Origin of the sequence: Marichromatium purpuratum 984 (assembly GCF_000224005.2) — a bacterium.
In the GTDB taxonomy this organism is placed as follows: Bacteria; Pseudomonadota; Gammaproteobacteria; order Chromatiales; family Chromatiaceae; genus Marichromatium; species Marichromatium purpuratum.
In genome coordinates this window covers 1,856,002-2,086,687 of record NZ_CP007031.1, presented here as the reverse complement: position 1 = coordinate 2,086,687, position 230,686 = coordinate 1,856,002, and the positions used below count along the sequence as shown (strand labels likewise).

Annotated in this window: 176 protein-coding genes, 3 tRNA genes and 3 pseudogenes (1 of these 182 cut by a window edge); 108 read left to right on the top strand and 74 right to left on the bottom strand. The window is 67.0% G+C overall.

Annotation, left to right across the window (positions count from 1 at the left end; translation table 11 throughout):
- The 3 genes in view from MARPU_RS09175 to MARPU_RS09165 are tightly spaced (at most 21 nt apart) and all read left to right on the top strand, a layout consistent with a single transcriptional unit that may run on beyond the window.
- Positions 1-224, top strand: the end of a protein-coding gene (locus MARPU_RS09175; RefSeq protein WP_005224810.1) for a methylated-DNA--[protein]-cysteine S-methyltransferase. 259 nt of this gene lie to the left of the window's left edge; 224 of the gene's 483 nt are visible here — the last part of the coding sequence; the start codon falls outside the window, past its left edge; it ends in the stop codon at positions 222-224.
- Positions 225-245: 21 nt separating this feature from the next.
- Complete coding sequence (locus MARPU_RS09170; protein ID WP_005224811.1) at positions 246-914, top strand: haloacid dehalogenase type II; 669 nt, start codon at positions 246-248, stop codon at positions 912-914.
- A gap of 11 nt (positions 915-925) precedes the next feature.
- Positions 926-1,237 (top strand): antibiotic biosynthesis monooxygenase family protein, encoded by a 312-nt coding sequence (locus MARPU_RS09165; protein WP_005224812.1) that lies wholly within the window; start codon positions 926-928, stop codon positions 1,235-1,237.
- 29 nt (positions 1,238-1,266) lie between these two features.
- On the opposite strand, the gene MARPU_RS09160 is transcribed toward MARPU_RS09165, so the two are convergent.
- The 3 genes from MARPU_RS09160 to MARPU_RS09150 all read right to left on the bottom strand — a co-directional run bounded on the left by MARPU_RS09160 (position 1,267) and on the right by MARPU_RS09150 (position 4,514).
- Entirely contained in the window at positions 1,267-2,211 is a 945-nt protein-coding gene (locus tag MARPU_RS09160; RefSeq protein ID WP_005224813.1) for an L-lactate dehydrogenase, read from the bottom strand.
- Between the two features lie 20 nt (positions 2,212-2,231).
- Positions 2,232-3,629 carry an MFS transporter gene (locus MARPU_RS09155; RefSeq protein WP_005224814.1) on the bottom strand — a complete coding sequence of 466 codons (1,398 nt, stop codon included), beginning with the start codon at positions 3,627-3,629 and terminating at the stop codon, positions 2,232-2,234.
- A gap of 84 nt (positions 3,630-3,713) precedes the next feature.
- Positions 3,714-4,514, bottom strand: a complete 801-nt coding sequence (locus MARPU_RS09150) for a TIGR01458 family HAD-type hydrolase (RefSeq protein ID WP_005224815.1) — start codon at positions 4,512-4,514, stop codon at positions 3,714-3,716.
- 264 nt (positions 4,515-4,778) lie between these two features.
- On the opposite strand from MARPU_RS09150, the gene wecB reads away from it, so the two are divergent.
- The 5 genes from wecB (at position 4,779) to MARPU_RS09125 (ending at position 10,397) form a co-directional block, all read left to right on the top strand.
- Positions 4,779-5,879, top strand: coding sequence for a non-hydrolyzing UDP-N-acetylglucosamine 2-epimerase (gene wecB / locus MARPU_RS09145; protein ID WP_005224816.1), 1,101 nt, complete (start codon positions 4,779-4,781; stop codon positions 5,877-5,879).
- Between the two features lie 450 nt (positions 5,880-6,329).
- A complete protein-coding gene (sufB, locus tag MARPU_RS09140) occupies positions 6,330-7,775 on the top strand; it encodes a Fe-S cluster assembly protein SufB (RefSeq protein WP_005224817.1) in 1,446 nt (481 codons plus the stop codon).
- Between the two features lie 79 nt (positions 7,776-7,854).
- Positions 7,855-8,610: a Fe-S cluster assembly ATPase SufC gene (sufC, locus tag MARPU_RS09135; protein WP_005224818.1), complete on the top strand. Its 756-nt coding sequence runs from the start codon at positions 7,855-7,857 to the stop codon at positions 8,608-8,610.
- On the top strand, positions 8,607-9,902 hold the full coding sequence (gene sufD / locus MARPU_RS09130; RefSeq protein WP_005224819.1) for a Fe-S cluster assembly protein SufD: 1,296 nt from the start codon (positions 8,607-8,609) through the stop codon (positions 9,900-9,902). The genes sufC and sufD overlap by 4 nt, the downstream gene beginning before the upstream one ends.
- A 66-nt stretch (positions 9,903-9,968) precedes the next feature.
- Complete coding sequence (locus MARPU_RS09125; RefSeq protein ID WP_005224820.1) at positions 9,969-10,397, top strand: SUF system Fe-S cluster assembly protein; 429 nt, start codon at positions 9,969-9,971, stop codon at positions 10,395-10,397.
- A gap of 19 nt (positions 10,398-10,416) precedes the next feature.
- Here MARPU_RS09125 and MARPU_RS09120 read toward each other — a convergent pair whose 3' ends face one another.
- Genes MARPU_RS09120 through MARPU_RS09110 form a run of 3 tightly spaced genes read right to left on the bottom strand, consistent with a single transcriptional unit; the run spans position 10,417 to position 13,249 of the window.
- Positions 10,417-11,640, bottom strand: coding sequence for an alkaline phosphatase family protein (locus MARPU_RS09120; protein ID WP_005224821.1), 1,224 nt, complete (start codon positions 11,638-11,640; stop codon positions 10,417-10,419).
- 59 nt (positions 11,641-11,699) lie between these two features.
- The gene (locus tag MARPU_RS09115; protein WP_025275238.1) at positions 11,700-12,512 is read right to left on the bottom strand and encodes an undecaprenyl-diphosphate phosphatase; all 813 of its coding nucleotides are present in this window, start codon (positions 12,510-12,512) and stop codon (positions 11,700-11,702) included.
- A 41-nt stretch (positions 12,513-12,553) separates the two neighbouring features.
- Positions 12,554-13,249 carry a 4'-phosphopantetheinyl transferase family protein gene (locus MARPU_RS09110; protein WP_005224823.1) on the bottom strand — a complete coding sequence of 232 codons (696 nt, stop codon included), beginning with the start codon at positions 13,247-13,249 and terminating at the stop codon, positions 12,554-12,556.
- A 131-nt stretch (positions 13,250-13,380) separates the two neighbouring features.
- On the opposite strand from MARPU_RS09110, the gene MARPU_RS09105 reads away from it, so the two are divergent.
- From MARPU_RS09105 to cysN, 5 genes are all read left to right on the top strand, one after another.
- Positions 13,381-15,777 carry a Tex family protein gene (locus MARPU_RS09105; RefSeq protein WP_005224824.1) on the top strand — a complete coding sequence of 799 codons (2,397 nt, stop codon included), beginning with the start codon at positions 13,381-13,383 and terminating at the stop codon, positions 15,775-15,777.
- Between the two features lie 166 nt (positions 15,778-15,943).
- Complete coding sequence (locus MARPU_RS09100) at positions 15,944-17,491, top strand: mechanosensitive ion channel family protein (protein WP_005224825.1); 1,548 nt, start codon at positions 15,944-15,946, stop codon at positions 17,489-17,491.
- A gap of 30 nt (positions 17,492-17,521) precedes the next feature.
- The gene (locus MARPU_RS09095) at positions 17,522-17,860 is read left to right on the top strand and encodes a hypothetical protein (RefSeq protein ID WP_005224826.1); all 339 of its coding nucleotides are present in this window, start codon (positions 17,522-17,524) and stop codon (positions 17,858-17,860) included.
- A gap of 119 nt (positions 17,861-17,979) precedes the next feature.
- Positions 17,980-18,882, top strand: a complete 903-nt coding sequence (gene cysD / locus MARPU_RS09090) for a sulfate adenylyltransferase subunit CysD (RefSeq protein WP_005224827.1) — start codon at positions 17,980-17,982, stop codon at positions 18,880-18,882.
- The gene (cysN, locus tag MARPU_RS09085; protein WP_005224828.1) at positions 18,882-20,789 is read left to right on the top strand and encodes a sulfate adenylyltransferase subunit CysN; all 1,908 of its coding nucleotides are present in this window, start codon (positions 18,882-18,884) and stop codon (positions 20,787-20,789) included. Before cysD ends, cysN begins: the two co-directional genes overlap by 1 nt.
- Before the next feature lie 25 nt (positions 20,790-20,814).
- Here cysN and MARPU_RS09080 read toward each other — a convergent pair whose 3' ends face one another.
- Positions 20,815-21,288 carry an EVE domain-containing protein gene (locus MARPU_RS09080; RefSeq protein WP_005224829.1) on the bottom strand — a complete coding sequence of 158 codons (474 nt, stop codon included), beginning with the start codon at positions 21,286-21,288 and terminating at the stop codon, positions 20,815-20,817.
- A complete protein-coding gene (gene rsgA / locus MARPU_RS09075) occupies positions 21,285-22,289 on the bottom strand; it encodes a ribosome small subunit-dependent GTPase A (RefSeq protein ID WP_005224830.1) in 1,005 nt (334 codons plus the stop codon). The genes MARPU_RS09080 and rsgA overlap by 4 nt, the downstream gene beginning before the upstream one ends.
- A gap of 197 nt (positions 22,290-22,486) precedes the next feature.
- Between rsgA and orn the strand changes: the two genes are divergently transcribed.
- From orn to MARPU_RS17165, 20 genes are all read left to right on the top strand, one after another.
- Positions 22,487-23,035 carry an oligoribonuclease gene (gene orn, locus MARPU_RS09070; RefSeq protein WP_005224831.1) on the top strand — a complete coding sequence of 183 codons (549 nt, stop codon included), beginning with the start codon at positions 22,487-22,489 and terminating at the stop codon, positions 23,033-23,035.
- A gap of 157 nt (positions 23,036-23,192) precedes the next feature.
- Complete coding sequence (gene rfbF / locus MARPU_RS09065; protein ID WP_005224832.1) at positions 23,193-23,963, top strand: glucose-1-phosphate cytidylyltransferase; 771 nt, start codon at positions 23,193-23,195, stop codon at positions 23,961-23,963.
- Positions 23,964-23,968: 5 nt separating this feature from the next.
- The gene (gene rfbG / locus MARPU_RS09060) at positions 23,969-25,033 is read left to right on the top strand and encodes a CDP-glucose 4,6-dehydratase (protein ID WP_025275237.1); all 1,065 of its coding nucleotides are present in this window, start codon (positions 23,969-23,971) and stop codon (positions 25,031-25,033) included.
- Positions 25,030-25,593: a dTDP-4-dehydrorhamnose 3,5-epimerase family protein gene (locus MARPU_RS09055; protein WP_005224834.1), complete on the top strand. Its 564-nt coding sequence runs from the start codon at positions 25,030-25,032 to the stop codon at positions 25,591-25,593. Before rfbG ends, MARPU_RS09055 begins: the two co-directional genes overlap by 4 nt.
- Positions 25,590-26,816 carry a class I SAM-dependent methyltransferase gene (locus tag MARPU_RS09050; RefSeq protein ID WP_005224835.1) on the top strand — a complete coding sequence of 409 codons (1,227 nt, stop codon included), beginning with the start codon at positions 25,590-25,592 and terminating at the stop codon, positions 26,814-26,816. Before MARPU_RS09055 ends, MARPU_RS09050 begins: the two co-directional genes overlap by 4 nt.
- A gap of 11 nt (positions 26,817-26,827) precedes the next feature.
- On the top strand, positions 26,828-27,664 hold the full coding sequence (locus MARPU_RS09045) for an NAD-dependent epimerase/dehydratase family protein (protein ID WP_005224836.1): 837 nt from the start codon (positions 26,828-26,830) through the stop codon (positions 27,662-27,664).
- A 61-nt stretch (positions 27,665-27,725) separates the two neighbouring features.
- Positions 27,726-28,499: a cephalosporin hydroxylase family protein gene (locus MARPU_RS09040; protein ID WP_005224837.1), complete on the top strand. Its 774-nt coding sequence runs from the start codon at positions 27,726-27,728 to the stop codon at positions 28,497-28,499.
- 65 nt (positions 28,500-28,564) lie between these two features.
- Complete coding sequence (locus MARPU_RS09035) at positions 28,565-31,000, top strand: tetratricopeptide repeat protein (RefSeq protein WP_025275236.1); 2,436 nt, start codon at positions 28,565-28,567, stop codon at positions 30,998-31,000.
- A gap of 480 nt (positions 31,001-31,480) precedes the next feature.
- Positions 31,481-33,799 (top strand): tetratricopeptide repeat protein, encoded by a 2,319-nt coding sequence (locus tag MARPU_RS09030; RefSeq protein WP_025275235.1) that lies wholly within the window; start codon positions 31,481-31,483, stop codon positions 33,797-33,799.
- Positions 33,800-33,801: 2 nt separating this feature from the next.
- Positions 33,802-36,303: a tetratricopeptide repeat protein gene (locus MARPU_RS09025; RefSeq protein WP_025275234.1), complete on the top strand. Its 2,502-nt coding sequence runs from the start codon at positions 33,802-33,804 to the stop codon at positions 36,301-36,303.
- A 102-nt stretch (positions 36,304-36,405) separates the two neighbouring features.
- Positions 36,406-38,697, top strand: coding sequence for a tetratricopeptide repeat protein (locus tag MARPU_RS09020; RefSeq protein ID WP_025275233.1), 2,292 nt, complete (start codon positions 36,406-36,408; stop codon positions 38,695-38,697).
- Positions 38,698-38,967: 270 nt separating this feature from the next.
- Positions 38,968-41,094 carry a flagellin N-terminal helical domain-containing protein gene (locus MARPU_RS09015; RefSeq protein ID WP_005223829.1) on the top strand — a complete coding sequence of 709 codons (2,127 nt, stop codon included), beginning with the start codon at positions 38,968-38,970 and terminating at the stop codon, positions 41,092-41,094.
- A 77-nt stretch (positions 41,095-41,171) separates the two neighbouring features.
- Positions 41,172-41,612 (top strand): flagellar protein FlaG, encoded by a 441-nt coding sequence (locus MARPU_RS09010; protein WP_005223828.1) that lies wholly within the window; start codon positions 41,172-41,174, stop codon positions 41,610-41,612.
- Between the two features lie 20 nt (positions 41,613-41,632).
- Positions 41,633-43,717 (top strand): flagellar filament capping protein FliD, encoded by a 2,085-nt coding sequence (gene fliD, locus MARPU_RS09005; RefSeq protein WP_005223827.1) that lies wholly within the window; start codon positions 41,633-41,635, stop codon positions 43,715-43,717.
- A 210-nt stretch (positions 43,718-43,927) separates the two neighbouring features.
- Positions 43,928-44,398 (top strand): flagellar protein FlaG, encoded by a 471-nt coding sequence (locus tag MARPU_RS17170; RefSeq protein WP_232229453.1) that lies wholly within the window; start codon positions 43,928-43,930, stop codon positions 44,396-44,398.
- Positions 44,399-44,462: 64 nt separating this feature from the next.
- Positions 44,463-44,858 carry a flagellar export chaperone FliS gene (fliS, locus tag MARPU_RS08995; RefSeq protein ID WP_005223825.1) on the top strand — a complete coding sequence of 132 codons (396 nt, stop codon included), beginning with the start codon at positions 44,463-44,465 and terminating at the stop codon, positions 44,856-44,858.
- A gap of 305 nt (positions 44,859-45,163) precedes the next feature.
- Positions 45,164-46,123 (top strand): GGDEF domain-containing protein, encoded by a 960-nt coding sequence (locus tag MARPU_RS08990; protein WP_005223824.1) that lies wholly within the window; start codon positions 45,164-45,166, stop codon positions 46,121-46,123.
- 138 nt (positions 46,124-46,261) lie between these two features.
- Positions 46,262-47,956 carry a methyl-accepting chemotaxis protein gene (locus MARPU_RS08985; protein WP_005223823.1) on the top strand — a complete coding sequence of 565 codons (1,695 nt, stop codon included), beginning with the start codon at positions 46,262-46,264 and terminating at the stop codon, positions 47,954-47,956.
- 8 nt (positions 47,957-47,964) lie between these two features.
- Positions 47,965-48,960 carry a DUF368 domain-containing protein gene (locus MARPU_RS08980; RefSeq protein ID WP_005223822.1) on the top strand — a complete coding sequence of 332 codons (996 nt, stop codon included), beginning with the start codon at positions 47,965-47,967 and terminating at the stop codon, positions 48,958-48,960.
- 67 nt (positions 48,961-49,027) lie between these two features.
- Positions 49,028-49,884, top strand: a protein-coding gene (locus tag MARPU_RS17165; RefSeq protein WP_156929227.1) for an IS5 family transposase whose coding sequence is annotated in 2 segments (ribosomal slippage) — positions 49,028-49,370 and positions 49,370-49,884 — 858 coding nt in all. Because the reading frame shifts where the segments join, the coding sequence is not laid out codon by codon here.
- 526 nt (positions 49,885-50,410) lie between these two features.
- Here the strand turns inward: MARPU_RS17165 and hrpB are convergent.
- On the bottom strand, positions 50,411-52,930 hold the full coding sequence (gene hrpB, locus MARPU_RS08965) for an ATP-dependent helicase HrpB (RefSeq protein ID WP_043762578.1): 2,520 nt from the start codon (positions 52,928-52,930) through the stop codon (positions 50,411-50,413).
- A 163-nt stretch (positions 52,931-53,093) separates the two neighbouring features.
- On the opposite strand from hrpB, the gene MARPU_RS08960 reads away from it, so the two are divergent.
- From MARPU_RS08960 to MARPU_RS08950, 3 genes are read left to right on the top strand one after another with little or no spacing between them, the layout of a single operon-like run.
- On the top strand, positions 53,094-54,338 hold the full coding sequence (locus MARPU_RS08960; protein WP_005224202.1) for a paraquat-inducible protein A: 1,245 nt from the start codon (positions 53,094-53,096) through the stop codon (positions 54,336-54,338).
- Positions 54,313-55,980 carry a PqiB family protein gene (locus tag MARPU_RS08955; RefSeq protein ID WP_005224201.1) on the top strand — a complete coding sequence of 556 codons (1,668 nt, stop codon included), beginning with the start codon at positions 54,313-54,315 and terminating at the stop codon, positions 55,978-55,980. The genes MARPU_RS08960 and MARPU_RS08955 overlap by 26 nt, the downstream gene beginning before the upstream one ends.
- Positions 55,977-56,603 carry a PqiC family protein gene (locus tag MARPU_RS08950; RefSeq protein ID WP_005224200.1) on the top strand — a complete coding sequence of 209 codons (627 nt, stop codon included), beginning with the start codon at positions 55,977-55,979 and terminating at the stop codon, positions 56,601-56,603. The genes MARPU_RS08955 and MARPU_RS08950 overlap by 4 nt, the downstream gene beginning before the upstream one ends.
- On the opposite strand, the gene MARPU_RS08945 is transcribed toward MARPU_RS08950, so the two are convergent.
- The gene (locus tag MARPU_RS08945; RefSeq protein WP_005224199.1) at positions 56,591-58,267 is read right to left on the bottom strand and encodes a methyl-accepting chemotaxis protein; all 1,677 of its coding nucleotides are present in this window, start codon (positions 58,265-58,267) and stop codon (positions 56,591-56,593) included. The genes MARPU_RS08950 and MARPU_RS08945 overlap by 13 nt on opposite strands.
- A 369-nt stretch (positions 58,268-58,636) precedes the next feature.
- Between MARPU_RS08945 and MARPU_RS08940 the strand changes: the two genes are divergently transcribed.
- The gene (locus tag MARPU_RS08940; protein WP_025275229.1) at positions 58,637-59,842 is read left to right on the top strand and encodes an ammonium transporter; all 1,206 of its coding nucleotides are present in this window, start codon (positions 58,637-58,639) and stop codon (positions 59,840-59,842) included.
- Here the strand turns inward: MARPU_RS08940 and MARPU_RS08935 are convergent.
- Positions 59,805-60,620 carry a DUF3050 domain-containing protein gene (locus MARPU_RS08935; RefSeq protein WP_005224197.1) on the bottom strand — a complete coding sequence of 272 codons (816 nt, stop codon included), beginning with the start codon at positions 60,618-60,620 and terminating at the stop codon, positions 59,805-59,807. The genes MARPU_RS08940 and MARPU_RS08935 overlap by 38 nt on opposite strands.
- 94 nt (positions 60,621-60,714) lie before the next feature.
- Complete coding sequence (locus MARPU_RS08930; protein WP_005224196.1) at positions 60,715-61,458, bottom strand: hypothetical protein; 744 nt, start codon at positions 61,456-61,458, stop codon at positions 60,715-60,717.
- An 89-nt stretch (positions 61,459-61,547) separates the two neighbouring features.
- On the opposite strand from MARPU_RS08930, the gene MARPU_RS08925 reads away from it, so the two are divergent.
- Genes MARPU_RS08925 through rluB form a run of 7 tightly spaced genes read left to right on the top strand, consistent with a single transcriptional unit; the run spans position 61,548 to position 67,345 of the window.
- Positions 61,548-62,420, top strand: a complete 873-nt coding sequence (locus MARPU_RS08925) for a PHP domain-containing protein (RefSeq protein WP_025275228.1) — start codon at positions 61,548-61,550, stop codon at positions 62,418-62,420.
- Between the two features lie 10 nt (positions 62,421-62,430).
- Entirely contained in the window at positions 62,431-63,051 is a 621-nt protein-coding gene (locus MARPU_RS08920) for an L-threonylcarbamoyladenylate synthase (RefSeq protein WP_005224194.1), read from the top strand.
- 10 nt (positions 63,052-63,061) lie between these two features.
- Entirely contained in the window at positions 63,062-63,733 is a 672-nt protein-coding gene (locus tag MARPU_RS08915) for a site-2 protease family protein (protein ID WP_005224193.1), read from the top strand.
- Positions 63,734-63,750: 17 nt separating this feature from the next.
- Positions 63,751-64,968, top strand: coding sequence for a tryptophan--tRNA ligase (locus MARPU_RS08910; protein ID WP_005224192.1), 1,218 nt, complete (start codon positions 63,751-63,753; stop codon positions 64,966-64,968).
- A gap of 44 nt (positions 64,969-65,012) precedes the next feature.
- Positions 65,013-65,912 (top strand): segregation and condensation protein A, encoded by a 900-nt coding sequence (locus MARPU_RS08905; RefSeq protein ID WP_005224191.1) that lies wholly within the window; start codon positions 65,013-65,015, stop codon positions 65,910-65,912.
- The gene (scpB, locus tag MARPU_RS08900) at positions 65,893-66,525 is read left to right on the top strand and encodes an SMC-Scp complex subunit ScpB (protein ID WP_005224190.1); all 633 of its coding nucleotides are present in this window, start codon (positions 65,893-65,895) and stop codon (positions 66,523-66,525) included. The genes MARPU_RS08905 and scpB overlap by 20 nt, the downstream gene beginning before the upstream one ends.
- Positions 66,515-67,345, top strand: coding sequence for a 23S rRNA pseudouridine(2605) synthase RluB (gene rluB, locus MARPU_RS08895; protein WP_005224189.1), 831 nt, complete (start codon positions 66,515-66,517; stop codon positions 67,343-67,345). The genes scpB and rluB overlap by 11 nt, the downstream gene beginning before the upstream one ends.
- A gap of 9 nt (positions 67,346-67,354) precedes the next feature.
- Here rluB and MARPU_RS08890 read toward each other — a convergent pair whose 3' ends face one another.
- Both MARPU_RS08890 and trhA read right to left on the bottom strand, forming a co-directional pair.
- Positions 67,355-67,588, bottom strand: a complete 234-nt coding sequence (locus tag MARPU_RS08890; protein ID WP_005224188.1) for a SlyX family protein — start codon at positions 67,586-67,588, stop codon at positions 67,355-67,357.
- A complete protein-coding gene (gene trhA, locus MARPU_RS08885; protein ID WP_005224187.1) occupies positions 67,585-68,199 on the bottom strand; it encodes a PAQR family membrane homeostasis protein TrhA in 615 nt (204 codons plus the stop codon). Before trhA ends, MARPU_RS08890 begins: the two co-directional genes overlap by 4 nt.
- A gap of 672 nt (positions 68,200-68,871) precedes the next feature.
- Between trhA and MARPU_RS08880 the strand changes: the two genes are divergently transcribed.
- Both MARPU_RS08880 and MARPU_RS08875 read left to right on the top strand, forming a co-directional pair.
- On the top strand, positions 68,872-70,104 hold the full coding sequence (locus MARPU_RS08880; RefSeq protein ID WP_005224186.1) for a YcjF family protein: 1,233 nt from the start codon (positions 68,872-68,874) through the stop codon (positions 70,102-70,104).
- Complete coding sequence (locus tag MARPU_RS08875) at positions 70,101-71,639, top strand: GTPase family protein (protein ID WP_005224185.1); 1,539 nt, start codon at positions 70,101-70,103, stop codon at positions 71,637-71,639. The genes MARPU_RS08880 and MARPU_RS08875 overlap by 4 nt, the downstream gene beginning before the upstream one ends.
- Positions 71,640-71,645: 6 nt before the next feature.
- Here the strand turns inward: MARPU_RS08875 and MARPU_RS08870 are convergent, their stop codons facing one another.
- On the bottom strand, positions 71,646-75,089 hold the full coding sequence (locus MARPU_RS08870; RefSeq protein WP_232229452.1) for a sulfite exporter TauE/SafE family protein: 3,444 nt from the start codon (positions 75,087-75,089) through the stop codon (positions 71,646-71,648).
- Positions 75,090-75,180: 91 nt separating this feature from the next.
- Positions 75,181-76,461: a dicarboxylate/amino acid:cation symporter gene (locus MARPU_RS08865; protein ID WP_005224183.1), complete on the bottom strand. Its 1,281-nt coding sequence runs from the start codon at positions 76,459-76,461 to the stop codon at positions 75,181-75,183.
- A gap of 522 nt (positions 76,462-76,983) precedes the next feature.
- On the opposite strand from MARPU_RS08865, the gene MARPU_RS08860 reads away from it, so the two are divergent.
- Together MARPU_RS08860 and MARPU_RS08855 are read left to right on the top strand one after the other, a co-directional pair.
- Positions 76,984-77,319 carry a hypothetical protein gene (locus MARPU_RS08860; protein ID WP_005224182.1) on the top strand — a complete coding sequence of 112 codons (336 nt, stop codon included), beginning with the start codon at positions 76,984-76,986 and terminating at the stop codon, positions 77,317-77,319.
- A gap of 517 nt (positions 77,320-77,836) precedes the next feature.
- Entirely contained in the window at positions 77,837-79,768 is a 1,932-nt protein-coding gene (locus MARPU_RS08855; RefSeq protein ID WP_005224181.1) for a methyl-accepting chemotaxis protein, read from the top strand.
- Positions 79,769-79,783: 15 nt separating this feature from the next.
- Here the strand turns inward: MARPU_RS08855 and MARPU_RS08850 are convergent, their stop codons facing one another.
- Positions 79,784-80,344, bottom strand: coding sequence for an Lcl C-terminal domain-containing protein (locus tag MARPU_RS08850; protein ID WP_005224180.1), 561 nt, complete (start codon positions 80,342-80,344; stop codon positions 79,784-79,786).
- Positions 80,345-80,895: 551 nt separating this feature from the next.
- On the opposite strand from MARPU_RS08850, the gene MARPU_RS08845 reads away from it, so the two are divergent.
- From MARPU_RS08845 to MARPU_RS08795, 11 genes are all read left to right on the top strand, one after another.
- Entirely contained in the window at positions 80,896-81,261 is a 366-nt protein-coding gene (locus tag MARPU_RS08845) for a response regulator (protein ID WP_005224179.1), read from the top strand.
- Between the two features lie 35 nt (positions 81,262-81,296).
- On the top strand, positions 81,297-83,426 hold the full coding sequence (locus tag MARPU_RS08840) for a chemotaxis protein CheA (RefSeq protein ID WP_005224178.1): 2,130 nt from the start codon (positions 81,297-81,299) through the stop codon (positions 83,424-83,426).
- Between the two features lie 47 nt (positions 83,427-83,473).
- Positions 83,474-83,977: a chemotaxis protein CheW gene (locus MARPU_RS08835; RefSeq protein ID WP_005224177.1), complete on the top strand. Its 504-nt coding sequence runs from the start codon at positions 83,474-83,476 to the stop codon at positions 83,975-83,977.
- 57 nt (positions 83,978-84,034) lie between these two features.
- Positions 84,035-86,290, top strand: a complete 2,256-nt coding sequence (locus tag MARPU_RS08830) for a methyl-accepting chemotaxis protein (protein WP_005224176.1) — start codon at positions 84,035-84,037, stop codon at positions 86,288-86,290.
- A 145-nt stretch (positions 86,291-86,435) separates the two neighbouring features.
- A complete protein-coding gene (locus MARPU_RS08825) occupies positions 86,436-87,278 on the top strand; it encodes a CheR family methyltransferase (RefSeq protein WP_005224175.1) in 843 nt (280 codons plus the stop codon).
- Between the two features lie 2 nt (positions 87,279-87,280).
- On the top strand, positions 87,281-87,892 hold the full coding sequence (gene cheD, locus MARPU_RS08820) for a chemoreceptor glutamine deamidase CheD (RefSeq protein ID WP_005224174.1): 612 nt from the start codon (positions 87,281-87,283) through the stop codon (positions 87,890-87,892).
- An 84-nt stretch (positions 87,893-87,976) separates the two neighbouring features.
- Entirely contained in the window at positions 87,977-89,179 is a 1,203-nt protein-coding gene (locus MARPU_RS08815) for a methyl-accepting chemotaxis protein (protein ID WP_005224173.1), read from the top strand.
- 22 nt (positions 89,180-89,201) lie between these two features.
- Positions 89,202-90,278 (top strand): protein-glutamate methylesterase/protein-glutamine glutaminase, encoded by a 1,077-nt coding sequence (locus MARPU_RS08810; RefSeq protein ID WP_005224172.1) that lies wholly within the window; start codon positions 89,202-89,204, stop codon positions 90,276-90,278.
- A gap of 80 nt (positions 90,279-90,358) precedes the next feature.
- Entirely contained in the window at positions 90,359-90,664 is a 306-nt protein-coding gene (locus MARPU_RS08805) for an STAS domain-containing protein (protein WP_005224171.1), read from the top strand.
- A 16-nt stretch (positions 90,665-90,680) separates the two neighbouring features.
- Entirely contained in the window at positions 90,681-92,393 is a 1,713-nt protein-coding gene (locus MARPU_RS08800; protein ID WP_005224170.1) for a fused response regulator/phosphatase, read from the top strand.
- Between the two features lie 236 nt (positions 92,394-92,629).
- The gene (locus MARPU_RS08795; protein ID WP_005224169.1) at positions 92,630-95,215 is read left to right on the top strand and encodes an EAL domain-containing protein; all 2,586 of its coding nucleotides are present in this window, start codon (positions 92,630-92,632) and stop codon (positions 95,213-95,215) included.
- On the opposite strand, the gene MARPU_RS16670 is transcribed toward MARPU_RS08795, so the two are convergent.
- The 3 genes from MARPU_RS16670 to nadB form a co-directional block, all read right to left on the bottom strand.
- Positions 95,212-98,127: a response regulator gene (locus MARPU_RS16670; RefSeq protein ID WP_005224168.1), complete on the bottom strand. Its 2,916-nt coding sequence runs from the start codon at positions 98,125-98,127 to the stop codon at positions 95,212-95,214. The genes MARPU_RS08795 and MARPU_RS16670 overlap by 4 nt on opposite strands.
- Entirely contained in the window at positions 98,117-102,319 is a 4,203-nt protein-coding gene (locus MARPU_RS16665; protein ID WP_005224167.1) for a response regulator, read from the bottom strand. The genes MARPU_RS16670 and MARPU_RS16665 overlap by 11 nt, the downstream gene beginning before the upstream one ends.
- A 290-nt stretch (positions 102,320-102,609) precedes the next feature.
- Positions 102,610-104,238: an L-aspartate oxidase gene (nadB, locus tag MARPU_RS08780; RefSeq protein WP_005224166.1), complete on the bottom strand. Its 1,629-nt coding sequence runs from the start codon at positions 104,236-104,238 to the stop codon at positions 102,610-102,612.
- Between the two features lie 359 nt (positions 104,239-104,597).
- Between nadB and rpoE the strand changes: the two genes are divergently transcribed.
- The 18 genes from rpoE to serS all read left to right on the top strand — a co-directional run bounded on the left by rpoE (position 104,598) and on the right by serS (position 120,190).
- On the top strand, positions 104,598-105,176 hold the full coding sequence (gene rpoE / locus MARPU_RS08775) for an RNA polymerase sigma factor RpoE (protein ID WP_005224165.1): 579 nt from the start codon (positions 104,598-104,600) through the stop codon (positions 105,174-105,176).
- A 132-nt stretch (positions 105,177-105,308) separates the two neighbouring features.
- Entirely contained in the window at positions 105,309-105,869 is a 561-nt protein-coding gene (locus MARPU_RS08770) for a sigma-E factor negative regulatory protein (RefSeq protein WP_005224164.1), read from the top strand.
- Positions 105,853-106,824 (top strand): MucB/RseB C-terminal domain-containing protein, encoded by a 972-nt coding sequence (locus MARPU_RS08765; protein ID WP_005224163.1) that lies wholly within the window; start codon positions 105,853-105,855, stop codon positions 106,822-106,824. The genes MARPU_RS08770 and MARPU_RS08765 overlap by 17 nt, the downstream gene beginning before the upstream one ends.
- Positions 106,825-106,827: 3 nt before the next feature.
- Positions 106,828-107,298, top strand: coding sequence for a SoxR reducing system RseC family protein (locus MARPU_RS08760; RefSeq protein WP_005224162.1), 471 nt, complete (start codon positions 106,828-106,830; stop codon positions 107,296-107,298).
- Positions 107,299-107,385: 87 nt separating this feature from the next.
- A complete protein-coding gene (locus MARPU_RS08755) occupies positions 107,386-108,807 on the top strand; it encodes a DegQ family serine endoprotease (protein WP_005224161.1) in 1,422 nt (473 codons plus the stop codon).
- A 264-nt stretch (positions 108,808-109,071) separates the two neighbouring features.
- Positions 109,072-110,874 (top strand): translation elongation factor 4, encoded by a 1,803-nt coding sequence (gene lepA / locus MARPU_RS08750; protein ID WP_005224160.1) that lies wholly within the window; start codon positions 109,072-109,074, stop codon positions 110,872-110,874.
- A 142-nt stretch (positions 110,875-111,016) separates the two neighbouring features.
- Positions 111,017-111,835 (top strand): signal peptidase I, encoded by an 819-nt coding sequence (gene lepB / locus MARPU_RS08745; RefSeq protein WP_005224159.1) that lies wholly within the window; start codon positions 111,017-111,019, stop codon positions 111,833-111,835.
- Between the two features lie 10 nt (positions 111,836-111,845).
- Complete coding sequence (locus MARPU_RS08740) at positions 111,846-112,238, top strand: DUF4845 domain-containing protein (RefSeq protein ID WP_005224158.1); 393 nt, start codon at positions 111,846-111,848, stop codon at positions 112,236-112,238.
- Positions 112,235-112,912 (top strand): ribonuclease III, encoded by a 678-nt coding sequence (rnc, locus tag MARPU_RS08735; protein ID WP_005224157.1) that lies wholly within the window; start codon positions 112,235-112,237, stop codon positions 112,910-112,912. The genes MARPU_RS08740 and rnc overlap by 4 nt, the downstream gene beginning before the upstream one ends.
- The gene (gene era / locus MARPU_RS08730) at positions 112,905-113,807 is read left to right on the top strand and encodes a GTPase Era (RefSeq protein ID WP_005224156.1); all 903 of its coding nucleotides are present in this window, start codon (positions 112,905-112,907) and stop codon (positions 113,805-113,807) included. Before rnc ends, era begins: the two co-directional genes overlap by 8 nt.
- 9 nt (positions 113,808-113,816) lie before the next feature.
- A complete protein-coding gene (gene recO / locus MARPU_RS08725; RefSeq protein WP_005224155.1) occupies positions 113,817-114,554 on the top strand; it encodes a DNA repair protein RecO in 738 nt (245 codons plus the stop codon).
- 20 nt (positions 114,555-114,574) lie between these two features.
- Complete coding sequence (gene pdxJ / locus MARPU_RS08720) at positions 114,575-115,363, top strand: pyridoxine 5'-phosphate synthase (protein ID WP_051415145.1); 789 nt, start codon at positions 114,575-114,577, stop codon at positions 115,361-115,363.
- A 148-nt stretch (positions 115,364-115,511) separates the two neighbouring features.
- Positions 115,512-116,747 (top strand): GlgC family sugar phosphate nucleotidyltransferase, encoded by a 1,236-nt coding sequence (locus tag MARPU_RS08715; protein ID WP_005224153.1) that lies wholly within the window; start codon positions 115,512-115,514, stop codon positions 116,745-116,747.
- The gene (locus tag MARPU_RS08710; protein ID WP_005224152.1) at positions 116,741-117,406 is read left to right on the top strand and encodes an endonuclease III domain-containing protein; all 666 of its coding nucleotides are present in this window, start codon (positions 116,741-116,743) and stop codon (positions 117,404-117,406) included. The genes MARPU_RS08715 and MARPU_RS08710 overlap by 7 nt, the downstream gene beginning before the upstream one ends.
- Positions 117,407-117,424: 18 nt before the next feature.
- The gene (locus MARPU_RS08705; RefSeq protein ID WP_005224151.1) at positions 117,425-118,006 is read left to right on the top strand and encodes a class I SAM-dependent methyltransferase; all 582 of its coding nucleotides are present in this window, start codon (positions 117,425-117,427) and stop codon (positions 118,004-118,006) included.
- Positions 118,007-118,223: 217 nt separating this feature from the next.
- Positions 118,224-118,598 (top strand): fluoride efflux transporter CrcB, encoded by a 375-nt coding sequence (gene crcB / locus MARPU_RS08700; RefSeq protein ID WP_005224150.1) that lies wholly within the window; start codon positions 118,224-118,226, stop codon positions 118,596-118,598.
- Entirely contained in the window at positions 118,595-118,900 is a 306-nt protein-coding gene (locus MARPU_RS08695; protein WP_005224149.1) for a DUF190 domain-containing protein, read from the top strand. The genes crcB and MARPU_RS08695 overlap by 4 nt, the downstream gene beginning before the upstream one ends.
- 15 nt (positions 118,901-118,915) lie before the next feature.
- Entirely contained in the window at positions 118,916-120,190 is a 1,275-nt protein-coding gene (gene serS / locus MARPU_RS08690) for a serine--tRNA ligase (RefSeq protein WP_005224148.1), read from the top strand.
- A gap of 16 nt (positions 120,191-120,206) precedes the next feature.
- On the opposite strand, the gene MARPU_RS08685 is transcribed toward serS, so the two are convergent.
- The gene (locus tag MARPU_RS08685; RefSeq protein ID WP_005224147.1) at positions 120,207-120,548 is read right to left on the bottom strand and encodes a hypothetical protein; all 342 of its coding nucleotides are present in this window, start codon (positions 120,546-120,548) and stop codon (positions 120,207-120,209) included.
- A 348-nt stretch (positions 120,549-120,896) separates the two neighbouring features.
- Between MARPU_RS08685 and MARPU_RS16660 the strand changes: the two genes are divergently transcribed.
- The 3 genes from MARPU_RS16660 to MARPU_RS08670 all read left to right on the top strand — a co-directional run bounded on the left by MARPU_RS16660 (position 120,897) and on the right by MARPU_RS08670 (position 127,089).
- Positions 120,897-124,085: a bifunctional diguanylate cyclase/phosphodiesterase gene (locus tag MARPU_RS16660; RefSeq protein ID WP_005224146.1), complete on the top strand. Its 3,189-nt coding sequence runs from the start codon at positions 120,897-120,899 to the stop codon at positions 124,083-124,085.
- Between the two features lie 40 nt (positions 124,086-124,125).
- Complete coding sequence (gene acuI / locus MARPU_RS08675; protein ID WP_005224145.1) at positions 124,126-125,124, top strand: acrylyl-CoA reductase (NADPH); 999 nt, start codon at positions 124,126-124,128, stop codon at positions 125,122-125,124.
- Positions 125,125-125,328: 204 nt separating this feature from the next.
- A complete protein-coding gene (locus tag MARPU_RS08670; protein ID WP_005224144.1) occupies positions 125,329-127,089 on the top strand; it encodes a SufS family cysteine desulfurase in 1,761 nt (586 codons plus the stop codon).
- A 57-nt stretch (positions 127,090-127,146) separates the two neighbouring features.
- Here the strand turns inward: MARPU_RS08670 and MARPU_RS08665 are convergent, their stop codons facing one another.
- Positions 127,147-127,332 carry a hypothetical protein gene (locus MARPU_RS08665; RefSeq protein WP_005224143.1) on the bottom strand — a complete coding sequence of 62 codons (186 nt, stop codon included), beginning with the start codon at positions 127,330-127,332 and terminating at the stop codon, positions 127,147-127,149.
- A gap of 72 nt (positions 127,333-127,404) precedes the next feature.
- Positions 127,405-128,073: a Bax inhibitor-1/YccA family protein gene (locus MARPU_RS08660; RefSeq protein ID WP_005224142.1), complete on the bottom strand. Its 669-nt coding sequence runs from the start codon at positions 128,071-128,073 to the stop codon at positions 127,405-127,407.
- A 227-nt stretch (positions 128,074-128,300) separates the two neighbouring features.
- On the opposite strand from MARPU_RS08660, the gene MARPU_RS08655 reads away from it, so the two are divergent.
- Positions 128,301-128,388: transfer RNA gene (locus tag MARPU_RS08655), tRNA-Ser, on the top strand.
- A gap of 140 nt (positions 128,389-128,528) precedes the next feature.
- Here MARPU_RS08655 and MARPU_RS08650 read toward each other — a convergent pair.
- The 8 genes from MARPU_RS08650 to MARPU_RS08625 form a co-directional block, all read right to left on the bottom strand.
- The gene (locus tag MARPU_RS08650; RefSeq protein WP_005224141.1) at positions 128,529-129,143 is read right to left on the bottom strand and encodes a 6-pyruvoyl trahydropterin synthase family protein; all 615 of its coding nucleotides are present in this window, start codon (positions 129,141-129,143) and stop codon (positions 128,529-128,531) included.
- Between the two features lie 94 nt (positions 129,144-129,237).
- Complete coding sequence (locus MARPU_RS08645) at positions 129,238-130,341, bottom strand: CobW family GTP-binding protein (protein WP_005224140.1); 1,104 nt, start codon at positions 130,339-130,341, stop codon at positions 129,238-129,240.
- Positions 130,338-130,904 carry an SgcJ/EcaC family oxidoreductase gene (locus tag MARPU_RS08640; protein WP_005224139.1) on the bottom strand — a complete coding sequence of 189 codons (567 nt, stop codon included), beginning with the start codon at positions 130,902-130,904 and terminating at the stop codon, positions 130,338-130,340. The genes MARPU_RS08645 and MARPU_RS08640 overlap by 4 nt, the downstream gene beginning before the upstream one ends.
- A 314-nt stretch (positions 130,905-131,218) precedes the next feature.
- Positions 131,219-132,433 (bottom strand): COG3904 family protein, encoded by a 1,215-nt coding sequence (locus tag MARPU_RS17585; protein ID WP_198015464.1) that lies wholly within the window; start codon positions 132,431-132,433, stop codon positions 131,219-131,221.
- Positions 132,434-132,533: 100 nt separating this feature from the next.
- Positions 132,534-135,593: a type I restriction endonuclease subunit R gene (locus MARPU_RS08635; RefSeq protein ID WP_005224137.1), complete on the bottom strand. Its 3,060-nt coding sequence runs from the start codon at positions 135,591-135,593 to the stop codon at positions 132,534-132,536.
- Positions 135,594-136,505, bottom strand: coding sequence for a DUF5655 domain-containing protein (locus MARPU_RS08630; protein WP_005224136.1), 912 nt, complete (start codon positions 136,503-136,505; stop codon positions 135,594-135,596).
- Positions 136,502-137,794 carry a restriction endonuclease subunit S gene (locus MARPU_RS17155; RefSeq protein WP_005224135.1) on the bottom strand — a complete coding sequence of 431 codons (1,293 nt, stop codon included), beginning with the start codon at positions 137,792-137,794 and terminating at the stop codon, positions 136,502-136,504. Before MARPU_RS17155 ends, MARPU_RS08630 begins: the two co-directional genes overlap by 4 nt.
- The gene (locus MARPU_RS08625; protein WP_005224134.1) at positions 137,791-139,848 is read right to left on the bottom strand and encodes a type I restriction-modification system subunit M; all 2,058 of its coding nucleotides are present in this window, start codon (positions 139,846-139,848) and stop codon (positions 137,791-137,793) included. The genes MARPU_RS17155 and MARPU_RS08625 overlap by 4 nt, the downstream gene beginning before the upstream one ends.
- A gap of 360 nt (positions 139,849-140,208) precedes the next feature.
- Between MARPU_RS08625 and MARPU_RS08620 the strand changes: the two genes are divergently transcribed.
- The gene (locus tag MARPU_RS08620; RefSeq protein WP_005224133.1) at positions 140,209-140,901 is read left to right on the top strand and encodes a DUF2461 domain-containing protein; all 693 of its coding nucleotides are present in this window, start codon (positions 140,209-140,211) and stop codon (positions 140,899-140,901) included.
- 66 nt (positions 140,902-140,967) lie between these two features.
- Here the strand turns inward: MARPU_RS08620 and MARPU_RS08615 are convergent, their stop codons facing one another.
- The 6 genes from MARPU_RS08615 to MARPU_RS18085 all read right to left on the bottom strand — a co-directional run bounded on the left by MARPU_RS08615 (position 140,968) and on the right by MARPU_RS18085 (position 151,316).
- A complete protein-coding gene (locus tag MARPU_RS08615; RefSeq protein ID WP_043763390.1) occupies positions 140,968-142,083 on the bottom strand; it encodes a Gfo/Idh/MocA family oxidoreductase in 1,116 nt (371 codons plus the stop codon).
- 587 nt (positions 142,084-142,670) lie between these two features.
- Positions 142,671-143,456, bottom strand: coding sequence for a thioesterase II family protein (locus MARPU_RS08610; protein ID WP_005224131.1), 786 nt, complete (start codon positions 143,454-143,456; stop codon positions 142,671-142,673).
- Complete coding sequence (locus MARPU_RS08605) at positions 143,446-144,720, bottom strand: MFS transporter (RefSeq protein ID WP_005224130.1); 1,275 nt, start codon at positions 144,718-144,720, stop codon at positions 143,446-143,448. Before MARPU_RS08605 ends, MARPU_RS08610 begins: the two co-directional genes overlap by 11 nt.
- Positions 144,710-145,030: a hypothetical protein gene (locus tag MARPU_RS08600; RefSeq protein WP_198015463.1), complete on the bottom strand. Its 321-nt coding sequence runs from the start codon at positions 145,028-145,030 to the stop codon at positions 144,710-144,712. Before MARPU_RS08600 ends, MARPU_RS08605 begins: the two co-directional genes overlap by 11 nt.
- Positions 145,031-145,299: 269 nt before the next feature.
- Complete coding sequence (locus tag MARPU_RS08595) at positions 145,300-148,341, bottom strand: AMP-binding protein (RefSeq protein ID WP_005224129.1); 3,042 nt, start codon at positions 148,339-148,341, stop codon at positions 145,300-145,302.
- Positions 148,338-151,316 (bottom strand): salicylate synthase, encoded by a 2,979-nt coding sequence (locus MARPU_RS18085; protein ID WP_005224128.1) that lies wholly within the window; start codon positions 151,314-151,316, stop codon positions 148,338-148,340. The genes MARPU_RS08595 and MARPU_RS18085 overlap by 4 nt, the downstream gene beginning before the upstream one ends.
- 210 nt (positions 151,317-151,526) lie before the next feature.
- On the opposite strand from MARPU_RS18085, the gene MARPU_RS16655 reads away from it, so the two are divergent.
- Complete coding sequence (locus tag MARPU_RS16655; protein WP_005224127.1) at positions 151,527-152,279, top strand: 4'-phosphopantetheinyl transferase family protein; 753 nt, start codon at positions 151,527-151,529, stop codon at positions 152,277-152,279.
- Here MARPU_RS16655 and MARPU_RS08580 read toward each other — a convergent pair.
- The 3 genes from MARPU_RS08580 to MARPU_RS08570 all read right to left on the bottom strand — a co-directional run bounded on the left by MARPU_RS08580 (position 152,243) and on the right by MARPU_RS08570 (position 154,897).
- On the bottom strand, positions 152,243-153,130 hold the full coding sequence (locus MARPU_RS08580) for a helix-turn-helix transcriptional regulator (RefSeq protein WP_043762563.1): 888 nt from the start codon (positions 153,128-153,130) through the stop codon (positions 152,243-152,245). The genes MARPU_RS16655 and MARPU_RS08580 overlap by 37 nt on opposite strands.
- Before the next feature lie 174 nt (positions 153,131-153,304).
- A complete protein-coding gene (locus tag MARPU_RS08575) occupies positions 153,305-153,808 on the bottom strand; it encodes a VOC family protein (RefSeq protein WP_025275222.1) in 504 nt (167 codons plus the stop codon).
- Positions 153,809-153,832: 24 nt separating this feature from the next.
- Positions 153,833-154,897, bottom strand: coding sequence for a saccharopine dehydrogenase NADP-binding domain-containing protein (locus MARPU_RS08570; RefSeq protein WP_005224124.1), 1,065 nt, complete (start codon positions 154,895-154,897; stop codon positions 153,833-153,835).
- A 394-nt stretch (positions 154,898-155,291) separates the two neighbouring features.
- Between MARPU_RS08570 and MARPU_RS08565 the strand changes: the two genes are divergently transcribed.
- Genes MARPU_RS08565 through MARPU_RS08555 form a run of 3 tightly spaced genes read left to right on the top strand, consistent with a single transcriptional unit; the run spans position 155,292 to position 159,691 of the window.
- On the top strand, positions 155,292-156,077 hold the full coding sequence (locus MARPU_RS08565; protein ID WP_005224123.1) for an outer membrane lipoprotein-sorting protein: 786 nt from the start codon (positions 155,292-155,294) through the stop codon (positions 156,075-156,077).
- A gap of 13 nt (positions 156,078-156,090) precedes the next feature.
- The gene (locus tag MARPU_RS08560; RefSeq protein WP_005224122.1) at positions 156,091-157,314 is read left to right on the top strand and encodes a DUF1302 family protein; all 1,224 of its coding nucleotides are present in this window, start codon (positions 156,091-156,093) and stop codon (positions 157,312-157,314) included.
- 25 nt (positions 157,315-157,339) lie between these two features.
- Positions 157,340-159,691, top strand: a complete 2,352-nt coding sequence (locus tag MARPU_RS08555) for an efflux RND transporter permease subunit (protein WP_005224121.1) — start codon at positions 157,340-157,342, stop codon at positions 159,689-159,691.
- A gap of 15 nt (positions 159,692-159,706) precedes the next feature.
- Here MARPU_RS08555 and MARPU_RS17895 read toward each other — a convergent pair whose 3' ends face one another.
- The gene (locus tag MARPU_RS17895) at positions 159,707-161,071 is read right to left on the bottom strand and encodes an SPOR domain-containing protein (RefSeq protein ID WP_005224120.1); all 1,365 of its coding nucleotides are present in this window, start codon (positions 161,069-161,071) and stop codon (positions 159,707-159,709) included.
- Positions 161,072-161,241: 170 nt separating this feature from the next.
- Here MARPU_RS17895 and uvrC point away from each other — a divergent pair, with 170 nt between their 5' ends.
- The 8 genes from uvrC to MARPU_RS08510 all read left to right on the top strand — a co-directional run bounded on the left by uvrC (position 161,242) and on the right by MARPU_RS08510 (position 170,759).
- Positions 161,242-163,089 carry an excinuclease ABC subunit UvrC gene (gene uvrC / locus MARPU_RS08545; protein WP_025275219.1) on the top strand — a complete coding sequence of 616 codons (1,848 nt, stop codon included), beginning with the start codon at positions 161,242-161,244 and terminating at the stop codon, positions 163,087-163,089.
- Positions 163,090-163,093: 4 nt separating this feature from the next.
- A complete protein-coding gene (pgsA, locus tag MARPU_RS08540) occupies positions 163,094-163,660 on the top strand; it encodes a CDP-diacylglycerol--glycerol-3-phosphate 3-phosphatidyltransferase (RefSeq protein ID WP_005224118.1) in 567 nt (188 codons plus the stop codon).
- A gap of 61 nt (positions 163,661-163,721) precedes the next feature.
- Positions 163,722-163,797 (top strand) — tRNA-Gly (locus MARPU_RS08535).
- A gap of 135 nt (positions 163,798-163,932) precedes the next feature.
- A tRNA-Gly gene (locus MARPU_RS08530) sits at positions 163,933-164,008 on the top strand.
- A gap of 114 nt (positions 164,009-164,122) precedes the next feature.
- Positions 164,123-166,225, top strand: coding sequence for a DUF4407 domain-containing protein (locus MARPU_RS08525; protein ID WP_005224117.1), 2,103 nt, complete (start codon positions 164,123-164,125; stop codon positions 166,223-166,225).
- A 111-nt stretch (positions 166,226-166,336) separates the two neighbouring features.
- Complete coding sequence (locus MARPU_RS08520; protein WP_005224116.1) at positions 166,337-167,251, top strand: sirohydrochlorin chelatase; 915 nt, start codon at positions 166,337-166,339, stop codon at positions 167,249-167,251.
- Entirely contained in the window at positions 167,238-168,680 is a 1,443-nt protein-coding gene (locus MARPU_RS08515; RefSeq protein ID WP_005224115.1) for an FMN-binding protein, read from the top strand. Before MARPU_RS08520 ends, MARPU_RS08515 begins: the two co-directional genes overlap by 14 nt.
- Before the next feature lie 60 nt (positions 168,681-168,740).
- Entirely contained in the window at positions 168,741-170,759 is a 2,019-nt protein-coding gene (locus MARPU_RS08510; protein WP_005224114.1) for a TonB-dependent hemoglobin/transferrin/lactoferrin family receptor, read from the top strand.
- Between the two features lie 39 nt (positions 170,760-170,798).
- Here MARPU_RS08510 and katG read toward each other — a convergent pair whose 3' ends face one another.
- Together katG and MARPU_RS17145 are read right to left on the bottom strand one after the other, a co-directional pair.
- Entirely contained in the window at positions 170,799-172,973 is a 2,175-nt protein-coding gene (gene katG, locus MARPU_RS08505) for a catalase/peroxidase HPI (protein ID WP_005224113.1), read from the bottom strand.
- A gap of 275 nt (positions 172,974-173,248) precedes the next feature.
- Positions 173,249-173,731, bottom strand: a complete 483-nt coding sequence (locus tag MARPU_RS17145; protein ID WP_005224112.1) for an enoyl-CoA hydratase-related protein — start codon at positions 173,729-173,731, stop codon at positions 173,249-173,251.
- Between the two features lie 184 nt (positions 173,732-173,915).
- On the opposite strand from MARPU_RS17145, the gene nifE reads away from it, so the two are divergent.
- From nifE to MARPU_RS08485, 3 genes are all read left to right on the top strand, one after another.
- Positions 173,916-175,271 carry a nitrogenase iron-molybdenum cofactor biosynthesis protein NifE gene (gene nifE, locus MARPU_RS08495; protein WP_025275217.1) on the top strand — a complete coding sequence of 452 codons (1,356 nt, stop codon included), beginning with the start codon at positions 173,916-173,918 and terminating at the stop codon, positions 175,269-175,271.
- The gene (nifN, locus tag MARPU_RS08490) at positions 175,259-176,590 is read left to right on the top strand and encodes a nitrogenase iron-molybdenum cofactor biosynthesis protein NifN (protein WP_005224110.1); all 1,332 of its coding nucleotides are present in this window, start codon (positions 175,259-175,261) and stop codon (positions 176,588-176,590) included. Before nifE ends, nifN begins: the two co-directional genes overlap by 13 nt.
- Before the next feature lie 351 nt (positions 176,591-176,941).
- Positions 176,942-177,766, top strand: coding sequence for a formylglycine-generating enzyme family protein (locus MARPU_RS08485; RefSeq protein WP_043762561.1), 825 nt, complete (start codon positions 176,942-176,944; stop codon positions 177,764-177,766).
- A 120-nt stretch (positions 177,767-177,886) separates the two neighbouring features.
- On the opposite strand, the gene MARPU_RS08480 is transcribed toward MARPU_RS08485, so the two are convergent.
- The 11 genes from MARPU_RS08480 to MARPU_RS17125 all read right to left on the bottom strand — a co-directional run bounded on the left by MARPU_RS08480 (position 177,887) and on the right by MARPU_RS17125 (position 191,765).
- Positions 177,887-179,020, bottom strand: a complete 1,134-nt coding sequence (locus MARPU_RS08480; RefSeq protein WP_005224108.1) for a transposase — start codon at positions 179,018-179,020, stop codon at positions 177,887-177,889.
- A gap of 91 nt (positions 179,021-179,111) precedes the next feature.
- Positions 179,112-180,131: a DUF262 domain-containing protein gene (locus MARPU_RS17140; RefSeq protein ID WP_005224107.1), complete on the bottom strand. Its 1,020-nt coding sequence runs from the start codon at positions 180,129-180,131 to the stop codon at positions 179,112-179,114.
- A complete protein-coding gene (locus tag MARPU_RS17580) occupies positions 180,131-180,703 on the bottom strand; it encodes a hypothetical protein (RefSeq protein ID WP_156929251.1) in 573 nt (190 codons plus the stop codon). The genes MARPU_RS17140 and MARPU_RS17580 overlap by 1 nt, the downstream gene beginning before the upstream one ends.
- 111 nt (positions 180,704-180,814) lie before the next feature.
- Entirely contained in the window at positions 180,815-181,663 is an 849-nt protein-coding gene (locus tag MARPU_RS17135; RefSeq protein ID WP_005224106.1) for a DUF4435 domain-containing protein, read from the bottom strand.
- Positions 181,656-182,993, bottom strand: a complete 1,338-nt coding sequence (locus MARPU_RS17130; protein WP_005224105.1) for an AAA family ATPase — start codon at positions 182,991-182,993, stop codon at positions 181,656-181,658. The genes MARPU_RS17135 and MARPU_RS17130 overlap by 8 nt, the downstream gene beginning before the upstream one ends.
- Before the next feature lie 393 nt (positions 182,994-183,386).
- Positions 183,387-184,541 carry a VWA domain-containing protein gene (locus MARPU_RS08475; RefSeq protein WP_005224104.1) on the bottom strand — a complete coding sequence of 385 codons (1,155 nt, stop codon included), beginning with the start codon at positions 184,539-184,541 and terminating at the stop codon, positions 183,387-183,389.
- Positions 184,538-186,817, bottom strand: coding sequence for a DUF5682 family protein (locus MARPU_RS08470; RefSeq protein WP_005224103.1), 2,280 nt, complete (start codon positions 186,815-186,817; stop codon positions 184,538-184,540). The genes MARPU_RS08475 and MARPU_RS08470 overlap by 4 nt, the downstream gene beginning before the upstream one ends.
- On the bottom strand, positions 186,814-187,911 hold the full coding sequence (locus MARPU_RS08465; RefSeq protein ID WP_005224102.1) for an ATP-binding protein: 1,098 nt from the start codon (positions 187,909-187,911) through the stop codon (positions 186,814-186,816). Before MARPU_RS08465 ends, MARPU_RS08470 begins: the two co-directional genes overlap by 4 nt.
- The gene (locus MARPU_RS08460) at positions 187,908-189,482 is read right to left on the bottom strand and encodes a DUF5691 domain-containing protein (RefSeq protein ID WP_005224101.1); all 1,575 of its coding nucleotides are present in this window, start codon (positions 189,480-189,482) and stop codon (positions 187,908-187,910) included. Before MARPU_RS08460 ends, MARPU_RS08465 begins: the two co-directional genes overlap by 4 nt.
- On the bottom strand, positions 189,479-190,807 hold the full coding sequence (locus MARPU_RS08455; RefSeq protein WP_232229451.1) for a hypothetical protein: 1,329 nt from the start codon (positions 190,805-190,807) through the stop codon (positions 189,479-189,481). The genes MARPU_RS08460 and MARPU_RS08455 overlap by 4 nt, the downstream gene beginning before the upstream one ends.
- Before the next feature lie 349 nt (positions 190,808-191,156).
- Positions 191,157-191,765, bottom strand: a complete 609-nt coding sequence (locus MARPU_RS17125; RefSeq protein WP_005224099.1) for a LysE family translocator — start codon at positions 191,763-191,765, stop codon at positions 191,157-191,159.
- Positions 191,766-192,534: 769 nt separating this feature from the next.
- Here MARPU_RS17125 and MARPU_RS17120 point away from each other — a divergent pair.
- Positions 192,535-192,681 (top strand): annotated as a pseudogene (locus MARPU_RS17120) (transposase); the annotation flags it as partial.
- A 95-nt stretch (positions 192,682-192,776) separates the two neighbouring features.
- Here MARPU_RS17120 and MARPU_RS17575 read toward each other — a convergent pair.
- The gene (locus MARPU_RS17575; RefSeq protein ID WP_156929250.1) at positions 192,777-193,250 is read right to left on the bottom strand and encodes a hypothetical protein; all 474 of its coding nucleotides are present in this window, start codon (positions 193,248-193,250) and stop codon (positions 192,777-192,779) included.
- Positions 193,251-193,639: 389 nt separating this feature from the next.
- On the opposite strand from MARPU_RS17575, the gene MARPU_RS17115 reads away from it, so the two are divergent.
- A protein-coding gene (locus MARPU_RS17115; RefSeq protein WP_156929331.1) for an IS1 family transposase occupies positions 193,640-194,349 on the top strand; the annotation gives its coding sequence in 2 pieces (ribosomal slippage) (positions 193,640-193,918 and positions 193,921-194,349; 708 coding nt in all).
- 367 nt (positions 194,350-194,716) lie between these two features.
- Here MARPU_RS17115 and MARPU_RS17110 read toward each other — a convergent pair.
- The 7 genes from MARPU_RS17110 to MARPU_RS08425 form a co-directional block, all read right to left on the bottom strand.
- Positions 194,717-196,000 carry a hypothetical protein gene (locus MARPU_RS17110; RefSeq protein ID WP_005224096.1) on the bottom strand — a complete coding sequence of 428 codons (1,284 nt, stop codon included), beginning with the start codon at positions 195,998-196,000 and terminating at the stop codon, positions 194,717-194,719.
- Between the two features lie 61 nt (positions 196,001-196,061).
- Positions 196,062-196,439, bottom strand: coding sequence for a hypothetical protein (locus MARPU_RS17105; RefSeq protein ID WP_005224095.1), 378 nt, complete (start codon positions 196,437-196,439; stop codon positions 196,062-196,064).
- Between the two features lie 314 nt (positions 196,440-196,753).
- Positions 196,754-197,200 (bottom strand): protein tyrosine phosphatase family protein, encoded by a 447-nt coding sequence (locus tag MARPU_RS08445; RefSeq protein WP_005224094.1) that lies wholly within the window; start codon positions 197,198-197,200, stop codon positions 196,754-196,756.
- A 133-nt stretch (positions 197,201-197,333) separates the two neighbouring features.
- Entirely contained in the window at positions 197,334-199,568 is a 2,235-nt protein-coding gene (locus tag MARPU_RS08440; RefSeq protein ID WP_025275216.1) for a cytochrome c3 family protein, read from the bottom strand.
- On the bottom strand, positions 199,568-200,551 hold the full coding sequence (locus tag MARPU_RS08435) for an HAD family hydrolase (protein ID WP_005225099.1): 984 nt from the start codon (positions 200,549-200,551) through the stop codon (positions 199,568-199,570). The genes MARPU_RS08440 and MARPU_RS08435 overlap by 1 nt, the downstream gene beginning before the upstream one ends.
- A 30-nt stretch (positions 200,552-200,581) precedes the next feature.
- Positions 200,582-201,319 carry a hypothetical protein gene (locus MARPU_RS08430; RefSeq protein ID WP_005225098.1) on the bottom strand — a complete coding sequence of 246 codons (738 nt, stop codon included), beginning with the start codon at positions 201,317-201,319 and terminating at the stop codon, positions 200,582-200,584.
- Between the two features lie 75 nt (positions 201,320-201,394).
- The gene (locus MARPU_RS08425) at positions 201,395-202,987 is read right to left on the bottom strand and encodes an arylsulfatase (RefSeq protein WP_005225097.1); all 1,593 of its coding nucleotides are present in this window, start codon (positions 202,985-202,987) and stop codon (positions 201,395-201,397) included.
- A 366-nt stretch (positions 202,988-203,353) separates the two neighbouring features.
- Between MARPU_RS08425 and MARPU_RS17890 the strand changes: the two genes are divergently transcribed.
- Positions 203,354-203,770 carry a DUF4345 domain-containing protein gene (locus MARPU_RS17890; protein ID WP_005225096.1) on the top strand — a complete coding sequence of 139 codons (417 nt, stop codon included), beginning with the start codon at positions 203,354-203,356 and terminating at the stop codon, positions 203,768-203,770.
- A 299-nt stretch (positions 203,771-204,069) separates the two neighbouring features.
- On the opposite strand, the gene MARPU_RS08415 is transcribed toward MARPU_RS17890, so the two are convergent.
- The 5 genes from MARPU_RS08415 to MARPU_RS08395 all read right to left on the bottom strand — a co-directional run bounded on the left by MARPU_RS08415 (position 204,070) and on the right by MARPU_RS08395 (position 211,407).
- A complete protein-coding gene (locus tag MARPU_RS08415) occupies positions 204,070-205,080 on the bottom strand; it encodes a DUF4340 domain-containing protein (protein ID WP_005225095.1) in 1,011 nt (336 codons plus the stop codon).
- The gene (locus tag MARPU_RS08410) at positions 205,077-207,971 is read right to left on the bottom strand and encodes a Gldg family protein (RefSeq protein WP_005225094.1); all 2,895 of its coding nucleotides are present in this window, start codon (positions 207,969-207,971) and stop codon (positions 205,077-205,079) included. The genes MARPU_RS08415 and MARPU_RS08410 overlap by 4 nt, the downstream gene beginning before the upstream one ends.
- Positions 207,964-208,902 (bottom strand): ABC transporter ATP-binding protein, encoded by a 939-nt coding sequence (locus MARPU_RS08405; RefSeq protein WP_005225093.1) that lies wholly within the window; start codon positions 208,900-208,902, stop codon positions 207,964-207,966. Before MARPU_RS08405 ends, MARPU_RS08410 begins: the two co-directional genes overlap by 8 nt.
- Positions 208,903-209,160: 258 nt before the next feature.
- Positions 209,161-210,336: a 2-methylaconitate cis-trans isomerase PrpF gene (prpF, locus tag MARPU_RS08400; RefSeq protein ID WP_005225092.1), complete on the bottom strand. Its 1,176-nt coding sequence runs from the start codon at positions 210,334-210,336 to the stop codon at positions 209,161-209,163.
- 144 nt (positions 210,337-210,480) lie between these two features.
- The gene (locus MARPU_RS08395; protein WP_051415143.1) at positions 210,481-211,407 is read right to left on the bottom strand and encodes a tetratricopeptide repeat protein; all 927 of its coding nucleotides are present in this window, start codon (positions 211,405-211,407) and stop codon (positions 210,481-210,483) included.
- Between the two features lie 101 nt (positions 211,408-211,508).
- Here MARPU_RS08395 and MARPU_RS17100 point away from each other — a divergent pair.
- Positions 211,509-212,365 (top strand): IS5 family transposase gene (locus MARPU_RS17100; protein ID WP_156929247.1). Its coding sequence is split into 2 segments (ribosomal slippage): positions 211,509-211,851 and positions 211,851-212,365, totalling 858 coding nucleotides; the frame shifts between segments, so codons are not numbered across the junction.
- Positions 212,366-212,536: 171 nt separating this feature from the next.
- Here MARPU_RS17100 and MARPU_RS08385 read toward each other — a convergent pair.
- The 3 genes and pseudogenes from MARPU_RS08385 to MARPU_RS08375 all read right to left on the bottom strand — a co-directional run bounded on the left by MARPU_RS08385 (position 212,537) and on the right by MARPU_RS08375 (position 216,368).
- Positions 212,537-213,662 (bottom strand): annotated as a pseudogene (locus MARPU_RS08385) (IS701 family transposase).
- A 70-nt stretch (positions 213,663-213,732) separates the two neighbouring features.
- Complete coding sequence (locus tag MARPU_RS17975) at positions 213,733-215,169, bottom strand: tetratricopeptide repeat protein (RefSeq protein WP_051415142.1); 1,437 nt, start codon at positions 215,167-215,169, stop codon at positions 213,733-213,735.
- Positions 215,166-216,368, bottom strand: coding sequence for an SEFIR domain-containing protein (locus MARPU_RS08375; RefSeq protein ID WP_005223959.1), 1,203 nt, complete (start codon positions 216,366-216,368; stop codon positions 215,166-215,168). The genes MARPU_RS17975 and MARPU_RS08375 overlap by 4 nt, the downstream gene beginning before the upstream one ends.
- 102 nt (positions 216,369-216,470) lie before the next feature.
- On the opposite strand from MARPU_RS08375, the pseudogene MARPU_RS18150 reads away from it, so the two are divergent.
- A pseudogene (locus tag MARPU_RS18150) lies at positions 216,471-216,653 on the top strand (IS3 family transposase); the annotation flags it as partial.
- A 249-nt stretch (positions 216,654-216,902) separates the two neighbouring features.
- Here MARPU_RS18150 and zwf read toward each other — a convergent pair.
- Genes zwf through glgX form a run of 3 tightly spaced genes read right to left on the bottom strand, consistent with a single transcriptional unit; the run spans position 216,903 to position 221,597 of the window.
- A complete protein-coding gene (zwf, locus tag MARPU_RS08370; protein WP_005223958.1) occupies positions 216,903-218,450 on the bottom strand; it encodes a glucose-6-phosphate dehydrogenase in 1,548 nt (515 codons plus the stop codon).
- Positions 218,451-218,478: 28 nt separating this feature from the next.
- Positions 218,479-219,492, bottom strand: a complete 1,014-nt coding sequence (gene gnd, locus MARPU_RS08365; protein ID WP_005223957.1) for a phosphogluconate dehydrogenase (NAD(+)-dependent, decarboxylating) — start codon at positions 219,490-219,492, stop codon at positions 218,479-218,481.
- A gap of 26 nt (positions 219,493-219,518) precedes the next feature.
- On the bottom strand, positions 219,519-221,597 hold the full coding sequence (gene glgX / locus MARPU_RS08360) for a glycogen debranching protein GlgX (protein ID WP_005223956.1): 2,079 nt from the start codon (positions 221,595-221,597) through the stop codon (positions 219,519-219,521).
- A gap of 274 nt (positions 221,598-221,871) precedes the next feature.
- Between glgX and MARPU_RS08355 the strand changes: the two genes are divergently transcribed.
- From MARPU_RS08355 to MARPU_RS08345, 3 genes are all read left to right on the top strand, one after another.
- Positions 221,872-222,240 carry a hypothetical protein gene (locus MARPU_RS08355; RefSeq protein WP_005223955.1) on the top strand — a complete coding sequence of 123 codons (369 nt, stop codon included), beginning with the start codon at positions 221,872-221,874 and terminating at the stop codon, positions 222,238-222,240.
- A 98-nt stretch (positions 222,241-222,338) separates the two neighbouring features.
- A complete protein-coding gene (locus MARPU_RS08350) occupies positions 222,339-223,643 on the top strand; it encodes an efflux RND transporter periplasmic adaptor subunit (RefSeq protein ID WP_005223954.1) in 1,305 nt (434 codons plus the stop codon).
- 27 nt (positions 223,644-223,670) lie between these two features.
- Positions 223,671-226,955, top strand: a complete 3,285-nt coding sequence (locus tag MARPU_RS08345) for an efflux RND transporter permease subunit (protein WP_005223953.1) — start codon at positions 223,671-223,673, stop codon at positions 226,953-226,955.
- 21 nt (positions 226,956-226,976) lie between these two features.
- On the opposite strand, the gene MARPU_RS08340 is transcribed toward MARPU_RS08345, so the two are convergent.
- The gene (locus MARPU_RS08340; protein ID WP_005223952.1) at positions 226,977-227,831 is read right to left on the bottom strand and encodes a damage-control phosphatase ARMT1 family protein; all 855 of its coding nucleotides are present in this window, start codon (positions 227,829-227,831) and stop codon (positions 226,977-226,979) included.
- A 147-nt stretch (positions 227,832-227,978) separates the two neighbouring features.
- On the opposite strand from MARPU_RS08340, the gene MARPU_RS16645 reads away from it, so the two are divergent.
- The 3 genes from MARPU_RS16645 to MARPU_RS08325 all read left to right on the top strand — a co-directional run bounded on the left by MARPU_RS16645 (position 227,979) and on the right by MARPU_RS08325 (position 230,663).
- The gene (locus MARPU_RS16645) at positions 227,979-229,301 is read left to right on the top strand and encodes an alpha/beta hydrolase (protein ID WP_005223951.1); all 1,323 of its coding nucleotides are present in this window, start codon (positions 227,979-227,981) and stop codon (positions 229,299-229,301) included.
- Between the two features lie 106 nt (positions 229,302-229,407).
- On the top strand, positions 229,408-230,106 hold the full coding sequence (locus MARPU_RS08330) for a response regulator transcription factor (RefSeq protein ID WP_005223950.1): 699 nt from the start codon (positions 229,408-229,410) through the stop codon (positions 230,104-230,106).
- Positions 230,107-230,234: 128 nt separating this feature from the next.
- Complete coding sequence (locus MARPU_RS08325; protein WP_005223949.1) at positions 230,235-230,663, top strand: DUF1842 domain-containing protein; 429 nt, start codon at positions 230,235-230,237, stop codon at positions 230,661-230,663.
- The last annotated feature ends 23 nt before the right edge of the window (positions 230,664-230,686 follow it).

Below are 230,686 nucleotides of genomic sequence, written 5' to 3'. Positions count from 1 at the left end.
TCGGCGAGATCCCCTACGGCACGCTGACCACCTATGGCGAGATCGCCCGTGCGATCGGGCGGGCGGGCGCGGCCCGCGCGGTGGGTGCGGCCATCGGCCGCAACCCGATCCCGTTGATCATCCCCTGTCACCGGGTGATCGGCGCCGACGGCGGGCTCGCCGGTTTCGCCCACGGGCTGCGCACCAAGCAGGCGTTGATCGACCTCGAGGCCGGCGCGCGCTGAACCACACCGCAGGAGACGACCATGAGCCTGACCCTCGCCTTCGACGTCTACGGCACCCTGATCGACACTCACGGGCTGATCCCGGCGCTGACCCCGCTGGTGGGCGAGGCCGCCCCGGCCTTCTCCCGCGACTGGCGTGCCCGCCAGCTCGAATACGCCTTCCGGCGCGGGCTGATGCGGCGATACGACACCTTCGAGCGCTGCACCCGCGACGCCCTGGAGCAGACCTGCCGGGTCTACCGGATCGCCCCCGAGGCGGCGCAGCTCGATGCCCTGATCGACGGCTACCGGCGGCTGCCGGCCTTCGCCGACGTCGCCCCCGGGCTGGCCGCGCTGGCGCGCGCCGGACACCGGCTCTACGCCTTCTCCAACGGCACCGCCGAGGCGGTCGAGACGCTGCTCGATCATGCCGGCATCAGGGACCGGTTCAGCGGTGTGGTCAGTGTCGAGGCGGTGCGCGCGTTCAAGCCCGATCCGGCCGTCTACGCCCACTTCCTCGCCACCACCGGGACGCGGCCCGAGCACGCCTGGCCGGTCTCGAGCAACCCCTTCGACGTCATCGGCGCCCGCGCGACGGGCATGCGCGCGGTCTGGGTCCGGCGCGACCCCGAGCAGCCCTTCGACCCCTGGGGCGACGAGCCTGACCGGGTGGTGGCCGATCTGGGCGAGTTGCCTGAGGTGTTCGGGTGAGTACGTCGCCGATGTTCGCCGTCGTCTTCGAGGTCAAGCCCAGTGAGCGTGGCAGGGCGGCCTATCTGGCATGTGCCGCGCACTTGCGGCAGTTCCTGGTCGATCGTCCGGGGTTCATCTCCATTGAGCGCTTCCAGAGCCTGACCGATGAAGGCAAGCTACTCAGTCTGTCGTTCTGGGAGGACGAGGCGTCGATCAGCGAGTGGCGCGAACTCGTCGAGCACCGCGCCGCCCGACACGCTGGCAAGGCCAGTCTGTTCGACTGGTATCGCATCCGTGTCGCCGAGGTGGTCCGGGACCATTGTCATGAGCGGGCTGAATGAGCGCCGTCCTGTGCGGCGATTCCACGCTCTCAGTCCAACCCCAGCCCATCAATGAACCCTCGCAATACCTCCGCCGAATGCGCCAGCGCCGCCCGTTCCTCGTCGTCGAGCGGGAGCGGCAGGGGCGCGCCGGCGCCCTCGATGCCGACCCGCACCGGGATGCTCAGACAGATGTCGTGGAGGCCGTAGGCGCCGTCGAGCCGGGTGGTGACCGGGAGCACGCTGCCCTGGTCCTCCTGGATGGTGCGCACCAGGTGGGCGATGACCAGGCCGATGGCCCAGTTGGTGTAGCCCTTGCGCTCGATGATTGAGCCGGCGGCGCCGCGCACCTTGGCGAGCAGGGCGTCGCGGCAGGACTGGTCGCAGCGCTTGCCGAGGATGGTGTGACCGCGGATCGGGGTGCCGCCGATGTTGGCCTGGCTCCACACCGCGAACTCGGAGTCGCCGTGCTCGCCGAGGATCAGCGCGTGGACCGAGCGCGGGTCGACCTGGAAGTGTTCGGCGAGCAGGGTGCGCAGCCGGGTGGTGTCGAGCATGGTGCCGGTGCCGATGACACGATGGCGCGGACGGCTGGAGAGCTGCTCCATGGCGTAGGTGAGCAGGTCGACCGGGTTGGAGGCGATCAGCAGCAGCGCCTCCGGGGCGTGGCGGTCGAGCTGCTCGGCGATCTCGCGGAATACCGCGACATTGCGTTGCAGCAGCTCCAGCCGGCTCTCGCCGGGGCGTTGGGCGACCCCGGCGGTGACGATGATGATCTGCGCCCGCGCCAGGTCGGCATAGTCGCCGGCGCGCACCCGTCGGCGCCCGACATAGCCCTGGGCGTGCATCAGGTCCATCGCCTCGCCCTCGGCGCGGGCGCGATCGCGGTCGATCAGGATCAGCTCGTTGGCGATGCGCTGCTGGAACAGGGCGTAGGCGGCGGCCATGCCGACCTGGCCGGTGCCGACGATACCGATGGTGTGGGGGTGGAGCATGGGTGTCTCTCCGCTGCGGGTCAGGCCGGGCGCGCGTCGGGCCAGACCGGGTGATGGGTGTCGATGACGAAGTCGTGGGCGTGACGCAGCGCCCGGTGGTGGTGCGGGTGGCGGTGCGGCTCCGGTCCCTCCCAGCCCGCGTGCGGGTGGTCGTGGTGGCTGTCGTGGGTGTGCAGGTGGTCGTGGTCGAGCGCCCGGTGGTGGTGTTCGAGCACCGCACGGTCGTCACGCGGCCACAGCCGGGCGGCGAGCACGGTGCAGGCGAGCGCCGTCAGCCCCAACAGCAGCGCGGTGGCCGAGGTGCCGATGCTGGCGCCGAGCGCGCCGGCGAGCAGATAGAACACCAGCCAGCAGGCGTGCGAGAGTGAGAAGTGCGCGGAGAAATAGGCGGCGCGATCGCCGGCGGCGGCCGAGCGGTTGACCACCCGACCGGCGGGCGTCTGCACCAGTGAGAGACCCGCGCCGACCAGCAGCCAGATGGCGAGCAGCCCGCCGAGGCCGGGGCCGCTGGCGACGAGCAGCAGTCCGACGCCGAGCAGCGTCGCGCCGCCGAGCATCAGCCGTCGCTCACTGATGTGCGCGAGCAGTCGCGGCACCGCCAGCGCGGTGAACATCGAGCCGGCGCCGGCCGCGCCCAGGGCGATGGCCACCATCGACTCGCCGGCGCCGAGGCTGTCGCGCACATAGACTACGGTGTTGACGATCACCATGGCGCTGGCACCGGCCACCGCCAGATAGAGCGCGAGCAGCCCGCGCAGGCGCGGGGTGGCGAGATAGGCGCGCACGCCGAAGAGGATCTCGGCGCCGAGCGTGCCGGCGCGCTCCGGCGCTCTGGCCGCGGGTAGCAGGGTGCGCGTCACCAGCACTGCCGAGACGAGGAAGGCGAGGGCGTTGAGCGCGAACAGCCCGTCGTAGCTGATCAGCAGCAGCGCCGCCCCGGCGAGCACCGGACTGAGCAGCGCCTCGAGATCGTAGGCCAGGCGCGAGAGCGCCAGAGCGCGGGTGTACTCGGCCTCGTCGGGGAGCAGGTCGGCGATGGTCGCGGAGAACACCGGCTTGAAGCCCGCGGCGCAGAGGTTGAGCAGGAAGATCAGCGCCAGCACCTGCCACAGCGCATCGACCCAGGGCAGGGCGAGCAGCACCGCGGCGCGGACCAGGTCCATGGTCACCAGGAAGGGGCGACGCGGCAGGCGATGCGCCAGCCCCCCGAACACCGGGGCGAAGAACACATAGGCGACCATCTTCAGCGCCAGTGCGGCACCGAGGATGGCCGCGGCATGGGTGCCGCCGAGGGCGAAGGCGAGCAGGCTGAGCGCCACTGTGCTCATGCCGGTGCCGACCAGGGCGATCACCTGGGCGGTGAACAGCCGACGGAAGCGCGGATTGGCCAGGGGGCGTGGGGAGGGGGCCGGGGTCATGGGGTCGGACTCGTTGAGTTGGACGACGGGGGCGGAGTGCCGCCCCCTCGACCATCGCACAAAATCGCCCGCGGGCAAACCGTCTCAGCCGTTCGCTTGCCACCAGTCCGGCAGGTCGGCGATCGAATCGAGCACCGCCTCGGGGCGGATGTCGCTCGCCGCCAGCTCGGCGGCGCGGAACTTGCCGGTGCGCACCAGCAGGCCGCGCAGGCCGGCGGCCTGAGCGCCGCCGACGTCGCCGCGCAGGTCGTCGCCGATCATCCAGGTGGTCGCGGGGCCGGTGCCGAGCGCGGCGAGGGCGCGCTCGAAGAAGGCCGCGGCGGGCTTGCCGAAGACCTGGGGTTGGCGCCCGCTGGCATGCGCCAGCGCCATCACGAAGGGTGCGGTGTCGAGTCGCAGCCCGTCCTCGGCGCGCCAGTAGCGGGTCATGCCGAGGGCGAGCAGCGGTGGCGCGTCGGGCTGCATGAGGAAGCGGAAGGCGCGGTTGAGGGTGGCGAAGTCCCAGGCCGCGCCGAGGTCGCCGACGACCACGGCGCCAGCGCGGTCGTGCTCGGGGTCGTGGGCGAGGGCGAGCCCGCCGAGGTCGGCCAGGGTGGCCTCGGGGACGAAGGCCGCGACTGGGCCGTCGGCGTGCTCGCGCAGCCAGTCGGCGGCGGCCACCAGCGGGGTGAGGATGTCGCCCTCGGCGACCGTGATGCCGTGACCGGCGAGGCGTGCGACCAGTTGCGCGCGCGGGCGCGAGCTGGCGTTGGTGACGAAGCGATGGGCCACGGCGTTGGCGCGCAGCCAGTCGAGGGTCTCGGCGGCGCCGGCGATGCTCTGTTCACCTTGATAGAGTACGCCGTCCATGTCGATCAGCAGGGCGGTGGATGGGTCTGGGCGCATGGCTCGCTCCTGTCACGGTCGGGGGCCGGGTGTGGATGACGATTCGGTTATCCACAGTTGCTGTGGTTCCATCTGTGGATAACCTGTGCGCGACGCGCTTAAGTGTCCGCCGATATTGAAGTCTTTTTGGAGTGGACAAGCTTTGCCCGGTGGCGCGCGCCGAGAGGCGCGGGCGGCGGCGGGTGACGGGCCGCGAGCGGCGCGTTAGGCTCTGTGCGCGCGGCCCGTACTGTCGCGCCTCATCGCCAACGAGGGACCGGACTCATGCCCCTGATCGACATCATCGCCGGCGCACGCCCGAACTTCATGAAGATCGCGCCCATCATCCGCGCCCTGGAGCAGCGGCGCGCGGACGGCGGCGGGCTCGAGTATCGCCTGGTGCACACCGGACAGCATTACGACCGGCGGATGTCGGGCGACTTCTTCGAACAACTCGGGATCCCCGCGCCGGATATCAATCTCGAGGTCGGCTCCGGCACCCAGGCCGAGCAGACTGCGGCGATCATGACCCGCTACGAGCGGCTGCTGCTCGAGCACCCCGCCGCGCTCTGTCTGGTGGTGGGGGACGTGACCTCGACCATGGCCTGCGCCATCGCCGCGCAGAAGCTCGGGGTGCGGGTGGCGCACGTCGAGGGCGGCATCCGCTCCGGCGACTGGGGGATGCCCGAGGAGATCAACCGCATGGTGACCGATGCGATCACCAACTGGTTCTTCACCACCAGCGCGCACGCCAACGCCAATCTGCGCGCTGCCGGGGTGGGCGAGGAGCGGATCTTCTTCGTCGGCAACACCATGATCGACACCCTGCTGGCCAATCTCGACCGGCTGCGCCCGCCGCCGTGCTGGGATGAGCTGGGGCTGAGGCCGGGCGAGTACTTCGTGCTCACCCTGCACCGCCCGGCCAACGTCGACGCCGACGGCGCCTTCGCGCGCATGCTCCGCGCGGTGGCCGAGCACACCCGCGGGCAGCCGGTGGTCTTCCCGGTGCACCCGCGCACCGCGCGCACCCTGGAGCGGCTCGACGCGGTGCCCGAGACTCTGCACCTGATCGAGCCCCAGCCCTATCTGGAGTTCAACCATCTGGTGCGTCACGCCCGCGCGGTGATCACCGACTCCGGCGGCATCACCGAGGAGACCACGGTGCTCGGGGTGCCCTGCCTGACCCTGCGCGACACCACCGAGCGCCCGGAGACGGTGGAGATCGGCACCAATCTGCTCGTCGGCACCGATCCCGAGCGTCTCGGCCCGGCGCTGGCGCGACTGTTCGATGGCCGCTGGCCGCGCGGCGAGATTCCCGAGCGCTGGGACGGGCGCGCCGGCGAGCGCATCGTCGCCCACCTGGAGCGGCTGCTCGGCACCGACTGACCCTCATCGCCGGCACTGGCCCGTCGCTTGCTTCGGAGAACAGTGCGAACGCACCGTGCGCGCTGCGGTGCGCTCGGGGGAGGCGTCCTCGCCCACGGATCGGGCGGAGCCTGGTCGATGCTGGTGCATGGCGGACGAGACAGGTCGGTGCGGGTCGCTGTATGGTTGGGTCCCCGACCCGGTTCGAGCGCCCCAGCCGGGGAAGCCGCTGCCACGTGAACGCCTCGCATTTGCAAGTTCGATGTGAAAGCAGCCGTCGAGTTGGAATATAATCGCCGTTTATCTGCAATATCCGGTGGACATCACCGCACGCGGGCCGATGTCCGGCACCGTCCAGCCCCCCGAGGTCGACGAGACGAACTGCCGCGTTGCGCGGGGTGTTGATTCGTGCCCTTGGCGGCGTATATTAATAACTGAGCAAATTACTGAGAATAAGCGGAGCCTGGAGCGATGACCTCAACCCCAGCCGTCGAAGACATCGTCGGATCCGAGTACGAGCACGGTTTCACCACCGAGATCGAGTCCGATACCCTGCCGCCGGGGCTGGACGAAGACGTGGTGCGCGCGATCTCGGCGCGCAAGGGTGAGCCCGAGTTCATGACCGAGTGGCGGCTCAAGGCCTATCGCCACTGGCTGACCATGACCCCGCCGAACTGGGCCGATGTCGATCACCCGCCGATCGACTTCCAGGCGATCTCCTACTACTCCGCGCCCAAGCGCCCCGAGGACGGCCCCAAGAGCCTCGACGAGGTCGATCCCGCGCTGCTCGAGACTTACGAGAAGCTCGGCATCCCCATCGAGGAGCAGAAGGCGCTCGCCGGGGTGGCGGTCGATGCGGTGTTCGACAGCGTCTCGGTGGCCACCACCTTTCGCGAGACCCTGGCCGAGGCCGGGGTGATCTTCTGCTCGATCTCCGAGGCCGTTCACGAGCACCCCGAGCTGGTCAAGCGCTATCTCGGCTCGGTGGTACCGCACACCGACAACTACTTCGCCTGTCTCAACGCGGCGGTGTTCAGCGATGGCACCTTCGTCTACATCCCCGAGGGGGTGCGCTGCCCGATGGAGCTGAGCACCTACTTCCGCATCAACGCCCGCAACACCGGGCAGTTCGAGCGCACCCTGATCGTCGCCGAGGCGGGCAGCTACGTCAGCTATCTGGAGGGCTGCACCGCGCCGCAGCGCGACGAGAACCAGCTCCACGCCGCCGTCGTCGAGCTGGTGGTGCTCGATGACGCCGAGATCAAGTACTCGACGGTGCAGAACTGGTATCCGGGCGACGCCCAGGGGCGCGGCGGCATCTACAACTTCGTCACCAAGCGCGGCGACTGCCGCGGCGCGCGCTCGAAGATCTCCTGGACCCAGGTCGAGACCGGCTCGGCGATCACCTGGAAGTATCCGAGCTGCCTGCTGCGCGGCGCCGACGCGGTCGGCGAGTTCTACTCGGTGGCGGTGACCAAGGGCCGCCAGCAGGCCGACACCGGTACCAAGATGATCCACATCGGTCCCAACACCCGCTCGACCATCGTCTCCAAGGGCATCTCGGCGGGCGAGGGGCGCCAGACCTATCGCGGGCTGGTGCGGATCGGTCAGCGCGCGGCCAACGCGCGCAACCACACCCAGTGCGACTCGCTGCTGATCGGCGATCGTTGCACGGCCAACACCGTGCCCTACATCGAGGTCAAACACCCCTCGGCGAACATGGAGCACGAGGCGACCACCTCCAAGATCAGCGACGACCAGCTCTTCTACTGCCGAGCCCGCGGGCTCAGCGAGGAGGATGCGGTGTCGATGATCGTCAACGGGTTCTGCAAGGAAGTCTTCAACGAGCTCCCGATGGAGTTCGCGGTCGAGGCGCAGAAGCTGCTCAGCATCAGCCTGGAAGGTGCGGTCGGCTAGCGCCGCGCGGGCTCGGCGAAACAACACGCAAGATTCGGACAGGGAACCCGCGCGGGTTCCGGACGATTGGGAGAGGACGATGCTATCTGTCACTGGCCTGCGGGCCAACGTCGGCGACAAAGAGATCCTGCGCGGGCTGGACCTGCGCATCGGCCCCGGCGAGGTGCACGCCATCATGGGCCCCAACGGCTCGGGCAAGAGCACGCTCGCGCATGTGCTCTCGGGCCGCGAGGGCTATGCCGTCACCGGCGGCACGGCGACCTTCGAGGGGCGCGACCTGCTCGCGCTCGAGCCCGAGGAGCGCGCCCAGCTCGGGCTGTTTCTCGCCTTCCAGTACCCGGTCGAGCTGCCGGGGGTGAACAACACCTACTTCCTCAAGTCCGCGCTCAACAGCATCCGCAAGGCGCGTGGCGAGGACGAGCTCGATGCGGTCTCCTTCATGCGCCTGATCAAGGAGAAACTGAAGGTGCTGCACCTCGACGACTCGCTGCTCAAGCGCGCGGTCAACGCCGGCTTCTCCGGCGGCGAGAAGAAGCGCAACGAGATCTTCCAGATGGCGCTGCTCGAGCCCCGGCTGGCGATCCTCGACGAGACCGACTCCGGGCTCGACATCGACGCCCTGCGGGTGGTCTCCGAGGGCGTCAACGCGCTGCGCAGCCCCGAGCGCTCGATGATCGTGGTCACCCACTACCAGCGCCTGCTCGACTACATCGAGCCCGATTTCGTCCACGTCCTCTACAAGGGCCGGATCATCCGCTCCGGCGGCAAGGAGCTGGCGCTCGAGCTCGAGCAGCACGGCTACGGCTGGATCACCGACGAGGGCGCGGCGGCATGAGTGGCGAGCTGGCGACCTGGCTCGGGGCCGCCACCCCGAACGGCGGCCCGGCGTGGCTTGAGGCCTGGCGCGCGGAGGCGCGCGAGCGGGCGACGGCGCTCGGTGTCCCGGGGAGCAAGCAGGAGGCGTGGCGCTATACCAACCCGCGCCGACTGTTCGAGCAGGCGTTCGACGAGGGCGCGGCGGTGCTCGCCGCCGAGGCGCTGGCGCCGTTGCTGGTCGAGGGCCTCGAGGCCGATCGGGTGGTGCTGGTCAACGGCCGGTATGCCCCCGAGCACGGCCGACTCGGCGCGCTCCCCGAGGGCGTGCGGATCGACTCGCTGGCGCGGCTGCTCGCCGAGGATCCGGAGGTGGTGCGCCCCCATCTCGGTGCGCTCGCCGACGATCCCGCGGCGCTCTTCCCGGCGCTCAACGCCGCCGGCGGCGCCGACGGGCTGGTGCTGCTGCTCGCGCCCGGCGCGCGGCTCGAGCGCCCGCTCGAACTGCTCCACGTCACCACCGGCGAGCGCCCGACGCTGGCCCAGCCGCGCCACCTGATCGTGCTCGGCGAGGGCGCCGAGGCGCGGCTCGTCGAGCGCTATGTCGGGGCCGAGCCGAGCATTGCGCACGCCACCAACGCCGTGCTCGAGATCGACCTTGCGGCCGCGGCGCGACTCGATCACGAGTGCATCCAGCACGACTCGCCCGAGTCGTTCCATCTCAGCACGCTCTATCTGCGCCAGCAGGCGCGCAGCCGCTACCAGGGGCTCAACATCGGCCTCGGCGGGCGCTGGGCGCGCACCGACATCAATACCCGCTTCGCCGGGCCGGGGGGCGAGTGCGTGCTCCACGGGCTCTATCTCTCGGGCGACGGTCAGCTCATCGACTATCACCTCGATGTCGACCACGCGGTGCCCGACTGCACCAGCGTCGAGCTGTTCAAGGGCATCCTCTACGGTCAGGGACGTGCGGTGTTCGACGGTCGGGTGTTCGTCGCCCAGGACGCCCAGCGCACCGACGCGGCGATGTCCAACCGCAACCTGATGCTCTCCGAGCGCGCCGAGATCGACACCAAGCCGCAGCTTGAGATCAACGCCGACGACGTCAAGTGCAGCCACGGCACCACGGTCGGCCAGATCGACCCGCAGATGCTGTTCTATCTGCGCGCCCGCGGCATCCCCGAGGCCAGCGCCCGGCGCATGCTCTGTCTCGGCTTCGCCGAGGAGATCATCGGCCGGCTCGGCGACGAGGCGCTGCGCGCCGAGATCGCGGCCCTGGTCGGCGACCGGCTCGAGGCCGCGCCCCTGGACTGAGCGGTGTCGGCGCCCGCACGGGCGCCGACCCGTCGGCATCATCAGCAGTCGAAGAGGTTCGCATCCATGAACAGACTGGCCCGCCTCGCCGGATTCGGCAAACGCGAGCAGGACCATGAGGACGAGGTGGCGGCACTCGCCGCCGATACCGGGCGCGATGCCGTCGAGGAGCCGCCGGTGGTGGTCGATGTCGAGGCCCTGCGCGAATCGATCGTCACCGCCCTGCGCGGCGTCCACGACCCGGAGATCCCGGTCAACATCTATGACCTCGGTCTGATCTACACCATCGACATCGCCGCCGACGGCACGGTGGCCGTGGAGATGACCCTCACCGCCCCCGGCTGTCCGGTCGCCGGGATGATGCCCTTGATGGTCAAACAGGCGGTGGCGCGGGTCGAGGGCGTCGGTGAGGTCGATGTCGCGCTGGTGTGGGATCCGCCCTGGACCCAGGAGCGGATGAGCGACGAGGCCCGGCTCCAGCTCGGGCTGATGTGATCCCGCCCGCGCCCGGCGCTCAGTCCGGGCGCAGCAACGCCAGCGGCACCTCCAGCTCGGCGCGGCTCAGTCCGCCGTGCACCCCGACCATCGAGTGCGAACGCTCGCCCGGCAGTCGATCGACGACGATCGCATTGTCGCGCGCGAGCAGACAGTAATCGCCGATCCGCTCGGCCAGTCGCGGATTGCGCGCGCCGCTGCCGAACATCTCCAGCTCGATCAGCCGCTTGCTCGGTACCACCTCCACCCGCTCGGCCAGATGCGCCTGGCAGTAGCCGAGGAACTGGCGCTCGCGTCCCGGACGCAGATAGCAGAAGGCCGCGCGCGGCTCGCCGCACAGCGGCAGCGCCAGACACTCGGCCAGCTCCGGGTGGTCGTCGAGATCGACACGGGTCTCGGGGGTGTTGTCGATCTGGCCGTGGTCGGCGCACACCAGCACCTGGGTGTCGGTCCCCCTGATCTGTTCGAGAAAGCGCGCGAGCGCGGCCTCGATCTGCGCCAGATGACCGACCGCCGCCGCGCTCTCGATACCCTGCTGGTGACCGATGGTGTCGAGCCTCGGCCAGTAGAGATAGAGATAGCGCGGGTCGGCGTCGTGCCGGCGCCGACCGGGACGCCAGGGGGTGGCGCGGATCACTCGCGCGGCCTGACCGAACATGTCGTCGAGCCCCTGAAAGCCGAGCCGCTCGGCCCGCCCGCTGTGGGCGCGGTTGAAGTCGGAGTCGATGATGAAGTGCGGCGCGATCACGCTCGAACGAGTGGCGATGCGGTCGAACACCGGGCGGGTGCCGAACAGCCGCGCCGGGTCGATCCCGGCGCGCGCGTAGGAGACACCGCCGTAGCGCGGGGTGCCGGGCAGCACCGCCATCACGCAGCCGAGTTCGCGCAGATAGGTGTGCCAGCCGGTCAGCCCGTGACGCAGCGGCGCGTCGCCGGTGAGATAGGTGGTGATGGCCGCGGCGGTGGTCGCCGGGAACACCGTGCTCAGGGTGGCGATGCGATGACGTGCGAGCAGCCCCTCGGGGGCGTGGCGCTGCAGCCAGTCGGCGCCCAGCCCGTCGATCACCAGCAGCACCAGGTTGCGGGTGTCGGCCAGTCGCGCCAGGGGCAGGGCGGTGAGCGTCGGCGTCTCCGGCTGGCCGCCGCGCGCGGCGATCAGCGTGCTCATCAGGTTGACGATGCCGCCGCCGGCGTAGTCGGGACGGTGATGCTCGAGCAGCGAGCGAGGCTCGGATCGGGTCATGCCTTCTCCTCGGGGCGGTTGGCGCGTGGCCACCGGGTGGCGGCCCGCTCCCCCCGACGCTACCACACCAGCAGCAGGATGAGCCCGCCGAGCGCCACGCGGTAGAGCACGAAGGGCAGCATGCTGACGCGCTCGATGAAGCGCAGGAACAGATGGATGGTGAGATAGGCAAAGAGCATCGACCACACCGCGCCGAGCGCCAGCCCCACCCAGTCGACCGCTGCGCCCTGTCCGGCCAGCTCGATGCCCTCGACCGTGCCCGCCATGAGGATGGTGGGGATCGCCAGCAGGAAGGAGAAGCGCGAGGCGGCGCGCCGGGTCAGCCCGAGCAGCAGCCCGGCGGTGATGGTGATGCCCGAGCGCGAGGTGCCGGGGATGATCGCCAGCGCCTGCATCAGCCCCACCACCAGCGCCCCGCGCCAGCCCAGGCTGTACTCGTCGCGCCGCCGCGCGCCGCGCCAGTCGCTCCACCACAGCAGCAGGCCGAAACCGATGCTGGTGGCGGCGATCACCGTGGCGATCAGCACCGGGTCGTCGCGGAGGAACTCCAGCACCAGCTTGAGCGGCAGCCCGAGCACCACCACCGGCACGGTGGCGAGCACGATCATCCAGCCGAGCCGGGCGTCGGGATCATCGAGCCGGCGGTGACGCAGCGAGCCGAGTACGGCGACCGTCATGCGCGCGATCTCGCGACGGAAGTAGAGGGTGACGGCGCCGAGGGTGCCGAGGTGCAGGGCGACGTCGAAGGCCAGTTCCTGCAGCTCGAAGCCGAACAGCAGCGGGGTGAGGATCAGGTGCCCGGAGCTGGAGATGGGGAGGAATTCGGTGATGCCCTGCACCAGGGCGAGGAGGATGATCTCTAGGGTGTCCACCAAGGGTAACTCCTGGATAGGGGGCGGCAGTATACTGCCGATCAGTCATCGACGAGCGCCAGCGCGCGCCAGCGCGCGCGTGGCGGCAAGGTCGGGCTGGCCAGCGCGGCGATGTAGCCGGGGGCGGGGCGGCAGTGGGCGATGCGCGGCAGTGAGCTTGCCGCCGCGCGCGGGCGCATCAGCCCGCGCCCGTCGCACTTGGCATCGGCCTCGAGCGCGGTCCAGGCGCGACAGAAGGGCACCAGCCGCGCCTCCTCGGGGTGGGCGAGCACCGCCGCGCAGGTGGCGGGGTCGAACATCCGCCGTGCCACCGCGGCGAGCCGCGCGCGCGGGCGGATCCACTCGCAGTCGACGCCGAGTTCGGCCCGTGGGCCGCTGCCGCGGCGCACCCCGAGCAGCGCCAGCTCGCCGCTGGTGGTGAGGTTGAAGGCGAGCGCCGCCTGCCTCGTGTCGAGATAGGGCTTGCCGTTGGCGCCCTTGAGCAGTCGTGGCGGCTCGCCCAGATAGTGCCCGAGCACCCGTCTCAGCCCGGCCTGGGCGCGAACGGCGCGGGCGTGCTGCGCCGGGTCGCGGATGCGCGCGAGCCGCGCCAGTTGCGCCGTCTCGAGCACGGCGCGCGCCGCCTCGAGCGCCTGGCCGTGGCGCTCGCCGGTATCGATCCGCCACAGATGGATCTCGTCGTCGCCGAGCGCGGGCGCGGTGCTCGCCGGTTGCCAGTGGAGGTCTTCGTCGGTCATCGTTCCGGTCCTGTCGCGCGGCGCCGGGAGAGCGCCGCCGCTGTGCTCGGGTATGATGCCACGGGCGCGCCGCCGGCGTGGTCGTGACGCCGCGCCCGGTTTTCCCTTTTCGCAACGATGAACGAGAGTCAATGATCAGCATCACCGAGACCATCAGCCAGGAACTCGCGGTCCGACCGGAGCAGGTGGAGGCGGCCGTGCGGCTGCTCGACGAGGGCGCCACCGTGCCCTTCATCGCGCGCTATCGCAAGGAGGTCACCGGCGGTCTCGATGACGTCCAGCTGCGTCATCTGCAGGAACGGCTGGTCTATCTGCGCGAACTCGACGAGCGTCGCGTCACCGTGCTCAAGAGCATCGAGGAGCAGGGCAAGCTCACCGCCGAGCTGCACGCCGAGATCGTCGCGGCCGAGACCAAGCAGCGGCTCGAGGACCTCTATCTGCCGCACAAGCCGAAGCGTCGCACCAAGGCGCAGATCGCCCGCGAGGCCGGGCTCGAGCCGCTGGCCGAGGCGCTGCTCGCCGATCCCACCCAGGTGCCCGAGCAGTGCGCCGCGGCCTATGTCGAGGCCGCGCGCGGGGTGGCCGATGCCGAGGCCGCGCTCGAGGGCGCGCGCCAGATCCTCATGGAGCGCTTCGCCGAGGACGCCGAACTCGCCGGCGAGCTGCGCGACCGGTTGTGGGAGCAGGGCATCCTGGTCTCGCGGGTGCTCGAGGGCAAGGAGCAGGAGGGCAACAAGTTCGCCGACTACTTCGACTATCGCGAGGCGATCGCCAAGATCCCCTCGCACCGCGCCCTGGCGCTGTTTCGCGGTCGCAACCAGGGGGTGCTCGCGCTGGAGCTGCTGGCCGGTCCCGGCGAGGACCCCGACGCCCCCTGTCGCACGCGCATCGCCGCGCGCTTCGGCATCGCCCAGCAGGGCCGCGCCGCCGACGACTGGCTGGTCGAGACGGTGCGCAAGTGCTGGCGCGTCAAGCTCCTCACCCGACTCGATCTGGAGCTCAAGGGGCGGCTGCTGGAGGCCGCCGAGGGCGAGGCGATCCGCGTCTTCGGTCTCAACCTCAAGGCGCTGCTGCTGGCCGCGCCGGCCGGTCGACTGCCGACCCTTGGGCTCGACCCGGGGCTGCGCACCGGGGTCAAGGTGGCGGTGGTCGACGCCACCGGGCGGGTGGTCGACACCGACACCATCTATCCGCACGCGCCGCGCAAGCAGTGGGACGACGCCATCGCCCGGCTCGCCGAGCTGGCGCGACAGAACGCGGTCAAGCTGGTGAGCATCGGCAACGGCACCGCCTCGCGCGAGACCGACCGGCTGGTGCGCGAGCTGATCGCGCGTCACCCCGAGCTGGGGCTGCGCTCGCTGGTGGTCAGCGAGGCCGGCGCCTCGGTCTACTCGGCCTCGGAGTTCGCCTCCAAGGAGCTGCCGCTCCTCGACGTCTCGCTGCGCGGCGCGGTGTCGATCGCGCGGCGGCTGCAGGACCCGCTCGCCGAGCTGGTCAAGATCGAGCCCAAGGCGATCGGCGTCGGCCAGTACCAGCATGACGTCAACCAGGGTCAGCTCGCGCGCACCCTGGACGCGGTGGTGGAGGACTGCGTCAACGCCGTCGGCGTCGATCTCAACACCGCCTCGGTGCCGCTGCTCGCCCAGGTCTCGGGGCTCAACCGCGGGCTGGCCGAGAACATCGTCCAGTTCCGCGAGGACCACGGCGCCTTCGCCAACCGCAAGGCGCTGATGGCGGTGTCGCGCTTCGGCGACAAGACCTTCCAGCAGAGCGCCGGCTTCCTCCGGGTGCCCGACGGCGACGAGCCGCTCGACGCCTCGGCGGTGCACCCCGAGGCCTATCCGCTGGTGCGGCGCATCGTCGCGCACACCGGCAAGGAGATCGGCGGGCTGATCGGCGATACCGCGACGCTGCGCGCGCTCGACCCGGCCGCGTTCACCGACGAGCGCTTCGGCCTGCCGACGGTGCGCGACATCCTCGCCGAGCTGGAGAAGCCCGGTCGCGACCCGCGCCCGGAGTTCAAGACCGCGCAGTTCAAGGACGGCGTCGAGACCCTGGCCGATCTCAAGCCGGGGATGGTGCTCGAGGGCACGGTGACCAATGTCACCAACTTCGGCGCCTTCGTCGACATCGGCGTGCACCAGGACGGTCTGGTGCACATCTCGGCGCTCGCCGATCGCTTCGTCAAGGACCCGCACGCGGTGGTCAAGTCGGGCGATCTGGTCAAGGTCAAGGTGCTCGAGGTCGATCTCGAGCGCAAGCGCATCGCGCTCACCCGGCGCCTCGGCGATGAGGATGGCACCAAGGGCGGGGCGAGCGGGCGCGGCAAGGCGCCGGCGCGTGCCGCGGGCGAGGCGGCCAAGTCGGGCCAGCGCCCGGCCCGGCCCAAGGCCAAGTCGGACAAGCCGCGTCAGGGCGGGGGGGAGCGTCGTCAAGGCGGCGAGCGGCGTCAGCGCGGCGCCGGGCAGGGCGCTGCCGCGCTCGGCGGCGCCATGGCCGAGGCCTTCGCCAAGGCGCGCAAGGGCTGAGCGGCGCAGGCGAGCGCCCGCACCGGGGCGCTCGCGACGGCGCCGCCCTCGGACGGCGCCGTGCGCATGCACGATTCCGCCGGTCGGATGCGCCGTCGGTTGCCGGGTGCGCCCGGCGGCGGGCGCACCGACCCGAGCCCACGCAAGACCCAGGCTGACCCACGACATGACCGCACTGTTCGACTCCCTGGCGCAGGACAACTGGCACCTCTTCCTCGGCGTGCTGCTCGCCTTCCTGGTGATCCGCTTCGTCACCTGGCGGATCGACAACCGCCCGGTGGCCAGCCGCTTCCCCGCGCTGGTGGCGCTGCTCGACCTGCTGGTGCTGCCGGGGATGGTGATCGTCGCCGGTACCCTGCTGAGGCTCGGCGCGGCGGTGCTCGAGGTGCCCGACGTCGATGCCGGCATCCGCTCGCTGACCCTGCTGGTGGCGCACCTGGCCGCCGGCTGGGCGGTGGCGCGACTGATCGAGGTGGTGCTGCTGGTGCGCGCCGACGACGATCTCTCCGAGCGCGTGCCCAAGCTGGTGGTCGGCTTGATCTATGTGGCGACGATGCTCTTCGGGCTGGCGATCTATCTGTGGCAGCGCGGCTATTCCTTCACCGGTATCTGGGTCTCGACCGGCGTCGCTGCGGCGGTGCTCGGTCTGGCGCTGCAGAAGACTCTGGGCGACCTGTTCTCGGGCATCGCCCTCGGCGTCGAGCGGCCCTTCCGGCTGGGTGACTGGGTGGAGCTCAACAACGGTATCGTCGGCCAGGTGATCGATCTCAACTGGCGCTCGACCCGGCTGCGCGGCTGGGACAACGCCACCCACGTCATCCCCAACTCGCAAATGGCCGGGCAGCCGATCAAGAACCTGCACGACGACCAGCACCTCTACGCCCCCTGGTACTTCGTCAAGCTGCCCGCCGAGGTCGATCCGCGCTTCGCTACCGCCTTGCTGCTCGAGGCGGCGATGCGCTGCGAGAGCGTGCTCAAGTTCCCCTATCCGGTGGTGCGTCTGAGCGAGGCCACCACGGTGCCCTATGTCTACATGGTCTGGGTGCATCTGAAGAACTATCCGGCGATGTTCCGCGCCCGCGAGGAGCTGTTTCGCGAGATCCATCGCAGCCTCCAGGATGCGGGCATCGAGATGGCCCCGGAGGTGCGCGAGATGCGCACCCGCCGCGCCCAGGTCAGCCACGCCGAGCCACCGAGCATCCTGCTCGCGCTCAAGGGATTGGACGTCGGCGGTCTGCTCACCGCCGACGAACTCGAGGAGATCGCCGCGCGCGGCGTCTACTGTCACCACGACAGCGGTCACGTGATCCTCGCCGAGGGCGCCCAGAGCGATGCCTTCTACGTCGTCGCCGGCGGTCTGGTGGAGGCGGTGGTCACCCTCCCGGACCGCAGCCGCAAGGTCACCGAGACGCTGGGGCCGGGCCAGCACTTCGGCATCACCTCGATGCTGACCAACGATCCCTCCTTCCTCGAGTTCACCGCCAAGAGCGATGTCAGCCTGATCCGCATCGATCTCGACTGCGTGCGCCGCCTCGTCGCCGCGCGCCCGGAGCTGGCCGAGCGTCTCGCCGGGGTGGTCAAGGCGCGTCTCGACACCGCCGAGGCGGCGCGCACCGCCAGTCGCCAACCGGTGCGTCGGTTGAGCCTGCGCGATATCAGCCGACGGATCGAAACCGTGATGGTTCGCCCCAATCGCTTCTACCGGGGGCGCTGAGCCCCGTCACCCAAGAGAGGAGCACCGGCGATGGAGCATCGACCCCATATCCGTACCGCGATTCCCAAGCGTCGCTACCGGCTCGATGGCTGCGAGGCGACCCTGCTCGGCGAGATCGACAGCGACGATCCGCATCCCTATCGCTTCATCCTCGCCTTCGTCCCTGCCGGGCAGGGCGAGCCGAGCCTCTATGTCTGCGCCGAGCACGGTGGTGAGGGCGATCGGTTGCGGGTGGTCAGCGCGCTGCTCGACGAGGTGATGGCCGAGGGGCTGGTCTGGGACGGCCCGGACGCCTTCGCCGAGCAGGCGCTGACGCTCGGGCGCCAGGTGCTCGGGCTGCGTGGCGGTGAGGCGCGGCGGCTGCTCTAGCGGTGCCGTGCGGGATTTGAAATCGGTCACGGTTTTCTCCAGTTCATACCGAGCCGTTACCATTGGACCCTGTGCGCGCCCGCCGGCGCTCACGATCCGTGCACGAGATCAGGGAAGCCATGTCATATCAGACACATCTGCAACGCCTCGAAGCCGAGAGCATCCACATCATGCGCGAGGTCGCGGCCCAGTTCCGCAACCCGGTGATGCTCTATTCCATCGGCAAAGACAGCAGCGTGATGCTGCACCTGGCCCTCAAGGCCTTCTATCCCTCCAAGCCGCCGTTCCCGCTGCTGCATGTCGACACCACCTGGAAGTTCCGCGAGATGGTCGCCTTCCGCGACCGGCGCGCCGCCGAACTCGGGCTCGACCTGCTGGTGCACATCAACCAGGAGGGGGTCGCGCAGGGCATCGGTCCCTTCACCCACGGTTCGGCAGTCCACACCGACGTGATGAAGACCCAGTCGCTCAAGCAGGCGCTCGATCTCTACGGCTTCGATGCCGCCTTCGGCGGCGCGCGCCGCGACGAGGAGAAGAGCCGGGCCAAGGAGCGGGTGTTCTCCTTCCGCACCCGCAGCCATCGCTGGGACCCCAAGAACCAGCGCCCGGAGCTGTGGAACCTCTACAACGGTCGCATCAACAAGGGCGAGAGCATCCGCGTCTTCCCGCTGTCGAACTGGACCGAACTCGACATCTGGCAGTACATCTATCAGGAGGAGATCCCGGTGGTGCCGCTGTACTTCGCCGCGCCGCGCCCGGTGGTCGAGCGCGACGGCGCGCTGATCATGGTCGACGATGAGCGCATGCCGCTGGCCCCGGGCGAGAGGCCCGAGGCACGCATGGTGCGCTTTCGCACCCTCGGCTGCTACCCGCTCACCGGCGCGGTGGAGAGCGGCGCGCAGACGCTCCCCGAGATCATCCGCGAGATGCTGCTGGCGCGCACCAGCGAGCGACAGGGCCGGGTCATCGACCAGGATGCCGGCGCTTCCATGGAAGCCAAGAAGCAGGAGGGCTATTTCTGATGACCCAGACACCGGAACACGCCAGCGCCACTGCCGAGGTCGAGGCCTATCTGCGCGCCCAGGAGGACAAGACGCTGCTGCGCTTCATCACCTGCGGCTCGGTCGACGACGGCAAGTCGACCCTGCTCGGGCGGTTGCTCTACGACTGCCAGCTGTTGTTCGAGGACCAGCTCGCCAGTCTCGAGACCGACTCGGCACGCTTCGGCACCACCGGCAGCGGCAACCTCGATCTGGCGCTGCTCGTCGACGGTCTGGCCGCCGAGCGCGAGCAGGGCATCACCATCGATGTCGCCTACCGCTTCTTCACCACCGATCGGCGCAAGTTCATCGTCGCCGACACCCCCGGGCACGAGCAGTACACCCGCAACATGGCCACCGGCGCCTCCTCCGCCGAGGCCGCGGTGCTGCTTGCCGACGCGCGCAAGGGGGTGCTCACCCAGACCCGGCGTCACAGCTATATCGTCTCGCTGCTCGGTATCCGCCATCTGGTGCTGGCGGTCAACAAGATGGACCTGGTCGACTGGGATCGCGAGACCTTCGAGCGCATCAGCGCCGACTATCGCGCCTTCGCCGCGCGGCTCGGGATCGAGGCAGTGACCTGTATCCCGGTCTCGGCGATCACCGGCGACAATGTCACCGCCGCCTCCGAGCGGATGTCCTGGTACGACGGGCCGACCCTGCTCGGTTATCTGGAAGGGGTCGACGTCGAGCGCGATCTGCGCGCCGCTCCCTTCCGCATGCCGGTACAGTGGGTCAACCGGCCGAACCTCGACTTCCGCGGCTTCAGCGGTACCATCGCCGGCGGCGAGGTGCGCGTCGGCGAGCCGTTGGTGGTGCTGCCGGCGGGCAAGCGCTCGAGGCTCGCGCGGATCGTCACCATGGACGGGGATTGCGAGCGGGCCGGGGCCGGCGAGGCGGTGACCCTGGTGCTCGACGACGAGATCGACGTCTCGCGCGGCGACCTGATCGCCAGCGCCGAGTCGCGCCCCGAGGTCGCCGACCAGTTCGCCGCCCATCTGGTGTGGATGGACGAGCAGCCGCTGCTGCCCGGTCGGCCCTATCTGCTGCGCACCGCCACCGCCACCCTCAACGCCCAGGTCACCGAGATCAAGCACAAGGTCAACGTCAACACCCTGGAGCAGACCGCGGCCAAGCACCTCGCGCTCAACGATGTCGCGGTGTGCAACCTCGCGCTCGATCGCGCCGTGCCCTTCGACCCCTATGTCGACAACCGCGAGACCGGCGCCTTCGTCCTCGTCGATCGCATCAGCAACGCCACCGTCGGTTGCGGCATGATCGACTTCGCGCTGCGCCGCGCGGCCAACATCCACCATCACGCGATGGAGATCGACAAGCGCGCGCGCGCCGCGGCCAAGGGACAGAAGCCCTGCGTGCTCTGGTTCACCGGGCTGTCGGGCGCGGGCAAGTCGACCGTGGCCGATCTCGTCGAGCAGCGCCTCCACGCCATGGGCCGTCACACCATGACGCTCGACGGCGACAACGTCCGCCACGGGCTCAACCGCGATCTCGGCTTCACCGCCGAGGACCGGGTCGAGAACATCCGTCGGGTGGCCGAGGTGGCGCGGCTGATGGTCGAGGCCGGGCTGATCGTCTGCGTCAGCTTCATCTCGCCGTTTCGCAGCGAGCGGCGGCTGGCGCGCGAGCGACTCGGTGAGGGCGAATTCCTGGAGATCTTCGTCGACGCCGCGCTCGAGACCTGCGAGGCGCGCGACCCCAAGGGCCTCTACAAGAAGGCGCGCGCCGGCGAGATCCCCAACTTCACCGGGATCGGCAGCCCCTACGAGCCGCCCGAGGCCCCGGAGCTGCGCCTCGATGCCAACGGCTCCGACCCCGAGACCCTGGCCGAGCAGGTCGTCGAACTGCTCGCCGCGCGCGGGGTGATCTGAGCCGCCGCCCCTCGGCGCCCGGGGCTCAGGGCGCCGGGCGGTGTTCGAGCGCGAGGATGAAGTCGAACTGCGCCGGGCTCAACGGCATCACCGAGAGGCGGTTGCCGCGGCGCACCAGCGGCAACCCGGCGAGCGCGCCCTCGGCGTGGGTCTTGAGTTCGGCCAGCGTGATCGGGCGGGCGAGATGACGACGATAGCGCACGTCGACCAGATACCAGCGCGGTGTCGCCGGGTCGCCCTTGGGGTCGTGATGGGGCGAGTCGGGGTCGAAGGCGGTGGGGTCGGGGCGCGGGCTGCTGGCGATCTCGGCCAGTCCGACGATCGCCGGGCGGGCGCAGTTGGAGTGATAGAACAACACCGGGTCGCCGCCGGCGGTGCGATCGCGCAGCAGGTTGCGCGCCTGATAGTTGCGCACCCCGTCCCAGGGCTCGACCCCGCGCGCGGCCAGGTCGTCGATGCCGAAGACCCCGGGCTCGGACTTGAACAGCCAGTGGGTCATGCGCCCGCCCCCCGCGCCAGATGATGGAAGTTGGCCAGCCGCGCGGCTGCGATCTCGCCGCGCTCGAGCGCGGCGCGGATGGCGCAGCCCGGCTCCTGATCGTGACGGCAGTTGGCGAAGCGACAGCCGCCGAGGTGCGGGCGGAACTCGCGAAAGCCCCACTGCAGCTCGGCCAGGCCGATGGCGCCGAGGCGGAAGCTGCGCACCCCGGGCGAGTCGATCAGCACGCCGCCGCCGGGCAGGCGGTAGCAGCTCGCCGCCGAGGTGGTGTGACGCCCCAGCCCGGTGGCCGCCGAGAGCCGCCCGACCTGGATGTCGCGGTCGGGCAGCAGCGCCTTGACCAGCGACGACTTGCCCACCCCGGACTGACCGACAAGGATGCTGGTCTGGTCGCGCAGCGCCTCGACCAGCGGGGCCAGCGTCTCGGGCTGCTCCAGGCTGATCCACAGGGTGCGATAACCGATCGCGCAATAGTGGGCGTAGCGGCGCTCGAAGTCCGCGCGCGCCGGGGCGTCGAGCAGGTCCATCTTGGTGGCCACCAGCATCGGCTCGACGCCGATGCCCTCGGCGGCGACCAGGTACTGATCGACCAGGTAGCCGCTCGGCTCGGGCTCGGGGGCGATCAGCACCGCCAGTCGGGTGAGGTTGGCCGCGATCGGCTTGTCGCGACCACTGTAGTCGGGGCGGCTGAGCACCGTCTGGCGCTCGAGGATGGCGCTGACCAGCCCACGGCCGGCCTCGCCGCGCTGCCACACCACCCGGTCACCGCACACCGGGTGGCCGAGGTGCTGGCGCGCGACACAGAGGTGCAGCGCGCCCGCGTGGTCCTCGACCACCAGGCTCGCGCCGTGGCGCACCACCACCAGCCCCTCCTCGGGCGGGGTCTCGGCCTCGCAGTCGGCGAGCGCCTGCTCGGGGCGGTTGGCGAGGCGCTCGCGCCGCCGTTCCTGGATCGCGCGGATGCGCTCGATCTGTCGCTTCGACAGCCGCCGCCGGGTCATCGGGCGACCCGGCGGGGTTGGCGCGGGGTGGGGCGGGGAGGCTGCGGGTGGTCGGTGTGCATGCTCGGGCTCCTGGCTGGGGTGGGGGTATTCTAGGGAAAGCGCCGGCGCTCCGCACGATGCCGCTCCTTGCAGTACACTGCCCCCTGATCCCGTCACCGGGCCTTGCGACAGGCCCCATCGCTCAAGGAACGCTCATGACCAAGAGCCCGCAGAACCTGATCTGGATCGACCTGGAGATGACCGGACTCGACCCCGACACCGATCGCATCCTCGAGATCGCCACCATCGTCACCGACACCCAGCTCAAGGTGTTGGCCGAGGGGCCGGTGATCGCGATCCACCAGTCCGAGGCGCAGCTCGCCGGCATGGATGAATGGAATCGCGAACACCACGGCGCCTCCGGGCTGATCGAGCGGGTGCGGCTGAGCGCACAGGACGAGGCCGCCGCCGAGCGCGCCACCCTCGAGTTCCTCGCCGACCTGGTGCCAGCCGGGGCCTCGCCGCTGTGCGGCAACAGCATCTGTCAGGACCGTCGCTTCCTCGCCCGCTGGATGCCCCGGCTCGAGGGGTTCTGTCACTATCGCAATCTCGATGTCAGCACCCTCAAGATCCTCGCCCAACGCTGGGCCCCGGAGGTCGCCGCCGGGGTGCGCAAGGCCTCGCGCCATCTTGCGCTCGACGACATTCGCGAGTCGATCGAGGAGCTGCGCTACTACCGCGAGCAACTGCTGCGACTGGAGTGATGCGGCGCGCGCGATGCTGTGCGATCCCCGTCGTGCTGGTTATCATGGGGGACAGATAGAGACGGGCGTCCGAGGTGATCGCTCATCTCGTCGCCGGTCGTGCCGTTATTCGCAGTATGCGTCGGTTGCGGTCGACACCTTAGATTGAGGAGCACTGATGAAGGCGGTCATTCTGGCAGGCGGTTTCGGGACGCGGATCTCGGAGGAGTCGCACCTGCGCCCCAAGCCGATGATCGAGATCGGCGGTATGCCGATCATCTGGCACATCATGAAGCACTACTCGGCTCACGGCATCAACGACTTCGTGATCTGCTGCGGCTACAAGGGCTATGTCATCAAGGAGTACTTCGCCAACTACTTCCTGCACATGTCCGACGTCACCTTCGACATCGCCAACAACCGCATGGAGGTCCACGAGCGCAAGGCCGAGCCCTGGCGCGTGACCCTGGTCGACACCGGGCTGCACACCCAGACCGGCGGCCGACTCAAGCGGGTGGCCGACTATCTCGACGCCGAGGCGCCCTTCTGCTTCACCTATGGCGACGGCCTGAGCGATGTCGACATCGGCGCGCTGGTCGCCTTCCATCGCGACCACGGCCATCTCGCCACGGTTACCGCGGTGCAGGCCCCCGGGCGCTATGGCGCGATCAAGCGCGAGGGCGCGCGGGTGGCCGCCTTCACCGAGAAGCCGCGCGGCGACGGTGGGCTGATCAACGGCGGCTTCTTCGTGCTCTCGCCGGCCTGTCTCGAGCTGATCGCCGGTGACGAGACCGGCTGGGAGGGCGAGCCGCTGGCGCGGCTCAGCGCCATGGGCGAGCTGATGGCCTTCGAGCACCAGGGCTTCTGGCGGCCGATGGACACCCTGCGCGACCGCACCCAGCTCGAGGCGCTGTGGCGCTCCGGGGCGGCGCCCTGGAAGACCTGGTGACGACGATGCAACAGCAGTTCTGGACAGGACGGCGGGTGCTGGTCACCGGCCACAGCGGATTCAAGGGCGGCTGGCTCGCGCTCTGGCTGGCGCGGCTCGGCGCCCGGGTGCACGGCTATGCGCTGGCGCCGCCGACCACGCCGAGCCTGTACCGGGCGGCGCGGGTCGGCGAGCGCCTCGCCGGCGAGCACATCGCCGACCTGCGCGATCGCGCCGCGCTCGCCGCCGCCTTCGATGCCGCCGCGCCCGAGGTGGTGTTCCATCTCGCCGCCCAGCCGCTGGTGCGCGCGGCCTATCGCGACCCGGTCGAGACCTACGCGGTCAACCTGATGGGCACCGTCGACCTGCTCGAGACCGTGCGCCAGCACCCCGGGGTGCGCGCCGTGGTGGTGGTGACCAGCGACAAGTGCTACGAGAATCACGACTGGGTCTGGCCCTATCGCGAGGACGACGCCCTCGGCGGTCACGACCCCTATTCGAGCAGCAAGGCCTGCGCCGAGCTGGTCAGCGCGAGCTATCGTCGCGCCTTCCTCGAGGAGGCCGGCACGGCGCTCGCCACCGTGCGCGCGGGCAACGTCATCGGCGGCGGCGACTGGGCCGCCGAGCGGCTGGTCCCCGACGTGCTGCGCGCGATCGATGCCGGCGAACCGGTGGTGCTGCGCGCGCCCGGGGCGATCCGCCCCTGGCAGCATGTGCTCGAACCGCTCGCCGGTTATCTCGATCTCGCCGAGCGGCTGTGCGCGGACAACGGCGAGTACATCGGCGCCTGGAACTTCGGTCCCGAGGCCGCAGACGCGCGCCCGGTGCGCTGGCTGGTCGAGTGGCTGTGCACCGCCGTGCCGGGCGCGCAGTGGCGGCTCGATGAGCGCCCCCAGCCGCGCGAGGCGACGGTGTTGCGACTCGACAGCAGCAAGGCGCGCGCCGCGCTCGGCTGGCGTCCGCGCTGGCCGCTGGAGCAGGCGCTGGCGCGCACCCTCGACTGGCACCGCGCCTGGCGCGCCGGGGAGGACATGCAGACCCGCACCCTGGCGCAGATCGCCGACTACACGGCCACGGAGCCGCCGCGATGAGCGCGCGCCTGGTGCGTCATCCGAGCGCGATCGCCGGGGTCGAGGTGATCGAGCGGACGCCGCTCGCCGACGCGCGCGGCGTCTTCGAGCGGCTCTACTGCGCGATGGATCTGGCGGCGCTCGGCGGGGGGCGCCCGATCGTCCAGATCAACCGCTCGCTGACGCGCGCGCGCGGCACGGTGCGCGGGCTCCACTACCAGCGCCCGCCGCACGCCGAGACCAAGTTCGTCACCTGTCTGCGCGGTGCGGTCTGGGACCTGGCGCTCGACCTGCGCGCCGGCTCGCCGACCTTCCTGCAATGGCACGCCGAGCGGCTGGAGGCCGGGCGCCCGACCACCCTGGTGATCCCCGAGGGGTGCGCCCACGGCTTTCAGGCGCTGACGGAGGACTGTGAGCTGCTCTATCTGCACACCGCGCCCCATGTCCCCGAGGCCGAGGGCGGGGTGCGCGCAGACGACCCGCGTCTGGCCATCCCCTGGCCGCTGCCGCTCGGTGAGCGCTCGGCGCGCGATCGCGCCTTGGCGCTGCTCGACGACGACTTTCGGGGGATTGCGCCGTGAACTGCCGTCACTGCGGCGCGCCGCTGCGCCTGCCCGTCGTCGATCTCGGCAGCGCGCCGCCCTCCAACGCCTATCTGAGCGCCGCGGCGCTGCACCGTCCTGAGTCCTGGTACCCGCTGCGGGTACTGGTGTGCGAGCGCTGCTGGCTGGTGCAGACCGAGGACTTCGCCCGTCCCGAGACCCTGTTCGACGCCGACTACGCCTATTTCAGCAGCGTCTCGACGAGCTGGGTGGCCCATGCCGAGCGCTATGTCGCGACCATGGTCGCGCGTCTCGGGCTCGACGGCGACTCGCGGGTGGTGGAGCTGGCGGCCAACGACGGCTATCTGCTCCAGCATCTGCAGGCGCGCACCATCCCCTGTCTGGGGGTCGAGCCGACCGCGGCGGTCGCCGCCGCCGCGCGTGAGCGCGGGCTGGAGATCGTCGAGGCCTTCTTCGACCGCGCGCTCGCCGCGCGGCTGCTCGCCGAGGGCTGGGGTGCGGATCTGGTGGTCGCCAACAACGTCCTCGCCCATGTCCCGGCGATCAACGATTTCGTCGCCGGCATCGCCCTGCTGCTGCGCCCGGACGGGGTGGCGACCTTCGAGTTCCCGCACCTGCTGCGGCTGATCGCGGGCAACCAGTTCGATACCCTCTATCACGAGCACTACTCCTATCTGTCGCTGGGTGCGGTGGGGCGGGTATGCGCGGCCAACGGCCTGGCGGTGTTCGACGTCGAGACCCTGCCGACCCACGGCGGCAGCCTGCGGGTGTTCGCCCAGCGTGCCGACCACGGCGCGCGTCCGACCACGCCCCGGGTGGCGGCGCTGCGCGCCGAGGAGCTGGCCGCCGGACTGGAGCGGGCGGCGACCTACCAGGGGCTGCAGGCGCGCGCCGAGCGGCTGCGTCTCGACCTGCTCGACTATCTCATCCGGGCGCGGCGCCAGGGGCTCCAGGTGGTCGGCTACGGCGCCGCGGCCAAGGGCAACACCCTGCTCAACTTCGCCGGGGTGCGGTCCGACCTGCTGCACTATGTGGTCGACCGCAGCCCCGGCAAGCTGGGGCGCCATCTCCCCGGCAGCCGCATCCCCATCGTCGCCGAGTCGCGTCTGCGCGAGACCCGCCCCGACCGGGTGCTGCTGCTGCCCTGGAACCTGCGCGATGAACTCACCGCGCAGCTCGACTATGTCCGCGAGTGGGGCGCGCGTTTCGTCGTCGCGGTGCCCCGACTCTGCGAGTGTTGAGGCAACAGACCATGAATGAACAGGTCATCGTGACGGGGGCGAGCGGGTTTGTCGGACGCTGCATCGTCAAGGCGTTGCTCGTGCGAGGTGTCGGGGTGCGCCTGCTGGTGCGTGATCCTGCGCGTGCTGCGGCCTTGTTCCCGGCCCGCGGTGTCGAGCTGGTCGAGATCGAGGATCTCTTCACCGCTTCGGTGGAAACGCTGCAGACCGCGCTGGCCGGGGGGGGGATGTTGGTGCATGCGGCCTGGTATGCCGAGCCCGGTCAGTATCTGGACTCCACGCGCAATCTTGTCTGTCTGACCGGATCATTGCATCTGGCCGAGGCGTTCGTCGCCGCTGGCGGTCGGCGCTTCGTCGGTGTCGGCAGCTGTGCCGAGTACGACCCGACGCCGGGGCATCTCGGTATCCACACGCCACTGAGACCGCAGACACTCTACGGTGCATGCAAGGCATCGACCTATCAAGTCCTCGAACAGTTGTTGCCGGGGGCGGGCGTCGAGTTCGCCTGGTGCCGTCCCTTCTATCTGTACGGCGAGGGTGAGGATCCGCGCCGGCTCGTGGCCTATCTCCATGCCCGGCTCGCCGCCGGGCTGCCGGTCGATCTCGGCAGTGGCGAGCAGGTCCGCGACTATCTCGATGTCGAACGGGCCGGCGAGATGATCGCCGAGGTCGCGCTGGGCGGGCGATGCGGTGCGTTCAACATCTGCTCCGGCAGGGGCCAGAGCGTGCGCCAGATCGCCGAGCGGGTCGCCGACGGTTATGGTCGTCGCGATCTCTTGCGCTTCGGGGCGCGCCCCGATAATCCGCAGGACCCGCCGTGCATCATCGGGGTGCTGGAGGAGACGTGAACGGGGTTCGCGACCGTTCTCACCAAAATCCACGGAGTTTTGCTGCTATGGCCACTTCACTATGAAAGATGACCGCGAGAGTTTCATTGCCGAACGTGCGGCCCGGGTCGAGGACTATCGTGACGATGGCCCCCTGCAGGAGGCCGCCGAGGGGTTCATGCGCGAGAGTCTGCGGGCGCGTTACTCGTATCAATTCGACTGGCTCGGTCTGCCGATCATCCAGTATCCCCAGGACGTCTTCGCGCTGCAGGAGATCATCTGGAGGACGCGTCCAGACGTCATCATCGAGACCGGGATCGCGCGCGGGGGCTCACTGATCTTCAGCGCCTCCATGCTGGCGCTGCTCGATCTGACCGATGCCGAGCGCGCGGGCGTCCCGGTCGCCGATCGGCGACGGGTCATCGGCATCGATCTCGATATCCGCGCGCACAATCGCCAGGCCGTCGAGACCCATCCGCTGGCCGGGCGGATCGAGATGGTCGAGGGCGATAGTACGGATCCGGCCGTTCTCGACGAGGTCCGCCGTTCCATCCGCAGCGAGCAGCGGGTGATGGTCTGTCTGGATTCGAGCCACACTCATGACCATGTCTCGAAGGAGTTGGATCTGTATGCGCCCTTGGTGACCCCGGGGTGCTACTGCGCCGTCTTTGATACGGTCATTGAGGAATTCGAGACCGCGGTCTTTCCCGGACGCCCCTGGGGCAAGGGGGACAACCCGATGACCGCCGTTCGCGACTTCCTTGCGAGGGACTCAGGATTCGAGGTCGATGAATCGATCTCCGACAAGTTGTTGCTGACGGTTGCGAGGAGCGGTTACCTCAAGCGTATTGCTTGAACGCCGAGCACTTTCGCTCGCTCAACCCCCGGTGTCGACGACAACGTGGAGGTCTGGACCTTGGCATGAACAAGAGCCTGCTCGACCAAGCCCACGAACACCTGATGGCCGGCCGCCGAGAGGTGGCCGAGGCGCTCTATCGCGCGGTGATCGCCATCGATCCCGATCAGGCCGCGGCCAAGGCGGCGCTGCGCCAGCTGGGAACGGTCGATCCGGCGGTGCCTGACGAACAGGTACCCTGGCGTGCGCGCGAGGCGCTCGCCGTGCGGATCGGGGCCGCCGACCTCGACGGTGCCGAACACGAGGCGCGGCGCCTCGTCGCATCCCATCCGAGAGACGTCTTCGCCCGCAAGGCGCTCGGCCTGATCCTGCTCCGGCGGCGGCATCATGCCGAGGCGCTCACCGTGCTCGAGGGCGCGCTCGCACTCGAGCCGCGCGATCCGGAGATCCTGAACGCTATCGCGACAGCGCTGCTGCGGTTGGGACGGGGCGAGGATGCGCTGGGGTATTACCGACGCACCTTGGAGGTCGCCCCGGACCATGCCGAGGCGCATTACAACCTCGGGCTCGCGCTGCACGAGTTCGGGCGGCTCGACGAGGCGCTGAAGTGCTATGTCCGCGCCAATGCGATCGATCCGGAACTCCCCCAGGCATGTAACAATGCCGGTAACGTCTGCAACCAGCTCGGCCGCTTGCAGCAGGCCATCGACTGGTTCTCCCGGGCGCTGGCGCAGGATCCGCGCAACGCCGACGTCCTCAACAATCTCGCCAGCGCTCAGATCCGCGCCTGTCTGTTCGAGGCCGCCCTGAGAACGCTGGAGCGTGCGCTGGCGCTTGTCCCCGATCACGCCGAGGCGCTGAACAATCGTGGTAACGCCCTTGTCGAGTTGGGCCGGCTCGAGGCCGCGCAGCAAAGCTATCTCGACGCGCTCCGTGTCCGCCCGGACTATGCCGACGCCTATTGCAACCTGGGTAATGTCCTCGATCTGTTGTGCAAACCTCTGCAGGCGATCGACAGTTATCGGCGCGCGCTCGCGCTCAAACCCGATTTGGCCGAGGCCAGCCTCAACCTGGGCAATGTCCTGCGTGATCTCGACCACCTCAGCGAGGCGCTCGTTTGTTACGAGCGTGCGCTCGCTACTCGGCCCGATTACCCCGAGGCGTTGAGCAATCTCGGTTGTCTGCTCCAGGACCTGGGCGATTTCGACGCCTCGATCGCCGCGCGTGAGCACGCCCGGACGCTATCCCATGATTCGTTCGCCGCGGACAGCAGTCTGCTGTTCACCCTGAACTACCATCCGGATCGCTCGGCCGAGGAGATCCGTGCCGCCTATCGGGACTACGAACGCCGTTACGCCGTGCCGGCACGGGGCCACTGGCGGGCGCACACCAACACCCGCGATGCCGAGCGTCGTCTGCGCCTGGGGTACGTCTCGCCGGACTTCCGCTCGCACGTGATCCGCTACATGCTCGAGCCGCTGCTCGAGCACCACGACCGCGCCCGGTTTGAACTCCATGCCTATGCCGAGCTGACGCGCGAGGACGCGCAGACGGCGCGCTACCGCTCGTTGGTCGATCATTGGGTGCCGACGCGCGGGCTGAGCGACGGCGAACTCGCCGCACGCATCCGCGCCGACGGCATCGACATCCTGGTGGACCTGGCCGGCCACACGGCGGGCAACCGGCTGGGGGTATTCGCGTACAAGCCGGCGCCGGTGTCGGTCAGCGCCTGGGTGGGCTATGGCTACACCACGGGGTTGAGCGCGATCGACTACTTCCTTGCCGACGAGGTGCTGGTGCCCGAGGGGTCGGAGGGGTTGTTCAGCGAGCGGCCCTGGCGTCTGGCCGCGCCCGGCAGGGTGTATCGGCCGAGCGCGGGGATGGGGGCGGTGAACGCGCTGCCGGCGCTGGAGCGTGGGGCGGTCACCTTCGGCACGCTGACGCGCGGGGTGCGGATCAACCATCGCGTCGTGCGGGTGTGGTCGGAGATCCTCGACCGGGTGCCGGGTTCGCGCCTGGTCATCGATAGTCGCACCTATGCCGATGCGTCGGTCGCCGAGCGGCTCGCCGCGCGCTTCGCCGCGCACGGGATTGCCCGCGAGCGCCTGGAGATCGGCTACCACAGCCCGCCGTGGGACGTGCTGCGCGGGATGGACATCGGGCTCGACTGCTTCCCGCACAACTCGGGGACGACGCTGATGGAGTCGCTCTACATGGGGGTGCCGTTCGTGACCCTGGCCGCTCGGCCGAGCGTGGGCCGGATCGGGGCGACGATCCTCGCGGGGATCGGCCGGGATGCGTGGATCGCGCCGGACGAGGCCGGTTACGTCGAGCGGGCGGTGGCGCTGGCCGCGGACCTGGCGGGGCTGGCGGCGATCCGGGCGGGGCTGCGCGGGGAGATGGAGGCCAGCGCCTGGCGCGACGAGCCCGGTGGGATCGCGCGCATCGAGACGGCCTACAGGGCGATGTGGCAGCGTTGGTGCGGTGCCGGATCGACATGAGCGCCAGACCGCTGTGGAGACGGGAAGCCGCAGCCTCGGCAAGCGGACGGAGCGTTATCGGCAGGATCTGCGCGCTCGGGCGGGGGCGGGTTCAGCGGTCGAGATTGCCGGGACAGCCCTCGGGAGGACCGCCCCTCTCTCGATGATCTGGCGCGTCATTTGCATCTGACCCCGTCGGAGCAGGATGTCCCGTCGCCGGTCGCACGCCGTTCGAGCCATGAGACACGATCCGACCGGTCGGCAGGAGCGCATCGCCGGATGCCGACCGGCGCGCCCGATCGCCGCGGTGTGCGTCCAGTACGATGGCGGTGAGCCATGCGCCCGCCATCACTGGTGGCTGCTCGGATCGGCGCGTTCGCAGAGAGCGGGGCAGTGAGCGTAATCGTCAAATTATTGGCGGCTTGCATGCTCGACCGGTCCCGTATCGACGACTGCTCCTCGACCAGTCGCAATGTATCAGGACAAAGGGGTCAATCATCCATGGTCGCCAACGACGAATCGCTCGAACAGGCGCGTGCCCATCATGCCGCGGGACATCTGCAAGAGGCCGAGTCCCTGTATCGCGCGTGTCTCGAGTCCACCCCGGAGGCAGCCGCCGCACATCACGGGCTGGGGGTGCTGGAGATCGAGCGCGGGCGGCTCGACGCCGGACTCCGATCCCTGCTGCGGGCCCTCGAACTGGCGCCCGAGAACGGTCATCACTGGGAGTCCTACGCGCAGGGATTGATGTTGGCCTATCGCCCGCAGGAGGGGCTGGCGGTGATCGAGCGCGCCATCGACTGCGGACTCGACTCCGAGGAGGCATGCTCCTTGAGGGACATGCTCCAGCGGATGCTCGCCACGCCGGCACCGACCGACGAGGACGCGCTGATCCTGTTGTTCGACCGTCACCAGTTCGATGAGGTCGAACGGCTCGCGCGCGAGTGGACCCTGTGCCGTCCCTGGGACGCCTTCGGCTGGAAGATGCTGGGGAGCGTGCTGACGCGGTGTTCGCGGAGTGACGAGGCCCTGCCCGCGCTCGAAGAGGCCCTGGGTCGCGACGACCAGGACCCGCAGATCCACAATGTCCTCGGGGTTGCGCTCGAACAGGCTGGTCGGCTCAGAGAGGCGGGACTCGCCTACGCACACGCGGCCAAGCTCTCGCCGAACTCCGTCTCCGCGCTCTACAACCTTGCCTCTCTGCTGCAGGCGATGGGAGAGGCAAAAGAGGCGATCGGTTATTTCGACACCGTCCTGGAGATCGACCCCCAACACCTGAAGAGTTACAACAACCGTGGCTCGGCGCTACGCTGCCTCGGGCGTAGCGCCGAGGCGCTGGACGACTATCGACGTGCCCTGGCGATCGACCCCGATCATCCCGAGACCCTGACCAATCTCGGCAATGCACTGGCCGAGCTGGGGCGGCTCGACGAGGCGCTGGCGCTGCAACAGCGCGCCGTCACCCTCAGACCGGGACAGGCGGAGATGCTCGCCAACCTGGCCAATATCCTTCAGCAGATGGGGCGGGTGGACGAGGCCGTCGCGACCTATCGCCAGGCGCTGTCGCAACATCCCCAGGATGCCGCCATCCACAGTAAGCTGTTGTTCGCGCTCAATTATCAATCGGACCTCTCTGCCGAGGCGATCTTCACCGATTATCGCGACTACGATCGTCGTCACGGCGAGGCGGTGCGGGCGCACTGGCGGGCGCACACCAACACGCGCGATGCCGAGCGTCGTCTGCGCCTGGGGTACGTCTCGCCGGACTTCCGCTCGCACGCGATCCGCTACATGCTCGAACCGCTGCTCGAACACCGCAACCGGCTGCAGTTCGAGCTTCATGTCTATGCCGAGCTGACGCGCGAGGACGCGCAAACGGCGCGCTACCGCTCGTTGGTCGATCATTGGGTGCCGACGCGCGGGCTGAACGACGGCGAACTCGCCGCACGCATCCGCGCCGACGGCATCGACATCCTGGTGGACCTGGCCGGCCACACGGCGGGCAACCGGCTGGGGGTATTCGCGTACAAGCCGGCGCCGGTGTCGGTCAGCGCCTGGGTGGGCTATGGCTACACCACGGGGTTGAGCGCGATCGACTACTTCCTTGCCGACGAGGTGCTGGTGCCCGAGGGGTCGGAGGGGTTGTTCAGCGAGCGGCCCTGGCGTCTGGCCGCGCCCGGCGGGGTGTATCGGCCGAGCGCGGGGATGGGGGCGGTGAACGCGCTGCCGGCGCTGGAGCGTGGGGCGGTCACCTTCGGCACGCTGACGCGCGGGGTGCGGATCAACCATCGCGTCGTGCGGGTGTGGTCGGAGATCCTCGACCGGGTGCCGGGTTCGCGCCTGGTCATCGATAGTCGCACCTATGCCGATGCGTCGGTCGCCGAGCGGCTCGCCGCGCGCTTCGCCGCGCACGGGATTGCCCGCGAGCGCCTGGAGATCGGCTACCACAGCCCGCCGTGGGACGTGCTGCGCGGGATGGACATCGGGCTCGACTGCTTCCCGCACAACTCGGGGACGACGCTGATGGAGTCGCTCTACATGGGGGTGCCGTTCGTGACCCTGGCCGATCGGCCGAGCGTGGGCCGGATCGGGGCGACGATCCTCGCGGGGATCGGCCGGGATGCGTGGATCGCGCCGGACGAGGCCGGTTACGTCGAGCGGGCGGTGGCGCTGGCCGCGGACCTGGCGGGGCTGGCGGCGATCCGGGCGGGGCTGCGCGGGGAGATGGAGGCCAGCGCCTGGCGCGACGAGCCCGGTGGGATCGCGCGCATCGAGGCGGCCTACAGGGCGATGTGGCGGCGCTGGTGTGAGCGGGAATAGGGATGTCCGAGGATCGACAGTCGCTGCTCCAGACGGCCGCGGCGCATCATCGGGCCGGTCGTCTGGACGTCGCCGAGGCCGTCTATCATGCGTTGCTCGCGCTCGACCCCGATGCCCCCGAGGTGTTGGCTGCGCTCGCACGGTTGCGCGAGGAGCGGGACACTGGTGCGCGACGCTCGTCCCCGGGGCGACGAGGAGCGGCCGATGATGGGGGACGCGCCTCCGTGGCGACCGACCACGCGCGCCTGGTCGAGACCTTGGGCGCCGGACGTCTGGAGGAAGCCGAGCAGCATGCGCGGCGACTGAGCGCGCAGGATGACGCCTTCGGCTGGAAGGTACTGGGCACCCTGTTGGCGCAGCGTGGCGAGATGCGCGAGGCGATGGTCGCGCTCGAACGGGCGATGCGACTCGGCCCCGATGACCCGGAGCTGCGCAACAGCCTGGGGCACGTCTGCCGGCGGCTCGGTCGACTCGAAGAGGCAGCGGCTCACTACCGGCGCGCGCTCGCGCTCGATCCGGCGCGTGCCGAGATATGGAACAACCTGGCGATGACCCTGCGCGACCAGGCGGCGCCGGCGGCGGCGTTGGAGTGTTGCCAGCGCGCCCTCGCGCTCGCCCCGGACTATGTGCGGGCACAGGACAACCTCGGTCTTCTGCTGCGTGAGCTGGGGCGCCCCGAGGCGGCGCTGCGTGCCCATGCGCGCGCCTTGGAACTCCAGCCCGAGTTCGTCGAGGCATGGAGCAACCAGGGGCTGGCGTACCAGGCGCTGGGCCGGGCCGGGGCGGCGTTGGCGAGCCATCGCGAGGCACTGCGGCGACGCCCGGACGATGCCGACCTGTTGCTCAACCTTGGTGTCACCTTGGCTGACCTGAGTCGCTATCGCGAGGCGTTGAGCTGCTTCGATCGGGTGCTGGAGTTGGTGCCGGAGATGGCCGAGGCCCACGGCAATCGTGGACTGGCGCTACAGGCGTTGGGCCTCTCCGGAGCGGCCGAGTGTAGCTACCGTCGTGTCCTGGCGCTGGATCCGCGCAGCATCGAGGCATTCAACAACCTCGGTATCCTACTCCATGAGTTAGGACGATCGGAGGAGGCGCTGCGTTGCCTGGAACAGGCCTTGTCGATCGACGGCGAGAACGCGAACGCACACAACAATCGCGCAAACGTGCTCAAGGATCTCGGCCGGTTGGAGGAGGCGATCACCGGGTTCGAGCGCGCTTGCGCGCTCGAACCCGGCCAGATCCAGGCCGAATCGAATCGTTTGTTCACCATCAATTACCACCCGGATTGGTCTGCCGAGGAGGTCTACGCCGCCTATCGCGACTACGATCGTCGTCACGGCGAGGCGGCGCGGGCGCACTGGCGGGCGCACACCAACACGCGCGATGCCGAGCGTCGTCTGCGCCTGGGGTACGTCTCGCCGGACTTCCGCTCGCACGCGATCCGCTACATGCTCGAACCGTTGCTCGAACATCACGACCGCACCCGGTTTGAACTCCATGCCTATGCCGAGCTGACGCGCGAGGACGCGCAGACGGCGCGCTACCGCTCGCTGGTCGATCATTGGGTGCCGACGCGCGGGCTGAACGACGGCGAACTCGCCGCACGCATCCGCGCCGACGGCATCGACATCCTGGTGGACCTGGCCGGCCACACGGCGGGCAACCGGCTGGGGGTGTTCGCGTACAAGCCGGCGCCGGTGTCGGTCAGCGCCTGGGTGGGCTATGGCTACACCACGGGGTTGAGCGCGATCGACTACTTCCTTGCCGACGAGGTGCTGGTGCCCGAGGGGTCGGAGGGGTTGTTCAGCGAGCGGCCCTGGCGTCTGGCCGCGCCCGGCGGGGTGTATCGGCCGAGCGCGGGGATGGGGGCGGTGAACGTGCTGCCGGCGCTGGAGCGTGGGGCGGTCACCTTCGGCACGCTGACGCGCGGGGTGCGGATCAACCATCGCGTCGTGCGGGTGTGGTCGGAGATCCTCGACCGGGTGCCGGGTTCGCGCCTGGTCATCGATAGTCGCACCTATGCCGATGCGTCGGTCGCCGAGCGGCTCGCCGCGCGCTTCGCCGCGCACGGGATTGCCCGCGAGCGCCTGGAGATCGGCTACCACAGCCCGCCGTGGGACGTGCTGCGCGGGATGGACATCGGGCTCGACTGCTTCCCGCACAACTCGGGGACGACGCTGATGGAGTCGCTCTACATGGGGGTGCCGTTCGTGACCCTGGCCGATCGGCCGAGCGTGGGCCGGATCGGGGCGACGATCCTCGCGGGGATCGGCCGGGATGCGTGGATCGCACCGGACGAGGCCGGTTACGTCGAGCGGGCGGTGGCGCTGGCCGCGGATCTGGCGGGGCTGGCGGCGATCCGGGCGGGGCTGCGCGGGGAGATGGAGGCCAGCGCCTGGCGCGACGAGCCCGGTGGGATCGCGCGCATCGAGGCGGCCTACAGGGCGATGTGGCGGCGCTGGTGTTCTCTGGAGGGGGCAGAGGAAGGCGGTGAAGAGAACTGAAGGTTCGAGGTGTTCTGCTCGGGAGGTCGTATTCGGGCATCTCCCACGCCTTGACACGAAAGGGCGCATCTCCGAGGTGCGCGTCATATTGAGGGTGAAGTCTTGAATGATGCCCAGATCCTTTACGAAACCGCATCAGGACACTATCGCGATGGTCGTCTCGATGTTGCCGAACCGCTCTATCGCGCGGTGCTCGCGCTCGATCCGAGCTGTATCGACGCCTTGCGTGATCTTGCCTCGATCGCCGAGTCCAGGGGGGATCCGGGTGGTGGCGTCCATCTCCTGGAGCGCGCGCTGGTCGTCGCGCCGAGGGATCAGGCATGCCTGATCTCCTTGGTCGAATTGCTCTTGCGGCAGGGCCGCCGCCGGGAGGCCGAGTCGACTTTCGGACGCCTGTGTGCCTCGGGCTGTGACGACGGTGTTCTCGCCGGTCTTCGTGAACGTTTCGGTATACGCGACGTCGCTGCTTGTGATACCGGCGGCGAGACCGAGGGGGTGACGCTGGACGATACCGCTCGGGCACCGGTTCGGCAGGTGCGTGAACTCACTGGGCTGGTGGAGGACAATCGTCTGGAGGAAGCCCTCTCGAAAGCGCGGTTGCTGTGCAAGAAGTACCCGCGAGACTTTTTCCTGTGGAAGGCGATGGGGACCGTACTCTACCGCAGCGATGACTGCCGTTCCGCGCTCCCTGCGATGCAGCAGGCCCTGGCGCTCAACCCCAAGGATCCGGAGCTTCTCAATACCTTGGGCAATATTCTTCACGACCTTGGAAGGCTGGCGCAATCCCAGAGCTGTTTCAGTCGCGCGATCGCGTTGTCGCCCGATTATGCCGAGGCGCATAACAGCCTGGGGGCGGTGTTGAAGTCACTCGGCAGATTTGACGAGGCGATCGCGAGCTACAGGCGGGCATTGGCGCTGAAGCCCGACCTGTCGGAGGCCTATTCGAACATCGGCATCGTCTACAAGGACACGGGGGAACTCGACAAGGCAAGGCGTTATTACGAGATGGCGCTCGACAAGGACCCCGATAATCTCAACGCCAGGAACAACTTGGGTGGGGTGCTGCAGGATCTCGGTCGTCATGACGAGGCGATTCGATGCTATTCGGCCGCCATTCAGGGGAGGCCCGAGTTCGCCGTGGCCGAATCGAATCGTTTGTTCACCATCAATTACCACCCGGATCGGTCTGCCGAGGAGGTCTACGCCGCCTATCGCGACTACGATCGTCGTCACGGCGAGGCGGCGCGGGCGCACTGGCGGGCGCACACCAACACGCGCGATGCCGAGCGTCGTCTGCGCCTGGGGTACGTCTCGCCGGACTTCCGCTCGCACGCGATTCGCTACATGCTCGAACCGTTGCTCGAACACCACGACCGCACCCGGTTTGAACTCCATGCCTATGCCGAGCTGACGCGCGAGGACGCGCAGACGGCGCGCTACCGCTCGTTGGTCGATCATTGGGTGCCGACGCGCGGGCTGAACGACGGCGAACTCGCCGCACGCATCCGCGCCGACGGCATCGACATCCTGGTGGACCTGGCCGGCCACACGGCGGGCAACCGGCTGGGGGTGTTCGCGCGCAAGCCGGCGCCGGTGTCGGTCAGCGCCTGGGTGGGCTATGGCTACACCACGGGGTTGAGCGCGATCGACTACTTCCTTGCCGACGAGGTGCTGGTGCCCGAGGGGTCGGAGGGGTTGTTCGGCGAGCGGCCCTGGCGTCTGGCCGCGCCCGGCGGGGTATATCGGCCGAGCGCGGGGATGGGGGCGGTGAACGCGCTGCCGGCGCTGGAGCGTGGGGCGGTCACCTTCGGCACGCTGACGCGCGGGGTGCGGATCAACCACCGCACCGTGCGGGTGTGGTCGGAGATCCTCGACCGGGTGCCGGGCTCGCGGCTGGTGGTCAACAGCAAGGACTTCGTGAGCGATGCGGCGCAACAGGCGCTGGCCGAGCGCTTCGCCGCGCACGGGATTGCCCGCGAGCGCCTGGAGATCGGCTACCACAGCCCGCCGTGGGACGTGCTGCGCGGGATGGACATCGGGCTCGACTGCTTCCCGCACAACTCGGGGACGACGCTGATGGAGTCGCTCTACATGGGGGTGCCGTTCGTGACCCTGGCCGATCGGCCGAGCGTGGGCCGGATCGGGGCGACGATCCTCGCGGGGATCGGCCGGGATGCGTGGATCGCGCCGGACGAGGCCGGTTACGTCGAGCGGGCGGTGGCGCTGGCCGCGGACCTGGCGGGGCTGGCGGCGATCCGGGCGGGGCTGCGCGGGGAGATGGAGGCCAGCGCCTGGCGCGACGAGCCCGGTGGGATCGCGCGCATCGAGGCGGCCTACAGGGCGATGTGGCGGCGTTGGTGTGAGCGCCGCGCATGCCTTGGCGACATGCCCTGACCGCCGGTCCTGGGGGCGGCTCTGTGACTGGATTCACGCTTCCTGCCGCTTGGCATTTCAATTTTCCGCCGAGGCACCGTTATCTACCATGCGGCAGGCTGGAGAAGGGAGTTGGGAGTCTGCTCACGGGTCGGGGGCAGAAGGCTTGTGGAACAGAATTAAAGCGATCGCCATGCCCGGCCGTTAACTTCAACGAAGCACAGTTCGACTTTGACGGCAGACCGCTGTTGCTGAACAGCCCGCCGGTTCGAGACCAACAGGAGAACAGCCATGGCAATGGTCATCAATTCCAACATCATGTCGCTGAACGCACAGCGCAATCTGTCGAATTCCCAGGCCGAACAGAGCCAGGCCATGGAGCGCCTGAGCAGCGGTCTGCGCATCAACTCCGCCAAGGACGACGCCGCCGGTTCGGCGATCGTCAGCCGCCTGACCTCGCAGGTCCGCGGCCTCGACCAGGCGGTGCGTAACGCCAACGACGGCATCTCGCTGGTGCAGACCGCCGAGGGTGCGCTCAACGAGAGCAGCAACATCCTGCAGCGGATGCGTGAGCTGGCGGTGCAGTCGGCCAACGGCACCTACACCAGCGGCAACCGCTCGACCCTCAACAACGAGGTCCAGCAGCTCGTCCAGGAACTCGACCGCATCTCCACCAGCACCTCCTTCAACGGCCTGAACCTGATGGACGGGTCGCTCGGTGAGGTCAACCTGCAGATCGGTCCCGAGGGCGGACAGACGATCAGCGTCAACATCGGTCAGATCGATGCCGATTCGCTCGGCGTGGACGAGTCGGCGGGTGTCGGCTCCTTCAGCCGGACCGGGACCGGTGCCGGCGCGGCCACCGATGCCTTCCCGCTCGCCACGGCCGCCGTCAAGGGACTCGGCACCGGCGACCTGGTCATCAACGGCATCGCGATCGGCGGCGCGACCGCGGCGGCCGATACCGCCTCGTCCGAGGCCAAGAGCGCCAGCGCGCTTGCGACGGCCGCAGCCATCAACGAGAAGAGCGACCAGACGGGCGTGACCGCCATCGTCGGCGAGACCCAGCTCGGTGGCACGTCGATGACGGCCGCCGCACAGACCGGTACCATCACCCTCAACGGGGTCACCGTCAACCTGGCCACGACGGCCGATGCGGCTACCACGCGCTCCTCGATCGTCGAGGCCATCAACCTCAAGGCCGAGCAGACGGGGGTCACCGCGGTCGACACCGGGACCGACAACGGTGGTATCACCCTGGTGGCTGAGGACGGTCGCAATATCGCGCTGCACAACACCACCGGTGCCCTGACCGCGGCCAACACCGGTCTGGGCCTGGCTGGCGCCTCGGATACCGGGTCGATCACCACGGGGACCGTGACTCTGGTCTCCGACGGGAGCGAGCCGATCAAGATCGAGTCGGGCGCGACCGGTTCGGCTGCCGATGCCGGCTTCATGGAGGGCGACTACACCGGGACCCAGACCCAGGTGTCCTCGAACCTCAACGACACCACCCAGGCGATGACCGCCGGTAACGTGTTCATCAACGGCGTCTCCGTGGGGCCGTCCTACGCGACCGACGACACCGCCTCCTCGGCAGGCAATGCCTACAGCGCCATCTCCAAGGCTGCGGCCGTCAACCTGGTCTCTGACCAGACCGGCGTGACCGCGACGGTGAACCAGAACCGGGCCGACAACTCCACGGTGCAGTCGACCACCGGTGCGGCGGTCGCGGGTACCATCAACGGGGTGGCCATCACCGGCTTCACCACGCTCGACGGCGCCTCGAACACCAGCGCCAACCGTCAGTCCCTGGTGAGTGCGATCAACGCCATCTCCGATCAGACCGGCGTGACCGCGGTCGACACCGGCGAGGACGGGACCGCCAACGGTGGTGGTGTGCAACTGGTCGCCGAGGACGGCCGCAACATCGTTGCCACACTCACCAACGGTGCCTCCGCAGGCTTCAATGCGGCTGCCACGACCTATGTCGGCGAGTTCACCCTGAACTCGGACCAGGAGATCGAGATCACCCGAGGGACCAACGCCAACCTGAGCTACTCCGGTCTGAGTGTCGGCGAGTTCGGCGGCGGCGAGGACGGTCAGGCGCTCTCGAGCATCGACATCTCGACGGTTGAGGGGGCCAACAAGGCGCTGACGGCGATCGACAACGCCCTGGAACGCGTCGACGATGTGCGCTCCGACCTCGGTGCGGTGAACAACCGACTGGACTTCACCATCAGCAACCTGACCAACATCTCGCAGAACGCCTCGGCCTCGCGGTCGCGGATCCAGGATGCCGATTTCGCGGCAGAGACCGCGGCACTGTCCCGGGCCCAGGTGCTGCAGCAGGCAGGCACGGCGATGCTGGCCCAGGCCAACTCGGCGCCGCAGCAGGTCCTCTCGCTGCTGCAGTAACCGCCGGTCCCGGCCGCTAGGAAACGGGTCGCCCCCGTTCAGGGGGCGACCCGGTCGAGCCGAGGGAGGCAAGACCGATGGCCAGTGAATCCTATACTCTAAGCAATATCACTCCGATCCAGCAGCCCTCACCGGCGCCGTCGCGCTCCGAGCGCGACACCGGGACGAGCGCCGCGGAGCGGGATGCCAACGAACGACTCGAGCGCGCCCCCGGCGCGCTCGCGACGGAACAGCAAACGCGTACCCAGGAGAGCCCCGCCGGCGGCGAGACGCCAACCGAGCGTGCAGAGGCCTCCAAGGAGCAGCTCGACCAGGCCGTCGAACGACTCAACGAGATGTTCGGCGGCTCGCGCCGGATGCTCAATTTCGAACTCGACGAAGAGGCCGATCGCACCGTGATCCGAGTCGTGGATGCCGAGACCGATGAACTGATCCGGCAGATCCCCAGCGAGGAGACCCTGAAGTTCGCGCAGTATGTCGAGGGGCTGGCGGGGCTGATCTTCAACGACCAGGCGTGAGCGTGTGAGGAGCGACGAACATGGCCGACAACATCATTTCCAGTCTGGGAGCCGGTTCGGGGATCGATATCACCAGCCTGGTCTCACAGCTCGTCGAGATCGAGCGCGCTCCGGCCGAGCAGCGCATCTCCGCGCGCGAGGAGCGGCTGCAGGCCGAGATCTCGGGCTATGGCAAGCTCAGCAGCGCGCTCGGTGAATTGCAGGACAGCCTTGGCTCGCTGGCGGGCAACGACCTGTTCAACGCCCGCTCGGTCGCCATCCCCGACACCAATGTCATCACCGCCAACAGCGTTGCCGTCGGCGCCCAGACCGGTAGCTACCAGATCGAGGTCGAGGACATCGCCCGCGCCCAGTCGTTGACCATGGGCACCCAAAGCGAGCGCGACAGCGCGCTCGGCAAGTCGGGCGAGCTGACCATCCGCTTCGGTGAATGGACCTATGACGGCAGCGATGCGCCCTCGAGCTTCACTGCCAACGACGAGCGCGAGGCGCTGACCGTTAGCATCGATGCGAGCGACTCGCTCGACGCCATCGCCGCCAAGATCAACGAGCAGAACAGCGGCGTCCAGGCCTCGGTGCTCAAGGTCGACGACCAGTACCAGCTGATGCTGACCGCCCCCTCGGGCGCGGCCAACGCGCTGGAGATCAGCGGCGATGACGCCAGCCTCGACGACTTCGCCTTCAATGCCGCCAACCATGCCAATGTCACCGAGGTCCAGCAGGGCAGCGATGCGCTGCTGCGGATCAACGGTTTGCAGGTCTCGCGCGAGAGCAACGACATCGATGACGTCATCGAGGGCTTCAACTTCACCCTCAACAAGGCGAGTCCCGGCGAGTCGCTGACCTTCTCGATCAGTGAGGACAAGAGCCTCGCCGAGCAGGCCGTGCGCGACTTCGTCGATGCCTACAACAGTTTCCAGAAGACTGCCCAGGGCCTGATCGGCTATGCCCGTGACGATGCCGGCGAGCTGGTGCGTGACGAGAACGGTGCGCTGTCGCGTGGTGATCTTGCCAGCGATGGCACGGCGCGCGCCATGGTCGATCGTCTGCGCGAACTCGTCGGCGGCGAGGTGCAGGGGCTCGAGAGCGGCTTCACCGCATTGACCAACCTGGGTATCCGTACCGAACGCGATGGGTCGCTGTCGATCGAGGAAGACGAGTTCAGCGCCGCCTTCAGCGCCAACTTCCAATTGGTGGAAGACCTCTTCGCGCTGAAGACGACCTCGATGAACAGCGCCGTCTCGGTCAATCTGGGATCCTTCGCCGGGCGGGTCGATGCCGGTAGCTTCGAGGTCGAGATCACCCAGGACCCGAGCCGCGGCGAGCTGCTCGCCGATGCCATCACCCAGGCCGATTTCGATGGTGCCACTGAAACCTTTACTACCGCGCTCGATACGTCAGCCGGTGATTACAGCTTCAAGGTAGCGGTCGACGGTATCGAGTCCGGAACGATCGCGCTCAGCGGCACCTATGACTCCACCGAGCAGCTGCGCAGCGATCTGCAGTCGCTGATCAACAGCGACGAGACGCTCAAGGCGACCGGCACCAAGGTCGATGTGCTCTACGACGACGCCACCGACAGCTTCAGCTTCGTCTCCCGCGAGTACGGCTCGGCCTCCACGGTGGCCTTCACCGAGGCCAGCGCCTCGATGGCCGATCTCGGTGTGCACACCGGCTTGACCGGGACGGCCGGGATCGATGTCGCCGGCACCATCAATGGCGTGGAAGGCTTCGGTGCCGGCAATCAGTTGCTGCCCGCGCTCGATTCGCCCGCCTATGGTCTGAACTTCAGCGTGGTCGCCGGTGCGAGCAGCCAGGGCGCCTTCGATATCTCCTTCTCGCGCGGTTTCGCCGGCGAGCTGAGCCGGCTGGTCGATGGGTTCCTCAGCAGCTCCGGGACGATCGAGATGCGCAAGGAGAACATCCAGGATCAACTGACCGAGCTCGGGGAAGAGCGCGAGACACTCGATCGACGCATGGAGGGTGTCGAGGCCAGGCTGCTGTCGCAGTTCATCGCAATGGAGTCCATCGTCAGTACCTTCCAGTCCACGGGCAGCCAGCTCGAGGGGCTTGTCGACCGCTTGCCCAATACGGCGCAGAACTGACGGTGAGAAAAGATTGCATGGTCAGGTTAAAGAAAACAGCAGGGGTGCCGTTATCCATGGTGTCAGCTAAGCAGACCGTTGGCGAAGGTCTGCATCGGGAGTCAGACCCTTTAGGGTGGCACCCGCGACGCGACCGGGAGGCAGGGGAGGCCGTACCGGGCAGGCATCTACGATTGCTGCGTCCTGCTGCAGGGAACCGGGGAGACAGTGATGATTGAATCGACCCAAGCTCCAGCAGGCGTGATGATCCGCTCACAGCCGACGCATCCGCAGGATGAGGTTGGGACGGCGGCTCGCGGTGACCGTCAACAGGCGGCGAAGGCCAGTGAGCAGAAGGCGTCGTCGGGTGGTGTGGAGACCGTGACGGGCGGCAACCCGCTGGAGGAACAGCAGCGGGCCGGCCAGGCCGAGGCGCAACGTCAGCCGGCTGAAGGGGAGGAAAAGAGTTCGACCCTGATGCTCGAGCAGGTCGTCGAGTCGATCAACGACTACCTGCAGGCGAACCAGCGTGCGCTGGAGTTCAGCCTCGACGATGGCTCCGGTCAGGTCGTGGTCACGGTGAGAGATGCCGAGCGCGACGAAGTGATTCGCCAGATACCGCCGGAACATGCCTTGAAGCTGATGGCGCAGATGCGCGATGGCACCGGCATCAGTGGCATCGGGTTGACCGAAGAGGCCTGAGACCTCCCCCGATCCGCTGATCACTCTCCAAAACTGCAACCATTCGTCGGGAGTGGCCGATACCATGTATGCGATGCGTAAGGAACTCAACCAGTACCGTCAGGCTGGACCTTTGGCAGAGGTTGCGGTTGCCAGTCCGCATCGTCTGATCCAGATGCTGTTCGAGGGTGCCGTCGAGCGGATCGCGGTGGCTCGCGGTGCGATGACGCACGGCAATCTGCAGACCAAGGGCGAGCAACTCAGCAAGGCGATCAATATCATCGAGTCATTGCGCGCGGTCCTCGATCACGACCAAGGTGGCGAGCTGGCCGAAAACCTCGACGCCCTCTACAGCTATATGTCGCGACGCCTGCTCGAGGGCAACGCACGCAACGAACCCGAAGCGCTCGACGAGGTTTCGGATCTGCTCCGCACCATCAAGTCGGGTTGGGACGAAGTCCCCGAACGTCTCGGTCAGTAATCTCCCTCCAACCGGATTCCAGGACGCCCGTTCGCTTGCACCGGGGCGACGGGCTTTCCTACTCCCCATATCGATAGACGGCATCTTGGTCGCCGCCCATGCACGCGGTCGGCAGAGGGTGTCGATTTTTCGACGAATCCGTGTAACGACGTTCGGAGGCGTCACAGCCAGGGAGCGTCAAGATTTTGTCTTGCTGATTGCTGCCGTCAAAGTTTTCAATGTTAGTCTTTGTTTTTAAAAAAGAATATTTTTTGGCGTGATTCTCGCTACCCATTAGACAAACAACATTCCAGGGGCGCGCCACCGTGAGTTCGATCAGTCAAGCCGATACGCCGCATCTCACCCTTGTCTCCTCGTCCGAGGCGGTCACCCAGCCTGAACCGAAGAGTGTCGATCCGGTCGCATTCCTGCAGGCGATCACCGCCTCGCTCGATCTCGATCGGGTGCTGACGATGCTCAATCGTTTCCTCTTCGATCTGGTTTGTCACAGCGGTTGGGAATATCTCAATGCCGCCGAGGGACTGGCCTTCGAGGGCGGACAGTCGGATCGTCACCGCCTGGAATACGACCTGTCCCTCGGCGGGGCCGAGATGGGGCGACTGGTGCTGATGCGCGGACGACGGTTCTCGGAACTCGAGCAGGAGCGGATCGAGGCGCTGCTCGGACTCGCCGCTCCGGCGCTCAAGAATGCACTGGCCTATCAGACCGTGCTCACCCAACTCGAGTCCGACCCGCTCACCGGGCTGGGCAACCGGATCGCGCTATTTCGCGAAGGGGCGCACTGGTTGGCCGATGCCGTGCGCCAGTCGCGACCGCTGTCGATGCTGGTGCTCGATCTCGACGGCTTCAAGCGTATCAATGACCAGTTCGGCCATCCCGAGGGGGATCGGCTGCTCCAGGCCGTGGCCAAGGGGCTGCGTTCGGCGACACGTGCCTCCGACCTGTGCGTGCGCATGGGGGGCGACGAGTTCGTGATCCTGCTCCCGGGGACCGACCTGACGCATGCCATGGAGTGTGCCGAGCGTATCCGCCTGGCCATCGAGCATTGTTCGTCGGAGACCGCCGAAGGGGTGCGTGTCGGGGTCTGTGCCAGCATCGGCGTGGCCACTCATCGCCCGGGGATGGATCTCGACCAGCTCTACACTCAGGCCGATGAGGCCCTCTATGCCGCCAAGCGTGCCGGTCGCAACCGCACCCTGGCCGGGGCGGGGTGCGGCTGCGCGATGGTGCGTGAGACCAGTCAGCAGCAGCTACCGCTGTGCTGATGCGCGGCTTTGCGACTTGGTGGGGAGCATTCGGGGAAATAGCCAGAGGGATCAGCGTTTTGTGCTGTAATCTGACTGAATGACAGGCATCCGAGATGTGTCACAATAAGCGGTCAGTCTTCCCGATCCGGAGCGCGCATGCTGGACAAGATCACTCTCAAGACCAAGCTACTCGTGGGCTTCCTGCTGGTGGCGACAATCGTCCTGATCATCGGTCTCAGTGCCATTCAGGGCGAGCAAACCATGCGGGCCGACGTGGTGCGTATCGGTCAGGTGCGACTGCCCGCGATCATCGCGCTCAATCATCTCAACTATCAGCGGGTGCAGGTCCGCGTCCAGTCGCTGGAGGCGCAGATGCACGCCGACTGGACAGAGGGTACGCGCAAGCTGCTCGAGCAGGTGCTGCGCCAGCGCGAGGCCTCCTGGCGTGAGGTCGAGACGGTGCTCGAGCGTTATGCCGCGCTCGAGAAGACCGCGGACGAGGTCGCCATTTTTGCCGCCTTCAACGCCGAGTACGACGCCTGGCGAGCGGTCTACCGCAAGCTCGACGTGCTGACGCAACGGATGCTCCAGGCCCCGCAGCGTCAAGGCGTCGACGCGCAGGCGGTCTATGCCGAGACACGGGCCGAATACATGCAACTGGTCCAGGAGATGATCCCGATCTCCGACCGGCTCGGCGCCATGGTCGAGTCCATGGTGATGATCAACAACCGCTTCGCCAACGATGCCGTCGCCGAGGCGATCGATGCCTCGAAGCACACCGTGCTGGTGAGCACCATCCTGATGAGCATCGGTCTGGTGCTGTCGATCGCCCTCGGGTTGTTCATCACCCGTGACGTGCTGCGTCGTCTCGGTGGCGAACCCGCCTATGCGCTCGCTGTAGTCAATCAGGTCGCCGACGGTGACCTCGGCGCCCACATCCGCGTGCGCGAGGGGGATACCAGCAGCCTGCTCGCCACCTTCTCGATGATGGTCGAGAGCATGCGTCGCCTGCTGCGCGAGGTCGCCTCGGTGGGTAATCAGGTGGCGACCTCCGCCGAGGAACTCTCCGCCGCCAGCGCCCAGGCGCGCGAGCAGATCGCCCGCCAGCAGACCGAGACCGGGCAGGTGGCCGCAGCGATCAACCAGATGACCACCACCGTCGAGCAGGTCGCCCGTCATGCCGGCGAGGCGGCCGAGGCCGCACGCGCGACCAACCGCGAGGCCGATAGCGGCGGCGAGGTGGTCGAGCAGGCGATCGCCGCGGTCGAGGCCATGGCCCAGGAACTCGAGTCCTCGGCCCAGGTGGTCGGTCGGCTCTCCGAGGACAGCCGCGAGATCGGTGATGTCCTCGATGTCATCCGTGGCATCGCCGAGCAGACCAACCTGCTCGCGCTCAACGCCGCGATCGAGGCGGCGCGTGCCGGCGAGGCCGGGCGCGGCTTCGCGGTGGTCGCCGACGAGGTGCGCACCCTCGCCAACCGCACCCAGCGTTCCACCGAGGACATCCAGCAGAAGATCGAGCGGGTGCAGAGCGGTGCCAACGGCGCCGTCGAGGTGATGGACAAGGGACGCACGATGGCCCAGCAGACTGTCGAGCAGGCACGCCGCGCCGGCGAGTCGCTGCGCACCATCAACGGCTCGATCACCGCCATCAACGACATGAACACCCAGATCGCCAGCGCCGCCGAGCAGCAGGCGACCGTGGCCGAGGAGATCAACCGCAACGTCCACACCATCTCCGACGTGGTCGAGGAGAGCGCCGCTGGGTCGAGCCAGGTCGCGGCAGCGAGCACCGAGCTGGCGCGACTCGCCGCGCAGCTCCAGGAGCGGCTGGAGCGCTTCAAGCTGTGAGCGGGGCGATGCGCAATCCGCCGGCGATCGACATCGGGCGCGCCGGGGTGGTGCTGCGTGGCGCGGCGATGGGGGTGGCCGAGATCATCCCCGGGGTCTCGGGCGGCACCATCGCCTTCGTCAGCGGCATCTACGAACGGTTGATCGAGGCGATCCGGGCCGTCGGTCCGGGGCTGGTCGGGGTCGCCCGCCGCGAGGGGGTGGCGGGTGTGTGGCGGACGATCGACGGCAACTTCTTGACGCTTCTGCTCGGCGGCATGGTCGTCGGCCTGCTCACCGGACTGTTCACCGTCTCCTGGCTGCTCGAACACCATCCGCCGCTGGTGTGGGGTTTCTTCTTCGGCTTGATCCTCGCCTCCATCCTGCACATGGCCCGCCGCATCGAGCGCTGGGATGCCACCGGGCTGGGGTTGCTCGTACTCGGTGCGGTGTTCGCCTATGCGCTCACCGTGCTCACCCCGGCGCAGGGCTCCGAGGCGCTGTGGTTCGTCTTCTGCTGCGGCGTCATCGCCATCTCGGCGCTGATCCTGCCGGGGATCTCGGGGAGCTTCATGCTGCTCCTGCTCGGCATGTACCAGTTCATCATCCACGACACCCTCAAGGGGGTGCTGGTCGACTACAGCCCGGAGCGGCTGCTGGTGCTCGGGGTGTTCGTGCTCGGCTGCGTGGTCGGACTGATGACCCTCTCGCGGCTGCTCTCCTGGACCTTCCACCGCTTCCACGCCCAGACCCTGGCGCTGCTCACCGGCTTCCTCATCGGCTCGCTCAACAAGATCTACCCCTGGCGCAACCCGGTCGACTGGCTGCGCGATGCCGAGGGCGGGATCGTGATGGCCGCCGATGGATTCACCCCCCACAAGATCATCGCCGAGAGCAACGTCCTCCCCGGCGCCTACCACGGCGACCCGCTGCTGATCGGCACCCTGATCGCCTGTCTCCTCGGCGTCCTCTCCGTGCTCGCCTTCGAGCGCCTCGCCGAGCAGGGGGCCGAGGGGACGGGTTGAACCGCTACGTTTTGTACGAAAACCCTGCTTGTTACACTGACCTCGTTCTTGCAGGAGAAGAGGCCAGATGTCGAGACGTTACGAACTCCCAGAAGAGGCCTGGGAGCTGATCGCCGATCTGTTTTCCCATCCGCAGCGTACCGGTCGCCCACGCCGGGATGACCGCCTGATGCTCAACGGCATCTTCTGGGTGCTGTGCTCGGGTGCAGCGTGGCGCGACCTGCCTGAGCGCTTCGGTCCTTGGTCGACGGTCTACCAGCGGTTTCGCGACTGGCGTGACGACGGCACCTTCACCAAGGTCCTGGACCGGCTGCACATTCGGCTGCGCGAGGATGGGTTGATCGATCTGGAGACCTGGATGATCGACTCGACCTCGATCCGTGCCACGCGCGCCGCCGCTGGCGGCGGAAAAAAGGGGGGCCGCAGGAGCCGCTGAGCCATGCGCTCGGGCGCAGTCGCGGCGGCCTGACGACCAAGATCCACCTGCTCTGCGATGCCAAGGGCGTTCCCTTGAGCTTTCTGCTCTCCCCAGGCCAGCACAGCGACATTCGCCATGCCCAACCGCTCCTCGATCAGGTCCGCTTGCCCAGCGCTCATCGAGGTCGTCCGCGCACCCGTTGCCGCCAACTGCTCGCCGACAAGGGCTACGATGCCGACGACTTACGCCGCTATTGCGATCGGCGCGGCATCCGTCCGGTGATCCCGCAGCGCAAGGGCGTGCGCAAACCCAAGCCTGGCCGCCCTCGGATACTGAACAAGCCCAGCTATTGCAAGCGCAACGTCATCGAGCGGCTGTTCGGCTGGCTCAAGTCCTGTCGACGCATCGCCACCCGTTACGACAAGTTGGCGACCAGCTTCTCGGCAATGTTCACGCTTGCTTGCATCCGTAGATGCCTCAGGCACTACTTTTCGTACAAAACGTAAGGCGCGAAGGGCGCGAAGGAAAGAAAAGACTTCGGTTTCGGTCTTCAGCGACCAGTCAGCCATTGTCTTCGACCACGCGTGATTCGGGCTGGCCACCGAGAACTCTCGATCGACTTTGCGTGCTTGGCGTCTTGGCGGTTTGAACCAGCTTCCAGCGATCAGTCGCCAGTCTCCAGTCTCCAGTCTCCAGTCTCCAGTCTCCAGTCTCCAGTCTCCAGTCTCCAGTCTCCAGTCTCCAGTCTCCAGTCTCCAGTCTCCAGTCTCCAGTCTCCAGTCTCCAGTCTCCAGTCTCCAGTCTCCAGCGAGAGGATCGCCGGGGATTGTCGGAGTGCAAAGACCAAAGGGATAACGCGCTTCCAGCCCCGCCGGTTGGGCTGCCGCTGCGCGGCAACCCGACAGCTGCGTCAAGGTCTCGGGATTGACGCCGATCCCCGAGGAAGGTCCGCGTGGGCGGCAGCTACCCAACCTACGACGCTGGTGGCCGAGGGCTGCTCGCTGACAGCTGCTCGCAGGTCGGCCGCGCCCGCTACCGCCGCCGACGCTGCAGTCCGCCGGTGACGGCGTCGGCGGCGGTGGGGTCCTCGGGCCAGTGGTGCTTGGGGTAGCGCCCGCGCAGCTCCTTGCGCACTTCTGTATAGCCCTGGGCCCAGAAGCTGGCGAGATCCTGGGTGACCTGGATCGGGCGGCGCGCCGGGGAGAGCAGATGGAGCAGCACCGCCACCCGGCCGTCGCATACCCGCGGGGTCTCGCGCAGTCCGAACAGCTCCTGCAGCGGCACGGCGAGCACCGGTGGTCCGTCGCTGGCGTAGTCGAGACGGCGCTGGTTGCCCGCCGGGGTGCGCAGATGGGTCGGTGCGGCCCGGTCGAGCCGCTGGCGTTGGTCCCAGTCGAGCAGGCCGAGCAGCAGCTCGGCCGCCTCCAGGCGCCGGGTCTCGCTCAGTCGCGACTTGCCGATCAGCCAGGGATCGAGCCAGTCGGCGGCGCGCGCGTGCAGTCCCTCGGCGCTGGGATCGGGCCAGCCGCCCTGGGGGTCGTGGGCGCGCAGCAGGGCGATGCGGGCGCGCAGCTGCGTGGCGCCATCGTCCCAGCGCAGCGCCCGCTCGGGGTCGGCGAGCACCTGTTCGCGCAGCAGTTCGAGCACCGCCGGGTCGTCGGGCAGCGGCAGCGGGCGCGCCTCGAGGGTGAGGGCATCGAGCCGGGTGAGGGCGCGCGCGCGCACCGCCTCGTGCTCGGCGTCCCAGTCGCAGCGGGTCTCGGTGTGGATGCGCTGCGCGCAAACGGCGTGCAGGGTGTCGGCGTCGATCGCCAGGGCGTGACGGATGCGCCCGTCGCGACCCTGGGCGTCGAGTTCGGCGACGACCAGATAGGGGCTGGCGGTGAGCGCATCGGCCGGGTCGAGCCGCGCGCCGTTACCGGCGGCGAGCAGATAGCGCTCGCCGCGGGCATCGCGCCGCTGGGCGATGCGCTCGGGGTAGGCGAGGGCGAGCAGCGCGCCCGGGGTGCGGGCCGTGCCCGGCGGGTGGCTGGCGCGCGCGACCCGCTCGCCGAGCTGACGCGCGGCGCGTGCCACGGCGTCGAGCCGGCGCGGGTCGAAGCCGGGCGTCGGGCGGCGCGCGCGTCGTTGCGCTAGCGCCTGCAGCCGCGCGCCGAGATCGGCTGGTGAGCTGAGCGCGCGCGGGTCGAGCGCCGGGTCGCGCTCGCTGAGCAGGGCGCCGAGGTCGGCGGCGAACGTGCGCGCCTCGGGCGCGGCGCCGAGCAGCATCACCCCGAGCCGGGGATGGAGCGGCAGCTGGGCGAGCGCGCGCCCGAGCGCGGTGATGGCGCCGCGCGCATCGAGCGCGCCGAGCGTCTGGAGGAGGGCGCGGCCCTGCGCCCAGGCCGGGCGCGGCGGTGGATCGAGCCAGGCCAGCTCGGCGGGGTCGGCGACCCCCCAGAGCGCGAGTTCGAGGGCCAGCGGCGCGAGGTCGGCCTGGAGGATCTCGGGGTCGCGCTGCGCGGCGCGCCCCCGCGCCTGCTCGCGGGTCCACAGCCGGTAGCAGTGACCCGGCCCGAGCCGCCCGGCGCGCCCGGCACGCTGTTCGGCCGAGGCGAGCGAGACCGGCTCGGTGACCAAGCGGGTGAGCCCGGTGTTGGGGTCGAAGCGCGGCTTGCGGGTGAGCCCGCCGTCGATCACCACGCCGACGCCCTCGATGGTGAGGCTGGTCTCGGCGATGTCGGTAGCGAGGATCACCCGCCGTCGTCCGGGCGTGGGCGGGGCGAGGGCGCGCGCCTGCTCGGCGCTGGGCAGGCTGCCGTGGAGGGCGAGCAGGTCGATCTCGGGGCCGAGCCGGGGGGTAAGTGCTGCGCGACAGCGCTCGATCTCGCGCACCCCGGGGAGGAAGGCGAGGAGGTCGTCGTCGTGCGCGGCGAGCGCGTGCACCACCGCGCCGACCAGCCCCGCCGGCTGCTCGACCGGGCGTTCGGTATGGTGCACCGTGACCGGATAGGTGCGCCCGGCGGCGCGGATCGTCGCGGCGCCGCCGAGCAGCGCGGCCACCGGCTCGGCCTCAATCGTCGCCGACATCACCAGCACCCGCAGTTCGGGGCGCAGGTTGGCGACCACGTCGAGCACCAGCGCCAGCCCCAGATCGGCGTGCAGGCTGCGCTCGTGGAACTCGTCGAAGATCACCAGATCGACCCCGCTGAGTTCGGGGTCGTGCTGCAACCGGCGGGTGAGGATGCCCTCGGTGAGCACCTCGATGCGGGTCGCCGGGCCGATCCGGCGCTCGAAGCGCACCTGGTAGCCGACCGTCTCGCCGAGCGGCTCGTTGCACAGCGCGGCCATCCGCGCGGCGGTCATCCGCGCCGCCGGGCGGCGCGGCTCGAGCATCAGGATGCGCCCGCCGATCAGCCCCTCGGCCTCGAGCAGGGCGAGCGGCGCGCGGGTCGACTTGCCCGAGCCGGTGGGGGCCTGGAGCAGGGCGTGGCCGTGGCGCAGGGCCTCGATCAGCGCCGACAGGCTGGTCTCGATCGGCAGTGGGGCGGGGCTGGACGTGTGCTGTGACATGCGTGCGGTCGGGACGGCTGTGCCCCGGGGGTGCATCGACGCCGGGGCGGTGGAACAATGGTGTCGCGCCCGGGATCGGGGATGGCGCGATCGCGCGGCGCATTGTCGTGCCTCCGGCCGCGCTTGGCCAGGGGTGATGTCTCCCGCTGCCGAATCTGCAACGATGCCGCAACCTGCCCTGAATGAGTGTCTCGAGTGCGGTCTGCTGCAGCGTTGCCCGCCGCTGCCGCGCGGTGGCGCCGCGCGCTGCGTGCGCTGTGGCAGCGTGCTGCGCCGTCACCGCCCCGACAGTCTCGAGCGCACCCTGGCGCTCACCCTCGCCGGGCTGGTGCTGTTCGTGATCGCCAACGCCTTCCCCTTCCTCGCCTTTCGCATGCAGGGGCAGGTCACCGAGACCACGCTGCTGACCGGGGTGGCCGAACTCTATCGCGGCGGGCAGTGGGAGATCGCCCTGGTGGTGCTCTTCACCAGCGTGCTGGCGCCGGGGCTGCAGCTCCTGCTGCTGCTCGCGGTGCTCGCGCCGCTGCGTCTGGCGCGCGCGCCGCGCTGGCTGCCGCGGCTGTTTCGCTGGATGCGGACCCTCGCGCCCTGGGGGATGATGGACGTATTCATGCTCGGCATCCTGGTGGCGGTGGTCAAGCTCGCCGACATGGCCACCATCGTCCCCGGCACCTCGCTGTTCGCCTTCGCGGTGCTGATCCTGGTGCTCGCCGCCGCCCAGTCGAGCCTCGACCCCGACCTGGTGTGGTCGCGGGTGGCGCTGGCGCCGGCGCCGGCGCCGCGTCCCGGCGACGCGCACCGCACCTGCGAGGTATGCGCGCTGGTGGTGGTGCCGGGTCGCGCGCGCGATGGGCGCTGTCCGCGCTGTGGCGCGGCGTTGCACCGACGCAAGCCCGAGAGCCTGCAGCGCACTTGGGCGCTGGTGCTGGCGGCGCTGATCTGCTACGTGCCGGCGAACCTGCTGCCGATCATGACCGTCACGTCGCTCGGACGCAGCCAATCGGATACCATCTTCAGCGGCGTGGTCTTCCTCTTCGGGCATGGCATGTGGCCGCTGGGGCTGGTGGTGTTCGTCGCCAGCGTGTTCGTGCCGCTGCTCAAGCTGTTGATCCTCATCGGCTTGTTGCTCTCGGTGCAGATGCGCACGCGTTGGCGACCCCGCGAACGCACCCGGCTCTACCGGCTGACCGAGGCGATCGGGCGCTGGTCGATGGTCGACGTCTATGTGGTGACCATCCTGGTGGCGCTGGTGCGCCTGGGCAATCTCGCCAGCGTCGAGGCCGAGACCGGCGCCATCTTCTTCTGCGCGGTGGTGGTACTGACCATGATCGCGGCGATGTCATTCGACCCCAGACTGATCTGGGACCGCTTGGAGCTGCAGCATGTCAGAGACCGCCGGGCGCCGTGACGGCGCACCCGCCCTGCCGGAGGCCGAGGTGCGGGTGCGCGGTGCGCCCTCGCTGGTGTGGCTGATCCCACTGCTGGCGCTGGCCATCGGCGCCTGGCTGGCGCTGAAAACGCTCAGCGAGCAGGGACCGACCATCACCGTCCGCTTCCCCAGCGCCGCCGGGCTGCAGGCGGGCAAGACCAAGGTCAAGTTCAAGGACGTCGAGGTCGGCCAGGTGACGGCGATCGACGTCAGCCAGGATCTCGACTCGGTGATCGTCACCGCCGAACTCAAGCACGGCAGCGCCCATCTGCTCAACGCCGAGACCCGCTTCTGGGTCGAGCGCCCGCGGGTGAGCGCGAGCCGGGTCTCCGGGCTCGAGACGCTGCTCTCGGGGGCCTTCATCGCCCTCGATCCGGGCAGCAGCGGCGCCACGCGGCGCGACTTCGTCGGTCTCGACGAGCCGCCGCTGTTCACCACCGACGCGCCCGGCACCCGCTTCGTGCTGCGTGCCGCGACCCTGGGCTCGCTCAACATCGGCTCGCCGGTCTACTACCGTCAGATCCAGGTCGGGCAGGTGGTCGGGTTTGCGCTCGAGGACGACGCCAGCGCGGTGCGCATCGAACTCTTCATCCCCACCCCGCACGATGCCCTGATCAGCGCCGAGACCCGTTTCTGGAACGCCAGCGGCGTCGACATCTCGCTCAGCGGCGCGGGGATCAGCCTCGACACCCAGTCGCTGATCTCGGTGTTGCTCGGCGGGGTGGCCTTCGACACCCCCGACACCATCGCCGGCAGCGGCGCGCGCGCCCAGCCGCTCGATGTCTTCCCGCTCTATCCCAATCGCGAGGCGGCGCACGCCAAGACCTATGCCGCCAAGTCGCACTATCTGCTGCTGTTCGAGGGCTCGGTGCGCGGGCTGAGCATCGGCGCGCCGGTGATGCTGCGCGGCATCGAGATCGGTCAGGTGCTCGACATCCAGTTGCAGTTCGACCCCGAGGCCGAGACCTTCCGCATCCCGGTGCTGATCGAGATCGAACCCGAGCGTATCGCGCTGCGCGAGGCCGAGCACGTCCCCGACCACGCGCACATGCTCGAGCGGTTGGTCGCGCTCGGGCTGCGCGCTCAGCTCAAGCTCGCCAGCCTGATCACCGGCCAGCTCTATGTCGAACTCGACATCGATCCCGAGACACCCTCAACGGGTCTCGGTCGCTATGGCGACTATGTCGTCATCCCCAGCCGGCCGACGCCGCTCGAGGCACTCACCGGCAAGCTCGAGCGCATCCTCTCGCGGCTCGAGCAGGTGCCCTTCGAGCGGATCGGTGCCGATCTCGGCCAGACCCTGGGGCGGGTGCGCGAGGTGGTCGACAGCGGGGTGCTGAGCCAGTTCGGCGAGGACCTGGAGGACACCCTGGCGAGTCTGCGCGGGCTCGCCGAGCAGCTCGACGGCGAGGTCGCCCCGGCGCTGCGCGGTACCCTGGAGGAGGCGCGTGCGACCTTCGCTCATGCCGGGGCGATGCTCGACCCCGAGGCGGCGACGACACGCGAGTTCAGAACCATGCTGCGGGAGACGGCCGAGGCGGCGCGCGCGGTGCGCGACCTGGCCGATTATCTGGAGCGGCATCCGGAGGCCCTGATCCAGGGCAAGGGAGGTCTACGATGACGCAGCGCCGATGGCGATTGGCCACAGTCGCGCTGGTGGCGGCGGTGAGTGCGGGGTGCGCCAGCTCGCCGCCGGCACGGTTCTATGCGCTGAGTGCGGTGGCGGTGGCACCCCCCGAGGCGCGCGCCCCGGGGCTCGCCGTCGGGGTCGGGCCGCTGATGCTGCCGGAGTATCTCGATCGCGCCCAGCTCGTCACCCGCGAGTCGGGCAACCGGCTGCGTATCGACGAGTTCGAGCGCTGGGGCGGCTCGCTGCGCGACGACTTCCTGCGGGTGTGGAGCGAGAACCTGGCGCGCGCGCTCGGTAGCGAGCGGGTACGGCTGCTCGAGGGCGAGCTGCGCTATGGGGTCGATCTGCGGGTCGGCGCCGAGCTGCTCGCCTTCGAGGGGGACGACGACGGCAGCGCTCGGCTCAAGGTGCGCTGGGTGGTGCGCGACGGCGCGGGTCGGCGCACCCTGCTGGTGCGCGAGAGCGACGATCGTCAGCCGGTAGCCGCGCCCGGCGACAGCCGTGCCCTGGTCGCCGCCCTCGATCAGTTGCTCGCGCGCTTCAGTGCCGAGGTCGCCGTCGCGCTCGCGGCGCTGCCGCCGATCCCGCCCGAGACCGCCGATCAGGCGCGGTAGCCGATGCGAAAACCGCCCCAGTGGCGTCCGCGCACGTACACCGGCGCGGAGATGTCGTGCATGATCTCGCCGGTGTCGCGGCGGTAGGTCTGGATCAGGAAGGGCAGCTCGTGGGCGCCGCACTGGCGCCCGACCGGGTCCTCGAAGATGCGCTTGGTGCGGTTGTGCAGCAGGTCGTGATCGCGATCGCCGGTCAGCGGCTGGGAGAAGCGCTGGTTGTGGGTCGGCACATAGCCGGTGCGGTCGCAGCCGATGGCATAGGCGACGTGGGCGTTGGCCTTGAGGACCGGCTCCTGGAGCGGCGGGAAGAGCCGGTCGGTGAGCCGGTCGAAGTCGGTGCTGTATTTCTTCGGCTCGGTGTCGGGGATCGGCCGGTAGTCGCTCTCGAACAGGTTGCGTTCGCTGATCTCGCCACTGTCCACCGCGCGTTCGAGCTGGGCGCCGATCGCGCGCGCGAGCCGCTGCGCCAGCTCGGGCATCTGCTGATGGGTCCGGGTGGCCTGCTCGCCGGCGGCGCCGAGCCGGAAGACCTTGCTGATCTCGTGCAGATTGGTCGCCAGCCCCTCGAGCGCCTGGACCTCCCGCAGTGTCGCCGCAGCGCCCTCGGCGTTGCGTTCGGCCATCTCGCTGATCTCCTGCACATGGTGACTGACGCGCTGGGCCTCGTTGCCCTGCTGAGCGATCTCGGCGGCGATGCCGGCGATGCGCTCGAGGCTGCGTGCCGCGCCCTGGTCGATCCCGGTCAGCGCGCTGGCCGCCTGAGTGGCGAGATCGCTCCCGGACTGCGCCTGATCGCTGCCGGCGCCGATCGCCGCGACCGCCTCGCGGGTCTCGGTCTGGATGGTGGTGATCACCTCGCCGATCTCGGTGGTGGCCTTCGCGGTGCGCTCGGCGAGCTTGCGCACCTCGTCGGCGACCACCGCGAAGCCGCGTCCGGCCTCGCCGGCGCGCGCTGCCTCGATCGCGGCATTGAGCGCGAGCAGGTTGGTCTGGTCGGCGATCTCGCGAATGGTGCGCACGATCCCGCCGATCTCTTCGGAGCGTTCGCCGAGCGCGGCGATCAGTTGCGCCGAGCGTCCGACCGAGTCGGCGATGCGGGCGATCTCGGCGGCGGCCTCGGAGACGATGTGGCTGCCGTGTTGCGACAGCGTGCGCGCCTCCTCGGCGTCGCTGGCCGAGTCGCGGGCGTGTTCGGCCACCACTTCGACCCCGGCGCTCATCTCGCCGATGGTCTGAGCCATGCGCGCCGAGGCCTCGCCCTGTGCCGCCGAGTCGTCGGCCAGGGCGCGGGCGTTGGCGGCGAGGGTGTCGGCCGCTTCGGCGAGTCGCTGGGCGTCGTAGAGGACCTTGCCGATGATCCCCTGGAAGCTCTCGATCAGGGTGTTGTAGTGCCGGGCGCAGTGACCGGCGGGGCTGGTCGAGACCGTGGCGCGGCGGGCGAGGTCACCGTCGGCGCGGGTGCGCGCGAGCACATCGGCAAAGCCCCTGAGTTCGGCACCGAGGGTGCGTTCGAGGAGCAGCCAGGCGGTCGCGCCGAGCAGGAGCGCGAGCACCAGTTGTCCACCGAGGACGGTCATCGAAAGGGCGCCGCTCGCTAGCGCGAGCGCGCATCCACCAAGCCCGGACAGGACGCCCAGGGTCATGCCGATCATCCAGAATCGCATATCGAGTGGTCTCATGCTGCCGCGCTTGGTGCGCGGTCTTTCGTTGTGGTGGCATAGACGTCGCTCCTGCTCCGACGCCGCTCTCTAGAGGGCATTCTAGCGGTATCCGTGGATGCTTCGTGTACCCCTGTCGTCGCTTAAACACGAATGCCCCCTTAGAGTGCGAGGTTGGTCGCATTGCTCCATCGTGGTGCGATGCCGATTGGGGCATGGGTGTTCGACGGGGCGCTTGCACCGTGAGGGGGCGAGGCGTGATCGCTTGGTGCCTCAGCGGCTTAGGACGCTCGCCGATGCGCGGCACTTGGGTGTTGGTCTGGATCGTGCTTAATGGCCCCCCGCTGAATTGATCCAAGGGGTTTCCTCGACATGATGCAGCCTTCCCAGGCGGGCACGGATGTGCTCTTTCTACTCGTCGGTGCGGTGATGGTGCTGGCCATGCACGCCGGCTTCGCCTTTCTCGAGGTCGGGACCGTCCGTGCCAAGAACCAGGTCAATGCGCTGGCCAAGATCATGGCCGATTTCGCGGTCTCGACCATCGCCTATTTCTTCATCGGCTACAGCCTCGCCTATGGCATCGACTTCTTCAGCGGCGCCGAGGTGCTGCAGGAGAAGAACGGCTACGAGCTGATGCGCTTTTTCTTCCTGCTGACCTTCGCTGCGGCGATCCCGGCGATCGTCTCCGGCGGCATCGCCGAGCGCGCGCGCTTCTATCCGCAGCTGCTCGCCTCCTTTCTCGTCGTCGGCTTGCTCTATCCGAGCTTCGAGGGCGTGGTCTGGAATGGTGCACTCGGGGTGCAGGCGTGGCTCGAGACGCACCTCGGTGCGCCCTTCCACGACTTCGCCGGCTCCGTGGTGGTGCACGGTTTCGGCGGCTGGCTTGCCCTGGCTGCGGTGTTGCTGCTCGGCGCGCGTCAGGGGCGCTATCGCCGCGACGGCACCATGCTCGCGCACCCGCCGTCCTCGATCCCCTTCCTCTCGCTCGGCGCCTGGACCCTCACCGTCGGCTGGTTCGGCTTCAACGTGATGTCGGCGCAGAGCGTGGAGGCGGTGAGCGGGCTGGTGGCGGTCAACTCGCTGATGGCGATGGTCGGCGGCATCCTCGCGGCGCTGCTGGCCGGGCGCAAGGATCCGGGCTTTCTCCACAACGGGCCGCTCGCCGGGCTGGTGGCGGTGTGCGCCGGCTCCGACCTGATGCACCCGCTCGGCGCCCTGGCAACCGGCGCCGTGGCCGGGGCGATCTTCGTCTACACCTTCACCCTGGCGCAGAACCGCTGGCGCATCGACGACGTCCTCGGGGTGTGGCCGCTGCACGGGCTCTGCGGGCTCTGGGGCGGGCTTGCGGCGGGGATCTTCGGTCTGCCGCTGCTCGGTGGTCTGGGCGGGGTGAGCCTCGCCTCACAGGCCCTCGGCAGTCTCGCCGGGGCGCTGTTCGCCTTCGTCGGCGGTGCGCTGGTCTACGGCATGGCCAAGGGGCTGTTCGGCATCCGGCTGAGCGACGAGGAGGAGTCTCTCGGCGCCGACCTCAGCATCCACCGCATCACCGCGCAGCCTGACTACAATCGCGGCGAGGTCTGAGCGGCGGTGTCGCGCCGAGCGCCTCGTAGACCCCGTCCCAGAGACGGATACGGGCGCACAGCGCCTCCTCGGCGGCGGTCTCGGCCTCCTCGATGCGGCGCGGGTCGTCATCGCACAGCACCTCGAGCAGGCGCATCGACAGCGGGCCGTGGAAGTCGCTGTCGAGTTCGATGTGGCGTTGCAGGTAGGCGTGGAAGATCGGCGCCCGCTCCGGGGTGATCGCCATGTCCTCGAGCAGTCGGCGGAACAGCATCGGGATCAGCGTCTCGCGGCCATGGGCGAGGGCGGCGGCGGCCAGGTGCGGCTTGCCCTCGCGGATGAAGCCGAAGGTGGTCTCGGTGAAGTAGCGCGCCGGCAGCGGCACCAGCTCGGGGTCGTAGAGCAGCGCGTCGAGCGGCTCGCGGGCGAGTCGCGCGACGAAGCGGCGCGCGGGCTCGGGGTCGGCGCCGACCTCGGTCATGGCGCGGCAATAGAGTTCGAAGTGGCTGGCGTAGAGGGGCGTGGCGGCGCTGGCTTCGAGGACGTCGGACTCCTCCTCGAGGACCAGCTGGTTGATGAAGTAGCGCAGCGCTGGGTCGCCCTGTGGCCGCCACGGCAGGTCGGTCGGGGCGAGCTGACGCTGCAGGTACTTGATCAGCGACATGAAGTCCCACACCGAGTACACGTGGTGCTGCATGAAGATACGCAGCTGTCCGATGTCCTCGATGGCGGCATAGATGGGGTGCCGCTCGAGTTGCTGCCGCAGTGGTTGGAGGTGATCGAGATCGGGTGATGTCATGCGCCTGTCCTCGTGATCGAATCATTCCTTGGGTCTCGAGACATCACTATAGGCGAGCGCGTGCGATCGGGTGGCGGCCGGCGGGGGCGGGACGTTAGTGCAACCGGGTCTGCTGTGTCCAGCGACTGTAGTAGGTCTGCATCAGCGCCCGGACCGGCTCGGGGTAGTCGCGCGTCTCCATCTGCTCCATGCCCTCGCGGAAGAACCCCGGCGCCAGCTCCGGGGCCAGCTCGATGAGCGCCTCGAAGGCCTCGCGCATCAGCGCTGGCTGCTGGGTGCGGGTGGCGACGATGGCGCGGTTGTAGAGCAGCACCCGCCAGGCGCGGGCGGCCTCGGGACTGGCCGGGTCCTGCAGCCGCTCGGCGCCGATGCCGTCGAGGATCTCGGAGATCAGTCGGTGCAGGACCAGTAACTCATCGGGATCGGCGGTGGTGTTGGCCAGTCCGGCGGCGGCGTCGACCAGTGGCGCGGGGCGCAGCAACTCGCCGCCGTGGCGCAGCACCCAGCAGCTCAGTGGCAGCGCCAAGGTGGTGACGCGCCGGGCCAGCGTCGGCAGTTGCAGCGCGCGGGCGATCGCGGCGAGTTCGGCGAGCAGGTCGAGCCCGTGGATGAGTCGCTGGGTGAGTGCGCGCTCGCGGGCGTAGAGGTCGAACTCGCCGTCTCGCGCCGGACCCAGCGTGCTGGTCTCGAGCGTGGCGAGCAGCCGGTCGAGCGCTTCGAGCGGCACGCCGGGGTCGTTCTCGGGCGGATTGGTCGCGCCCTCGAAGGCGTCACGGATCTCGTCGCCGATCTCGGTGAGTCGCTGGGCGATGCGGGACAGGTCGACCGGAGCTAGCATGCTGGGATGATCCTCGCGCGGATGGGTCGGGGTGAGAGAGTCGCCAAGCCGACGCCACCTCCGCGCCCGCCTTGCGGTAGACTAGCATGATGATCCCGATTCCCGATCTGCACACCCATTCGACCGCCTCCGATGGAACCCTGTCCCCTGGCGCGCTGATCGAGCGCGCCGCGCGCGCCGGTCTGACGACCTTGGCGCTGACCGACCACGACACCACCGCCGGGGTCGAGGAGGCCGCCGCCGCGGCTGCGGGCCGTGGCTTGACGCTGGTGCCCGGGGTCGAGGTCTCGGTCACCTGGAACGCCCGTACCATCCATGTGGTAGGGCTCAAGGTCGACCCTGTCAACCCCGAGCTTGCACAGGGGCTGGCGCGGTTGCGCGCGTTTCGCGACTGGCGCGCCAAGGAGATCGGGCGACGGCTGGCCAGGCACGGTATCCACGGCGCCTACGAGGGCGCGCGTGCGCGCTCCGGGGGGCAGCTGATCGGGCGTACGCACTTTGCCCGTTTCCTCGTCGAGCAGCGCTTGGCCGCCGACACCAGTGATGTGTTCAAGCGCTTTCTCACCACCGGCAAGCCGGGGCATGTCGCCGGCGACTGGGCGAGCCTGGAGGAGGCGGTGAGCTGGATCCGCACCGCCGGCGGTCAGGCGGTGATCGCCCACCCCGCGCGCTACCGGCTCACCCGCACCAAGCTGTTGCAGCTAATCGGTGAGTTCCGCGAACACGGCGGTTGCGGGATCGAGGTAGTGACCAGCAGCCACAGCCGCGACGAGATCTTCACCTTCGCCCGTCACGCCCGCGAGCAACGCCTGCTGGCCTCGGCGGGTTCGGATTATCACGGTCCCGAGCAGCCCTGGTTGATGCTCGGACGGTTGCCGCCGCTGCCCGACGGGTGCGTCCCGATCTGGCGCGATTGGTCGTCGTGCGCCGTCCTCGACGATGCCGCGCGCGCGACCTGTTAAGGACACAGAGATGGCGCAGTTCTTCCAGATTCATCCGGTCAATCCGCAGCCACGGCTGATCCGTCGCGCGGTGGAGATCCTGCTCAAAGGCGGGGTGATCGTCTATCCCACCGACTCCTCCTACGCGCTCGGCTGTCAGCTCGGCGAGAAGTCGGCGATGGAACGCATCCGCCGCATCCGTCGCCTCGACGACAAGCACAACTTCACCCTGGTCTGTCGCGATCTCTCCGAGATCACCACCTATGCCAAGATCGACAACCAGGCCTTCCGTCTGCTCAAGTCGCTGACCCCCGGACCCTATACCTTCATCCACCACGCCACCAAGCAGGTGCCGCGCCGACTGCTCCACCCCAAACGCAAGGCGATCGGCATTCGCGTACCGGACAACGAGATCTGTCGCGCGCTGCTCGGCGAACTCGACCAGCCGATCCTCAGCTCGACGCTGATCATGCCCGATGACGAGCACCCGCTGACCGATCCTTACGACATGCGCGAGCTGCTCGACAAGCATGTCGATCTGGTCATTGACGGCGATTTCTGTGGGCTCGAGCCGACCACGGTGATCGACATGACCGCCGAGCCCCCCGAGGTCGTCCGCCAGGGCAAGGGCGAAGCCGCCCCGCTGAGCTGAGCCCACGATCATGGAAACGCTCAATCATCTCCAGTGGCTGGCGGTGCTGGCCCTTCCGGTACTGTTCGCGATCACCGTGCACGAGGCCGCCCACGGCTGGATGGCCAGTCGGCTCGGGGATCGCACGGCGTGGATGCTGGGGCGGGTGACCCTCAACCCGCTGCGCCACATCGACCCCATCGGCACCCTGCTGGTGCCGGCGCTCACCTTCGTGCTGGTCGGCTTCCTCTTCGGCTGGGCCAAGCCGGTGCCGGTGGTCTATCGCAATCTGCGCCGGCCACGTCGCGACATGGCCCTGGTTGCGCTCGCCGGTCCCGGCGCCAACCTGTTGATGGCGCTGGGCTGGGGGTTGGTGATCGAGTTCGGGCTGTGGTTGGGGCCAGAGACGGCCTGGGCGGCGTTGCCGCTGGTCTACATGGGCGCGGCCGGGGTGCTGATCAACGTCTTCCTCATGGTGCTCAACCTGTTCCCGCTGTTACCCTTGGACGGTGGGCGTGTACTGAATGCGCTGCTGCCGCCGTCCCTGGCGCTGTGGTTTGCTCGACTCGAACCCTTTGGTCTGATCCTCCTGCTGGCCCTCCTGGTCACCGGCGTGCTCGGCGCGATCCTGCTGCCACTGGTCGCCGACACCGTTGCCCTGCTACCGGGCGCGAGGGTCGTCATGGAACTGTTTTTCGTCTGACGCGAGGCCGTTAATCCTTGAATTCCGTCTCCGCACAACACTCGCGCGTCCTCTCCGGGATGCGCCCGACCGGTCGACTCCATCTCGGCCATTATCACGGCGTGCTCAAGAACTGGGTTGAACTCCAGCACGAGTACGATTGCTACTTCTTCATCGCCGACTGGCATGCGTTGACCACAGCCTATGAGGATCCCACCGCGATCCCGGCCAACATCTGGGAGATGGCGATCGACTGGTTGGCCGCCGGGGTCACCCCTGGTGCCGCGACCATGTTCGTGCAGTCACGGGTGCCCGAGCACGCCGAGCTGCACCTGCTGCTGTCGATGATCACCCCGCTGGGCTGGCTCGAGCGGGTGCCGACCTACAAAGACCAGCAGGAACGGCTCAAGGAACTCGACCTGGCCACCTATGGCTTCCTCGGTTACCCGCTGTTGCAGAGCGCCGACATCCTCATCTACAAGGCCGGACAGATCCCGGTCGGCGAGGACCAGATCGCTCACGTCGAACTGACGCGCGAGGTGGCGCGCCGCTTCAACCACATCTATGGTCGCGAGCCCGACTTCGAGGAGAAGGCCGAGGCGGCGCGGCGCAAGATGGGCAAGAAGAACGGCAAGCTGTTCGACAAGCTCCGCCGCGCCTACCAGGAGCAGGGCGATCAGGAGGCGCTGGAGGTGGCGCGCGCGCTGCTCGAGGGCCAGGCCAACATCACCATGGCCGATCGCGAGCGGCTGTTCGGCTATCTCGAGGGCGGTGGTCGCGAGATCCTCCCCGAGCCCCAGCCGCTGCTGACCAAGGCCTCGCGGATGCCGGGGCTGGACGGACAGAAGATGTCCAAGTCCTATGGCAACACCATCTCGCTGCGCGACCGTCCCGAGGAGGTCGAGAAGGCGATGCGCACCATGCCCACCGATCCGGCGCGGGTGCGCCGTACCGATCCGGGCGACCCGGAGAAATGTCCGGTGTGGCAGTTCCACCAGGTCTATTCCGACCCAGCGGTCTGCGATTGGGTGCAACAGGGCTGCCGTTCGGCCGGGATCGGTTGCATCGAGTGCAAGCAGCCGGTAATCGATGCCGTCTGTGCCGAATTGAAGCCGATCCAGGCCCGTGCCGAGGAGTTTGCCGCCCAGCCCGAGCTGGTGCGCAGCATCCTCAACGAGGGTTGCGAGAAGGCGCGTGACGTCGCCCGCGAGACTCTCGAGGAGGTCCGTCACGCGATGTCGCTGGTGATGGTCTGAACCGCCCCCGGTCACGCGCCAGCGCGCACGTCGATCGGATGACCATGGATCGAGCAGGAGAGGCGTGTCCGCGTACGGGCGTCTCGTCTGCCCCGCTGCCCGCTGAGGGTGGCGGGGAGGCGGGTGCGCCCCTCGCCCTGATCCGGGGGACGCCGGTCTTGACGCTGCCGCAGGATCTCTACATCCCGCCCGACGCGCTGGAGGTCTTTCTCGAGACCTTCGAGGGACCGCTCGACCTGCTGCTCTATCTGATCAAGCGTCAGAACCTCGACATCCTCGACATCCCCATCGCCGACATCACCGCGCAGTACATGGAGTACGTCGAGCTGATGAGCGAGCTGCGTCTGGAACTCGCCGCTGAGTATCTGCTGATGGCTGCGATGCTCGCCGAGATCAAGTCGCGCATGCTGCTGCCACGCCCGGTCGCCGCCGAGGACGAGGAGGGCGACCTCGACCCGCGCGCCGAGCTGGTGCGCCGGTTGCTCGAGTACGAGCGTTTCAAGCGCGCCGCGCAGGCGATCGATGCCCTGCCGCGACTCGAGCGCGACCTCTTCCCGGTTGCCGCCGAGCTGCCGCCGACCGAGATCCGTCGGTTGCCGCCGCCGGTCGAACTCGACGAGCTGATCGGCGCGCTGCGCGCGGTGCTGGCACGGGCCGATCTCTATGTCAGTCACCGGGTCGAGCGTGAGTCGCTGTCGCTGCGCGAGCGCATGTCGATGGTGCTCGAACGGCTCGGTGGCGGTGGTTTCCGCCGCTTCACCGAGCTGTTCGATCTCACCGAGGGCCGCGCCGGCGCGGTGGTGACCTTCCTCGCGGTGCTCGAGCTGGTCAAGAGCGCGACCCTGGAGCTGGTCCAGCCCGAGCCCTTCGCCCCGATCCACGTCCGGCTGCGCGACAGCGGCGCCGACGAGAGCCAGGAACACGATGACGCCACAGCGGCTTAAACAGATCGTCGAGGCGGCGCTGTTCGCCGCCGATGCCCCGGTGAGCAGCGAGCGGTTGCTGCAACTGTTCGAGGACCACGAGCGCCCCGCGCGCGGGGCGCTCGATCGCGTCCTGGTCGAGCTTGCCGAGGACTATGCCGAGCGCGGCATCGCCCTGGTCGAGGTCGCCAGCGGCTGGCGCGTGCAGGTGCGCGCCGAACTCGCCCCCTGGGTCGGGCGGCTGTGGGAGGAGCGCGCGCCGCGTTACTCGCGCGCGCTGCTCGAGACCCTGGCGCTGATCGTCTATCGTCAGCCGATCACCCGGGGCGAGATCGAGGAGATCCGCGGCGTCTCGGTCAGCACCAACATCATCCGTACCCTGCTCGAGCGCGAGTGGGTGCGGGTGGTGGGGCATCGCGACGTCCCCGGTCGGCCGGCGCTCTATGCCACCACCCGACGCTTTCTCGACTACTTCGGGCTGCGCTCGCTCAACGAGCTGCCGCCCTTGGCCGAGATCCGCGAACCGGAGCTATTGTTCAACGAGGAGCTGGCGCTCGAGGCGCCGCCCCAACCCCATTCCACGTCCCAGGAGACCGCGCGTGCGGTCCCGGAGCAACACAACGATGAAGAATGACCGACGCCCGGGTCCTCGGGTGCCACAGGAAGAGCCGGTGCGGCTGCAGAAGCTGCTCGCCGAGGCCGGTCTCGGTTCGCGCCGCGAGATCGAGGGCTGGATCACTGCCGGGCGGGTGCGCGTCAACGGCGAGCTGGCCACGCTCGGCGATCGCGCCACCCGCGCCGACCGTATCCGCGTCGACGGGCGCGACGTGCGGCTGCAGCGTCAGCGCGACATCGAGCGCCAGGTGATCGTCTACCACAAGCCCGAAGGCGAGGTGGTCACCCGGCGCGACCCCGAGGAGCGCGCCACGGTGTTCCGTCGGCTGCCACGTCCCAAGCAGGGGCGCTGGATCGCCGTCGGGCGGCTCGACATCAACACCTCCGGGCTGATCCTGTTCACCACCGATGGCGAGCTGGCCAACCGGCTGATGCACCCCTCGCGTGAGCTCGAGCGCGAGTACGCGACACGTATCCTCGGCGAGCCGAGCCAGGAGACGCTGGCCCAGCTCACCCAGGGCATCGAGCTGGAGGACGGTCCGGCGCGCTTCGACCATATCGAGTCGCGCGGCGGCAGCGGCGCCAACCGCTGGTATCACGTGGTGTTGCATGAGGGGCGCAACCGCGAGGTGCGGCGGCTGTGGGAGGCGGCGGGGCTGACCGTCAGCCGACTGATCCGGGTGCGCTACGGCAACATCGAACTTGGTCGGCGGCTGTTCCCGGGGAACTGGCGAGCGCTCGACGAGCAGGAACTCAACGGTTTGTTGACCCTCGTCGGCATGGCGCCGTCGCGCCCGCCGCGCCGTGGTCCGGGCGGCGGACCACGGCGCCGGGGCTGAGCGGGGCGATCAGTAGTGCGGCGGTGGCGGCTCGTCGGTGGGCGCGCCACCCGTCTGATCGTCGCGTGCGCTGAGCGCTGAGGTGATCCAGGCGCGCATCTTGGCGAGTTCCTCGCGCAGTGTGTCGATCTCGGTCTGCTGACGGGTCACCACCGCGTTGAGCTGCTTGAGGTCGTCTTCCTGATAGGTCAGGCGCAGCTGCAGCTCGGTGATGGCCTCGTCCTGGGGTGTAATCTCGGTCATAGGTAGAGCAGGATGGTGAAGTAGTGACTGATGCTGCCGGCGAGCACGAACAGATGCCAGATGCCGTGACACCAGGGGAAGCGATCGTCGAGGACGTAGAAGACCACGCCCACGGTGTAGAAGAGCCCCCCGGCGAGCAGCCACCAGAATCCCGCCTTGGGTAGCGCCGCGATCAGCGGATCGAGCGCGAACACCACCAGCCAGCCCATCGCCAGATAGATCAGGATCGGCAGCACCCGTGCGCCCTTGCGCGGCAGCGATTCGAGGATCATGCCGATCACCGCCAGCCCCCAGACCGCGCTGAACAGCCACCAACCGACGCTGCCCTGCAGTGCGAGCAGGGTGAAGGGGGTGTAGGTGCCCGCGATCAGCAGATAGATCGCATGATGATCGAGCATGCGGAAGATCTGCTTGGCGCGTCCGCGCAGGCTGTGATAAAGGGTCGAGAACAGATAGAGCAGAAACAGCGTGACCCCATAGATGGTCAGGCTCGAGATCCGTACCGCGCCGCCCTCGGTGCTGGCGAGGGTGATCATCACGGTGACCCCGATCAGGGCGAGCACCGCGCCCACCAGATGTGTGATGCTGTTGAAGCGTTCTCCTGCGTACACGATTCACCCTTAACTGTGGCGCTGATGACCTCGCGAGGCGCGTGGTCGTCGCGATGAGACATGGTTCGACACCATCCCGGCGGCCGTGCCTGGACGTGGAGGATGACGGGCCGAGGAGGGAGTGGCTGAGTGCGATTGCATTATTACACAGCCGGACGCGGATGCCAGACCGTGCGGTCAGTCGCCAGCGGCCAGCGGCCAGCGGCCAGCTCCCAGCTCCCAGCTCCCAGTGGGCGTTCTTCCTCCCGCCGTCGCCGCTGGACATCAACCGCGCCACCATCATCGACGCCGAACCTCCCCACTGGCGGCTGTCGGCTGGTGGCTGGACGCTGAAAGAGTCCCAGCAGTGGCCAGCTCCCAGCTCCCAGCTCCCAGTGGGCGCTCTTCCTCCCACCGTCGCCGCAGGACATCAGCCGCTGTCGCCATCATCGGCGCCGACCCTCCCCACTGGCGGCTGTCGGCTGGTGGCTGGACGCTGAGCGCCACCAGCTTCCGTTGGGCGCCCTTCGGCATCGCGCAACATCGAATCCCTTTGCGTCCTTCGCGCCTTCGCGGTTCAATCCCCCTGGTAGCTGGTAGCTGGTAGCTGGTAGCTGGTAGCTGGTAGCTGGTAGCTGGTAGCTGGTAGCTGGTAGCTGGTAGCTGGTAGCTGGTAGCGGTAACGAGGTGGTCATGACCGAGTCATCGGATCGACAGGACGGCGAGGGCTGGCGCGCGCGCTGGCGGCGTGTGCGCGAGGTGCTGCTCGACCCCAGGGTCGACGAGGCGGCGCTCGCGCGCACCCTGGCCGCGGCGCGCGAGCGCCATCCGCCGCCGGTGGTGTGGCTGGTGGGCAAGACCCAGTCGGGCAAGAGCTCGATCGTGCGCACGCTCACGGCGAGCAGCGCCGCCGCGGTCGGCGACGGCTTCCGTCCCTGTACCAGGACCGCGCGGCTCTACGATTTCCCCGCCGAGCTGCCGTTGGTGCGCTTCCTCGACACCCGCGGGCTCGGCGAGATCGACTACGACCCGGCCGAGGACATCCGCTTCTGCGAGTCGCAGTCGCACCTGCTGCTGGCGGTGATGAAGGTCGCCGATCCCAATCAGCAGGCAGTGCTCGAGGTGCTGCGCGAGGTCCGTCGGCGCCACCCCGAGTGGCCGGTGGTGGTCGCCCAGACCGGGTTGCACGAACTCTATGCGCGGGTCACCGATCCGCACCCGACACCCTATCCGTTCGACCACGACCCCTGGCCGATGGACCTGCCGAACGATCTGGTCCGCGCGCTGCGTGCCCAACGCGACGCGCTCGGCGAGCTGCCGGGGACGGCCGAGGTGCGCTGGGTGGCGATCGACCTGACCCTGCCGGAGGACGGCTTCGCGCCACCGGACTACGGTATCGAGGCGCTGTGGTCGGCGCTCGACGGGGTCTCCAGCCTGCGTCTGACCGAGCTGCTGCGGGCCGATCCCGAGGTGCGCGACCTGTTCGCGCGCAGCGCCCATCCGCACATCGTCGGCTATGCCCTGACCGCGGCCGGGGTCGGTGCGCTGCCGGCGGTCGACCTGGTCGGGGTGCCGGCGATCCAGGCCAAGCTGTTGCAGAGCCTCGCTGCGCTCTACGGCCAGCCCTGGTCACGGCGCGAGATCAGTGAGTTCCTCGGTCTGCTCGGCATCGGCGTGGGTGCGGCCTATGCCACCCATGCCGCCGGGCGCGCCCTGGTCAAGCTGGTGCCCGGACTCGGCCAGACGCTCGGCGCGCTGTGGGGGGCGAGCGCGAGCGGCGCCACCACCTATGCCCTGGGCAAGGCCGCCGGGGCCTATTTCAACGATCGTCGTCACGGCGTCGAGACCCAGGCGCGGGCGCTGCGCGCGCGCTTCGCCGCCGAGCTCGAGCGCGGACGGGCGCTGGTCGGTCGGGGGCGGCGATGAATCCGCTGTTGCGCTGGGTGGGGCGCTGGCGCGCGCTGGCGCTGGCGTTCTGGGCGCTGCCACCGCTGGCGTTGCTGCTCGCCGGTGGCTGGTGGCTCTATCAGCAGGGCATGGTGTTCTACTGGCTCCTCGGCGGGGCGCTCTGCGTGCTGCTCGGGCACGGGCTGATGCTGCTCGCGGCGCGGCGTGAGCGCGTCTGTCTGGCCGCGGCCCACACCGGCCCCGACCCCGACTGGACCCCGGGCGCGGTCGACGCCTGGGCGGTGGTCGAGCAGCAACTCGCCGAGCTGCGCCCGGAGGACTGGCCGCTGGGCGAGGGCATGCGTCTGGGGCTGCTCGGCCAGCAGACCCTGGAGCGGGTCGCCCGTCATTTCCATCCCGAGGTCGAGCAGCCGCTGCTCGAGCTGACCCTGCCGCATGCCCTGTTGGTGATCGAGCGCGCCAGCCACGACCTGCGTCTCAGCGTGACCGAGCAGATCCCCTTCAGCCACACCCTCACCCTCGGCATGCTGGCGCGGCTCTATCGCTGGAAGGGGTTTGCCGAGCGTCTCTACGGGCTCTATCGCGCCGGGCGCTGGGTGGCCAGTCCGACCAGCGCGTTGCTCGCCGAGGCGCTGTCGCGGCTACGCAGTCGCGGCTATGCGCTGGCGCGCGACGAGCTCTATGCCTGGGTGCTGCGCGAGTATGTGCGCAAGGTCGGTTATTACGCCATCGCCCTCTACAGCGGTCGGCTCTCGCTCGACGAGACGCCGGGTGCGGCGCCGCCGCGCCTTGATGAATCGGCGCGCGACCTCGACCGCTCCGAGCACGAGTCCGAGGTCGACGAGCCGCTGCGCATCCTGGTGCTCGGGCGCGCCAACGCCGGCAAGTCGAGCCTGATCAATGCGCTCTTCGGCAGCCTGCGTCTGGCCACCGACGCCTTGCCCGGCACCACCCGCGAGCCGACCCCGCTGCGTCTCGAACGCGACGGTCTGGCGCTGGGGCTGGTACTCGACACCCCCGGGCTGGAGCAGTTCGACGACGCGGCGCTGCACGCCGCGGCCGACACCGCCGACATGCTGCTGTGGGTGAGTCCGGCGCACCGCCCCGATCGCGCCACCGAACGCGCTCGACTTGATGCCCTGCGCGCCCATCTCGCCGCGCGCCCAGAGCGCCCGGCGCCGCCCCTGTTGCTAGTGCTCTCGCACATCGATCGGTTGCGCCCGGTGCGCGAGTGGGCGCCGCCTTATGATCTCAACAGCGCCGCTCGTCCCAAGGCGGCCAACATCCGCGCCGCGCTCGAACGCGCGAGCGCCGATCTCGCCGTCGCGGTGGCCGACGCCGTCCCGGTGGCGCTGCTGCCCGAGACGGCCTACAACGTCGATGACGCGCTGTGGTCGGCCCTGCTCGGGCGGCTCGATCGCGCCAGCCGCGCACGGCTGCTACGGGTGCGTGGCGCGCGTCAGGGTGGGGAGGATTGGCGCCTGCTGCGCCGCCAGCTCGCCAACGCCGGGCGCGTCCTGCTGCGCTGGCCGGGTGGCGGGCGCGACGACTGAGCGGCCTCAGCCCGGCGGCAGCAGGATCTCCACCTGTTCGGCCCCGGCCCGCCCGGCGAAGACCACGATGTCCTCGGCGATGGCGCGCCAGCACGCCGGCTCGATCTGTGCGAGCGCGCCGGTGGCGCTGGCGCGGTAGTGCAACCGACCGTCGCGCAGCGTGATGTCGATGCCGAGGTGCACCGCGGTGGGTGGCGTCGTCGCCGGGGTGAGCGCGAGTCGGAGCGCGCAGGCATTGGTCGCCAGGCGTGGCGCCAGGGTCTCGACCCGCGCCAGGCGGCAGCCGGTCTCGGTGCTGCGCAGGCGTAGCGCGTGGGCGAGTTCACGCTCGCAGAAACGCTGCATCGCCCGCTCGATGCCATGAACCCGACGCTGGGCCTCGTGCACCCGCCAGGGTGCCGGGCGCTCGTCGCGGAGCTGTTCGCGCAGCACCCGGCGCAGCCGGTCGAAGGCCTTGGGCTGGGTGCCGCTGTGGATCCCTCGGCGCAGCATCGCGCGCATGTGCTCGCCGTGCTCGCCGACCACCGCCGGCTCGATTCCAGGGTCCAGCCCCGGTCCCGAGGACGGGTGGTTGGCGGCATAGATCTTCCAGTTCTCCTTCAGCTCCCAGACCAGGAAGCCGGCCAGCCCCGGTAGCAGCAGCACGGTGAGGGTGGCGAAAGGGTAGGCGATGAGCTTCGGCAGCACCGACTCGGTGAGCGCCACCAGCACCCCGGTGATCGCCGGCAGGAAGGGTAGCAGCAGTTTGTGGGCGATGGTGACCAGCGGGAAGTGCTTGATCGGGTTGACCTGGGGCTCGACCAGCACGGTGACGTAGAACTGGATCAGTGACTGCATCAGGTTCCACAGCGGCGCCAGCAACGACTTGAGCAGCAGCTCGGGCACGGACTCGGCGAGATGGTGGCTGAGCAGCTCCTCGATGCGGTGCAGCCCCTGCTGGAAGCGTCGGGTGAATTCCTTGAAGAAGTCGAGCAGGGCCTTGACCAACCCGATCACCAGGGTCTGGTTGACCCGGCGCAGGAAGCCGCCGAGCGCGCTCACCGTCTGATCGACCAGCCGCCGCCCGAGGGGGGTGTTGTTGATCAGGATGCCGAGGGTGAAGGCCAGCCCGAACAAGGGGGCGCCGGGCTCGATGGCGAGCCCCTCGACCAGGCTGGCCAGCCCGATCAGCGGCAGCAGCGCCAGGGTGCCGGTGAGCAGCGGGCGCAGCAGGTTGTGGTCGAGCGCGCGGATGGCGCGGGTGGCGAGCAGGTTGGCCACCGGGCGCCAGCGCAGCAACCGGCGCAACCCGTCGAACAGCAGCAGTCGCAGCAGGGTGCCGAGCCCCTGCCAGAGGGCGATGAAGAACCGCCGGCCAATGCGGGTGTAGACGCCGAGGTTGACCATCATTGCCACCAGGGCGACCAGCCACAGCGGTGCCAGCTCGGGGTGGCTCTCGGGCGGTGCGAGCAGGCCGACGAGCAGGTCGAGGGTCTTGAGCCCGAGGAAGGCCAGCCCGAAGGGCAGCAGCAGGTGGCGCATCGCCAGGCGTCCGCCGGGGGTGCCGAAGAGCGGCGCACTGAGCTGTTGCAGGCCCTTGATATAGAGTTCGCCGGGCTTGTAGAGGCCGGGCAGGGCGCGGGCGGCGGCGCGGTCGAAGCGCGCCAGACGATCGCCGCCGAGCAGTTCGCGAGGACCGGGGTCGGGCAGGCGCAGGGTGTTGCGCGCGACGATGTCGCGCACATCGGTGAAACGCAGGTGACGGCGGTACTCGATGACATCGAGCAGCTCACAGAGCAGCTTGTGCGCGGCGACCCGCTGACGGTGGTCGTCGGGGGTGAAGCCGGCCTCATCGAGGATCCGCTCGAGGTGGGGGCGCAACTGGGTCTGCAATCGCTCGCTGTGACGCGCCGAGAGGGTGCGCAGCGGTGCGGCGCAGCGCTCGACCTCGGCCACCGTCCAGCCGATGCCGTCGAGTCTCGCCAGCCCGGTGTCGAGCGCGTGCAACGCCTTCAGCGTCGACTGGAAGGGGAGGATCTGGCGCAAGGGTCGTCGCCCGCCGCTCAGCATCCAGTGCAGGGGGCGCAGCCGGTAGTAGGTGGCACGCCCCTCATGCAGTACCTGCTCGAGCATCCGCAGCTGTGCCCGGGCGGCGCGGCAGCTGGCACCGTGGCGGTCCTCCTCGATCAGCCGGGCGATCAGCGCGCGCAGCGCCTGGGCCTCACCCGGCGGCAGCTTCCAGCGCACCGCGATGAGGTCACCGAGGGCCTGGCGGGCACGATCGATGCGGCGTGCGATGATCCGGGCAATCTGCTCGGCATCGGGCGCGCAGGGCTGGCCCATGCGCTGGAACAGCCGCTCGGCGTTGACCAGTTGCCACAGTGTCAGCGCATAGCGGTCGTTGAGCTCGGCACGCTGGGCCATGCGGATGGCATGACGGAAGAGCATCAGATAGGGGGCCATCAGCACCGCCGGCAGCCCGCGGGTGCGCCGCTCGAGACGCAGTCCGAGGGCGAGCAGCGCAGCGAGCAATGGGCCCAGGGTATTGAGCAGCCAGTCGCGCAGGCGCTGGTTCCAGCGCTGTCGGGGCAGCTGCGAGCCCTGATGGAGCGCGGCCAGGCAGGCCGAGTGCAAGGTGGCGGCGCGGGCGGGCGGCGCGCTGGCCGGTGTCGTCGGGGTACGTGGCGCCGGCGGTGGCAGCGGGGCGCGTACCCTCAGCCCCGGGTCGCCGGTGCCATAGGGCAGGGCGGTGGGCAATGGCAGGTGGCGCGGCGCCTCGCCACAGGCGCGATCGGGGCGGGTGCGCGCGAGCAGCGCCGTGAGCCGGTCGTCGTCGGGGGCGAGGTCGAGGGTCGCGAGCCAGGCATCGAGCGCCGCCCAGTCGGCGATCGCCGGGAACAGGAAGCCGCGCGTCCCCGGGGCGAAGCGGTGGAGCCGGACGAGCAGGGCGACGAAGGCGCGGCAGACCAGCGGGTCGGCGACGCCCTGGGGGATCAGCCCGTCGCGCCCCAGCACCTCGCGGATCTCGGCGAAGGCGCCAGCACCGATCAGCTCGATGAGCGTGGCGGTGGCGCGGGTCGGCACCTGCCCGCCGGCGAGCTGCCAGGCGCGCGCCACCTCAGCCTCGAAGCGCCGGCCCCAGTAGTCGCGCAGCAGCCGCACGAATCCCGCGCGATCGAGTCGCTGCTCGGGCGGGATCGGCAGCAGGATCACCTCGGCGGGCAGGTCGAGGCCCTCGATCACCGCCAGCGCCTCGGGGTTCTCGGTCTCGAGTCCGTGGAGGAAGTCGGCGCAGGGCATCAGCGCATAGCTTGGCTCGGGGATGGAGCCCTCATAGCCGTCTGGACCGAGCTGCTTGGCCACCAGTCGCTCGATGGCGCGAGGGTGGAAGAGGAACACGCCTTCGGTGGGGCGGAGGACGCGGGAACGAAAGGCGCGGGCGGTGCCGTCGTCGTCGGTGGGTTGCGACACGGTTGAGGTCATGCGCTCGGGGTGGAATGTTGGCGGGAACGGCGCCGGATTCGACCGGCCGCCGTCCCGATGGTTCGCGCCGGGGCGCCGGTCAGCCTCGTGCCGGCCCCTGGAGGATGCCCTGCTCGCCCTCGCTCTTGGCGATCAGCACCGCGCCGCAGGAGTCGCCGAAGACGTTCACCGAGGTGCGCATCATGTCGAGGATGCGGTCGACGGCGAGGATCAGACCGATGCCCTCGAGCGGCAGGCCGACGGCGGCGAGAATGATCGAGATCGCCACCAGGCTCGCCGCCGGGATCCCGGCCACCCCGATCGAGGTGGTCAGCGCCAGCAGCACCACGGTGATCTGGGTGGCGAGCCCGAGCTCGATGCCGTAGGCCTGGGCGATGAAGATGACCGCCACGCACTCGTAGAGCGCGGTGCCGTCCATGTTGACGGTGGCGCCGAGCGGCAGCACGAAGCTGGTGGTGCGGTTGGACACCCCGGCGTTCTTCTCCAGCGACTCCATGGTCAGCGGCAGGGTGGCCGAGGAGGAGGCGGTGGAGAAGGCGGTGAGCAATGCGGCGCTCATCGCCTGATAGTGACGCAACGGGTTGAAGCCGGCGAGCAGCAGCAGCAGCGGCAGGGTGATGAAGAAGTGGATACCGAGTGCGGCGACCACGGTGAGGAAGAACAGCGCCAGCGGGCCGAAGACCTCGATTCCCGAGTCGGCCACCGTCTTGGCCACCAGGGCGAAGACGCCGAGCGGGGCGAAACGCATGATGAGGTCGGTGATTCGCATCATGATCGCGAACATGCCGTTCCAGAAATCGCCCTGGACCTTGGCGTGATCGCCCTCGATACGGGTGAGATAGTAGCCGTAGAGCAGGCTGAAAAAGATCAGTCCGAGCATCTGGCCGGCACTGGCGGCGGCGACCACGTTGGTCGGGATCATGCGCAGGAAGACCTCGACGATGTCGCCGGCGTCCTTGTCGGCGAACTGCGCCTCGAAGCCGGCGCGCTCGGCACTCAAGCCGAAGACCTCCTGGGCCGAGCCCTCGACCACCCCGGGTTGCAACAGGTTGACCACGAACAACCCGGCGAGCACCGCCAGCAGGGTGGTGAGCACGTAATAGCCGATGGTCTTGGCCCCCAGGCGCCCGAGGTTGCGCGAGCCGCCGATGCCCGAGACGCCGACGATGATGGAGGAAACCACCAGGGGTACAATCAGCATCTTCAGGGCATTCAGGAACAATTGCCCGATGAAGTCGAAGATCGAATAGACGCTGACCCCGAGCAGGGCGGCCTCGCGACCGGCCAGCAGGCCGGCCACGATGGCCAGGACGAGGGCGATGAGGATCTGCCAGTGGAGCTTGAGTTTGAAAAAGGCCATCGATGCCTCCGGCGTCGATCGGGTGGCCGGGCGGTGCGTCACCTGCGGGGCGCGGCATCCCGATCGCTGTTCTGGTGATTAGGTCCTTGGTCAGGCGTTGCTTTTGTTGCGTTTCGGGCGGTCGCGCACGGGCGATCCCGAGGGGACGGGTGGGGGCTTTCACAGTCCCTGTGCGGTGGCGCGTCGATCATCGTCCCAGCAATCGATCGCGCACTGGTGGTGCGAGTCGCGGTATGTTCGGGGATTGGACGCCCGAGTCCGCGGTGGAGCTGCTCCCTGGAGCGCGTCCCGGGAGCGGGCACGCGGTGGCGAGCGTCCGATTGATTCCGCCTCGGGAATCGATCAGCATCCCGGTGATGGCCAAGGATCGCCGTTGGCCGCCACTGGGGGAGATCGTCTGCGTGCGGGATCATAGCATGGCTTCGTCAATGGTCCCGGCCGTGGCGGTGCCGTATGGAAACATCAGGCCGCGGGATGGATGTGCCTTCCGCGGCGTTCACACTGGAGCGATGACTGTCGACCATGCACTACCGAGTCTTTTATCTGTTCGAACGGGCGGGTGAGGCCGTCTCCTCGGCCAGCGCGGTGGAGATGAGCGCGCGGGCGATTCGCGAGCAGCTGTTGCCGCGACTGCAGAGCGAGGACGACTATCTGGGCATCATCGATGCCGACGAGAACGTGCTGCAGATCCTTTTCGAACCCGCCGCATCGCGTTACTGGGTCGAGTTGCCGATCGATGCCGCCAAGGCCTCTTACGGTCGCCACATGGCGCTCGAGGAACTCGATGAGCTGATGCAGTGCCTGCCCCAGGTCTTCGATCGCGCAGCCATCCCAGGGCTCGAGTACCGCCCCTGGTGAGCGGTGCACATCACTCGGCGCGACATCGTCCGCCATCCACGGCGGGTGGTGTCGTCGCCCATTGCCTGGCGGCCCTTGCCGCCGCCGTCCGGTGGTCGCTAAGATAGACGCGACCGAGGCCGTCACCGCTGCTTGACGAGGACGATACGCTGGTGGAGCGTCAAGAATGACGGCGACGTGTTCGGTCTGTTCGCGACCGCCGCGATCCGCTCGATGTGTACCCGGCAGACATGTGATATCGCGTAGTGTCGTATCCCCTCGCTCGTACAGATCGCGTCCCGCCGGATCCCACCAGAGACCCCCGGTCAGGTCCAGGTTCAACCGCCCTTCCGATGTTGCGCACACCGCGCGCATGGCGCCGAGATCATGCCCGGCGCGGTCGTGTCGTTGCCGTGTGTCCTGGACTTCCATGTCATCGATCAGATGCTACCCGCCGTCCGGCATGGCGGAGTCGGTTGCTGTTGCCCCCTGATCATCCGCCCCAGCGGTCTCCATCCCCCGTTCCTAGGTCCCTGTGATGTCCCGATCCCTCTCGCTGAAGAAACGTCTGCTCCTGATCATCGCCCTGTCCGGCACCCTATTCCTGGTCATTGGCTTCGGCTCGCTGCAGTGGGTCAAGCAGCGGCTGACCGAGGGCGTGGTGGCCGAGCGCGCCGAGACCCTGCGGCTGGTGCTCGACGAGCGTCTACACGCCAAGAACAACTTCGGGATCGGTACCACGGTGGCCCTGGCGCAGAGCCCGAGCATCATCTCCATCTTCACCGATGCGACGCCCGGAGGTGATGAGTTGGCGCGAATCTCGGCGCTCTATCGCGCCACCACCAACTATCGCGGTCTGCGCTTCCAGTTGCGTGATCCCGAGGGGCGGCTGATCGTGCGCAGCTGGAACCCGCGTGGGATGGATCTTGCTTCGGCGCCTCTGCGGCCGCTCGTCGAGCGCAAGTCGCACGCCGAGTTCGAGGTCGGTGAGTTCGGCGTGAACATCCACGCCTTCGCGCCGGTGTTCGACGGCGAGCGCTATCTGGGCAGTCTGGAGATGATCCAGGGCGTCGGTAGTGTCAGCCGCAACTTCCAGGCCGACGCGTTGCAGTATGTCCTGCTGATCGATGCCGATCACGCCCGCGCCTTGCCCGCGCTGCGTGACAATACCGCCGTGGGCGACTGGGTGCTGGCCAATGATCGTTGGTTCGATGCCGAGGCGTTGGCCTTCGCGCGCAGCCTGGTCGATGCCGATGGCGCCCTGCCGCATCACCCCAAATGGGTGACTGCGGACTGGTTCGTGGTCGCCACGCCGGTGCTCGATGACAGCGGCAACCGTATCGGGGTGCACCTGATCGGCGAGCCGAGGACGCGACTCGAGCAGCGCGTGGCGAGCACCACCCTGCTGGCCTGGTTGCTCAACGGTATGCTGCTGGTGCTGCTGCTGGGGCTGGCCGGGGCCATCACCTGGGCGGTGCAGCGCTATGTCGCGCGTCCGATCAAGGGCGCCGTCGATCAGCTCGCGCGGATGGAGGCGGATCTGACGCTGCGTCTCGACATCACCAACGATGACGAGATCGGCACCCTGTTCGGCGCGCTCAACCGCCACACCGAGACGCTGCACCGGATCATCCAGGAGGTGGCGGGGACCGCCACCGAACTCGACGACTCGGCGCAGCAGTTGCTCGCCGCCGGTGACCAGACCATCGCGTTGGCGCGTGAGCAGCAGCAGGAGACCGATCATGTCGCCTCGGCGAGCACCGAGATGGCCGCCTCGGCGCGCTCGGTCTCGCAGCATGCCGATGACACCCGCGCTGCAGCCGAGGCCGCCGAGCGTCATACCACCGAGGGTGGCGATGAGGTGCGTCGCACCACTGCCGCGATCGACCAGCTGGCCACGCAGATGCATGAGATGCAGCCGGTGGTCGAGCGTCTCGAGCGCGGTAGCGCGGGTATCGGCCAGGTGATCGAGGCGATCGCGGCGATTGCCGAGCAGACCAATCTGCTCGCGCTCAATGCCGCAATCGAGGCGGCGCGCGCCGGCGAGGCCGGACGCGGTTTCGCGGTGGTCGCAGACGAGGTGCGCAACCTCTCCAACCGGACCCAGGAGTCGACCCGCGAGATCGCGACCATCGTCGAGGAACTGCAGCGCGCTGCCCACCAGGTCTCCGAGGCGATCCAGCACAGCAACGACCAGGCGCAGGACTGCGCCAGTCTGGCCAACCGCGCCGGCACCGCGCTCGAGGAGATCCGCTCCGGTGTCGGTGGGGTCAACGAGATGGGGCTGCAGATCGCCGCGGCCACGCGCGAGCAGCGCGAGGTGAGCGAGAGCATCAGTGCCAGCATGGCGCGGATCCACCAACTGGCCGAGGAGAGCACCCAGGCGATGGAGCACGGTCAGCAGGTCAACGCCACCCTGGTCGAGCACGCTCAACGCCTGGAGGCGCTGGTCAAGCGCTTCAGTCTGTAGTCATACGGCCCCGGCTCAGGGCGTGGCGGCCCCGCCTGGGGTTTCGCGTACCAGCCGGATCGCGCCTTCCTGCTCCTTGCTCATGCGATAACGGCTGCCGGCGAAGAAGCTCACCGCCCAGGCGCGGTCGAGCCCGCCGGTGTCCCCCGAGCTGGTCCAGAAGATGATCCCCGGGGTGTTGGGGAAGACCTGCGGATTGACCGCCGGCCCGGGGTGGCAGCGCTCGACGATGGTGGTGAGTTCGTCGGCACGGGGCAGGCGCCAGCTGTCGTCGCGCCCGGCGACCAGTGCCTCGGCCGCGCGCCACGACCAGCTGCCGGGTCGGCCGACGCAGTCGCGTCCGTCCCAGCGCTGGCCGAGTGCGCAGCGTTGCCAGTCGAGTCCGGTCGGCTGGTGGCGCACCGCCTGGCCGTCCTCGATCGGGGTGAAGTCGGCCGATGGCGTGGTCTGTGGTCGATTGGGGAGACAGACGCCCGCGGCGTCGGCGATCTCGGCCGGTTGCGGTGGTTGCGCCTGGAGTGATGCGGCCAGGGGCAGGGCCATGGCAAGGGTGAGGAGCCGGGTGCTGTGGATCATGGTTTCGAGAGGGTACGGCTGAACGGTGGTCTTGCATCCGTGATGACTATACTATGGAGGCGCGAATGTGGATGCGGTCATTCGTCGCCGGACACGGAGCGGCTTGAATCGAGCCGCCGTGTCCGATCCGAACCTATTCAATAGGGGTGGATTGGCCGTGAGCGCCGCTGGCGCGCGTGCCGCGAAACAAGGAGCCTTGACGAACAGACCGTCCCTCATTATGCGACATGTCACCTTCTGGCCCGACTCCAGGGCTCCCTTTGCTTCATCCTATCCACCGCTCGCCGCCGGCGTCGGGGTATCCCGCAGTCCCTTTGCTCTTGGCAGGAGCAACCCCATTGATCCTGTCCCCGACACACCGAGGTGTCCACCCGTTCGGCGTCCACGAGATGGCCTCGGACGCCGACCCAGCACATCGCAAGGTTCCGGCTTGAGTTCGGGCGCATTGCGTGCGCGACGGGATTCCGACGAGAGGTTGTTGCGTGCTTTTGTACGTATGACGTGTCCCCAGATGGGTGACACAGAGACAATCGAACTGGAATATTCTCTCGATGGCTAAGACGATTCTCACCGTGGATGATTCCGCCTCCATCCGCCAGATGGTCTCCTTCACTCTCAAGGAGGCTGGCTACAGTGTGACCGAGGCGGTCGATGGCCAAGACGGTCTCGACAAGGCGCGCGCGAGTCGCTTCGATCTGGTCTTCACCGATCAAAACATGCCGCGGATGGACGGGGTGACGCTGATCAAGCAGCTGCGTGCCTTGCCGAACTATCGATCGGTCCCGATCCTGATGCTGACCACCGAGTCGGGCGATGCGATGAAGAGCCAGGGGCGGGCCGCCGGCGCGACCGGCTGGCTGGTCAAGCCCTTCGACCCGAAGAAGCTGCTGGAGGTTGTACGCAAGGTGATCGGCTGACACGCCTCCTGGGCGATACGGATGAAGGGGCGGACATGACCATCGATATGACCCGTTTCTATCAAGTCTTCTTCGACGAGGCCGGCGAACACCTGGCCGAGATGGAGACCTTGCTGCTGGAGCTGGATATCGGGGCCCCCGACCCGGAGGTGCTCAACGCCATCTTCCGGGCCGCCCACTCGATCAAGGGCGGGGCGGGGACCTTTGGCTTTCAGGACGTCGCCCGGGTGACGCACATCCTCGAGACCCTGCTCGATCGTCTGCGCAAGCACGAGCTGGCGCCGACGGTGGAGATGATCGACGCCACCCTCCAGGCCGGGGATCTGCTCAAGGCCCAGCTCGCCGCCCATCAGCGCGGCGAGGAGTTTGAGGATCCGCAGATCGCCGAGGTCTGCGAGCGGCTCGAGCAGCTATCCCAGGGCGGCACGATCGAGCCCCCCCCCGAGCCGATCGCCGGATTCGCCGATCCGCGCCCCTGCTGGCGCCTGGTGTTCGCCGCCGAGCTGCTCGGCGGGAGTGGCGACGAGCGCGAGGCCGGGCTGGCCGCCGCGCTCGCCGAACTCGGCGAACTCGAGCGCCATGTCCCCGCCGATGCCCCGGCCGATCGCCTGACCTGGCGGTTGTGCACCGAGGCCGAGCGCGAGGCCATCGTCGAGATCTTCGACTTTCTCTGCGATCCCGAGGAGGTCGAGATCATTCCTGAGGCGACGGTCGAGGAAGACGAGGGCTTCGGGTTCTTCGAGGACGCGCCAGGGAGCGAGCGCGGCGCCGATCAGGAACTCGACGGTTTCGGTCTGTTCGGCGGCAGTCCGGGGATGGAGCAGGTCGCCGAGACCGCCGGTCGGGCACGCGACGAGCGGCAACAGGGCTTCGGTTTCTTCGACTCGGCCCCCGGGGTCCCCGAAGCGGCGGAAACCGCCGCCGCTGCCGCGGCGCCCGTCGCCGGCGGTGAGCCGCCGCGCCAGGCGCCGGCTGGCGCGCGACGTCAGCCCCAGGGCGAGTCCTCGATCCGGGTCAGCGTCGAGAAGGTCGACCAGCTGATCAACCTGGTCGGCGAGCTGGTCATCACCCACGCGATGCTCGCCGAGTCGGCCTCGGCGCTCGACCCGGTCGCCCAGGAGCGCATTTTCGACGGCCTGGCCAACCTCGAGCGCAACTCGCGCGATCTGCAGCAGGCGGTGATGTCGATCCGCATGATGCCGATCAGCTTCGTCTTCAATCGCTTCCCCCGGGTGGTACGCGACACTGCTTCCGCACTCGACAAGAAGGTTACGTTGAAGCTCATCGGCGAGGACACCGAACTCGACAAGGGGCTGATCGAGCGACTCGCCGATCCTCTCAATCATCTGGTTCGCAACAGCATCGATCACGGCATCGAGACCGCCCAGCAGCGCCTCGAGCAGGGCAAGCCCGAGACCGGTGAGATCGTGCTCGCGGCCAGTCATCGCGGCGGCAACGTGGTCGTCGAGGTCAGCGACGACGGTGCCGGGCTCGATCGTGATCGACTGCTCGCCAAGGCCGTCGAGCGTGGCGTGGCGCTCCCCGACAACCCCTCCGACAAGGAGGTTTGGCAGCTGATCTTCGCCCCCGGCTTCTCGACGGCGAAGGCGGTCACCGACATCTCCGGTCGTGGTGTCGGGATGGATGTGGTGCGCCGTAACATCGAGGCGATGAACGGTCGTGTCGAGATCGACTCCGAGCCGGGGCGCGGCACGCGCATCACCATCCGCCTGCCGCTGACCCTGGCGATCCTCGATGGCATGTCGGTGCGGGTCTGCAACGAGACCTTCATCCTCCCGCTGACGGTGATCCGCGAGTCCATCCGGCCCCAGGCGGGACAATGCAAGACCCTGGCCGGAAAGGGCAACGTGGTGCACGTCGGCGAGGAATATCTACCGCTCGTCGCCCTGCACCAGATCTTCGGGCTGAGCCCTCAGCAGGTCGCCGCCGAGGAGACCATCCTGGTGATCATCGAGTCCAACGAGGGGCGCGCCGCGCTGCAGGTCGACGAGCTGCTTGCTCAGCACCAGGTCGTGATCAAGAGCCTGGAGACCAACTATCGCAAGGTCGAGGGGATCTCCGGGGCGACCATCATGGGCGATGGGCGAGTCGCCATGATCCTCGACGTCGACGCCCTGGTCCGGCTCAGTCGCAAGACGTCCTGACCACCATCAACACCGCATTGGAGGAGTAGGGTCCCGTGGAGGAACCGATGAACGAAGACTCTCAGGATTCGACCACCGTCAACAGCGAGGACTCGCGCGAGTATCTCACCTTCACCCTGGGCGACGAGGAATACGGCATCGACATCCTCAACGTGCAGGAGATCCGCGGCTACGACACCGTCACCAAGATCGCCAACTCGCCGCACTTCATCAAGGGCGTGATCAACATGCGCGGGGTGATCGTGCCGATCATCGACATGCGCCTGAAGTTCGACCTCGGCGAGGTCGAGTACAACCAGTTCACCGTGGTGATCATCCTCAACATCACCGGACGCGTGGTCGGCATGGTGGTCGACGGCGTCTCCGACGTCATCGCGCTGCGCCAGGATCAGATCCGCCCGGCGCCGGAGTTCGGTGCGGTGCTCGATACCGCCTATATCGACGGGCTCGCCACCCTCGAGGAACGCATGGTGATCATGGTCAATATCGAGCGGCTGATGAACAGCGAGGAAATGGGGCTGGTCGATCAGGCACGCGCGAGTGCCGAGTGAGCGCGTCGCCGCGTGCGCGGTGGCGTCGGTAATCGAGAGCATGACGGGAGAGCCGACATGGGGAATTTGAAGGTCGCGACACGCTTGGGACTGGGCTTCGGCATCGTGCTGGTGCTGCTGGGTGTGGTCGGGTTCATTGGCATCAGCAAGATCTACGGCATCGATCGCAACATCGACACCATCACCGATGACCTGTTCCCGAAGACGGTCTATGCCAACAACGTTATCGATGGTGTCAATGCGGTGGCCCGCTCGGTGCGCAATATCTTGATCGACAACGATCGGGTGTTGATGCAGCGCGAGATGGATGCGATCGCGCAGCACGGGCGCGAGATCACCAAGAACCTCGATCAGCTCGAGTCGATGATCCAGTCGCCGGAGGGCATCCGCCGACTAGAGGCGACCCGTGACACCCGCGCGGCCTATCTCGACGCCCAGTCGCGACTGATGGGCCTGCTGCGCAACGGTCAGCGCGAGGCGGCCAAGGCGCTGCTCGAGACCGAGATCGAGGACGTCCAGGAAGAGTATCTGCGGGCGATCTCCTCGCTGATCAGCTTCCAGACCGACCTGATGCGCGAGGCCGGCGACGAGGCCCAGCACAATGTCGACTCGGCCACCACCCAAGTGCTGCTGCTGTGCGTGATCGCCCTGGTGGTGGGAATTGGCGTCGGCTTCTGGATCGTGCGCGGGTTGATGCGCCAGCTCGGTGGCGAGCCCGGTTACGCCGCCTCCATGGTTCGGGTGATCGCCGCCGGCGATCTGTCGCAGGAGATCCATACCAAGCCCGAAGACCAGGGCAGTCTGCTGCTCTCGCTCAAACAGATGCAGGAGACGCTGAAGACCTTGGTCGGCGAGATCGCGCAGGTGGTCGAGGCGGCCGCCGTGGGCGACTTCTCCAAGCGCATCGATCTCACCGACAAGCAGGGCTTCGGCAAGGACATCGGGGTCAACATCAACCAGCTCTCCGATACCACCGAGACCGGTCTCAACGACATCACCCGGGTGGCCGACGCGCTCGCTGCCGGCGACCTGTCGCAGTCGATCACCCGTGACTACCCGGGGCTGTTCGGTCGCACCAAGGCTGGGGTCAACGGCTCGGTGACCTCGATGACCAATGTCGTCAACGAGATCCGCAGCATCGTCGATGCCGCCAACCAGGGCGACTTCAGCGTGCGTCTCGATCTTGCCGGCAAGCAGGGTTTCGCCCAGGAGATCGGGCAGCTGCTCAATCAACTCTCCGACACCACCGAGGTCGGTCTCCAGGACGTGATGCGGGTCTCCAAGGCGCTCGCCGAGGGCGATCTCACCCAGAGCATCACCAAGGACTACCCCGGGCTGTTCGGTGAGACCAAGGACGGGGTCAACACCACGGTGGCCAACCTGCAGCAGCTGGTGCTGCGTATCAAGGAGTCGGTCGACACCATCAGTACCGCTTCCAACGAGATCGCCACCGGCAACCAGGACCTCAGCCAGCGCACCGAGGAGCAGGCCAGCTCGCTGGAGGAGACCGCAAGCTCGATGGAGGAGCTCACCAGCACGGTCAAGCAGAATGCCGACAACGCCCGTCAGGCCAACCAGCTCTCGGTGACCTCCTCCGAGGTTGCGGTCAAGGGGGGGACCGTGGTGCAGGCCTCGGTCGAGACCATGGCGGCGATCTCCGAGTCGAGCAAGAAGATCGCCGACATCATCGGGGTGATCGACGGCATCGCCTTCCAGACCAACATCCTCGCGCTCAACGCCGCAGTCGAGGCCGCGCGCGCCGGCGAGCAGGGGCGTGGCTTCGCGGTGGTCGCCGCCGAGGTGCGCAACCTCGCCCAGCGCTCGGCCAACGCCGCCAAGGAGATCAAGACGCTGATCACCGACAGCGTCGAGAAGGTCGACTCGGGCACCGCCCAGGTCAACGAGGCCGGCGAGCGGATGGAGGAGATCGTCACCTCGATCAAGCGCGTCACCGACATCATGGCCGAGATCTCCGCCGCCTCCGACGAGCAGTCGACCGGCATCGAGCAGATCAACCAGGCGGTCACCCAGATGGACGACGTCACCCAGCAGAACGCCGCGCTGGTCGAGGAGGCCGCGGCCGCGGCCGAGTCGCTCGAGGAGCAGGCGCGTGCCCTGGCCAAGGTGGTCTCGGTGTTCAAGGTCGATCAGGGACTGGTCGGGCAGGGCATGGCGCCGCGTCCCGTCGCCGCCGTCCCGAGCACGCGCCCGGGAAGTGCGCGGCCGGCGGCCAAACGGCCGCTCACGCCAGCCAAGCCGAAGAAGGTGGTCGCGCCTCCCGCCGGTGACGACGGCGACTGGGAGGAGTTCTGAGGCCGTCCCAAGGCCGCCGCGCGGCATGCGCCGCGATCGGCGGTCGGGTCGTTCGCCCGGAGCCGTCGGCGTATCCGCGACGGTGGCACCAGTGGTCCTAAGGACGGGACCGCGCCGTGGCGCGGCCTGCCGGTGAGCGCAGACGATGCACGAGCGCGAGTTCCCCTTCACCAGTCATGATTTCGAGCGGATTCGGAAGCTGATCTATACCTATGCCGGCATCTCGCTGCACGCCGGCAAGACTGACATGGTCTACAGTCGGATCACCCGGCGCCTGCGGGCCACCGGGCTGCGCTCGTTCGAGGACTATCTCGAGCGCCTGGTGAGCGATGCCGAGGAATGGCAGCACTTCGTCAACTCGCTGACCACCAATCTCACCTCGTTCTTTCGTGAGTCGCACCACTTCCCGATCCTCGCCGAGCATGTGCAGACGCTGCATGCGCAGACGCGCCGACCGCTGAAGTTGTGGTCGGCGGCCTGCTCCACCGGCGAGGAGCCCTATTCGATGGCGATGACCATGATCGACACCTTCGGCAGCTGGTCGCCCCCGGTGCGCATCCTTGCCACCGATCTCGACACCAATGTGCTCGCGCAGGCGCAGGCCGGGGTTTACTCGGCCGAGCGAGTCGAGCGGCTACCGCGTGATCTGGTGAGACGCTTCTTCCAGCGCGGGCGCGGCGCCAACGCCGGGATGGTGCGGGTGAACCCGGCGGTGCGCGCGCTGGTGCGCTTCAGGCCGTTCAATCTGCTCCAGACCCAATGGCCGATGCAAGGCCCCTTCGCGGCGGTGTTCTGTCGAAATGTGCTGATTTATTTCGACAAGCCGACCCAATATCGATTGATGCAGCGGCTCCACCCGTTGCTCTACCCGCAGGGGTTGCTGTTCGTCGGTCACTCGGAGAGCCTGTTGCACGCGGCTGATCTGTTTCGCCCCCGGGGGCAGACCGTGTGCATCCCCGTTGCGCGACCATCAGCACGTACGAGGTGACCATGAACGGCGGTTTCGAGGAGGTCCTCGCCCCCAATCTCTACTACGACCGGCATTTCGACATGGATGCCGTGAAGATCCTGCCGGGCGAGTACTATGTCTCCAATCGTGACCTGTTGATGGTGACCGTGCTCGGCTCCTGTATCGGCGCCTGCGTGCGCGATCGGGTCAGCGGGATCGGCGGGATCAATCATTTCATGCTGCCCGATGACAAGCGCGAGGAGGACGAGCAGTTCGGTCGCTCGATGCGCTATGGCGACTATGCGATGGAGATGCTCATCAACCAACTGCTGAAGCTCGGCGCGCGTCGCCACAATCTCGAGGCCAAGGTGTTCGGCGGCGGCAATGTGTTACCGGGTTTCAAGAGCAACATGGTCGGGGAGCGCAATGCCAACTTCGTGATCGACTATCTCGACACCGAAGGGATACCCTTGGTCGCACGCGACCTGCTCGGTAACTACCCTCGCAAGATCTATTTCTTCGCCTCGTCCGGCAAGGTCTTGGTCAAGCGGCTGCGCAGCCTGCACAACGACACCATCATCGAGCGCGAACTGACCTACCGGCAGCGGCTGCGTCAATCCAAGGTCGAGGGCGAAGTGGAGCTGTTTTCCTGAAATTCGGCGCGACGACCATCGTCCCGCCCTCGATTCGGCCGCCGTGAAACCTCGACAGCGGGTGAGGCCAAGCATGGAGGAGATATGTCGAAGTTGAAGCCGTATTGGCCACCGCTCGCGCTCGGCCTGGCCGTGCTGCTGCAACAGGTGCTGCTGCCAGGATTGATCCCGCCCTGGCTGGGCACGTTGCTCCTAGCGTTGGGGTGGGTCGGTACGCTGTGGCGGCCGCTGCATCCGCTGCGAGGACTGGCGCCCGCGCCGTTGGAGCCTGCGCTGGAACATGCCCGAGCCGATCGCGAGCTGTGGGAGCTGGTGCGCGAGATCGACGCACTGATCGTCCCCGAGATGGCCGAGCTGCGCGAACTCATCGGTCAGGTCGATGGGCTGGTCGAGCAGGCGTCGAGCGATCTGCAGGCAAGCTTCCAGGGGCTTTCGGACACCTCCAAGACTCAGCAGGATCTGGTGATGCGTCTGGTGCAGGGGATGTCCGGTGGCGAGGACGATGCCGCCGCCGAGGTGGCGCACATCGACATGAACGTCTTTCTCGAGGAGAACAGCAGGCTGCTCGAGGAGAACGTCGCCCGGCTGATCGACATGGGCAAGCACAGCGTCCAGGTGGTCCATCAGATCGAGGATCTCTCGGCGCAGATCGACGGCATCTTCACCGGACTCGACGGCGCCACCAAGATCGCCCGGCAGACCAATCTGCTGGCGCTCAACGCGGCGATCGAGGCGGCGCGCGCCGGTGAGTTCGGCCGCGGTTTCTCGGTAGTGGCCCAGGAGGTGCGCAAGCTGTCGATGGACTCGGCGGCCTTCACCGAGCAGATCCGTGGTCAGGTCGAGCAGACCCAGGGCTTCTTCGCCGACACCCATGCCATCGTCGCGCGCATGGCCTCGCAGGACATGAACGCCTCGATCACCGCCAAGGGTGCGATGGACGACATGATCGAGCAGGTGCAGCTCCTCAACCAGAATGTCTCGTCCGGTCTCGAGCAGCTCACCACGATCGTCGAACGCATCCAGGCCAGTGTCGCCGATGCGGTGCGACTGCTGCAGTTCCAGGACATCGCCCATCAGGTGATGATGCGCGCCCAGGGGCGCATCGACTTCATGGAGCGCTTCGCCGCCGAGCTGCGCCAGTTGCCGTTGATCGAACCCTCGAGTTCCGGGGACGAGCTGATCGCGGCGCGCGCGCGGCTCGAGCAACTGCGTGGCGAACTCGAGCAGGCCGCGCATCGCTCGGTCACCCAGCAGTCGATGGATGAAGGCGAGATCGAGCTGTTCTGAATGCTGAGACGGGAGCGTCCTCGTGGGTAGACCGATTCGTGTCTTGGTGATCGATGATTCGGCGCTGGTGCGCAAGCTGCTCTCCGAGCTGCTCGCTGCCGCCCCCGACATCGATGTGGTGGGGACCGCACAGGACCCCTATGTCGCGCGCGAGCGCATCAAGGCGCTCGATCCCGATGTGCTGACGCTCGATGTCGAGATGCCGCGCATGGATGGCCTGACCTTCCTGCGCAACCTCATGCGGCTGCACCCGATGCCGGTGGTGATGGTCTCCTCGCTGACCGAGCGTGGTGCCGAGGTCACCCTCCAGGCGCTCGAACTCGGTGCCGTCGACTTCGTGTGCAAGCCCGCGCTCGATCTGAGCGGGCGGCTGCAGGATTATGCCGACGAGTTGATCGCCAAGATCCGGGTAGCCGCCCGGGTACACGTCCGCGCTCGGCCCCGGACGTTGTCGACAGGGGTGGTCGCGCCGCCGCCGCCGTCGCGGCCACGCCATTATCGCACCACGGATCGGATCATCGCGATCGGTGCCTCGACTGGCGGCACCGAGGCGATCCACCAGGTGCTGATGCGGTTGCCGCCGGATGCGCCTGGTGTCGCCATCGTCCAGCACATCCCGCCGGGCTTCAGCGCCGCTTTCGCCGAGCGGATGAATCGCCAGACCGGGCTGGTGGTCAAGGAGGCCGCTGAGGGCGACCGGATGATGCCGGGACACGTCTATATCGCCCCTGGCGATCGCCACCTGCAGCTTGCCCGCGATGGCGCGCGCTATGTCTGCCGGATCAATGATCAGTCGCCGGTCAATCTCCACCGTCCGAGCGTCGACGTGCTGTTCGACTCGGTCGCCCGCGCCGCCGGCACCAATGCCTGCGCCGCGCTGCTCACCGGCATGGGCGCCGATGGCGCCGCCGGGCTCAAGCGGCTGCACGAACTCGGGGTCTATACTGTCGCGCAGGATGAGGCCTCCAGCGTGGTCTGGGGCATGCCCGGCGAGGCGGTCAAGCGCGGCGCGGCGAGCGCGGTGCTGCCGTTGCCGTCGATCGCCGATGCCCTGCTCAAGGCCGCGCGGGGGAGGGCGCCGGGGGGGCGCTCACACTGACCGTCGGCGCGTCGCCTTCCCTTTCGTGCTGGAGGTCCCGCTCGGGGCGCGCCAGCGGTCAACTCAGGTGCTCTAGAATTATGTCTGTCAAACGTCAAGTCGATGAAACCCACTCCGAGGTCACCATCAGTATCGAGGGTCGCTTCGACTTCTCGCTGCACAAGGTCTTTCGCGATGCCTATCGCGATTTCTCGTCGACCAGCATGCGTTTCGTGGTCGATCTGAACGATGCGAGCTATCTCGACAGCTCGGCGCTGGGGATGTTGCTGCTGCTGCGCGAGCACGCCGGCGGCGAGCGCGCCCAGGTCCGCATCATCAACGCCCAGGGTGATGTGATGCGGGTGCTCAAGATCGCCAACTTCGATCGTCTGTTCGCCTTCGACTGAGCGGCCGGGAGCAGCGATGGATGTATCCACCACCGGTGCCGTCGGCGACAGTCCACGAGAGCAGCGCGGTACCGCGCTGATCGTCGATGACGAGCTGGCCAACTGCCGTCTGCTGTCGCGGATGCTGCAGCGCGAGGGCTTCAGGACGCTTGAGGCGCTCAGTGGCGAGGTGGCCCTCGAGCTGTTCGTCGACGAGCGTCCCGACATCGTCTTCATGGACGTGATGATGCCGAGGCTCAGCGGCCTGGAGACGACGACACGGATCAAGCAGCTCTCGGGGATGGACTTCGTGCCGGTGATCTTCCTCACCGCCTTGAGCGACGAGGAGTCGATGACCAGCTGCATCGCCGCCGGCGGCGACGACTTCCTCTCCAAGCCCTTCAGCCTCGGGGTGCTCAAGTCGCGGATCCGGGCGATGGAGCGGGTGCGTGATCTGCACCGGCGTCTGGCGGCGCAGAAACTCGCCCTCGCCGAGTTGCTCGAGCGCGAGCACGAGGAGCAGGCGCTCGCCGAGCGGGTGCTGAGTTATGCCGTCGGCAATCGCAACGCCGAGGTCGAGCATCTGGCGCTGCTGCAGCGCCCGGCGGCGCTGTTCAACGGTGATCTGGTGCTCACCCAGCGCCTGCCCGACGGCGGGCTGCGCATCCTGCTCGGGGACTTCACCGGCCATGGTCTGGCCGCCGCCTTCGGCGCCCTGCCGGTGGCCGATATCTTCCATACCATGACCCGGCGCGGCGCCGATGACGCCCGGGTGCTCGCGGCGATCAACCGCAAGCTCCACCAGGTGTTGCCGGCCGATCGCTTCATGGCCGCGGTGCTGATCTCGATCTCGGCTGCGGGCGATGCCCTGTTTTGGTGGAACGGCGGCATGCCGAGCGGTTGGCTGCGCACCTGCGAGGCGCTGATCGAGCTTCCCTCGCACGCCTTGCCACTGGGTATCCAGGCCGAGTTCCCGATGCGCGAGCAGCACCACCGGGTGGCGCTCTCGCCCGGCGATCGGCTGCTGCTGATGAGCGACGGGCTGCTCGAGGCGCTCGATCGCGAGGGGCGGATGTTCATCGAGCGTGGCCTGATGGAACTGCTGCACGGCTGGCAACCCGGCGTGTCCCTGCTGCCGGCGCTGATCGAGGCGCTCGATCGTCACTGCGAGCAGACCGAGCAGCTCGACGACATCGCCCTGCTCGAGTGCCCGCTCGATGCCGCCACCGCGCCGGTCGCCAACGGCCAGCTGGTGCGCGGCAGCAGTGGCAGCTGGCGTTGGTCGCTGGAGCTGCGCGATGGCCAGATCGGCAACCCGCCCTCGTTGCGCGCCGCGCTCGGCCCGCTGGGTCTGCTCGATGGACTCGAGGCCCAGGAAGGCGCGCTCGAGACGGTATTCGCCGAACTCTATGCCAACGCCCTCGAGCATGGCGTACTGGGACTCTCGTCGCGGATAAAACGGACCGCCGATGGCTTCGAGCAGTATTACCGCGATCGCGCCACCCGGCTGGCCGAGGGCTGTCGCGGCTGGGTGCGGGTCGAGGTTGGCTTCAGTCCGGCAGAGCGCGGCGGTCAGGTGGTGATCTCGGTTGCCGACAGTGGTGCGGGTTTCGTGCTCGATTCCGAGCATTTCACCACTCCGGATACCGCTTGCCCCTGGGGGCGTGGTCTGACTCTGGTGCGCGGACTGTGCGAGTCGGTCAGCATCGATGCCGTCGGCTCGCGGGTCGAGGCTCGCTATCGCTGGTAGTGCTCGGCGCGCGCTGTGGTTGCCGCTCGCCGGTGATGGACGGGGGTCGCAGAATCACCGATCAGCTGATCCAGACGGGTTGTCGCGCTCACCACATGTGACATACCTTTGCACGACTCGTTCCCCATTCATTCAGGCTCGGCGCCGCTCGGTGTCTTGATGTCAGACGGAGGTCGGCATCGACAGCGACGAATCCGGATGTCCCGTGTCGAGAAGACCATGCCCGAGATGTCAAGATGACCCGAATTCGCCTGTCGCGACTGCAGTTCAAGCTGTGGCTGGGGGTTGGTCTGGTGGTGCTCATCGGGTTTCTCGCCCTGCAGTTCGACCACCATCGCATGTTGCGTCAGTTGATGCTCGATCAGGTGCGCGATGATGCCCGTACCCTGCACACGGTGCTGTTGGCGGCCCATCGGGTGCATCACCTGACCCATTTCGGCGATGGTACCGAAGGACGCGATTTCCTCCCCGCGCCGGCGATCGATCGGCTGACCGAGGCGGTTCAGGAGCAGATTCCGAGTGCGCTACGCTTCAGTGCCGTGACGCTGCGGGCGCGCAATCCGATCCATCAGGCAGATTCCGACGAGATCGAGGCGATCCGCTTCTTCGAGCGTGCGCCCGAGGCCGAGGACCGATTGGTCGCGCTCAACGATGCCGATGGCCAGCGCTTCTATCACTATGCGCGTCCGATCTGGGTCGAGCCGAGCTGTCTCGGCTGTCACGGTGATCGTGACACCGCCCCGGCCGCCATCGCCGAACGCTACCAGGGCGGATTCGGTTATCGCGCGGGCGAGCTGCGCGGGATCCTCAGTGTGCGTATCCCGAGCGCTTCGGTTGAGCGCCGGACCGATGCGGCATGGCTCAGCTCGGTACTCGACCACCTGCTGATCTTCCCTCTGATGCTGCTCGCCGGTGGCATCCTGTTGCAGCGTTTCGTGGTCGACAAGGTGATGCGGCTGCAGCGTGCCGCTCACGCCCTGGCCGTCGAGTGCGAGGTGGCGCCGCTGCCCTGCGCAGGGCACGACGAACTCGACGAGCTGGCGCGGGCGTTCAATCGGATGTCGGTGCAGACCCTGTCCCGCGCCCGGGCGTTGCGCGAGGAGCGGGCCTTCCTCCAGCACGTGATCGACGGGATCGACGAGCCGATCCTGGTGATCGGACTCGATTATCAGGTCTTGCGGATGAACCAGTGTGCGCGTGAGCTGATCCGTCTCGTCGGGCTGGAGCCGAGCGCCTTCAGGTGCCACCAGCTGTGGCAAGGCAGGGATGAACCCTGCGGCGATGCCCGTAACCCCTGTCCGTTGCAGCGTATCCTCGACACCAAGGCGCCGTGCAAGGTGGTGCATCACCGCACCGACAAGGACGGCAAGGAGCGCAGCTTCGAGGTCGCCGCCAGCCCGCTCTACGACGATGACGGCCATATCGTCGGCATCATCGAGGCTTCGCGCGAGATCACCGAGCGACTGCATCTGCTCGCCAGGCTCGAGGCCAGCGATCAGGCCAATACCCAGCTCACCCGTTACGACCTGCTCACCGGTCTGCCCAATCGCGCCCTGTTCTCCGAGCGTCTGACCTTCGCCATCGAGCAGGCCCAGGTGCAGGGCGACGAGCTGGCGGTACTGATCATCGACCTCGACCGTTTCAAGCACATCAACGACAGCTTCGATCACAGCGATGGTGATCGTATCCTCAAGCGCGTCGCCAACCGGTTGCGCGGGCTGTTCGCGTCGGGTGACACCCTGGCGCGGATGGGGGGCGACGAGTTCGGCGTGATCCTGCGCGGATTGCGCGGGAGCGATCAGGTCATCGGCGTCGCCCAGCGGATCATCGGCGCCTTCTCCACGCCGTTCGAGCTGCAGGGGCACAATCTGGTGCTTGGCGCGAGCATCGGCATCAGTCGCTACCCCGAGCACGGCAGCAGTGGCGATGACCTGATCCGCAACGCCGATGCCGCGCTCTATCGCGCCAAGGCCGGAGGCGGTGGCACCTTCGACTTCTATACCGAGGAGCTGACCGCGCATGCCTTCGAGCAGGTGCTGCTCGAGGGCAGTCTGCGCCAGGCGCTGGCCACGCACGCCTTCGTGCTGCACTATCAGCCGCAACTCGAACTCAATGGCGAGCGGTTGCACGGGCTCGAGGCGTTGGTGCGCTGGCAGCACCCGGAACTCGGTCTGGTGGCGCCGGGCAAGTTCATCCCGCTGGCCGAGGAGTCGGGATTGATCGTGCCGCTCGGGCGCTGGGTGCTGGCCGAGGCGTGCCGGCAGATGGCCGAGTGGCGCGATGCCGGGCTGTTGTCGGCGGAGACGATGATGTGCGTCAATCTCTCGACCAAGCAGTTCGCCGATCAAGAGTTGCTCGGGGTGATCCAGCGCAGTCTGCGCGAGAGTGGACTCGACGCCGGGCAGCTCGAACTCGAGGTCACCGAGTCGGTGATGATGCGCGCCTCCGATCAGGTCATCCCTCAGCTCGAGCGGTTGCGCGCGCTCGGGATCAAGGTGGCGCTCGATGATTTCGGCACCGGCTACTCCTCGCTGAGCTATCTCAAGCGCTTGCCCTTCACCAAGCTCAAGATCGACCGCTCCTTCGTCTCCGAGCTGCCCGAGGACGCCAGCGACGTGGCCATCACCAAGGCGATCATCGCCCTGGCCGAGAGCCTGTCGCTCGATGTCCTCGCCGAGGGGGTGGAAACGGCGCGCCAGCGCGACTTCCTGCGCGTGCACGGCTGTCGGCTGGCCCAGGGATTTCTCTACTCCAGACCGTTGGCGGCGGTCGAGTGCGAGCGCTATCTGGCCGCGTTCGGCAGCCGCGCGGTGAAGGGCTAGAGTTCCCGCATCCAGGTCTCGAGCGTCTGTGCGAGCACGCCGAAGGTCTCGCCGAGCGCGGCGAACTGTCCGCGTGCCTGCTCCAGCGCATCGCCCCGCGCCTGCTGTTCGAGCGTCAGCGCCTGCTGCTCGAGCAGCGGCGCGGACAGATTACTGGCCATGCCCTTGATGCTGTGCGCCTTGAACGCCGCTTCACTGAGATCACCGGCATCGAGCGCGGTGCCGAGTTCGGTGATGCGCTCGGGCAGGTCGCTGAGGAACTGGGGGATGACTTCCAGCAGGATCTCGCGATCGTGCATCATCCGCTCGAGCAGCTCGGCGGCGACGAACACTTCCGTCTCGTCCTCGCTGGAGTCGCTGGGGGTTGGGAGTGGCGGTGACGGGCCATCGGTGAGCTGGGCCTCGAGCACGGCGGCCAGTGTCTGTGGTTGGATCGGCTTGGGCAGATGGGCATTCATCCCCGCGGCCAGGCAGCGCGCCTGGTCGCCCTCCTGGGCGAGTGCGGTCATCGCCACGATGGGGATCTGCGCGGTCTCCGCCCCGGCCTCGCCGTCGCGGATCCGGCGAGCGGTCTCGAAGCCGTCCATCTCCGGCATCTGACAGTCCATGATCACCAGGTCGTAGTGGGCGCGCGCGAGTGCCGCGAGCGCGTCATGGCCGTCGCGGGCGAGGTCGACCTCGGGGTGACCGAGCCTGGCGAGCAGACCCCGGGCCACGACCTGATTGGTGGGGTTGTCCTCGACCAGCAGGATGCGGCGCGGCGGCGCGACCGTGGGCGATGGCATCGCGGGAGGGGTCTGCTCGACGACCAGCATTCGTTCGAGCGCCTGACGCAGATGTTCGGCGCGCAAGGGCTTGGTGAGGTAATGAGCGAAGCGACAGTCGGGGCGGCTCGGGATGTCGTGACGGTTGAGCGGCACCATCAGTGCGCGCGCGGTATCGGCGAGCAGGGGGTCGGCGCCGATCTGCTCGCCGAGCGCGCAGCCGTCGGTCTCGTCGGCCAGCGAGAGGTCGATCAGCACCGCCTGGTAGGGGTCGCCGGCGCGCAGCGCCTGGCGCAGCAGACCGAGCGCCTGTGCGGCGGTATGGGCCGCGCTGTGGCGGCAGCCGCAGCGGGTGAGCAGCTCGCCGGCGAGTTGGCGGCTGGGCGCATGATCGTCGACGATCAGCAGGCGCGCGTCGATCGCGGGGCTCGGCGGAGACGGTGCGCTGTCGTCGATCTCCAGCGGTAGCTCGAACCAGAAACAGGCGCCCTCGCCGAGGGTGCTGTCGACGCCGATGTGCCCGCCCATCAGCTCCACCAGCTGCTTCGAGATCGCCAGTCCCAGCCCGGTGCCACCATAGCGTCGGCTGTGCGAGGTGTCGCGCTGGGTGAAGGCCTCGAACAGGGCCTGCTGGTCCTCGGCGGCGATGCCGATGCCGGTGTCGACGACCTCGAAGCGTATTGCGTCAGAGGTCTCGAGCTGACGGGCGTGGATCCGTACCTCGCCGAGGTCGGTGAACTTGATGGCGTTGCCGACGAGATTGATGAGCACCTGGCGCAGCCGGTCGGCGTCGCCACGAAAGGCATGCGGCTCCAGCTCGTCGAGGTGATAGGTCAGCTCCAGCCCCTTCTCTTGCGCGCGAAAGGCGAGCATCTCGGCGATGTCCTCGATCAGGGGGCGTGGCTCGAAGCGTTGGTGCTGCAGCGCGAGCTTGCCGGCCTCGATCTTCGACAGGTCGAGCACGCCGTTGATCAGCGACAGCAGGCTCTCGCCGCTGGCGCGCAGGATCTCGGTATAGCGCCTCTGCTCGAAGGTCAGCGGGGTGTCGAGCAGCAGGTCGCTCATGCCCATGATGCCGTTGAGCGGGGTGCGGATCTCGTGGCTCATGTTGGCCAGAAAGGCGCTCTTGACGCGAGCGGCCTGCTCGGCCTGGAGGCGGGCCTGACGCAGATCGTCCTCGCGCCGCTTGCGCCGCAGCGCGTTGAGCAACAGCTCGGTGAGCAGGATCAGCAGGTCGATCTCGGCCTCGGCCCAGTGTTTGTCGCGTTGCGCCGTACAGAAGGCGATGAAGCCATGACAGCCGCGAATATCGCGCAGCGGCAGCATCAGCAGGGTGTGGATGCCCTGGCCCTGGAGCTGCGTGCGCAACGGATCGTCGGCGGCAAGGCTCTCGCGGGTGGTGAACAGGAAGCGCGGTCCGTCGTGCTGCTGGCACAGCAGTGGCTCGATCATCGACCAGGAGAGCCAGCGCATGGTCGGTGCGGTGGATTGTTCATCGAGATTGCACCAGGCGGCGATGCGTCTTGGCTCACCGTCTTCCGGGGCGCGCTCGTAGAGACAGGCGCGATCGGCACCGATGAAGGTGCCGACCTTGGCCAGGGCGTCGTGGACCACCCCCTCGAGTTGCGCGCTCGGGATGGTGAGAAAGCGCATCGACAGGTCCATGATCAGCCGTTGCCACTCGAGCCGCAGATAGAGTTGTTCGCGCACCAGCTGACGATCGGTGACGTTGTGGGCGACATGGACATAGCCGACCAACTCGTCGTCGGCGTCGTGCAACGGCGTGGTGGTGATGCTGAGGTGACCGCCCATGCGTGGCTCGTAGAGTTCGGCGGTGGCGCTCTTGCCGGTGCTCTGGGTGCGACTGAGGGGACAGGCGTGTGGCGGGGCGTCGGTGCCGTGGACCACCGCGTAGCAGGGGCGTCCGATCAGCGCCTCGGGGGTGCAGCCGAGCTGTTCGGCCATGGCGCGGTTGACGCGCAGGATACGTCGCTGGTGGTCGATCAGCGCGATCATGTCGGGCAGGGCGTCGAAGGTTCGTGTCCAGAGTTCGCGACTCCAGGGCGGCATCGGGTCCTGGCTGGCCTGATCGAGGCCCTGTGGTGGTGCGACCTCCTGACGGTGAGGTGCACGTGGGTCAGCTGACATGAGGATGCTCCTGGGGCAGGGTGTCTTGGAGCCGGGTCAGGGCCGCGCGGAGGTCGGCGAAGGCGGCCTCGACCGCGCTGAGCGGCGCGGCGATCGCTGCCGGATCACTGGCACAGCGGCAGGTCGTCTCGAGTTCGGTGGCGGCCTCGGCCAGCTGTCGCGCGCCGAGGCTCGCGGCTGCGCCTTCGATGTGATAGGCGTGGCGCGCACAGGCGACCAGATCCCGTCGTTGCTGATGCTGGTTGAGCATGGCGAGCTGCTTGGGGAGGTCGTCGAGGAAGGTCTCGATCACCTGATGGATAAGCGCACTGTCGGCCATCAGCCCCTCCATCAGCGCCGGTGTGTCGAGGACCGGGAGGGCGCCGGGAGAGGAGAGGGCCTGCTGTGGCAGCCACTGCTCGAGCGCCGCGGCCAGTGCCTTGCGGTCGATCGGCTTGGCCAGGTAGTCGTTCATGCCGGCGTGCAGACAGCGCTCCCGATCCTCTTCGAGCGCGTGCGCGGTCATGGCGATGATCGGGATGTCGCGATTGAGCAATCCCTGCGCCGGGTCGCGAATGTGCCTGGTGGTCTCGAGTCCGTCGAGCAGCGGCATCTGCACATCGAGCAGCAGCAGGTCGTAGTGACGCGCCTCGAGCGCCTCGAGGACCTGACGGCCGTTGCTCACGCAGTCGGCATCGAAGCCGAGGTGGCCGAGGATGCCGAGCGCCACCTGTTGGTTGGTGAGGTTGTCGTCGGCGAGCAGCAGTCGCGCCGGGTGGCGCGCGCGCTGAGTGGGCGATGCGACCGGGTGTGGCTGGTCCGCGGGTCGCGTCAGTGTCTGTTCCAGCGTGGCGAGCAGCTCGCGCTGACGCATCGGTTTGGTCAGTTGAAGGCCGAGGGCGTGACGGGCGCAGCGCTCGGCCTCGCGGGCGATGCCGAGCGCGGTCATCATCACCAGGGCGGTACCGGCCAGCGTCGGCTCGGCCCTGATCGCCTCGCCCAGGGTGAGACCGTCCATGTCCGGCATGTTCACATCGATGAGCGCGATGGTGAAGGGGTGCTCCTGAGCGACGCCCTCGTGGAGGTGCTCCAATGCTTGATCGCCGTCGCCGGCCTCGGCGACGGTCAGCCCCCAGTCGCTGAGCTGCGCGGCGATCAGCTCGCGGTTGTGACGATTGTCGTCGACCACCAGCACCCGCGCGCCGCGCAATCGCGCCGATGGTTGTGGTCGGTGCTGCTCCGCCTCGGGTCCCCGCTGGCGCGCGAAGGGCAGGTCGCACCAGAAGATCGAACCCTGGCCGAGGGTGCTCTCGAGACCGAGTTCACCGCCCATCAGCTCGACCAGTTGCTTGGTGATCGCCAACCCGAGCCCGGTGCCGCCGTAGCGGCGGGTGTTCGAGGGATCGACCTGGGAGAAGCCGTGGAACAGCCGCTCGCGCTTGTCGCGCGGGATGCCGATACCGGTGTCGCGGACCGCCAGGCGCAGCCTGACCTGATGCGCGTCGCAGTCGAGCAGGGTAGCGCGCACCGCGACCTCGCCGTGCTCGGTGAACTTGATCGCGTTACCGACCAGGTTGGTGAGGATCTGCAACACGCGCCCTGGGTCGCCGCGCAGGGCCGTGGGGATATCCGGCGCGGCTGTGCAGGTCAGCTCCAGCGTCTTCTCGTGGGCGTGCAGCGCCATGGTGGCGACGAAGTCGTCGAGCAGTTCGCCGAGGTCGAAGTCGATGCGTTCGAGTTCGAGCTTGCCGGCCTCGACCTTGGAGAAGTCGAGGATGTCGTTGATGATCTTGAGCAGCCCCTCGCCGCTGTGCTGGGCGATCTCGAGATAGCGCTGTTGATCGGCGCTGAGCGGGCTCTCGTGCAGCAGTCCGAGCATGCCGATGACCCCGTTGAGTGGGGTGCGAATCTCGTGGCTCATGTTCGACAGGAAGCGGCTCTTGGCGCGGCTGGCCATCTTGGCGCGGTTGGCCAGGGCGTTGGCGCGCTCGATCGATGCCTTGAGCGCCGCGTTGGTCTCGCGCAGCGCATCCTCGGCACGCTTGCGGGCGCTGATATCGATCGACAGGGTGCCGGTGCCGATCAACCGCTGGTCGTGATCGTAGATCGGGTATTTTTTGGTCAGCAGGGTGCGGGTCTCGCCGTTGGCCAGCCGGACGTCGTGCTCGCGGGCGAGGTTCTCGCCCGCGGGGAGGAACTGGGCGCGGCGCTCATCGGCCATGAGCGAGCGCGCCGGTTCCTCCCCGGGGTCGATGTCGAGCAGCTCGGCATCGGTGCGTCCGACCAGGTCTCCGGTGGAGTTCGCGCCGACGGCCTGGGCGAAGGCCGGGTTGGCGGCGATCACGCGCAGCTCCAGGTCGCGGATGGCGACCAGGTCGTCGCTGTGCTCGACCGCGGCCGAGAGCATCGTCATGGTGCGCTCGGCCTCCTTGCGGGCGCTGATGTCGGTATGCGAACCGCTCATTCGATAGGGGTCGCCCTGGGCGTTGCACATCGCCCGCCCGCGCGAGAGGATCCAGCGATAGCTGCCGTCCTTGTGTCTGAGTCGGAACTCGAGCGCGTAGGAGTCCTGCGGTTGTTGCAGATAGTTGGCGATCTGGTTGAGCACCCGGTGCCTGTCGTCGGGGTGGAGTCGTGTCTCGAAACTCTCGAACGCGTTGTCGAGTTCGTCGTCGGCAAAGCCGATCTGCTCCTTCCAGCGCGGTGAGATGAAGACCCGGTTGTTACGCAGGTCCCAGTCCCAGACCCCGTCGCTGCTGCAGTCGATCGCCAGCATGTAGCGTTCGCGACTGAGTTCGAGTTCGTGGCGGATGCGCTGCGCCTCGCTCATGTCGCGGAACACGATCACCGCACCCAGGGTGTGGCCCTGATCGTTGCGGATGGGCGCGTTGCTGGTGACCACTGGACGACTGTCGTCGCCGCGCGTGATCAGCAGCGCCTGCTCGGTGGCGCGCTCGACCGTGGCGGTGCTGGGCAGCGGAAGGGGGTCGCGGGTCTCGGGGTCGACCAGCAGCAATACATCGCCGAGCGGGCGGCCGCGGGCCTCGATGGCCGCCCATCCGGTGAGTTGTTCGCCGGTCTGGTTGATGTCGATGATACGGTTGTCGGCATCGGTGCTGATCACCCCCTCGCCGAGCGAGCGCAGGGTGGCGGCGAGCAGTCCTTGATGCTCGATCAGCTCGGTCTGTTGGCGACGGATCAGTCGTCTGGCACTCCTCACCAGGAGTCCGCTGGCGCTCAGCGCCGCGGTCAGCAGCAAGATGGTGACCAACCCCCAGGTACGGATGTGTTGACTGAAGGCGCTGGCCTCGCTGGTGAGGTCGTGGGCCAGCAGCAGGTCGCCGACGTGCCGTCCGGCGGCATCATCGAGCGGCAGCAGCGACAGCCGCCAGCGGGTGTGATCGATCATCAGCTCGCGATCGGGGGTGTAGTGACGACGACCGGGGCGATCGATCTGCTCGATGGCAGGGTCCAGGCCGGCGGGGATGCCCCCTGGAGAGCTGTAGGTGATGACGCTGTTGCTCAGGCGATCCCAGTCACTCTCGCGTCCGAACAATCGCATGCCCTGTTCCCATTGTCCGCGTTCGAGCAGGTGCTTGCGGATGATCACCGCCAGCCGGGTCTCGGTGGGGGCGTACAGTGACGCGAGGATGTCCTCAATCTCCTTGCCGACCTCGACATAGCCGATGCGTCGCCCCTGATCGTGGATCGGACTGATCGCTCTGAGGGTGAAGGTCCCGAGCGGGCCGAGTTCGATGCCCTGGGCATCGCTGTCGTCGCGTTCGGCCTGGCGCGCGGTGAAGCGGTCGATCCGGTCGCCGGCGCGCTCGGGGGCGTGCAGTCGCAGCAGAGCGCGCCGGTCGGCGCCGATGAAGTAGAAGTGGGTGAGGCCATTGCGCGCGCGTAGCCGCTCGAACATGGCGCGCCAGCGTCGATCGAGACGCTCGGGATCACGCGCGGCGAGCGCCTCGCGGGTGGTCGTGTCCATCGCCACCGAGGTGGCGAGGGCATTGAGCCAATCGGTCTGGTCGTCGAGGACGGCATCGAAGACGGTCGCGGTCTCGTCGATGTCGGCAGCGACGATCTCGCGTAGTCGTTGCTCCTGGATCCACCACAGCAGTACCGAAAAGGCGCTGATCAGCAGTACCAGGATCAGTGCGAACAGCGGCAGCAGGTGACGCAGCGAGGAGGCCGGGCGCGGCGTCCAGCTCATCGCGCTGGCTGTGCGAGATGGCGAGTCGTTGTTGCGCGCTCGTCATCGATCGTGCCGCGCCGTGCGCGTATGCGACGGCGAGGAGGGGCGGGCTGCGGGGATGACATGCGCGCTGGACTCCGGGCGATGGACAGGTGGTGCGTCGCGGTCCGCGTAGCGCGTGCGAGAGGACCGACCTGGTGCTCGTCTGTGGGTTCAAGTGCTTAATTATATAGAATGATACATGCGCCTCGCTGTGATTCGAGACGCATTCGGGGCGACCCTCTCCCCGGCTATACCCGCCGGATTGATCAGTGCCGGGCGCGCGGTACGTAGCGATCGGGGATGAGGATGGTGGGGGTGCGCTGCGAGGCGTCGCGGCGCGGGAAGTCGAGGGTATAGTGCAACCCGCGGCTCTCGCGCCGGCGCAGTGCCGACTGGATGATCAGATCGGAGACCTCGAGCAGATTGCGCAGCTCGATGAGGTCGTTGCTCACCCGGAAGTTGGCGTAGTACTCGATCACCTCGTGGGCGAGCAGGTCGGCGCGGCGTTTGGCGCGCCGCAGTCGCTTGGTGGTGCGGACGATGCCGACATAGTCCCACATGAAGCGGCGCAGCTCCTCCCAGTTGTGGGTGACCACCACCTCCTCGTCGGGCTCGGTCACCCGGCTCTCATCCCACTCCGGCGCATCGGCGGCGAACTCGACCTTGGTCGCCAGGCGGGCGATGTCCTCGGCGGCGCGCTCGGAGTAGACCAGGCACTCGAGCAGCGAGTTGCTGGCCATGCGGTTGGCCCCGTGCAGCCCGGTATAGGCGGTCTCGCCGCTGGCATAGAGTCCGGGGAGGTCGGTACGGGCGTGGCTGTCGACCATCACGCCGCCACAGGTGTAGTGCGCCGCCGGCACCACCGGGATGGGATCGCGGGTGATGTCGATTCCCAGCTCGAGACAGCGGGCGTGGATGGTCGGGAAGTGCTCGACGATGAACTCGGCCGGGCGATGGGAGATGTCGAGATAGACGCAGGGCGCGCCGATGCGCTTCATCTCGTGGTCGATGGCGCGTGCGACGATGTCGCGCGGGGCGAGTTCGGCGCGCTCGTCGAAGCGCGGCATGAAGCGCTCGCCGTCGGGCAGCAACAGCCGCGCGCCCTCGCCGCGCAACGCCTCGGTGACCAGGAAGGAACGCGCCTCGGGGTGATAGAGACAGGTCGGGTGGAACTGCATGAACTCCATGTTCGCCACCCGGCACCCGGCGCGCCAGGCCATGGCGATACCGTCGCCGGTGGAGACGTCGGGGTTGCTGGTGTAGAGATAGACCTTGTTGGCACCACCGGTGGCGAGCACCACGAAGCGGGCCATGAAGGTCTCAACCCGCCCGTTGCCGAGATCGAGGATGTAGGCGCCGAGACAACGGTGGTCGCGACTGCCCGGCAGGTGTTTGGTGGTGATCAGGTCGACGGCGATGTGCTGCTCGTAGAGCGAGACGTTGGCGCGCTCGCGCACCTGCGCCTCGAGCGTGGTCGCCACCGCGCGCCCGGTGGCGTCGGCGGCATGGACTACGCGCCGGTGCGAGTGTCCGCCCTCGCGGGTGAGATGATAGCCGCCGGTGCTCTGATAGGCCTCGTCGCGGGTGAACTCGACGCCCTGGTCGAGCAGCCAGCGGATGTTGTCGGGGCCGCGCTCGACGACCATCCGCACCATCTCGCGATCGCACAGATGGGCGCCGGCCTTGAGGGTGTCCTGGACGTGCGACTCGATCGAGTCGTGCTCGTCGAGCACCGCCGAGATCCCGCCCTGAGCGTAGAGGGTGCTGCCCTCGACCAACTCGCGCTTGGAGACCACCGCGACCGAGAGATCGGGATCGAGTCGCAGCGCGAGACTGAGCCCCGCGGCACCACTGCCGAGGATGAGGACGTCATGACGATGAACGGTTGCTGGCATGGTCGGGACTCGCTGCAATAGGGAACAGGAATGGTTCGTGGCCCCGGTCCCGTGGGGATGCTCGGGGCCGGAGTCGTCTCCACGCCGTGGCGCGGGGCTGCTTTCATTTTTATGCTGCCGGGAGCGGGAAATCCAGTCCACAGGCCGCCATCGTGCCGTGTCGCGCCAGTGGCGGCGCTTGATCGATGGGGCCGTGGATGTCGTGCGGACTTGCCGCTTCGACCGATTCCGGTCAGGATTGCATGCTTTGATTCGCACGGGTGGAGTCGGAATTTTGCGACCCTGCCCGAAGAACTTCCTAACCGGGGAGCTGTCCATGCCAACGGAGCCGATGGTCGGGGGACCGGCGGTCGTGACCCATGTCTGAGCGTCAAGCCGATCAGGAGCTGGTCGAGCGCGCCCAGGCCGGTGACAAACGTGCCTTCGACCTCTTGGTGCTGAAGTACCAGCAGAAGATCTCCAATCTGATCTCGCGCTATCTGCGCGACCCGGCGGAGGTGATGGATGTCGCCCAGGAGTCCTTCCTCAAGGCCTATCGCGCCTTGCCGGGGTTTCGCGGTGAGAGCGCTTTCTACACCTGGCTCTACCGGATCGCCGTCAACACCGTCAAGAATCATCTCGTCGCCCAGGGACGGCGTCCACCGGGTGGTGATGTCGAGGCCGAGGTGGCCGAGCAGATGGAAAGCGGCGGGCGGTTGCGCGATGGCGCCACGCCCGAGCGCGAGCTGCTCGGCGACGAGATTGCGCGCACCGTCCAGGCCGCGCTCGACGACCTGCCCGATGACCTGCGCACGGCGATCATGCTGCGGGAGTTCGAGGGCATGAGCTACGAGGAGATCGCCAATGCCATGGAGTGCCCGATCGGCACCGTGCGCTCGCGCATCTTTCGGGCACGTGACGCGATCGACAAGCGATTGCGTCCATTGCTCAAGCCCTGAATATGGGCGTCAACCGCCCGTGCGGCATGTCCGTTCGGGCTTTGGGTGGCACAGCGCTCGGCTCGCGCGATGATGCGTGGACCTCGGGTGCAAGGCCGAGACAGTGACAGAACCCAGCGCAGGCGTGAACCAATGACCGAGCTAAGACAACGACTTTCCGAACTCCAAGATGGCGAACTCGACTCCGCCAGTGCCGGGCGCCTGCTCGACACGCTGGCGCGCGATGACGCGTTGCGCGATACCTGGGCAAGCTATCAGATGATCGGTCACGCCATCCGCGGCGAGCGGCTCGATCCGTCGTGCGCCGGGGTGGCCGATGCGGTGCGTGAGCAGGTGGCGGCCGACGCCTTGGTGTTCCATCAGCGTCATCGCTTCCAGCCGCGCCGTGCGCTGGCGCCGGCCGCGGGGATGGCATTGGCCGCGGCTGCGGCCTTCATCGCGGTGTTCGCGGTACCGCCACTGTTCTTCCTGGGCGGCGACCGACTCGACGGTGGTTTCCCGGTCACGGCGCAGCGTCAGGTGCCGCCGCCTGCGGTGGTCACCGTCGGCGACGGACGCTGGGGTCTCGATCGCCCGGATCTCGCCAACAAGCTCGACCTGTTCCTGGTCACTCATCAAGACACGGCCTCCGCCAGCGGGGCCAAGGGCATGCTGCCTTATGCAACCTTCGTCGGTTATGAATCGCCTCGCTAATCCCTGGTCGGCCCGTCGACTCTGTCTGCTCCTGCTGTGTCTGAGCACGCCCCTGGCCGGGGCCTCGGAGCAGCAGGCGCGCGTCGTGACCGATGCGCCGGTTGCCGAGTTGCTCGAGCGGATGTCCGAGGCGCTGCGCGCGCTCAGCTACGAGGGCACGTTGGTCTATCTCCATGACAACCAGCTCGAGACCCTGCACCTGATCCATCGTGTCGCCGCCGGCCATACCCAGGAGCGTCTGGTTGCGCTCAGTGGTCCGGTGCGGGCGCTCTCGCGCGATTCCCGGCGAGTCAACTGCACCATGCGCGACGGCTACGGCATCTCGGTACGCAGCGCCGGCGGTGGCGGCCTGATCGATACCAACGGCATCGATCCCGAGCGCCTCGGCGAGCACTATCGTGTCGAGCGTCTGGGCCGGGGCCGGGTGGCCGGGCGCGATACCGAGGTGATCGGCATCATTCCGCGTGATGCGCTGAGATACGGCTATCGCTTCCATATCGATCGCGAGACCGCGTTGCCGCTCAAGTCCGATCTGATCGACCGCTCCGAGCAGGCGCTCGAGCAGCTGATGTTCGCCACCCTCACCTTCCATCCCGCCGATGGCACCGAACCCGAGGCCGCGCCTCAGGGGGTGCGCGAGGCGCCGGTGACCGAGCCGCCGCCGCAGTGGCGGTTCGCCGATCAGCCGCTCGGGTTCGAGCTGGTGACCTATCATCGGATCCCACAGGACGATGGCGGCGTGCTCGAGCACTTCCTGTTCACCGATCGGCTCTCGGCCTACTCGATCTATGTCGAGCAGACGGAGGACCCTGGGCTCGAAGGGGCGACCAACATCGGTGCCGTGCATGCTGCCGGGGCGTGGCGCGAGGGCTATCAGATCACCGCGGTCGGCGAGGTGCCGGTCGCGACCGTGGAGGCGGCGGTGGCGGGTGTGCGCCGTCACGCCGAGGACTGATCCATGATTGAGGAACAGGGGCGGGTGATCGCCCGCGAGGGTGATCACGTCCGCGTCCAGACCCAGCGGCGCAGCGTCTGTGGCGGTTGTGCCGCGCGTGGCGCCTGTGGCACATCGCTGCTCGAGCGGCTGTTCTCCCGTCGCCTCGCCGAGGTTCGCGCGTTCGATCGGGTCGGGGTCGAGGTCGGCGACGAGGTGGTCCTGGCGATCTCGGCGCAGGACGTGCTTCGACTCTCGCTCGCGGCCTATCTGGCACCGACCCTGGGGCTGGTGTTCGGGGCCGTGGCGGGAACCGCACTCGGTGGCGCCGCGTCCGATCCGCTGGGGTTGCTCGGGGCCGGTTTGGGTCTTACTCTCGCACTGGTGTGGCTTCGCGGCTACAGCCGTGCCCTGGCCCGGGATCCATCACGCCAGCCGGAGGTGATCCGTCGTCTCGGCGCCGAGACGCAGCGGGTGACCTTGGTCGAGCCCTGACGGCTGATTGCGCCCGTCGCTCCAGGCGCCCGCGAACCCGCCAGTCACGCGGCTTCGGCCGTGCCGATGAATCTTTGAGGAGCAACCATGCGCTCGAAACCCCGTCTCTCGCTCGCTCTGACCACCTTGCTCTGCTGCGCCCTGGCGCCGGGGATGGCCGTCGGGCGTACCCTGCCGGACTTCGCCAGCCTGGTTGCCGAGAACGGCCCCTCGGTGGTCAACATCAGCACCAAGCAGCACACATCCTCGGTCTCCGAGATGCACGGCTTCACCATCCCCGACCTGCCCGATGAGGGGCCGCTGCGCGACTTCTTCGACCGCTTCTTCGGCGAGGAGGGCGAACTGCCCGACGATATCGAGTCGCGCTCGCTCGGCTCCGGCTTCATCGTCTCCTCCGACGGCTTTGTGATGACCAACTCACACGTCGTCGAGGGCGCCGACGAGATCGTGGTGCGCACCAGTGATCGGCGCGAGTTCGTCGCCGATCTGGTCGGCACCGACAAGCGCAGCGATATCGCCCTGCTCAAGGTCGACGCCGAGGGCCTGCCGGCGGTGCGCATCGGTTCCTCCAAGGATCTCCAGGTCGGTGAATGGGTGCTGGCGATCGGCTCGCCCTTCGGTTTCGAGTCCTCGGCCACCGCCGGTATCGTCAGCGCCAAGGGGCGTAATCTGCCCTCGGAGAACTATGTCCCCTTCATCCAGACCGATGTCGCCATCAATCCCGGTAACTCCGGGGGGCCGCTGTTCGATCTCGATGGCCGCGTGGTCGGCGTCAACAGCCAGATCTACAGCCGCACCGGTGGTTTCATGGGGCTGTCGTTCGCGATCCCGATCGATGTCGCCATGGACGTGATCGAGCAGCTCAAGACCAAGGGGCGCGTCACCCGTGGCTGGCTCGGGGTGATGATCCAGGACGTCACCCGCGAACTGGCCGCGAGCTTCGGCCTCAAGCAGCCGCGCGGTGCGCTGGTCGCCGAGGTGCTGGCCGACAGCCCGGCGGCGGCGGCCGGGTTGCGCCCGGGCGACGTGATCCTCGCCTTCGACGGCAAGGACGTGCTCACCTCCAGCGCCCTGCCGCCGCTGGTCGGGGTGACGCCGATCGGCGAGCAGGCCGAACTCAGGGTGTTGCGTCGTGGCGAGCGGATCAGCCTCTCGGTCACCATCGCCGAGCTGCCCGAGGAGGACGCCTTCGCCGCGCCGCCGGCGCTCGATGAGACCCCGGCCAACCGTATCGGTCTGGTGGTGCGCGCCATCGCCCCGGAGCAGCGCGAGCACTTCGGCGTCGAGCAGGGCGGGGTGATGGTCGAGGCCCTCGAGCCGGGGCCGGCCGAGCGCGCCGGGCTGCGCGTTGGCGATCTCATCCTGATGCTCGACGGCCAACCGGTCGCAGACCCCGCAGATTTCGAGCAGATCCTCGCCGGCATCGAGCCGGGGCGCTCGGTGGCGGTGCTGGTGCAACGCAGCGACGGACGGATGTTCTTCGCCATCCGCATGCCCGACCCCGAATGATCCGGGTACCGGCCTCGGCCAGCGCGGCTATCCTGGGCTGGCCGCTGGCCGCTGGCCGCTGGCCGCTGGCCGCTGGCCGCTGGCTGATGGCTGATGGCTGATGGCTGATGGCTGATGCGCCGCTGGCTGATGCGCCGCTGGCTGATGCGCCGTCCCCCGCGCCTCTGGTAAGATGAGCGGCTATCTGTCGCGATACCGCGCCGTCGATCGGCCGGCAGCGCGATCACTCGCATTCATCAGCCGCTGGGCGCACACGCAATCCCGATGACCGATCTCTCCCATATCCGCAACTTCTCGATCATCGCCCATATCGATCACGGCAAGTCGACCATCGCCGACCGCTTCATCCAGGTCAGCGGAGCCCTGACCGATCGCGAGATGTCGAGCCAGGTGCTCGACTCCATGGACCTCGAGCGCGAGCGCGGGATCACCATCAAGGCGCAGAGCGTCACCCTGAACTATCAGGCGCGCGACGGCGAGACCTACCAGCTCAACTTCATCGACACCCCCGGTCACGTCGACTTCTCCTACGAGGTGTCGCGTTCGCTCGCCGCCTGCGAGGGCGCGCTGCTGGTGGTCGATGCCGCCCAGGGGGTCGAGGCGCAGAGCGTGGCCAACTGCTACACCGCGATCGACCAGGGGCTCGAGGTGCTGCCGGTGCTCAACAAGATCGACCTGCCCTCGGCCGAGCCCGAGCGGGTGATCGGCGAGATCGAGGAGATCATCGGCCTGGAGGCCACCGACGCGCTGCGGGTGAGCGCCAAGACCGGTCTCGGCATCCCCGATCTGCTCGAGGCGCTGGTCGAGCGCATCCCGGCGCCCGAAGGCGATCGCGAGGCACCGCTGCAGGCGCTGATCATCGACTCCTGGTTCGACCCTTACGTCGGCGTGGTCTCGCTGGTGCGGGTGGTCAACGGCGAGATCCGTCGTCGCGACAAGATCCAGATGATGTCCACCGGGCGTACCCATCAGGTCGATGCGGTCGGCGTCTTCACCCCGAAGAAGACCGACCGCGAGTGTCTCTCCACCGGCGAGGTCGGTTTCCTCATCGCCGGTATCAAGGAGATCGACGGCGCGCCGGTGGGCGATACCATCACCCATCCCGACAACCCCGGCGCCAAGCTGCCGGGCTTCAAGGAGATGCGCCCGCGGGTCTTCGCCGGGCTCTACACCGTGGTCACCGACGACTACGAGGACCTGCGCGAGGCGCTCGGCAAGCTGCGCCTCAACGACGCCGCGCTCTACTACGAACCCGAGGTCTCGCAGGCGCTCGGCTTCGGCTTTCGCTGCGGCTTCCTCGGCATGCTCCACATGGAGATCATCCAGGAGCGGCTCGAGCGCGAGTACGACCTTGACCTCATCACCACCGCGCCCACCGTGGTCTACGAGGTGCTGCGCAACGACGGCGAGCTGATCAAGGTCGACAACCCCGCCAATCTGCCCGAGCCGAACCAGATCGACGAGGTCCGCGAGCCGATCATCGAGGCCCACATCCTCGTCCCGCAGGACTATCTCGGCGCGGTCATCACCCTCTGTATCGAGAAGCGCGGGGTACAGAAGAACCTGCAGTATCTCGGCGGCCAGGTGCAGGTGACCTACGATCTGCCGCTGAGCGAGGTGGTGCTCGACTTCTTCGACCGGCTGAAGTCGGTCAGCCGTGGCTTCGCCTCCTTCGAGTACGAGTTCAAGCGCTTCGAGGCCGCCGACCTGATCAAGCTCGACGTGCTGATCAACGGCGACAAGGTCGACTCGCTGTCCTCGATCGTCCATCGTGCGCAGTCGCAGTCGCGCGGGCGTGAGGTCACCGAGCGGATGAAGGAGCTGATCCCGCGGCAGATGTTCGAGGTCGCTATCCAGGCGGCCATCGGCACCAAGATCATCGCCCGCACCACGGTCAAGGCGCTGCGCAAGAACGTCACCGCCAAGTGCTACGGCGGTGACGCCACGCGTAAGCGCAAGCTGCTCGAGAAGCAGAAGGCCGGTAAGCGGCGGATGAAGCAGGTCGGCAAGGTTGAGATCCCGCAAGAGGCCTTCCTTGCCGTGCTCCAGGTCGGCAAGGATAATTGAGCCCGCCGGCCGCGCGCCCGGTGCGCGCGGCCCCGGCGCCCGTCACTCGCCGCTCGCCCGTTCGGGTGGACGCGCCCGCCGTCGCCTGTCGCCCCCCGGGGCACGGACCATCCCCTAAGGACCAAGAGACCCTGCAGACGCAATGACCAACTTCGACTTTCCCGCCTTCCTGGTGCTGGCCTCCGTGGTGACCGGCGCGATCTGGCTGCTCGACGCGCGCTGGCTTGCCCCGCGTCGCCGTGCCGCCGCCGGTGGCGCCCCGGTCAAGGAGCCGGTGGTGGTGGAGTATGCGCGCGCCTTCTTCCCGGTGATCTTCGCGGTGCTGATCCTGCGTTCGTTCGTGGTCGAGCCCTTCCGCATCCCCTCCAACTCGATGATGCCGACCCTGCTCACCGGCGACTTCATCCTGGTCAACAAGTACGCCTACGGGCTGCGTCTGCCGGTGCTCAACGCCAAGTTCGTCGACATCGGCGAGCCCGAGCGTGGCGACGTAGTGGTGTTCCGCTTCCCGCTCGAGCCCTCGACCGACTACATCAAGCGGGTGATCGGGCTGCCCGGCGACGTCATCGGCTATCGCGGCAAGACCGTCTATCTCAACGGCGAGCCGGTGGCCCAGCTGCCGATCGGGCGCTACACTGGTGTCGGCTCCGGGCGAGAGATGAGCGGCGCGCGCGAGGCCCTCGAGAGCCTCGACGGGGTCGAGCACAGCATCCTCACCCGTTCGCGCGCCCCCGATCTGCCGCCCGGCTGCCGGGTGCTCGCCTTCGGTTCGGTCAAGGTGCCGGAGGGGCAGTACTTCGTGATGGGTGACAATCGCGACAACAGCAACGACAGTCGCTGCTGGGGCTTCGTCCCGGAGGAGAATCTGGTCGGCAAGGCGTTCGGCATCTGGATGCACTGGGACGGTGCCCGCGATGGCCTGCCGATCGCCTGGTCGCGACTCGGCGACGGAATCGACTGAGGTCTTCAGGATGCCAACGGCGATCAACACTCCGCGCGCGCGTCAGTCCGGGCTGGGACTCTTCTCCTTCACGATCCTGGTCGGGCTGGCGGCCTTCTTCATCACCCTGCTGCTCAAGCTCGGACCGGTCTACATGCAGAACCTGACCATCCAGTCGGTGATGGACGGGCTTGAGGATCCGGTCGAGCCGGTGGGCAGAAATCCGCGCAAGATCACCGACTATCTCATGCGCAATCTCGATATCAACGGGATCACCTCGGTCTCGGCGCAGGAGTTCGTCATCAAGCGGACCGATGCCGACCGACTCAGCGTGGTCCTCGAGTATGAACGTCGCACGCATCTGTTCTTCAACGTCGATGCCGTGCTTACGTTCCACAATCAGGTGGAAATCAGCACTCAGTGAATGCAGACCCCAGACGGCTGGCCCGTGTGCTCGGGCACGAGTTCGCCCGCCCCGAACTGCTCGAACAGGCCCTGACGCACCGCAGCGTCGGCCCGAACAACAACGAACGTCTCGAGTTCCTCGGCGATGCCCTGATCGGGCTGCTGATCGCCGAGGCGCTCGGCCATCGCTTCCCCGAGGCCGCCGAAGGCACGCTCAGCCGTCTGCGCGCGAGCCTGGTCAAGCGCGAGTCGCTGGCCAAGCTCGCCCGCGGCATCGAACTGGGCGACTACATGCGCCTGGGGGCGGGGGAGCTGCGCACCGGCGGTCACGCCCGCGACTCGATCCTCGCCGATGCCCTGGAGGCGGTGCTCGGCGCCGTCTATCTCGACGGTGGCTTCGCCGTGGCCAATACCGTGGTGGCCAAGCTGTTCGCCGAGCGTCTCGAGCAGACCAGCATCGACCGTTCCGGCAAGGACCCCAAGACCCGGCTGCAGGAGTTCCTCCAGGCGCGCAAGCGACCGCTACCGGGCTATACGGTGATCACCATCGAGGGTGATCAGCATGCACAATCCTTCACCGTGGTCTGTGCGCTCGGCGATGCCGATCTGACCACCCGAGGCACCGGCACCAGCCGGCGCCGTGCCGAACAGGCGGCCGCCGAGGCCATGCTGGAGATCCTCGAACATGAATGACGCCATCACCGGTCGCTGCGGCACCGTCGCCATCGTCGGGCGCCCCAACGTCGGCAAGTCGACGCTGCTCAACCGCATCCTCGGCCAGAAGCTCGCGATCACCTCGCACAAGGCGCAGACTACGCGTCACTCCATCCTCGGGGTCAAGACCCGCGCCGAGGGACAGATCCTGTTCGTCGACACCCCGGGCATCCATCGTCGCGGCGAGAGTGCGCTCAACCGCTATCTCAACCGTACCGCGCGCGCCGCGCTCGCCGACACCGATCTGATCCTGTTCGTGGTCGAGGCGCTGCGCTGGACCGAGGAGGACGAGCAGGCGCTCGCCGCCGTCGCTCGCGCCGGGGTCGAGTGCATCGCGGTGGTCAACAAGGTCGACCGGGTCGAGGACAAGGAGGCGCTGCTGCCCTTCCTCCAGACCCTGGGCGAGCGTCACGCCTTCCGCGAGCTGTTCCCGGTCTCGGCGGCGCGCGGCAGTCAGGTCGAGGCGCTGGAGCAGGCGGTGCTCGCCGCGCTCCCCGAGGGCGAGCCGATCTTCCCCGAGGACCAGCTCACCGACCGCTCGGAGCGCTTCTTCGCCGCCGAGCTGCTGCGCGAACAGCTCACCCAGCGCTATGGCGAGGAGCTGCCGTATCGCACCACCGTCGAGATCGAGCGCTTCGAGGCGGTCGACGGGCGCTATATGATCAATGCCCTGATCTGGGTCGAGCGCCCGGGACAGAAGGCGATCATCATCGGCAAGCAGGGCGAGTCGCTCAAGGCCACCGCCACCCAGGCGCGTCTGGAGATGCAGAAGCTCTTCGACTGCCCGGTCCATCTCGAGGTCTGGGTGAAGATCAAGAAAAGCTGGTCGAGCGACGAGGCCGCGCTCGCGCGCCTCGGCTACAGCGAGGACTGATCGGCGGCGGTGAGCGCCAGCGCCTGTCACGGCTTCGTCCTGCACCGGCACGACTATCGCGACACCAGCCTGCTCGTCGAGCTGTTCTGTGTCGGGCGTGGGCGGCTGCCCGCAGTCGCCCGTGGCGCGCGGCGCGCCCGCGCTGGCGGGCGCGCCGCGCTGCTCCAGCCCTTCCAGCCGCTGTGGCTGGAACTCGGCGGACGCGGCGAGGTGCGCACCCTGACCCGGGTCGAGGCCGTGGACCGGCCCTATGCGCTCGCCGGTCGGGCACTGCTCTGCGGTTTCTATGTCAACGAGCTGCTGTTGCGTCTGCTCGGTCGCGAGGACCCGCACGATGCACTGCTCGACGACTACCAGGTCGCGCTCGCGGCGCTGGCCGCGGGAGACGACCTCGAGCCGGTGCTGCGCCGTTTCGAGCTGCGCCTGCTCGATGCCCTCGGCTATGGCCTCGCGCTCGATGTCGAGACCGCCACCGGCCGGCCGGTGCGCGCCACCGCCGACTATGTCTTCGAGCCCGAGCAGGGGCTGCGCGCGGCCACCGTCACCGATGACCCGCGACTGTGTTGCCGTGGCGCCACCCTGCAGGCGCTCGCCGCCGACGCCGCGCCGACCGATGCCGAACGCGCGCGCGAGGCGCGGGCGCTGCTGCGCGCCATGCTCGCCCCGCATCTCGGCGAACGTCCGTTGCGCACCCGCGCACTGTTCCAGCAGTGGTATGGCGGGCGTGAGCGTTCACCCCCACACTAGATTGAGTGGCGACGCCGGTCATGGCGCCGCCTTCCCGACCGTACGAAGCGAGGAGAAATCCCTTGAGCACGCATGCCAACGAGGTGCTGCTGGGCGTCAACATCGATCACGTCGCCACCGTGCGCCAAGCGCGCGGCACCCGCTACCCCGAGCCGATCCAAGCGGCGCTGGTCGCCGAGCAGGCCGGGGCCGACGCCATCACCCTGCACCTGCGCGAGGACCGTCGTCACATCCAGGACCGCGATGTCGAGCTGCTGCGCGGCATCCTGCAGACGCGGATGAACCTGGAGATGGCCGCCACCGCCGAGATGGGTGAGATCGCCGCCCGGCTGCGCCCGCACGATTGCTGTCTGGTCCCCGAACGACGCGAGGAGCTGACCACCGAGGGCGGGCTCGACCTGATCGCCAACCAGGCCCATCTCACCGAGTTCTGCGCCCGTCTGGCCGAGGCCGGGGTGCGGGTGTCGCTGTTCGTCGACCCCGAGCCGGCGCAGCTCGACGCGGCGCGCGCCATCGGCGCCCCGGTCGTCGAGCTGCACACCGGCCACTATGCCGATGCGCACACCCGCCAGACGCGCGCCGAGGCGCTGGCGCGCATCGAGCGCGCCGTCGAGCACGGTCTGTCGCTGGGCCTGCAGGTCAATGCCGGACACGGGCTCGACTACGACAACGTCAAGCCGATTGCCGCCATCCCCGGCATCACCGAACTCAACATCGGTCATGCGATCATCGCCCGCGCGCTCTTCTCCGGGCTCGATCGCGCGGTGCGCGACATGCGTGCACAGATCGCAGTGGCCAGCCGTCGCTGAGAGGCGGGCGCCGTCGGGGGAGGGCGCTCGGCGCGCCCGATCGACATGACCCTTTCGATCGGAACATGCCCGACGTCGTTCCCCGACCTCGATCTGCGGGCTAGACTGTGCCGCGGGAAAATGCTCCCGTCAGCCAAAGCCAAGAGCCATGTCCGCAGATACCCTGATCTTCTTGCTTGCTATCGATCGCGGGGTGGGCCCCGCGCCTCTGACCCGTCATCGCCCGAAGGCGGCCGTTCCCTTCGGTGGCAAGTTCCGGGTGATCGACTTCGCGCTGGCCAACTGTCTGCACTCCGGGCTGCGTCAGGTCCTGGTGATCACGCAGTACAAGAGTCACTCATTGCACAAGCACCTGCGCGATGGCTGGTCGATCTACAACCCCGAACTCGGCGAGTTCATCATCCCGGTGCCGGCGCAGATGCGTGACGGCAAGCATTGGTATGCCGGGCCTTTCGATGCCATTCGCCAGAACCGCAACCTGATCGAGCGCAATCGCGCGCGTCAGGTCCTCGCGCTCGACGGCAGTGCCGTTTATCGCATGGACTACAGCGAGGTGGTCCATGCCCATGTCGATGCCCGCGCCGAGGTCACGGTGGCGGTGCGCGAGGTCGACCCCGGCGCGCCGCCCTCGCAGACCCAGGCCCGCGTCGAACTCGACGAGCACGACCGCATCGTGCGTATCCTGCCGGCTGAGCGCGCCGGCGAGATCGAGGGCGAACGCGCCTTCGAGACCATGGGCGTCTATGTCTTCGATCGCGGCTGGCTGTTCGATGCCTTCGCTCGCCGCGAGAGCGCCGATGCCGAGGTCGGCCCGCTGCCCCCGGATCGGCATCTCGCCAAGGACGTGCTCGCCCATCTCACTCAGAGCCATCGGGTGCGTGCCTATCGCTTCGGTCAGGCGCGCGGTCGCGTCACCCCAGATCGCTATTGGTGCGATCTCTCCTCGGTCGATGCCTACTATCAGGCCAACATGGAGCTGTTGCGCCCGCAGCCGCCGCTCGATCTCTATCAGAACGATTGGAACATCCGCACCGCTCAGGGGCAGTATCCGCCGGCGCGCACCGTGCCCGGCGCGCGCAGCGGCAACGAGGGGGTGTTCGTCAACTCGATGCTCGCCGCCGGCACCGTGATCAGCGGCGGCGGGGTCAACCACTCGATGCTCTTCCCCTGCGTGCGCGTCGGCGACAGCGCCATCGTCGAGGAGGCGATCCTGTTCGACGGCGTCGAGGTCGGCGCCGAGGCGCATCTGCGCAACTGCATCGTCGAGAAGGGCGTGGCGGTACCGCCGGGCGAGCAGGTTGGCATCGACCTCGAACGCGATCGCGAGCGCTTCGATGTCTCCGAGGAGGGCATCGTGGTGGTGCCCCGGGATATCGAGTGGTAGCGGCGGCCACGCCGCAGACGGTCTATCAGACCCTGCTCGCGACCTACGGTCCCCAGGGGTGGTGGCCGGCCGAGACCCCGTTCGAGGTCATGGTCGGCGCCATCCTCACCCAGAACACCAGCTGGCGTCACGTCGAGCGTGCGCTCGACCAGGTTCGCGCCGAGACGGCGTTGAGTGCCGAGGCGCTGCTCGCGCTCGATCCGGCGCGCCTGGCCGAGCTGCTGCGACCCAGCGGCTACTACAGGGTCAAGACCCGGCGCCTGCTGGCCTTCTGCGAGCGCTATCATGCCGCTGGCGGTCTCGAGCCGCTCGCCGCGCTCGCCACCCCGAGGCTGCGCGAGTGGCTGCTGGCGACCCCTGGCATCGGCCCGGAGACCGCCGACGACATCCTGCTCTATGCCTTCGCGCATCCGGTCTTTGTGGTCGACGCCTATACCCGGCGACTGTTCTCGCGGCTCGGGTTGCTCGCCGGCGACGAGGACTACGAGCGCATCCGCCGCTGGTTCGAGCAGGCGCTGCCGGACGATGTCGCGCTGTTGCAGGAGTATCATGCGCTGATCGTGGCGCACGCCAAGCATGCCTGCCGGGCCAGGCCGGTCTGCGCGGGTTGCGCGCTGCGGGCGTGCTGCCCAGCATCGGCACCATCCAGCGAGCGCTGAGACGAGGATTGCGAGATCATGCCACGAATTGACAACCAGACCTTCTACGATGACGCGCTCAAGGCCCACGGCACCAATGCCGAGGGGGTGCAGTGGATCTCCGAGGAGACCCAGCGGGTACGTTTCCGGGTGCTGCGCGAGTTGCTACCCGAGGATCTCTCCAGCGTCGAGCTGGCCGATGCCGGCTGTGGTTTCGGCGACTTCCTCGTCTATCTGCGCGAGCGCGACCAGGCGCCGGGGCGCTATCTCGGTCTCGACGTGATGGCACCGATGATCGAGACGGCGCGCGCACGCACCGGTTGCGAGATCCGTCAGTGCGACGTGCTCCACGACCCGCTGCCCGAGGCCGATTACTACGTCTGCAGCGGCGCCATGAACATCCTCACCTGGGACGAGACCCAGACCTTCATCGGCAACTGTCTCGCCGCCAGCCGTCGTGGTTTCGTGTTCAACCTGCTCAAGGGCCGCGATACCTCGCTGATCTACAACTGCCGCCGGCCCGCCGAGATCGAGTCACTCGCCGCCGAGTTGAACGCCACCGTGCGGGTGCACGAGGGCTATCTGGCCGGTGATTTCAGCGTCCTGCTCGAGCGCCGCTGAACAAGGGGTTCGAGCCGCACGGTTGTTGACCGGTTCGGTTGTCGGGATGTGGCGCGGATAGGTTCTGTTTGGGCAGGCTTCAGCCCGCTGTACCGACCGACGACCCGGCGGGTGCGTCGCGACGGTGATGGCTCGGCTTCGTCCGAGGGGTGCGCCCTTGGCCCGGCAAAGGGCTGGACGTCCATAGTAGACTTATTCTCTTTTGCGGGAAGATACCGTGTTGCAACTGTTGGCGATCGCCGGGGGCGGCGCGCTCGGGGCGTTGTCGCGCTTCTGGATCTCGACCGGCGTCTATCGGGTGCTGGGGCGTGACTTCCCCTGGGGCACCCTGGCGGTGAACGTGATCGGCTCCTTCCTCATGGGGCTGCTGTTCGTGCTGCTCACCGAGCGGCTGGCGGTGGCGCCCGAGTGGCGCGGCGCCGTGCTGGTCGGGTTCCTGGGGGCCTTGACGACCTTCTCGACCTTCTCGATCGAGACCCTGAACCTGATCGAGCAGGGAGCGCTGTTGCGTGCCACCCTGAACGTGGGCGCGAGCGTCGGGGTGTGCGTGTTGCTGTGCTGGGCGGGCATCGCCCTGGGGAGGTCACTGTGAGTCACGAAGACGCGATCATGGTGCGGGTCTATCTCGCCGAGTCCGATCATGAACTGAAGCCCCTGGTGCACGTCCTGCGCGACGAGCTGGGGGTGCGCGGGGTGACGGTGCTGCGCGCGATCGAGGGCTATGGCCCCTCGGGGCGCACCCATGCCGCCTCGCTGGTCGATCTGTCGCTCGACCTGCCGCTGGTGGTGGAGTTCTTCGATGCCCCCGAGCCTGCCCGCGCGGCGATCGCCCGAATCCGTCATCAGGTGAAACCGGGGCACATCGTGTCCTGGCCGGTCACCATCGAATCCTGAAGCCAAGGAGACCACATGCTAGACCCACGACTGTTGCGCAACGATCTCGCGCGCGTTGCCGAGCTGCTCGCCCGTCGCGGCGTGACCCTGGATACCGCCCGTTTCGAGCAGCTCGAACAAGAGCGCAAGCGGCTGCAGGTCGAGGCCCAGACGCTGCAGACCGAGCGCAACACCCGCTCCAAGTCGATCGGCAAGGCCAAGGCCGCGGGCGAGGACATCGAGCCGCTGCTCGCCGAGGTCGCCGACCTGGGTGATCGGCTCAAGGCCGCCGAGCAGGCGCTGACCGAGTGCCAGGGCGAGATCGAGTCGATCGCGCTGGGGCTGCCGAACCTGCCCGACGACAGCGTGCCGGACGGTCGCGACGAGGCCGACAACCGCGAGGAGCGGCGCTGGGGCGAGGTGCCGAGCTTCGACTTCACCCCGCTCGATCATGTCGACCTGGGCGCGCGCAACGGCTGGATGGACTTCGATCTCGCCGCCAAGGTGACCGGTTCGCGCTTCGTCACCCTGTCCGGGCCGATGGCGCGGCTGCACCGCGCGCTGATCCAGTTCATGCTCGACGTGCACACCACCGAGCACGGCTACACCGAGACCTATGTCCCTTACCTGGTCAACGCCGACAGCCTCTACGGCACCGGTCAGCTGCCCAAGTTCGAGGAGGACCTGTTCAAGGTTCCCGGCGAGCGCGATCTCTACTTGATCCCGACCGCCGAGGTGCCGGTGACCAATCTGGCGCGTGACTGCATCTTCGAGGCCGATGAGCTGCCGCGCCGCTGGGTTGCCCACACCCCCTGCTTCCGCAGCGAGGCCGGCTCCTACGGCAAGGACACCCGGGGGATGATCCGTCAGCACCAGTTCGAGAAGGTCGAGCTGGTGCAGGCGGTGCCCGAGGCCGAGTCCTTCGCCGCGCTCGAGGCCCTCACCGGGCACGCCGAGTCGATCCTGCAACGGCTGGGTCTGGCCTATCGGGTGGTGACCCTGTGCACCGGCGATCTCGGCTTCTCCTCGCGCAAGACCTACGACCTGGAGGTGTGGCTGCCGGGTCAGCAGGCCTATCGCGAGATCTCCTCGTGCAGCAACTTCGGCGACTTCCAGGCGCGGCGACTGCGTGCGCGCTGGCGCAACCCCGAGACCGGCAAGCCCGAGCTGCTGCACACCCTCAACGGCTCCGGGCTGGCGATCGGTCGCACCCTGGTGGCGGTGCTCGAGAACTACCAGCTCGCCGACGGTCGGGTGACCGTGCCTGAGGTGCTGCGCCCCTACATGGGCGGTCTCGAGGTGCTTGGCTGAGTCCGGGCGCGCCGCCTCAGCGCGTCTGCGGGATATAGACGTAGGCGCGCGCCACCCCGGCGCCGACGATCTCCAGCGCCTTGCTGTCGTAGAAGTGCCCGAGCGCGGCGAGTGAGCCCGCCGGGTAGTCGCCGAGACCGACCTGATTGGCGGTGACCCGGTAGCGGCCCTCGCCGGGCGGCAGCTGCAGATAGACCGCGCAGGGGTTGGAGGTGCAGGTGCCGGTGTCGCCCGGCGCCAGGGTGATGCTGCCCCAGTCGGTGACATGGCGGGTGGCGGTGGCGCAGCCGACGAGGCTTGCGACCAGGACGAGAACGACAGGTCCGGCGCCGCAGACGGCGCGCGCGGGCTGATGCATGACGGGCTCCGGCCGGTCGCGACCGGCGCGTGTTCGGCAGGTGTCGTCAAGCATAGCGGTGTGGTCACCGGCTGTCTCCGTGGTCCGTCGATGGCGCGGTGGCCGGGGGAGGCACGACCCATTTGATCAATGCCCTTGCGCCCGTCAAAATGCATGCTCCGACGCGTTGCCTCGGGGCGGAAGCGCGGATGTTGTTCTATGCTGAACGCCCGAGGGTCAGGGAGACATGGCCATGGCGCACGCTCGGTCGCGACCGCTCCTTCCGCCCATCACCTCTCCGCCCCACCCCTAACCAAGCACGATGAGAAAAGGTTCCAGCCTCCGTTGTCCCGCCATCCCCAACCGTCCATGAACCCGATCGATGCCTGGGCGTGTCTCGATGCCCTCGATTGCGCGATTGCGGTGATCGATGCCGGGGGGCGGGTGCTCTACAGCAACCGCCAGCAGCGCGCGACCCTGCCGCTCGGTGTCTGGGCCGTGCCTGAGGGAGACTCCCGGGTGCTCGAGCAGGCGCGTCAGGGGGTCCGTGAGGTCTGCCGGGGGCAGCGCGCCGATTTCGCGCTCGAATACGCCTTACCGCTCGAGGGCGAGACCCGCTGGCTGAGCCTCGGTGCGCGTCTCCTGAGCGCTGATGTCGATGACCAGCGGTTGGTGCTGGTCGCTCATCGCGATGTCTCCGCCTATCGTCAGGCCGAGCAGGCGCTGGCGCTCACCCAGGGGCAGCTCGACAACTCCCCCGACCTGATCTTCTTCAAGGACCGCAAGGGACGTTATCTCGGTTGCAACCGTGCGCTCGGCGAGTTGATCGGTCGCGCGCCGGGAGAGGTCATCGGCCTGGATGATGATGCGCTCTTCCCGCCCGAGATCGCCGCGCGCGTGCGCGCCGATGATCGACAGGTGCTCGAACAGGGCAGGGCACACCGCTTCGACTTCTGGTACAGCGACACGCGAGGACGGCGCTTGCTCTTCGATGTCCTCAAGACGCCCTATCACGGTCCCGATGGCGAGCTGCTCGGGGTGATGGGGTGTGGGCGCGATCTCAGCGCCCTGTATCGTACTCAGACGCTGCTGAGCGAGGCGCAGGCAATCACCGCGCTGGGCAGCTGGGAACTCGAACTCGCCACCGCCCGGGTGTTCTGGTCGGCGCAACTGCTGGCCATCCTCGGCGTCGACCCTGGGGCCTTCGTCGCCAGTGAGCAGGGCCTGCTCGAACGGGTCCATGACGAGGATCGTGCTCAAGTCGTCAGCGTCCTGGATGCGGCGCGCCGCGGCCTCGCCACCGAGGACATTGAGTATCGCGTGGTGCGTCCGGACGGCGAGGTGCGCTGGGTGCGTCAGCGGATCCGTACCGCGCGCGGCGATCGTGGCGAGCTGGTGCGGGTGTTCGGCTCGGTGCTCGATATCACCGAGGATCGTCGCGCCCAGGAGGCACTGCGCTATAGCGAGGCGCGCTACCGCGCCCTGTTCGAGGGTGCCGAGGAAGCGATGTGGGTGATCGACGGCGCGGACCTGAGCTGTCTGGCCAATCCGGCCGCGGCGCGACTGTTCGGCTACGACAGCGCCACCGAGCTGACCGATGTCCACCCCGGTGCGCTCTCGCCCGAGTTTCAGGCCGACGGTCGTCGCTCGGCGGACAGCAACGTCGAGGTGTTGACCTTCCTCGCCGAGCACGGTAGCGCCTGCTTCGAGTGGCTGCACCGGCGGCGCGACGGCTCGACCTTCCCGGCCGAGGTGCGTACCCGGCGCATCGAGCTGGAGAGCGGACAGCTGCGCGTGGCGATCATCCGCGATCTCAGCGAGCAGCGCCGGCGCGAGGACATCCTGCGTCTGACCAACGCGGTGTTCGAGAACACCGCCGAGGGTATCATCGTCACCGACGCCGACGGCGAGATCGTCGCGGTCAACCCCGCCTTCAGCGAGATCACCGGCTACACCCCGGAGCAGGTGAGGGGGCGCAACCCGCGTCTGCTCAAGTCCGGTCGCCAGGGCCCCGATTTCTATCGTCAGCTGTGGCGCGCGCTGCTCGACCAAGGGCGCTGGCAGGGCGAGCTGTGGAACCGGCGGTGCAACGGCGAGCTTTATCCGCAGTGGATGAGCATCAACGCCATCCGCAATCATCACGGTCGGGTGGCCAACTATGTCGCCATCTTCAGCGACATCACCGAACGCTACCGCTCGGCCGAGGAGATCGAGTATCTCAGCAACCACGACCCGCTCACCGGTCTGCCCAACGCCCGGCTGCTGAAACAACGCCTGGCCCAGGCCGTCGACCTGGCCGCCCTCCATCGTCAGCGTCTCGGGGTCTTCTATGTCGATATCGATCGCTACAACGACGTCATCGCCAGCTATGGCCACGGTGTAGCCGACACCGTGCTCTGCGTGCTCGGCGAACGACTGAGCGAAGCCACCGGCGTCGGCGATCTGGTGGCGCGACTGAGCGACGATACCTTCGTCATCCTCACCGAACTCGGCGAGGAGCTGGCCACCGCCTCGGCGTTCGCCGCGCACTATCTCGCCATCTGTTGCCAGCCGATCGAGATCGCCGGTCACGGTCAGCTCACCCTCAGCGCCTCGGCCGGTGGCGCGCTCTATCCCGGCGATGGCGAGGATGCCGCCGAGCTGCTGCGCAACGCCGCCTCGGCACTGCTCTCGGCCAAGCGCTGCGGGCGACGCTCGATCGCCTTCTACCGCCCCGAGATCACCGCCGCGGCGGTCGAGCGCCTGGCGCTCGAGGAGGCGCTGCGCATCGCCCTGGCCGAAGAGCAATTCGTCGTCCACTATCAGCCGCTGGTCGAGCCGCAGCAGAACGGTATCCATGCTGCCGAGGCGCTGCTGCGCTGGCGACGTGGCGCTCAGCTGGTGATGCCCGGGGTGTTCATCGACATCATCGAGAGCAGCGACCTGGTGGTGCCGGTGGGGCGCTGGGTGATCGAGGCGGTGTTGCGTCAGATGCGGTTGTGGCGCGACGCCGGGTTGCCCGAGATCCGCGTCTCGGTCAACGTCTCCGAGCCGCAGATCACCGCCGGCGGACTGACCGAGACCATCGCCGACCTGCTCGAGCGCTACGACATCCCCGCGCGCCTGCTCCACATCGAGCTGATCGAGCGGGTGTTGCTGCACGACCCGGAGCGCGCGCTGGCCGAGCTGGAGCGACTGCGCGCCCTCGGCATCGGCATCTCGCTCGACGACTTCGGTACCGGCTATTCCAGCCTCAGCTATCTCATCCACTTTCCGGTGGACTTCATCAAGATCGACCGCAGTTTCGTCAACGACCTCGCCACCGACGGGCGCAGCCGCGCGATCGTGCGCGCCATCCTGTCGATGGCGCGCAATCTCGATATCGGCACCGTTGCCGAGGGCGTCGAGGACATCCGCCAGCAACGCATCCTCACCGCCGAGGGCTGCGACCTGATCCAGGGCTATCTGATCAGTCGTCCGGTCTCGGCCAATACCCTGACGCGCATGCTCGAGGCCCAGCAGCGCGCGCGCGGGCCTCGCCGCTCGCCCCAACGCGCTCTGGTCCCGACGGCGGGCTGACAGGTCCAATCCTCATTCCCAACGCACAGGAGATCGCCACATGACGACCACCTTCAGCGCCTATCGGATCGATCGTCACGACGGCGCCCAGCAGCTCGAACTGACGCGGCTGACCGAGGCCGACCTCATGGAGGGCAATGTCACCGTCGCGGTCGAGTACTCGACGCTCAACTACAAGGACGGACTGGCGCTCACCGGACGCTCGCCGATCGTGCGTCGTTTCCCGCTGATCCCCGGCATCGACTTCGCCGGTCGCGTGGTGGAGTCGGGCGATCCGCGCTTTCGCCCCGGCGATCGGGTGGTGCTCAACGGCTATGGTGTCGGAGAGAAGCATTCCGGTGGCTATGCCGGGCGCGCTCGGGTGTCGGGCGACTGGCTGGTGGCGCTGCCCGAGGGGCTGACCAGCCGCCAGGCGATGGCCATCGGCACCGCCGGTTACACCGCGATGCTCGCGGTGCTGGCGCTGGAGTCGCACGGGCTCGAACCGGGTGCCGGCGAGGTGCTGGTGACCGGCGCCGCCGGCGGCGTCGGCAGCATTGCCGTGGCCCTGCTGGGGCGGCTCGGTCATCGGGTGACCGCGGTCACCGGACGGGCGCACGAGGCGGGCTATCTGCGCGAACTCGGCGCCACCGAGATCCTCGATCGCGCCGAGTTCACCCAGCCCCCGCGCCCGCTCGAATCAGAGCGCTGGGCGGCGGCGATCGATGTCGCCGGCGGCCTCACCCTGGCCAACGTACTCAGCCGCATGAAGCGCGCCGGCGCGGTGGCCGCCTGCGGGCTGGCCGATGCGATGGAGCTGCCGACCACGGTCGCGCCCTTCATCCTGCGCGGCGTCACCCTCTACGGCATCGACTCGGTGATGGCTCCGCACGCGCTGCGCGAGCGCGCCTGGGCGCGCTTGGCGCGCGATCTCGACCTCGACCGGCTCGAGACCATGACCCGTGAGGTCGACTTCGCGCAGCTGCCTCAGGCCGCCGAAGAGATCCTCGCCGGGCGGGTCCGTGGGCGCACCGTGGTGCGCATCCCCGAGGCCGACTGAGCCGAGCCACTGGCATCCCGCCCGCGGCGGACCCACATCTCTACCCAATGGGGGCGCGCGGAGCGCGCCCCGTCGATCGGTCGACCACGCCGCCCAGGGACGCGCGTCGTGTGCCTGCCGCACTGTCGCCGAGGCATCCGGCCGACCGCACCGGATGCCTCCGCGATAGAATCGTGCATCGCCTTAAACCTAACGAATTCAGCCATGAACGCTCAAGCCGCACCGGCTCCGCGCAGTGACGACGCGACCCTCGACGTCGTCGCGTTGCGCGCCCAATTCCCCATCCTCTCCACCCAGGTCGATGGTCGCCCGCTGGTCTATCTCGACAGCGCCGCCTCGACCCAGCAGCCGCAAGCGGTGATCGCGGCGGTCAGCGATTATCACCGTGCCGCCCACGCCAACATCCATCGCGGCAACTACCGCCTCTCGCAACACGCCACCCGGCTCTACGAGCACGCCCGCGCGGCGGTGGCGCGCTTTCTCAATGCCGCCGAGCCTGCCGAGTGCGTGTTCACCCGCGGCACCACCGAGGCGATCAACCTGGTCGCCGCCACCTGGGGGCGCGCCAACCTCGGCCCCGGCGACGAGATCCTGCTCTCCAACCTCGAACACCACTCCAACATCGTCCCCTGGCAGATGCTCGCCGAGCAGACCGGGGCGCGTATCCGCGTCATCCCCATCGACGACGCCGGTGACATCGACCTCGAGGCCTACCGTCGGTTGCTCTCGCCACGCACCCGGTTGGTCGGGGTCAACCAGGTCTCCAACGCCCTCGGCACCGTCAACCCGGTGCGCGAGATCATCGAGCTGGCCCATGCGCACGGTGCCCTGGTGCTGGTCGACGGCGCCCAATGGGTCGCCCACGGGCGCACCGACGTGCGCGCGCTCGACGCCGACTTCTACGCCTTCTCCGGCCACAAGCTCTACGGCCCGACCGGGATCGGCGTGCTCTATGCCAAACGCGCGCTGCTCGAGGCGATGCCGCCCTATCAGGGCGGTGGCGACATGATCGAGCAGGTCAGCTTCGAGACCACCCGCTATGCCGCGCCGCCGACCCGCTTCGAGGCCGGTACGCCCAACATCTCCGGCGCGGTGGGGCTGGGCGCGGCGATCGACTGGATCGAGTCGGTCGGCTTCGAGCGCATCAGTGCCCACGAGCAGTGGTTGCTGCGTCATGCCACCGAGCGCCTGGAGGCCATCCCCGGACTCGCGCTCAAGGGCCGGGCGCGGCGGCGCAGCTGTGTCGCCTCCTGGGTGATGGAAGCCCCGGCGATCTCCAGCCTCGACCTCGGCACCGCGCTCGATCTGCGCGGCATCTGCGTGCGCACCGGGCACCACTGCTGTCAGCCGCTGATGGAGCGGCTCGGCGTGGCGGCCACGGTGCGCGCCTCCTTCGGGGTCTACAACACCCTGGAGGAGATCGACCTCCTGGCCGATGCGCTGGTCGAGATCGCCGCCGAGACGCGCGCGCGTCAGGCACGGGTCGCGCCCGTCGCCGAGGTCGCGCTCGACTACCCGGGGCCGAGCGCCGAGTCGCCCGCCGCCGCCGCCGCGCAGATCGCCGACGACTTCGAGCTGCTGCCCGACTGGCCGACCCGGCACGAGTACATCATCGATCTCGGCGGTCGGCTGCCGCACCTGCCCGCGTCGATGCAGAACGCCGCAACGCATGTGCAGGGGTGTCAGAGCCAAGTCTATATTGCCGCCCGCGCCATGCCCGACGCCCCCGAGCGCGTCGAGTTCCTCGCCGACAGCGACGCCGAGCTGGTGCGCGGGCTGATCGCGCTGCTCCAGCAGCTCTACTCCGGGCAGCGCGCGCGCGACATCCTCGACTTCGACGCCCGCGCCTTCTTCGCCCGGCTCGGGCTCGACGGGCATCTCAGCATGAACCGGCGCAATGGCCTCGAGGCGATGGTGCAGCGACTGCGTCAGGTGGCCGCGCGCCAGGTCGCGGCAGACGCCTGAGTGAATGCATTGGCACGGGGCCGGACGGCCCCGTGCCGGGGGAGGGTGGGGCGCGCCTCAGCGCACCGCCATGATCAGCACGATCACCAGCGCGGCGACGGCGCCGAGCGGTACGATCGCCGCCGCCCAGTCACCCTTCTCGGCCTTGGGGCCGTGCTCCTGCCAGCGCTTGTAGACCGGCCAGAGATAGAACAGCATCAGCCCGAGCAGGGCTGCGGCCATGATCTTCAGAAACAGTTCCATGGTGGAGACCTCCGGCGAGACAAACAAAAGCCCCGGCGCGGGGCCGGGGCTGTCGAGGGGCGAGCGTGGCGGTTACTCGTCGCCCATGATGCCGAGGATCTGCAACAGGCTGATGAAGATGTTGAAGATGCTCAGATAGATGCCGTAGGTGGCCATGATGTAGTTGGTCTCCTCACCCCGCGCGATCCGGCTGGTATCGAACAGGATGAAGCCGCTCATCAGCAGGATGATGGCCGAGGAGATCGCCAGCGACAGCGCCGGCATCTGCAGGAACAGGTTCGCGATCACCGCGATCATCACCACCATCATGCCGGCGAAGATGAACCCGCCCATGAAGCTGAAGTCACGCTTGCTGCTGAGCGCGTAACCCGACAGCCCGAGGAAGATCGCGGCGGTGCCACCGAAGGCCAGACCCACGGTCTGCGGGCCGTTGGGCAGTGCCAGATACATGCTCAGGATCGAGCCCAGACCGAAGCCCATCAGGCCGGTGATCAGGAAGATCACGCCGATGCCGGCCGAGGAGTTGGCGGTGCGCGGCAGCACGAACATCCCCAGCACCATGGCCACGATCACCGAGGCCAGGTAGGTCCAGGAGGGCATCGCCAGCGCGATCGACAGCATCGCCGTCAGCGCGCTGAAACCGAGGGTCGCGGCCAGCAGCAGGTAGGTGTTCTTGAGCACCTTGTTGGCCGAGACGGCCGACGGAGCACTCTGAACGAAGGAAAAGTTGTTGTTGGCCATGTCGTGCATTCACTCCTTATGGTCGAACAGGTTGAGAAACCGAGTTGATCGCTGGGTGAGACTGATTGCGATCTCTCAAGTTCCAGAAGGATACCTGACCCGCCGTCCCGCGCAAGCCCGACCGGACTTGGGAAAACGCCCGAGTTGCGGTATCCTTCCATCCCCGCCAGATGCGGACGACCGGCACCAACTCAAGCCATCCCCACAGGTCGTCCCGCGCGTACCCCGGAGAGGTGGCTGAGCGGTCGAAAGCGGCGGTCTTGAAAACCGTTGACTCGAAAGGGTCCGGGGGTTCGAATCCCTCCCTCTCCGCCAAACACTCCCAAGCCGTGAAGCCGTCGATCTGCAGGATGGGCCAGGCGCGGCGTGCCGATCGTCTCGCGCTCCGTCGGCTCAAACCGCTTGATCACGACACTCCGCGCGATCCGCCCTCCCGTCGTCAACCGGCCGCATGTTCATGAACGCTCGTCTGGGCCGGATACTTGGTCGCATGGGCTCAATGGATTGACCTGACGCTCCCCTCGCTTGATCCGCTCGAAGAGATCAGGGTCGGGCCATTGCTCGGTGATGGCCGGTGCGAACTCAATCGCCGGCAGGTCGATGCGGCCCATGCGCGGGTTGTTCGCGTCTGCGCGGAAGCACTGCGCGTAGCCGGTCTCTGTTTCATGGACGATGACCGAGTGCAGACGTACATCGGTTTCGCCGTTGGCCATGTCGGTCAGCGACAGGGCGGTGTCGACAAGACGGAAGAACAGGCGCGAGAACTGTTCGGCGCTTGGTGATACCGGGATCAGCACCCAGCGTTCCGAGTGTTTGCGCATTGCATCCAGGTATTCGGGATCATCACCCGACCACAGCGCAATGGAGTGATCGAAGGCGTCGATCAGGTCGCGCACGTGGCTCTTGAGCAGGCCGAAGTCATAGATCATCTGGCCATTGTCGAACGCATGTGCCTCCAGCAGCAGCTCGACCTTGTAGGAGTGGCCGTGGATGGAGTGCGAGCACCGTCGCGTGCTGCATCCGCGTACGACGTGTGCGTTCTCGAATTTGAACAGCTTGCGAATCAGCACGCGCCACCTCTCTGGCGAGAGCAATCGAGTGCCACGATAGCGTTAACGGGGAAGTGGCGGCGCCCGAGGTGCCGCGGCATGAGCCACAATGGGTTCACGAAAGTGCTCCTGTCGCCAAGACATGGTTGGCGCGTTCGATGAAATCCTTCAGCTCCCTGCTGACATCACGCGTGATGAACACCACTCGTGAGCGTTGGTCCTCGCTCGGCCAGGCCGGCAAGGTGACAGGCGGGTGAAAGACGTGTTGGACACCATGCACGACAACCGGCCGCGCCGTGCCCTCGATATTGAAAATGCCTTTGACGCGCAGGATGTTGCTGCCGGAGAAATCTGCCAGCAACTCGAGCCAATTCGTCAGACTGTCCTCGGCGATGGGTTGCTCGATGGTGAAACAGAAGGCGCGAATGTGATCGTCGTGCCGATTTTCATCATGGTGCTGACCGTGCTCGTGCTCGTGCTCGTGGGCATGTGCATGCGTCGACTGTACCGCATAGGACGCTTCGTTGAGCCAGCGGGCCACGTCGGGTGTTTTTCCCGTGGCATCGAATAGGCCAAGGCCGAGCACCTGGTGTGCCGCGATCTCGCCGTCGCGGACCTCCCAGCGCGGTGCGGCCGGGTTGATGGCATCCAGTCGGTGCAGCAGCGGGCCACGTCGCTCCTCTGCCACCAGGTCGCTCTTGGTCAGCAACAAGGCGTCGGCCATGGCGACCTGCTTGATAGCCTCCTGATGGTGGTCCAGTGTGTCCATCACCGTCCCCATGTCCACGGTCGCCACAATGCCGTCGAGTCGGTATTGCGGGGCGATTCGAGGGTGGGTCATCAGCGTGTGGATGATTGGTGCTGGATCCGCCAGCCCCGTGGTCTCGATCAGTATCCGCTTGAACCATCGCTCGCCATTGCGCGAATAGCGCCATGTGATATCGCGAAGTGTTTTTACCAGATCATGACGAATGCTGCAGCATACACAGCCATTGCTCATCTCCATGACAAGGTTTTCGGTGCTGTGTGCGACCAGCATGTGATCGAGCGCCATCTCACCGAACTCGTTGATGATGACAAGTGCGTCTGCCAATTCCGGTTGGCGTACCAAATTGTTGAGCACAGTGGTTTTCCCGCTGCCCAGAAATCCGGTCAACAATGTGACCGGAACGAGGTCGGGCGCGGGGTCAGTCAATGGTTTCGACGTTTGAGACGTCATGATGTGGGCATCAAGGATGAATGGTGATGGGCGATCAGCCAGTCGCCGTCACGGTTCTCGTAGACGAAGGTATAACGCGCAGGCACGTATTCGGTCTTCCCGTCATTGATGATGCGAAAAGTGTAAATGCCGGCGTCAGTGATCTTGTTGCAGCCAAACTTGACGTTGCGTTGATCGATCTTTCCCACAGGCTGTTTTTGAAGAAAGTGCTCGAAATATTCCTGAATTTCGCGACGGGAGAGGCGAGGCACATTGGACACTGTGGGCAACAGGACCGCGTCTTCCGCATAACACAGGCCGACCCTTCGGGCATCACCGCTTTCGAGTGCGCTGTTCCAACGCTCGAACAGTTCTTCGGCCAAGCGCAGCGTTGCCGGCGCGCAGACAACCGTCTCGACCACCTCCGAGGTGTCGATCGGTTCGGCATCGAATGATGCGGTATCTCCCGAGACAGCATGGCGACCACCACGCAGCGAGGCGCTCAGGGTGCGCCGATCCTTGCCTGACCTGGGATCCAGGAACCGTATACCGCTGACCGACGGATTGTTGTGTTTAGACTTCATAAGCAGGGTTCTTGCCTGAGGTTTCGTCACATGACGGTTGCGATGGCGGGGCTTGTCGGATGTGCGAGAGTCGGCCGGCTTCGGCTTGCGCACGGACCCGAATACTCGGTGCATCGCGCCCGAGCATAACAGCCAGAGATGTCGTTGAGTATCAGGCGACTGTCCCGGAGCGATCATAGTGGGAAAACAATCGACGAGAAATGTCCAGACCCCTGCCGGGAGTTCTTGACGTTTCGGTATCTGATCTCTGTTCTTCCTGCAATGAAACCTTTGTCGCAAAAAGTTTTTTCAAAAACTGAATTGCATATCGGGTCTTAATGTTCCGAGATCAAATTCAGACTCTTGGCTTGTTCAATGCTGATCCATTGGATGCGATCGCTCGGAGTGGTGGCCGCCAGGGCGACGATCTCTGGGTCGACCCCCATCGCCTTGAAATATCGAATATAGTTTCCTGTCAGCAGCTGACCTTGGGAAAGGCTCCCAGTGTGATTGACGAAAGATGACTGATGCAGTCCGATACGCGCACCATCGACCGCATGACGCTCTACTCCACCAGCCAGTGCAAACGTACAGGCGCTGGCGCAATCACCGAACGCGAAGACTTTAATGTTGTTGCTTCGTAGATAGTAACCGACCATCTGAGCCTCGGAAACCAGCCCTCCAGGGCTGCTGATGAAGAGTATCGGTGCTCTGGCTTCTTGCAGTGCTGAAATGATGTGCTGGCCATCATCCTTTTCAAAAGCACCCTCGAAAACAAGGAGGTCGATTCCTTCGTACGTGATGTAACGGAGCTTTTCTGAGGTGTGGGTGTTATGGGTGTGTTCTTTTGAGTGTTTTCTTTTGTTTGTTTGAATATTGCTCGAATTCGACTGTTTGAGTTGGATGCAGTAATTGTAAGCATTGTTGATTGAGTACGCTGAACCTGAAAGGTCAGTTGTCAGTAAACCTTCGTTGGTCCAGATCTTGAGGATATATCCTCTTTTGATGTCGAGGAGCGCCTCGTCGCTTAGTAAGAATGAGGATACGTCAACTCCACTGGCAGTCTTTGTGGGTGAGACTTCAACTCTTTCGTATTCCTTTCCATCAATAGTGAATCTGATCGATCTTATTTTGCCGTTTCCGAAGATGGAGAATACCTGTCTGCAATTCTCTTCAGGTATGAATTCAATTAGTACAGCGATTTCGTATTTTTTAAAGAATGTTGCCGCAGCGTTTTTATCCCAAATCCAATTGCCTTTTTTGCCGCCGATCGCGTTGCTTGTATCTGATAATGCTATATTGCTGATGGTTACAGAGAAAGAGAAAATTGCCAAGGCGAGGAGATGTATGGATTTCAGCGCCCATGAAGTGTGTTGAGATTCTGGGCTGGGCTTTTCATTTGTCATTGGCTTTTGCTCTCTGTGCGATTCCGTGCAGTCAAGAGAAATATCGATCGTAATTGTTGTGGAACGCTTTGAGATTGTGTTTTGAGATGCGATGGCGGCTGGTTGGATTGTCGTTCTCGGCAACTCAACCAGCATCTCTATCAACCGTCTTCGTCCAACAAACGCTTTTCTGTGGCATATCGCGGATGCCGGGAAAACCCTCCACGGGTGTTGATGATGTCTCGGTGAAACGGTGGGCGACGAGTTACCCGAGCGACGTCGTTGGCTCGTGAAAACGCTTGTAGACCTGCTCCAGCATCCAGCCACGGAAGAATTCCGCAAGGTCTTCGTCCTGGAAGAGCTGGTTGATGAAGTCGCCGTGCTTCTCGTGGCGGCTGACCAGGGCGTCGTCGAGCGCCTCGCGGAAGGGGACGGCGAAGTTCCCCTTGTCGTTGACCCGTGCCGCCTGTCGTAGTCGTGCGTCGGCGAGGAGCTGCGCGGTGACGCCGTCGACCAGGTCCTGGGCGTCGAAGTCGGTGCCGAAACGCTCGTTGATGACCTGGATGATGGTCGAGAGCCGCTCCTTCGGCGTCTTAGCCGCGCCGGTCCCGGTGTACTCGGGTCCGGTCAGCTCTCCGACCCCATCGGCCCGAAGGACCAGGTCGCCTTCTTCCTCCAGCTTCAACTTGTAGGAGGCCAGCGCCACATCGCCTTCGAGATCGACCGGGTCGCCCTGGTCCGGGCGCGGGAGCTTGCGTAGCAGCAGCCGCACGAACAGATAGCGCTTTTCCAGGTCGGGATCGGCGAAGGGCACGATCTGGCCGAGGAAGGCATAGAGGTTCTTGAAGGCGTTGAGCTTGCCGCGGAAATCCTCCTGGCGCTGTTGACCGTCCTCGTCGGCCGGGTTGACGCAAAGCGCCTTGAAGCGGTCCACCGCCGGGTCGATCCAGGCGTTGAGCCGGGCGTTGTCCGAGAGCTGCTGCTCGGCCTTGAGCTTGAAGAAGACGGCGGCGAGTTCGTCGACTTCCGCGCTGGTGTAGACCTGAAACTCGTCGAGTTCGTGCTGTAGCTCGTAGAGACGTTGGGGGTCGACCTCGTCGGCGGTCGTGGTCGTCTCGTAGTAGTTCTGGAAGCTCGCCAGGATGGACTCGCGCTCATTGACGAAGTCGAGCACGAAGGTCTCTTCCTTGCCCGGGCAGGTGCGGTTGAGGCGCGAGAGCGTCTGGACCGCCTGGATGCCGTCGAGACGCTTGTCGACATACATGGCGCAGAGCAGGGGCTGGTCGAAGCCGGTCTGATACTTGTTGGCGACGATCAGCAACTGGTATCGACTGGAGGCGAACCGGCCCGGCAGTTCGGCCTCCTTGATACCGCCGTTCATCTGCGGTTCGCTGTAGCTGACGCCCGGCGCGTCCGGGTCCTGCACCTCGCCCGAGAAGGCGACCAGACAGCGCAGGTGGTCGGTGTAGCCCTTCTCCTTCAGATAGGCGTCGAACGCCTGCTTGTACCTGACCGCCATGAGGCGCGAGCTGGTCACCAGCATGGCCTTGGCGCGCCCCTTGAGCTGGTGCATCACGCAGGCGCGGAAGTGCTCGACGATGATCTCGGTCTTCTGCGCGAGGTTGGTCGGATGCAGGTTGACGAAGCGGGCGAGCGCGGCGGCGGCCTTCTTCTTGTCCAGCTCGGGATCGTCGGCGACGGACTTGGCGATCTGGAAGAAGCGCTTGTAGGTGGTGTAGCCCCTGAGCACATCGAGGATGAAACCCTCCTCGATCGCCTGACGCATGGAGTAGAGATGGAAGGGCGCCGGTTTGCCGTCCGGCCCCTTGTGACCGAACAGCTCCATGGTCTTGTGCTTGGGCGTCGCGGTGAAGGCGAAGAAGCTCATGTTGCGTTGCGGCCCGCGAAACAGGGCCGCGCGCAGCGCGAGCTGGTCCGGCGTCGACAGCTCCTCGCCGTCCGCCTCCAGCCTGGCGGCGAGCGAGCTGTCCGAGAGCAGCTCCTTGACGGTCACCGCCATCTCGCCGGTCTGCGAGGAGTGGGCCTCGTCGACGACGATGGCATAGCGCCGATCCGGCAGGGCCTGGAGCTTGTCCTGGATGAAGCCGAACTTGTGGATGGTCGAGATGATGATGGGCACGCCGGCTTCGAGCGCCTTGGCGAGCTGGGTCGAATCGGTGTCGATCTTTTCGACCACGCCGCTCTTGTGCTCGAACTGATAGATGGTGTCCTGCAACTGCTGATCGAGCACCCGACGGTCGGTGAGCACGATCACGGCGTCATAGACCTTGTCGTCCTCGCCGTTATGAAGCGAGGCCAGCCGGTGGGCGAGCCAGGCGATGGTATTGGACTTGCCGGAGCCCGCCGAGTGTTGCACCAGATAATTGCTGCCGGCGCCGTGCTCGCGTGCCGCGGCCAGCAGCCGCCGCACACCGTCCCACTGGTGATAGCGTGGGAAGATCAGCGTCTCCTTGACTCGCACCTTGTCGCTGTCGGGGTCCTTGATCTGCTCGGTCTGCAGGTGCAGGAAGCGGCCGACCAGCTCCAGCAGGTTGTCGCGCTGCCAGATCTCCTCCCACAGATAGGCGCTGCGGTGCTTGCCCTCGACCGGCGGATTGCCGGCCCCGCCGTCGTGTCCGCGGTTGAAGGGCAGGAAGCGGGTCGATAGCCCGCTGAGCCGCGTGCTCATCCAGACCTCGTCGGTGTCCACGGCAAAGTGCACCAGGGCGCGGGCCTTGAAGCGGAACAGCGGCGCCTTGGGGTCGCGGTCCCGGCGGTACTGACGACGGGCGTCAGCCACCGTCTGGCCGGTCATGGCGTTCTTCAGCTCCGCCGTGGCGATCGGCAGACCGTTGATGAAGAGCGCCAGATCCAGCGCCTGCTCGGTGTCGGGGTCGAAGCGCAGCTGGCGCACCACGCGCAGGCGGTTCTGGGCATAGAGGTCCCAGACGGCGGGGTTGAGGGTGTTGCCGGGGCGGAAGTAAGCAAGCCGGATCTGCTGGCCGTGGAACTTGAAGCCCTGGCGGATCACCGCGAGCAGCCCGCGCTGGTCGAGCACCTTGCAGAGCGCGTCGATGAAGCGCTCGTCGAGCGTCGCGCCGTGGATCTCCCGGAGCTTGCCCCAGGGCTTCGGCTGGGTGGTCGAGACGAAGGCGATTACCTCCGTCGGGATCAGCGCGCGCCGTGCGTCGTAGCCGGCGTGGACGGCCAGCGCCGCATCCGGGTCGAAGGCCGCGCCCCCGTGTGGTTCGTAGCCGCCGTGGCGTACCAGATGCTCGACGATGAGGCGCTCGAAGGCGTCCTCGGTGTGCATTCCTTGCGTCATTCAGTTGTCCTCGAATGCCCTCACCAATAGCGGCTTGGCCCGCTCGACGTCATCGAGCGTGTGCAGTTGGATCTCCAGATCGCCGGTGCCGTGGTGGCCGATGTTGCGCACGTCGCGACTGAAGCCCTCGACCAGCTCGACGGTGTCGGGATCGACCTTGGTCCAGATCCTCAGGTGATTGTTGGTCGGTCTGACACAGGCGAAGTTCTTCAAGCGGCGGAACGCCATGTAGAGCTTCGTCTCCTTGACCGTCACCTCGTCGAGATCGCCGAGCCCGAGTAGGAAGGTTCTCAGCGCGCTCCACACATCGTCGAGCGGTGGCGAGAGCTGGCACAGCAGCGCCGAGATCGGCGGTGTCTTGCACTGGCTCACCACGGGGTCGTCGTCGTTCTCCACCGACTCGGTCGCCACCGTCCGGTTGACGAGATCGAGCATCAGCAGCTCGTCGCCATAGCGGGCGTAGCGGATCAGCTCGATGTTGCGATTGATCTGCGCGACCGCGTGCTCGTCGTACTTGGTGAAACCACCGGCGATGCAGAGCAGTCGCGGGCTCCGCCAATCGATGTCGTCGGCCCGCCGGGCGCCGAGCTTCTCCATCACCAGCAGCTTGAACTCGGCGCGATGGTCGAGCAGCCAGTCCAGGTAGTACAGCCCCTGGTTGATGACGTTCTCGTTGAGATGGCGCTTGTACTCGATGATGACCGGCGAGCCGTTCTCGTCGATCCCCAGGGTGTCGATCCGCCCCCCGTGCTTCTTGCCCGTGCTGTACTCGCTGGCGAGGAAGAAGACCCCGAGCAGCACGTCGAGATTGCGCTCGATGAGATGTTGCAACGATCTCTCCAGGGCCACGGTCCCCGCCTTCAACTGCCGAGCACCGTCGGCGTCGATCTGGAACAACTTGATATCGCTCATGCCGCCGCCTCGATGTCGAGCTGGCCGGTGACGGCGGCGGTGATGAGGGCTTGGCGGTATTCTTGGAGGCGACCTATCTGGCGCTCCAAAATCTCCCGCATGGACGTGAACCTAAAATCTATATTGTCAATGTAGTTTGCGATCGAGTCTTGCTCTTCTCGTGGGGGCAGGCAAACGTTGGTTTTTCTTATTTGTCCAACATTGATCCGCTTGAAAGTCGCGCCGACGCAAGCTAAATTGACTTGTGTTGTGCAAATAGGGCTATTTAACAGCTGAGATAGGTATAGTTGGTTCTGCCTTTTTGATGTTATCAAAACCACATCTTGACCCATTGCGAAAGGCTCTTCCGTGTCTATGTAAGCTGCGGCGCCTAGAGATGCATTTCTGCTGTAGACGATGTCGCCAAATTGAGGCTTGCGAGATCCTTCTGTCATATCATTAAAGTCATCTTTTCCAATAAGTCGACTTACGAGCGACAAATCAATTCTTCCTGGTTTGACTTCGGTTGTTGATACGACCTTGAATCCCTCAGAAAGATACTCTGGCGTTCGGTGCTTACAATCGATGATTGACCATTTGCGCTTCAATTGAACGACTTCCCAATGCGCCGGTATCTCCCCCATCCAAGGAATCCCGGAGTCCTTCATCGGCACGGTTGGGTCGAGACCCTTGGTCACCGCCTGGTTGATGAGGGCGGTGCGTTCCTCGGCGAGTAGATCCAGCAGTTTGCGCTTCTTCTCGATCAGCGCATCGATGGCGGCGGTCTTGTCGTCGAGGTAATCAGCGATGGCTTTCTGTGTTGATAGCGATGGCAATGGAATGGTCGATTGTTTGATTCTTTCTGAATCAAGGCTCTCGACTGTTGCGCCAAGGCTACGCCAAACGGTGAGCAATAGCTTTTCGTGGCCGGTGAGCATATAGCGTACATATCGTGTATCGACCGGCTCGATTGGGACTAGTGCCTTTATGTCTTGGTTCAACGACACTGCCTTACTCGCAATCGCTGTTGGGATCGAGTGTTTCAAGATCCCTGACCGCACAACGATGAGTAGACAACCTGCAGGGACAATTCTTGTGGCAGAGGAGGCGACCGCTTGTTCGGTGATCGTGTCTTCTGTCGAAGATACGAACGACGTTTTCATGTCCTTGGGAGATACCCACGGAATTTCTCCGCCCCAGAATTTGAGGTTCTCCTTAGCTGGTGTGCCACCGCCATACATGTGGAACACTGCCTGAATTCGTCGCCGTTGCCAGTGCTTTGGTGCTTCGATCGGCAAGAGGAGGCTCACCCCAACACCCTCCCCAACATCCCCTGAATCTCCGCCTCCAGCGCCTCGATCTCGGCGCGGATCTCATCCAGCGGTCGCGGCGGTTCATAGACGTAGAAGTGCCGTGTGAAGGGGATCTCATAGCCGATCTTGGTCTTCGCGTGATCGACCCAGGCGTCGGGCACATGGGGCAGGACCTCGCGCGCCATGTAGGCGTCGATGTCCTCGCTGAGCGGGACGTTCTCGTAGTCGCGCAGCTCGGGGTCCGGCTCGGGCTGACCCTTGACGGTGCAGACCTCGGCGGTCTCGTCGCGCTCGGACAGGGCGCCGAGGAGAGTCTTGAGCAGGGACGCCGGGAGCTTGAGCCCTGCGGCCTTGGCGGCGGCCTTGAGGGCCTGGGTGAAGGCGTCGCGATCCTGGTAGAGGGTCGTGGCGTCGATCGTCCGCAGCATGTCCAGCACGGCCTGCTGGAGCGCCTCGCCCTCGGCGATCTCGGCCTGGGCGGCGGCCCCCTTCTTCTTGCTGGTGACGAGCTTCTGCCAGGCCTTTTCCTCGGTCAGCCGTTCGATGCGCTCGGGCGTGACCTGGAAGTTGAGCCGCAGCGGTCGCTCGACGGTGATGCGCCGGAAGCCGAAGTCGGCATTGTCGAAGAGCTTGACCTCGGGGCCTTCCTGAAAGTCTGCATAGAGGCGCGTCAGGGTGTCGATGTCGTCCGGTCCCAGCTGCTTGCGCTTGTCGCCGAGCGACTTGCGCATCTTGCGGAAGTGGTTGATCCCGTTGATGAGCTGGACCTTGCCCCGGCGCTCGGGCGCCTTGCGGTTGCTCAGGAGCCAGACATAGGTGCTGATGCCGGTGTTGTAGAACATCTGGTCGGGCAGGGCGACGATGGCCTCCAGCCAGTCGTTCTCGATGATCCAGCGGCGGATCTCGCTCTCGCCCGAGCCCGCGCCGCCGGTGAACAGCGGCGAGCCGTTGAAGACGATCGCCAGTCGGCTGCCGCCTCGCTCGGGGCGCTTCATCTTGCTCAGCATGTGCAGCAGGAAGAGCAACGAGCCGTCGTTCTTGCGCGGCAGTCCGGGGCCGAAGCGTCCGGCGTGGCCCTGGTCCTCGTGCTCCTCGCGGACGATCTTCTCGGCCTTCGACCAGTCGACGCCGAAGGGCGGGTTGGAGATCAGGTAGTCGACATCGAGCCAGGGCAGGCCATCGGCGGAGAAGGAGTTGCCGCACTTGATGTTGTCGGCGGCCTGGCCCTTGACCAGCATGTCGGCCTTGCAGATGGCGTAGGACTCGTCGTTCAGCTCCTGGCCGTAGACCTCCAGACGGGCCTCGGGGTTGAGCTGCGCGAGATGATCCTCCGCCACCGAGAGCATGCCGCCGGTGCCGCAGGCGGGGTCGTACATGGTCCGCACCGCGCCGGGCTGACGCAGGGCGTCGTCGTCCTCGGCGAAGAGCAGGTTGACCATGAAGGCGATGACCTCGCGCGGGGTGAAGTGCTCACCGGCGGTCTCGTTGGACTGCTCCGAGAAGCGACGGATCAGCTCCTCGAAGATGACGCCCATCTCGTGGTTGGTGACATTGGCCTCGGGCTGGCCGTTGGCATCGCGGATCGGGTGGCCGTTGGGGTCGAGCCGATAGGGGTGCAGGTCGATCTCGACGAACTTGCGCGCGACCAGATAGAGCAGGTTGGCGGTGTCGAGTCGGGCGATCTGGGCCTCGAAGCGGAAACGCTCCAGGATGTCGCGCACGTTGGCCGAGAAGCCATGCAGGTAGGCCGTGAGGCTGGCGGCGATGTTGTCCGGGTCCTGGAGCAGCTTGGGGAGGTCGAGCCGGCTGAGGTTGTAGAAGCCGCAGCCGGCGGCCTTCATCAGCATCTTCTCGCGCAGCGCCTCGGCCAGTCCCTCGCTCGCGCGATCGGCGCTCCAGACCGCCTCGCGGGTCTGGGCCAGCACCTGATCCAGACGCCGCAGCAGGATGAAGGGGAGGATGACGCGGCCGTACTCGGACTGCTTGTAGTCGCCGCGCAGCAGATCGGCCACGCTCCAGATGAAGCTGACTTTTTCGGAGAAATTCGTCATCGACGGGGTCTTGGCTCCTTGGGTTTCCAGGGCTCGGCCTTCCATCCTGGCGCGGCCCTGGCGAAGCTGCTGACGCTGAGCGATAACGCGGGCGACCCCTCGACCGTCGACCTGCCGCCGCGGTGGATCCGAGCAAGCCCCATAGGCTAGCCGAAGCGGTCGCGGCAGGGAAAGCGCAAGGCTTTGCAGATCCGGTCATCAGCGCCGCTCGAGATGGATTGCTCTCCCGACGATGCTGCGGGCTGCTGTAGGGTCTCTGCATCTTGCCGATGCCATCGCGCTCGATCGGTGCGACGATGTGGCATTGCCCGGTGCGTACTCCGGGCGTCCGGGTATCGATCATCGGGAGGGGTGTCGAGGATGTCGGCGTTCGAGGGGTTTCCGGCGGATTGTTTCGCTTTTTTCAGCGATCTCGCGCGGCACAACGATCGCGCGTGGTTCAACGCCAACAAGGCGCGCTATCGGGCCTCGGTGGTCGAGCCGATGGGGGCCTTCATCACGGCGATGGCGCCGCCTCTGGCGCGGATCTCGCCTCACTTCGTCGCCGATCCCCGACCGCACGGTGGCTCGATGTTCCGCATCCAGCGCGACATGCGCTTCTCCCGGGACGGACGGCCCTACAAGACCCACGTCGCCTGTCATTTCCGTCACCAGACCGGCAAGAGCGCCCATGCGCCCGGCTTCTATGTCGAGCTGACGCCCGAACGGGTGCGTTATGGCGGTGGCATCTGGCTGGCGCCGGGACCGGAGTTGGCGCTGATCCGTCAGGCGATCGTCGACGATGTCGACGGCTGGCGCGCGGTGATCGAGGATGCGGCCCTGATCGACGGCTTCGGTGGCGTCGAGGGCGAGGGCCTGAAGCGGGCACCGCGTGGCTTCGACCCGCGACATCCACACATCGAGGACATCAAGCGCCGGAGCTTCTTTCTGATGTGCGACGCCGACACCGACGTCGCCGTGCGCGGTGATTTCGTCGCCCGCGTCGAGCACGCATTCCGGGCCGCGACACCGCTGATGCGCTTCCTCTCCAGCGCGCTCGACGTGCCGTTCTGAGCGCAGCGCCCTCGGCTGGCCGGTACCTGTCCCGCCGCGGGCGACCCGTGTCGACACCGGTCCGGTCTATTTGCGGTGGTGACGCCCCGAGTGCTTCTTGCGTGATCGGGCGCGGATCAGCTTCTCCAGCGGTAATGGTTCCGGTGATGCCGGGCGGATCAGCTCGGGGGTGCCGAGCTGACCGTTCAGCTCGTGCCAGGCGAGCGCGACGTCCAGCGCCCAGTGTCCGGTGTGGACACGACGCTGCGGATCGGCGATGTCGGCGCGCAGCCCGTCGAGTGCCCGCACCATCGCCGTCGGCCAGATGTGGGCGAAGATCTCGTGAAAACTCGGGGTCGGTAGGGTGTCGAGCAGGCTGGTGCTGGGACAGGCGAGCCGCTCCGTGCCCGGCCCGGAGAGCTGTAGTCTGCCGCTGACATCGCGTGGCGAGTGCATGCGGGCGTTCCACAGCACCGGGCCGTGGGTGTCGGTGAGGGTGAGTACTCCGCCCTCACAGAACAACGAGACACGGTGCATCAACAGGCCGTGGTTGTCCGGGTCCTCGGGGTGTACCTGGTTGTGGATGTGCAGTGTCGTCGGGATCCCGGCGATGATGGCATAGAGGTTGCGAAACGGCTGTCCCTGCGGCGGTGGACAGTCGTTGAACGACCACGGGCGCAGGCCGCCGAGGGCCTGGCCGATCAGGTCGAGCAGCGGATAGCTGATCTGGCTGTTGCAGGCGGCGTCGACGCAGAGGATGCGCTGGCGTCGCCGGAGTTGCTCTGCGGCGATGAGGAATTGGCGCACCGGGTCGAGGTTGGGGTAGAGGGTGTTGACCGCGTAGGCCGCAGCGTTGGCGCGAGCCAGGCGCAGGCACTCGGTGATCTCGGAGGCGTGGACCGGGTGCTCTTGGAGCACGTGGATGCCCCGCGCGAGCATCTGTTTGGCCAGCTCCGAGCCGGGGCTGCCGATGCCCCCGGAGCGCAGCACCACACAGACGATGTCGACGTCTTCGGGGATCTCGCGGGCGTCGGTGTAGAGCGCTACCCCGTGCTCGCGGGCACAGCGCTGCGACTGACTGCTGCCCCGCGCCAGGATGCCCGTCAGGGTGTAGCGTTGCGGTACCGCGTCGATGGCGTCGAGGTAGAAACGGCCGAATCCGGTACCGGCCACCACGATCTTGCTCGGAGGAGGGCGCATCATCCGCATGGCGCAACCTCAGCGGTGTCGGTGTGGCGATAGGAGGCGGTGGTGGTGCGCTGCGGGCGGTGGACCGGAACGACTGGTCGAGCGAGGGGGATGGGCAAGGTGGGCGAGGTTGTCGATCGATGTCGAGGCGGGCGTCGTATCGTGGGCGCGTCGCGCCCGCTGTCGTGGGTCCGGTCCCCGGGGCGGTGGTGTCGCGCGCACGCGGTGCAGAGTGCGGAAGTCGTCGTTCATGGTGAATCCCTTCATTCGCGGACGTTGTGCTGCCATCGATTCCGATCCGCCTCGACCGACGCGTTGTGTACGCTCGGTGACATGAGTTAATGGTTCGTCGAGTGGGTGATGTCAAGTTGGCGCCGTCGGCCGGTCCGGTGCGCGATGGTCCCTTCCGGGCGAGATCAACCCTGTCGACATGACGTTTGCATCCGCTCGACGCCTCGATGGGGAGTGGCCGCTCGGGTTGCCGCAGACGGCAACCCGACATCTGCGGGAAGGGTTTGCACCTGGCCAAGACCACGAGAGGCCGCTCGTCGCTCTCGGGCGCCGAGCCTTGCCGACTCGGCGCCGGGGGCGAATCACTCAGGCTATGACGCGAGCAACGCACCGAGCCGGGCAACCACCACGCCCGGTTTGTCGCTGAGGTAGAAGTGTCCGCCGGGGAAGGACTCGATACGGAAGTCGGCGCTGGTGCAGCACGACCAGGCGCCGGCCGCCTCGGCGTCGAGATCGGCGTCGTCGCGTCCACGAAAGACGGTGAGCGGGCAGGGCAGCGGGGCGCGCTCCAGATCGGGACGATAAGTCTCGATCAGGCGGTAGTCTTCGCGGATCGCCGGCAGCACGACGGCGCGGAACTCGGGTCGCGAGAGCAGCTCCGGCGGGGTGCCGCCGAGTGCGATGAGCCGCGCGCACAGGGCGTCGTCGTCGCGGCGGTGGAGATCACCGCCGCGATGACGCTGCGGCGGTATGCGTGCCGAGACCACCAGATGCTCGGGCATCGGTCCCCCTTGCGCGACGAGCGTCTGGGTCAGCTCGTAGGCGAGCGTGGCGCCCATGCTGTGGCCGAACAGCGCCCAGGGGCGATCGAGCCAGGGACGTACCGCCCCGGCGAGCTGCGCCACCAGTGCGGGGATATCCTCGGGCAGCGGCTCGTCGAACCGGTTCTCGCGTCCGGGCAGGCAGACCATCAGCGGCTCGATCCACTCCGGCAACAGCGGCGGCCAGTGCTTGAACAGTGCCGGGGTGCCGCCGGCGTGCGGCAGGCAGAACAGCCGCAGTCGTGCCGCCGGGCGTGGCTGCGGGCGGCGGATCCAGCGCGTCGCCGTCGGCACGCTGGTCGCGGGGGTTGCGCGGCGCGACGGGTCAGCGTGCATCGCCGGTCACCATCACGGTTGTCAGGTCGGCGGTCTCGGGCTGTGGATCGCCCTCGGGGAACACGCGCTGGAAGCGATAGGGCAGCGCCAACAACAGCGCGATGCCGGAGACCGTCAGCGCGGTCCAGATCACCGAGAGGTAACCGAGCTGCTCGGCCAGCGAGGTGCTCACCGTCGCCGCGACCATCGCAAACCCCATGCTCATGCTGAATTGCAGGCTGTAGTCGGTGGCCGGCGCGTCGTGCGAGGCGTGATCCATCATCACCGCCGCCAGCACCGTGGTCGCCGGATTGCAGAGCAGGAAGAAGGCACCGATGGCGATCATCACCGTGAGCGTGTCGGTCATGCCCAGCAACGGCAGCGCCACTGCGCCGACCCCGACGATCTGCAGCAGTGCCGCGCCGGTCAGGGCGCTGCGCCGCGCCACGCGGTTGAACACCCAGCCGGTGGTCAGCGCACCGACGATCCCCAGCACCGAGCCGAACACGTTGACGGTGAAGCCGATGCGCTCGATCGACCAGCCGAGATCGACCAGGATCGGGGTCAGCGGGATGAACATCAGGTTGTAGCCGAGCGGATAGAGCAGCAGCATCGCCAGCCAGTAGAGACCGGCGCGTCGGCGCAGCAGTGCACCGAGGCGCGGCAGCAGCCGTGGTCGGTTGGTCGCGGTCAGCGCCCATTGCGGTTCGCGGAAGACGAGCAGCTGTGCCAGCGATGCCGCGGTGCCGAGCGACAACGCCACCATGCTGCCGGTCCAGCCCAGATAGGGGTAGGCCATCAACACCACGCCGCCGCCGATCATGTTGCCGAGCAGACCGCCGGCGACCTGGAGGCCGTTGCTGGTGCCGCGCTCCTCGACCGGGATCAGGCGGCAGGCGAGGCCGTCGACGGCGATGTCCTGGGTCGCCGAAAACAGCGTGACCACCAGACAGAGCAGGTAGATGGTGGAGAAGTCATGCTCCAGGTCGAACAGCCCGATCAGCAGGAAGCTGCTCACCAGCCCCGTCTGCGCCACCAGCAGCCAACTGCGGTAGTGACCCCAGCGGCGTACGCCGAGCCGGTCGACCAGTGGCGCCCAGAGGAACTTGAGCGCCCAGACCAGGCCGAGCATGTAGACCAGGCTGATCTGGTCGAGCGGCGCGCCCTGTTCGCGCAACAGGGCCGCCAGTGCGACCACGAAAAAGCCCAGCCCGAGGTACTGGGTGGTGTAGAGACTGGTGAGCAGCCACCAGGTGGACCTCGGGGTCCTGGTTCTATCGTTCATTGCGGATCAGGTCTCGGCAGTGGTTGCTGGAGCCCTCGCCCAGGGGGCGGCGGCTGGCTGGCGGTGAGAGGAGGATGTCGCGGCGGCGTGTCCCGATGATTGTATCGGCATCGATCGCCTCGAGATCGAAGGAGGGCCTCCTGGCCCGTGTCTCGCTGCGTCGGGCGGTGACTGTGATGGTCGACAATGACACCGCTGTCGCAGCGGACGTGGCCAGCGGGGGTGTGGTCATCCCGGTCGTGCCGACCACCAGGGTCGGCGGCGATTGCGTCCGTTGCGGGGGCGGCGGGAACCGCGCGCTCTTCTTCATCTGCATACTCGTTCGTTTGCGCTGCACATGCCTCGGGAGGCGTTGCGTGAACTGGACCGCCACGGTCGGCGGCCCCTGGTGTCGCTCACCTCCTGGTGTCGGTGGCGCGACTGTCGATGAAGCCCGTGTCTCGCCCTGCACGGTTCGCCTCGTCGGTGACGAGCAACCGAAAACGCACGCTCCCCCTGCGAGAGGGGCGTGTCGCGTGGGTGCTGGCTGGTCGGTCAGCGGGTGGTGGCCGACACGAGCTGGCTGTGTGTTCCGAGGTGTCAGGGGTGTTGCCGCGACTCCTTGCTCCGGGCGGGCACTGCCCGCCGTTTACGCCTCATCGCGCCTCCTCCTGGTGCTTCGTGCCCGGGATGGCGTTGCATGGGCGACGGGCCGTGACCTCGCGCGCGAGGCGCGTCCGTCTGGTCTGCGCTCCCGGGGGGAGGCGCGGCCTGGTGCGTGTCGCTCTCGCTGGTGGCGCGGCTGGCGCCGAGCGCGGACCCGATCGTGTCGGGTGCGGCGAGCTGCTCGGCGTGTCCGAGTCGCTCCAGCAGACCGTCGGGGCGGTAGCGGCCCCTGTCGCCGGTGCGATACCAGCGCGCTCCGGCGGCGGTGACGAAACGCCCGACGGCGTGTTCGGCAGCACCGCGATAGCCGTTGGCCAGCCCGGCGCCGCCGATCCACAGCTCGCCCGGCACCCAGTCGGGGCAGTCGCGTCCCTGCGCGTCGACCACCCGATAGCACTGATTGGGCAGTGGTCGACCATAGGGGATCGAGTCCCGGTCGGCGAGCGGCTCGGGCGTCGGCTCGAAGAGGCTCGACCAGATCGCCGTCGCGCACATGCCCTGCAGCGCCACCATCCGGCAGCCACCGGCGGAGGCGGTCGCGATCCGGGTCGCCAGGTCGCGGGCGATCCGACCGCGCGAGACCAGCGCCAGGCGCAACCCGAGCGGCGTGGCGGCGTGCTCGACCCGTTCCAGCAGTCTGTCCAGCTGCTCCGGCAGCGAGTTCCACAACGTCACCCGATGCCGCGCGATCAGCGCCTGCCAGACGGCGACGTCGTGTGCGGCCGTCTCGGGCACGCAGACCAGCGCGGCGCCGACCTGCGAGGGACCGAAGAGGTCGTAGACCGAGAGATCGAGATCGAGCGCCGAGACTGCCAGCGCCCGATCTCCGGCGCCGACGCCGTAACGCAGGTTGATCGCATCGAGGGTGTTGGCCGCAGCCAGGTGGGAGACCTCCACCCCGACCGGCTGGTCGGGTGCCGTGGGGTCGAACAGCACATAGGCGACACTGCTCGGTGCCCGCGGCAGCGGCGCGGGCAGTGGTGGATGGGCGCGGGCGCGATCGATCGTTGCCGGATCCAGCACCAGTCCGGCCCCGGCGCGCTCGATGACGCGCGTGCGCCAGGTTGTCGGCCGCGCGATGTCGATCGGGACATAGCAGCCCCCGGCGGCAAGCACGCCGAACACCGCCGCGATCTGAGCCCTGCCGCGCGGCAGCGATATCGCCACCGCGTCCCCCGGCGCGAGTCCCTCGGCACGCAGCCAGGCGGCGATGCACAGTGCCTCGGTGGCGAGTTCGCCGTAGCCGATCACCTGCTCGCCGTCGATCAGCGCCGGGCGCTCGGGGCGGCGGCGCGCGGTGGCGAAGAGTCCGCCGTGCAGGAGTCGGGGGCGGAGTGCCAGGGCGGTGGCATTGACCTCGGCGCGCGTGCGCCGCTGCGCTTCGGGCAGCTGCGGCGTGAACGGCTCCGTCCAGGCCGTCTCGCTGTGAGCCAGGCGCTCGATCAGATCGACATAGGCGTTGAACATCGCCTCGATCACGCCATCCGGGAACAGTGCCTCGAGCGCCTCCCAGGCCAGCAGCAGGGCATCGTCCTGCTCGTGGACCTGATGGTTGAGCCATGCTCGTGCTGTCTGCAGGCGCAGCTGGCCGAGCCCGCCGAGGATCGCGCGGGTGTCGTCGTCGAGCAGCGGCGCGCCGAGGTGGCAGGCGAAGACCACCGGGACGGCACGGCCGCCGTCGTCACGCGGCGGGGTGCGTTCGCGCAGCACCCGCGCGCCGCAGTAGCTGGCGTGTGCCATGTCGGCGTGGAACCGGCGTTGCAGCCGTGCGGCGCGGCTGGCGAAGTCGACCGGAGTGCTGCAATCGACCTCGAGCAGCAGCAGGCGGGTGAAGTCGGCCACCGCCTCGGCGGTACCGGGCAGGTCGTCGTGCCGCTCGAGCAGCGGCAGGTTGAGCGTGAATCCGGGCGTGGCGCTCCAGCACGCGAGCACTTCGGCGTAGGCGGTGGCGAGCACCAGCGCCGGGGTCAGGCCACGGGCCTGGGCGCGTTCGCCGAGCCGTTGCCAGGCGGCGGCGTCGAGCCGATGGTGGCGACGCCGGAAATGGGGGCGTTCAAGGGTCTCAGGGGGCTGGCGCAGCGGGAGCCGCGGGCCGTCGGGAAGGCTTCGGGCGCGCGTCATCCAGTAGTCGCGATCGACGGCATGGCGTGGTGCCAGACGTGCCTCAAGCGTCTTCAGGTAGCTGGCGAAGTGCCACTGCGCGGAAGAAGAGGGCGGCGCGCCCTGGCCGGTATAGAAGGTGGCGAGATCGCGCAGCAGGATGCGCAGGCTCTCGATGTCCGCGACCAGTCGGTCGAGATCGACATGGACCCGGCTGCTGCCGTCCGGCAGCAGACTCAGCGCGAGTCCGGCGACCTCGCCGCGCTCGACCGCGAGCCGCCGTTGCGAGCGCGCCTCGCGGATCACCCCCAGGCGGCGCTCGCAGTCGCGGGGAGGGAGCGCGCGCAGGTCGTAGAGCGCCAGCGGGGCACAGCCGCTCGCGGCGGCGATCCGCTGGCGGCCCTGTTGATCGAAGTGCGCGCGCAGCATCGGATGATGTCCGAGCAAGGCACGCCAGGCGCGTTCGAGTCGCGCCGGGTCGAGCGTGCCGCCATCGAGTTCGAGATAGAGATGATCCGCGCTCCCGCCGAGTGGCCGGCCGTCCTGACGAGCGCTCCAGTTGGCATGCTGGACGTCGGTCAGGTCGAATGGCGTCGCGGGACTCTGGGTCGGTTGCCGCTCCGGCACCAGGATCGGTGCCGGGGCCGCGTCGAGCAACTGCTGCCAGGCGGTGAGCGTCGGGCGCTCGATCAGCTCGGAGAAGCCGACCTCGGCACCGGCGCATCGCCACTGGTTGATCAGTTGCATCACCTGGAGCGAGTCGAGACCGAGCGCGATCAGGTTCTCCTCGGCGTCGATCTCGGTGTCGCCCGGGGGTAGCAAGGCGCGAATCTGGTCGCGGACCGTCTCGGGATCGATGGCGGCAGCGCCGCTCATGACGCGCAGGCCTCCTCGGGGTGGTCGTTGGCTGCCACCGCCGGGGCGAACAGGTTGGCGCAGACCCCGGCGAGCTTCTCGCGGGTCTCCTGCAGTTCGCGCTGCGGGGTGGAGAGGGCGATCAGCCCGGCACCGGCCTGCAACCACTGTTTGCCGTCCTGCTCGTAGAAGGCGCGCAGCACCAGCGCCGCGTCGAGGGTGCCGTCGCTGTCGACGGTGAGCACCGAGCCGCTGTAGAGCCCGCGCGGCTGGCGCTCGTGGCGACCGATGGCATCGATCGACTCGCGCTTGGGAATGCCCGAGGCGGTGACCGCCGGGAACAGCGACTGGAAGGCGTGCCAGGGGTTGGCGCCGGGGGCGAGCTGGCCGCCGGCACGCGAGCCGAGGTGCTGCACCGAGCCGCGCCGGGCGATCGACATCAGCTCCGAGACCTGGATGCTCGGTCGGTCGCAGACCGCCTCCAGCTCCTCGAACGAGAGCTTGACCGAGATGGCGTGCTCGGCGACTTCCTTGAGGTCGGTGAGCAGCTCAGCACGCAGCGCCGACTCCTCCTCCGGGGTCTCGCCGAGGGCGCGGGTACCGGCCAGCGGCTGGGTGCTCACCCAACCCTCGGCAGAGACCTCGAGCACGGTCTCGGGACTGAAGCCGGCGGCACTGAAACCCGGCCACAGCACCAGGAACGATCGCGCCGGGGTGTTGTTGCAGCGTCCCGCGAAGTAGCTGGTCACCGGATCGATGCGTTCGGGGATGGCAACCCGGCGCGACAGGATCACCTTCTGGTATTGACCGGCCTGGATCTCGGCCACCGCAGCGGCGACCATCCGCTGGTACTCCTCGCTGTTTTCGTGGGCGACCGGTGCCTGGACCGCACGCAGCGGCAGCTCGATCGTCTCGGGGTGGTTGCTGTCGAGACGGCCGAGGGTCTCGGCCAAGTGGTCGACGGCTTGCTGCGAGAAGCCGCGCAGCAACGCCTCGCCCTGACGCAGTCGGATCTCGCGCTCGGGTACCACCAGTTGCAGCAGCTCGGTGCGGGTGTCCGCGTCGGGCAGGCCGTGGAAGCGGCGCGCCAGCTCGAAACGGGCCATGCCGTAGGCGCGCCAGTTGTTGATCGGCAGCGCCGCGAGCGCGTTGTCGACCGCGCTGGGGAAGTCTTCGAGCGCCCAGCTCTGTTCTTGCTCGCCGTAGCGGATACGCACCCGCTCGAGATTGAGATCGAGGCGTGCCGCGACCCCGATTCCCAGTGACCACTCGCCGTCGCGCTCGTAGAGCGTGAGGGTGTCATCGAGTCCGGCCTGGGCCAGGCGAGTCGCCAGTTGCAGCGGATCGGCGATGATCCGCAGGCGATGCTCGATGTAGTCGCGCGGGGTGGGGCGGGTGAGCGGCGGTTGCAGACGCGCGCGCAGGGCCTGTTTGTCGATCTTGCCGATCGCGGTCAGCGGCCAGCCATCGACCAGCTCGAGTCGATCCGGCCACTTGTGGCGAGGCATCTCGCGCGCGGCGAGGAAACGATGGATCTCGGCGAGGTCGAGCGCCGGGTCGTCGCCGAGCACGCAGGCGCAGGCACTCTCGCCGAGTCGCGTATCGGGCAGCGCCACCAGCGCCGCCTCGCGGATCGCCGGGTGCTCGACGAGCAGGGTCTCGATCTCGGCGGCGGCGATCTTCTCCCCGGCGCGGTTGATCTGGTCCTTGATCCGTCCCTCGACGACCAGCGCGCCCTCGGCGGTGCGTCGCACCTTGTCCCCGGAGCGGTAGTAGCCATCGCTGGTGAAGGCGGTGCGGTTATAGGTCTCGGCGCGGTAGTAGCCGCGAATGGTGTAGGGGCCGCGCACCAGCAGCTCGCCGGCCTCGCCGGGGGCGACATCGTGACCATTCGCGTCGACGATGCGGACATCGTCGTCGGCACACATCGGACGGCCCTGGGTGTGCAGCACGACGCTGTCGGGATCGTCGAGATGGGTGAAGCAGAGCAGCCCCTCGGCCATGCCGAAGACCTGTTGTACCGCGCAGCCGAGTTCGGGGCGGATGCGTGCGGCGGTCTCGGCATCGAGTCGGGCGCCACCGACCTGGAGCACCTGGAGGCTCGACAGATCGGTGTCGTCCCACTCACGTGCCTGCAACCACAGCGGCACCAGCGCCGGTACCAGCGCGGTGTGGGTGACGCGCTCGGCGGCGATCAGCGGGAAGGTCTCGTCGAAGCCGGGGGTGCGGGCGAGCACCACCTGGCCGCCGGCGAAGAAGGTGCCGAGGATGCCGGGGCTGGCAAGCGGGAAGTTGTGCGCCACCGGCAGCGCGGCGAGATAGACGCTGTCGGCGTCGAGACCGCTGATCTCGGCGGCGCGCCGGGCGTTGTAGGCGTAGTCGACATGGGTGCGCGGGATCAGCTTGGGCACGTCGGTGGTGCCGCCGGAGAGCAGCAGCAGCGCGATCGACTCGGGGTCGGGGCGGGGCAGTGCGACAGGCTCGGCATCGAGCGCGGCGAAGGCGGTGTGGGGTCCGGCCTCACCGACCACGACGATCTCGCGCAGGCTTGGCAGCCCGGCCTGGATGCGTTCGGCCAGGGCGCGGTGGTCGAAGCCGAGGAAGCGGTCCTGGACCACACAGGCGACCGGCTCGGCCAGCGCGCCGAGCGCGGCCAGCTCACGCTCGCGCAGCGCGGTCATCACCATGATCGGTGCCGCGCCGAGACGGCACAGCGCCAGGGTGGTGAGCACCAGGGGCAGATCGTTGGGGAGCTGGACCAGCACACGATCGCCGAGGCCGATGCCGCGCCCGTGCAGGGCGGCGGCGAGGCGGTCGACACGGGCGTCGAGTTCGGCATAGCTCAGTCGCTGATCACCTGCCACCAGCGCGGTGCGCGAGCCATGGGTCTCGGCCCAGCGGCGCAGCTGCTCGCCCAGGGTCAGCGGTTCCCAGTAACCCTTGTCCCGATAGGTTTGCGCCACTGCGGGCGGCCAGAACGCGAGGGTGTGGTCCATGAAGGTCTCCGGGGTTGTATCAGGCGAGAACAGAACGACAGGCCACTCGGTTTCACGGGGCACGGGTGGCCGAACGCTTATTTGATATCAATTATCATTCGCTATATTGTCGGCCGACTCCCCGGATCGGCAGCCACGCGCCCCGATCGGGATTCTTCTGGGCGGGCCGAACGCACGGATCGCACCCTGTTATGGATGGAGGACGAATGGATGTTGAACGGTGACTGGCGGCGCAGCGCTTGGGTCGAGTTGGCCTCGGAGATGGCCGCGGGACTGGATCAGCCCTTGGTGGTGCTGGCCCCGATCGCACCGGACGAGACGGTGCTCTCGCCCTGGTTGACGGCGGCGGAGTGGGTGCGTTGCGCGCGCTATCGTCAGGCCGCCGATCGGCGACGCTGTGTCAGCGCGCACGCGCTCAAGCGGCGCGTGTTGAGCGCCTTGCTGGGGTGCGCGCCTCACGCCTTGCGCTTCGTCTGCGACGCCTACGGCAAACCGCGTCTGGTCGCCAATGAGCTTGCCTTCAATCTGTCGCATGCCGGTGATTGGGTGGCGCTCGCCTGCGCCCCGCAGGGGATGGGGCCGATCGGAGTCGACCTGGAGCAGCCGAGCGCGCGCATTGCCGATCCTGTGGAGATCGGGGTGTGGCATCCAGAAGACCGTCTGCTTCCGGCGGTGTCCGGGGAGCAGGCGTTCTATACCGCGTGGACGCTGAAGGAGGCGATCGCCAAGGGGATCGGGGTGGGGCTGGGCGTCGGGTTCGAGACGCTGGCGTTGCAGGCCTGTGGCGACAACCGTTATCAGTGCCATCATCAGGGGCGTTGCTGGTCTGCCCGTCACCATGATGTCGAGGGTGGCGTACACCTTGCTTTGGCGTGCCCGCGACCTTGGCCACGGGCACGCTGGTTGCAGCTCGAGTGCAGTCTGGCTCAGACCGGGGCGTTGGCCGTGGCGCTGCCGAGATAGTGGCGACGTGTCTCGCTCGGCAGCACCCCGAACTGCTTGCGGAAAGCGGCGCTGAAGTGGCTGATGTTGCTGTAGCCGAGCATCAGTGCGGTCTCGGTGACGCTGTGTTGACGCAGCAGTTGGCGCGCTCGATCCATGCGGTGTTGTTGGAAGAGCGCATAGATGCTGGTGCCGAACAGTGCCTTGAAGCCCTGTTTGAGCTTGAGTTGGTTGAGCCCGGTGTCCTGCGCCAGCTCGGCGATGGTCGGTGGTTCGCTGAGGTTGCTCAACAGGCGATCGCGTGCGGCGAGCAGGCAGCGGCGCTCGCGCAGCGGCGTGCGTGGATTGCGTTCGTCGGGGGTGAGACCGTGCAGCAACCAACCGAGGTATTCGAGCGCGGCGGCATGCAATAGCAGGGAGTCGGGTTGCTGGATGCGCTGGGCGAGACGCGTGGCGGCGGCAATGGTGCGATCACCGGGGCGGCTGGCACGCATCAGGAAGCCCTGTTCGACCGCCTCGATGACTTGTTGGTAGTCGTCGTCGACAAGTTCGCTGAACAAGGCCGGCGCGAGCGCCAGACCCACCTGTTGGTAGTGGGCGCCGTAGCGCACCGCGAAGCGTTCGCCAGGGGCGAAGCTGATACAGCCTTCGCCGACCCGAGGGCAGAACAGCCGGTCGCGTACCCGTGCCTGCGAGGCCTCGCGCAGCAGACAGGTGCAGTGTACGGCGCGACTGCTGTTGACCAGCACTGCCTGGGTCTCGCGCACGCCGTCACCGTTGTAGAGCGCGGCGGTCATTCCCGGGCAGATCTCGATCGAACAGACCTGCACGCCGGGCAGGGTCTCGCTGACCTCCGACCGCGTTCGCGTCACCTGTTGCTCGGCAACGGGTGACGTTTCCTGTGGACAAGACATTCCTCCCTCCTGAATGCAGTGGCCGCCGACGTCGGTTTTGATGGGTCTGTTCGAGATGATGGGCAGTGCACCCAGGTTCCTGTCGACGGGTAGAACATCTAAACAAGAATTACTCTTATTTTCAATATCGACTCATCGCGGCGCCATGCGGATCTCCGCGCCGTGCAACAGGCCGGGGTCGAGCGGCGCGCCGAGCCCCACGAGTGCGATGGCCCTGACGCCATGGTCTGGTGCCGCGCCCAGCACGATGGTCGGGTCGTCGCCGATGAGGCGTCGGAGTTCGGCGTGGCGCGCGGCGGGCGCCTCCAGCCAGATCCGGCTCAGACTGCGGGCGCCATTGGCGTGCTCGACCACCGTTGGGTGCCGCTGGCACGGCTCGAAGGGGCTGACCAGGAAGGGCAGGGCGGGGTCGTGCGGACAGGCGAAGCTGAAGCGAACCTTCTCGCCGTCGGCGCGTCGCCACTGCCAGCGCACCACGCGCGCGATCGGGACGTCCGCGGCGCACAGCGCCTCGCGCGTAGCGGCCAGTGACCCGCTGACCATTGCGAGGTCGCAAAAGCCTTCGCCGCTGGCGCGCCAGCCGATCATCCGTCGTCCCGCGCCGCGCCCGGCGAGCCGGTCGAGCGGCCAGTGCAACCAGCGCGGGTATGCGACCCGTGCTCACGACGTCACGCGCTCGGTCTGAGCGCAGTCCTCGATACCGCCGTCGAATTGTTGTGGCGGCTCGATCACGCCGCGCGCGCTCAGGTCTGCCAGGGTGCGCTCGGGGTCGAGCGCGAGCGCGGCGAAGCCCGCGCCCGAGCGTACTGCTCCGGCAACCACCGCCAGGGTCGCGAGGGCGATCAGGGTGGCGCCGATGACGGTGCTGTCGCCCCCGTCGAGCAGGGCGCACCGGGTGCGCGCGCGACCGCCCGAATCGAGCCCGACAAGCTCCACCAGTAGTTGACTGCGGGGGTGGTGTTCGATCGACCCCGTGGCAGCGGGGTCGAGGGTGTCGAGCAGTTGGGGGCCGGTCGCCATGCTGAACCAGTCGCCATGCTCCAGGCCGATCCAGGCGGCGAGCGCCGTTGCCTCCGGGTCGAGATAGGGCAGTAATGTGCTCGGCGCCTCGACGCCGGACAACTCCACCGCGCTGCGCCGTGCCAGCGCGCCGCGTCTTGGTCCCGAGCGCCAGACCGCCAGCGGCGTGCAGGTGGCAGTGTCGGCGAGATACCCGAGGTCGCGCGCGGCAGGGATGCTGAGGCGATCGAACACCCGCAGATAGCTGCGCAGTCGGGTGACGCGCGCAAACTCCCGCTCGGCCAGCCAGCGTGGCAGCAAGGCCGTCAGCCCCGGTTGCATGCCGGTGCCGAACAAGGCGGTACGCGCTGGGGCCTGCTCGAACAGCGGGGCGCTCTCTGGCGCGGCATGGGTATCGATCAGATCGACCCCGGCGGCGACGGCCGCCAGAGCGATCTGACGGCTGGCTGAATGGGCCGGTCCGGCGCAGTTGACCAGCACCCCGCAGGCGGCGGCGAAGGTCAGCAGGGAGGCGGCGTCTGCGGGATCGACCGCGACCGTCTCGATGCGCGCGCCGGGTGCGCGCGTGCCGAGTTCGGCGGCCAGCGCCGCAGCGTGGCGTGGGTCGCGCGCGCCGAGACAGAGGGTATCGACCCCGGCGTCGAGCAGGACGCGTGCGGCGACGCCGCCGCGCTCGCTGCAGGCCCCGAGCAGGCCGATTCTCATCGTCTGCCACCACGCACGAGATGGCTCGCGCAGCGCGCGCGGCGGCGCAGTCCGGCGTCCGCGGCCCGCGGTCCGACTCGAAGGGACGCCACGGCGATCAGCAACTCGGTGGCCTGCATGGTCGTTGGTTCGCTCCTGTGCCCGGGCGCCTCGGGGCGTGCGTCGAGAGCTGAGAAATGACGCTTTCGAGAATCATTATTATTTACAAATGGTAGTCCTCCTCGGTTCCACGGCGCTCACCGCAACGGGGTGGGGGCTGCCCGAATCGGGACTCTCTGTCGGGCGTGGAAAACTTCAGATCGGGTCAGCCCGCGACCCTATGCGGGGAGCGCCGGGCGGGCGGTGCGTCATAGGCTGTCGGGTCTCTCCGAAATCGATCCCGAGGTCCCCTGTGATGTCCCGAGTCCAACTGTTACCGAGCCTGCTCGCCGGCGCGCTCGCGCTTACCGCCACGACGGTCCTCGCCGCCCCCACCGGTGAGGAGATCATGATCCAAGTCGACCAGCGTCCAGACGGCGACGATCGTCGCTCGACCATGGTGATGGAGCTGATCAACAGCAACGGCAGCAAGCGGGTGCGACGCATGCTGGTGCTGTCCAAGGACGACGGACCGGACACTCGCAAGGTGATGGCGTTGCAGTCGCCGCCGGACGTCAAGGGCACCGCCTTTCTCACCTGGGAGTACGACGATGTCGCGCGTGACGACGACCGCTGGCTCTATCTGCCCGCGCTCAAGCGGGTGCGGCGCATCATGGGCGAGTCGCGCAACGATGCCTTCATGGGGTCGGACTTCACCTATGACGACCTGGGGGATCGCAGCGTCGAGGAAGACACCCACACGCTGATCGGCGAGGAACGCCTCGACGGTCACGATTGCTGGGTGGTGGAGTCGGTCCCCAGGGGCGACGACGAACTCTACGTCCGCAAGAAGGTGTGGGTGCGCCAGGACGCCGACCTGCCGATCAAGGTCGAGTTCTATGACCATCGTGGTCTGCTCAAGGTGTTGCGAGTGCTCGAGGCCCGTCAGCAGGACGGCTTCTGGGTGCAGTTCCGTGTCGAGATGCACAACGTCCAGCAGGACCACCGCACGCTGATGACCATCGAGGAGATCGCCCACGACACCGGGCTGCGCGACGCGCGCTTCGAGGTCTCGGCGATCCAGCGCGGCCATCTGCGCTGACCCCGTCGTGTCGTTGCCGTCGATCTCCCGCCGTCTCGCCGTCCTCCTGTCCTGCTGCTGCCTGTCGCCGGCGGCCTCGGGCGAGTTGCTCGACAGCCTGAGCTGGGACGGCTTTGTCGAGACCTACCAGGCGATGCAGCTCGCCGCCCCCCAGGACACCCAGGGCTCGCGTGCCCGGGCACGGCTGCGGCTCTATGCCGGCGAGGGCGATCGCCAGCTGTTCGCGCGCGTCACCGCCGAGCGCGATCTTGCCTTCGAGGGCAATCGCATCGAACTCGACGAGGGCTATCTCGACCTGGTGGGGCGCGGCTGGGACGCGCGGCTCGGGCGTCAGGTGGTGATCTGGGGGCGTGCCGACGGGCTGCGTATCGTCGACCGGGTCTCGACCCTGGACAGCTCCGAGTCGCTCACCCGCGAACTCGACGAGGTGCGCCTCGGGGTCGATGCGGTGCGGCTGCGCCGGCTCGACGACTCCAGCCAGATCGAGCTGATCTGGTCGCCGCGCTTTCGTCCCGGACGTGCGCCGAGCGAGGTCTGGGCACTGCCCGACCCGGTCCCCGAGGGGGTGGCGCGGAGGGCCGTCGAGCGCCCCGGCAGCGCGCTCGACGAGGGGGTGTTCGCCGCGCGCTGGTCCTACTACGGCGCGGGTCTCGATCTCGCCGTCTCCGTCCTCCACACCTGGGAGGACCTGCCGAGCCTCGATCGCGAGTATGGTGCCGACGGCGCCATCACCCTGGTGCCGCGCCATCACCGCCTGACCCTCTGGGGGCTGGAGTTCGCCCGTCCGTGGCAGAGCTTCGTGTTCCGTGGCGAGGCGGTCTACATCCAGGGGCAGCGCTTCGAGCCCGCCGACTGGCACGATCCGCTGCGTCGCGAGGATCTGCTGCACTGGATGCTCGGGCTGGACTGGACGCCGGGCAACAACTGGACGCTGATCGCCCAGGTCTCGGACGCCTGGATCCCGGCCTATGCCCCGGGCTTGGCCAGCGAGGCCCACACTCCGGTGCTCACCCTGGGGCTGACCGCCGATCTGCTGCGCGAGACCCTCGAATTCAGCAACCTGCTCTACGTCCGTCCCAACGAGCAGGGCTACTACAACCGCCTCAGCCTCGATTACGCGGTCACCGACCGCTTCCACGCCGGTCTCGGGCTCGACCTGTTCGGTGGCGAGGAGGGCGTCTTCGCCTTCTACAAGGAGAACGATCAATTATGGCTCAAGCTCAGGTACAGCTTCTGACCCGTGCCCCCATGGGGAGCGCGTCATGCTGAGGATCGAACGCATCAATCTCGGCTTCCGCCGGCTCACCGAGACGCTGCTGCGCCGACGGCTGTGGGTGCTGCTCGGCGTCGGGCTCTGTCTCGGCGCGACGGTGTCCGGGATGGGCGGCCTGCACACCGATGTCGATCCGGACAACTGGTTGCTCGAGGACGACGCCATGCGTCAGGACCTCGACTATTTCGAGCACATCTTCGGCAACAGCGACTACTGTGCGGTGCTGATCGAGCACGAGAACGTGTTCAGCCCCGAGGTGTTGCGCGGCATCCGCACGCTCGGTCACGAGCTGGAGCGCGGCGTGCCCCATGCCGACGACGTGATGTCGCTGACCGACCTGGAGTTCATGCTCGGGCGCGACGAGGGGTTGGAGATCACCGAGCTGGTCCCCGACCCGGTACCCGAGTCGGCCGAAACGCTGGCCGGGATACGCGCGCTGGCGATGTCGCGCCCGTCGATTCGCGACCGTCTGGTGTCCGCCGACGGCACCCAGACCTGGGTCATGCTGCGCCTCCACGGCTATGGCGACAAGGCGCGCAGCGAGGGGCCGGACCTCCAGGTCGGGCGCAGCTGCACCGAGATCGCCGCCCAGCCGCAGTACGCCTTCATGCACCCGCGCGTCTCCGGGATGCCGGTGGTCAACTTCGAGAAGAAGCGTTTCTTCAACAGCGAGGCGCCACGGCTGCTGGGGATCTCGCTGCTGGTCAGCGCGCTGATCCTGGCGGTGGCGCTGCGCTCGGTGTGGGGCGTGGTCTTCCCGCTGCTCACCGCGGCGACGGCGATGGCGATGGTGCTGGGGGTGCAGGGACACCTGCAGACCGGGATCGATCCCGCGCTGATCTTCTTGCCGCTGTTTCTCGGTATGGCGGTGTCGATCGGTTACTCGATCCACGTCATCAACCACTTCCGCCGTCACTTCCTCGTCAACGGCGGGCGGCACGCGGCGATTCTCCACGCGCTGGAAGAAACCGGCTGGCCGTTGCTGTTCACCGCGCTGACCACGGCCGCGGCGATGCTCTCGTTTCTGCTGATCCCGCTCCAGCCGATCCACTGGATCGGCTATACCGCGGCCAGTCTGGTGCTGGTGACCTGGGCGTTGGTGGTATTGGTGCTGCCGGTGCTGCTGAGTTTCGGCCGTGACCGGACGCCGCAGCCGGATGCGGGACCGGGTGGCCGCTCCAATGGTCGTCCGCTGGAGCGGCTGCTCGGGGCCTTCGGGACCTGGGTGCTGCGTCGTCCGCGCACGGTGCTGGCGCTCTTCGTGTTGCTCACCCTGGTCTGCGTGGCCGGGCTCAGCCAGTTCCGGGTCTCGTTCGACTATCGCGTGACCATGGGGCTGCAGGTGCCCTATATCGAGCGCCTGAACCATGTGGCCAACAGTCAGGTCGGCTCGCTCTATTCCTATGACATGGCGATCGCCTTCGATGCCCCGGACAAGGCGCGCGAACCGGCCAACCTCGCCAAGCTCGACCAGCTGCGCGAGGAGATCCTCGACTTCCCGCTGACCAAGCAGGTCACCACGGTCAACCAGGTGGTGAAGGATCTGCACCAGGCGGTGCTCGGCGGCGATGTCGCCGATTACCGCCTGCCGGAGGATCGGCCGCTGCTCGCCCAGCTGTTGCTGCTCTACGAGAATGCCGGCGGCACCGAGGCCTCGCGCTGGGTCGATTACGACTACCAGCGGTTGCGGATGATGATCGAGATCGACGACTACGACTCGGAAGAGGCCGAGCGTGAACTCGAACGCATCCGTGCCCGCGCCGCCGAGCTGTTCCCGGATGCCGAGGTCTATCTGATCGGTTCGGTCGCTCAGTACACCTACATGATGCACCAGGTCACCTGGGGTCAGCTCGGCTCCTTCATGGTGGCGCTGCTGATCATCGGGGTGCTGATGATGGTGGTGTTCGGCGGGGTGCGTATCGGCCTGATCGCGATGATCCCGAACGTCGCCCCGGCGCTTGCCGTCGGTGGTGCCATGGGCTGGAGCGGGATTCCGATGGACATCATGACGGTGACCATCATGCCGATGCTGCTGGGACTGGCGGTGGACGACAGTATCCACTTCATCGCCCATGCCCGACTGGAGCACCGGCGTACCGGTGGCGATTACGCCGAGTCGATCCGGCGTACCTTCACCAGCGTCGGCGTCGCTCTGGTGCTGACCTCGGTGGTGCTGGTGCTGAACTTCTCCGTCTATCTCGCCTCGACGGTGAACATGTTCATCCACATGGGCGCGCTGGTGGCGTTGGGGATCGGTGCGGCCCTGCTCACCGACTTCTTCGTCACTCCGGTGTTGCTCGAACGGCTGCGCCCCTTCGATCCCCGACCGCGTCGGGGATGAGGGCGTGCGGGGGCCTCAGCGGCCCCCGGTGTAGAGTTCGGTGCCGGGCGGCAGCTCGCGCACCCAGGCCCCGGCGTCGCGCAGTGGTCGCGGCAGCTTGGCCAGGGCGGTGGCCGCGGGCGTCCAGCCGGGGTAGATGCCCTCGGTGATGGCGATCCAGCCGCTGCCCGGGCCACTGTCGATGCGCCAGGTGTCGATCCCCTGGGCGGCGAGCTGGCGCTGGAAGCGCCCGGCGCGGTCCTTGCTGAGGAAGGCGCCGAGCTGCAGGGTGTAGCGGACCTCCTTGAGTTCGACCCGCCGTCCGGGCGCGGCCGTCGGTGCCGGGGTGGTCGGTGCCGGGGTTGCTGCGAGGGAGGCGTCGGGGAAGTCGGCGTCGCTGTCGTCGACGGGCGCGTCGCGGCGGGTCTCGGCCAGCTCGGCGCGGGTGGTCTCGAGCGCGTCGGTGAGCGCCCGGACCTCGGCCTGGAGCCCGGAGACCTGGGTCTCGAGTCCCTGGATGGCGCGCAGCGGCTCATCGCCGAGCCCGGCGTCGAGTCCGGCGACGGTGCCCTCCAGGTGCCACCAGGCGAGCGCGATCACCAGCACCAACACCCCGCCGAGTGCGCCGAGTCCCGCCGCGCCCTGTAGCTTGACGCGCTCGAGCTGTCTCTCCCACCATTTACGGTCGCGAGGATCGAGCCGCTGTGTCGTCGCACTGGCCGCGCCAGAGGCGCGGCCGTCGGCGTCGGGCCGCGGACGTGCTCGGCTGGCGCGAGCCACGGGCTCGGGCTCGGGTGCGGGCGGTGGCGGTGTTCGCCGCTCGGTGCGCGGTGGTGGTGACGTCGGCGCGGGCGTACGCTCCCACAGGTCGTCGTCGAGTTCGTGGACGGCGGGCAGGGGTTCCGGCTCCGGCTCTGGCTCCGGCCTGGGTGGCGGCGTGGGTTCGGGCGGCGCTGCCGGGCGTGGTCTCGGTGGCGGCTCGGGCTCGGGCTCGGGTTCGGGTTCAGGCTCGGGGGCGATCTCCTGGGCCTGATGGACGCGCCCCGGCAGCGGGTTCTCGAACAGTGACTCCAGGGTGTTGTCCTGGGCGTCGGATTCCGGCATCGGGGCGATCATGTCCTCGGCGAGCCGTTCGAGGGTGCGCAGCTGGCGCGGATCGGTCTCCAGATCCTCGAAGGCCTGGAGGATCTCGGCGAGATAGATGCGCTCGCGCATCCCGATCTGTCCCTGGTCGAGTTGGGCGAGCGCCCGCCCCAGACTGCCGACCAGGGTCTCGGTGCCGTCCGGGTCCTGTTCGGCGACCCGGGCGAGACGATGGCTGATGGTAGCGATCAGGGCGGCGTCCCGATCGTGCTTCGCGCCCGCCTCGGCGGTGCGCGGTGTGGAGTTCTCTTCTGTCATCCAACGCTCCTCGCGCAGTGAGTCCAGGGCCGGGGGCGCGGTGGCGCGCGCGCTGGTGCGCAATCGCCCGGATCGCCCCCATGTTGGAGTCGAGCGTGGCCCAGGGACAAGGACGCGCACAATCAATCGATGCCGCCCCGTTCGGCGGGGCCGACGAGACGAATCCTTGCATGAGTGTCGCAGCAGACGCCAATCGATCCGATCCCCGGAGCCTGCTCCAGGGTATCCCCCTGTCACCCGGGGTCTATCGCATGCTCGACGCCGAGGGTACGGTGCTCTACGTCGGCAAGGCGAAGAATCTTCGACGCCGGGTGGCAAGCTACTTCAGTCGCAGCCGTCAGCTCAACCGTCGTATCCAGTTGATGGTGAGCCTGATCGCCGATATCGCCATCACCGTCACCCGCACCGAGGGCGAGGCGCTGCTGCTCGAGAGCAATCTCATCAAGTCGCTGCGCCCGCGCTTCAACGTGCTGTTGCGCGACGACAAGGGCTATCCGCACATCCTCCTCACCACCGAGGACCGCTTTCCCCGGCTGACCTTCCACCGTGGCGCGCGACCGCGCACCGGACGGCTGTTCGGTCCCTATCCGAACGCCTGGGCGGTGCGCGAGACGCTGCAGCTGCTGCAGAAGGTCTTCCCCTTGCGCCAGTGCGAGGAGGCCGTCTTCCGCAACCGCTCGCGCCCCTGTCTGCAGTATCAGATCAAGCGCTGCAGTGGACCGTGCGTGGGGCTGGTCGATGAGACGCGCTATGGCGCCGACGTGGCGCGTACCGTCAAGTTCCTGGAGGGGCGGGCGACCGAGCTGATCGACGAGCTGGTCGCCGAGATGGAGGCCGCCGCCGCGGCGCTGGAGTTCGAGCGCGCCGCCGAGCTGCGCGACCGCATCGAGCAGCTGCGTCAGGTGCTGCAACGCCAGTACGTCAGTGGCGAGGGCGGCGATCTCGATCTGCTCGCCTGCGTGCAGGACGGGGGGCAGAGTTGCGTGGCGGTGATGTTCGTGCGCGGCGGGCGCAGTCTCGGCACCCGCGCGTTCTTTCCGCGCGTGCCCGAGGCGGTCGAGACGGGTGGGGTCCTCGCGGCTTTCCTCGCGCAGTTCTACGCCGGTGGCGAGATCCCCGCCGAGCTGGTCGTCGGTGAGCCGGTCGAGGAGCAGGGGCTGCTCGAGCAGGCGCTCGGCGAGCACGCCGGTCACCGGGTGCGGATCAAGTCGCGGGTGCGCGCCGAACGCGCGCGCTGGCTGGAGATGGTGCGCGCCAACGCCGAGGTGGCGTTGCGCGCGCGGCTCGGCAGTCGCGCCGGCTACGGGCTCAGGCTGGAGTCGTTGCGCGAGGCGCTGGCGCTCGACGCCGCGCCGCGGCGCATGGAGTGCTTCGACATCAGCCACACCCAGGGCGAACGCACAGTGGCCTCCTGCGTGGTGTTCGACGGCGAGGGCGCGCGCAAGTCGGACTATCGCCGCTTCAACATCGAGGGCATCACCCCGGGTGACGACTATGCCGCCATGGCCCAGGCGATGACCCGTCGCTACACCCGGGTGCGGCGCGGCGAGACACCCGAGCCCGACGTGCTCTTCATCGACGGCGGACGCGGCCAGCTCAACGCGGCAGCGGCCGCGCTGGCCGAGCTGGGGATGCGGCTCGACTGTCTGGTCGGCGTCTCCAAGGGGCCGGACCGGCGCCCCGGCACCGAGCAGCTCTGGTTGTTGGGGCGGGAGGCGCCCGTTATACTGCCGAGCGATTCGCCGGCCATGCATCTCATCGAGCAGATCCGTGACGAAGCCCATCGTTTTGCGATCACGGCCCACCGCCAGCGGCGAGCCAAGGCCCGCACCACTTCGGTGCTGGAAGGCATCGACGGAATCGGCCCCAAGCGCCGACAGCGACTCCTCAAGCAATTCGGCGGCATGCGCGGCCTGATCCGGGCCGGGGTCGAAGACATTGCCGGGGTCGAGGGGATCAGCCGGCACCTGGCCCAACAGATCTACGATGCCCTCCATCGCGAGGCCGCTGGACCCTGACCTTATGTGGAACCTCCCCAATCTGTTGACGTTGCTGCGGATCCTGCTGATCCCGGTGTTCGTCGCCGTCTTCTATGTCGATGCCCCCTGGGCCGCCTATGCCGCCGCCGCCGTGTTCGGTGCCGCGGCGCTGACCGACTGGCTCGATGGTTATCTGGCGCGTCGCTGGAGTCAGACCTCGCCGCTCGGCGCCTTCCTCGACCCGGTGGCCGACAAGCTGATGGTGGCCGTGGCTCTGGTGGTCGCCGTGCAGGCCGACCCGCGGGTGCTGATGGCGCTACCGGTGATGGTGATCATCGGGCGCGAGATCGCCGTCTCCGCGGTGCGCGAGTGGATGGCCGAGATCGGCGATCGAGCGGCGGTGGCCGTCTCCAAGCTCGGCAAGGTCAAGACCACGGTGCAGATGATCTCGATCGCCATCCTCATCCTGCGCGAGTCGATCTTCGGCCCCTGGCTCTACGGTCTCGGCGTGGTGTTGCTCTATGTCGCCGCCATCCTGACCCTGTGGTCGATGGTGCTCTATCTGCGCGCGGCCTGGCCGAGCCTGAGTGGCGCCAAGCAGGGCGAGTGAGAAAATTTTACGATAGGGGTTGACGCCCCGGAGATGTCGTCTATAATGGGCATCTCTTTCGGCGGGAATAGCTCAGTTGGTAGAGCACAACCTTGCCAAGGTTGGGGTCGCGAGTTCGAGTCTCGTTTCCCGCTCCAAATTCCGAAAGAACGACCGCTTCGCGGGTTTGAGGCGATCGGGCTTTTTGGTCGGCAGGCTGCATCGGCGCCACCGACCTGTTCAAGAAGGCACTTGAACATCGTCACGAAAGACGTTAAAATTCAAAAAATAAAGCGGGAATAGCTCAGTTGGTAGAGCACAACCTTGCCAAGGTTGGGGTCGCGAGTTCGAGTCTCGTTTCCCGCTCCAAACACTCAAAAAAACCGGTATCGAAAGATACCGGTTTTTTTGTGCCCGTCATCTCCCATCCCCATCTCTCCCAGGTCGGCGTCTGTGTGCCGCCGCTCCTGTCGAGGTCTCGAGATGGCGAATGGATGGTCGCGCCCGGGCCCCGGGCGTCTCCTGCTCGACCGCTTGCGGCTGCGTCCCTACGGCGCCGCGCTGCTCACCCCGGCCGTGCGCATCTGGCTCGGCTTCGCGACCCTGTTGATCCTGCTGATGGCGCTGCTCGAGGGCGTGGTCTGGGGGCTGGTCGGCGCCTCGCTGGTGCCCGAGGCGAGTCCCTGGCTGCGCTGGCCGGCGGGGATCTTCTTCTTCCTGCTGATGTTCACGGTGATCTGGGTGGTCGACGCCTCGCTGATGCTCTCGGAGCGACCGCATGGCGGTCTCGGCGCGCGGGCGCGCTGGTTCGTCGGGGTGCTGGTGCGCGTGCTCATCGTCGCGCTCTCGCTCTATGTCACCGCACCCCTGCTGGCGCGGCTGATCCGCGCCGACGACATCGCACTTCATCACCAGCGTCAGGTCGAGCGCTATCACGCCGAGCGTACCGCGCGGCTGGAGGCCCGGCTCACCGAGCGTCTGGCGCCGCTGGCACGCGAGACCGGCGCACGGATCGCGGCCCTGGAGGCCGAGCGGGCGCGCCTCGCCGAGACGCTCGAGGCCGCGCGGGCGCGGCGCGCGCGGATCGAGTCGGCCGCCGCGCCTGGGCTCGAACTGTTGCGCGAGGAGCTGGCCGCCGCTCGTCTGCGGCTCGGCGACGAGTTGCACGGTCGCGCCGGGCGCCCGCCCGGCTATGGTCCCGAGGCCAGACGTTGGGAGCGCCAGAGCGGTGCGCTGGAGACCGAGGTCGAGCGTGCCGAGGCCGCACTCGGCGCACGGCTCGGCGGGGTTGACGCCGAGCGCGCGGACATCGAGCAGCGGTTGCGCGCGCTCGCCGTGCGGCTCGATGCATTGCGTGCCTCAGGCGAGGCCGAGCGCGAACGTCTTCGCGCCGAACTCGTCGCCGAGCAGCCCCCGGCCGAGCCCCCGCGCCTGACCTTCGCTGCCCGCTCCAAGGCGCTCGAGGCGCTGCGCGCGCGCCCCGACGAGCGCGGCGTGCCGCACTTCGAGACCGTCGAGGGCTTCGCCCAGGCGCTGCTCGCCATCCTCTTCTGCGCGCTGCTTGCGCTCAAGCTGTTCGAGCCGGGGGCGGTGCGCGCCTATTTCGACGATCGTCTGCAGGGCCAGTACCGCAAGTATCTGCGTGGCGGTCTCGCCACGATCCCCGGCTTCGAGCACTGGGAGGACCCGGCGCGGCGGCTCTCGCCGCACGAGTTCGCCGCCGCCTGGCACGCGCACGAGCGTGATCCCGCCGCCTTCAATGCCGAGCGCGCGGCACGACTCGCGGCGCTGGAACCGGTGGAGTCGGCCGAGCGCGAGCGGCGTCTGGAAGCGGCGCGGGAGCGCGCCCGACATGCCGAACTCGCCGAGGAGCAGGCACTGGCGCGGGAGCGTCGCGCCCGCGAGTTGGAGGCCCATGCGCGCGGGCTCGAACTGCGCAACGTCTCACTGGAGGCCTCACTGCGCGAGGAACGCGAGCACCGGCGTGCGCGCGCCGAGGCCGAGTGGATGCTGCACCAGGAGGGCGAGCGCGAGGCCTTGCGGCAGCGTCGTGCGCGCTTCGACGACGAGCTGCGCCAGCTCGGCGAGGAGCAGCGACTGCGCGAGCGCGAGATCGAGGTGCTGCATCAGCAGCGCATGCATGCCTTGGAGCGGGAAGGGCGCGAGGCCTCGGCCAGTCGTGCCGGGCGGACCCGACGCGAGGAGGCCGAGGCACGGCTGGCGCGAGTGCAAGGGGTGCTGGAGCGGCTCGGTGAAGGCGAAGCGCTCGAGCGCGAGCGACTGGCCGGGGCGCGGGCGCGGGTGGTGGGGCTCGAGCGTGCGCTCGACGAGGTCGGCGAGCAGCTCGCGGCGGTGGCGACGAGCCCGGGCTCGCGCCGCGCCCGGCGCGCGCGCGAGCGGGCGCATGCGCTGGAGGTCGAGCTGGTCGAGGCGCGCGCCTTGGCCGAGGGTGCCGAGCGGCGGCTGGCAACCTTACGCACACGCATCGCTTCGATCGAGGACGGTCTGGGACGCTGGTTGTTCGCGATCGGGGCGGATGACGGGACCGATGAGCGGGCGGGCGAGGAGTTGCCGACAGCAGATTGATAGTTCTCAATTGATAATGATTCTCGAAACCAATATTATCCGGCGCCGGAATCATTGTCCCCGAGAATCGTGTACAGGGGACTCGCGCGATTGAGGAGTCGATCCACCGCCATGAACAGACGATTGCTGAAACGGGCCCTTGCCGCCCTGATGCTGGTGCCGCTGCTGCTGAGCGGCTGCGGCGAGTCGGTCCCCGAGGAGGGGCTGGAGGCCAAGGTCGGGGTGTTGCTGGTCAGTCACGGCTCGCACTCGAAGAACTGGCGCGACATGTTGGTCGATGTCGAGCACTCGGTGCGTGATCGCATCATGGCCGACGGCCAGGTCGCCGAGGTGCGCACCGCCTTCATGGAATACAACGAACCCTCGATCAGCACCCAGATGCGCGCCTTCGACGAGGCCGGGTTCGACGAGGTGATCGTGGTGCCGCTGTTTCTCACCGTCAGCTCGCACTCGCTCGACGACATCCCGACCATCCTCGGCATGAAGGCCGATCCCAAGGTCATCGCCAAGCTCGCCGAGGAGGAGATTGAGCTTTACCGTCCCCGGGCACGGGTCACCCTGACCCCGATGCTCGACTTCTCCTCGCTGCTCAAGAAGAACCTGCTGCGCCGCACCCAGGCGCTCGCCGAGGACACCACGGATACCGGCGTGGTGCTGGTCGCCTATGGTGACGCGCGCTACAACCAGCAGTGGGAGACCCTGGTCGGCGACATCGGCCGCTATCTCAAGCTCAAGGCGGGGATCGACACCGTCGCCTATGCCTGGTGCGGGCACCTGGTCGACTATTCGCCCGAGCCGACCCTGCGCGCCATCGAGCAGGTACTGGAGCTGGAGGACCGGGCGGTGGTGCTGCCGGTGCTGGTCGCCGTCGATCCCGCCTTCCAGGACGACATCATCGGCGAGGCGGTGGCGCAGAGCCCGGAGGGCAGCCGGGTGCGCTATGCCGGCGACGCCATTCTGCCCGACGCCGGTCTCAACGACTGGGTGGTCGAGATCGTGAGGCAGACCCTCGATGGTGGCGCTTGAGCGGCTCGGCCGCCGTCGGGTCGCCGCGACCCTGCTGCTCGTCGTGGTCGTCGCCGTGCTGTGGGTGCGCGCCGAGCCGCTCGAGACCGGCCCGGCCTTTCGCATCGACCCCGTCGATCCGGCACACGCGCAGCCACGGCTGATCGGCCGGACGGGCGAGACGGCGAGCACGGGGTTCGGGCTGATGACCGGCGCGGTCCCCACCCGGGGACACGGCTATGCGCTGCTCGGTGCCGCCGAGTCGGCGCCGAGCGGCTTCGGCCTGCTCGGCGGCGACGACCCGGCACGCACCGATCCCGGCGAGGCCGCCGCTGCGCTGGCCGCGCGCGCCGAAGCCGGCGACCCCGACGGCTATCGCGCGCTGGCGCAAGCCACCGAGGGCCTGCCGCTCGCCGAGCGGCGCGATCGCGCCGGGCGCTATCGTGGGCTCTATCTCGACAACCTCGGGCTCGACAGCCGGGTGCGCGGCTTCGCCGGGCCGCTGCGCATCGGCGTCTATCTCGATGCCGAGGGCGGGGTGCGCGAGCTGGTGCTGCTCGAGTCGCGCGAGACCCCGAGCTATCTGCACCGGGTCGAGCGTGCCGGGTTCTACGATCGTGCGCGTTCTGTCGAGATCGCCCCGGGGCTGCAACGGATCGACGCGGTGAGCGGCGCGACCCTGACCTCGCAGGCCCTGGCGCGCGCCCTCGACGAGCTGATCGACAGCGCCGCGCCGGTGCTCGACGAGCATCTCGACCGCCCGGCCCGGGGCTTCGCCCTGGAGGCGCCGCTCTCCGATCGCTGGATCTGGCAGCTGGCGTTGCTCCTGGTGCTGTTCGCGCTCGTCTGGCAGCGGCGCTGGCGGCTGGACCGGACCGAGCGGACCCTGCTCGGGTTGATCAGCCTGGTGACGCTCGGCTTCCTGTTCAACCTCGGCTTCACCTATCTCAACCTGCTCCATCCGCTGCTCGGTGTCTCGGTCTCGGCGCTGGTCGGCGGCTATGCGGTGCTGGTGCTGCTCGGCGCGATCTGGGACGACAACACCTATTGTCGTCACCTCTGTCCCTTCGGTCAGGCACAACGGCTGGTGGCGCGTCTCGACCAGCGCTCGCGCTGGCGTCGCTGGCCGCTCGGCGCTCGCACGATGTACTGGCTGCGGCTGGTGCTGGCGGCGGTGCTGATCGGCGGGGTGGTGCTCGGTGCCGAGCGCTGGAGCGGGTTCGAGCTGTTCCCCGACCTGTTCGCGCTCGATGTCGGCTCACCGTGGTTCCTGCTCGCGCTCTTCCTGGTGCTGCGGGTGGCGGCCTGGGTGCCGATGCTGTGGTGTCGGCTGCTCTGTCCGACCGGCGCGGTGCTCGATCTGGTCGCGCGCGCGGTGCGCCCGTCGCGCCGTGGCGCCGGGGTGCGGGTCGCCGCGCCCGTGCCGCAGACGCTGTCCGTGACTTCCTGATCCATCCCGACGCCAGCCTCTACGCCAGCGATGTCGGCCCTGCATTCGAGGTGATCCATCATGTCCCAACCCGCATCGCTCCCGCGGCTGGTCGGTTGCTGCGCGCTGGTCGCGCTCGCCCAGCCGCTGGCCGCCGAGCCCCGTCTGCCGACCATCTCGGTGGTGGCCACCGGCACCGAGCGCGCCGTCGACACCCTGCCCGAGTCGGTCAGCGTGGTCGAGCGCGACCAGCTCGAGCGCGACCAGCCGAGCACCGTCGGCGAGGTGCTCGAGACCCTGCCCAACGTCGCCCTCGGCGGCGGTCCGCGCCCGGCCGGGCAGCAGCTGACCATCCGTGGCATCGGCGACAGCCGGCTGCTCTATATGATCGACGGGGTGCGGCAGAACTTCTCGCGCTCGCACAGCGCGCGGATCTTCGTCGAGCCGGAGCTGCTCGAGCGCGTCGAGGTGCTGCGTGGTCCGGCCTCGGCGCTCTGGGGCAGCGGCGCGATCGGCGGGGTGGTGGCGTTGCAGACCCGGGAGGCGGCCGATCTGCTGCGCCCGGGGCAACGCATCGGCGGACTGGTCAAGACCGGCTATCAGGACGTCAACGACGAGTGGCTGGGGGCGGCGGCGGTCTATGGCGCGCCGACCGACGGGCTCGACTACCTGCTCAATCTCTCCTATCGCGAGGCCGGTGACGTCGCCCTCGGCAACGGCGAGGATCTCGATCACTCCGGCTACGAACGCCTCTCCGGGCTCGGCAAGCTCAATTGGACCCCGGACGGGGTCAACCACTTCGGGCTCTCGCTGATGGCAGGCGCGCTCTCCGGCGAGGTGCCGTCGAACGCCCAGATCGCCGCCACCGCCGAGGACCTGCTCGATCGCGACATCCAGCAGACCAACCTAGCGCTGCGCTATCGTCACGAGGCCCCGGACCAGCCCTGGTTCAACCCGGCGTTGACCCTCTATCGCAACCTCACCGACATCGACGAGACCCGGCTGCACGACGGGCGCGAGGACGAGACCGAGATCGAGACCCTGGGGATCGATCTGCGCAACCAGATGCGCCTCTCCGGCGAGGGCGCGCTGGCGCAGCTGCTGAGCTACGGCCTCGAGTGGCACCGCGACAGCGTCGAGGCCCGCCGCGACGGCGCACCGCGCAGCAGCTACCCCGACGGCGAGGGCGAGGTGCTCGGGCTCTTCCTCCAGGACGAGATCATGATCGGCGAGCGCTGGACCCTGATCCCCGGGGTGCGCTGGGACCGCTACACCCGCGAGAGCGACGACGCGACGCTGGAGGATCACGACGACAGCGCCTTCTCGGCCAAGCTCGGGGTGGATGTCGCCGTCACCGACTGGCTGTCGCTGCAGGCGAGCTACAACGAGGCCTTCCGCGCCCCCGGTGTTTCCGAACTCTATGTCTCTGGGACCCATTTCAGCTGTGGGCGCGGCTGCCAGAACCTGTTCGTGCCCAACCCCGATCTCGAGCCCGAGAAGGCGCACAACAAGGAGATCGGCATCCGGCTGCACCGCGACGACCTGTTCGCTTCGGGCGATCACGCCCGCTTCCAGGCACGCGCCTTCCGCAACGACGTCGACGACTTCATCGACCAGATCGTGCAGTTCGTCTTCTATCCGGTGCCGGGTAACCCGCAGCGCGGTGGGGTGACGACCTTCCGCAACGTCGATTCGGCCAAGCTCGAGGGCTTCGAGCTGGAGGCCGGTTACGACGCCGGGCGCTGGTTCGCCAACGCCTTCTTCGCCCGCACCCGGGGCGAGGACAAGACCAGTGGCGAGCCGCTCTCGAGTGTGCAGCCCGACACCTGGCAGTTCGAGACCGGGCTGCGACTGCCCGAACACCGGGTCGAGCTGGGCTGGCGCGCGCGCTTCGTCGCCGAGCAGGACCGGGTACCGGTCGACGGCACGCCCGCCGACGCCTATCAGCTCCACGACCTCTGGCTGACCTGGCGCCCGCACCGCGATCTCACCCTCGATCTTGGCATCGACAACCTGTTCGACGAGGATTATCTGCCCTATCTCTCGGCGCTCGAGGGACCGGGGCGCAACCTCAAGGCGACCCTGAGCTATCGCTTCTGAGCGTTGTCCGCCGCGTGCCGGGACACGCGGCGGGGTCCATCAGGCCAGATCGAAACGATCGGCGTTCATCACCTTGGTCCAGGCGGCGACGAAGTCGTGGACGAACTTCTCGCGGTTGTCGTCCTGGGCGTAGACCTCGGCATAGGCGCGCAGGACGGCGTTGGAGCCGAACACCAGGTCGACCCGGGTCGCGGTCCAGCGCAGCTCGCCGCTGGCGCGCTCACGGATCTCGTAGCGGTTCTCGCCCGCCGGCTCCCAGCGATAGGCCATGTCGGTGAGATTGACGAAGAAGTCGGTGCTCAACACCCCGACGCGATCGGTGAACACCCCGTGGCGGGTGCCGCCGTGGTTGGTGCCGAGTACCCGCATGCCGCCGATCAGCACCGTCATCTCGGGGGCGGTGAGGCCCATCAGCTGGGTGCGATCGAGCAGCAGCTCCTCGGCGCTGACGGTATAGTCCTGCTTGAGCCAGTTGCGGTAGCCGTCGTGGACGGGTTCGAGCGGGGCGAAGGAGTCGGCGTCGGTCATCTCTGCGCTGGCGTCGCCGCGACCGCGGGCGAAGGGGACGTGGATCTCGAACCCGGCGGCGCGCGCCGCCTGCTCGACCCCGACGTTGCCGGCGAGCACGATGGTGTCGGCGAGGCTCGCGCCGGAGGCCCTGGCGATGCCCTCGAGCACCCCGAGCACCCGGCCCAGGCGCTCGGGCTCGTTACCCGGCCAGTCCTTCTGCGGCGCGAGCCGGATGCGCGCGCCATTGGCGCCGCCGCGCAGGTCGGAGCCGCGGAAGGTGCGGGCGCTGTCCCAGGCGGTGGCGACCAGCTCGCCAACCCCGAGACCGCTCTCGGCGATCCGCGCCTTGAGCGCCTCGACGTCGTAGTCGGTCGGGCCGGCGGGGATCGGATCCTGCCAGATCAGGTCTTCGGCGGGGACGTCCGGGCCGATATAGCGCGCCTTGGGACCCATGTCGCGATGGGTGAGCTTGAACCAGGCGCGGGCGAAGACCTCGGAGAAGTACGCCGGGTCCTGGTGGAAGCGCTCGGCGATCTTGCGGTAGGCCGGGTCCATCTTCATCGCCATGTCGGCGTCGGTCATGATCGGGGTGCGTCGGATCGACGGGTCCTCGACGTCGACCGGACGGTCGGCCTCGGCGATCTCGACCGGTTGCCACTGCCAGGCCCCGGCCGGGCTCTTCGCCAGCGCCCACTCGTGACCCAGCAGCATGGCGAAGTAGCCCTCGTCCCAGCGTGTCGGGTGGGTCGTCCAGGCGCCCTCGATGCCGCTGGTGACCGCGTCGCGACCGATCCCCCGGGTGGTCTTGTTGATCCAGCCGAGCCCCTGGTCCTCGGGCGTGGCGGCCTCGGGCTCGGGGCCGAGCAGGGCGGCATCACCGTTGCCGTGACACTTGCCGACGGTGTGACCGCCGGCGGTGAGGGCGACGGTCTCCTCGTCGTCCATCGCCATGCGGGCGAAGGTCTCGCGCACGTCCTGCGCGGTGCGCAGCGGATCGGGGTTGCCGTCGACCCCCTCGGGATTGACGTAGATCAGCCCCATCATCACCGCCGCCAGCGGGTTCTCCAGGTCGCGCTCGCCGGAGTAGCGGCTCTCGGGGTTGTCCGTGGGGGCCAGCCACGCCTTCTCCGAGCCCCAGTAGATGTCCTGCTCGGGGTGCCAGATGTCCTCGCGCCCGAAGGCGAAGCCAAAGGTCTTGAGCCCCATCGACTCATAGGCGATGGTGCCGGCGAGCACGATCAGGTCGGCCCAGCTCACGCGGTTGCCGTATTTCTTCTTGATCGGCCACAGCAGGCGGCGCGCCTTGTCGAGGTTGACGTTGTCCGGCCAGCTGTTGAGCGGGGCGAAGCGCTGGTTGCCGGTGCCGGCGCCGCCGCGTCCGTCGGCGATGCGATAGCTGCCGGCGGCGTGCCAGGCCATGCGGATCATCAGCCCGCCATAGTGTCCCCAGTCGGCGGGCCACCACGCCTGGCTGTCGGTCATCAGCGCGTGCAGGTCGCGCTTGAGGCCCTCGACGTCGAGCTGTTCGAGCGCCTTGCGATAGTCGAAGTCCGCGCCCATCGGGTCACTCTTGCGGTCGTGCTGGTGGAGGATGTCGAGATTGAGCGCCTTTGGCCACCAGTCCATGTTGGTGGCGCCCACGGTGGTGTTCGCGCCGTGCATCACCGGACACGTGCCGGCGCCTTGGGTCGTCTGCTGGTTCATCGCGGCTCTCCGTTCGTGGATGCGTCGATTGGCATGCACCGCCGGCGAGGCGGGTGCGGTATGGCATCAGCGTAGGAGGCGGGGCGAGCGGGCGCTAATCGTTTGGCTGCATTCATTTCATAGGCGAAAGCGATCAGGTTGCTCTTTGTGATTTGTTTTGATGCGCGAATCGCGCGGTCCGCTCGGGCGCGGACCGGCCACGGGCGGGGCTGCGGCGGAAGAGGAGGGGGAGGGCGGGAACCGCTGTCCGCCCCGTGGCAGGCAGCGGTGGCGGCTCAGCGGTCCTCGAAGCGCGCCTCGCGCTTGGCGATGAAGGCGGCCATGCCCTCGCGCCGGTCGTGGGTGGCGAAGGCGGCGTGGAACACCCGCCGCTCGCAGCGCACGCCCTCGGCGAGCCCGACCTCGAAGGCGCGATTGACGCTCTCCTTGAGCATCATGCGGATCGGGATCGACTCGGCGGCGATCAGCCGCGCGGTGTCGAGCGCCTCGTCGAGCAGGCGGGCGGCGGGCACGACGCGCGCGACCAGACCGTAGCGCTCGGCCTCGGCGTCGTCGATCAGCCGCCCGGTGGAAGTCGCTGCCGAGGGCCCAGCCGTTGACCGCGGCGATGATCGGCGGCGAGATCGCCGGTGTCGTTGCCATCTCACTGCGCCGTCCCACTGCTCAGGCTCCAGCATGCCGAGGAAGCCGAGTGCTCCCATTTCGGCGATGACCGCCTCGTGATCGGGCAGAAGCTGAAAGCGGCATCGGTCGTGCATGCAGACTCACATGCGGGGCCGTTCAGTGCCGTCACTGGGGAAATTGATGATCGATTGTCGCTTTTCTCTCATCGAAGAATGTCCCTTTTCTCACAACTTTCTTGAACTGGTGGATGAAGAAGCGGGGGACGCGCCGTCAGGGCCATCCTGCCGATCCGGAACCCTCTGAATGGAAGGCCTGCTCGTGTCGTCAAAACCGAAGATCAAAGAGTTGCTCGTCGAGAGCGCCTGCGAACACAACAAGGGCCACAAGAAAGGACCCTGCAACACGCCCACGCCTGGGGCCACCACCGGCGGTTGCGCCCTCGACGGCGCGCAGATCGCCCTGTTTCCCTTCGCCGACGCCGCCCACTTGATCCATGGCCCCATGTCCTGCGTCGGCGGGGCCTGGGAGACGCGTCTGACCCCGACGAGCTGGCCCGGTCGCGACCTGACCCAGACCGGCTTCGCCACCGACATCAACACCAACGATGTCGTCTTCAGCGGCGAGAAGAAGCTGGCCGAGGCGATCGACCATGTCATCACGCACTATGCGCCCGAGGCCGTCTTCGTCTACTCGACCTGTGTCACCGCGCTGACCGGGGATGACATCGACGCCGTCTGCAGGCAGGGCAGCGAGAGACACGGCACGCCCTGCGTGCCGGTGCATGCCCCCGGCTTCGTCGGTGCCAAGAATCTGGGCAGCCGCATCGCCGGGGAGGCGGTGCTGCGCCACCTGATCGGGACCAAGGAGCCGGCGGACACCACCCCCTTCGACATCAACCTGATCGGTGAGCACAACAATACCGGCGAGCTGTGGCGTTACCGTCATCTGCTCGAGGAACTCGGCATCCGCGTGCGCTCGACCTTCAGCGGCGACGGTCGCACCGCCAGCATCCGCACCGCCCATCGCGCCAAGCTCAATGTGATCGTCTGCGCCAAGTCGCTGATCTCCATGACCCGCAAGATGGAGCAACAATATGGGATTCCCTGGATCTCCTGCTCCTTCTACGGCATGACCGATACCTCGAACAGCATCCTGGCCATCGCCGAGGCGCTGGGCGATGCCGACCTGATCGCCCGCACCCGCGCGCTGATCGCCCGCGAGGAGGCGCGACTGGAGGAGAAGCTGATCCCCTACCGGGCGGTCTTCGCCGGCAAGAAGGCGGTGCTCAACACCGGCGGCAACAAGTCCTGGTCGATCGCCTCGGCGTTGCAGGACCTGGGCATCGAGGTGGTGGCGACCTCGGTGCGCAAGTCGACCGAGGCGGACAAGGCCAAGGCGCGCCAATACCTCGGCGAGAACGCCATCCTGATGACCAGCCCGGCGAGTCAGCAGGCGCAGGTGATCGACGACACCGGGGCCCATCTGCTCCTGGCCGGCGGTCGCTCGCTCTATACCGCGATCAAGAAGCGGATCGCCTTCACCGACGTCAATCAGGAGAAGAAGAAGAGCTACGGCGGTTACGACGGGCTCCTGGTCCTCGCCGAGGACCTCAAGATCTCACTGCAGAATCCGGTCTTCGAACTGGTCGACAGGAAGGCACCATGGCAGAAGTAAGACGCAAGACGGGCAAGCCGTTGCAGGTCAACCCGCATAAACTCTCGCAGCCGATGGGCGCGACCCTGGCGTTCCTCGGCGTCGACCGCTGCATGCCGCTGATGCACGGCGCGCAGGGCTGCGCCAGTTTCACCAAGGTGATGTTCACCCGTCACTTCTGCGAGCCCATCGCCCTGCAGACGACCGCCGTGACCGATGTGACGGCGGTGCTGGATGGCGGCGACTACAGCATCACCGAGTCGATCAAGAACATCGGCGACAAGGTCTCCCCGGCGTTGATCGGCGTGCATACCACCGGGCTGACTGAGACCAAGGGGGACGATCTTCGCGGCGTCGCCAGCAAGATCGAGGCCCCCCTGGTCTATGTGAATACCCCCGACTACCAGGGCGGGCTGGAGAGCGGCTGGACCCTGACCGTCCAGGCGCTGATCGACCAGCTCACCGAGCCGTGCGAGCGCACCGACGCGCGCAAGGTCGTCCTGGTCCCCCACGTCAGCATGCAGCCGATCGAGGTGGAGAAGCTGCGGGAGTTCATCGAGGCATTCGGCTTCGAGGTCGTCGCCGTGCCCGATCTGTCCTCTTCCCTCGACAATCACCTGGGGGAGAAACAGGCGTCGCTGAGCGGTGGCGGGGTGACGGTTGCCGAACTCGAGGGGTTGGCGGACGCGGGCGCGGTCGTCACCGTCGGGGCCTCGGTCAAGCCCGTCGGCGCGACCCTGCAGAAGAAGAATCCGGCCATCCGGCATCGACACTTCGACCATGTGAGCGGTCTGGTCGGGACCGACGAGCTGGTCGCCTGGTTGCTCGAGACGAGCGCTCGGGACACGCCCCCGGCGGTGGTGGAGCGCTGGCGCAAGCGCCTTCAGGACGCCATGCTCGACAGCCATTTCTCCATCGGACAGACCCGCTTCCTGCTGGTCGCCGAGCCCGATCACCTGGCGGCCATGGCCGCCTCCTTGCGCGAGGTGGGCGGCAAGGTCGCCCTGGCGATCGCCACGGTCGACTCACCGGTCCTCGGCGCCATCGAGGCCGATCGGGTGATCGTCGGAGACCTCGAGGATGCCGAGCACCTGCGCGACGACTACGACATCATCATCGGCAACTTCCACACCGAGGCCCTGGCGCATCGCGTGGGGAAGCGCGCGGTGATGCGCGGCTTCCCCAACTATGAGGAGATCGGCAGCGCGCTGAAGAATGACGTGCTCTACGAGGGCGGGGCCTACTTCCTCTTCGACATCGCCAATGCCGCCGAGCGGATGCGCGAGTCGGAGGTTCACCACGCGCGTGAACGGATCAAGCAGCAGGGGGCCGCTGCCTGACGCGCGATCCCGTCACCAAACGCGCGGTTCATCCGATGGGGCGCGGGCCTCGATCGGGTGAGCCGCGCGGTGAGATCCGCTGCTGGCGCCGTGATCTGCTGATCGCGGCGCCAGATCGAGCGGGGCAGGGCAGCGCCCGATTGCGAAACCTCAGCGTAAGACCGCCCGAGAAGCGCCGATAATCCCGACAAGAATCATTGCTCCGCGAAGCGGCCGCTGCTCGCCCCATGGTCGAGCGCGCCAGCAGGCAGATCGCGCTTGAAGTCGTACCCGCTTGGGTCCGCTTGCCCGATTCGCATCGCCCCTCCTCACCAACCTCGTACCCGCGCAGTCTCACCCATGACCACCAGGATGCCCCCATCTGTCCTCCCGCTCGGCACGCTGCTCGTCGGCCTGCTGTTCACCGGCGCGAGCCTCGCCGCGCCGCCCGCCACCGACACCAACGCGCTGGGCATGACCTTCCGCCTGATCCCGGCCGGCAGCGTCCAGATGGGCTGCGATACGACCCGCCAGCGCTGTGACAAGGGCGAGCAGCCCGTGCACCGCGTCACCATTGCCCAACCCTTCTATCTGGCCGAGACCGAGGTCACCCAGCGGCAATGGCAGGCGGTGATGGGTGAGAACCCGTCCCACTTCAAAGACCCGGACAACCCGGTCGAACAGGTCTCCTGGGAGGACGCCCAGGCCTTCGTGCGCGCGCTCAACCAGCGCCCGGACCTGGGTGGCGGCTATCGTCTGCCGAGCGAGGCCGAGTGGGAATACGCCACCCGTGCCGGTGCCCAGACCGACTACTGGTTCGGCGACGGCGAGGACGAACGAGTGCTGAGCCGCCATATCTGGCACGTCTTCTCCTCGCGCGAGCAGCCCCATCCGGTGGCCAGCAAGCCGGCCAACCCCTGGGGACTCTACGAGGTGCACGGAAACGTCTGGGAGTGGGTCGCCGACTGCGCCCACCCAGACTATGTCGGCGCCCCGAGCGACGGCAGCGCCTGGACCCAGGACTGTCAGCGCATGCGCGACGGCACGCCGATGCGCATCGCGCGCGGCGGGGCCTGGTATCTCTATCCCAACGGCGCCCGCTCCGCCTTCCGCTTTCGCTACGGCCCGGACATCCGCCACTATGGCTTCGGACTGCGTCTGGCGCGCTCGGTCGAGACCGAGACGGTGGAGCGATAGCCGAACGCCATCGGGATCGAAACCTGGCCGTCGTCGTTGGATTGGTGTCGAAGGGGCGCCCCCGGACGCGCGGTTGCCGGTCGTTCAGGCCGATGCTCCCGCGGGCGAGGACGAGCGCCCTCAAGCAGCCGTCAGGGATGGGGCGCTGTTGCCGGTGAAGAGCGCCCGAGCACGTCGGACCCCACGCAGATAGCGACATTCGCGCCGTGCCGCGAGCGCCGTCAGCCGCTGCGGTGCGCCGATCGCGGCACCGAACCCCTTGAGCAGGAAACCGGCGTGCTCGACGAAGCGCTCGGGCGCGATACCGAGCCGGGTGAGGGTGTCGGGCAGCTCCGCCGGGATCGACCCGCGCTTGCGTGGATGCAGGGCGCGACCGAGCGAGTCGACCAGGGTCAGGTAATTGTCGAAGGAGAAGGGAATGACGGCGGGGCATTCGGCGGGGTTGCCGAATGGCATCAGCGGGGCAGGTGGCAGACGGTTGAGAGCGGTTTCCCAGAGTTCAGCGCGACGCACGTCTGTCGTGGGTTCCGTGGATGCTGCTGCTGGAGAGGAGGGTGGATGCGATGAGCCTTGCCGGGGCTGTGGCGCCGCTTTTGCTTCATCCCCTTGCAAGTCGGCAATCCGTGCCGCGATCCCGGTGTGTGCGCTCTCCTCCGGCGTCTTCGCGATCCCGGCGCGGATCGGGTTGAGATCGACATAGGCCATCACCGCCAACAGCGCCGTCTCGTCGAGGATCGCCTGCGAGCGAAAGCGTCCCTCCCAGAACCGCCCCCGCACCCCATCCTCCCGATTCGCCGCCCGCGCGATCGACTCGTTCAACACCCGCATGAACCACGAGAGATCCGCCAGCCGCGCCCGGTAGGTTGCGACCAACCCCGCGACCCCATCCAGCTCTGCCTCGGTCATCCCCGCCCGCGTCGCAGGCGACAGAAACCGCTCCACCACCACAGGCCCCCGGAACAGACACCGCCAGCGCCGCAACACCTCGACATCCGACCACCCCGCCGCCCGATCGGCATCGACCCGCACCACCAGATGCACGTGATTGCTCATCACCGCATAGGCCGCCACATCGATCGCGAACACCCCGGCGAGCTGGCGCAACCGCAACTCCACCCACCCGCGCCGATGCTCGAAACTCCGCCCGGTCAGCCGATCGAAGCCACAGAGATAGGCCCGCCGCACGCAGCGGGTGACGACGTGATACCAAGGCGTATCAGACAAGGAGACGAGCGAGGCGCGGGGACGGGTCATGGGGCATCTCCGCTGGAGGTGTTGGGAGAAGCGTAGGAGAGCGCCTTGGGAGCGTCAACGGTAAGTGGGTGTCCTTTGTCCTGCCCTCTTGTTAGATTCCTTCTGCGGCCGCAATCTTGCCCCACAAAATTTCTTCTCTTCGAATACGCCGACCGCGATCGGAAGCGGCTCTCGAAACTGCGTCTGCGTATTCCTCAATCTCCGGATGCGCATCGTCAAATTCTTGATTTCGCGCTTTGTCGATGAAATCTACTACGGCTTCCTGTACACGCTGAGGACTGGGAAAGGATCTGTTTCCGGTTTGCCTGAAATATCGAATCATGCACCCAAATAACGTATAGAAATTACTCTTTGTTTTAAAAAGCATTCGGTTGTTCGCATCATAAATACTCCAAAACAAACCTAATGCAGTAGTAAAGACTGTTTCATAATCTGCTTCACCGGGAAGTTCTTCATCAAACTGCGCGTAGAAATCATCAAGTAGATCTTTTTTGTTGCTGATTCCATGAATCACCAACACTAATAGCTCGCCAATGAATTCAACATCAAGCATTCGCCTAACGTCTCGTGCTGTGAATAGCCCCATTTCTTGGAAAAGTGAATCATCAGCTAGTTTTAACGCAAGATTCTTGAACGCACCCCGGTACTTAGCATTTCTTATTTCTTGGTCATTTAGAGCGATGTTGTTCGTATTCAGTCGTTCGAACAAATCACGGATCTCTGCATCGTTAGTTCTCCGCAAGGACCTCACGACCACCTTGTAGTCCCAGAACGCTTCTTTTTGCTCGTCAGACAAGTCGCGAAAGATCTGACCATTCCAATAGTCGTTATTGGGCAAGCCGAATTCGTTATCGATAAACCGAAATATTGAGGTTAGACGTTGCTGACCATCTACGACGATATATTTTTGACCACCAGTATCCCGATCAGTGACAACATGCACGTAAATCTCGGGAAATGGCAAATTCGAGCAGATGGTTTCCATCAATTCAGAACGCTCGCGCTCGAGCCAAACCGCACGACGCTGGAAATTAGGAGATATTTCAAGCCGATCATTCACGCGATGTTCGTTAAACCAAGAAATGGTTTGTAGGCTCGCTTCGTACTCCATTATATTTTCCTCTTTGCGTTTTCCACACCACGACGGTAATAATCAGCGGCTTCATCAATGCTTTTGAAAAAATACATATTTACATCCCGAAACCCGACCTCACTAATTGAATACCGATCCAAGCTGGTAACAAACTTGAAGCGAAGAGTGTCTTTCATTGATGGGATCCATTTTGGGCATGCAAAACCAGAGTAAACATTTTCCCCATTTCTGCGTAAACTTCTACGCTTACCCGATGGAAGTTCATACCATCTGCTTCTGTGAATAGAGCGCATCCTGTCCCATGTGCTTTCAAATAATTCCTGTGAAATGGATATGACATCGATATCGCTCTGCTGGCAAAATTGTCGGAAGTCCTTGTTTGGATTTAGTGAGTATTTCCAATTTGCTGTACCAGCGCATTGAATCATTGATATTTCTGGCCAGTCAGCTTGTATTTTTGAAAAAAATCGATCTCTCGCCGGTGTATCCGCAAACGCATACGGAAGAGGGTTGTCTAGCCATGCCTCCACAAGTTCAAGGGCTGGAGTACCCCGCACTACTGAGATGAATTCGTCCTTGGTTGCGTACATGCACGAGCCTTTTTGAATCTAACGCCCGAGCTAAGCCGACACCCGCCGCCACAAAGCTCAAAACAAAACCAAAAAAAGCCCGACGGCGGGTGGTCGGCCTTGAGCGACAAGTTATGCATCTCTGTTCAGCAATATACCTAATTGCTTATACATTTCCGTTTTAAAAAATTCGTCATTTGAGTATCCTATTCTAAAATGACGTTCTAACTGCTTCCTACTTACATCACCTGAGTTATTGCTTCCCCATAGTTTTTTAAGGGCTATACCTAATATTTCAACTATATCATGCCCGCTACTAAGATACTTAAAATCCATTAATTTATCTGGGAGTTGCATAGAGATAGCGTCATTCAACTGAGATACATTCATAGTATCAGTACTTTTTGAGTTTATCTGAGATAAAAACTTATTTAAGTCAATATCAAGCGTACGAGGATTTATAAACTTTGAAAAGTCTAATCCATTAAAGGAAAAAGAGAATTTGTTTTTTAAGCTAAAAAACCTAATTTTCCCTATAATTGAAGATGTATTATATATTTTATCTCTAATTAATTTAAGGTTAATTTGCCCAATATGGTTTTTAGGTAATTTATTTTCCGATCCTAGTTCCACTAATATTTTATGAAGAGCCTCTGACTCAAAAAATGATATTTCTACATCTCTAAAATCAGATATAACAATTTTTTCATGATTAATTTCAATCCCTAAATATTCTCTGTAATCTCTATCAACAAATCCAAAAACTCGTTCTGATATATTTTCTTCAATGACTTTTTCTATAACACCAATAACACTTTCCCACCCAATAGCAACTACTAGTTTTGGGTTATTTGGAAGCTCTCTAGTCACAAAAAAGTTACTATCAGTATTTCCTTCTATTATTAGCCAAGGATGAAACTCGGTAGACATATCTATTTCGGTAACAATTTCATCGATTGTCTGAATAAGAGACTCATCCACCTAAAATTCCTCCATCAAGAGCTACTGCCAAATCCCTTCTATTTCCAATTATTTGGGGGGAGTGTGTTGCAATAACAAAAGAATGGCTACCTAACTCAGCTATTCGAGATATATCTGATAGAAATTGTCTTTGCCAATCAACATGAAGTGATATTTCTGGCTCATCTATAAGAAAAAAAGAATTGTCATCTGTTTTAAATATTAGCTCATAAAAAAGCACTATTTGATGCTGTTCACCAGAAGATAGCTCATTTGGTTCTAACCTATTTTTCTTACCCTGAGTTGTTTCAATAACAAACCCATCTTGCCTACTGACTCTAAATTTTTTGTTTCTAAGTTTTGTAGATATAATGTCCAAGAATATCTCAAGCCTAAGTAAAAGATCATCGAATATACTTAACTTTTCATTTATATCTTGAAGATAGAGTGATAAGACCTTTTTTTCTGTAGCTTCAAACACTTTGTCTGGAAGTGATATATTTTTTTCTTGTTCAATAAGACCAGAGTTCATAAGTTTTGCTATTTTATCTTCAGTTTTTTTGTAGTCATCTCGTATTTCCTGCTCAGAAAGCTTTTCATCAAGTCTTAGCGATAATAATCGTTCTGGAAATGATCTGTCTTTAGATTGAGAAACAGCAGCAGACTCTTCTAATTTTTTTGAAATTTTTTCTTTAATTTCCATTGAATATATATCAATTACATCATTAACATATATTTCCTCTCTATGAAGCCTTCTATCTGTATTTACCTTTAGCAAACGTTGAGTTTGAACAAAATGAAACTTAGAGCTTTCTTGATATGCTTGCAGCCATTCAGGACGTTTTTTTCTACTGGAAAAAGGAAATCGATATGAATATTTTTCTAAAACTTCATTGAAAGAGAGCTGTTCATTATCCTTGACATCAATCCAACTATTTGGGCCAACTCTATGGATAGATGAAATATAGTCATCAATATCGCTTCTTGATACTTTTAGTTCTTTCAAGTTTCTTTCGATAGTATAACTTTTAGTTTCTTTTTCATTAATATATAAAAAAAATTGTAGTTTAGGGGTTTCTATTTCTTCATCTTCAAATTTTTTCAATTCGATACTTTTAGATAGATGAATTCGTTCGCCACTTAAATAAAAGAAGTCTACTTCCTCATAGCTTATATTACCAAGTGTCGCCGGATTCCAATCATAAAAAGCAGCTATTAGCTTGAGGAAAGTTGTCTTACCACAACCATTAGGGCCATGTATAAAAGTTACCCCATCCTCGCTTAAATGAATATCATGATTTAAAAAACCAAACAGGTTTTTTACGGATATTCTGCAAATTTTTTTTTCCATGTTAAGTCTCTTAAAAGTTAACTTGATATGTCGTTTTTTGAGCAAATAGTCTCATCACAGTCACTGATTGAGATACATGCATAACAGTTGATTAGACAGAATCCCTAAATATGGCGCTAGACGGATTCTCTAATTTCCGTGCTAGACAGCTTCTGTCTAGCACCGCCCCCATGCCAACTCCGTCCGCCCACGCGACCCGACGATACTCCAGAAATCCCTCGCCAGCACTGCTGCTAGGTGCCTCATACCACCTATTCGAGACAATAAACACGGCTGAGCCCGCAACACTAGACAGAAACTGAACCCTATATCCGGCACCTTACCTCGGACAGACCTTATCACCCCCACCGAGCAATTCGGCATCAGAAGTCTGGGTAAACCTTTACTCACCTCTCAACCTCCCCCCCGCGTAGCCACAATCCCCTCCCGCGCACCCCAAACATTAACATCCTCACGCCCAATCGCAGCAGCCATCAGCCCCGGAAACTGATCCGGAGTACAAGCGAAGGTCGGGATGCCCATGGCGGCGTATTGGCCGGCAATCTGGTGATCGTAGAAGGGCGCCCCCTCGTCGCTCAGGGCCAGCAGGGTGATGAATTCGACGCCGGACGCCTTGATGCTGGCGGCGCGCTTGAGCATCTCGGTCTGGTCGCCGCCTTCGTAGAGGTCGCTGATGAGGACGAAGACGGTGTCGCTTGGGCGTCGAATGAGGCCCTGGCTGTAGGTGAGCGCCCGGTTGATGTCGGTTCCGCCGCCGAGCTGTACGCCGAAGAGCAGGTCGACGGGGTCGTCCTGAAGGGCGTCGCTCATGTCGACGACGGCGGTGTCGAACACCACCAGTCGGGTGCTCAAGGCCGGCAAGGAGGCCATGACGGCCGCGAAGACGCTGGAATAGACGACCGAGGTCGCCATTGAACCGCTCTGATCGACACAGAGCACGACGTCCCGCAGTGAAGAGCGCTTGCGCCCGAAGCCGATGCGGACCTCCGGAACGATGGTGCGTTGCGCGGGCTGGTAGTGCTTGAGATTGGCCTTGATGGTGCGGTGCCAGTCGATCTCCCTGAGCCTGGGCCGACGGTTGCGCACGGCGCGGTTGAGCGCGCCGGTCACGGCCTGACGCATGGGCTGCTCGAGCCGGCGCATCAGGTCCTCGACCACGCGGCGGACGACCTGACGCGCGGTGTCCTTGGTGCGGGCGGGGACGACGTGCTTGAGGGTGATGAGGGTCGCGATCAGATGGACATCGGCCTCGACCGCCTCCAGCACCTCGGGCTCCAGCAGGAGCTGCTCCAGCCCGAGCCGCTCGATGGCGTCCTTCTGCATGACCTGTACGATCGAGGACGGGAAATACTGACGGATGTCGCCCAGCCAGCGGGCCACGTTCGGCGAGGAGCCCGCCAGGCTACCGCGTCGCCCCGCCTGACCGTAGACCGCGTCGAGGCATTGATCGATGCGGACATCCTCGCCTTGCAGGGACAGCCCGATGCCGTCGGATGGCTCGCCGCCCAGGATCAGGCGCCAGCGCCGCTCGCGTGCGTCTTGACTCATTCACCGTCCTCCAGACCGAGCAGCCGAGACAAGAGCGGCAGCGTCGTCTCCGCCCGCACGCGGTCGAACTCGCCGGGATGGTCGTGCGTCGAACCGAGCGCTACGGGTCCGCGTTTGACGCGCTCGCCCATCTGCCGCCGCTCGGCGGCCTCGAAGCTCGAAAAGGTCCGCCGCAGCAGCGGGATGACCTGCATGAAGGTCTCCTCGGGGAGCTGGCACACCCATTGGTCGACGAGCTGCCAGAGGGCGTGGTCGTGGATCAGGAGCTGACCGCTGTCGCGCAGAAAGCCGTCCAGCCAGGCGGCGGACTGGCCGGGCGCGTTCCCCCTCGACAAGGCCAGACCGAGCTGGCGGGCGGCGTCTTCCTCGTCCATCGCGCCGGTGTCGAGCAGCAGCCGGCAGCAGCGCCCGCGAATGATGCCCTGCAGGCTCTGGGTGTCGGCAAGCTGGCTCAGGGTGTGCTGCCACTGGGCTTGGAGGCGCGTGTCGTCGAGGAGCCGGAGCCCCTCGTGGACGCCTTGGATGTGCTCGAACAGGGTCTCCGCTGCCTCCTCGTTGAGGCCGCTGCAGGCATTGGGGAGGCCGATGAAGATGCGCGCCAGGAGGCCGTCCAGGAGCGTGTCGACGCGCTCGATCGCCGTCTTGCGGACATCCCCGTAGCGGGCCAGCCGGGCCAGCTCCGGGACGGCCTGCATCAGCACCAGCACGTCGGCGGCGAGCGCCGCTCGGGCCTGGAGCTGTTCGATGACGGGCTCGATGGCCTCGCCCAGATCGGCGAGCAGCGCCTGGCGCGCCAAGGCCGCCAACTGGCCGATGTCCTCGCGCCGACGCGCCTCCTGGACGACCGCCGTCGTCGCCGCCTGCGCGATGCTGTTGCCCCAGCGACCGGCCTCGATCAGCGCCACCTCGAAGTCCGGCTCCCACTTGAGCCGCCATGACTCCTTGAAGGTGCCCTTGCCGGCCTCGCGTCCGCCGTTGCGGCCCCAGGGAACATCGAGGAGCCGCAGCCGGTGCAGGAGATGGCTGCGGGCCAGATCGTTCGGCTTGCGCAGATCGAGCACCAGTGACTGATCGTTCGCGCTCGGCTTGAGCCGCAGCCGCCGCTGCTGGGCGCGCAGGTCCTCCTGCAGCGGTGTCGCGGGCGTCGACTCGGGTACCTGTCCCAGCCGCTCGCCGACGATGAGACGCGCCTGGATGAGTTGCATCGGCGCCGACTCACCGAAGAGCATGACGGTCTGGGTCGCGTCGTTGAGTTCGGCGAGCGAGGGCAGGGGACGAGCACGCATGGCCGCCAGCGTCTCGGCGAGACGCACGGACTCGATGACATGAGCGCTGGAGATGTCGAGCCCCTCGGCCCGGAACGCCTGGGCGACCTTGATCAGCCAGGGGGTCGCGACGTCGCCGGACCGGGACCAGAGGTGATCGTACCAGCCGGGCGACCCGATCCCGGCACCGTAACCGCTGTGGTAGCTCAGGCGCCCATAGGTCCAGGGAACCCAGGTCGCGGTCGTCTTGACCTTGGGCAGGCCCTTGAGGAGCCGGTTGTCCTCGCTCTGCTTGGGGCGCTGCTCCAGCGCCGGGACGTGCCAGGCGCCGCAGACGACGGCGATGCGCGCAAAGCCCTCTTTCTCGGTCGCGCGCAGGATCTTGCGCATGGCGGCCTCGCGATAGCGCTCCAGGATCGGCGGGGCCTGCGCAAGCTCCCCCTCGACCTGCTCGCGCAGCGCGGTCATGACGGTGCGGATGCCGTCGAAGAGCGACTCGGTGTCGCGACGCTCCTCGACCATGTGCTCCCACCAGCGCTCGCTGTCCTCGTAACCGGCGGCCTGCGCGATCAGCGCGAGTGGATCGCCGCGCCAGGGCTCTGCTGGCTCGGCGCTCGGCTCGGCCCCGTCATCCTCCGCGGATGATGCGTCCGGTGCAGTGCGCTCCGCAGACTCCTCGCGTTCTCGGCGCCGGAGCGCAATGCGATTGGCGAGCGGCAGGTCCATGAAGCGGATCGGGAGGTCGCGCCCCAGGGCGTAGTGGATCGCCTGCCACTCGGGCGAGAAGCGGGCGAAGGGATAGTAGGAGGCGTCGCTCGGGTCGTCCGGCGCATAGACCAGCATGGCGACCGGCGGGCGCATCCGGGCGTGTCCGGCCAGCGCGACCAGCGCATCGCCTTCCGGCGGGCCCTCGATCAGGACGATGTCGGGCGCCAGACGCTCAAGGGCGTCGAGCAGACTGCGCGTGGAGCCCGGACCATGGTGTCTGACCCCGAAGACATGGGTGCTCATAGCACCTCGCGACAGGCCCGATAGAGATCCTTCCAGTCCGAGCGCTCCTTGACGACGGTCTCCAGGTACTCCTGCCAGACGACCTTGTCCTGTACCGGATCCTTGACGATCGCGCCGAGCAGCCCGGAGGCCACGTCGCCCGCGCGCATCTGGCCGTCGCCGAAGTGCGCGGCCAGCGCCATGCCGCTGTTGACGACCGAGATCGCCTCGGCCGTGCTCAGGGTGCCGGAGGGCGTCTTGAGCTTGGTCTTGCCGTCGGCGGTCATGCCCTGGCGCAGCTCGCGGAAGACGCTGACGATGCGCTGGATCTCCTGCAGCGCGGGCGTCTCGACCGGCAGCTCCAGCGCGCGCCCGAGCCGCCCGACGCGCCGCTCGACGATCTCGGTCTCTTCCTCCAGGGTCGCCGGCACCGGCAGCACCACGGTATTGAAGCGGCGCTTCAGAGCGCTCGACAGCTCGTTGACGCCCTTGTCGCGGTTGTTGGCGGTGGCGATGACGTTGAAGCCCTTGCGGGCCTGTACCTCGGTATTGAGTTCCGGCACGGGGAGCGTCTTCTCGGACAGGATGGTGATGAGACTATCCTGCACGTCCGCCGGGACGCGGGTCAGCTCCTCGACCCGGACCAGGGCGCCGTGCTCGAGGGCGTGCATGACCGGGCTCGGCACCAGCGCGGCCCGCGAGGGACCGTCCGCGATCAGCCGCGCATAGTTCCAGCCGTAGCGCAGCGCCTCCTCGCCGATCCCCGCCGTGCCCTGAACCACCAGGGTGGAATCGCCCGAGATCGCCGCGGCCAGGTGCTCGGAGACCCAGGACTTGGCCGTCCCCGGGAGCCCATAGAGCAAGAGGGCACGATCGGTCGCCAGCGTCGAGATGGCGATCTCCATCAGCCGGGCCTGACCGATGTACTTGGGGCTGATCTCGACCCCATTGCTCAGCGTGCCGCCCATCAGGTAGGTGCGCACGGCCCAGGGCGAGAGCGCCCAGTTGGGCGGCCTGGGATGCTCGTCGACCGCCTTGAGCGCCTCGATCTCGTGGGCGAACTCCTGCTCGGCGTGCTGGCGCAGGATGGCTTCGTTGGGGCTTTGGGTGCTCAAGGCGTACCTCGTTGGTCTGATTCGATGCGCGCGGACTCGATGGCCTGGATCATATCGTTGCGAAACCTCAGGGTGTCGAGCATCTCGGTGGCGATCCTCTGCCACGGGGAGGACGCCTGAAGGTACGGCCCAAGGCCCTGTTCCATGGTCTGATAGCCGCCCGGATCGAGGTGCGCCGCAACCTGACGGAGGGTGGCGTAGCGGGCATAGTTGGCGTCCGGCGTCTGCTCGCGGAACAGCTTGAGACAGGCCTGGCGCACAACCGCCGAAAAGGACGGACTCCAGCGGTGCCCGAGATGACCGAGCCGATCGAAGGCCCGCTTGAACGGCTCGTCCGTGCTCGGCATGGCGAGCGACGAGGTCAGCGCGTCCTCCTGCTCCGAGGGGGGCAGGATCGCCCACAACGCGACATCGGCGTCGGCGTCGACCGTCCCCGCGATCAGCGCACGCGCCCATGCGCCATTGCCGAAATGCCGGGTGGCGCGCCGCCAGCCCGCCAGCAGCGTGCCCTGCCACGCGTGCCCCTCGACCATGCGGAGGATCTCGGGGGCGGAAAGCTGCCAGCGTTCGACCCAATGGTCGGGATCGACCAGCCCCAGCAGTTGCTCCAGCCACCAGGCCTTGCGTCCCATCCCCTTGGGTGGTTTCTCGTGGATGCCGATCGTCGTCCAGGCGCTGTCCCAGTCCTCGGGCAGGGTGACGCTCAGCTCGCCCTTGCGGCCCTTGAGCTGCCCCATCAGCCCGGTCCTGGAGTCGAACCCGAGCCAGCCATCCAGCAGCTCCACCGCCCGTGTCCGCACCGTCGAGCCGGGGATTCGGGCCAGGAGTCCAGCGGCATCGCCGCGCACGTCCTTGCTGCGATCCGCGAGGGCGGACTCCAGGAAGGCCACATCCGTCGGTCCCGGTGCGTCGCTCAAGACCCCCAGCAACTTGCGTCGCTCACGGGCACCTTCCTGTGACCAGACGGCGACCAGCAACTCGACGGCCTGTGCGGGAGCCTCGCGGCGCGTCTGGGCCAGATAGGCCAGTCGCTGCTCCGATGTGCCGGTCTCCCACAGCGCCGCGTCGAGCCGCCCGAGATCCGCGACGCTCAGCAGGGACTCCCACTCCGGGCTCTGTCCCGCCAGCCACAGGCCCTTTGCGCCGATGACGGCGATGATCGCCCGCCGCAGGTCGGGACTGCGCGAGGCCAGTCCCAGGAGCGTCGGAATGCTGGACTCCGGGGCACGCAGCCGGTGCTCGGCGAGCAGCGCCAGCCATTCGGGGAACAGGGTCTTGAGCCGATCGTCCTGGAGCAGGAGACGCAGATGCCGGGCGCTGCCGAGGGCGGGGCGTGGGTCCGGCTCGGCCAGCGATGGCGCAGCCGATGCGAGCCGAGCCGGCAAGCGCCCGGCTTGGACGAAATTGCCCACGACCGCCGAGCAGCGCAGCAGCTGGACCGGGGCGTCCGTCTCTTGGGCCTGCAGGCCGGACAAGAGCGTCCCGAGTGCATCGGGCGCATCCCAGGTCCGGGTGCCGCGCTCGGTGCCGAGCAGCGCGGTGCGCGTGAGGTCGTTCCAGAGCTCGATCACGACAGCTCCATGTGCAGTGCGTGAAAGCCCTGGAGACGCGCCCCGTCGGCGATGGTCAGCGGGAAGAAGGCGTCTCCATCCCATTCGCCGAACAGTTGCACGGGCGCGCCGCCGCCCATGGCCAGCAGCTCCCAGCGCAAGGGGAAGTGGGGCGCGAGCGGGATCTGTCGGTGCGCCGCGTCGATCAGCAGCCAGTGCTCGTCCACCTTGACCGGGGTCAGGTCGCGCAGAGCGGCCGGAATCCGCTCCAGCCAGGGGGTCGCGGCCAGACGCTCGGCATAGGTGCGGTAGAGTCCGTCGAGCCCGTCGCCTGCGGCGATCATGGCGTTCGGCTGCGCCGGTTCGATCCCCTGCTGTGTCTTCAGGAGCGCGCGAACCGGCCAGGTCGCCGGATAAAAGGCCAGCTCACCCTCGATACCGACGCCCTCCGGCGGCGTGATCGGCAGCACGGCGCCGGCAACCGCGAAATCCAGCAGCAGCGCCCAGCGTTGGGTGCGCTCGCCGCGCAGCCAGGTGCGCTGGACCTGGAGACGATCCGTGTCGCTGGTCCACTTGCCCATGACCCGCCAGATATCGGCGACGCCGGGCTGGGTCAGGACCGTCTCCTTGGCCAGGGGGATGCCAAGCAGCTCATCGAGATCCGCCCGGACCGGCTCCGGCAGCGTCTCGCGGCGCTGACAGGCGTCCAGAATCAACTGTAGACGCGACAATGCCTGCAGGGCGGTGCCCTGCCACTGCTCGGAGCCATAGCGCGCCTCCTGGCAGCGGCGGAGCCAGCGCGCCAGGCCCGGGATCTGCGCATCGACCAGCCGTGCCGCCATGTGATCCCAGGACTCCTGCTCCATGGTGCGAGCCAGGCCCTGGCGCAGGGTATCGGCGAGCCAGCGCTGCAGCTCGTCGAGACCCGCCTGCATCTTCTCCTCGCGCTGATCGCGGCGCTTCGCCTGTGCGACGGCACGGCGCTGCGCGGTGGCCGGGTCGACCGGCTCGGCCGTCTTGGTCTTGCCTCGCGCCTCACGCTCCGAGCGCGCCTCGCGCTTGTCCAGCCATTCGGCGACCCATTGGGGCGGGGCATCCGTGGCGAAGGCCGAGGCGGACGCGGCATGGGCCAGGGCGAGCCCAAGGCTGTGCTTGCAGGGGAACTTGCGGCTCGGGCAGGAGCACTTGAAGGCCGGGCCGGCGGTGTCGATGCAGGTCTGATAAGGCGTGCTGCCGCTGCCCCTGATCTCGCCCCAGATCAGCCGTTCCGTCTGGCCAAGGCGCTGCCACTTCGCGGCGCTCGCCAGCTTGCGACCCGCGGCGATGGACGCGGTGTCGGGCGCCATGCCGCTGACCTGCTCAATCGTCCAGGGGGCCGCCATCGCCGCGCTAGCCCGGCACGTCAGTCAGAGCCTGGAGTCCCATTCCGGGGTCCACGAAGACGCGTGCGGCGAGGGTCTGGCTTCGAGGTGCGTTCATCGAGCGGGGGATCCTTGATCGTGAGGGCGCATCGGGCGCGCAAGCAGCGACGGGGCGACAGCCGTGGGCCGCAAGCCGCGATCCGTCGGCTTCGCGACCGGTCGCGTCCCGACTCTAGCAGCCGGGGGCAGGAGGGGGAAGAGCGACTTCAAGCTGATAAGTGGGTGTCCCTTTATCTCCTACGCCGCCAGCATACCCGGCTATGTTCGCTATTGGTCATTCGTTCTTCTGGAGGCTTGATAACCACAAACCACCGCCTGTCAATATAAGCCCTGAAAGGCGACTTGTGTAAAATTTCGCCCTATGTGAATAAATGGATCTTCCGCCATAACCCGCAGACACTGCATAAAGAGTATCAAATGCGATAGCGATGGATAGATATGTAAATGCCAGAACAATAAATTGGAAGTTTGTCGGCAGTGTAGGGTCAATAAACTGAGGGATGAATACAGCTAGGAGCGCAAGGCTTTTCGGATTTGCCAAACCAACAAAAAAGCCACGCTTTAAGGATTCACTGTTGGTGATTTCTCTTTCTGGATGGTTTGCAGTAAGCCACGCTTTAATGCCGAGATAAACTAGATAGGCCGCCCCTACCATTCTAAGCAGATCAAATGCAAAGCCATATGCTGATATAAGCCATGCCAAGCCTGCGACAACCATGGCAATCTGAATAACTTGAGCAACTGTAGTGCCTAGAACCACCATTAAACCCGCACGGACACCTTTTGTTGCGGCGGTTGCTACGATTAGCGTGATATTGGGACCCGGAATTGTGCATATGACTGCAGTGGCCGCAATAAATGCAAAAAATAGTTCGGTATTCATTGATCATGGCTCCAGCAATGCTCACCAGTGAACTTTCGCATATTTGGTAAATGGGTGTCCCTTACCTTTACTACGACCGTTCGCGTCCCGACTCTAGCAGCCAGGGTCGGGAGGGGGAAGAGCGACTTCAAGCTGATAAGTGGGTGTCCCTTTATCTTCTGCCGTTGACCTGCTCAACAGTCCAGGGGGGCGCCATCGCCGCGCTAGCCCAGTACGTCAGTCAGAGCCTGGAGTCCCATTCCGGAGTCCACGAAAACGCGTGCGGCGAGGGTCTGACTTCGAGGTGCGTTCATCGAGCGGGGGATCCTTGATCGTGAGGGCGCATCGGGCGCGCAAGCAGCGACGGGGCGACAGCCGTGGGCCGCAAGGCCCGCGATCCGTCGGCTTCGCGACCGGTCGCGTCTGGACTCTAGCAGCCAGGGTCGGGAGGGGGAAGAGCGACTTCAAGCTGATAAGTGGGTGTCCTTTACCTACGCAGTACGTCAGTCAGAGCCTGGAGTCGCATTCCGGAGTCCATGAAGACGCGTGCGGCGAGGGTCTGGCTTCGAGGTGCGTTCATCGAGCGGGGGATCCTTGATCGTGAGGGCGCATCGGGCGCGCAAGCAGCGACGGGGCGACAGCCGTGGGCCGCAAGGTCCGCGATCCGTCGGCTTCGCGACCGGTCGCGTCTCGACTCTAGCAGCCGGGGGCAGGAGGGGGAAGAGCGATCTCAAGCTGATAAGTGGGTGTCCTTTACCAGGTATTACCAGGAACTCGGGTACTCAACAAGCCCAGCTATCGCAAGCGCAACGTCATCGAGCGGCTGTTCGGCTGGCTCAAGTCCTGTCGACGCATCGCCACCCGTTACGACAAGTTGGCGACCAGCTTTTCGGCAATGTTCACGCTTGCTTTTATCCGCAGATGCCTCAGGCATTAGTTTTCGTAAAAAACGTAGCAGCCGGGGGCAGGAGGGGGAAGAGCGACCTCAAGCTGATAAGTGGGTGTCCTCTTTATCTCTCGGCATTTTCCTTGTTAGCGTATCTTTAGCCAGGCCATATTCATATTTTCAAAAAGAATAAACCAATCCGGCACATACTCAGATTCTGTCTTTGTGCTCTCATAGAGTGGGCGAAATGCATCTTCCCAATCTGAATATTGTCTTGCAAATAGCTTTATTGCCATCTTCTTTGATACTCCCCCTTCCATTTTGAGAAGGCACAATGACATCCAAAAATAGATTACCTTTGCCAAATCGTCATAAATATCTGGGCTTTCGCCGTGTGTAGACATAAGTTGCTCAAAAGATATTTGATTATCCTTGTAGTCGCCATTTAGAAATTTCCAGGCTCGATTTCTTGCGCCTAGCAAATCAATGGAATTGTAATGCCGAAACATATCCAAAGTATTCTTCATGTTCTCGGAGCGCCGTGAAACTAGCCGTGTAATGATGACACTCACAAGCGCAACAAGGGAGTAAGTAATGAAATTATCCAGGGATACTGGCATTAAGCTTCTCCTTTCGACGCTAACGACAAGCTTAACCCGATCACTTCACTGCATAGCGAAGCGCGGCAGTAAAGTGGTCGAGTAAAGGTCTTGTTAGGCCTCGCCGCCTTCACGATCTCTGTGAAGTTTAATTTCAAGCTCAGTGTATCGAGCTTGAGAAAGACTCGCATCCAACTGAGGGGCTGCTTTATTCTTTAGCCATTTTTTAAGTTGCGCAGATTGAACGTATCCATAGACAAAGCAGCTTGTTCCGTCAAGCTGTAAACCTTTACCAAGGGGTCGATTTGCTGACCCGCATGCGTAGTTATATCTTCAACAAACGATAGTGCCCTGACCGATAGGTTTCGATAAGATCAGAATCTCTTGCTTTAAGGATGAAGAAGATGTATCTGACATGTCCGCAGTGTCACTCCAACCATGTGACCAAAAATGGATTCAACCGGCTGAAAAAGCAGTTGTACAAGTGTCAAGATTGCGGTCGCCAGTTCGTTCTCCATCCTGCCAAGGGCCCGGTTTCTCAGGAAACCCGCGAACTGATCGATCGGTTGCTGCTGGAAAAAATCTCCCTGGCCGGAATTGCCCGTGCGGTGAAGGTCTCCGAGGCCTGGCTGCAGAACTACGTGAACGAGAAGTACAAGAAGGTCCCTCGTCAGGTCGCGCTAAAAAAAACACCACACCCTACGGAGTAATTCTGGAGTGCGACGAACTGTGGTCCTTTGTCGGAAAACGCCTGAACAAACAATGGATCTGGCTCGCCATGGATCGCCTGACCCGGCGTATCGTCGGGGTCCATGTTGGCGATCGTACGGAGCGCTCCGCACAGGCTCTGTGGGATTCCATCCCAGCGCAATATCAGACTTCCGCTCCCGTCTACACAGATTTCTGGAGCGCCTATGCGCGGATCATCCCGGCACACCGACATTACCCCAGTGCGAAGTCACAAGGGGAAACCAACCACATCGAACGGTTCAACGGTACACTCCGGCAGCGTATCTCCCGCTTGGTGAGAAAGTCGCTCGCGTTCTCGAAGAACCAGGAAAACCATCTGGGTGCACTCTGGAACTTCATTCATCATTACAACGCTACGATGTGCGCGTGATTCATTGCGGGCGAGCCAAAAACATCGAGCGATTCAAAATCCTATCGGTCAGGGCACTACCCAACAAACATAACAATTAGCATTACCAGCGACAAAGCTGTCAAATAAGATTACCGATAAAGACTTGCTGCGCCAGCGCCTCTTAAATCTTCGACTTTAATTCGGGAATGTCTGTTAATCGGCTTCTACTCCACCAATACATGTGTAGACCGCTAGTCCATTTCCCGTTCTTAGAAATGCAATTTGCAACATAAGCGAGACCAAGGCTTAGCATCGCTAGCTCAGCCCGAGCGCCGGATAATGGCTTTTAATTGAAGCTGATAAGTGGGTGTCCTTTACCTGCATGACTCGGAGTCCCGGCGGTTCGCTACAACTTTTCATGGACCTCTCCAATGAGATCTTCCCACGGCCATCTCACTGTAGAAAATTTACGATATAGCAGAAGTTGCCTATCGACGACAGTCACCTCGCCATCTGCCTCATTATAAGCGACAACCAAGCCACGCCCTTCTTCATCAACTTGTAGCCCTTCAAGCTTTTCAAGTATGGAGCGCAGGTTGCCCTTTTGAATTCTGTTTTCCCTTGCGTGGGCCAATTGGTATATGTACTCAAGAGGAATTCCTCTGAGGCACATTTCATCAGGAGCGTCCAATATTACCGCCATCGCATGTGCATAGATCCCTGTGGAATCCTGGCGCCTTCTAATTCCTCCAGCTACACGCTTCGCGAATTGCTGATACAAAGCATTCAACTGGTCAGCATAGTGTAAGGCCGCATTTTGAAGTGCATGCTCATCACTGATTTCAGTGTTGGCGGCAACATTTTCAGTTATTCCTAATGCGTCAAGAGACTTTAATGTGAGTGCTTGTAGAATGCCGGCATTCCCATAGCTCAAGCTTGCAGCGGCATCTTTAAATTTTTCTGCAAAAGTTATTCCCAGTGCTTTTCCGCCTTGATTTAAAACGCGCTTTAGATCTTCGCTTGACCAATATACTGATAACTCCTCTATTCGACCAGATAAATCTGGGTTGAGGTAAATTAGCATGTTGCTTTGGCTCCATACGCCTATTATGATTGCATAAAGGCTGTAGTCCCAAAGCGCTTTCAAATCGAAGGCAAGCTTTTTGCGTTCATCAACCGAAAGATAATGAAAATCTTCTACTACAAGCCGCCTGCCACTTTCTCTAATAAGGTCGGCGACATATCGAAGATCGTTGATATCGTGCCCAACCAACGCCTTGGATTTTTCACCAGTATGGCTTGCTGAGCCGTCAGCGGACAAGTTTCCTGTGAGCCCGAAGACCTTTTCGATTAGACCTTTACCAACGGCGCCTTTGGCCTCGACGCGACCTTCTACTTTGCCGGTAGATTTTTCGCTTACAATAAAGCGAACTTCTAGTTGAGAGAGAGCGTCAATGTAAATATCTATGGCGCCTCGCCCCAATCGACACTGGACAACTAGAGCGTTAGGTATGTTCTTTTGGCGAAGCCATGACTTTCCACATTTAGACTCGCCCTTTAGCGCTATATGTGTGTTTCGATCGAGTAGCTTAGCAATAGTTTCATCTAGATCGCCTCGATCTACATAAGATGCGGGACGCACATCGCTGTTAATCCCGAACACATCAGAGGTTTTATTTTTTGCAAACATTTCCACGGCATCCGTTTTTGTTTTTGGTAAATAGGTGTTCTTTATTTCTCTTTATCTCCGGCTATACGTCGCCATGACCGACTTGCGGAGTATGAAAGCCATGCTGCATTGCGCTCTGGGCGGTTCCGTGAGTTTGCGTCTGGTAATGTCGAAAACTCTCCCACTGCTGCTGGCTAACCGCCATCCCGTAGTTGGTATTGTTCGTGTGATATGTCTTACTCAAATCGGTGTCATTTGTATGTGCTGCAGTTTGAAGTTGAGTGTTGAGCTCGCTCTCACGAACTTTCTTCTCAATCCACGCCTTGTGCGTTTCTTTGTCATACTCACTTTTCAATTCAATGAGTCGTAAGTAAACTTTAAGAATCTCACTATTATCTGGGTAATTATCTATCGCTTTCTCAAGAAATTGTCGACACTTATTAAAATCTTCACTTTTCATCTGGTTTACCTCGGCTTTTGGTTAGGTATAACGGCCAAGTCCCCTGAGATTGTAAGCCCGCTTATTGAATAGGCATAGCTCCGGGCGTTTCTGTGCACATTCTTTGAACGCTTGAAGTGGGACGATGTGCTCGAACGTCTTCTGCAAACGGATGTCCATAGACGATCAGGCTCCCGGGCTGTGGAGTGTTGCGCGAGCCGTGGCTTAGTGAATCAAAGGTTCAAGGACCTTGCGGGCTCGGAATAAAGGGTCGCTTCGACGGGGAATATGATCACACGGGACGTAACTGGTACTCTCTTCATCTGAACCCGCGATCAGTCAACGCCTTCCATGCAGACCGCAATAAACTCCCCCCAAACCCCATTCCCCACCCAAACCTCCCGCATCGGAAACCGCGCCACCTCTTCAGCCTCACCCAACTCAATCCGCCGATACAGATAAACAAACGCACTCACCCGCATGTTCCGCGCGCAGTGCACCCAGACACGCCGGCCCTCTCGCTGCAACGCGCGCAGCAAGACGGAGAAGGTCTGGTAGTCGGAGATCTGCGGTTGTTCCCAGTCGACGGGGATCTGGATGTAGCTCAGCCCGAGCGCGGTGATGTGTTCGGCCTCGCCGGGGAGGGCGTTGTGGGCGGTGGGTGGGGCGAGGTTGATGACGGTGTCGACACCCAGCCGGGGCAGGGCGGCGATGTCGGCCTCGGAGAGCTGGCCTGAGGTCCAGAGCCAGTCGAAGACCTGGTGGGTGTTCTCGGCGTCCACGGCGCTTCGGTCCTTGCACGCCCAGGTTGCTGACCGACGCGGTCCGGCGATCTTCGCGGGCCCTGGAGGTGGCTTCCACCCGAGTCTATACCACCCTTTCGATGCAATGGAACCCCAGCGTGTACGGCTCGGCTCAGGGCGGCCCGAGCCGCTGCAGCTTGGTCGCATAGTCGAGCGCCAGTTGCTGCTCGCCGTGACGGCGGGCGAGGTCGACGATGGCGACCAGCAGGTCGCGATCCTCCGGGTGACGACGCTGGGCGGCGCGCAGGGTGGCGAGCGCGGTCTCCGGCTCGCCGGCGCGGGCCTGGGCGAGCCCGAGGACATAGGCATGGCGTGCGTTGTCGGGGGCGAGTCGGGCGGCGTGGCCGAGTGCCTCGACCGCGGCGGGCCAGCGCTGTTGGCGGATCAGTGCGAGGCCGAGTGCGTGGTGCAGGGTGGCGGCCTCGGGGCGTTGGGCGAGCCCCTGGCGGAGGGTGCGCTCGGCCTCTGCGTCCCGACCGAGTGCGCGCTGGAGGTCGGCCAAGTTGACATAACCTGGGACGAACCCGGGATCGAGCCGGAGCGCGGTGCGATAGGCGCGTTCGGCGGCCTCGGGGCGGCGCGCATCAAGTTCGAGCAGGCCGATGTTGAGGTGTGACTCGGGTCGCTCGGCGGTGGCCAGTTGGGTGGCGCGATAGTCGTCGAGCGCCTGTTCCAGCCGTCGTGCCTCGGCGGCGTCGCGGGGCGTGGCGGCGAGCGGCGCGACGCGGCGCGCGGCGATCATGCGCACCGCGCGCACCGGGTCGTCGAGCCGGGGCAGCGCCAGGGCGCGCAGGGTCGCGGCATCGGCGCCGGCGAGTGCGTCCAGCGCCGCCGCGCGCACCAGGGGCTCGGGGTCGTCGAGCAGGCGGCGCAGGGTCAGCTCGCGCCCTGGATCAGGCGCGCCGCGCAGCAGGTCGAGCGCGCTGGCCCGGGCGATCGCCGGTTGGTCACGGTTGGCGGCGAGCCGGAGCAGGCGCGGCTCGGCGGCGCGCGGGTCGTGGCGACCGGCGTGGAGGATCTCGCCGAAGTGGGGTGCTCGCTCCTCGGGCTGCGTGCCGTACCAGCGCGCCAGCGCCGCCTCGGCCCAGGCCGGATCGCGGTCCTGGTGACACTGGTTGCAGGCGTTGGGGGTGCCGAGGGTGCGGCTGAGGTCGGGGCGGGGGATGCGCAGGCTGTGGTCGGCGCGCTCGTCGATCACCATGTAGCGGCGCTGCGGCATGTGACAGGCGACGCAGGCCGCGCCGCTGGAGCCTGCGGGGTGGTGATGGTGCGCCGGGGCGTCGTAGCGCGTCGCCGTGTGGCAGCGGGCACAGACCGCGTTGCCCGGCGCGCGTGGCTGGAGGTCGTGCGGGTCGTGACAGTCGCTGCAGGTCACACCGTGCCGGTACATGCGGCTCTGGATGAAGGAGCCGTGGACGAAGACCTCGTCGAGGATCTGGCCGTCGGGGTGGTAGCGCCCGGGTTCGAGCAGGGCGAGACGGTGGGTCTGGCCGAGCGGCTGGCCGGGCGTCGGGTCCTCGTGGATCAGCCCGCGCCGGGCGTGACAGCGGGCGCAGGTGTCGAGTTCGCGCTGCGCGGTGCGCGCCACCGTGCGTCTGGGCAGACCGTGCTCGGGGTCGATCACCCAGTGCCCGCCGTCGCGGTCGCCGAGGTCGACGCGCAGCCCCTTGGTCGCGCTCCACTGGCCGGGCCCGGCGGCGACCGCGCGGGCCTCGGCGACGTGTGTCGCGCCCGCGCCGTGACAGGCCTCGCAGGCGACGTCGATCTCCGACCAGGTGGTGTGGTAGCGGTCCTCGGCGAGGTCGTAGCCCTTGCGCAGGCCGGTCGAGTGACACTCAGCGCACTGGTGGTTCCAGGTCTGGTCGCGGCTGGTCCAGTGCAGCGGGTGCTCGGGGGTGAGCGGGGTGTCGGGGTAGAGATGGAACCAGCGCTGGCCGCCGTCCTCTGGCGCGCGCGCGTCCCAGGCGATGCCGAGGGGCTGGAGCCGACCGCCAGGAAAGGCGATCAGGTATTGCTGCAGCGGCCACCAGCCGAAGGTGTAGTCGATGCGATAGGTGTGGATCGCGCCGTCCGGCCCCTCGGTGTCGACGTAGAAGCCGCCATCGCGACGGAAGAAGCGGCTGGTGACGCCGTGCGCCTCGATGCGGGCGTCGGTGAAGTCGCCGAGTACCGTCTGCTCGCTCGCCTCGGTCATCGCCAGATCGTGGTGCGAGCCGCGCCAGCGCGCGGTCTCGGCGGGGTGGCATTCGGCGCAGACGGCGACGCCGACATGCCCGGGCGAGTGCGCCACGCTCGCCGTCGGCGCGAGCAGCACGACGAACAGCGCGAGCGCGCGCGTCGGCGACATCAGCGCGGCGTGCTCGGCGCCGCCGGGAACACCCGCAGCCAGTCCTCACGCATCGACACCAGTCGCCAGCCCTTGCCCTCGGCGTCGTCGAGCGCCTGGTCGAGCCGACCGATGGCGCTGTCGCGGTCATAGGCGTATTCGCGCTCGGGGTCGTCGTGGTGGATCAGCAGGCTGAGCCGGGGGCCGTCGCCGCTGGTGGTCCAGTCGAGCATCTGGTAGTCGCCGTCGGAGTTGCCGACGGCGAGGATCGGGCGGCGACCGATGTGCCGGGCGATGCCGACCGGCTTGCCGGCCTTGTCGTCGACGAAGCCGATCTCGGGTTGGCGCATCAGCCGGGGCTGGCCGTCGTCGCCGATCTCGTAGACCAGCTCGATCTGCGAGCCGATCACCTGCTCGGGCGGGATGCCGTAGACGGCCTCGGTCCAGGGGCGCATGAAGTCGATGCCGCCGCCGGAGACGATGAAGGTCTTGAAGCCCTCGGCGCGCAGATAGGCGAGCAGCTCCAGCATCGGTTGGTAGACGAGGTCGGTGTAGCGCCGGTCGAAGCGCGGGTGGTGCGCCTCGGCGATCCAGGCGCTCACCAGTGCGGCGAACTCGGCGCTGGACAGCCCGGTGTGGGTGGCGGCGACCAGTTCGAGGATGGCGTGGTGCCCTGCCTCGGCGAGTGCGTCGAGGTCGTCCGCGAGGACCGCGTCGAAGGGCGGCTGGGTCGACCACTGCGGGTGTGACGGGGCGAGTGCCCGTACCCGGTCGGCGGCGAACACCAGCTGGGTGTAGACCGGTTGCTCGACCCACAGGGTGCCGTCGTTGTCGAACACCGCGATGCGTGCCTCGGCGGGGACGAAGTCCGCTCCCGGGGTGGTGACGGCATCGACGAACCCGATGATCGAGGTCTTGAGCGCGCCCGCCCGCCACGAGGGCAGCGGGTCGGCGAGCGCGAGCGTGGGCAGGAGCAGGCAGACGAGCAGCAGGCGCGGACGCATGGTGGGGATCCTTCCTGGGTGGTTGTCGGGTCAGAAGTGCCAGCTCGCGGCGAGCATCGGACCGCTGAAGCGGATGTGGTCGAGCCGCTCGTCGTCGTCGAACGACCAGGCGAGATGGCGATAGAGCAGCGAGACGGCGAGCGCCTCGCGGCGATAGCTGACCCCGCCGAGCGCCTGCCAGGCGAGGTCCGACTGGCCGGCGCCGAGATCGACCCGCCAGGGCAGTGACCAGCGCTGATCGAGCACGATCCGTCCGCGCAACCCGCCGATCAGGTCCCAGGCGCCCTGCGAGGCCCGGCGCTCGCGGGTTCCGGGAATCGTGTTCGAGAAGTCGATCTCCAGATCGAGCCGCCGCACCCCGGCGAGCAGGTCGAGCTGAAGGCGCTCGCGCTCGACCAGCCGGTATGCGCCGCTCAGGTCGAGGATCCAGCCCTTGGTGCCGAGTTCGGCATCGACCCGAGGGCCGTCGCCGATCGGCAGGGTCGCGCCGCCCTCGGCGCTGACGTTGAGATAGACGACGTCGCCGATCAGCGTCCAGGGTCCGCGTCTGGCCTCCAGAGCGCCCATGAAGGCCAGATCGAGGTTGCGGATCAGGGTGTCGAAGCCGACGTCGAGATCGGCGCCGCGGGCGGTCTCGCCCTCGATGCCGGCGCCCCAGAGATAGAGGCTGGCGCGGTAGCTGACGTCCTCGGCGCTGGCGGGGACGAGGACGATGGCATTCAGCAGGGCGAGTGCGACGCTGGTGATCCGGGATCCGGGTCGGGTCATGCGTGGTTCCTCGGGCTGGTGTGGCCTCGGACGTGCGCGGGGACGCGGTGGTCCCCGCGCGCCGGTGCGCGGTCTTCAGGGCGCGCCCGGGTTCTGCATGGCCTCCATCACCTTGTCGAGACTGAAGCTCGCCGCTTCCTGGCGTGGCGGGAATTCCTGGAAGGTCTCCAGGAAGCTCGCCACGTAGGTCTGTGCCGGCACCAGCAGGTAGGCACGGTCGATCAGCCAGTCGTAATAGGTGTTGGAGGTGATGGTCGCGCGCTCGTACGGATCACGCCGCAGGTTCTCGATCAGCGGCACCCGCAGCGGTACGAAGGGCTCCATCCACACCCGTAGCGTGCCCGGGCTCTTCTGCTCCATGAAGATGATCTTCCAGTCGTCGTAGCGCAGCGCGGTCAGGTCGCCGTCGTCGGAGAAGTAGAAGACCTCGTGACGCGGGCTGTCCTCGGTCTCGCCGGTGAGCAGCGGCAGGATGTCGTAGCCGTCGAGATGGACCCGGTAGTCGCGCCCGATCGCCTGATAGCCTTCGAGCAGCTGCTCCTTGATGCCGGGCTCGCCGGCGACCGCGAGCAGCGTCGGCAGCCAGTCCATGTGGTGGACGATGGCGTTGCTCCAGGTTCCGGGCTCGATCCGGCCCGGCCAGCGTACCATCGCCGGCACTCGCCAGCCGCCTTCCCAGTTGCTGTTCTTCTCGCCGCGGAAGGGGGTCGCCGCCGCGTCCGGCCAGGTGTTGTAGTGCGGACCATTGTCGGTGGAGTAGAACACCAGGGTGTTGTCGGCGATGCCCAGCTCGTCGAGCTTGTCGAGCAGCTGACCGACGTGCATGTCGTGCTCGACCATGCCGTCGGCGTATTCGTCCTGCCCGGAGATGCCGCGCAGCTCGTCCTTGACGTGGGTGCGGAAGTGCATGCGGGTGCCGTTCCACCACACGAACCAGGGCTTGCCCGCCTTGGTCTGCTCCTCGATGAAGCCGAGCGCGCGGGCGACGGTTTCGTCGTCGACCGTCTCCATTCGCGCCTTGGTCAGCGGGCCGGTGTCCTCGATCTCTTGGGTGCCGTCGGGCATCGCTTTGGCGTGGATCACGCCGCGTGGGCCGAAGCGTTCGCGGAAGGCCGGGTCCTTGGGATAGTCGAGGTTCTCCGGCTCCTCCTCGGCGTTGAGGTGATAGAGATTGCCGAAGAACTCGTCGAAGCCGTGGTTGGTCGGCAGGTGCTCGTCGCGGTCGCCGAGGTGGTTCTTGCCGAACTGGCCGGTGGCATAGCCCTGCGCCTTGAGCAGTGCGGCGATGGTCGGGTCGGCCTCGTGCATGCCTTCCTCGGCTCCGGGCATGCCGACCTTCGACAACCCGGTGCGGAACACACTCTGTCCGGTGATGAAGGAGGCGCGTCCGGCGGTGCAGGACTGCTCGGCGTAGTAGTCGGTGAAGGTCAGGCCTTCGTCGGCGATGCGGTCGATGTTGGGCGTCTGGTAGCCGACCAGCCCATGGGTGTAGGCGCTGATGTTCGACTGACCGATGTCGTCGCCCCAGATCACCAGGATGTTGGGCGGCTCGGCGGCGCCTGCGGTCGAGACCGCGAGCAGCGCCGTCAGCCCCAGCCCCAGGGCACCGCGCCGGTGACGTCCCCTCGAATGCGTGCGATACGACCTCGGATGTTGCGATCGAGCCATCTGCAATCTCCTCTCTTGTTGGTCTTGCGTTGCACTCGCTTGTCTCGGGCGGGATCGGTCGCCCGTCAGGGATCTTTGGCGTGCCGCTTCGGGGCGGGGCACCCGCCCGCCGGCGTGTTGTCAGTCGACCGCTCTTTCTGGACGTTTCCGGCACTGAGCCTGAGAAAGCACGAGTTGGGCCGTTTCATGCTTGTTTTTTTACACTTTAGGTGTAAATGCTTCCTTGGCAAGTCGATGATCCCTCAACGACGCCAGCGAAGCGTGCCTCGTATTGCGGGTATCTGCCTCGAGAAAGAGACGAACGGCTGCTGTCGTCGAAGTGTTCGGATCGCTACGCCCGTCCGCCTTCATCCTGGAGATGACGAGATGCTGCAAGTGAAGAAATGGCTACTGATCCTGTCCTTCCTGACGATCACCCTCATCGGTCTGATGTACGGGCTCTCCCCGCCCTGGTTCGTGGGTACCTTTCTGGCGGCGACGATGCCTCCAGACATCGATCAGTCCCACATGCTGCGGGCAATGATGACGCTCTATCTGGCACTGGGAGGGTTTTGGCTGTACTGCGCCTTTACCGACGCCTATCGCGATGCCGGTGTCATTGTGCTTGCTGTCTTCTGCGGCGGTCTTGTGGTCGGGCGGATTACGAGCGTCATCCTGGACGGACTGCCATCTCCCGTCCTGGTGCTCTACATCTTCATGGAGCTAGGTTTGGTGCCACTCTGTGTCTATCTGCTGCGAGGCAAGGTGTGGGGGAGGCGTGGTGAATCCCTGCGGGAGGAGTGACCTGTCCCGTTCGATCGCTGACCGGGTGGGCGAAACCGTTGGCGTTGGGACCATACCGGACACGCGTTGCTTTGCCCGGTCCATTGCTGGTGCGGTGATGGGGGAGTGGTCACGCGGGTGTGGGGCGTGCGGCTACTCAGCGTGCTAACGATACATCGGCAACGGTCGTGGACGGATGATCTGACATCCATGCCATGACATGAAAAGAAAAACCGCCCTCGGTTTCCCGAGGGCGGTCAAGGTCGATCATCAGGTGTCAGGTTGCCGAATGCGGCAACTCGGCCAAGTCGCCGACCGGCTCAGTTCAGCTGTGCGGGTGCCGCTGACTCGGTCTCCGCCGGAGTCGCCCCCTCCTGGACGACCGTCAGGTCATCGGCCTCCAGCTCGAGCAGCTCGCCGAGGTCGTAGCGCGAGAGCCGGAAGACATGGGGCAGGTGGTCGCTCCGTAGCGCGTAGTCGCCGTCGTCGAGTGCGCCGATACGGTAGTGACGCGTGCCCGTCTCCAGGGTGAGGTCGAGTTCGAGCACCGGCTGGTCGAGCCCGTGCGCGGACTCGGTCCCGGCATCGAGCAGGGTGCGATAGCCGAGGTTGGCGACGCTGCGTACCAGGGTGTCGATGGCGTGCTGGTCGGCGCTGCGGCCCTCGGTCGCGCCCTCCAGTTGCCAGCCCTCGCCGTCGCGCGCGACCCGCCAGCCGTCACCGGCGATGGCGGTGATCTGCTCCGGCTCGACGCGCAGCAGCCCGGTGTCGATCCAGTCCTCGGCGCGGTTGGAGAGATCGGCGAGGGCGAGCGGCAGGTCGAGCACCGCCGTCTCTCCGGCGGGGCGGGCGAACAGCCGGCGGTAGCCGGGCGAGTCGCCGGCATAGAGGGTGACGAGCGGCTCGCCGCCCTGGTCGGCGAGTACCAGCCGTCGCTCGAAGGTGTCGTCGGCGACGCGGAAGCGTGCCAGGGCCGCGTCGCTGGTGGCGATCGGCGGGGTGCGGCGCAGTTCGCCCAGGGTGTCGAGCAGGCGCGCGACCTGACCCTCGCGCACCGGCACGTCGCCGAGGCTGGCGAGGGTCCAGCCGTCCTCGCCGCGTTCGAGCACCAGCGGCTCGCTGTCGTCGGGGCCCGCGATGCTCACCCGCGCGACGGCCTCGGGGTCGAGGTCGAAGAGCGCCGCGCCGCTCGGGGCGGGGGCGCCGACCCCGGCGCCGCCGAGCCCGAGGATCAGGGCGAGGAGCAGTTGCAGCGCCAGGAACGCGCCCAGCGCGATCACCACGGGCGCGCGCAGATCGGCGCGCCAACGCATGTCGATGGCCGTTGTCATCGTGCTTCACCTCCGCTGGCGAGGATGGCCGCCGCGGCGCGGGCGCGCCGCCGCCGGGCCATCCGATGCAGCCAATAGACCAGTGCCAGCCCGGCGAGGGCGGCGAGATAGTTGATGGCCTCCCAGAACACCCGTGCCTGCTGGTCGAGCGGCGCCAGGGTGCGGCTGAACTGGCCGCGACCGCGCAGCGCGAGTAGCCCCCGGTCCTCCAGCGACCACTCGACGGCGTTCTGGATCAGTTCGACCGGCTTGAGATAGTGGGTCTGGGTGGCGTCGGTGGCGAGCCCGATGGCGGTGTCGGTGAGGAAGCTCGACGAGCCGATCAGGATCAGCCGCGCCGAGGCCGGCGAGCTGTCGACCACGCCCGAGATCACCGGCGCGGCGTCCTCGGTCTCGGCCTCGTCGGTCGCCGTGTCGTCGTCGCTGCCTTCGAGCAGCGGCGAGGGCCGACCGGCGAAGGGCGAGTCGAAGCGACCCTCGAGGGCGACGGCGAGGAGCTTGCGGCCGCGGTCCTCGCCGCGGGCGAAGCCGAGCGCGCCGTGGGCGTCGAAGTCCGGCTGCATCTCCTCTGAGTCGCTGCTCCAGGCCCGATCCGAACTCTCCAGCAGGCGCGTCACCCGCCGCCCGGTCGCGGCCTCGGCATCGAGGGTGATCGGCGAGGTCCAGTTCATGGTGATCCAGCCGAGATTGGCGGTGATGCCGGAGTCGGCATCGAGCCCGTCGTCGCGCACGTCGGGGAAGTAGGGATAGTCGAGGGTCTGGATCTCCTCGACCAGGAAGCCGCCGATGTCGCGCTGCACCGGGATCGGGAAGGGGGTGTTGCGCGGGTCGAGCACCAGGCTCGGCTCCAGGGTGATGCCGTGATGGGCGAGCCAGTCCTCCAGCCCGGTGTCGATGCGCCGGGCGCCGATCGAGCCGCCGCCGAGATCGACGTCGAAGCGCGAGGCGGCGAGGATCACGGTGCCGCCCTGCATCAGGAACTGGTCGATGGCGAAACGCTGGCGCTCATCGAGCGACTCGGGGGCGATCACCAGCAGCAGGTCGGTGGTCTCGGGGACCTGGCCGCTGCCGAGATCGGTGTCGACGAGGTTGAAGCCCTCGCGCAACCGCTCGCGCAGCAGGCTGTAGCCGGGACCGCCGGCACCGGGCATGCCGAAGCGGTTGGGGCCTTGCTGCGGGGTGTAGAGCGCCAGGGTGCGCAGCATCCCCGGGGCGAAGCGCTTGACCGCGGCGGTGATGGTGCGGTCGAGCCCGGCGCGGTCGAGCGACTCGGGCAGCGGCACCGGGATCACCTGCTCGCCGGCGCGCACGATCATGTAGAAGTAGAAGGGCGTCGGGTCGAGCAGGCTGACCACCAGCGGCTCGAAGCCGTACTCGCTGGCGATGCGCTCGGCCAGGGCGCCGTCGCCGGCGTCCGGGTCGCTGATGCGGTAGTCGAAGCGCCCGTCGGCGCGCGCGGCGAACTCGGCGAGCACCGATTCCAGATCCTCGCGCAGCGCCGGCAACGGCTCGGGCAGGCGCTCGGGGGCGGAGACGAAGGCCTCGAGCGTCACCGGCGTGGTCAGCCCGGCGAACACGTCGGCGCCGCCGCGATAGCCGTAGAGCACCTTCTTGATGGTGCGGGCGATGTCGTACTCGGGGTTGCGCAGCCGCACCTCCAGGTCGGACTCGCCGCGCACCTTCACCTCGATCAGGTCCTGGAAGCCGAGCGTCTGGTACTGATCGCCGTACTGCACCAGCAGGTCGAAGTAGGAGTTGACCACCGAGGTCTGGTAGCGATCGGCGCTCTGGAAGGCGACCGGGTGGATGCCGTAGCGCTCGCCGGCCTCGCGTTCGAGTTCGGGGTGGTCCTTGGGGTCGACGAACTCGACCCGCACCCGATCGCCGCCGGCGATCTCGATCTCGCGCAGCAGGTCGCGCAGTTGCGGCACCAGCGGGGCGAGCAGCGGATGGGTCTCGGCGCTGAAGTAGCCGCGGATCAGCAACGGCTCCTGGAGCTGGGCGAGATAGTTGCGGGTGGGCTCGGAGATCGAGTAGATCCGCCCCTCGGTGAGGTCGACGCGGGCGTTGCCGATGGCGTTGAGCCACAGGTTGGCGGCCACCAGGTTGGCCACCACCAGCATAGTGACCAGCCGCCAGCGCCGGTGATGACGCGGGTTGGCCTCGTCCTCGGCCCAGCGCAGCCGCTCCAGGCTGTGGACGGTGAGGGCGAGGAAGACGCCGACGATGCTCAGGTAGTAGGCGAGATCGCGCAGGTCGATCACCCCGCGGGTGATGGAGTCGAAGCGCGCCCCGGTGCCGAGCAGGCGCAGCAGCTCGCCGCCGCCGTGGCCGAACAGCCCGGTCAGGGTCTCGGCGCCGATCAGGTAGAAGAGGGCGCAGATCAGGGTCGCGCCGATCAGCGCGACGATCGGGTTGTCGGTGCGCGCCGAGACGAACAGCCCGATCGCGAGATAAGCCGCCGCCAGCAGCAGGGTGGCGAGATAGGCGCCGAACACCGGGCCCCAGTCGAGCGGGCCGAGCAGCGCGACGGTGAGCGGCAGCGGCAGGGTCAGCGCCAGGGCCACGGCGACCAGCGCGAGCGCGGCGAGGAACTTGCCGAGCACCAGCCGGTAGAGCGGCACCGGCAGGGTGAGCAGGGTTTCGAGCGTGCCGGCGCGGCGCTCCTCGCTCCACAGCCGCATGGTCAGCGCGGCGCTGAGGAAGATCAGCAGGATCGGCATCCACTCGAACAGCGGTCGCACGTCGGCGATGTTGCGGGCGAAGAAGGCATCGACCCAGAAGAAGACGAACAGACAGACGGCGAGGAAGCCGCCGATGAAGAGATAGGCCACCGGCGAGCCGAAGAAGGCCGCCAGCTCGCGGCGGGCCACGCGCAGGGTCTCAGCCATGATGCACCTCCACGGGCCGCTGGGTGACGGCGCCGAACAGCGCCTCGAGGTCGTGACGCTCGGGGGCGAGCGCGTGGAGCGGCCAGTCGCGCGCGGTGATGGCGGCGGCGACGCTCGGCGCGGTGGCGTCGGGATCGGCGGTGGTGAGGGCGTAGCGATGGCGTCCGCCCTCGCCGCCGAGGTGCTCGACCGCCTCGACCCCGGCCAGCTCGACGAGCGCCGGGCGCGCCTCGTCGGGGCCCCGGTCGAGGCTGACCATCAGACGCGGCGCGCCGCCGATGCCGGCCAGCGGCCGATCGAGCGCGAGGCGGCCGCCGTGCATGATCAGCACCCGATGACAGACCGCCTCGACCTCCTGGAGGATGTGGGTCGAGAGGATCACCGTCGCCTCGCGGGCGAGTTCGCGCACCAGATCGCGCATGTGCTGGATCTGCGCCGGGTCGAGCCCGTTGGTGGGCTCGTCGAGGATGAGGATGCCCGGCTCGTGGAGGATCGCCTGGGCGACGCCGAGGCGCTGGCGATAACCGCGCGAGAGGGTGGCGATGGTCGCTCCGGCCTTGGCGCCGAGCGCGGTGCGCTCGATCGCGCGGCGGATCATCCGCGGGCGCTCGGCGGTGGCGATGCCGCGCAGCGCGGCCTGGTAGTCGAGCGCCTCGATCACCGTCAGCTCGGGCGGCAGCGGGCAGTTCTCGGGGAGATAGCCGATGCGCCGCTGGATCGCGCGACGCTGCGCGGCGATGTCGAGCCCGTCGACGCGGATCTGTCCCGCGCTCGGTTCGAGGAAGCCGGTCAGCATCTTCATGATGGTGGTCTTGCCCGCGCCGTTGTGGCCGAGCAGCCCGACGATCTCGCCACGGTCGATGGAGAACGACACCTCCCTGACCGCTTGCAGCTCGCCGTAATTGCGACTGAGCTCGCGAACCTCGATCATGGTCAAACCTCGGTGATGGAGTTGCGAAGATGGGTGCCGCGCGCTGGCGGCAAGGCGTGAATTTCACCGCAATCGACCCGGTATCCGCAAGGGTTCTCGCATGATCGTGGACGCAACGGAACCAATCGGGCGCGAAACCATCGAAAGCAGTTCGGTCCGTCGCTGGCGCCGGTGGGCGATGCCTGGCGGATCGATCGAATCCGGCCCCGCCGTCGACGGCGAACCGAGCCGCTGCAGCCCCCGACTGGCCCTGGCCCCTCACCAGGGCACCAACACCCGGCCCTCCATCAACCGCCGCGCGCTGCGTCGCATGATCGCGCGGCGCGCCGTCCAACCCGCGTCCGCGGGCACCACCTCGGCACCGACCTCCAGCACCCCGGCGGGGTGACCGATACGCACATGGCGCACGCCGTGCTCGCCGGCCCAGGGGGTGAGGGCGTTGACCAGGGTGCCGGGGAGGGCGGCGGCGACCGCCAGCGCCACCGCGCCGGTGCCGGTGAAGGCGTGGTGCAGCCGCCCCATCGAGAGGATACGGGCGAGCAGGTCGCAACGCGTGGCCGGAACGCTGGCGCCGGTCGAGTCGCGATAATCGGCGGCGGGCGCGACCCAGGCGAGCTTGGGGGTGGCCGGTCGCGCGCGGCTCACCGCCTCGGGCGTCTCGCCCAACCCCATGCGCACCGCGCAGTGGGCGCGGATGCGTTCGAGCCGGTCGAGCAGCGCGGGGTCGCCGTCGATCGTCGCGCGCTGCTCGCGCCCGTCGAGCCCGAGATCGGCCGCGCGCACGAATATCGTGGGGTTTCCGGCGTTGATCAGACTGACCGCGAGGACGCCGACCCCGGGGACCTCGATCTGCTCGCACGCCCGACCGGTGGGTAGCAGCGGCGCCTCGGCCGAGCCACCGGGGTCGAGAAAGCTCAGCTCCACCGCCGCGCCCGGCCAGGGCACGCCGTCGAGCCGGAAGTCGCCGTCGACCACGGGCTCGCCGTCGCGTACCGGCACCCGGGCGATGATCCGCTTGCCGATATTCGCCTGCCAGATACGCACCTCGGTCACCCCCTCCTGGGCGCGGACCAGCCCCTCCTCGATCGCAAAGGGACCGACGGCGGCGGTGAGGTTGCCGCAGTTGCCGCTGTAGTCGATCACCGGGTCGGTGATCGAGACATGGCCGAAGCGATAGTCGACATCGCAGTCCGGGCGCTCGGAAGGGGCGATCAGCACGACCTTGCTGGTGCTCGAGGTGGCACCGCCGAGCCCGTCGATCTGCTGGCCGTAGGGATCGGGGCTACCGAGCGCGCGCAGCAGCAAAGCATCGCGCTCGGCAGGATCGGTGGGCAGGTCGGCGGCGTGGAAGAACACCCCCTTGCTGGTACCGCCGCGCATCCACACGGCGGGAACACGCCGCTGGGCGTGACGGGGGCGGGTGGGATCGGACATCGGCGGAACTCCTTGGCTGGACTGGACGATCGTGCGATTGTCCACGCGGCGTCCGCGAGCCGCCAGCCTTTAGCGACCAACTCCCAGGCCCGTAGGTTGGGCTGCCGCATAGGCTAGGCACGCAGGGTGCCCACACCGAGAAAATTACTCGTCAGCAATAGGCTCGACGGCAATTCCATGCAATGCTGACAACAAGGTGTCCCGATCCTTTCCGGCCGCGTCCAAGAGCGCCAGGAGTTGATCTCGCTCGGCCTCGAACGCCGGATCCGTTGCGACAAAGTGCCGGGTGCCCTGAAAGCTCCAACCGACTGCGAAGCTGTCCGGTTGGCCAAGCAGCAAGGTATGGGCTTCGTTTCGGGCACCAGCCAAAGCCGCTTTGGCTCCAAGCCCACTATTCGCAATGATCTCCAGCAGGCGCAAGGCCAGCTCCGTGTCGGGATCGAGCACACCTTCAACGGGAGTTTCTCCGTTGGATTGTTGCGACAACAGGCCTTCCAAAGCGGCGACCGCCTCCTCCAAACGGCCCACCGTGAGAAGCGCCTCTGCGAGTTTGCTTCGCGCGCTGAGATCATAGGCATGCCGCTCCACCCAAACCTTGCTTACGCGTTCCGCAGCCGGAAAGTCGAACAAGATCTCGTGGTAGATGGACAGAGCCACAATGTACAGCTTGACATTGTCGGGCTCGGCGCGAAGGAGATCCTCGATCGCGGCCGCCAGGCCCGGTAGATCACCCAGGTGCAGAAGTGTAGCGGTCAGATTGCGCGTCGTTTGCACCCAGTAAGGAGCCGTGTGCTCCAAGCTGAAGACCTCTAGGGCTGCGCGGTAGGCGGCGACGGCCTCGGCGAGCAGTCGCTGCCCGGCCTCCCCGCCGGTGCGCGTGCCTTGCTCTTGGAGCGCGGTGCCGAGGTTGTTCTGGGTGGTCGCCCACTGCTGCGGCAGCTGCGCGCGGGTGTAGACCTCTAGGGCTGCGCGGTAGGCGGCGACGGCCTCGGCGAGCAGTCGCTGCCCGGCCTCCCCGCCGGTGCGCGTGCCTTGCTCTTGGAGCGCGTTGCCGAGGTTGTTCTGGGTCATGGCCCAGTCCTGCGGCAGCTGCGCGCGGGTGTAGACCTCTACGTTTTGTACGAAAACCCTGCTTGATACACTGACCTCGTTCTTGCAGGAGCAGAGGCCAGATGTCGAGACGTTACGAACTCCCAGAAGAGGCCTGGGAGCTGATCGCCGATCTGTTTTCCCGTCCGCAGCGTACCGGTCGCCCACGCCGCGATGACCGCCTGATGCTCAACGGCATCTTCTGGGTGCTGTGCTCGGGTGCGGCGTGGCGCGACCTGCCTGAGCGCTTCGGTCCCTGGTCGACGGTCTACCAGCGGTTTCGCGACTGGCGTGACGACGGCACCTTCACCAAGGTCCTGGAGCGGTTGCACATCCGGTTGCGCGAGGATGGGCTGATCGATCTGGAGACCTGGATGATCGACTCGACCTCGATCCGTGCCACGCGCGCCGCCGCTGGCGGCGGAAAAAAGGGGGGCCGCAGGAGCCGCTGAGCCATGCGCTCGGGCGCAGTCGCGGCGGCCTGACGACCAAGATCCACCTGCTCTGCGATGCCAAGGGCGTTCCCTTGAGCTTTCTGCTCTCCCCAGGCCAGCACAGCGACATTCGCCATGCCCAACCGCTGCTCGATCAGGTCCGCTTGCCCAGCGCTCATCGAGGTCGTCCGCGCACCCGTTGCCGCCAACTGCTCGCCGACAAGGGCTACGATGCCGACGACTTACGCCGCTATTGCGATCGGCGCGGCATCCGTCCGGTGATCCCGCAGCGCCAGGGCGTGCGCAAGCCCAGGCCTGGCCGTCCTCGGATACTCAATAAGCCCAGCTATCGCAAACGCAACGTCATCGAGCGGTTGTTCGGCTGGCTCAAGTCCTGCCGACGAATCGCCACCCGTTACGACAAGTTGGCGGCCAGTTTCTCGGCAATGTTCACGCTTGCTTGCATCCGTAGATGCCTCAGGCATTACTTTTCGTACAAAACGTAGTACTACAGCCGCACATCATTATGGCGGCCCAGCCCCTCGCGCTCGATAATGACAGACCCTGGCCCGCGCCTGATGTCGTCGTCGCCAATCCGACCAGGCGATGACAGCATCAGGCGGGGCGCGTTCGCGCCACAACAGCGCCTCGAGCAGGTGCCGGATCTCAGGGGGCGGTCAGTGCGATCCGCCCGGCGACAGCGCCCCCTTTTTCGCCCGTCGTTGCAGCACGACGAGGCAGGCATGGGCCAGCAGCGCAAGGGTGATATGGCGATGCCAAGCCGGCCAGCGGCGCACCTCATACTCGTCGAGCCCACACTGCTGCTTGGCCAGCTCGAAGCCGACCTCGATCGCCCAGCGCTGCCCGGCGACCTTGGCCAGGCGCTCGAGTGTGGCCTCGGCGCGGGGCGCGAAGGCGATGTAGTAGGCCCGCTCCTCGGGGCGGTTGCAGTTGCGCCGCACCACCAGCCAATGCCCCCAGGCGCGCTCCTCGGCGCTGAGCTGCAGGCGCCACAGCGGCACCCAGGCCCACTCGAAGGTGCGCGCGCCCTTGCTCCCGGCGCCGACGGCGTGGCGCTGCCAGGCCGTCTCTGGCAGCGCCTTGGCCAGTGCCGCGACACGATGGGTCTGCGGGCCATCGAACCACACCGGTTCATTGCCCGCCACGGCGAGCACGAAGGGCTGTTGGCGCGCCTCGAGCCACAGGCGCAGCTTGCGATCCTTACCGTAGACGGCATCGCCCGTCACCCAGCCACAAGGTACCCCGGCATCGAGTGCGCGCTCGAGCATCGTACGCGCCAGGGCTGGTTTGGTCTGGAAGCGGCGTGCCTGCTCCGGGACGCCGGCCTCGGCGCAGCGTGCGGGGTCATTCGCCCAACATTTGGGCAGGTACAGCGCCCGATCGATGAAGGCCGCGCCGTGCCGGCTGGCGTAACACAGAAACACCCCGATCTGACTGTTCTCGACCCGGCCCGCCGTGCCGCTGTACTGGCGCTGCACCCCCACCGAGTGCGTGCCCTTCTTCAAGAAACCGGTCTCATCGACGATCAGCACCGCCTCGGCGTCGCCCAGCGCCTCGACGACATAGGCACGCAGCACCTCGCGCGCCGCCTCGGGCGTCCCAGCGTGCCGTGTTGAGCAGGCGCTGCACCCCGTCCGGGCGCCGTTCGCCCAAGGTTTCGGCCAGCTGCCAACCGTTCTTGCGTGGCACTGTCGTCAGCAGCCCTTGCAGATAACCCCGCGCTCGGGCGCGCGGCTCAGGACGACGAAAACACGCCGCCAGGCGCTGATGGATCCTGTCCAGTTCCGTCTCCCAGCCAGACGACCTCGCTGTACTTCATGTTGTTTGAAAACCAAGCCGTTGAGTCCACATATCACAACACAAAAAAATATGCGGCTGTAGTAGTAGGGCTGCGCGGTAGGCGGCGACGGCCTCGGCGAGCAGTCGCTGCCCGGCCTCCCCGCCGGTGCGCGTGCCTTGCTCTTGGAGCGCGTTGCCGAGGTTGTTCTGGGTCATGGCCCAGTCCTGCGGCAGCTGCGCGCGGGTGTAGACCTCTAGGGCTGCGCGGTAGGCGGCGACGGCCTCGGCGAGCAGTCGCTGCCCGGCCTCCCCGCCGGTGCGCGTGCCTTGCTCTTGGAGCGCGGTGCCGAGGTTGTTCTGGGTGGTCGCCCACTGCTGCGGCAGCTGCGCGCGGGTGTAGACCTCTAGGGCTGCGCGGTAGGCGGCCGACGGCCTCGGCGAGCAGTCGCTGCCCGGCCTCCCGGCCGGTGCGCGTGCCTTGCTCTTGGAGCGCGGTGCCGAGGTTGTTCTGGGTGGTCGCCCACTGCTGCGGCAGCTGCGCGCGGGTGTAGACCTCTAGGGCTGCGCGGTAGGCGGCGACGGCCTCGCTTAAATGTTCCTGCACCTCCGCTCCGCGGGTACGGATGCCGATCGCATAGTGCGCCTTGGCGACATCCATGATCACCTCGGCCCATTGTTGTGGCCGTTGGTCAAGATTCGTGAGGGCGAGCGCGTTCTCGTACGCCTCGAACGCCGGGGCGAAGGCATAGTTGTTGTAGGCCGCGTCTCCTTCCAGACGATAATCGCGGATCGCCATCTCGCGGAAGTGCTCGCGTTGTTCCTGCTCGGCGGCAATCCGCTCCTCGCTTTGGCGCATCCGCTCGACATTGGTGGCCGCCGAGTCGCGAAAGAGCTGCTGCGCGCGGCCAAAGTGCTTCTCGGCAAAGGCGGCCAGGCCGAGTTTGTAGAGATCGTCCTGGTGCTGCTCGACCTCGGTGGCCCAGCGGGCGATCTCGGCTTGGGCCTGCTCGAGGCTGAAGCCGTACTGCGTCGCCCATTCTTGGATGTAACGCCCGAAGTCAGGCTTCGGTTGCGCCGCGTCTGGAGTGATCTGCTCCCTGGCTTGTGCAGCCATGTCGGCGATCAACTTTTCGATCCGATCGTCTGACCACCATTTCTTGGACCCGACCGGGAGCAGTCGCACATCGATTCGTTGACGCTCGCGGCTGTTCGGTACCCGGAGCTCGCCATCGAGCGGGTATTGGATTCGCCAGTCGTCCTTGGTGATCTGGAGGGTGATCCGCTCTCCCGGCCGGAAGGCCTCCGGCAAGGGGAGATTGAAGAGTCCTCCGGCCTTGGTGCGCTCGCTGTCGCCGGTTTCCTCTAGGGTGACCATGACACCCTCGGCGGGCGTGAGTTCATCCTGGGAGCCAACCAGCACGACACGACCCTTCAAGGTGATTCCGGCCACGCACAACGCTGGGCTCAGCAGGGATAGAAGCAGGAGTGAAAGACGGTGCGAGTGGGTCATGGTGTCTCCTTGAGGTCTATATCCAAACTGGTGTTACCGAGAGTCGCGTATTGCTCGTGGACTTGATAGCCGGGCTTGCGGGCCATGAGCTCGACGCTGGTCTGATCGGGTTTTTCGACCTGCAAGCGGAAGCGGCCGAGCGCATCGCTCTCGACAGTGAGTCCGTAAGCTGCGAGTGAGACCTGCACCCCTGATAGAGGCGCCCCCGAGTGGGCATTGCGGATGGTTCCGGCCAAGGCTTGTGGCTGCATCAGGGGGGGCGGGTAGCCGTTCTCTATAGATGACTGGCTCGAGGCTACCGGTGCCAAGGGGCTGAGCCACCAGCCCAGCACCAGAACGAACAAGGCCAGCCCGCCGCTTGCGCGTACGGCGAGATCGCCGAACCGGGAGGCCAGTGCGTCGAGGCGCAGTCCAATCTCCCCGCTCAGAAACCAGCCGAGCAAGCCGGCGAGCAACGCCGCACAGAGCGCCAGGATGCGCTGCTTGTACTCGGGCAAGCTCGCGGGTGCGAAGGTGAAGACGGCGACGAGGAAGAGCAGCAGCAAGCTGCCGAAGATCCAGACTCCGCGGGATAATGCGGCGGAGTCCACGAGCACTGCGGCGCCTCGTGTTGGCGCCATCTCGGCTACGTCAGGTCCTGGCCGATGTGCGGCGGGAGCCGGGCGTGGTGGCAGTCGCTTGAGAGGCCCGAGGCTCGGCTTGGCGGTGGTAGGCTGGCCGGTGAGAAGCCGGTAGAGCGCCTCGTACCCTTGATCGCCGGTCTCAATCCCGAAACGGTGCAGGCGGAATCGGTTCCAGCTGGCAACCACCGGCGGCAAGGCGTTCTCCGGTGTATCGTCGAGCAGGACCAGAACGAAGCGCTCGTTGGCTTTTGCTCGATACAAACTACCGTAGATCAGATCGCCTTCCCAGAACACGCCGCGACCCACGTCGTGCGCAATCTGCCCCTCGATGCGCCGACGGTACTCTAGGCTGCAGACCATCAGCACGAAGTCGGTGTTGGCCGGATCGAGGCGTTCCGCGCACCAGCGGGGCCAGTCGATGAGCTCATGACGATGAAACTGGTCCAGCTCAACGGCCAGGCCGTCCGTCGCGAGCGCATAGGCGAGTTCAAGCACCCGCGCCGTATGGTCGGCGTCGTACTGGGCGTAGCTAATGAAGATCCGTGGTGGGTGGGATAACGAATCACTGCCGCGCATAGGCGATCCCTGGCTGTCGTTTCCTCGGAATGATAATCGTGCGTCCGATGATTCGCATGCCCCAAATGGGTCGCGTCACGACCAGGGCTATCGCATCAAAGTATTCAGGGAAGGGGGCGCCCGCGTGACGATGGGCCGCTGATCAAGGCGCTGAACGCGCTGGCCGAGCGCCATCCATACGCCGGGTTCCGCAAGCGCTATGTGCGGCTACGCCGCGCCGGACATCCCTGGAACCACAAGCGGGTCTGGCGGGTGTATTGCGCGCTCAAGCTCAATCTGCAGCGTCGGCGCAAGCGGCTCTGGGCGCTCCGCCCGCCGCAACCGCTGGTGCAACCGATCCGTCCCAATCTGCAATGGTCGGCCGACTTCATAAGCAATGCGCTGAGCAGCGGCATGAGCGATCGCATCTTCAATCTCATGACGTTGATGCCGGAGAAAGGCCCTCGCGGCTGTTGGGTTGCCCATCGCTCAATGGCTATCGCGCCATCGCAGGGACGGCGCATCGGTGGGCAACCCAACCTACGGCGCTGGTGCTCAACTCGTTTGATCGGCTCCAGGCGTGAGGATGCGGCGCCAGCGTCGGCCGTCGTTGCGCAGCAGGTCGCCGGCGGCGGCGGGGCCCCAGGTGCCGGCGGCGTAGTTGGGGAAGTCGCGCGCCGGTAGCGCGGACCACACGTCCTGTACCGACTCGACGATCTCCCAGCCCTTCTCGACGGTGTCGGCGTGCTTGAACAGGGTGGCGTCACCGTGCATGCAATCGTAGATCAGGGTCTCGTAGCCGGTGGCCGGGGCGTTGCCGAAGTAGTCGGCGTAGCAAAAGTCCATGTTGACGGTGCCGACGCGCATCTTGGGTCCCGGGACCTTGGCGCCGAAGCTCATCTGGATGCCCTCGTTGGGCTGGATGCGCAGCACCAGCATGTCGGGGTCGAGCTGGTCGACATCGGTGTCCTTGAACATGATCTTGGGGGCGCGCTTGAACTGGATGACGACCTCGGTGTACTGGGCGTTGAGTCGCTTGCCGGTGCGCAGATAGAAGGGCACCCCGGCCCAGCGCCAGTTGTCCATGGTGAGCTTGAGCGCGGCGAAGGTCTCGGTGCGCGAGTTGGGCGCCACCCCGGGCGAGGAGCGGTAGGCCGGCACCCGCTCGCCGCTCGGCATCAGCCCCTCGCCGTATTGACCGCGCACGGCGTGGGTGAGGACCTGTTCCGGGGTGAGCGGCTGGAGCGCGTCGAGCACCTTGTTGATCTCGTCGCGTACCGCCTCGGAGTCGAACGAGTTGGGCGGTTCCATCGCCAGGAAGCCGAGCAGCACCAGCAGGTGGTTGGGGATCATGTCGCGCAGCGCGCCGGCCTTGTCGTAGTACTCGCCGCGGTGTTCGACCCCGACGGACTCGGCCACGGTGATCTGCACGTGATCGATGTGCTGGCGGTTCCACAGCGGTTCGATGAAGGCGTTGGCGAAGCGGAACACCATGATGTTCTGCACCGTCTCCTTGCCGAGGTAATGATCGATGCGATAGATCTGCTCCTCGTCGAGGTTCTGGTGGAGCATGCGGTTGAGCGCCTGGGCCGACTCCAGGTCGTCGCCGAAGGGCTTCTCGATGATCACCCGGCGCCAGTCGTCCGGGGTCTCGGTGGTGAGGCCGACGGCGCCGAGCAGCCGGGTGATGTCGCCGAACAACGCCGGTGGCACCGCGAGATAGAACAGATAGTTGCCGTCGGTGCCGCGCTCGGCGTCGATGCGGGTGAGGCGCTCGCAGAGCGCGACATAGCTTTCGCGCTCGGTGATGTTGCAGCGCATGTAGTGGATGCGCTCGCACAGCCGCTCCCAGACGTCCTGATCCCAGGCCGCGCCGACGTGGTTGCGTACCGCCTCGGCCATGCGGTCGCGGAAGGCCACGTCGTCGAGTTCGAGGCGGTCGACCCCGAGCACCGCGAAGGTCTCGGGCAGCAGCCCGCCGCGCGAGAGGTGGTAGAGCGCCGGGACCAGCTTGCGCCGGGTGAGGTCGCCACCGGCGCCGAAGATGATCATCACGTTCGGCGGCGCCGGCGGGGCGTTGTCGGAGGTCAGTCGTTGTTGCATGGGAATCGCTCCTTGATGGGCGGGGCGCTCAGGCGGACTTCTCGTGGTGACCGCCGAACTGGTAGCGCATCGCTGAGAGGATGCGATTGGCGAATTCCGCCTCGCCCTGGGAGTTGAAGCGCTCGTAGAGCGCGGTGGTGAGCAGCGGGGTCGGGGTGCCGGTCTCGATCGCGGCGATGCTGGTCCAGCGTCCCTCGCCGGAGTCCGACACCCGTCCGCTGAAGTTGCCGAGTTCGGCGTCCTCGGCGAGCGCGTTGGCGGTGAGATCGAGCAGCCAGGAGGAGACCACGCTGCCGCGTCGCCACAGCTCGGCGACCTCGGCCAGGTCGATGTCGTACTGGTAGTGCTCGGGGTTGGCCAGGGGTGCGGTCTCGGCGTCGGTGGCGCGCTCGGCGCGCCCGGCGCCGGCGTGGCGCAGCAGGTTGAAGCCCTCGGCATAGGCGGCCATGAGGGCGTATTCGATACCGTTGTGGACCATCTTGACGAAGTGTCCGGCGCCGCTCGGCCCGCAGTGGAGATAGCCCAGTTCGGCGCCGCGCGGCGGGCCCTCGCGTCCGGCGGTGCGGGGGATGTCGCCGGCGCCGGGGGCAAGATCGGCGAGGATGGGTTCGAGTCGGGCGACGGCCTCGGCCGCGCCGCCGACCATCAGGCAGTAGCCGCGCTCGCGCCCCCACACCCCGCCGCTGGTGCCGCAGTCGATGAAGTGGATGCCCGCAGGCGCGAGCCGCGCGGCATGGGCGATGTCGTCGCGGTAGTTGGAGTTGCCGCCGTCGATGATCGCATCCCCCGCCGCGAGCTGGGGTTCGAGCACGTCGATCACCGAGTCGACCACGCTCGCCGGGACCATGATCCAGACATGGCGGGGGGGGGCGAGTTGGGCGCACAGCTCGGCGATGTCCGCCGCGCCGCTCGCGCCGTGCTCGACCAGGGCGGCGACCGCCGCCGGGTCGCGATCGTAGACCACGCACTGGTGGCCGGCGGCGAGCAGTCGCTGCACCATGTTCGCGCCCATGCGGCCGAGTCCGATCATTCCGAGTTGCATCGTTGCGCCTCCGTTGGCAGTCGTGATCAGTGGAAGAAGCCCTCGAGCACCACCACGCCGTGCGCCTCAACCTCGAGTCGGGGTCGTTCGATCGGCGGTTGCGCGCCGGGGTCGAACACCCAGGGTTCGCGGGCGGTGTCCAGCGCCAGGTACCAGGTCATGCCGGCGATCGGCGGCAGCGCGAACTCGAGCGGCTCATTGCCCATGTTGAGCATCACATGCAGGGGCGACTCGCCCTCTTCAAGTCCGTCGAGGGTGAAGGCGAGGGCGTGGTTGCCGGGCGCGTCCCAGTTCGGCTGTTCGAGTCCGACCCCGTGCCAGCGGATGTCGGGCAGGGCGTGTCCGGGTGCGCGCTCGCCGGTGAGGAAGCGGTTGCGACACAGCGCCGGGTGACGGCGGCGTAGCGCGATCATGGCGCGTACGAAGTCGAGCATGGCGGCGCTGTCGTCGTGCATGCGCCAGTCGATCCAGCCGAGCGGGTTGTTCTGGCAGTAGGTGTTGTTGTTGCCCTGCTTGGTGCGCAGCAGCTCGTCACCGGCGTGGAGCATCGGCACCCCCTGGCTGAGCATCAGGATGGCGATGAAGTTGCGCGCCTGACGCCGGCGCAGGGCGAGGATGGCGGGGTCGTCGGTGGGGCCCTCGACGCCGCAGTTCCAGCTCAGGTTGTGGTCATGGCCGTCGCGGTTGTCCTCACCGTTGGCCTCGTTGTGCTTGTGATCGTAGCTGACCAGGTCGTAGAGGCTGAAACCGTCGTGACAGGAGACGAAGTTGATGCTGTTGGTCGGCAGCCGGGCGCGGCTCTCGTAGAGATCGCTGGAGCCGGCGATGCGGGTGGCGACCTCGGCCACCAGCCCGGGGTCGCCGCGCACGAAGCCGCGGATCACGTCGCGATAGCGTCCGTTCCATTCCGCCCAGCGGTAGCCGGGGAAGTCGCCGACCTGATAGAGCCCGACGGCGTCCCAGGCCTCGGCGATGATGTGGACGCGGTTGAGCGAGGGCGACAGCTCGATGGCCCAGAGCACCGGGGCGTGGTACTGCGGGTTGCCGTCCTCGCCCCGGGCCAGTGCGCTGGCGAGATCGAAACGGAAGCCGTCGACATGCATCTCGCGGGTCCAGTAGAGCAGCGAGTCGATGAGGAAGCGGGTGACGATCGGGTGGTTGCAGTTGAGGGTGTTGCCGCAGCCGGTGTAGTCGCGATAGCGGCGCCGGTCGATGAAGTCGAGGTGATAGTACATCTCGTTGCCGAGCGCCTTGAAGCTGATGGTCGGACCGTCCTGGCCGCCCTCGGCGGTGTGGTTGAAGACCACGTCCATGATCACCCCGATGCCGGCGCGATGCAGCGCCTTGACCAGGTTGCGGAACTCGTCGCGGGCCTGACTGACATCGACGGCAAAGCCCGGATGGGGGGCGAAATAGCTGTGGGTGCTGTAACCCCAGAAGTTCTCCAGCCCGCGTGCGGCGGTCGCCGGGGGCACGTCCTGGGTGTCGAAGGCCATCACCGGCATCAACTCGACATGGGTGATGCCGAGCGACTGCAGATAGGGGATCTTCTCGATTACGCCGAGGAAGCTCCCCGGGTGCACCACCCCGGAGGAGGGGTGGCGGGTGAAGCCACCGACGTGCATCTCGTAGATCACCGAGGCGTTGAGCGGGATGTGCAGCGGATGGTCTCCCTCCCAGTCGTAGCGGTCGCGCACCACCTGGGCGCGCATCGCGGTGGCGGTGTTGTCGCCCGGCCGGCAGGCGGTGGCGCGGTCCCACAGCAGGTCGCTGACCGTAGTCGCCCAGGGGTCGAGCAGCGCCTTGTCGCCGTCGAGCCGACAGCCGGTATCGCGGGTGTCGCAACTGCCTCGTACCCGCCAGTTGTAATAGGTTCCGTCGGGCAGGTCTTCGACGAAGACGTGCCAGAAGAAGAAAGTGCGGTTGACCCTGGGATCGAGCGCGATCACCTCGTCGGGTTCGGTGCCGTCGGCTTGATCGAACAGCAGCAGCTCGATGGACTCGGCGTAGCGCGAGAAGACGCAGAAATTGACGCCGCCCTCCATGGGGGTTGCGCCGGTGTTGTCCCAGACACCGGGTTGCACGGAAGATTTGTGTCGCGTCATGGTACGGCTCCTGCGTTTGATCACTGCTGCTCGGCCCCTCCCGGTCGTCACCGGCGCAATGGTCCTGGCTGCCTGTCTGCTTCCTTCGGGGCTGCTCTCGGTTCCGCTCGAGGGCGGTCGCATCCCAGCGCTGCGGAGCAGTGTCCCGCCGCTCTTTGCAATCCGTCCCGATTGATCGGTCCGGCGTCTTGAAGTCTAGACCCTGATGAGGAAGTTCGCTCGATACGAAGGGGTCAGATTGAAAAAGATGCGCCCGGGCGATAATTAAAAAGACATGAACCGATCCAGGCACGCGCTCCTTCCGCTGCTGGTGCTCTGTCTGCTCGCCCTCCAGGCGCAGACGGTGGCCGCACGCGCGCTCGACTGTCTTCACTTCGGTGCGCCCGCCGCCGAGATCGGTTGTCCCGGCCACCCCCAGCCCGCAGGCGGGATCGACCAACAACCCACTGCGCACGGGGGCGGGGGAACCCCCCTCGACTGTGCCAAGTGCGCGCTGGCGCTCACCCTCGGCGTGCTGCAGGCGCCACCGACGACCCTGCCGCTGCAGCTCGCCGACCGTGGCGCGGTACATCGGCCGCGTCCCCCCGTGCACTTCTACCTGCACGACCCCGAGCATCTGCTGCGTCCACCGCGGACCGACTGACACCGACCCGATCCATCGCGGGGTCTCGATCGATCCCGTGCCGATTCAGTTCAGTGTCTGCGGGGCACGCCTGGTGCGTGTCCCCCGAGGTATGACCCATGTCTCAACGTCACCCATCCCCCGGAGGCGGCGCGCTGGCGCGCCACCTCCTACCGTCGCTGCTAGTGCTGGCGCTCGCCGGTTGCGGCGACGCCCCCTCCGCCACGCCGCCCGCGACGGAGCCCGAGCACGAACATGAACACGGCGCCGAGGCGGCGCACGCGGTGCGGTCGCTCGAAACCCGCTATGTCTGCCCGATGCACCCGCAGATCGTGCGCGAGGCCCCCGGCACCTGCCCGATCTGCGGTATGGATCTGGTGGAGAAGGCGCTCGACCCCCTGGCCGGGCGCGGCCCCGAGGTGCGGCTTGCTCCGGGGCTGGCGCAGACGCTCGGGGTGCGCACCGCCGAGGTCGAGCGCGGCACCCTGTGGAAGTACGTGCGCACTCCGGGGCGGATCACTTATGACGAGACCCGACTGGCGCATCTCCACCCGCGTGCGCCGGGCTGGATCGAGGGGTTGAGCGTGCGCGCCCTCGGCGAGCCGGTCGGCGCCGGGCAGGAACTCGCCGAACTCTATGCCCCGGAGATCCTTTCGGCCCAGGTCGATTTCCTGCTCGCACTCGCGCCCCAGCCCGAGGGCGTGGCCCGGGTGCGGGTCGATCAGGCACGCAACATCCTCCGTCTGCTCGACGTCCCCGAGGCCGACATCCGCGCCATCGAGCGCAGCGGCGAGACCCGCCAGACGGTGCCGGTGCTGGCGCCGATCGACGGCGTGGTCACCGAGATGAAGGCGCGCGAGGGGATGTACGTCACCGCCGCCGATGCCATGTACACCATCGCCGACCTCAGTCGGGTGTGGGTGCTGGCCGATGTCTTCGAGCACCAGATCGACTGGATTGCCCCCGGCCAGGGCGCCGAGATCCGGGTCCCGGCCTATCCCGGACGCAGTTGGGAGGGCGAGGTCGACTATCTCTACCCGGCGCTCGATCCGCAGACGCGCACCCTGCGGGTGCGACTGGTGTTCGACAACCCCGAGGGTCTGCTGCGCCCCAACATGTTCGCCGAGGTGGTGATCTACGGCGGTCCCAGGCGCGATGTGCTGAAGATCCCCGCCGAGGCGCTGATCGAGACCGGCACCGCCACCCGGGTGGTGCGCGCACTCGACGACGGGCGCTTCGCCCCGGTCGAGGTGGTCGTGGGGATGCGGCGCGAGGGCGAGGTCGAGATCCTCTCCGGGCTCGACGCGGGCGATCGCGTGGTGACCTCGGGGCAGTTCCTGCTCGACTCCGAATCGAGCCTGCGCGCCGGACTCGACCGGCTCTCGGGCCAGACGCCGGGAGGGCACGATCATGCCGGTCACTGATCCCCGTCACCGCCCGGAGGTGTCGCGATGAAGGCCGTGATCCTCTGGTCGATCCGTCAGCGGATGCTGGTACTGCTCGGCGCGCTGGCGCTCGCCGTCTGGGGCGCGCAGGCGCTGCGCACCACGCCGCTCGATGCCATCCCCGATCTCTCCGACGTGCAGGTGATCGTGCGCACCAGCTTCCCCGGCCAGTCGCCGCGGGTGGTCGAGGAACAAGTCACCTATCCGCTCACCACCACCATGCTGGCCGTCCCCGGCGCCAAGGTGGTGCGCGGTTACAGCTTCTTCGGCGACAGCTATGTCTATGTGCTGTTCGAGGACGGCACCGATCTCTACTGGGCGCGCTCGCGGGTGCTCGAGTATCTCAACCAGGCCGCCGCGAGCCTCCCCGAGGGCGTCCAGCCCCGGCTCGGGCCGGATGCCTCCGGGGTCGGCTGGATCTACAGCTATGCCCTGGTCGATCGCAGCGGTCGGCACGACATCGCCGAGCTGCGCAGCCTCCAGGACTGGTTCCTCAAGTTCGAGCTGCAGGCGGTGCCGGGGGTGGCCGAGGTGGCCACGGTCGGCGGCATGGTGCGCCAGTACCAGGTAGTGGTCGATCCCGATCGGTTGCGTGCCTACGGCATCCCGCTGGCGCGGGTGGCCGAGGCGCTGCGCGCGGCCAATGCCGAGGTTGGCGGCTCGGTGCTGGAGCTGGCCGAGGCCGAGTACATGCTCCGCACCCGCGGCTATTTGCGCGGGGTCGAGGACATCGAGACCATCCCGCTGGGCGCCACCGAGGGCGGCACCCCGATCCTGCTGCGTGACCTGGCGCGGGTGCGGATCGGGCCGCAGATGCGCCGCGCGGTGGCCGATCTCGACGGCGAGGGCGAGGTTACCGGGGGGATCGTGGTGATGCGCTCGGGCGAGAACGCGCTGGCCACCATCGCCGCCGTCGAGGCGCGACTCGATGCGCTCGCCGCCGGGCTCCCCGAGGGCGTGGAGATCGTCGAGACCTACGACCGCTCGCGGCTGATCCGCGCCGCCGTCGACAACCTCGGCGACAAGCTCGTCGAGGAGTTCGTCGTCGTCGCCCTGGTCTGCGTGCTCTTTCTCGTCCACCTGCGCTCGGCGCTGGTGGCCATCGTCAGCCTGCCGCTGGGGGTGCTGGCCGCCTTCCTGGTGATGAACGCACAGGGGATCAACGCCAACATCATGTCGCTCGGCGGTATCGCCATCGCCATCGGTGCCATGGTCGATGCCGCCATCGTGATGGTGGAGAACGCCCACAAGCACCTCGAACGCGCCGGCCCCGGCATCGATCGCGCCGCTCACTGGCGGGTGATCGGCGAGGCGGCCACCGAGGTCGGACCGGCGCTGTTCTTCTCGCTGTTGATCATCACCCTGAGCTTCCTGCCGGTGTTCGCGCTCGAGGCGCAGGAGGGACGGCTGTTCGCGCCCCTGGCCTATACCAAGACCTATGCGATGGCCGCCGCGGCGGGGCTCGCCGTCACCCTGGTGCCGGTGCTGATGGGCTATCTGGTGCGTGGCCGCATCCCGCGCGAGCAGGCCAATCCGCTCAACCGCGTGCTGATCGCCGGCTACCGGCCCGTGCTCGGCGCGGTGCTGCGCCGCCCGCGCTCGACGCTGGTGGCCGCCGGGATGCTGCTCTACAGCAGCCTGATCCCGCTCGGCGGGGTGGGCGTGCTGCTTGCGCCGCTCAAGTGGCCCTTCCAGCTCGTCTCGGCGGTAGTCGAGACCCCGCTCGCCGAACGCGCCGAGGCCCGGGTGGGGCAGTGGCAGCAGGCGCTCGCCGAGGGTTGGCGCGCGCACCTCGGCGCGCTGCCGGTGATCGGCGGTTGGGATCGCGGGCTGGGCTCGGAGTTCATGCCCGAGCTCGACGAGGGCGATCTGATGTACATGCCGACCACGCTGCCCGGGATCTCGATTGGCAAGGCGCGCGAGCTGTTGCAGCTCACCGACCGGCTGATCGCCTCGGTGCCCGAGGTCGAGCGGGTGTTCGGCAAGGTCGGGCGCGCCGAGACCGCCACCGACCCGGCGCCGCTGACCATGATCGAGACCTTCATCCATCTCAAGCCGCGCGAGGCGTGGCGCGAGGGGATGACGCTCGCGCGGCTGATCGACGAACTTGACGAACGCGTCCAGGTGCCCGGCGTGACCAACGCCTGGGTGATGCCGATCAAGACCCGCATCGACATGCTCGCCACCGGCATCAAGACCCCGATCGGGGTGAAGATCTCGGGGCCGGATCTGGCCGAGATCGAGCGGCTGGGCCAGGCGCTGGAGCCGATCCTGATGGGGATCGAGGGCACGGTCTCGGCCTATTCCGAGCGTGTCGCCGGGGGGCGCTATGTCGAGATCCGCCCCGACCGTCTGGCCGCCGCGCGCGTCGGGCTGAACATCGACGACATCAACCAGGTGGTGGCCGCCGGGATCGGCGGCATCGAGGTCACCCGCACCGTCGAGGGGCTGGAGCGCTATCCGGTCAATCTGCGTTTCCCGCGCGATCGGCGCGCCGATCTCGAGGCGCTGCGGGAGCTTCCGATCGTCACCCCGAGCGGGGCGCAGGTCGCGCTCGGGCAGGTCGCCGAGGTGGTGATCGTCGACGGACCGCCGCTGCTCAAGAGCGAGAACGCGCGGCTCACCGGCTGGACCTTCGTCGACATCCGCGGTCGTGATCTCGGCGGCTATGTCGCCGAGGCGCGGGCGCGGGTGCAGGAGGCGCTGGCGCTGCCGCCGGGCTACGCGCTCGACTGGTCGGGCCAGTACGAGTCGATGGAGCGCGCCCAGGCGCGGCTGGCGCAGGTGCTGCCGCTGACCCTGGCGATCATCCTGGTGCTGCTCTATCTCGCCTTCGGCTCGCTCGGGCGAGCACTGCTGGTGCTCGGCTCGCTGCCGCTGGCGCTGGTCGGCGGGCTGTGGCTGATCTATCTGCTCGACTACAACCTCTCGGTGGCAGTCGCGGTGGGCTTCATCGCCCTGGCCGGGGTGGCGGCGGAGTTCGGCGTGGTGATGCTGGTCTATCTCGACGCGGCGCTCGCGCGCCGCCGCGCCGAGGGACGGCTCGATGACCGCGCGGCGCTCCACGCCGGGCTGATCGAGGGCGCAGTGCTGCGCATCCGTCCCAAGGCGATGACGGTGGCGACCATCTTCGCCGGGTTGCTGCCGATCATGCTCGGCGCCGGGGTCGGCTCGGAGGTGATGCGCCGCATCGCCGCGCCCATGGTCGGCGGCATGATCACCGCGCCGCTGCTCAGCCTGCTGTTGCTGCCGACGGCCTACGCCCTCTGGTACCGGCGCGGGCTGCGCTGAGCGGGGCCGCGTCCGGGGCGCCTAGCGCGCGAGCCCGGGCGCGGCCTTGACGATCAATCCGCCGGTCGGCACCCCGATGTCGTCGGCGATCACCCCGCACTTGGCCTGGAGCAGGAAGACGATGGGCGCCTCGACCTCGCTCAGGCTCTCGTAGTTGGCCTGCCCCTTGGCGATGATCAGCGGCGCGGCGGCGAAGCGCGCGCCGAACGCGGCCGAGCAGCGATCGAGCAGGGTGCCGACGGCGTCCGAGCCGTTGTCGACGAGGCTGGCGCAGCCGTCGAGCCCGGCGTCGCGTGCGTCCTCCAGGGTGGCGTCGTTGATCGCCGGGCCGCCCTTGCAGACATAGGTCACCGGCTGGTCGAGCTGCTCGATCAGGGCGCGGTCGAACACCGTCTCGCCGGCGTTGTCGCCGAGATAGAGCACCCGGTCGACGCGTGCGAGCGCTGCGCGCAGCACCGCCAGGTCGTCGATGGCGAAGGGCTGGCGCAGCACCCGATCGAGGGTGGCCTCGAGGTCGTAGTGCTCGAACACCCCGAAGTCGATGATGTTGCCCGCGATCGCGCCGCGCACCGCCGTCTCCAGCGGATCGGCCGAGGCGGCGATGGCGGCGACCAGCCGTGGGTAGAGGTCGAGGGCGCGGCGCGTCGCCTCCTGCTTGGCCGCGAGATAGGGATCGACGGCGCCGGTGCGGGTGCGCACCAGACGGTGGATGGTCTCGGCCATCCGTGGCGGCGTGGTGTTGAGCGGCAGCTTCTGCAACTCGGCCATGCTCTCGACCAGGATCGCGTGCTGCAGCGCCTGATCGGCGCCGGCGCGCCGCGCCGCGCTCAGCGCCTGGCGCAGGAAGCAGGGATAACAGTCGAGATGGGTGTGCATGGCGGTTTCGTCGGTTGCTGGCAGGGAGCAGCGACCCTAGCACGGGGTGGCGACGCGGCGCCTTGACGACTGTCGCCGCGCGCTGCCCGACTATGCTTCTTGGTGCAGGGGTGTGTCGCAGCGGATCGGCAGCATCAGGAGGTCGTCATGAACCAGGAACCCTCGTCCCTCGAACCCTCGCTCAGCGAATTGCTCGCGGCCCTGACCGATGCCGTCGGTCGGGGCGATCGTGCGCGGGCGCAGGCCCTGGCGCTCGAGATCCGTCAGCGGCTGGTGGCCGAGTCGGCGTGGCTCGACGAGGCCGAACGCCAGGTCGGCGCGCTGCTGGCCGGTCTCGATCGCCAGTCGCCCATCATCGTGCGTCTGGCGGGTGATCTCGGCGCGTCGTCGTGGCCGCTTGCGACCGACGACAGACACTTCGTCGTCGACAGGGGGCAGGCACCCCAGCGCGCTGGCATCCCGGCGTGGTCCATGACCACAGCCGCCCCGGCTACCGGCGAGGTCTATCCGGTGTGGTTCGGCACCAACCGCCGCCCGGACGGGGCGGGGGGCTATGGCGGCGAGCGCGACACCCAGGTCCACTATGGTCGGGCGCTGGTCCAGGTCCCCGAGGCGCATCGCTTCGGCGAGACCGGCAGTGGTTTCTGGACCCGTTTGCTGCGTCTCGACCTGCGCGACGACCGGCTGCGGCTGCGCGCCGTCGAGTCGCGCACGCCCGCGGCCTGCCTCGCCGAGGTCGCGGCGACCGTGGCGGCGGCGCGCGAGGCCGGCGAGCAGGCCCAGGCAATGGTCTATCTGCACGGCTACAACACCAGCTTCGAGGAGGCGGCGATCCGCGCCGCGCAGATCGGCTATGACCTCAAGGTGCCGGCCACCGCCTTCTTCAGCTGGCCCTCGCAGGGGACTCTCGCGGCCTATCCCGCCGACGAGGCGGCGATCGAGGCGAGCGAGCGACTGATCGCCGACTTCCTCGTCGCGTTCGCCCGCGACTGCGGTACCGACCGGGTGCACCTAGTCGCGCACAGCATGGGCAATCGTGGTCTGTTGCGGGCGTTGCAGCGGATCGCGGCAGGGGCCGGGGAGGCGGGGGTGCGCTTCGCACAGGTGTTTCTCGCCGCGCCCGACGTCGATCGTGACCTCTTCCTCGATCTCGCCAGACTCTATCCGCGTCACAGCGAGCGCACCACGCTCTATGCCTCCGCCGCCGATCGCGCGGTGCACCTCTCCTCCAGACTCCACGGCGCGCCGCGTGCGGGCTATTTCGAGCCCTATACGGTGGTGCCCGGGGTGGATACGGTGGCCGTGCCCGACTTCGACCTCGACCTGCTCGGCCACGGTTATTTCGCCCAGGCCGAGGCGTTGCTGCACGATCTCTTCGAGCTGATGCGCCACGACAGCGCGCCGGCGGCGCGACAGCGTCTGCGTCCACTCGACGGGGCTGGCGCCGGGGTCTGGTCATTGGTCAGATAGTGCTTGAGGATCAAAGGACTGGCCCCATGAATGATCACCTCATCACCAATCAGTCTCCGTGAGCTGTATCAGTACCCGGGACGGATCGAACACAGGGAGGAGCGAGATGACTGAGCCGACTTGCGTGATCCTGGTCGAGGGGGACGCCGAGCTGCGGACCTCCCTCGCCAAGGCCCTCGGGGACGCCGGCTGTACGGTCGCAACCGCGCCCGACGGACTGTCCTTCTATCGTCAACTCAGCGAGCAGAACTTCGCCGTGGTGGTCGTCGATCTCACGCTGCCGGATCAGCCGGGACAGGTGCTGATCGATTACGCCAGACGGCAGACCGCGAGTGCCATCGTTGCCATCGGCGCGCGTGGTGAGGTCGAGATCCGGGTCGGCTGCTATCAGGCCGGAGCCGATCTGTTCCTGCAGACGCCGGTCGACCCACAGGAGTTGGCCGCCGCCGTCTCCAACCTGGCGCGACGCCATGTCCAGCTCCGCGATGCCGCGCAGCGTCTCGTCGGCTGGCGCTTGCAGGTGCATCGACGGGCGTTGGACATCCCCGGCGCCGGCACCCTGGAACTCAGTCCACGCGAGTGTCAGCTGCTCGACCTGCTCTCGCCCGGGTCGGGTGCCGCAGTGCGGCGTTGCGAGCTGCTCGATCGGCTCTATGCGCGGCGCGACGAGAGTGCTGAGCGCGCGCTCGAGACTCTGGTTCGCCGTACCCGACGCAAGATCGCCGGCCATCATCCGGGGCCGAGCCCCATCCTCACCCAGCACGGTGTCGGCTATGCCTTCGCCACCCCGCTGATGCGGACCTGAGGCCTTGGTCAGAACCGGTCAGACAGGGACGGTTCCCGTGGGTTGAACGACGCTGGCCGGCCTGTCAACGTGCAGCCGGCGTCCGGGATCGTCCCGGCGCTCACGACAACCACAATGGAGAAACCGGGATGAAGACCTTCAGCGCAGTGGCAGTGATGGCCCTGGTCTGTGCCACCTCGGGGGCGGCGCTCGCCGAGGACATGGAGAAGGGGGTGAACGCCTTTCGCGCCTGCTACGCCAGCGACATTCCATCGGGGATGACCGGCGCGCCGGAGCTGACCATTCAGGTGGTGGTCGACTCCCAGCCCGAGCACAAGGCGATGGGGATGGGCAAGGTGACCTGGGGTTCGGTGCAGGGCTTCGAGCCGATGGAGACCGAGATCAGCGGCCCCTGGTACTACATGTGCACCATGAGCGCCTGCTCGATCCGCTTCGACTTCTCCGGCGAGGGGCTGGACGGCATGCTGGTGGCGACCAACTGGGGCTCGCCCGGCACCTTCAAGTACAGCTTCAACGACGGCGACATGGTCGAACAGAAGGCGATGGTGTGTAACTGATCTGGATCAGCCTCCAGCGGCCA

What these genes read in the sequence shown, in the direction of transcription:
- MARPU_RS09170 (WP_005224811.1), top strand. Translation starts at nt 246, where the DNA reads ATGAGCCTGACCCTCGCCTTCGACGTCTACGGCACCCTGATCGACACT.
- MARPU_RS09165 (WP_005224812.1), top strand. Translation starts at nt 926, where the DNA reads ATGTTCGCCGTCGTCTTCGAGGTCAAGCCCAGTGAGCGTGGCAGGGCG.
- MARPU_RS09160 (WP_005224813.1), bottom strand. Translation starts at nt 2,211, where the DNA reads ATGCTCCACCCCCACACCATCGGTATCGTCGGCACCGGCCAGGTCGGC.
- MARPU_RS09155 (WP_005224814.1), bottom strand. Translation starts at nt 3,629, where the DNA reads ATGACCCCGGCCCCCTCCCCACGCCCCCTGGCCAATCCGCGCTTCCGT.
- MARPU_RS09150 (WP_005224815.1), bottom strand. Translation starts at nt 4,514, where the DNA reads ATGCGCCCAGACCCATCCACCGCCCTGCTGATCGACATGGACGGCGTA.
- wecB (WP_005224816.1), top strand. Translation starts at nt 4,779, where the DNA reads ATGCCCCTGATCGACATCATCGCCGGCGCACGCCCGAACTTCATGAAG.
- sufB (WP_005224817.1), top strand. Translation starts at nt 6,330, where the DNA reads ATGACCTCAACCCCAGCCGTCGAAGACATCGTCGGATCCGAGTACGAG.
- sufC (WP_005224818.1), top strand. Translation starts at nt 7,855, where the DNA reads ATGCTATCTGTCACTGGCCTGCGGGCCAACGTCGGCGACAAAGAGATC.
- sufD (WP_005224819.1), top strand. Translation starts at nt 8,607, where the DNA reads ATGAGTGGCGAGCTGGCGACCTGGCTCGGGGCCGCCACCCCGAACGGC.
- MARPU_RS09125 (WP_005224820.1), top strand. Translation starts at nt 9,969, where the DNA reads ATGAACAGACTGGCCCGCCTCGCCGGATTCGGCAAACGCGAGCAGGAC.
- MARPU_RS09120 (WP_005224821.1), bottom strand. Translation starts at nt 11,640, where the DNA reads ATGACCCGATCCGAGCCTCGCTCGCTGCTCGAGCATCACCGTCCCGAC.
- MARPU_RS09110 (WP_005224823.1), bottom strand. Translation starts at nt 13,249, where the DNA reads ATGACCGACGAAGACCTCCACTGGCAACCGGCGAGCACCGCGCCCGCG.
- MARPU_RS09105 (WP_005224824.1), top strand. Translation starts at nt 13,381, where the DNA reads ATGATCAGCATCACCGAGACCATCAGCCAGGAACTCGCGGTCCGACCG.
- MARPU_RS09100 (WP_005224825.1), top strand. Translation starts at nt 15,944, where the DNA reads ATGACCGCACTGTTCGACTCCCTGGCGCAGGACAACTGGCACCTCTTC.
- MARPU_RS09095 (WP_005224826.1), top strand. Translation starts at nt 17,522, where the DNA reads ATGGAGCATCGACCCCATATCCGTACCGCGATTCCCAAGCGTCGCTAC.
- cysD (WP_005224827.1), top strand. Translation starts at nt 17,980, where the DNA reads ATGTCATATCAGACACATCTGCAACGCCTCGAAGCCGAGAGCATCCAC.
- cysN (WP_005224828.1), top strand. Translation starts at nt 18,882, where the DNA reads ATGACCCAGACACCGGAACACGCCAGCGCCACTGCCGAGGTCGAGGCC.
- MARPU_RS09080 (WP_005224829.1), bottom strand. Translation starts at nt 21,288, where the DNA reads ATGACCCACTGGCTGTTCAAGTCCGAGCCCGGGGTCTTCGGCATCGAC.
- rsgA (WP_005224830.1), bottom strand. Translation starts at nt 22,289, where the DNA reads ATGACCCGGCGGCGGCTGTCGAAGCGACAGATCGAGCGCATCCGCGCG.
- orn (WP_005224831.1), top strand. Translation starts at nt 22,487, where the DNA reads ATGACCAAGAGCCCGCAGAACCTGATCTGGATCGACCTGGAGATGACC.
- rfbF (WP_005224832.1), top strand. Translation starts at nt 23,193, where the DNA reads ATGAAGGCGGTCATTCTGGCAGGCGGTTTCGGGACGCGGATCTCGGAG.
- rfbG (WP_025275237.1), top strand. Translation starts at nt 23,969, where the DNA reads ATGCAACAGCAGTTCTGGACAGGACGGCGGGTGCTGGTCACCGGCCAC.
- MARPU_RS09055 (WP_005224834.1), top strand. Translation starts at nt 25,030, where the DNA reads ATGAGCGCGCGCCTGGTGCGTCATCCGAGCGCGATCGCCGGGGTCGAG.
- MARPU_RS09045 (WP_005224836.1), top strand. Translation starts at nt 26,828, where the DNA reads ATGAATGAACAGGTCATCGTGACGGGGGCGAGCGGGTTTGTCGGACGC.
- MARPU_RS09040 (WP_005224837.1), top strand. Translation starts at nt 27,726, where the DNA reads ATGAAAGATGACCGCGAGAGTTTCATTGCCGAACGTGCGGCCCGGGTC.
- MARPU_RS09035 (WP_025275236.1), top strand. Translation starts at nt 28,565, where the DNA reads ATGAACAAGAGCCTGCTCGACCAAGCCCACGAACACCTGATGGCCGGC.
- MARPU_RS09030 (WP_025275235.1), top strand. Translation starts at nt 31,481, where the DNA reads ATGGTCGCCAACGACGAATCGCTCGAACAGGCGCGTGCCCATCATGCC.
- MARPU_RS09025 (WP_025275234.1), top strand. Translation starts at nt 33,802, where the DNA reads ATGTCCGAGGATCGACAGTCGCTGCTCCAGACGGCCGCGGCGCATCAT.
- MARPU_RS09015 (WP_005223829.1), top strand. Translation starts at nt 38,968, where the DNA reads ATGGCAATGGTCATCAATTCCAACATCATGTCGCTGAACGCACAGCGC.
- MARPU_RS09010 (WP_005223828.1), top strand. Translation starts at nt 41,172, where the DNA reads ATGGCCAGTGAATCCTATACTCTAAGCAATATCACTCCGATCCAGCAG.
- fliD (WP_005223827.1), top strand. Translation starts at nt 41,633, where the DNA reads ATGGCCGACAACATCATTTCCAGTCTGGGAGCCGGTTCGGGGATCGAT.
- MARPU_RS17170 (WP_232229453.1), top strand. Translation starts at nt 43,928, where the DNA reads ATGATTGAATCGACCCAAGCTCCAGCAGGCGTGATGATCCGCTCACAG.
- fliS (WP_005223825.1), top strand. Translation starts at nt 44,463, where the DNA reads ATGTATGCGATGCGTAAGGAACTCAACCAGTACCGTCAGGCTGGACCT.
- MARPU_RS08985 (WP_005223823.1), top strand. Translation starts at nt 46,262, where the DNA reads ATGCTGGACAAGATCACTCTCAAGACCAAGCTACTCGTGGGCTTCCTG.
- MARPU_RS08980 (WP_005223822.1), top strand. Translation starts at nt 47,965, where the DNA reads ATGCGCAATCCGCCGGCGATCGACATCGGGCGCGCCGGGGTGGTGCTG.
- hrpB (WP_043762578.1), bottom strand. Translation starts at nt 52,930, where the DNA reads ATGTCACAGCACACGTCCAGCCCCGCCCCACTGCCGATCGAGACCAGC.
- MARPU_RS08960 (WP_005224202.1), top strand. Translation starts at nt 53,094, where the DNA reads ATGCCGCAACCTGCCCTGAATGAGTGTCTCGAGTGCGGTCTGCTGCAG.
- MARPU_RS08955 (WP_005224201.1), top strand. Translation starts at nt 54,313, where the DNA reads ATGTCAGAGACCGCCGGGCGCCGTGACGGCGCACCCGCCCTGCCGGAG.
- MARPU_RS08950 (WP_005224200.1), top strand. Translation starts at nt 55,977, where the DNA reads ATGACGCAGCGCCGATGGCGATTGGCCACAGTCGCGCTGGTGGCGGCG.
- MARPU_RS08945 (WP_005224199.1), bottom strand. Translation starts at nt 58,267, where the DNA reads ATGCGATTCTGGATGATCGGCATGACCCTGGGCGTCCTGTCCGGGCTT.
- MARPU_RS08940 (WP_025275229.1), top strand. Translation starts at nt 58,637, where the DNA reads ATGCAGCCTTCCCAGGCGGGCACGGATGTGCTCTTTCTACTCGTCGGT.
- MARPU_RS08935 (WP_005224197.1), bottom strand. Translation starts at nt 60,620, where the DNA reads ATGACATCACCCGATCTCGATCACCTCCAACCACTGCGGCAGCAACTC.
- MARPU_RS08930 (WP_005224196.1), bottom strand. Translation starts at nt 61,458, where the DNA reads ATGCTAGCTCCGGTCGACCTGTCCCGCATCGCCCAGCGACTCACCGAG.
- MARPU_RS08925 (WP_025275228.1), top strand. Translation starts at nt 61,548, where the DNA reads ATGATCCCGATTCCCGATCTGCACACCCATTCGACCGCCTCCGATGGA.
- MARPU_RS08920 (WP_005224194.1), top strand. Translation starts at nt 62,431, where the DNA reads ATGGCGCAGTTCTTCCAGATTCATCCGGTCAATCCGCAGCCACGGCTG.
- MARPU_RS08915 (WP_005224193.1), top strand. Translation starts at nt 63,062, where the DNA reads ATGGAAACGCTCAATCATCTCCAGTGGCTGGCGGTGCTGGCCCTTCCG.
- MARPU_RS08905 (WP_005224191.1), top strand. Translation starts at nt 65,013, where the DNA reads ATGGATCGAGCAGGAGAGGCGTGTCCGCGTACGGGCGTCTCGTCTGCC.
- scpB (WP_005224190.1), top strand. Translation starts at nt 65,893, where the DNA reads ATGACGCCACAGCGGCTTAAACAGATCGTCGAGGCGGCGCTGTTCGCC.
- rluB (WP_005224189.1), top strand. Translation starts at nt 66,515, where the DNA reads ATGAAGAATGACCGACGCCCGGGTCCTCGGGTGCCACAGGAAGAGCCG.
- MARPU_RS08890 (WP_005224188.1), bottom strand. Translation starts at nt 67,588, where the DNA reads ATGACCGAGATTACACCCCAGGACGAGGCCATCACCGAGCTGCAGCTG.
- MARPU_RS08880 (WP_005224186.1), top strand. Translation starts at nt 68,872, where the DNA reads ATGACCGAGTCATCGGATCGACAGGACGGCGAGGGCTGGCGCGCGCGC.
- MARPU_RS08875 (WP_005224185.1), top strand. Translation starts at nt 70,101, where the DNA reads ATGAATCCGCTGTTGCGCTGGGTGGGGCGCTGGCGCGCGCTGGCGCTG.
- MARPU_RS08865 (WP_005224183.1), bottom strand. Translation starts at nt 76,461, where the DNA reads ATGGCCTTTTTCAAACTCAAGCTCCACTGGCAGATCCTCATCGCCCTC.
- MARPU_RS08860 (WP_005224182.1), top strand. Translation starts at nt 76,984, where the DNA reads ATGCACTACCGAGTCTTTTATCTGTTCGAACGGGCGGGTGAGGCCGTC.
- MARPU_RS08855 (WP_005224181.1), top strand. Translation starts at nt 77,837, where the DNA reads ATGTCCCGATCCCTCTCGCTGAAGAAACGTCTGCTCCTGATCATCGCC.
- MARPU_RS08850 (WP_005224180.1), bottom strand. Translation starts at nt 80,344, where the DNA reads ATGATCCACAGCACCCGGCTCCTCACCCTTGCCATGGCCCTGCCCCTG.
- MARPU_RS08845 (WP_005224179.1), top strand. Translation starts at nt 80,896, where the DNA reads ATGGCTAAGACGATTCTCACCGTGGATGATTCCGCCTCCATCCGCCAG.
- MARPU_RS08840 (WP_005224178.1), top strand. Translation starts at nt 81,297, where the DNA reads ATGACCATCGATATGACCCGTTTCTATCAAGTCTTCTTCGACGAGGCC.
- MARPU_RS08835 (WP_005224177.1), top strand. Translation starts at nt 83,474, where the DNA reads ATGAACGAAGACTCTCAGGATTCGACCACCGTCAACAGCGAGGACTCG.
- MARPU_RS08830 (WP_005224176.1), top strand. Translation starts at nt 84,035, where the DNA reads ATGGGGAATTTGAAGGTCGCGACACGCTTGGGACTGGGCTTCGGCATC.
- MARPU_RS08825 (WP_005224175.1), top strand. Translation starts at nt 86,436, where the DNA reads ATGCACGAGCGCGAGTTCCCCTTCACCAGTCATGATTTCGAGCGGATT.
- cheD (WP_005224174.1), top strand. Translation starts at nt 87,281, where the DNA reads ATGAACGGCGGTTTCGAGGAGGTCCTCGCCCCCAATCTCTACTACGAC.
- MARPU_RS08815 (WP_005224173.1), top strand. Translation starts at nt 87,977, where the DNA reads ATGTCGAAGTTGAAGCCGTATTGGCCACCGCTCGCGCTCGGCCTGGCC.
- MARPU_RS08805 (WP_005224171.1), top strand. Translation starts at nt 90,359, where the DNA reads ATGTCTGTCAAACGTCAAGTCGATGAAACCCACTCCGAGGTCACCATC.
- MARPU_RS08800 (WP_005224170.1), top strand. Translation starts at nt 90,681, where the DNA reads ATGGATGTATCCACCACCGGTGCCGTCGGCGACAGTCCACGAGAGCAG.
- MARPU_RS08795 (WP_005224169.1), top strand. Translation starts at nt 92,630, where the DNA reads ATGACCCGAATTCGCCTGTCGCGACTGCAGTTCAAGCTGTGGCTGGGG.
- MARPU_RS16670 (WP_005224168.1), bottom strand. Translation starts at nt 98,127, where the DNA reads ATGTCAGCTGACCCACGTGCACCTCACCGTCAGGAGGTCGCACCACCA.
- MARPU_RS16665 (WP_005224167.1), bottom strand. Translation starts at nt 102,319, where the DNA reads ATGAGCTGGACGCCGCGCCCGGCCTCCTCGCTGCGTCACCTGCTGCCG.
- nadB (WP_005224166.1), bottom strand. Translation starts at nt 104,238, where the DNA reads ATGCCAGCAACCGTTCATCGTCATGACGTCCTCATCCTCGGCAGTGGT.
- rpoE (WP_005224165.1), top strand. Translation starts at nt 104,598, where the DNA reads ATGTCTGAGCGTCAAGCCGATCAGGAGCTGGTCGAGCGCGCCCAGGCC.
- MARPU_RS08770 (WP_005224164.1), top strand. Translation starts at nt 105,309, where the DNA reads ATGACCGAGCTAAGACAACGACTTTCCGAACTCCAAGATGGCGAACTC.
- MARPU_RS08765 (WP_005224163.1), top strand. Translation starts at nt 105,853, where the DNA reads ATGAATCGCCTCGCTAATCCCTGGTCGGCCCGTCGACTCTGTCTGCTC.
- MARPU_RS08760 (WP_005224162.1), top strand. Translation starts at nt 106,828, where the DNA reads ATGATTGAGGAACAGGGGCGGGTGATCGCCCGCGAGGGTGATCACGTC.
- MARPU_RS08755 (WP_005224161.1), top strand. Translation starts at nt 107,386, where the DNA reads ATGCGCTCGAAACCCCGTCTCTCGCTCGCTCTGACCACCTTGCTCTGC.
- lepA (WP_005224160.1), top strand. Translation starts at nt 109,072, where the DNA reads ATGACCGATCTCTCCCATATCCGCAACTTCTCGATCATCGCCCATATC.
- lepB (WP_005224159.1), top strand. Translation starts at nt 111,017, where the DNA reads ATGACCAACTTCGACTTTCCCGCCTTCCTGGTGCTGGCCTCCGTGGTG.
- MARPU_RS08740 (WP_005224158.1), top strand. Translation starts at nt 111,846, where the DNA reads ATGCCAACGGCGATCAACACTCCGCGCGCGCGTCAGTCCGGGCTGGGA.
- era (WP_005224156.1), top strand. Translation starts at nt 112,905, where the DNA reads ATGAATGACGCCATCACCGGTCGCTGCGGCACCGTCGCCATCGTCGGG.
- pdxJ (WP_051415145.1), top strand. Translation starts at nt 114,575, where the DNA reads ATGGCGCCGCCTTCCCGACCGTACGAAGCGAGGAGAAATCCCTTGAGC.
- MARPU_RS08715 (WP_005224153.1), top strand. Translation starts at nt 115,512, where the DNA reads ATGTCCGCAGATACCCTGATCTTCTTGCTTGCTATCGATCGCGGGGTG.
- MARPU_RS08705 (WP_005224151.1), top strand. Translation starts at nt 117,425, where the DNA reads ATGCCACGAATTGACAACCAGACCTTCTACGATGACGCGCTCAAGGCC.
- serS (WP_005224148.1), top strand. Translation starts at nt 118,916, where the DNA reads ATGCTAGACCCACGACTGTTGCGCAACGATCTCGCGCGCGTTGCCGAG.
- MARPU_RS08685 (WP_005224147.1), bottom strand. Translation starts at nt 120,548, where the DNA reads ATGCATCAGCCCGCGCGCGCCGTCTGCGGCGCCGGACCTGTCGTTCTC.
- MARPU_RS16660 (WP_005224146.1), top strand. Translation starts at nt 120,897, where the DNA reads ATGAACCCGATCGATGCCTGGGCGTGTCTCGATGCCCTCGATTGCGCG.
- acuI (WP_005224145.1), top strand. Translation starts at nt 124,126, where the DNA reads ATGACGACCACCTTCAGCGCCTATCGGATCGATCGTCACGACGGCGCC.
- MARPU_RS08670 (WP_005224144.1), top strand. Translation starts at nt 125,329, where the DNA reads ATGAACGCTCAAGCCGCACCGGCTCCGCGCAGTGACGACGCGACCCTC.
- MARPU_RS08665 (WP_005224143.1), bottom strand. Translation starts at nt 127,332, where the DNA reads ATGGAACTGTTTCTGAAGATCATGGCCGCAGCCCTGCTCGGGCTGATG.
- MARPU_RS08660 (WP_005224142.1), bottom strand. Translation starts at nt 128,073, where the DNA reads ATGGCCAACAACAACTTTTCCTTCGTTCAGAGTGCTCCGTCGGCCGTC.
- MARPU_RS08645 (WP_005224140.1), bottom strand. Translation starts at nt 130,341, where the DNA reads ATGACGTCTCAAACGTCGAAACCATTGACTGACCCCGCGCCCGACCTC.
- MARPU_RS08640 (WP_005224139.1), bottom strand. Translation starts at nt 130,904, where the DNA reads ATGAAGTCTAAACACAACAATCCGTCGGTCAGCGGTATACGGTTCCTG.
- MARPU_RS08635 (WP_005224137.1), bottom strand. Translation starts at nt 135,593, where the DNA reads ATGACGCAAGGAATGCACACCGAGGACGCCTTCGAGCGCCTCATCGTC.
- MARPU_RS08630 (WP_005224136.1), bottom strand. Translation starts at nt 136,505, where the DNA reads ATGAGCGATATCAAGTTGTTCCAGATCGACGCCGACGGTGCTCGGCAG.
- MARPU_RS08625 (WP_005224134.1), bottom strand. Translation starts at nt 139,848, where the DNA reads ATGACGAATTTCTCCGAAAAAGTCAGCTTCATCTGGAGCGTGGCCGAT.
- MARPU_RS08620 (WP_005224133.1), top strand. Translation starts at nt 140,209, where the DNA reads ATGTCGGCGTTCGAGGGGTTTCCGGCGGATTGTTTCGCTTTTTTCAGC.
- MARPU_RS08615 (WP_043763390.1), bottom strand. Translation starts at nt 142,083, where the DNA reads ATGATGCGCCCTCCTCCGAGCAAGATCGTGGTGGCCGGTACCGGATTC.
- MARPU_RS08610 (WP_005224131.1), bottom strand. Translation starts at nt 143,456, where the DNA reads ATGCACGCTGACCCGTCGCGCCGCGCAACCCCCGCGACCAGCGTGCCG.
- MARPU_RS08605 (WP_005224130.1), bottom strand. Translation starts at nt 144,720, where the DNA reads ATGAACGATAGAACCAGGACCCCGAGGTCCACCTGGTGGCTGCTCACC.
- MARPU_RS08600 (WP_198015463.1), bottom strand. Translation starts at nt 145,030, where the DNA reads ATGAAGAAGAGCGCGCGGTTCCCGCCGCCCCCGCAACGGACGCAATCG.
- MARPU_RS08595 (WP_005224129.1), bottom strand. Translation starts at nt 148,341, where the DNA reads ATGAGCGGCGCTGCCGCCATCGATCCCGAGACGGTCCGCGACCAGATT.
- MARPU_RS18085 (WP_005224128.1), bottom strand. Translation starts at nt 151,316, where the DNA reads ATGGACCACACCCTCGCGTTCTGGCCGCCCGCAGTGGCGCAAACCTAT.
- MARPU_RS16655 (WP_005224127.1), top strand. Translation starts at nt 151,527, where the DNA reads ATGTTGAACGGTGACTGGCGGCGCAGCGCTTGGGTCGAGTTGGCCTCG.
- MARPU_RS08570 (WP_005224124.1), bottom strand. Translation starts at nt 154,897, where the DNA reads ATGAGAATCGGCCTGCTCGGGGCCTGCAGCGAGCGCGGCGGCGTCGCC.
- MARPU_RS08565 (WP_005224123.1), top strand. Translation starts at nt 155,292, where the DNA reads ATGTCCCGAGTCCAACTGTTACCGAGCCTGCTCGCCGGCGCGCTCGCG.
- MARPU_RS08555 (WP_005224121.1), top strand. Translation starts at nt 157,340, where the DNA reads ATGCTGAGGATCGAACGCATCAATCTCGGCTTCCGCCGGCTCACCGAG.
- MARPU_RS17895 (WP_005224120.1), bottom strand. Translation starts at nt 161,071, where the DNA reads ATGACAGAAGAGAACTCCACACCGCGCACCGCCGAGGCGGGCGCGAAG.
- uvrC (WP_025275219.1), top strand. Translation starts at nt 161,242, where the DNA reads ATGAGTGTCGCAGCAGACGCCAATCGATCCGATCCCCGGAGCCTGCTC.
- pgsA (WP_005224118.1), top strand. Translation starts at nt 163,094, where the DNA reads ATGTGGAACCTCCCCAATCTGTTGACGTTGCTGCGGATCCTGCTGATC.
- MARPU_RS08525 (WP_005224117.1), top strand. Translation starts at nt 164,123, where the DNA reads ATGGCGAATGGATGGTCGCGCCCGGGCCCCGGGCGTCTCCTGCTCGAC.
- MARPU_RS08520 (WP_005224116.1), top strand. Translation starts at nt 166,337, where the DNA reads ATGAACAGACGATTGCTGAAACGGGCCCTTGCCGCCCTGATGCTGGTG.
- MARPU_RS08515 (WP_005224115.1), top strand. Translation starts at nt 167,238, where the DNA reads ATGGTGGCGCTTGAGCGGCTCGGCCGCCGTCGGGTCGCCGCGACCCTG.
- MARPU_RS08510 (WP_005224114.1), top strand. Translation starts at nt 168,741, where the DNA reads ATGTCCCAACCCGCATCGCTCCCGCGGCTGGTCGGTTGCTGCGCGCTG.
- katG (WP_005224113.1), bottom strand. Translation starts at nt 172,973, where the DNA reads ATGAACCAGCAGACGACCCAAGGCGCCGGCACGTGTCCGGTGATGCAC.
- MARPU_RS17145 (WP_005224112.1), bottom strand. Translation starts at nt 173,731, where the DNA reads ATGCACGACCGATGCCGCTTTCAGCTTCTGCCCGATCACGAGGCGGTC.
- nifN (WP_005224110.1), top strand. Translation starts at nt 175,259, where the DNA reads ATGGCAGAAGTAAGACGCAAGACGGGCAAGCCGTTGCAGGTCAACCCG.
- MARPU_RS08485 (WP_043762561.1), top strand. Translation starts at nt 176,942, where the DNA reads ATGCCCCCATCTGTCCTCCCGCTCGGCACGCTGCTCGTCGGCCTGCTG.
- MARPU_RS08480 (WP_005224108.1), bottom strand. Translation starts at nt 179,020, where the DNA reads ATGACCCGTCCCCGCGCCTCGCTCGTCTCCTTGTCTGATACGCCTTGG.
- MARPU_RS17140 (WP_005224107.1), bottom strand. Translation starts at nt 180,131, where the DNA reads ATGGAGTACGAAGCGAGCCTACAAACCATTTCTTGGTTTAACGAACAT.
- MARPU_RS17580 (WP_156929251.1), bottom strand. Translation starts at nt 180,703, where the DNA reads ATGTACGCAACCAAGGACGAATTCATCTCAGTAGTGCGGGGTACTCCA.
- MARPU_RS17130 (WP_005224105.1), bottom strand. Translation starts at nt 182,993, where the DNA reads ATGGAAAAAAAAATTTGCAGAATATCCGTAAAAAACCTGTTTGGTTTT.
- MARPU_RS08475 (WP_005224104.1), bottom strand. Translation starts at nt 184,541, where the DNA reads ATGAGTCAAGACGCACGCGAGCGGCGCTGGCGCCTGATCCTGGGCGGC.
- MARPU_RS08470 (WP_005224103.1), bottom strand. Translation starts at nt 186,817, where the DNA reads ATGAGCACCCATGTCTTCGGGGTCAGACACCATGGTCCGGGCTCCACG.
- MARPU_RS08455 (WP_232229451.1), bottom strand. Translation starts at nt 190,807, where the DNA reads ATGGCGCCCGACACCGCGTCCATCGCCGCGGGTCGCAAGCTGGCGAGC.
- MARPU_RS17125 (WP_005224099.1), bottom strand. Translation starts at nt 191,765, where the DNA reads ATGAATACCGAACTATTTTTTGCATTTATTGCGGCCACTGCAGTCATA.
- MARPU_RS17575 (WP_156929250.1), bottom strand. Translation starts at nt 193,250, where the DNA reads ATGCCAGTATCCCTGGATAATTTCATTACTTACTCCCTTGTTGCGCTT.
- MARPU_RS17110 (WP_005224096.1), bottom strand. Translation starts at nt 196,000, where the DNA reads ATGTTTGCAAAAAATAAAACCTCTGATGTGTTCGGGATTAACAGCGAT.
- MARPU_RS17105 (WP_005224095.1), bottom strand. Translation starts at nt 196,439, where the DNA reads ATGAAAAGTGAAGATTTTAATAAGTGTCGACAATTTCTTGAGAAAGCG.
- MARPU_RS08440 (WP_025275216.1), bottom strand. Translation starts at nt 199,568, where the DNA reads ATGTCGCCGACGCGCGCGCTCGCGCTGTTCGTCGTGCTGCTCGCGCCG.
- MARPU_RS08435 (WP_005225099.1), bottom strand. Translation starts at nt 200,551, where the DNA reads ATGCGTCCGCGCCTGCTGCTCGTCTGCCTGCTCCTGCCCACGCTCGCG.
- MARPU_RS08430 (WP_005225098.1), bottom strand. Translation starts at nt 201,319, where the DNA reads ATGACCCGACCCGGATCCCGGATCACCAGCGTCGCACTCGCCCTGCTG.
- MARPU_RS08425 (WP_005225097.1), bottom strand. Translation starts at nt 202,987, where the DNA reads ATGGCTCGATCGCAACATCCGAGGTCGTATCGCACGCATTCGAGGGGA.
- MARPU_RS17890 (WP_005225096.1), top strand. Translation starts at nt 203,354, where the DNA reads ATGCTGCAAGTGAAGAAATGGCTACTGATCCTGTCCTTCCTGACGATC.
- MARPU_RS08415 (WP_005225095.1), bottom strand. Translation starts at nt 205,080, where the DNA reads ATGACAACGGCCATCGACATGCGTTGGCGCGCCGATCTGCGCGCGCCC.
- MARPU_RS08410 (WP_005225094.1), bottom strand. Translation starts at nt 207,971, where the DNA reads ATGGCTGAGACCCTGCGCGTGGCCCGCCGCGAGCTGGCGGCCTTCTTC.
- MARPU_RS08405 (WP_005225093.1), bottom strand. Translation starts at nt 208,902, where the DNA reads ATGATCGAGGTTCGCGAGCTCAGTCGCAATTACGGCGAGCTGCAAGCG.
- prpF (WP_005225092.1), bottom strand. Translation starts at nt 210,336, where the DNA reads ATGTCCGATCCCACCCGCCCCCGTCACGCCCAGCGGCGTGTTCCCGCC.
- MARPU_RS08395 (WP_051415143.1), bottom strand. Translation starts at nt 211,407, where the DNA reads ATGACCCAGAACAACCTCGGCAACGCGCTCCAAGAGCAAGGCACGCGC.
- MARPU_RS17975 (WP_051415142.1), bottom strand. Translation starts at nt 215,169, where the DNA reads ATGACCCACTCGCACCGTCTTTCACTCCTGCTTCTATCCCTGCTGAGC.
- MARPU_RS08375 (WP_005223959.1), bottom strand. Translation starts at nt 216,368, where the DNA reads ATGCGCGGCAGTGATTCGTTATCCCACCCACCACGGATCTTCATTAGC.
- zwf (WP_005223958.1), bottom strand. Translation starts at nt 218,450, where the DNA reads ATGCAACAACGACTGACCTCCGACAACGCCCCGCCGGCGCCGCCGAAC.
- gnd (WP_005223957.1), bottom strand. Translation starts at nt 219,492, where the DNA reads ATGCAACTCGGAATGATCGGACTCGGCCGCATGGGCGCGAACATGGTG.
- glgX (WP_005223956.1), bottom strand. Translation starts at nt 221,597, where the DNA reads ATGACGCGACACAAATCTTCCGTGCAACCCGGTGTCTGGGACAACACC.
- MARPU_RS08355 (WP_005223955.1), top strand. Translation starts at nt 221,872, where the DNA reads ATGAACCGATCCAGGCACGCGCTCCTTCCGCTGCTGGTGCTCTGTCTG.
- MARPU_RS08350 (WP_005223954.1), top strand. Translation starts at nt 222,339, where the DNA reads ATGTCTCAACGTCACCCATCCCCCGGAGGCGGCGCGCTGGCGCGCCAC.
- MARPU_RS08345 (WP_005223953.1), top strand. Translation starts at nt 223,671, where the DNA reads ATGAAGGCCGTGATCCTCTGGTCGATCCGTCAGCGGATGCTGGTACTG.
- MARPU_RS08340 (WP_005223952.1), bottom strand. Translation starts at nt 227,831, where the DNA reads ATGCACACCCATCTCGACTGTTATCCCTGCTTCCTGCGCCAGGCGCTG.
- MARPU_RS16645 (WP_005223951.1), top strand. Translation starts at nt 227,979, where the DNA reads ATGAACCAGGAACCCTCGTCCCTCGAACCCTCGCTCAGCGAATTGCTC.
- MARPU_RS08330 (WP_005223950.1), top strand. Translation starts at nt 229,408, where the DNA reads ATGACTGAGCCGACTTGCGTGATCCTGGTCGAGGGGGACGCCGAGCTG.
- MARPU_RS08325 (WP_005223949.1), top strand. Translation starts at nt 230,235, where the DNA reads ATGAAGACCTTCAGCGCAGTGGCAGTGATGGCCCTGGTCTGTGCCACC.